198 protein-coding genes, 3 rRNA genes, 4 pseudogenes and 1 riboswitch (2 of these 206 only partly in view) are annotated in these 226,703 nt (G+C 73.7%); of the genes and pseudogenes, 92 read left to right on the top strand and 113 right to left on the bottom strand.

The features are described 5' to 3' along the window. Both SMD11_RS26260 and SMD11_RS26255 read left to right on the top strand, forming a co-directional pair. A protein-coding gene (locus SMD11_RS26260; RefSeq protein WP_087928802.1) for a phosphotransferase family protein crosses the window boundary here: on the top strand, positions 1-1,037 show its 3' portion. Its footprint begins 46 nt before the window's first position; only the last 1,037 of its 1,083 coding nucleotides appear in the window; its start codon lies beyond the left edge, outside the window; its stop codon occupies positions 1,035-1,037. A gap of 7 nt (positions 1,038-1,044) precedes the next feature. Next, positions 1,045-2,259, top strand: a complete 1,215-nt coding sequence (locus SMD11_RS26255) for an acyl-CoA dehydrogenase family protein (protein WP_087928801.1) — start codon at positions 1,045-1,047, stop codon at positions 2,257-2,259. Between the two features lie 73 nt (positions 2,260-2,332). Here SMD11_RS26255 and SMD11_RS26250 read toward each other — a convergent pair whose 3' ends face one another. Further along, complete coding sequence (locus tag SMD11_RS26250) at positions 2,333-2,953, bottom strand: TetR/AcrR family transcriptional regulator (protein WP_087928800.1); 621 nt, start codon at positions 2,951-2,953, stop codon at positions 2,333-2,335. After that, complete coding sequence (locus tag SMD11_RS26245; protein ID WP_087928799.1) at positions 2,950-3,729, bottom strand: SDR family oxidoreductase; 780 nt, start codon at positions 3,727-3,729, stop codon at positions 2,950-2,952. The genes SMD11_RS26250 and SMD11_RS26245 overlap by 4 nt, the downstream gene beginning before the upstream one ends. Before the next feature lie 152 nt (positions 3,730-3,881). On the opposite strand from SMD11_RS26245, the gene SMD11_RS26240 reads away from it, so the two are divergent. From SMD11_RS26240 to SMD11_RS26220, 5 genes are all read left to right on the top strand, one after another. After that, positions 3,882-5,153 (top strand): exo-beta-N-acetylmuramidase NamZ domain-containing protein, encoded by a 1,272-nt coding sequence (locus tag SMD11_RS26240; RefSeq protein ID WP_087928798.1) that lies wholly within the window; start codon positions 3,882-3,884, stop codon positions 5,151-5,153. Between the two features lie 346 nt (positions 5,154-5,499). Next, positions 5,500-6,831, top strand: a complete 1,332-nt coding sequence (locus SMD11_RS26235; protein WP_087928797.1) for an erythromycin esterase family protein — start codon at positions 5,500-5,502, stop codon at positions 6,829-6,831. Positions 6,832-6,941: 110 nt separating this feature from the next. Beyond that, positions 6,942-8,255 carry a serine-threonine protein kinase gene (locus SMD11_RS26230; protein ID WP_087928796.1) on the top strand — a complete coding sequence of 438 codons (1,314 nt, stop codon included), beginning with the start codon at positions 6,942-6,944 and terminating at the stop codon, positions 8,253-8,255. Between the two features lie 172 nt (positions 8,256-8,427). Next, complete coding sequence (locus tag SMD11_RS26225; protein ID WP_087928795.1) at positions 8,428-9,039, top strand: hypothetical protein; 612 nt, start codon at positions 8,428-8,430, stop codon at positions 9,037-9,039. A 112-nt stretch (positions 9,040-9,151) separates the two neighbouring features. After that, positions 9,152-10,594 carry an amidase gene (locus tag SMD11_RS26220; RefSeq protein ID WP_087928794.1) on the top strand — a complete coding sequence of 481 codons (1,443 nt, stop codon included), beginning with the start codon at positions 9,152-9,154 and terminating at the stop codon, positions 10,592-10,594. A 51-nt stretch (positions 10,595-10,645) separates the two neighbouring features. Here the strand turns inward: SMD11_RS26220 and soxR are convergent, their stop codons facing one another. Together soxR and SMD11_RS26210 are read right to left on the bottom strand one after the other, a co-directional pair. Next, positions 10,646-11,107 carry a redox-sensitive transcriptional activator SoxR gene (soxR, locus tag SMD11_RS26215; protein ID WP_087928793.1) on the bottom strand — a complete coding sequence of 154 codons (462 nt, stop codon included), beginning with the start codon at positions 11,105-11,107 and terminating at the stop codon, positions 10,646-10,648. 14 nt (positions 11,108-11,121) lie between these two features. Then, entirely contained in the window at positions 11,122-11,739 is a 618-nt protein-coding gene (locus tag SMD11_RS26210; RefSeq protein WP_087928792.1) for a TetR/AcrR family transcriptional regulator, read from the bottom strand. A gap of 206 nt (positions 11,740-11,945) precedes the next feature. Between SMD11_RS26210 and SMD11_RS26205 the strand changes: the two genes are divergently transcribed. Then, a complete protein-coding gene (locus SMD11_RS26205; RefSeq protein ID WP_087928791.1) occupies positions 11,946-12,494 on the top strand; it encodes a DUF2165 domain-containing protein in 549 nt (182 codons plus the stop codon). A 30-nt stretch (positions 12,495-12,524) separates the two neighbouring features. Here SMD11_RS26205 and SMD11_RS26200 read toward each other — a convergent pair. Together SMD11_RS26200 and SMD11_RS26195 are read right to left on the bottom strand one after the other, a co-directional pair. Further along, positions 12,525-13,623: pseudogene (locus tag SMD11_RS26200) on the bottom strand (zinc-binding dehydrogenase). 70 nt (positions 13,624-13,693) lie between these two features. Then, positions 13,694-15,112, bottom strand: coding sequence for an aldehyde dehydrogenase family protein (locus tag SMD11_RS26195; protein WP_087928790.1), 1,419 nt, complete (start codon positions 15,110-15,112; stop codon positions 13,694-13,696). A gap of 227 nt (positions 15,113-15,339) precedes the next feature. Between SMD11_RS26195 and hmgA the strand changes: the two genes are divergently transcribed. The 3 genes from hmgA to SMD11_RS26180 all read left to right on the top strand — a co-directional run bounded on the left by hmgA (position 15,340) and on the right by SMD11_RS26180 (position 19,238). Beyond that, positions 15,340-16,674: a homogentisate 1,2-dioxygenase gene (gene hmgA, locus SMD11_RS26190; RefSeq protein ID WP_087928789.1), complete on the top strand. Its 1,335-nt coding sequence runs from the start codon at positions 15,340-15,342 to the stop codon at positions 16,672-16,674. Between the two features lie 10 nt (positions 16,675-16,684). Next, complete coding sequence (locus tag SMD11_RS26185) at positions 16,685-17,434, top strand: GntR family transcriptional regulator (protein WP_087928788.1); 750 nt, start codon at positions 16,685-16,687, stop codon at positions 17,432-17,434. Between the two features lie 562 nt (positions 17,435-17,996). After that, a complete protein-coding gene (locus SMD11_RS26180) occupies positions 17,997-19,238 on the top strand; it encodes a type ISP restriction/modification enzyme (protein ID WP_087928787.1) in 1,242 nt (413 codons plus the stop codon). A gap of 125 nt (positions 19,239-19,363) precedes the next feature. On the opposite strand, the gene SMD11_RS26175 is transcribed toward SMD11_RS26180, so the two are convergent. After that, on the bottom strand, positions 19,364-20,098 hold the full coding sequence (locus SMD11_RS26175) for a TetR/AcrR family transcriptional regulator (RefSeq protein ID WP_087928786.1): 735 nt from the start codon (positions 20,096-20,098) through the stop codon (positions 19,364-19,366). A gap of 63 nt (positions 20,099-20,161) precedes the next feature. Between SMD11_RS26175 and SMD11_RS26170 the strand changes: the two genes are divergently transcribed. Both SMD11_RS26170 and SMD11_RS26165 read left to right on the top strand, forming a co-directional pair. Further along, positions 20,162-21,142 (top strand): ATP-binding cassette domain-containing protein, encoded by a 981-nt coding sequence (locus tag SMD11_RS26170; protein WP_087928785.1) that lies wholly within the window; start codon positions 20,162-20,164, stop codon positions 21,140-21,142. Further along, the gene (locus SMD11_RS26165; RefSeq protein WP_087928784.1) at positions 21,139-21,927 is read left to right on the top strand and encodes an ABC transporter permease; all 789 of its coding nucleotides are present in this window, start codon (positions 21,139-21,141) and stop codon (positions 21,925-21,927) included. The genes SMD11_RS26170 and SMD11_RS26165 overlap by 4 nt, the downstream gene beginning before the upstream one ends. Before the next feature lie 156 nt (positions 21,928-22,083). Here the strand turns inward: SMD11_RS26165 and SMD11_RS26160 are convergent, their stop codons facing one another. Further along, positions 22,084-22,347 carry a hypothetical protein gene (locus SMD11_RS26160; RefSeq protein WP_087928783.1) on the bottom strand — a complete coding sequence of 88 codons (264 nt, stop codon included), beginning with the start codon at positions 22,345-22,347 and terminating at the stop codon, positions 22,084-22,086. Positions 22,348-22,589: 242 nt separating this feature from the next. On the opposite strand from SMD11_RS26160, the gene SMD11_RS26155 reads away from it, so the two are divergent. After that, a complete protein-coding gene (locus tag SMD11_RS26155) occupies positions 22,590-24,275 on the top strand; it encodes a serine/threonine-protein kinase (RefSeq protein WP_087928782.1) in 1,686 nt (561 codons plus the stop codon). On the opposite strand, the gene SMD11_RS26150 is transcribed toward SMD11_RS26155, so the two are convergent. After that, positions 24,264-25,091: an SGNH/GDSL hydrolase family protein gene (locus tag SMD11_RS26150; RefSeq protein WP_087928781.1), complete on the bottom strand. Its 828-nt coding sequence runs from the start codon at positions 25,089-25,091 to the stop codon at positions 24,264-24,266. The genes SMD11_RS26155 and SMD11_RS26150 overlap by 12 nt on opposite strands. Positions 25,092-25,383: 292 nt before the next feature. Between SMD11_RS26150 and SMD11_RS26145 the strand changes: the two genes are divergently transcribed. The 6 genes from SMD11_RS26145 (at position 25,384) to SMD11_RS26120 (ending at position 33,907) form a co-directional block, all read left to right on the top strand. Continuing rightward, on the top strand, positions 25,384-25,842 hold the full coding sequence (locus tag SMD11_RS26145; RefSeq protein WP_087928780.1) for a hypothetical protein: 459 nt from the start codon (positions 25,384-25,386) through the stop codon (positions 25,840-25,842). A 1-nt stretch (position 25,843) separates the two neighbouring features. Continuing rightward, entirely contained in the window at positions 25,844-26,938 is a 1,095-nt protein-coding gene (locus tag SMD11_RS26140) for a GNAT family N-acetyltransferase (protein WP_087928779.1), read from the top strand. A 421-nt stretch (positions 26,939-27,359) separates the two neighbouring features. Further along, a complete protein-coding gene (locus SMD11_RS26135) occupies positions 27,360-28,175 on the top strand; it encodes a glycosyltransferase family 2 protein (protein ID WP_087928778.1) in 816 nt (271 codons plus the stop codon). After that, a complete protein-coding gene (locus SMD11_RS26130) occupies positions 28,172-29,236 on the top strand; it encodes a glycosyltransferase family 2 protein (RefSeq protein ID WP_087928777.1) in 1,065 nt (354 codons plus the stop codon). The genes SMD11_RS26135 and SMD11_RS26130 overlap by 4 nt, the downstream gene beginning before the upstream one ends. Next, entirely contained in the window at positions 29,233-30,033 is an 801-nt protein-coding gene (locus SMD11_RS26125) for a polysaccharide deacetylase family protein (protein WP_087928776.1), read from the top strand. The genes SMD11_RS26130 and SMD11_RS26125 overlap by 4 nt, the downstream gene beginning before the upstream one ends. Next, positions 30,026-33,907, top strand: coding sequence for a lipopolysaccharide biosynthesis protein (locus SMD11_RS26120; protein WP_087928775.1), 3,882 nt, complete (start codon positions 30,026-30,028; stop codon positions 33,905-33,907). The genes SMD11_RS26125 and SMD11_RS26120 overlap by 8 nt, the downstream gene beginning before the upstream one ends. Before the next feature lie 42 nt (positions 33,908-33,949). Here SMD11_RS26120 and SMD11_RS26115 read toward each other — a convergent pair whose 3' ends face one another. After that, the gene (locus SMD11_RS26115) at positions 33,950-35,329 is read right to left on the bottom strand and encodes a xylan 1,4-beta-xylosidase (RefSeq protein ID WP_087928774.1); all 1,380 of its coding nucleotides are present in this window, start codon (positions 35,327-35,329) and stop codon (positions 33,950-33,952) included. 112 nt (positions 35,330-35,441) lie between these two features. Between SMD11_RS26115 and SMD11_RS26110 the strand changes: the two genes are divergently transcribed. Further along, positions 35,442-36,605 (top strand): DUF5925 domain-containing protein, encoded by a 1,164-nt coding sequence (locus SMD11_RS26110; RefSeq protein WP_199843955.1) that lies wholly within the window; start codon positions 35,442-35,444, stop codon positions 36,603-36,605. A 118-nt stretch (positions 36,606-36,723) separates the two neighbouring features. Here SMD11_RS26110 and SMD11_RS26105 read toward each other — a convergent pair whose 3' ends face one another. From SMD11_RS26105 to SMD11_RS26070, 8 genes are all read right to left on the bottom strand, one after another. Then, positions 36,724-37,104 (bottom strand): GntR family transcriptional regulator, encoded by a 381-nt coding sequence (locus tag SMD11_RS26105; RefSeq protein ID WP_087928772.1) that lies wholly within the window; start codon positions 37,102-37,104, stop codon positions 36,724-36,726. Positions 37,105-37,159: 55 nt separating this feature from the next. Then, a complete protein-coding gene (gene asnB, locus SMD11_RS26100; RefSeq protein ID WP_087928771.1) occupies positions 37,160-39,010 on the bottom strand; it encodes an asparagine synthase (glutamine-hydrolyzing) in 1,851 nt (616 codons plus the stop codon). A 254-nt stretch (positions 39,011-39,264) separates the two neighbouring features. After that, complete coding sequence (locus SMD11_RS26095) at positions 39,265-40,452, bottom strand: type III PLP-dependent enzyme (RefSeq protein WP_087928770.1); 1,188 nt, start codon at positions 40,450-40,452, stop codon at positions 39,265-39,267. Then, positions 40,449-42,179 (bottom strand): IucA/IucC family protein, encoded by a 1,731-nt coding sequence (locus SMD11_RS26090; protein ID WP_087928769.1) that lies wholly within the window; start codon positions 42,177-42,179, stop codon positions 40,449-40,451. The genes SMD11_RS26095 and SMD11_RS26090 overlap by 4 nt, the downstream gene beginning before the upstream one ends. 89 nt (positions 42,180-42,268) lie before the next feature. Then, positions 42,269-44,017: an IucA/IucC family protein gene (locus SMD11_RS26085; RefSeq protein ID WP_087928768.1), complete on the bottom strand. Its 1,749-nt coding sequence runs from the start codon at positions 44,015-44,017 to the stop codon at positions 42,269-42,271. After that, the gene (locus SMD11_RS26080; RefSeq protein ID WP_087928767.1) at positions 44,014-45,261 is read right to left on the bottom strand and encodes an ATP-grasp domain-containing protein; all 1,248 of its coding nucleotides are present in this window, start codon (positions 45,259-45,261) and stop codon (positions 44,014-44,016) included. Before SMD11_RS26080 ends, SMD11_RS26085 begins: the two co-directional genes overlap by 4 nt. Before the next feature lie 242 nt (positions 45,262-45,503). Further along, positions 45,504-47,102: a carboxyl transferase domain-containing protein gene (locus SMD11_RS26075; protein WP_087928766.1), complete on the bottom strand. Its 1,599-nt coding sequence runs from the start codon at positions 47,100-47,102 to the stop codon at positions 45,504-45,506. A gap of 38 nt (positions 47,103-47,140) precedes the next feature. Further along, entirely contained in the window at positions 47,141-47,599 is a 459-nt protein-coding gene (locus SMD11_RS26070; RefSeq protein WP_087928765.1) for an Lrp/AsnC family transcriptional regulator, read from the bottom strand. An 80-nt stretch (positions 47,600-47,679) separates the two neighbouring features. Between SMD11_RS26070 and SMD11_RS26065 the strand changes: the two genes are divergently transcribed. Then, complete coding sequence (locus SMD11_RS26065; RefSeq protein WP_234366170.1) at positions 47,680-48,969, top strand: APC family permease; 1,290 nt, start codon at positions 47,680-47,682, stop codon at positions 48,967-48,969. Positions 48,970-49,071: 102 nt separating this feature from the next. Here SMD11_RS26065 and SMD11_RS26060 read toward each other — a convergent pair whose 3' ends face one another. Continuing rightward, on the bottom strand, positions 49,072-50,115 hold the full coding sequence (locus tag SMD11_RS26060) for a DUF3533 domain-containing protein (RefSeq protein WP_087928764.1): 1,044 nt from the start codon (positions 50,113-50,115) through the stop codon (positions 49,072-49,074). Positions 50,116-50,313: 198 nt separating this feature from the next. Here SMD11_RS26060 and SMD11_RS37375 point away from each other — a divergent pair, with 198 nt between their 5' ends. The 6 genes from SMD11_RS37375 to SMD11_RS26035 all read left to right on the top strand — a co-directional run bounded on the left by SMD11_RS37375 (position 50,314) and on the right by SMD11_RS26035 (position 57,685). Then, positions 50,314-50,778 carry a PHP domain-containing protein gene (locus SMD11_RS37375; protein WP_418952484.1) on the top strand — a complete coding sequence of 155 codons (465 nt, stop codon included), beginning with the start codon at positions 50,314-50,316 and terminating at the stop codon, positions 50,776-50,778. Continuing rightward, the gene (locus SMD11_RS26055) at positions 50,727-53,876 is read left to right on the top strand and encodes a DNA polymerase III subunit alpha (RefSeq protein ID WP_418952537.1); all 3,150 of its coding nucleotides are present in this window, start codon (positions 50,727-50,729) and stop codon (positions 53,874-53,876) included. Before SMD11_RS37375 ends, SMD11_RS26055 begins: the two co-directional genes overlap by 52 nt. Further along, entirely contained in the window at positions 53,873-54,892 is a 1,020-nt protein-coding gene (locus SMD11_RS26050; RefSeq protein ID WP_087928763.1) for a DNA polymerase Y family protein, read from the top strand. The genes SMD11_RS26055 and SMD11_RS26050 overlap by 4 nt, the downstream gene beginning before the upstream one ends. A 163-nt stretch (positions 54,893-55,055) precedes the next feature. Further along, positions 55,056-55,928: an esterase/lipase family protein gene (locus SMD11_RS26045; protein WP_087928762.1), complete on the top strand. Its 873-nt coding sequence runs from the start codon at positions 55,056-55,058 to the stop codon at positions 55,926-55,928. A gap of 155 nt (positions 55,929-56,083) precedes the next feature. Next, entirely contained in the window at positions 56,084-56,581 is a 498-nt protein-coding gene (locus SMD11_RS26040; RefSeq protein WP_087928761.1) for a DUF402 domain-containing protein, read from the top strand. A gap of 183 nt (positions 56,582-56,764) precedes the next feature. Further along, positions 56,765-57,685, top strand: a complete 921-nt coding sequence (locus tag SMD11_RS26035) for a terpene synthase family protein (RefSeq protein WP_087928760.1) — start codon at positions 56,765-56,767, stop codon at positions 57,683-57,685. Here SMD11_RS26035 and SMD11_RS26030 read toward each other — a convergent pair. The 4 genes from SMD11_RS26030 to SMD11_RS26015 form a co-directional block, all read right to left on the bottom strand. Further along, on the bottom strand, positions 57,682-59,496 hold the full coding sequence (locus tag SMD11_RS26030) for a dipeptide ABC transporter ATP-binding protein (RefSeq protein WP_234366169.1): 1,815 nt from the start codon (positions 59,494-59,496) through the stop codon (positions 57,682-57,684). The genes SMD11_RS26035 and SMD11_RS26030 overlap by 4 nt on opposite strands. Continuing rightward, positions 59,493-60,485 carry an ABC transporter permease gene (locus tag SMD11_RS26025; protein ID WP_087928759.1) on the bottom strand — a complete coding sequence of 331 codons (993 nt, stop codon included), beginning with the start codon at positions 60,483-60,485 and terminating at the stop codon, positions 59,493-59,495. The genes SMD11_RS26030 and SMD11_RS26025 overlap by 4 nt, the downstream gene beginning before the upstream one ends. Positions 60,486-60,491: 6 nt before the next feature. Further along, positions 60,492-62,276, bottom strand: coding sequence for an ABC transporter substrate-binding protein (locus SMD11_RS26020; RefSeq protein ID WP_087928758.1), 1,785 nt, complete (start codon positions 62,274-62,276; stop codon positions 60,492-60,494). 68 nt (positions 62,277-62,344) lie between these two features. Next, on the bottom strand, positions 62,345-63,316 hold the full coding sequence (locus tag SMD11_RS26015; protein ID WP_087928757.1) for an ABC transporter permease: 972 nt from the start codon (positions 63,314-63,316) through the stop codon (positions 62,345-62,347). A gap of 412 nt (positions 63,317-63,728) precedes the next feature. On the opposite strand from SMD11_RS26015, the gene SMD11_RS26010 reads away from it, so the two are divergent. Beyond that, positions 63,729-64,190, top strand: coding sequence for a subtilase-type protease inhibitor (locus SMD11_RS26010; protein ID WP_087928756.1), 462 nt, complete (start codon positions 63,729-63,731; stop codon positions 64,188-64,190). 115 nt (positions 64,191-64,305) lie between these two features. On the opposite strand, the gene SMD11_RS26005 is transcribed toward SMD11_RS26010, so the two are convergent. The 8 genes from SMD11_RS26005 to SMD11_RS25970 form a co-directional block, all read right to left on the bottom strand. After that, positions 64,306-65,223, bottom strand: coding sequence for a S1 family peptidase (locus SMD11_RS26005; RefSeq protein ID WP_234366168.1), 918 nt, complete (start codon positions 65,221-65,223; stop codon positions 64,306-64,308). A gap of 267 nt (positions 65,224-65,490) precedes the next feature. Next, entirely contained in the window at positions 65,491-66,339 is an 849-nt protein-coding gene (locus tag SMD11_RS26000) for a slipin family protein (RefSeq protein ID WP_234366167.1), read from the bottom strand. A gap of 176 nt (positions 66,340-66,515) precedes the next feature. Next, positions 66,516-67,439, bottom strand: a complete 924-nt coding sequence (locus tag SMD11_RS25995) for a S1 family peptidase (RefSeq protein ID WP_087928754.1) — start codon at positions 67,437-67,439, stop codon at positions 66,516-66,518. A 267-nt stretch (positions 67,440-67,706) separates the two neighbouring features. Then, positions 67,707-68,510: a DUF1684 domain-containing protein gene (locus tag SMD11_RS25990; RefSeq protein ID WP_087928753.1), complete on the bottom strand. Its 804-nt coding sequence runs from the start codon at positions 68,508-68,510 to the stop codon at positions 67,707-67,709. A gap of 5 nt (positions 68,511-68,515) precedes the next feature. Next, a complete protein-coding gene (locus tag SMD11_RS25985; RefSeq protein ID WP_087928752.1) occupies positions 68,516-69,862 on the bottom strand; it encodes an NtaA/DmoA family FMN-dependent monooxygenase in 1,347 nt (448 codons plus the stop codon). Next, on the bottom strand, positions 69,859-70,905 hold the full coding sequence (locus SMD11_RS25980) for an LLM class flavin-dependent oxidoreductase (protein ID WP_087928751.1): 1,047 nt from the start codon (positions 70,903-70,905) through the stop codon (positions 69,859-69,861). The genes SMD11_RS25985 and SMD11_RS25980 overlap by 4 nt, the downstream gene beginning before the upstream one ends. Positions 70,906-71,116: 211 nt before the next feature. Continuing rightward, positions 71,117-73,054 carry an FAD/NAD(P)-binding protein gene (locus tag SMD11_RS25975; RefSeq protein WP_087928750.1) on the bottom strand — a complete coding sequence of 646 codons (1,938 nt, stop codon included), beginning with the start codon at positions 73,052-73,054 and terminating at the stop codon, positions 71,117-71,119. A 442-nt stretch (positions 73,055-73,496) separates the two neighbouring features. After that, complete coding sequence (locus SMD11_RS25970; RefSeq protein WP_087928749.1) at positions 73,497-74,735, bottom strand: DUF5685 family protein; 1,239 nt, start codon at positions 74,733-74,735, stop codon at positions 73,497-73,499. A 273-nt stretch (positions 74,736-75,008) separates the two neighbouring features. Between SMD11_RS25970 and SMD11_RS25965 the strand changes: the two genes are divergently transcribed. Then, positions 75,009-75,446: a cell division protein SepF gene (locus SMD11_RS25965; RefSeq protein WP_087928748.1), complete on the top strand. Its 438-nt coding sequence runs from the start codon at positions 75,009-75,011 to the stop codon at positions 75,444-75,446. Positions 75,447-75,466: 20 nt separating this feature from the next. On the opposite strand, the gene SMD11_RS25960 is transcribed toward SMD11_RS25965, so the two are convergent. Continuing rightward, entirely contained in the window at positions 75,467-76,666 is a 1,200-nt protein-coding gene (locus SMD11_RS25960) for an acyl-CoA dehydrogenase family protein (RefSeq protein WP_087928746.1), read from the bottom strand. 190 nt (positions 76,667-76,856) lie between these two features. Continuing rightward, the gene (locus SMD11_RS25955; RefSeq protein ID WP_087928745.1) at positions 76,857-78,503 is read right to left on the bottom strand and encodes an MFS transporter; all 1,647 of its coding nucleotides are present in this window, start codon (positions 78,501-78,503) and stop codon (positions 76,857-76,859) included. A gap of 198 nt (positions 78,504-78,701) precedes the next feature. On the opposite strand from SMD11_RS25955, the gene SMD11_RS25950 reads away from it, so the two are divergent. Together SMD11_RS25950 and SMD11_RS25945 are read left to right on the top strand one after the other, a co-directional pair. Further along, a complete protein-coding gene (locus SMD11_RS25950; protein WP_087928743.1) occupies positions 78,702-79,877 on the top strand; it encodes a glycosyltransferase family 39 protein in 1,176 nt (391 codons plus the stop codon). A gap of 304 nt (positions 79,878-80,181) precedes the next feature. After that, complete coding sequence (locus SMD11_RS25945; RefSeq protein ID WP_087928741.1) at positions 80,182-81,198, top strand: phosphatase PAP2 family protein; 1,017 nt, start codon at positions 80,182-80,184, stop codon at positions 81,196-81,198. A 116-nt stretch (positions 81,199-81,314) separates the two neighbouring features. On the opposite strand, the gene SMD11_RS25940 is transcribed toward SMD11_RS25945, so the two are convergent. Next, positions 81,315-81,530 (bottom strand): I78 family peptidase inhibitor, encoded by a 216-nt coding sequence (locus tag SMD11_RS25940; RefSeq protein WP_087928740.1) that lies wholly within the window; start codon positions 81,528-81,530, stop codon positions 81,315-81,317. Positions 81,531-81,935: 405 nt separating this feature from the next. Between SMD11_RS25940 and gvpO the strand changes: the two genes are divergently transcribed. From gvpO to ctaD, 9 genes are all read left to right on the top strand, one after another. Next, positions 81,936-82,247: a gas vesicle protein GvpO gene (gene gvpO / locus SMD11_RS25935; protein ID WP_087928739.1), complete on the top strand. Its 312-nt coding sequence runs from the start codon at positions 81,936-81,938 to the stop codon at positions 82,245-82,247. A 63-nt stretch (positions 82,248-82,310) separates the two neighbouring features. Further along, positions 82,311-82,727, top strand: coding sequence for a gas vesicle structural protein GvpA (locus tag SMD11_RS25930; RefSeq protein WP_087928738.1), 417 nt, complete (start codon positions 82,311-82,313; stop codon positions 82,725-82,727). Beyond that, positions 82,724-83,476, top strand: a complete 753-nt coding sequence (locus SMD11_RS25925; protein ID WP_087928737.1) for a GvpL/GvpF family gas vesicle protein — start codon at positions 82,724-82,726, stop codon at positions 83,474-83,476. Before SMD11_RS25930 ends, SMD11_RS25925 begins: the two co-directional genes overlap by 4 nt. After that, entirely contained in the window at positions 83,473-83,673 is a 201-nt protein-coding gene (locus SMD11_RS25920; RefSeq protein ID WP_087928736.1) for a gas vesicle protein GvpG, read from the top strand. Before SMD11_RS25925 ends, SMD11_RS25920 begins: the two co-directional genes overlap by 4 nt. Next, positions 83,658-84,023 (top strand): gas vesicle protein, encoded by a 366-nt coding sequence (locus SMD11_RS25915; protein ID WP_087928735.1) that lies wholly within the window; start codon positions 83,658-83,660, stop codon positions 84,021-84,023. Before SMD11_RS25920 ends, SMD11_RS25915 begins: the two co-directional genes overlap by 16 nt. Before the next feature lie 2 nt (positions 84,024-84,025). Further along, positions 84,026-84,934 (top strand): GvpL/GvpF family gas vesicle protein, encoded by a 909-nt coding sequence (locus SMD11_RS25910; protein ID WP_234366166.1) that lies wholly within the window; start codon positions 84,026-84,028, stop codon positions 84,932-84,934. Then, entirely contained in the window at positions 84,876-85,076 is a 201-nt protein-coding gene (locus SMD11_RS25905) for a gas vesicle protein (protein WP_087930739.1), read from the top strand. Before SMD11_RS25910 ends, SMD11_RS25905 begins: the two co-directional genes overlap by 59 nt. Positions 85,077-85,084: 8 nt before the next feature. Further along, positions 85,085-85,348, top strand: coding sequence for a gas vesicle protein K (locus SMD11_RS25900; protein ID WP_087930738.1), 264 nt, complete (start codon positions 85,085-85,087; stop codon positions 85,346-85,348). A gap of 159 nt (positions 85,349-85,507) precedes the next feature. Next, the gene (gene ctaD, locus SMD11_RS25895) at positions 85,508-87,190 is read left to right on the top strand and encodes a cytochrome c oxidase subunit I (protein ID WP_087928734.1); all 1,683 of its coding nucleotides are present in this window, start codon (positions 85,508-85,510) and stop codon (positions 87,188-87,190) included. Positions 87,191-87,211: 21 nt separating this feature from the next. On the opposite strand, the gene SMD11_RS25890 is transcribed toward ctaD, so the two are convergent. Both SMD11_RS25890 and SMD11_RS25885 read right to left on the bottom strand, forming a co-directional pair. Further along, positions 87,212-88,105, bottom strand: a complete 894-nt coding sequence (locus SMD11_RS25890) for a hypothetical protein (RefSeq protein WP_087928733.1) — start codon at positions 88,103-88,105, stop codon at positions 87,212-87,214. Positions 88,106-88,194: 89 nt separating this feature from the next. Continuing rightward, positions 88,195-89,445 (bottom strand): glycosyltransferase family 4 protein, encoded by a 1,251-nt coding sequence (locus SMD11_RS25885; protein ID WP_087928732.1) that lies wholly within the window; start codon positions 89,443-89,445, stop codon positions 88,195-88,197. A 268-nt stretch (positions 89,446-89,713) separates the two neighbouring features. On the opposite strand from SMD11_RS25885, the gene SMD11_RS25880 reads away from it, so the two are divergent. Both SMD11_RS25880 and SMD11_RS25875 read left to right on the top strand, forming a co-directional pair. Then, positions 89,714-90,529, top strand: coding sequence for a hypothetical protein (locus tag SMD11_RS25880; RefSeq protein ID WP_087928731.1), 816 nt, complete (start codon positions 89,714-89,716; stop codon positions 90,527-90,529). A gap of 143 nt (positions 90,530-90,672) precedes the next feature. Further along, complete coding sequence (locus SMD11_RS25875; protein WP_324614775.1) at positions 90,673-91,014, top strand: hypothetical protein; 342 nt, start codon at positions 90,673-90,675, stop codon at positions 91,012-91,014. Between the two features lie 87 nt (positions 91,015-91,101). Here the strand turns inward: SMD11_RS25875 and der are convergent, their stop codons facing one another. The 4 genes from der to SMD11_RS25855 all read right to left on the bottom strand — a co-directional run bounded on the left by der (position 91,102) and on the right by SMD11_RS25855 (position 95,260). Beyond that, the gene (gene der, locus SMD11_RS25870; protein ID WP_087928728.1) at positions 91,102-92,565 is read right to left on the bottom strand and encodes a ribosome biogenesis GTPase Der; all 1,464 of its coding nucleotides are present in this window, start codon (positions 92,563-92,565) and stop codon (positions 91,102-91,104) included. A 67-nt stretch (positions 92,566-92,632) separates the two neighbouring features. Next, positions 92,633-93,220, bottom strand: coding sequence for a lysophospholipid acyltransferase family protein (locus SMD11_RS25865; RefSeq protein WP_234366467.1), 588 nt, complete (start codon positions 93,218-93,220; stop codon positions 92,633-92,635). Between the two features lie 50 nt (positions 93,221-93,270). Next, a complete protein-coding gene (cmk, locus tag SMD11_RS25860; protein ID WP_234366164.1) occupies positions 93,271-94,011 on the bottom strand; it encodes a (d)CMP kinase in 741 nt (246 codons plus the stop codon). 163 nt (positions 94,012-94,174) lie between these two features. Then, positions 94,175-95,260: a prephenate dehydrogenase gene (locus tag SMD11_RS25855; RefSeq protein ID WP_087928724.1), complete on the bottom strand. Its 1,086-nt coding sequence runs from the start codon at positions 95,258-95,260 to the stop codon at positions 94,175-94,177. A gap of 244 nt (positions 95,261-95,504) precedes the next feature. Between SMD11_RS25855 and SMD11_RS25850 the strand changes: the two genes are divergently transcribed. Both SMD11_RS25850 and SMD11_RS25845 read left to right on the top strand, forming a co-directional pair. Then, positions 95,505-95,867 (top strand): DUF952 domain-containing protein, encoded by a 363-nt coding sequence (locus tag SMD11_RS25850; RefSeq protein WP_087930737.1) that lies wholly within the window; start codon positions 95,505-95,507, stop codon positions 95,865-95,867. 85 nt (positions 95,868-95,952) lie between these two features. Further along, complete coding sequence (locus SMD11_RS25845) at positions 95,953-96,681, top strand: DNA polymerase beta superfamily protein (protein ID WP_087928722.1); 729 nt, start codon at positions 95,953-95,955, stop codon at positions 96,679-96,681. 160 nt (positions 96,682-96,841) lie between these two features. On the opposite strand, the gene SMD11_RS25840 is transcribed toward SMD11_RS25845, so the two are convergent. The 10 genes from SMD11_RS25840 to SMD11_RS25795 form a co-directional block, all read right to left on the bottom strand. After that, positions 96,842-97,630: a DNA polymerase beta superfamily protein gene (locus SMD11_RS25840; protein ID WP_087928720.1), complete on the bottom strand. Its 789-nt coding sequence runs from the start codon at positions 97,628-97,630 to the stop codon at positions 96,842-96,844. 50 nt (positions 97,631-97,680) lie between these two features. Further along, a complete protein-coding gene (locus SMD11_RS25835) occupies positions 97,681-99,006 on the bottom strand; it encodes a pseudouridine synthase (protein ID WP_087928719.1) in 1,326 nt (441 codons plus the stop codon). After that, positions 99,006-99,689 (bottom strand): SMC-Scp complex subunit ScpB, encoded by a 684-nt coding sequence (gene scpB, locus SMD11_RS25830; protein ID WP_418952483.1) that lies wholly within the window; start codon positions 99,687-99,689, stop codon positions 99,006-99,008. The genes SMD11_RS25835 and scpB overlap by 1 nt, the downstream gene beginning before the upstream one ends. A gap of 20 nt (positions 99,690-99,709) precedes the next feature. Further along, positions 99,710-100,705 (bottom strand): segregation and condensation protein A, encoded by a 996-nt coding sequence (locus tag SMD11_RS25825; protein ID WP_087928716.1) that lies wholly within the window; start codon positions 100,703-100,705, stop codon positions 99,710-99,712. A 65-nt stretch (positions 100,706-100,770) separates the two neighbouring features. Further along, positions 100,771-101,313 (bottom strand): hypothetical protein, encoded by a 543-nt coding sequence (locus SMD11_RS25820; protein WP_087928715.1) that lies wholly within the window; start codon positions 101,311-101,313, stop codon positions 100,771-100,773. Continuing rightward, the gene (locus tag SMD11_RS25815; protein WP_087928714.1) at positions 101,298-102,443 is read right to left on the bottom strand and encodes a ParA family protein; all 1,146 of its coding nucleotides are present in this window, start codon (positions 102,441-102,443) and stop codon (positions 101,298-101,300) included. The genes SMD11_RS25820 and SMD11_RS25815 overlap by 16 nt, the downstream gene beginning before the upstream one ends. A gap of 331 nt (positions 102,444-102,774) precedes the next feature. Next, entirely contained in the window at positions 102,775-103,890 is a 1,116-nt protein-coding gene (gene ald / locus SMD11_RS25810) for an alanine dehydrogenase (protein WP_087930736.1), read from the bottom strand. Positions 103,891-104,398: 508 nt separating this feature from the next. Then, positions 104,399-106,579: a tetratricopeptide repeat protein gene (locus SMD11_RS25805; protein WP_418952482.1), complete on the bottom strand. Its 2,181-nt coding sequence runs from the start codon at positions 106,577-106,579 to the stop codon at positions 104,399-104,401. 159 nt (positions 106,580-106,738) lie between these two features. Next, a complete protein-coding gene (locus tag SMD11_RS25800; RefSeq protein WP_087928713.1) occupies positions 106,739-107,365 on the bottom strand; it encodes an NUDIX domain-containing protein in 627 nt (208 codons plus the stop codon). 79 nt (positions 107,366-107,444) lie between these two features. Further along, the gene (locus SMD11_RS25795) at positions 107,445-109,094 is read right to left on the bottom strand and encodes a CTP synthase (protein ID WP_248288255.1); all 1,650 of its coding nucleotides are present in this window, start codon (positions 109,092-109,094) and stop codon (positions 107,445-107,447) included. A 514-nt stretch (positions 109,095-109,608) separates the two neighbouring features. Between SMD11_RS25795 and SMD11_RS25790 the strand changes: the two genes are divergently transcribed. After that, positions 109,609-111,411, top strand: a complete 1,803-nt coding sequence (locus tag SMD11_RS25790; RefSeq protein WP_199843954.1) for a glycoside hydrolase family 15 protein — start codon at positions 109,609-109,611, stop codon at positions 111,409-111,411. Here the strand turns inward: SMD11_RS25790 and SMD11_RS35985 are convergent. Beyond that, positions 111,408-111,599, bottom strand: a complete 192-nt coding sequence (locus tag SMD11_RS35985; RefSeq protein ID WP_199843953.1) for a hypothetical protein — start codon at positions 111,597-111,599, stop codon at positions 111,408-111,410. The genes SMD11_RS25790 and SMD11_RS35985 overlap by 4 nt on opposite strands. After that, positions 111,551-112,720 (bottom strand): MFS transporter, encoded by a 1,170-nt coding sequence (locus SMD11_RS25785; RefSeq protein ID WP_199843952.1) that lies wholly within the window; start codon positions 112,718-112,720, stop codon positions 111,551-111,553. The genes SMD11_RS35985 and SMD11_RS25785 overlap by 49 nt, the downstream gene beginning before the upstream one ends. Before the next feature lie 104 nt (positions 112,721-112,824). Between SMD11_RS25785 and SMD11_RS25780 the strand changes: the two genes are divergently transcribed. After that, entirely contained in the window at positions 112,825-114,429 is a 1,605-nt protein-coding gene (locus SMD11_RS25780; protein WP_087928711.1) for a PucR family transcriptional regulator, read from the top strand. A 413-nt stretch (positions 114,430-114,842) separates the two neighbouring features. Here SMD11_RS25780 and SMD11_RS25775 read toward each other — a convergent pair whose 3' ends face one another. The 5 genes and pseudogenes from SMD11_RS25775 to SMD11_RS25755 all read right to left on the bottom strand — a co-directional run bounded on the left by SMD11_RS25775 (position 114,843) and on the right by SMD11_RS25755 (position 120,416). After that, entirely contained in the window at positions 114,843-115,961 is a 1,119-nt protein-coding gene (locus SMD11_RS25775) for a glycosyltransferase family 4 protein (RefSeq protein WP_087928710.1), read from the bottom strand. A 256-nt stretch (positions 115,962-116,217) separates the two neighbouring features. Next, positions 116,218-117,977: pseudogene (gene recN / locus SMD11_RS25770) on the bottom strand (DNA repair protein RecN). 291 nt (positions 117,978-118,268) lie between these two features. Then, a complete protein-coding gene (locus SMD11_RS25765) occupies positions 118,269-119,189 on the bottom strand; it encodes an NAD kinase (RefSeq protein ID WP_087928709.1) in 921 nt (306 codons plus the stop codon). 56 nt (positions 119,190-119,245) lie between these two features. Further along, a complete protein-coding gene (locus SMD11_RS25760; protein ID WP_087928708.1) occupies positions 119,246-120,061 on the bottom strand; it encodes a TlyA family RNA methyltransferase in 816 nt (271 codons plus the stop codon). Positions 120,062-120,074: 13 nt separating this feature from the next. Then, entirely contained in the window at positions 120,075-120,416 is a 342-nt protein-coding gene (locus SMD11_RS25755; protein WP_087928707.1) for a hypothetical protein, read from the bottom strand. 68 nt (positions 120,417-120,484) lie between these two features. Here SMD11_RS25755 and SMD11_RS25750 point away from each other — a divergent pair, with 68 nt between their 5' ends. Next, positions 120,485-120,832: a sterol-binding protein gene (locus SMD11_RS25750; protein WP_087928706.1), complete on the top strand. Its 348-nt coding sequence runs from the start codon at positions 120,485-120,487 to the stop codon at positions 120,830-120,832. Here SMD11_RS25750 and SMD11_RS25745 read toward each other — a convergent pair. The 3 genes from SMD11_RS25745 to SMD11_RS25735 form a co-directional block, all read right to left on the bottom strand. Beyond that, positions 120,780-121,646, bottom strand: coding sequence for an ABC transporter ATP-binding protein (locus SMD11_RS25745; RefSeq protein ID WP_087928705.1), 867 nt, complete (start codon positions 121,644-121,646; stop codon positions 120,780-120,782). The two genes, SMD11_RS25750 and SMD11_RS25745, sit on opposite strands and share 53 nt — an antisense overlap. Positions 121,647-121,776: 130 nt before the next feature. Continuing rightward, the gene (locus SMD11_RS25740) at positions 121,777-122,853 is read right to left on the bottom strand and encodes a FecCD family ABC transporter permease (protein WP_087928704.1); all 1,077 of its coding nucleotides are present in this window, start codon (positions 122,851-122,853) and stop codon (positions 121,777-121,779) included. Then, positions 122,850-123,899 (bottom strand): FecCD family ABC transporter permease, encoded by a 1,050-nt coding sequence (locus SMD11_RS25735; RefSeq protein ID WP_418952481.1) that lies wholly within the window; start codon positions 123,897-123,899, stop codon positions 122,850-122,852. The genes SMD11_RS25740 and SMD11_RS25735 overlap by 4 nt, the downstream gene beginning before the upstream one ends. Positions 123,900-123,964: 65 nt before the next feature. On the opposite strand from SMD11_RS25735, the gene SMD11_RS25730 reads away from it, so the two are divergent. Both SMD11_RS25730 and SMD11_RS25725 read left to right on the top strand, forming a co-directional pair. After that, a complete protein-coding gene (locus SMD11_RS25730; RefSeq protein WP_087928703.1) occupies positions 123,965-125,026 on the top strand; it encodes an ABC transporter substrate-binding protein in 1,062 nt (353 codons plus the stop codon). Positions 125,027-125,073: 47 nt separating this feature from the next. Further along, positions 125,074-125,946 (top strand): siderophore-interacting protein, encoded by an 873-nt coding sequence (locus SMD11_RS25725; protein WP_087928702.1) that lies wholly within the window; start codon positions 125,074-125,076, stop codon positions 125,944-125,946. 221 nt (positions 125,947-126,167) lie between these two features. Here SMD11_RS25725 and SMD11_RS25720 read toward each other — a convergent pair whose 3' ends face one another. Next, the gene (locus tag SMD11_RS25720) at positions 126,168-127,199 is read right to left on the bottom strand and encodes an HAD-IIA family hydrolase (RefSeq protein WP_087928701.1); all 1,032 of its coding nucleotides are present in this window, start codon (positions 127,197-127,199) and stop codon (positions 126,168-126,170) included. A 75-nt stretch (positions 127,200-127,274) separates the two neighbouring features. On the opposite strand from SMD11_RS25720, the gene SMD11_RS25715 reads away from it, so the two are divergent. Further along, entirely contained in the window at positions 127,275-128,573 is a 1,299-nt protein-coding gene (locus tag SMD11_RS25715; RefSeq protein WP_087928700.1) for a DUF1015 family protein, read from the top strand. A 100-nt stretch (positions 128,574-128,673) separates the two neighbouring features. On the opposite strand, the gene SMD11_RS35980 is transcribed toward SMD11_RS25715, so the two are convergent. The 6 genes and pseudogenes from SMD11_RS35980 to SMD11_RS25690 form a co-directional block, all read right to left on the bottom strand. After that, on the bottom strand, positions 128,674-129,525 hold the full coding sequence (locus tag SMD11_RS35980) for a tetratricopeptide repeat protein (protein ID WP_234366464.1): 852 nt from the start codon (positions 129,523-129,525) through the stop codon (positions 128,674-128,676). Between the two features lie 465 nt (positions 129,526-129,990). After that, positions 129,991-130,959 (bottom strand): annotated as a pseudogene (locus tag SMD11_RS35975) (hypothetical protein); the annotation flags it as partial. A 141-nt stretch (positions 130,960-131,100) separates the two neighbouring features. Beyond that, positions 131,101-131,217: ribosomal RNA gene (gene rrf, locus SMD11_RS25705) — 5S ribosomal RNA — on the bottom strand. A 109-nt stretch (positions 131,218-131,326) separates the two neighbouring features. Then, positions 131,327-134,452, bottom strand: a 23S ribosomal RNA gene (locus SMD11_RS25700). Positions 134,453-134,727: 275 nt separating this feature from the next. Beyond that, positions 134,728-136,251 (bottom strand): 16S ribosomal RNA (locus SMD11_RS25695). The 16S, 23S and 5S rRNA genes sit together here, the layout of an rRNA operon. 546 nt (positions 136,252-136,797) lie before the next feature. Further along, on the bottom strand, positions 136,798-137,466 hold the full coding sequence (locus SMD11_RS25690; RefSeq protein WP_087928698.1) for a DNA-3-methyladenine glycosylase: 669 nt from the start codon (positions 137,464-137,466) through the stop codon (positions 136,798-136,800). A gap of 64 nt (positions 137,467-137,530) precedes the next feature. Here SMD11_RS25690 and SMD11_RS25685 point away from each other — a divergent pair, with 64 nt between their 5' ends. Then, a complete protein-coding gene (locus tag SMD11_RS25685; protein ID WP_087928697.1) occupies positions 137,531-138,313 on the top strand; it encodes a sporulation protein in 783 nt (260 codons plus the stop codon). Positions 138,314-138,355: 42 nt separating this feature from the next. Here the strand turns inward: SMD11_RS25685 and SMD11_RS25680 are convergent, their stop codons facing one another. Together SMD11_RS25680 and SMD11_RS25675 are read right to left on the bottom strand one after the other, a co-directional pair. Then, a complete protein-coding gene (locus SMD11_RS25680) occupies positions 138,356-138,787 on the bottom strand; it encodes a barstar family protein (RefSeq protein ID WP_087928696.1) in 432 nt (143 codons plus the stop codon). Beyond that, positions 138,784-139,242, bottom strand: coding sequence for a ribonuclease domain-containing protein (locus SMD11_RS25675; protein ID WP_418952480.1), 459 nt, complete (start codon positions 139,240-139,242; stop codon positions 138,784-138,786). Before SMD11_RS25675 ends, SMD11_RS25680 begins: the two co-directional genes overlap by 4 nt. Positions 139,243-139,337: 95 nt before the next feature. Between SMD11_RS25675 and SMD11_RS25670 the strand changes: the two genes are divergently transcribed. Together SMD11_RS25670 and SMD11_RS25665 are read left to right on the top strand one after the other, a co-directional pair. Further along, positions 139,338-139,877: a YbhB/YbcL family Raf kinase inhibitor-like protein gene (locus SMD11_RS25670; RefSeq protein WP_087928695.1), complete on the top strand. Its 540-nt coding sequence runs from the start codon at positions 139,338-139,340 to the stop codon at positions 139,875-139,877. Positions 139,878-140,297: 420 nt separating this feature from the next. Further along, positions 140,298-140,810, top strand: a complete 513-nt coding sequence (locus SMD11_RS25665; protein ID WP_087930731.1) for an HNH endonuclease — start codon at positions 140,298-140,300, stop codon at positions 140,808-140,810. Between the two features lie 93 nt (positions 140,811-140,903). Here the strand turns inward: SMD11_RS25665 and SMD11_RS25660 are convergent, their stop codons facing one another. The 4 genes from SMD11_RS25660 to SMD11_RS25645 form a co-directional block, all read right to left on the bottom strand. Further along, positions 140,904-141,674, bottom strand: a complete 771-nt coding sequence (locus SMD11_RS25660) for a sulfite exporter TauE/SafE family protein (protein WP_087930730.1) — start codon at positions 141,672-141,674, stop codon at positions 140,904-140,906. 86 nt (positions 141,675-141,760) lie between these two features. Further along, on the bottom strand, positions 141,761-142,714 hold the full coding sequence (locus SMD11_RS25655; protein WP_087928694.1) for an SPFH domain-containing protein: 954 nt from the start codon (positions 142,712-142,714) through the stop codon (positions 141,761-141,763). A 104-nt stretch (positions 142,715-142,818) separates the two neighbouring features. Beyond that, positions 142,819-143,241 carry an NfeD family protein gene (locus SMD11_RS25650; protein ID WP_087928693.1) on the bottom strand — a complete coding sequence of 141 codons (423 nt, stop codon included), beginning with the start codon at positions 143,239-143,241 and terminating at the stop codon, positions 142,819-142,821. 67 nt (positions 143,242-143,308) lie between these two features. Next, entirely contained in the window at positions 143,309-144,100 is a 792-nt protein-coding gene (locus SMD11_RS25645) for an ABC transporter ATP-binding protein (RefSeq protein ID WP_087930729.1), read from the bottom strand. 110 nt (positions 144,101-144,210) lie between these two features. On the opposite strand from SMD11_RS25645, the gene SMD11_RS25640 reads away from it, so the two are divergent. After that, a complete protein-coding gene (locus SMD11_RS25640) occupies positions 144,211-145,017 on the top strand; it encodes a hypothetical protein (protein ID WP_087928692.1) in 807 nt (268 codons plus the stop codon). A gap of 83 nt (positions 145,018-145,100) precedes the next feature. On the opposite strand, the gene SMD11_RS25635 is transcribed toward SMD11_RS25640, so the two are convergent. From SMD11_RS25635 to SMD11_RS25620, 4 genes are all read right to left on the bottom strand, one after another. Then, positions 145,101-145,367, bottom strand: a complete 267-nt coding sequence (locus SMD11_RS25635; RefSeq protein WP_087928691.1) for a chaplin — start codon at positions 145,365-145,367, stop codon at positions 145,101-145,103. A 210-nt stretch (positions 145,368-145,577) separates the two neighbouring features. Beyond that, on the bottom strand, positions 145,578-145,817 hold the full coding sequence (locus tag SMD11_RS25630; protein ID WP_087928690.1) for a chaplin: 240 nt from the start codon (positions 145,815-145,817) through the stop codon (positions 145,578-145,580). A 151-nt stretch (positions 145,818-145,968) separates the two neighbouring features. Further along, a complete protein-coding gene (locus SMD11_RS25625; protein ID WP_087928689.1) occupies positions 145,969-146,613 on the bottom strand; it encodes a response regulator in 645 nt (214 codons plus the stop codon). Beyond that, on the bottom strand, positions 146,606-147,862 hold the full coding sequence (locus tag SMD11_RS25620; protein WP_087928688.1) for a GAF domain-containing sensor histidine kinase: 1,257 nt from the start codon (positions 147,860-147,862) through the stop codon (positions 146,606-146,608). Before SMD11_RS25620 ends, SMD11_RS25625 begins: the two co-directional genes overlap by 8 nt. A 200-nt stretch (positions 147,863-148,062) precedes the next feature. On the opposite strand from SMD11_RS25620, the gene SMD11_RS25615 reads away from it, so the two are divergent. Further along, positions 148,063-148,764: a nitroreductase family protein gene (locus SMD11_RS25615; protein ID WP_087928687.1), complete on the top strand. Its 702-nt coding sequence runs from the start codon at positions 148,063-148,065 to the stop codon at positions 148,762-148,764. 341 nt (positions 148,765-149,105) lie between these two features. Beyond that, on the top strand, positions 149,106-149,801 hold the full coding sequence (locus tag SMD11_RS25610; RefSeq protein WP_087928686.1) for a transglycosylase SLT domain-containing protein: 696 nt from the start codon (positions 149,106-149,108) through the stop codon (positions 149,799-149,801). 82 nt (positions 149,802-149,883) lie between these two features. Here SMD11_RS25610 and SMD11_RS25605 read toward each other — a convergent pair whose 3' ends face one another. After that, the gene (locus SMD11_RS25605) at positions 149,884-152,535 is read right to left on the bottom strand and encodes an FHA domain-containing protein (protein ID WP_087928685.1); all 2,652 of its coding nucleotides are present in this window, start codon (positions 152,533-152,535) and stop codon (positions 149,884-149,886) included. A gap of 217 nt (positions 152,536-152,752) precedes the next feature. Here SMD11_RS25605 and SMD11_RS25600 point away from each other — a divergent pair, with 217 nt between their 5' ends. Both SMD11_RS25600 and serB read left to right on the top strand, forming a co-directional pair. Then, a complete protein-coding gene (locus SMD11_RS25600; RefSeq protein WP_199843949.1) occupies positions 152,753-154,462 on the top strand; it encodes a streptophobe family protein in 1,710 nt (569 codons plus the stop codon). Positions 154,463-154,545: 83 nt separating this feature from the next. Next, on the top strand, positions 154,546-155,778 hold the full coding sequence (gene serB / locus SMD11_RS25595; RefSeq protein ID WP_087928683.1) for a phosphoserine phosphatase SerB: 1,233 nt from the start codon (positions 154,546-154,548) through the stop codon (positions 155,776-155,778). Between the two features lie 127 nt (positions 155,779-155,905). Here serB and SMD11_RS25590 read toward each other — a convergent pair whose 3' ends face one another. The 7 genes from SMD11_RS25590 to fabG form a co-directional block, all read right to left on the bottom strand. After that, positions 155,906-156,424: a SixA phosphatase family protein gene (locus tag SMD11_RS25590; RefSeq protein ID WP_087928682.1), complete on the bottom strand. Its 519-nt coding sequence runs from the start codon at positions 156,422-156,424 to the stop codon at positions 155,906-155,908. Positions 156,425-156,552: 128 nt separating this feature from the next. Next, positions 156,553-156,780, bottom strand: a complete 228-nt coding sequence (locus SMD11_RS25585) for a hypothetical protein (protein WP_087928681.1) — start codon at positions 156,778-156,780, stop codon at positions 156,553-156,555. A gap of 149 nt (positions 156,781-156,929) precedes the next feature. After that, positions 156,930-157,046 (bottom strand): SGM_5486 family transporter-associated protein, encoded by a 117-nt coding sequence (locus SMD11_RS36870; protein WP_267896856.1) that lies wholly within the window; start codon positions 157,044-157,046, stop codon positions 156,930-156,932. Positions 157,047-157,209: 163 nt separating this feature from the next. Further along, positions 157,210-158,499, bottom strand: a complete 1,290-nt coding sequence (locus SMD11_RS25580; RefSeq protein WP_418952536.1) for a CynX/NimT family MFS transporter — start codon at positions 158,497-158,499, stop codon at positions 157,210-157,212. A 130-nt stretch (positions 158,500-158,629) separates the two neighbouring features. Further along, positions 158,630-158,956: a hypothetical protein gene (locus SMD11_RS25575; protein WP_087928679.1), complete on the bottom strand. Its 327-nt coding sequence runs from the start codon at positions 158,954-158,956 to the stop codon at positions 158,630-158,632. A 138-nt stretch (positions 158,957-159,094) separates the two neighbouring features. Then, positions 159,095-159,865: an enoyl-ACP reductase FabI gene (fabI, locus tag SMD11_RS25570; RefSeq protein WP_087928678.1), complete on the bottom strand. Its 771-nt coding sequence runs from the start codon at positions 159,863-159,865 to the stop codon at positions 159,095-159,097. 5 nt (positions 159,866-159,870) lie between these two features. Next, positions 159,871-160,575: a 3-oxoacyl-[acyl-carrier-protein] reductase gene (gene fabG, locus SMD11_RS25565; RefSeq protein WP_087928677.1), complete on the bottom strand. Its 705-nt coding sequence runs from the start codon at positions 160,573-160,575 to the stop codon at positions 159,871-159,873. Positions 160,576-160,780: 205 nt separating this feature from the next. On the opposite strand from fabG, the gene SMD11_RS25560 reads away from it, so the two are divergent. From SMD11_RS25560 to tyrS, 3 genes are all read left to right on the top strand, one after another. Next, the gene (locus SMD11_RS25560) at positions 160,781-162,316 is read left to right on the top strand and encodes a TldD/PmbA family protein (RefSeq protein WP_234366163.1); all 1,536 of its coding nucleotides are present in this window, start codon (positions 160,781-160,783) and stop codon (positions 162,314-162,316) included. An 82-nt stretch (positions 162,317-162,398) separates the two neighbouring features. Continuing rightward, complete coding sequence (locus SMD11_RS25555) at positions 162,399-163,790, top strand: metallopeptidase TldD-related protein (RefSeq protein WP_087928675.1); 1,392 nt, start codon at positions 162,399-162,401, stop codon at positions 163,788-163,790. 131 nt (positions 163,791-163,921) lie between these two features. Next, positions 163,922-165,346, top strand: a complete 1,425-nt coding sequence (tyrS, locus tag SMD11_RS25550) for a tyrosine--tRNA ligase (protein ID WP_087928674.1) — start codon at positions 163,922-163,924, stop codon at positions 165,344-165,346. 102 nt (positions 165,347-165,448) lie between these two features. Here tyrS and SMD11_RS25545 read toward each other — a convergent pair whose 3' ends face one another. Next, entirely contained in the window at positions 165,449-165,727 is a 279-nt protein-coding gene (locus SMD11_RS25545) for a GlsB/YeaQ/YmgE family stress response membrane protein (RefSeq protein WP_087928673.1), read from the bottom strand. A 234-nt stretch (positions 165,728-165,961) separates the two neighbouring features. On the opposite strand from SMD11_RS25545, the gene SMD11_RS25540 reads away from it, so the two are divergent. Further along, complete coding sequence (locus SMD11_RS25540) at positions 165,962-166,348, top strand: DUF3099 domain-containing protein (RefSeq protein ID WP_087928672.1); 387 nt, start codon at positions 165,962-165,964, stop codon at positions 166,346-166,348. Between the two features lie 220 nt (positions 166,349-166,568). Then, positions 166,569-166,844, top strand: coding sequence for a hypothetical protein (locus tag SMD11_RS25535; protein WP_418952479.1), 276 nt, complete (start codon positions 166,569-166,571; stop codon positions 166,842-166,844). A gap of 24 nt (positions 166,845-166,868) precedes the next feature. Here the strand turns inward: SMD11_RS25535 and moaA are convergent, their stop codons facing one another. From moaA to SMD11_RS25520, 3 genes are all read right to left on the bottom strand, one after another. Beyond that, the gene (gene moaA / locus SMD11_RS25530) at positions 166,869-167,858 is read right to left on the bottom strand and encodes a GTP 3',8-cyclase MoaA (RefSeq protein ID WP_234366162.1); all 990 of its coding nucleotides are present in this window, start codon (positions 167,856-167,858) and stop codon (positions 166,869-166,871) included. A 124-nt stretch (positions 167,859-167,982) separates the two neighbouring features. After that, the gene (locus SMD11_RS25525) at positions 167,983-169,629 is read right to left on the bottom strand and encodes a cation acetate symporter (protein ID WP_087928669.1); all 1,647 of its coding nucleotides are present in this window, start codon (positions 169,627-169,629) and stop codon (positions 167,983-167,985) included. Continuing rightward, positions 169,626-170,006 (bottom strand): DUF485 domain-containing protein, encoded by a 381-nt coding sequence (locus SMD11_RS25520; RefSeq protein ID WP_418952478.1) that lies wholly within the window; start codon positions 170,004-170,006, stop codon positions 169,626-169,628. Before SMD11_RS25520 ends, SMD11_RS25525 begins: the two co-directional genes overlap by 4 nt. A gap of 227 nt (positions 170,007-170,233) precedes the next feature. Between SMD11_RS25520 and SMD11_RS25515 the strand changes: the two genes are divergently transcribed. Both SMD11_RS25515 and SMD11_RS25510 read left to right on the top strand, forming a co-directional pair. Then, positions 170,234-170,371, top strand: coding sequence for a hypothetical protein (locus tag SMD11_RS25515; protein WP_234366161.1), 138 nt, complete (start codon positions 170,234-170,236; stop codon positions 170,369-170,371). 248 nt (positions 170,372-170,619) lie between these two features. Next, positions 170,620-172,163: pseudogene (locus SMD11_RS25510) on the top strand (S8 family serine peptidase). Between the two features lie 96 nt (positions 172,164-172,259). Here SMD11_RS25510 and SMD11_RS25505 read toward each other — a convergent pair. After that, positions 172,260-172,949: a lysoplasmalogenase gene (locus SMD11_RS25505; RefSeq protein WP_087928666.1), complete on the bottom strand. Its 690-nt coding sequence runs from the start codon at positions 172,947-172,949 to the stop codon at positions 172,260-172,262. Further along, on the bottom strand, positions 172,946-173,845 hold the full coding sequence (locus tag SMD11_RS25500; protein WP_087928665.1) for a sterol desaturase family protein: 900 nt from the start codon (positions 173,843-173,845) through the stop codon (positions 172,946-172,948). The genes SMD11_RS25505 and SMD11_RS25500 overlap by 4 nt, the downstream gene beginning before the upstream one ends. Positions 173,846-174,235: 390 nt before the next feature. Here SMD11_RS25500 and SMD11_RS25495 point away from each other — a divergent pair, with 390 nt between their 5' ends. The 4 genes from SMD11_RS25495 to SMD11_RS25480 are packed head-to-tail and all read left to right on the top strand — an operon-like array spanning position 174,236 to position 178,743. After that, positions 174,236-175,249 (top strand): DEDDh family exonuclease, encoded by a 1,014-nt coding sequence (locus tag SMD11_RS25495; protein ID WP_087930728.1) that lies wholly within the window; start codon positions 174,236-174,238, stop codon positions 175,247-175,249. 59 nt (positions 175,250-175,308) lie between these two features. Further along, complete coding sequence (locus SMD11_RS25490; protein ID WP_087928664.1) at positions 175,309-176,169, top strand: SURF1 family protein; 861 nt, start codon at positions 175,309-175,311, stop codon at positions 176,167-176,169. Positions 176,170-176,198: 29 nt separating this feature from the next. Further along, positions 176,199-177,983 (top strand): glycoside hydrolase family 15 protein, encoded by a 1,785-nt coding sequence (locus tag SMD11_RS25485; protein WP_087928663.1) that lies wholly within the window; start codon positions 176,199-176,201, stop codon positions 177,981-177,983. A 4-nt stretch (positions 177,984-177,987) separates the two neighbouring features. Continuing rightward, entirely contained in the window at positions 177,988-178,743 is a 756-nt protein-coding gene (locus SMD11_RS25480; protein WP_087928662.1) for an SDR family oxidoreductase, read from the top strand. A 174-nt stretch (positions 178,744-178,917) separates the two neighbouring features. On the opposite strand, the gene amaP is transcribed toward SMD11_RS25480, so the two are convergent. From amaP to SMD11_RS25455, 5 genes are all read right to left on the bottom strand, one after another. Further along, the gene (amaP, locus tag SMD11_RS25475; protein ID WP_087928661.1) at positions 178,918-179,514 is read right to left on the bottom strand and encodes an alkaline shock response membrane anchor protein AmaP; all 597 of its coding nucleotides are present in this window, start codon (positions 179,512-179,514) and stop codon (positions 178,918-178,920) included. 7 nt (positions 179,515-179,521) lie between these two features. Next, positions 179,522-180,085 (bottom strand): DUF6286 domain-containing protein, encoded by a 564-nt coding sequence (locus tag SMD11_RS25470; protein WP_234366461.1) that lies wholly within the window; start codon positions 180,083-180,085, stop codon positions 179,522-179,524. Positions 180,086-180,603: 518 nt separating this feature from the next. After that, complete coding sequence (locus tag SMD11_RS25465; RefSeq protein ID WP_087930727.1) at positions 180,604-180,939, bottom strand: Asp23/Gls24 family envelope stress response protein; 336 nt, start codon at positions 180,937-180,939, stop codon at positions 180,604-180,606. A 50-nt stretch (positions 180,940-180,989) separates the two neighbouring features. Continuing rightward, entirely contained in the window at positions 180,990-181,181 is a 192-nt protein-coding gene (locus SMD11_RS25460) for a hypothetical protein (protein WP_087928659.1), read from the bottom strand. An 11-nt stretch (positions 181,182-181,192) separates the two neighbouring features. Further along, positions 181,193-181,615, bottom strand: coding sequence for an Asp23/Gls24 family envelope stress response protein (locus SMD11_RS25455; RefSeq protein ID WP_087928658.1), 423 nt, complete (start codon positions 181,613-181,615; stop codon positions 181,193-181,195). A 199-nt stretch (positions 181,616-181,814) separates the two neighbouring features. Here SMD11_RS25455 and SMD11_RS25450 point away from each other — a divergent pair, with 199 nt between their 5' ends. Together SMD11_RS25450 and SMD11_RS25445 are read left to right on the top strand one after the other, a co-directional pair. Continuing rightward, the gene (locus SMD11_RS25450; RefSeq protein ID WP_087928657.1) at positions 181,815-182,585 is read left to right on the top strand and encodes a nucleopolyhedrovirus P10 family protein; all 771 of its coding nucleotides are present in this window, start codon (positions 181,815-181,817) and stop codon (positions 182,583-182,585) included. Positions 182,586-182,659: 74 nt separating this feature from the next. Beyond that, entirely contained in the window at positions 182,660-183,445 is a 786-nt protein-coding gene (locus tag SMD11_RS25445; RefSeq protein ID WP_159395352.1) for a hypothetical protein, read from the top strand. A gap of 61 nt (positions 183,446-183,506) precedes the next feature. On the opposite strand, the gene SMD11_RS25440 is transcribed toward SMD11_RS25445, so the two are convergent. The 3 genes from SMD11_RS25440 to SMD11_RS25430 all read right to left on the bottom strand — a co-directional run bounded on the left by SMD11_RS25440 (position 183,507) and on the right by SMD11_RS25430 (position 186,758). Then, positions 183,507-184,298: an enoyl-CoA hydratase/isomerase family protein gene (locus SMD11_RS25440; protein ID WP_087928655.1), complete on the bottom strand. Its 792-nt coding sequence runs from the start codon at positions 184,296-184,298 to the stop codon at positions 183,507-183,509. 128 nt (positions 184,299-184,426) lie between these two features. Continuing rightward, a complete protein-coding gene (locus tag SMD11_RS25435) occupies positions 184,427-184,648 on the bottom strand; it encodes a helix-turn-helix domain-containing protein (protein WP_030366669.1) in 222 nt (73 codons plus the stop codon). Between the two features lie 511 nt (positions 184,649-185,159). Further along, positions 185,160-186,758 (bottom strand): ABC-F family ATP-binding cassette domain-containing protein, encoded by a 1,599-nt coding sequence (locus SMD11_RS25430; protein ID WP_087928654.1) that lies wholly within the window; start codon positions 186,756-186,758, stop codon positions 185,160-185,162. Positions 186,759-186,994: 236 nt separating this feature from the next. Between SMD11_RS25430 and SMD11_RS25425 the strand changes: the two genes are divergently transcribed. Both SMD11_RS25425 and SMD11_RS25420 read left to right on the top strand, forming a co-directional pair. After that, complete coding sequence (locus SMD11_RS25425; protein ID WP_087928653.1) at positions 186,995-187,882, top strand: neutral zinc metallopeptidase; 888 nt, start codon at positions 186,995-186,997, stop codon at positions 187,880-187,882. 43 nt (positions 187,883-187,925) lie between these two features. Further along, the gene (locus tag SMD11_RS25420; protein ID WP_087928652.1) at positions 187,926-188,333 is read left to right on the top strand and encodes a VOC family protein; all 408 of its coding nucleotides are present in this window, start codon (positions 187,926-187,928) and stop codon (positions 188,331-188,333) included. Between the two features lie 60 nt (positions 188,334-188,393). On the opposite strand, the gene SMD11_RS25415 is transcribed toward SMD11_RS25420, so the two are convergent. The 3 genes from SMD11_RS25415 to SMD11_RS25405 form a co-directional block, all read right to left on the bottom strand. Continuing rightward, on the bottom strand, positions 188,394-189,812 hold the full coding sequence (locus SMD11_RS25415; RefSeq protein WP_087928651.1) for a hypothetical protein: 1,419 nt from the start codon (positions 189,810-189,812) through the stop codon (positions 188,394-188,396). 99 nt (positions 189,813-189,911) lie between these two features. Then, on the bottom strand, positions 189,912-191,039 hold the full coding sequence (locus SMD11_RS25410) for an alpha/beta hydrolase (protein ID WP_087928650.1): 1,128 nt from the start codon (positions 191,037-191,039) through the stop codon (positions 189,912-189,914). A 179-nt stretch (positions 191,040-191,218) separates the two neighbouring features. Then, positions 191,219-191,875 (bottom strand): class II aldolase/adducin family protein, encoded by a 657-nt coding sequence (locus SMD11_RS25405; protein ID WP_087928649.1) that lies wholly within the window; start codon positions 191,873-191,875, stop codon positions 191,219-191,221. Between the two features lie 113 nt (positions 191,876-191,988). On the opposite strand from SMD11_RS25405, the gene SMD11_RS25400 reads away from it, so the two are divergent. From SMD11_RS25400 to SMD11_RS25370, 7 genes are all read left to right on the top strand, one after another. Further along, complete coding sequence (locus SMD11_RS25400; RefSeq protein ID WP_087928648.1) at positions 191,989-193,236, top strand: inorganic phosphate transporter; 1,248 nt, start codon at positions 191,989-191,991, stop codon at positions 193,234-193,236. Between the two features lie 12 nt (positions 193,237-193,248). Further along, positions 193,249-193,485, top strand: coding sequence for a hypothetical protein (locus SMD11_RS25395; protein ID WP_087928647.1), 237 nt, complete (start codon positions 193,249-193,251; stop codon positions 193,483-193,485). 179 nt (positions 193,486-193,664) lie between these two features. Beyond that, positions 193,665-193,791: riboswitch (cobalamin riboswitch) on the top strand. Positions 193,792-193,935: 144 nt separating this feature from the next. Then, positions 193,936-194,919, top strand: coding sequence for a cobalamin biosynthesis protein (locus SMD11_RS25390; protein ID WP_087928646.1), 984 nt, complete (start codon positions 193,936-193,938; stop codon positions 194,917-194,919). A 29-nt stretch (positions 194,920-194,948) separates the two neighbouring features. After that, the gene (locus tag SMD11_RS25385; protein ID WP_234366460.1) at positions 194,949-196,637 is read left to right on the top strand and encodes a cobyric acid synthase; all 1,689 of its coding nucleotides are present in this window, start codon (positions 194,949-194,951) and stop codon (positions 196,635-196,637) included. Then, positions 196,637-198,742, top strand: coding sequence for a putative cobaltochelatase (locus SMD11_RS25380; protein ID WP_087928645.1), 2,106 nt, complete (start codon positions 196,637-196,639; stop codon positions 198,740-198,742). Before SMD11_RS25385 ends, SMD11_RS25380 begins: the two co-directional genes overlap by 1 nt. After that, positions 198,742-199,350: a cob(I)yrinic acid a,c-diamide adenosyltransferase gene (gene cobO, locus SMD11_RS25375; RefSeq protein ID WP_087928644.1), complete on the top strand. Its 609-nt coding sequence runs from the start codon at positions 198,742-198,744 to the stop codon at positions 199,348-199,350. Before SMD11_RS25380 ends, cobO begins: the two co-directional genes overlap by 1 nt. Continuing rightward, positions 199,347-200,753 carry a cobyrinate a,c-diamide synthase gene (locus SMD11_RS25370; RefSeq protein WP_234366160.1) on the top strand — a complete coding sequence of 469 codons (1,407 nt, stop codon included), beginning with the start codon at positions 199,347-199,349 and terminating at the stop codon, positions 200,751-200,753. The genes cobO and SMD11_RS25370 overlap by 4 nt, the downstream gene beginning before the upstream one ends. Positions 200,754-200,768: 15 nt before the next feature. Here the strand turns inward: SMD11_RS25370 and SMD11_RS25365 are convergent, their stop codons facing one another. Continuing rightward, positions 200,769-201,494 carry a ZIP family metal transporter gene (locus SMD11_RS25365; RefSeq protein ID WP_087928643.1) on the bottom strand — a complete coding sequence of 242 codons (726 nt, stop codon included), beginning with the start codon at positions 201,492-201,494 and terminating at the stop codon, positions 200,769-200,771. A gap of 93 nt (positions 201,495-201,587) precedes the next feature. Here SMD11_RS25365 and SMD11_RS25360 point away from each other — a divergent pair, with 93 nt between their 5' ends. Both SMD11_RS25360 and cobC read left to right on the top strand, forming a co-directional pair. Beyond that, positions 201,588-201,965 (top strand): cobalamin biosynthesis protein, encoded by a 378-nt coding sequence (locus tag SMD11_RS25360; RefSeq protein WP_418952477.1) that lies wholly within the window; start codon positions 201,588-201,590, stop codon positions 201,963-201,965. A 440-nt stretch (positions 201,966-202,405) separates the two neighbouring features. Then, complete coding sequence (gene cobC / locus SMD11_RS25355; RefSeq protein WP_087928642.1) at positions 202,406-203,458, top strand: Rv2231c family pyridoxal phosphate-dependent protein CobC; 1,053 nt, start codon at positions 202,406-202,408, stop codon at positions 203,456-203,458. A gap of 194 nt (positions 203,459-203,652) precedes the next feature. On the opposite strand, the gene SMD11_RS25350 is transcribed toward cobC, so the two are convergent. Continuing rightward, a complete protein-coding gene (locus tag SMD11_RS25350; RefSeq protein ID WP_087930724.1) occupies positions 203,653-204,633 on the bottom strand; it encodes an SCO1860 family LAETG-anchored protein in 981 nt (326 codons plus the stop codon). Positions 204,634-204,906: 273 nt separating this feature from the next. Here SMD11_RS25350 and SMD11_RS25345 point away from each other — a divergent pair, with 273 nt between their 5' ends. Beyond that, positions 204,907-205,983: a bile acid:sodium symporter family protein gene (locus SMD11_RS25345; protein ID WP_087928641.1), complete on the top strand. Its 1,077-nt coding sequence runs from the start codon at positions 204,907-204,909 to the stop codon at positions 205,981-205,983. A 166-nt stretch (positions 205,984-206,149) separates the two neighbouring features. Here SMD11_RS25345 and SMD11_RS25340 read toward each other — a convergent pair whose 3' ends face one another. Next, a complete protein-coding gene (locus SMD11_RS25340) occupies positions 206,150-207,400 on the bottom strand; it encodes a sensor histidine kinase (RefSeq protein ID WP_234366158.1) in 1,251 nt (416 codons plus the stop codon). 683 nt (positions 207,401-208,083) lie between these two features. Here SMD11_RS25340 and SMD11_RS25335 point away from each other — a divergent pair. Both SMD11_RS25335 and SMD11_RS25330 read left to right on the top strand, forming a co-directional pair. Beyond that, positions 208,084-209,169, top strand: a complete 1,086-nt coding sequence (locus SMD11_RS25335; RefSeq protein ID WP_087930722.1) for an aminotransferase class V-fold PLP-dependent enzyme — start codon at positions 208,084-208,086, stop codon at positions 209,167-209,169. Positions 209,170-209,274: 105 nt separating this feature from the next. Further along, positions 209,275-210,306 carry a methyltransferase gene (locus tag SMD11_RS25330; RefSeq protein WP_087928640.1) on the top strand — a complete coding sequence of 344 codons (1,032 nt, stop codon included), beginning with the start codon at positions 209,275-209,277 and terminating at the stop codon, positions 210,304-210,306. 49 nt (positions 210,307-210,355) lie between these two features. On the opposite strand, the gene thpD is transcribed toward SMD11_RS25330, so the two are convergent. From thpD to ectA, 4 genes are all read right to left on the bottom strand, one after another. Further along, a complete protein-coding gene (thpD, locus tag SMD11_RS25325; RefSeq protein WP_087928639.1) occupies positions 210,356-211,246 on the bottom strand; it encodes an ectoine hydroxylase in 891 nt (296 codons plus the stop codon). Between the two features lie 3 nt (positions 211,247-211,249). Beyond that, positions 211,250-211,648: an ectoine synthase gene (locus tag SMD11_RS25320; RefSeq protein ID WP_087928638.1), complete on the bottom strand. Its 399-nt coding sequence runs from the start codon at positions 211,646-211,648 to the stop codon at positions 211,250-211,252. A 77-nt stretch (positions 211,649-211,725) separates the two neighbouring features. Beyond that, complete coding sequence (ectB, locus tag SMD11_RS25315) at positions 211,726-212,994, bottom strand: diaminobutyrate--2-oxoglutarate transaminase (RefSeq protein WP_087928637.1); 1,269 nt, start codon at positions 212,992-212,994, stop codon at positions 211,726-211,728. 63 nt (positions 212,995-213,057) lie between these two features. Next, complete coding sequence (gene ectA / locus SMD11_RS25310) at positions 213,058-213,624, bottom strand: diaminobutyrate acetyltransferase (RefSeq protein WP_087928636.1); 567 nt, start codon at positions 213,622-213,624, stop codon at positions 213,058-213,060. A 402-nt stretch (positions 213,625-214,026) separates the two neighbouring features. Between ectA and SMD11_RS25305 the strand changes: the two genes are divergently transcribed. From SMD11_RS25305 to SMD11_RS25290, 4 genes are all read left to right on the top strand, one after another. Next, the gene (locus SMD11_RS25305; protein WP_087928635.1) at positions 214,027-215,127 is read left to right on the top strand and encodes an amidohydrolase family protein; all 1,101 of its coding nucleotides are present in this window, start codon (positions 214,027-214,029) and stop codon (positions 215,125-215,127) included. A 105-nt stretch (positions 215,128-215,232) separates the two neighbouring features. Next, positions 215,233-215,904, top strand: coding sequence for a response regulator transcription factor (locus SMD11_RS25300; protein WP_087928634.1), 672 nt, complete (start codon positions 215,233-215,235; stop codon positions 215,902-215,904). Between the two features lie 503 nt (positions 215,905-216,407). Next, on the top strand, positions 216,408-217,244 hold the full coding sequence (locus SMD11_RS25295) for an NAD-dependent epimerase/dehydratase family protein (protein ID WP_087928633.1): 837 nt from the start codon (positions 216,408-216,410) through the stop codon (positions 217,242-217,244). A 119-nt stretch (positions 217,245-217,363) separates the two neighbouring features. Beyond that, on the top strand, positions 217,364-218,563 hold the full coding sequence (locus SMD11_RS25290; protein WP_199844093.1) for a TerD family protein: 1,200 nt from the start codon (positions 217,364-217,366) through the stop codon (positions 218,561-218,563). Here the strand turns inward: SMD11_RS25290 and SMD11_RS25285 are convergent. The 3 genes from SMD11_RS25285 to SMD11_RS25275 all read right to left on the bottom strand — a co-directional run bounded on the left by SMD11_RS25285 (position 218,516) and on the right by SMD11_RS25275 (position 222,922). Then, a complete protein-coding gene (locus SMD11_RS25285; protein WP_087928631.1) occupies positions 218,516-219,613 on the bottom strand; it encodes an MsnO8 family LLM class oxidoreductase in 1,098 nt (365 codons plus the stop codon). The genes SMD11_RS25290 and SMD11_RS25285 overlap by 48 nt on opposite strands. A 57-nt stretch (positions 219,614-219,670) precedes the next feature. Next, positions 219,671-221,128 carry an alkaline phosphatase PhoX gene (locus SMD11_RS25280; protein WP_087928630.1) on the bottom strand — a complete coding sequence of 486 codons (1,458 nt, stop codon included), beginning with the start codon at positions 221,126-221,128 and terminating at the stop codon, positions 219,671-219,673. A 288-nt stretch (positions 221,129-221,416) separates the two neighbouring features. Next, on the bottom strand, positions 221,417-222,922 hold the full coding sequence (locus SMD11_RS25275) for a hypothetical protein (protein WP_087928629.1): 1,506 nt from the start codon (positions 222,920-222,922) through the stop codon (positions 221,417-221,419). A gap of 229 nt (positions 222,923-223,151) precedes the next feature. Between SMD11_RS25275 and SMD11_RS25270 the strand changes: the two genes are divergently transcribed. Continuing rightward, a complete protein-coding gene (locus SMD11_RS25270; protein ID WP_087928628.1) occupies positions 223,152-225,011 on the top strand; it encodes an endonuclease/exonuclease/phosphatase family protein in 1,860 nt (619 codons plus the stop codon). Between the two features lie 108 nt (positions 225,012-225,119). Beyond that, on the top strand, positions 225,120-226,049 hold the full coding sequence (dapA, locus tag SMD11_RS25265; protein WP_087928627.1) for a 4-hydroxy-tetrahydrodipicolinate synthase: 930 nt from the start codon (positions 225,120-225,122) through the stop codon (positions 226,047-226,049). An 85-nt stretch (positions 226,050-226,134) separates the two neighbouring features. On the opposite strand, the gene dapD is transcribed toward dapA, so the two are convergent. Then, positions 226,135-226,703, bottom strand: the 3' portion of a protein-coding gene (gene dapD, locus SMD11_RS25260) for a 2,3,4,5-tetrahydropyridine-2,6-dicarboxylate N-succinyltransferase (RefSeq protein ID WP_087928626.1). Its footprint extends 421 nt past the window's final position; the window shows 569 of its 990 coding nt (coding positions 422-990); its start codon lies off the right edge, out of view; it ends in the stop codon at positions 226,135-226,137.

Below are 226,703 nucleotides of genomic sequence, written 5' to 3'. Positions count from 1 at the left end.
CGGCCGGTCCTCCGGGCGACGGGTCCGGCCCCCCGGGTCTCGATCCGGAGGCGCTGCGCGCGCATCTGGAGCGGGCGGTGCCGGGGCTGGTGCGGGGGCCGCTCACCGCCGAGCTGATCGAAGGCGGCCGCTCCAACCTGACCTACGCGGTCACGGACGGGACGAGCCGCTGGGTGGTGCGGCGCCCGCCCCTGGGCCATGTGCTGGCCACCGCGCACGACATGCGGCGCGAGCACCGGGTGATCAGCGCGCTGCACCCGACGGCCGTCCCGGTGCCGGAGCCCCTGCTCCTGTGCGAGGACGAGTCCGTGATCGGATCGCCCTTCTACGTCATGGAGTTCGTCGAGGGCACCCCGTTCCGCACGGCCGAGCAGCTCACCGCGCTCGGTCCGGAGCGCACCCGCCGGGTGGTGCTGGGCCTCGCCGACACGCTCGTCCAGCTGCACGCGGTGGACCCGGCGGCGGCCGGCCTCGCGGACTTCGGGCGGCCCGAGGGGTTCCTGGAGCGGCAGCTGCGGCGCTGGGGCAAGCAGCTGGAGGCCTCGCGCAATCGCGAGCTGCCCGGCATCGACGCGCTCCACGCGGCGCTCGGCGAGGCGCTGCCGCACTCCCCCGCGGCCACCGTCGTGCACGGTGACTTCCGCCTCGACAACGTCCTGATCGGCGCCGACGACTCGGTCCGGGCGGTCCTCGACTGGGAGATGTCCACCCTGGGCGACCCGCTCACCGACCTCGGCCTGCTGGTGATGTACAGCGAGCAGGAGGCCGTGCCCGGCTCCCCGATCAGCACCACCAGGGGTGCCCCGGGTCACCCCGACCCCGCGGAGATCGTCGAGCGCTACGCGGCCGGCTCGGGCCGCGATGTCTCGGCGCTGCCCTGGTACACCGCCTTCGCCTACTTCAAGCTCGCCGTGATCCTCGAAGGCATCCACTACCGCTACACCCTCGGGCAGACCGTCGGCGCGGGCTTCGACCGGATAGGCGCCCTCGTCCCGCTCTTCATCGACAACGGCCTCACCACCCTTCAGGAGGGCTGAGCGCACCATGGACTTCGCATTCGACGCGCGCACCGAGGAGCTCCGCGGCAGGCTGCTGGCCTTCATGGACGAGCACGTGTACCCCGCGGAGGCGGTCGCGGAGGAGCAGCGGGCCGCTCTGACCTCCCCCTGGGACACTCCGCCGGTCGTCGAGGAACTCAAGGCGGAAGCGCGGCGCCGGGGACTGTGGAACCTCTTCCTACCGGACAGGGAGTACGGCGCCGGGCTGACCAACCTCCAGTACGCGCCGCTCGCCGAGATCACCGGCCGCAGCCCCCAGCTCGCGCCCACGGCCCTGAACTGCGCGGCCCCGGACACCGGGAACATGGAGCTGCTCGCGCAGTTCGGCACCGAGGAGCAGCGGAAGCGGTGGCTGGAGCCGCTGCTGGCCGGTGACATCCGCTCGGCCTTCGCGATGACCGAGCCGGAGGTCGCCTCCTCGGACGCCACCAACATCGGGACGCGGATCGAGCGCGACGGCGCGGACTACGTCGTCACCGGCCGGAAGTGGTACATCTCCGGTGCCATGAGCCCCGCGTGCGAGATCTTCGTCGTCATGGGCAAGACCGACCCGGAGGGCGCGGACCCGCGCCGTCAGCAGTCGATGATCCTGGTCCCCCGGGACACCCCGGGGCTCACGGTCCGCCGCGCCATGCGGGTGTACGGCTACGAGGACCACTACCACGGCGGTCACGCCGAGGTCCTCTTCGACGGCGTCCGCGTCCCGGCCACGCACCTCGTCGGCGAGGAGGGCGGCGGCTTCGCGATCGCCCAGGCCCGGCTGGGGCCCGGCCGGATCCACCACTGCATGCGGCTGATCGGCATGGCCGAGCGGGCGATCGAGCTGATGTGCCGGCGAGCGGTGTCCCGTACCGCGTTCGGCGAGCCGCTGGCGCGTCAGGGCGTCGTCCAGGAGTGGATCGCCGACTCCCGGGTCGCGGTGGAGCAGCTGCGGCTGCTGGTGCTCAAGACCGCGTGGCTGATGGACACGGTCGGCAACCGCGGGGCGCACACCGAGATCCAGGCCATCAAGATCGCGACGCCGCGGACGGTGGCCGGCATCCTGGACAAGGCGGTGCAGCTGCACGGGGCGGCCGGGGTGAGCCAGGACTTCCCGCTGGCGGAGCTCTGGGCGGCGGCGCGGACGCTGCGGCTGGCGGACGGGCCGGACGAGGTGCACCAGCGGTCCTTGGCGCGGCGGGAGTTGCGGCGGTACGCGTAGGGGCGTGGGGGGCGGCCGCCCGTGCCGTCACGGGGGCCGAAGCCCCCGGGCCGCGGCCGAACGCCCGGGGGCCTTACGGCCGCAGCACCCTCAGCAGCATGTCCGCCAGGTGGTCCGCGACCTCGTGCGGGCCCAGCGCGCCTCCCGCGTGGTACCAGCTCCCCAGGTGGTGGACCGAGCCGAAGTGGTAGTCCACCACCAGGTCGGCCGGGGTGGCGGCGGTGAAGACGCCGCCGCGCTGGCCCTCCTCGACCAGGGCGCGGAAGCGTTCGTGGTAGCGGCGCCGCTCCGCCCGCACCTGGGCGAGCTTCTCGGGGCCGAGGTGGTGCATCGACCGGAAGAAGATCTTCGTGTCGTCGAGGTTCTCCAGGGTGGTGACGACGACGTCCGCGGCGGCGTCGCGCAGCCGCCGCTCCACGGGCGCGTCCGCCTCCGCGAAGGCGTCCAGCCGCTCCTGCTGGAGGCGCAGGACGCGCCCGTAGACCTCGTGCAGCAGGTCGTCCTTGGAGCCGAAGTAGTGGTAGAGGGCACCCTTGGTGACGCCCGCGGCCTCGACGATCTCCTGGACGGACGTGCGGTCGTAGCCCTGGTCGGCGAAGAGCCGGGTGGCGGCGGCCAGCAGCCGCTGCGGCACCGGTCTGCCGTCGCCGTCGGCCGCGCCGCCCGGCAACGGGGCGGTGTCCGCCGAGGTCATCTGCCCACCCCCTGGCCCGGCACTTCCTCCAGCCGGCGCTGGAGGTGGTTCATGCCGCGCAGCCAGCGGTCGGGGTCGGTGGCGCGCGCCGCGTAGTAGTCGGCGACCTCGGGGTGCGGCAGGATCAGGAAGCGGCCCGCCGCCATGCCCTCGAAGAGGGCGTCCGCGACCTGCGCGGGCTCGATCGCGGTGGGGACGAGCACCAGCTCGCCGGCGGCGCCCGTACCGCGCAGCATGTCCGTGCGCACGCCCTGCGGACAGATGGCGTGGACGTCGACACCGCAGTGGCGGTAGGTGAGCGAGAGCCACTCCGCGAAGGCGAGCGCGGCGTGCTTGGAGACGCTGTACGGGGCCGAGCCGAGCATGGTGAGCAGCCCGGCGGCGGAGACGGTGGCGACGAAGCGGCCGCTGCCGCGGTCCAGCCACTCGGGGAGCAGCTCGCGGGCGGCCCGGACGTGCGCCATGACGTTGACGTCCCAGGCGGCCTCCCACACGTCCTCGTCGGCCTCGGGGCCGCCGGCCGGGGCCACGCCGGCGTTGGCGCAGTAGATGTCGACCCGGCCGCCGAGGGCCTTGCGGGCGGCGGGGACGACACCGGAGGCGTCACCGGGGACGGCGATCGCGCCGATCTCCTCGGCCACCGCCTCGGCCTTGGCGACGTCCAGGTCGTTGACCACGACGCGGGCGCCCTCGGCGGCGAATCTGCGGGCGAGGGCGGCGCCGATGCCGCCTCCCGCTCCGGTGACCACGACTCCGGCGTCCCGCACTGTGCCCACGCTCGCTCCCTCGGCTCGGATCCGCTCCGACGGGCAGACTAACCAGTCGGTATGTACGAGCGGAAGGGTGCGGCCACCCCTCGGGACGGGCCTGGAGGCGCGCCCTCCGCAATGGTGCCGGTCAGCGCGCCGGCGGGCTAGCGTTCCTGTCCATGCCGCACTCTTCCGGGGGACGGCCCCCGCGCGCACGGCCGCTGACACGGCGCCAGGTCCTGACCACCGCGGCCGGCGGGGCGGTGGCGCTCCCGCCGGCGCCGGCCCGTGCGCTCCCCCGCCGGGCCCGGGTGCGGACGGGCTTCGACCGGCTGGCCGGGGAGGGGTTCGCCCGGCTCGCGGGGCGGCGCGTGGGCGTCGTCACCAACCCGACCGGGGTCACGGCCGGCCTCCGCCACATCGTCGACGTGCTGCACGAGGACGACCGGGTCGACCTCCGGGCCGTGTTCGGGCCGGAGCACGGCTTCCGGGGCACGGCGCAGGCCGGGGGCTCGGAGGGCTCGTACCGCGACCCGGCGACGGGGCTGCCGGTGCACGACACCTACGGGCGGGGCCCCCGGCAGCTCGCGGAGACCTTCGCCCGCGCCGGCGTGGACACGGTCGTCTTCGACATCCAGGACGTGGGGACCCGCTGCTACACCTACATCTGGACGCTCTACGACTGCATGGCCGCCGCCGCCCTCGCGGGTGTCCGCCTGATGGTCCTGGACCGGCCCAACCCCCTGACGGGGCGCGGGGCGTACGGGCCGGTGCTCGACCGCGCCCTGGCCTCGGGCGTGGGGCGGGAGCCCCTCGCGCTGATGCACGGCATGACCGTCGCCGAGCTGGCGCTGCTGTTCGACGGGGAGTACCTGGGCGGGGCCGTGCGGCCGGAGACGGTCCGGATGACGGGCTGGCGGCGCGGCGACTTCTTCGACGCGACCGGGCTGCCCTGGGTGCCGCCGAGCCCCAACATGCCCACCCCCGACACGGCGCTCGCCTACGCGGGCACCTGCCTGTTCGAGGGCACCAACCTCTCCGAGGGCCGCGGCACGACCCGCCCCTTCGAGCTGCTCGGCGCGGAGGGCATCGACCACCGGTGGGCGGAGGCGGCGAACGCCCTGGGACTGCCGGGGGTGCGGTTCCGGGAGGCGTACGCGGTGCCGGTGTTCTCGAAGTTCCAGGGGCGGACGATCGGGGGCGTCCAGCTCCATGTGTACGACCGCCGGGTGTACGACCCCGTACGGACGGGGGTGGGGCTGCTGGTGACGGCGAAGCGGGTGTGGGGCGGGTTCGGGTGGCGGGCGGACGGGTGGGTGGACCGGGTGGCGGGGACGGACTCGGTGCGGCGGGTGGTGTCGGCGGGGGGTTCTGTGGACGAGGTGGTGGGGGCGTGGGGTGGGGGGTTGGCGGGGTTCCGTGAGGTGCGGGGGCGGTATTTGCTGTACTGACGCGGTGCCGTGGTGCGGGCCGCTGCGCGGGGCCTTTCCCCAGCCCCGCCCCTTCCCGGAACCGGGGAGATCCCCGGGCCCCCGTTCCGCGCTTCGCGCGGTGTCCTCAAGCGCCGGACGGGCTGATTTTCAGCCTGTCCGGCGTTTGAGGCGGAGCCCCGGTATCGGGAAGGGGCGGGGTGGGGAACAAGCCCGCCGCAGGCGCACTCCGCCCGCCACCCCGACCCCGCCGGTAGGGCAGCCCCCACCCCCCGCCCGGGGGCCGATCGGATGGTCCCGCCGCCACCCTCACCGGCACCGTGGAAGGGCAGTCGACCCGTCCACCCACCCTCCGAAGGAGGGAACCATGGCATTCCCACGCCGCCCGGCTCTCCTGCTCGCCGCCCTGCTCACCCTGGGCTCACTGACCGCGGCCAACACCGCCACCGCCACCACGACCGACCCCGTCCCCGCCCTCACCCGGGCCGCCCACCCCCTCCGCACCACCGAGCCCAAGGGCCCGACCGGCGATCTCCGGCCGCTGGGGCGCATGATCGGTGACGCGAAGGTCGTCGGGCTCGGCGAGGCCACGCACAGCTCGCACGAGTTCTTCGCCAACAAGCACCGCGTCCTGCGCCACCTGGTGGAGGAGAAGGGGTTCACCGCCTTCGCCCTGGAGGCGAACTGGAGCTCCGGGCTGCGGATCGACGACTACGTCGTCCACGGCAAGGGCGACATCCGGAAGATCATGCGGGAGGAGTTCCAGGACGCGTACCGCCTGTGGAACACCCGCGAGTACCTGGACCTGATCGAGTGGATGCGCGCGTACAACGCACAGCACTCGCGGAAGGTCCACTTCGTGGGCAACGACGCGGCCTACGCGGGCCCGGAGCCCTTCGACCGGGTGACGGACTACGTCCGCGCACACCACCCGGCGCTGCTGCCCCGCCTCACCGAGCTGTACCGCGCGCAGCGGCCCGTCCCCGGGGTGAGCGTGGCCGACGCCATGAAGGGCATGCTCAAGCGCCCGCTCGGCGAGCGGCTGACCATGGCCGCCGACGCGCGCACCGCCCTCGATCTGCTGGCCGGGCAGCGGCCGGACGGCGACCGGCGGGAGTTCGAGCTCGCCGTGCAGCACGCGCGGGCGATCTCGCAGGTGGCCGGGATGTACGTCTTCGACCTCGACGACCCGAAGGGGGTCGCCGACTGCATGCGTTACCGCGACGAGGTGATGGCCGCCAACACCGCCTGGTGGCACGAGCGGACGGGCGCCAAGGTCCTGCTGTCGGCGCACAACGCCCACGTCTCGTACGTGACCGACGACCCGGGGAGCTACCCCAAGATGCAGGGCGCGTTCCTCCGGGACCGGCTGGGCCGCGGCTACGTCAACGTCCGGCTGACGTTCGACAACGGCTCGTTCAACGCGATGGACGACGCGGGGCGTACGCGGGTGGTGACGCTGGAGCCCGCGCCCCCCGGCAACAACGAGCACACCCTCGACCGGGTGCCGCACCGCGACTACGTCCTGGACATGCGCACCGCGCCCGCCCCGGCCCGGAAGTGGCTGGAAGAGGCCCGGCCCACGCGCAACATCGGCACGTCCTACCCCGAACCGGACCGCAAGACGGCGCTGGCGTCCTCGTACGACATCCTCGTCCACCTGCACCGCGTCCGGGCGGCCGAGCTGCTGGCCCCTTAGCCGCGCCCCTCCCCCACACGGAAGCGTGAACGGGGTGGGAGAAGGCTGGACAGGCCCCCTTGACAGCGGGACGATGCGCGCACAGCGGACCGCCTCAAGGGGGACTTGCCATGGCGGGCATGTGTGTGGAGCCGTACTGGGAGCTGACGTTCGACGCCGCCGGGGACGTCCGGCCGGGTGACCGTGACGCGCTGATACGCGAGGCCGCCGGCACGGGGCTGACCGATCTGGTGGTGTTCGCGCACGGCTGGAACAACGAGCGGTCGACGGCCACCAGGCTGTACGACCGCTTCTTCGCGCCGTTCCCGCGACTGCTCGGCGGGGGCGGCGCGGCGGACGGGGCGCGGGTGGGCTACGCGGGGGTGTTCTGGCCGTCGATGCACTTCGCCGACGAGCCGGTCCCGGACTTCCCGGAGCACCGGGTGGCGGCCGTGTGCCCGCCCGCGCTCGACCCGGCCACCCGGCGGGCGCTGATCGAGGTCCTGCCCTGCGAGGAGGCGGTGGCCGACCGGCTGGCGGAGCTGCTGGCGCGCAGGCCGGAGGACCGGGCGTCCCTGGACGAGTTCGTGGCGCTCGCCCGCGGACTGGCGGTGCCGGGGCCGTCCGGCGTGGCGGCCGCGCGGGGCGGCCGGGACGCGGACGACCTCGGGGACGCCGTGCCCGCCATGCTCACCGACGACGCCCGGCGGGTGTGCGAGAGCTTCACGGCGGCCCTGGCGAGCGTGGGCGCCGTGCCGCCCGAGCTGTTCGGCGGCGGGCTGAAGAAGCTCTGGCACGGCGCCTACGAACTGCTCCGCCAGACCTCGTACTACACGATGAAGCGGCGCGCCGGGACGGTCGGCCAGGTGGGTCTGGGCCCCCTGCTCGGGGAGCTCGCCCGGTCCGCCCCCGGCCTGCGGGTGCATCTGGCGGGGCACAGCTTCGGCGCGCGCCTGGTGTCGTTCGCGCTGCGCGGGCTGCCGGCGGAGGCGGCGTGCGTCGCCTCGCTCACCCTGCTCCAGGGCGCCTTCTCGCACTACGCGTTCGCGCCCCGGCTGCCGTTCGCCTCGGACCGCGGCGGCGCGCTGGGCGGCCTGCACCGCAGGGTGCGGGGCCCGGTGGTGTGCTGTCACTCGCGCCACGACACGGCGCTGGGCGTGCTCTATCCGCTCGCGTCCCGGGTGTCCGGGGACGACGGCTCGCTGCTGGGTCTGGACGGTGCGCGGTGGGGTGCGATCGGGCACGGCGGCATCCAGGCGGTCGGCGGCTGCGCGCGGCTCTCGCTGCGGGAGGCGCTGAGCGGCGGGCTGCCGGCCGACGGCTGTGTGAACGTCGACGCGTCGGCGGTGGTCTCGCGCGGCGGGCCGCCGTCGGGCGCGCACAGCGACATCTGCCACACGGAACTGGCGCGGGTCGTCCTGCTGGCGGGGCGGATCGTCCGCTGACCGAAGCCCGCCGGTGTGTGCGACCTCTCCACATCTGTGCGCGACTTCGGGGTAGCAGAGCGGAGGCGGCCGCGTAGCGCGCCGACGGGATCCGGCCATGAGGGATCCGAATCGCGACGCGTTACGTCCCTTCCATGTCGATCCGTGTCCGCGCAGTCGGAGGTGGGATGCAGTGGCAGGTTTCAGAGCACTCGCACGAGAGGTGCGCAATCCACGGAACACCATCGCCTTGCGGCGGACCTCCCTGCGCAAGTGCCTCGAACGCTTCGCGCCGTACGGGCACCGGGCCACCTGGCACCACCTGTGCGCCCTGGCGGGGCTCGCCCCCGACGACCGGGCCCCCGACCCGGCCCTGCTGATCGCCGCGCTGACGGAGCTGGAGGAGGCCCGCGCGGTCTGGCTGGCGTACGAGGCGTCCTTCGCCGACCGCCGCAAGCGCGAGAAGCACGACGGCATCCGGCAGCCCAGCGCCCTGGACGACTGGCACCGCAACACCTGGGGCGGCTGTGACATCGTGCCCTGCGTGAGCCCCACGGTCTTCCCGGCCCCGCGGCTGGCCGACGTCCTGCGCCGGGTGATCGCCGCGATGGAGGCGGGCCCCGGTGACGCCTGCCCGGTGTGCTCGCAGGAGCGGCTCGAATGGCGCTGCGATCTGGAGCGGTACCCGATGGAGGGCCCCGTCTGCGCGGACTGCGGCATCGTGGTGCCGGTGCCCGTGCTCTCCTCCGGGGCGCTGGTCGCGGCCCGCCGCCGCGCGTTCGCCGACCGGTACGCGGCCGTGTGAACCGGCCGCCGGTGAGACGGCCGGCCGCCACCGGGAGGGTAGTGACCGCCGCCCGGTCGTGGTGCGAGGATGCCCGCGCACGGCGACATCGGGCGACGAGAAGGCGGACGGCATGACGCAGCTGCACGATCTGACCGCGTTGGAGCAAGGGGAGGCGGTGCGGGCGGGGAAGATCTCCCCCGTCGAGCTGACCGAGCACTATCTGGACCGGGTGGAGCGGCTGGACGCCACCGTGGGGGCGTTCGTCACCGTCACCCCCGAGATCGCCCGCAAGCAGGCGGCCGACGCCGAGAGCGAGGCGGCGGCCGCCCGCCGGGAGGGGCGGCCGCTGCCCCCGCTGCACGGGGTGCCGGTGCCGGTGAAGGACCTCAACTACGTGGCCGGGGTGCGGTGCACGATGGGGTCGGCGACGCTGGCCGATCACGTGCCGGCCGTGGACGACCACGTGGTGCGGCGCCTGCGAGAAGCAGGAACGATCCTGCTCGGCAAGACCAACACCCCGGAGTTCGGGCTGCCCCCGCACACGGAGAACGACATCGCGCCGCCCGCCCGTACGCCCTGGGACCTCGGCCGGTCGGCGGGCGGTTCGAGCGGCGGGGCGGCGGCCGCGGTCGCGGCGGGTCTCGCGCCGCTCGCGCACGCCAGCGACGGCGGCGGCTCCATCCGCATACCCGCGTCGGCCTGCGGGCTGTTCGGCATCAAGCCCAGCCGGGGCAGGGTGAGTTCGGGGCCGGTCCTGCACGATGTCACCGGGCTCGCCACCTCCGGCCCGCTGGCCCGTACGGTCGCGGACGCGGCCGCGCTCCTCGACGTCTTCGCGGGGACGGAACCCGGCGATCCGTACACCGCGCCCTCGCTGCCGCCGGGCGAGACGTTCGCGGCCGCGGCGCGGCGCGCCCCCGGCAGACTGCGGGTGGCCGTCTTCACCCGGCCGCCGGTGCCGGGGGTCGAGGCGCACCCCGAGTGCGTCCGGGCCGCGGAGGAGACGGCCGGGCTGCTGCGGGAGCTCGGCCACACGGTCGAGGAGGTGGCGCTGCCGGACGATCCGGCCCTGGGCGAGGCGTTCACGCGCGTCTGGGAGATCGTGGCCGCGATACGGCCGGTGCCGGAGGGGCGCGAGGAGCTGCTGACGCCCTTCACCCGGCTGCTGCGGGAGCGGGGCGGCCGGGTCGGCGGCGCGGAGTTCGCCACCGCCATGTACCGGCTGCGGGCCGTGGGCCAGCTGATCGCCGACGTGCTCCAGGCGCCCGGCGCCGGTTACGACGTGCTGCTGTCCCCGACGCTGGCGACCCCGCCGCTGCCGGTGGGGGGCTTGCGCGACGACGCGGACCCGGCGGCGGAGTTCGCCGCGCTGCTGCCGTTCACGCCGTTCACGCCGCTCTGCAACGCGACCGGGCAGCCGGCGGTGAGCGTGCCGTCGCACTGGACCGAGGAGGGGCTGCCGATCGGGGTCATGCTGGCCGGCCGGTACGGCGCGGAGACGACGCTGATCTCGCTGTCGGCACAGCTGGAGGAGGCCAGGCCCTGGGCGGGCCGCCATCCCGGGATGTGGTGACGCGGCGGCCCCGGGATGTCGTGACCCGGCGGGGCCGCCCGGGTGCGCCGCTCAGACGCGGCGCTCGACCAGCAGCCGCGAGCCGCTGCCGAACTGACCGATGCGGTCGTCCGGGTTGGACAGCACACAGCTCTCCAGCGACAGGCAGCCGCAGCCGATGCAGCCGTCCAGGTGGTCCCGCAGCCGTCCCAGCTGCTGGATACGGGCGTCCAGTTCGCCCCGCCAGGCCTCGGAGAGCCGCGCCCAGTCCTCGTGGTTGGGCGTGCGCTCGTCGGGCAGCTCGGCGAGCGCCTCCCGGATGGTCGCGAGCGGGATGCCGACCCGCTGCGCGGCCCGGATGAAGGCGACCCGGCGCAGGGTGTCGCGGTCGAAGCGGCGCTGGTTGCCGGCCGTGCGACGGCTGCTGATCAGGCCCTTCGACTCGTAGAAGTGCAGTGCGGAGACGGCCGCGCCGCTGCGCGCGGACAGCTGGCCGACGGTGAGTTCCTGGACATCGATCGAAATCTGCGGCACGTCACGACCTTACGTCAGGGCGTGCGGTGGCCGACCATGCGCAGGACCAGGTCGGCGTAGAGCTCGCCCACCTCGTCCGGGGTGCGCTTGCCCTCCGCGTTGAACCAGCGGGCGACGTCGATGCACAGGGAGACGACGGCGAGGGTGGTACCGGGCACGTCCGGCACGGCGAAGTCGCCGGAGGCGACGCCGTCCTCGATGACGCCCCGGATCTCGGCGTCCGTCTCGCGCCGCAGCCCGACGATCTCGGCGTAGTGCTCCTCGCCGAGCGCCCCGAGCTCGTACTGCACGACGCGGGCGGTGGTGTGGTGCTCCGCGTGCCAGCGGACGAAGGCCCGCACGGCGTCGGCGAGGCGGGTGGCGGGGCCGGTGCCGGGGCGCTGGGCGCGCCGGAGCAGGTCGAGGGCGGCCCGGTGGCCGACGATGCTGATCCGGTAGAGGAGGTCCTCTTTGGTCCGGTAGTGGATGTAGAGCGCGGCGGGGCTCATACCGGCCCGGCCGGCGATGTCCCGGGTGGTGGTGGCGTGGTAGCCGCGCTCGGCGAAGGCCGCGACGGCGGCGGTCACCAGCCGTCGCGCGGCGTCCGGTGTGACGTCGGCCCACTCCTCGGTACGCTTCGGCTCCGCGCCCATTCCACGCCCCGCTCTTCCGGCCCCGCCACGGGCCCTCCGCCCGCGGGACGAACACCATACCCCGACCTGAGCAAGCGCTTAGGCGCCAGGACCCGGCCGGGCCGGGCGGGCGGCGCGCGTACGCCCCCGTCGGCGCGGGCATGCATACGGGACGGGCCCGCGGCGGGGCGGTGCGGCGGGCGGGGGAAGCGGAACGGGGAGGCTCGATGTCCGACGGCGGCCGGCACCCCGCTTCCCGCGCGCTGCCGTTCGCGGCTGCCGCGCTCACCGCGACCGTGGCGCTGTACATGGCGCTGGTCGCGTTCGGCAACATCACGGACTTCGGCACGAACCAGGAGTTCGTCCGGCACGTCCTGGCGATGGACACGACGTTCCAGGACGACGACCTGATGTGGCGGGCGGTCACCGACCGCGGGCTCCAGGACGCCGCCTACATCGCCATCATCGTGTGGGAGACGCTCACCGCGCTGGCGCTGCTCGCGGGGACGGCCCTGTGGGTGCGCGGGCTGGTCACGCGCGGGGGCCGGCGCCGCGGCTTCGGGGCGGCGCGGCGGGTCGGCACGCTGGGGCTGGTGATGGTGCTGCTGCTGTTCGGGATGGGGTTCCTCGCCATCGGCGGCGAGTGGTTCGCGATGTGGCAGTCCGCGAAGTGGAACGGCCTGGCGGCCGCCGCGCGCAACGTCACGCTGGGCGGCTTCGCGCTCGTCGTGATCCATCTGCCCCTCCCGGAGGGCCGGTCCGGCCCGGACCGCTGAGCGGCGCTCTCGGCGACCGGGCCGGAGCCGTCAGGGCTGCGGGAAGACCACCAGGGAGCGCCCGCCGCGCCCCGCGAGCATCGCGTCGAACGCCGCCGGGACGCCGTCGAGCCCGATGCGGTCCGTCACCAGCGCGGAGAGGTCGAAACGCCCGGCGCGCACATGCCCGGCGATCACGGGGAGGTCCTTCGCCGGGTCGCTGTTGCCGTAGACGCAGCCCGCTAGCGTACGCCCGAAGTGGAACAGCTCCAGGGCGGAGAAGACGACCCGCTGGTCCTGGCCGCCGATGCCGACGACGGTGGTGCGCCCGCCGCGGCGCGTGGACGACCACGCCGTACGGATCGTCTCCGCGCGGCCGACGCACTCGATCGCCACGTCCGCGCCGTGGCCGCCGGTGAGCCTGCGGACGGTCTTCGCGGTGTCGCCGTCGGCGCCCGCGACGACGAAGTCCGGTGGCCCCGGCGGCACGGGCCAGCGCCTCCTTCTCCGGCGAGACGTCGACGGCGACGATCGCCCCGGCGCCCGCGATACGCGCCGCCTGGAGGGTGGCGAGCCCGACGCCGCCGACGCCGTACACGGCGACGGTCTCGCCGGAGCGGACCCGGGCGCTGTGGTGCACGGCGCCGTAGCCCGTGAGCACGGCGCACCCGAGCAGCGCCGCCTCGGCGAGCGGCACCCCGTCCGGCAGGGGCAGCACGGCGTTCGCCCGGACGACGGTCTCCTCGGCGAAGACCGCGGTGCCCAGCGCCGGGTGGAGCGGGGTGCCGTCGGCGGCGAGCGTGGCGTACGGGGTCGTGGTGGCCCCGGCCGCGTCGGCGCACAGCCAGGGCTCCCCGAGCCCGCAGAAGTGGCAGGCGCCGCAGGAGGGTGCCCAGTTGAGGATCACCCGGTCGCCGGGCGCCACATGGCCGACGCCCTCGCCGACGGCGGTCACGGTGCCCGCGCCCTCGTGGCCGAGGACGGCCGGTACGGGCTGCCGCAGCGTGCCGTTCGACAGCGAGAGGTCGGAGTGGCACACCCCGGCGGCGGCGAGGGCGATCCGCACCTGGCCGGGGCCGGGCGCGGGCAGGTCGATCTCGGCCGTCCGCGGGGGCTCGCCCACGGCGGTCAGTACGACGGCGCGGACCATGTCGGTCCCTTCTCCTGCGGGGTCGGGGGCACCATCGGCGTCGGGACCGACGGAGGACGTCGGGGAACCGTCAGAACTGGAGCGACTTGGTGTGCAGGTACTCCGCCAGGCCGTGCGGGCCCAGCTCGCGGCCGACACCCGACCGCTTGTGGCCGCCGAAGGGCGCGAGGAGGTTGAAGCCGCCGCCGTTGATGTCGACCTGGCCGGTGTCCATGCGGCGGGCGAAGGCCGCGGCCGTGGCCTCGTCGGCGGCCCAGACGGCGCCGCCCAGCCCGTAGTCGGAGTCGTTGGCGATGCGGGCGGCCTCGTCCTCGTCGGTGTACTTGATGAAGGTGAGGACCGGGCCGAAGATCTCCTCCCGGGCGATCGTCATCTCCGGGGTGACGTCGGCGAAGACGGTCGGGCGGACGAAGTAGCCCTTGTCGAGGCCCTCGGGGGCCTCGGAGCCGCCGGTGGCGAGCCGCGCGCCCTCCGCGACGCCCTTGTCGATGTAGTCGCGGACGCGGGCGTGCTGCCGGGCGTTGACCACCGGGCCGAGGCGGACCTCGGGGTCGGCCGGGTCGCCGGGGACGTATGCCCCGACGGCGGCGACCGCGAGGGCGACGGCCTCCTCGTACCGGTCCGCGTGGACGAGCGTGCGCGTCAGGGCGTTGCAGGACTGCCCGGTGTTGCGGCAGACGTCGGCGACGTTGGCGGTGACGGCCTTCTCCAGGTCGGCGCCGGGGAGGATGACGTTCGCGGACTTGCCGCCCAGTTCGAGCGCGACGCGCTTGACGGCGCCACCGGCGATCGCGCCGATCCGCCTGCCGACGGCGGTCGAGCCGGTGAAGGAGACCAGGTCGACGCCGGGGTGCTCGGCGAGCGCCTGGCCGGCGACCGGGCCGAGGCCGGTGACGAGGTTGAAGACGCCCGCCGGGAGGCCCGCGGCGTGCACGCACTCCGCGAACAGCCGCGCGGTGAGCGGGGTGTCCTCGGCGGGCTTGAGGACGAGGGTGCAGCCCGCGGCGAGCGCCGGGGCGACCTTGGCGACGATCTGGTGGAGCGGGTAGTTCCAGGGGGTGATGGCACCGACGACCCCGACCGGCACGTGCAGCACCGTCGAATTGCCGATCCGCTCCTCGAAGGGGTGGGTGGCGGCGAGCTCCGCGTACGAGCCGGCGACGGCGATCGGCAGGCCGGTGTGGACGCGGCGGGCGAAACCGGCGGGCGAGCCGAGTTCGGCCGTGACGGTGGCCGCGATCTCGTCCGCGCGGGCCTCCAGGGCGTCGCGCAGCGCGGTCAGGTGCTCGGCCCGCCGCGCGGGCGGGGTGGCGGACCAGCCGGGCAGCGCGGCGCGGGCGGCGCGCACGGCGGCGTCGACGTCCTCCGCGGTGCCGGCCGGTACGGTACCGATGACCTGCTCGTCGGCCGGGTTCACGACCTCGATCGTGCCGGTGCCGGCGGCGGGCCGCCAGGCTCCGTCGATGTACATGCCGTCGTGCGCGCTCACTGGCCATCTCCTTGCGGTGTCGGTCTCCCGGAGCCCCGTGACGGACCCCGAACCCCCGTGCCGTCTCAACCTAATGGGGATGACCGGGACACACCAGAGGCATCCGTTCCGGTACGGCCGGTAACAGGTCGGCGCCGACGCGCGGCCCGCCGGCGCTGATCCATTGACGCGCCCGGCGCGGAATCCTACGGTCTCCCATAGGAATCCATCGGCGCTGGGAGCACGCGATGAGCGACACGGGCAACGGACACGCGCGGACGCCGGCCGGGGAGCCGGCGTATCTGTCCGGGTTCGGCAACGAGCACAGCAGCGAGGCGGTACCCGGCGCGCTTCCGGAAGGCCGGAACTCGCCGCAGCGGGCCCCGCTCGGGCTCTACGCGGAGCAGCTGAGCGGCACCGCCTTCACCGAGCCCCGGCGGAACAACCGGCGGTCGTGGCTCTACCGGATCCGGCCCTCCGCCGCCCACCCGCCCTTCACCCGGACCGGCAACGGCGCCCTCGGCGGCGCGCCCTTCGCCGACGCCGTGCCCGACCCCAACCGGCTGCGCTGGGACCCGCTGCCCGAGCCCGCCGAGGGCACCGACTTCGTCAGCGGCCTGTGGACCCTGGGCGGCAACGGCGACGTCACCCAGCGCGCGGGCATGGCCGTGCACCTCTACACCGCCAACGCCTCGATGACGGACCGGGTGTTCAGCGACTCCGACGGCGAGCTGCTGATCGTCCCCGAGCACGGCGCGCTGCTGCTGCGCACCGAGTTCGGGCTGCTGCGCGCCGCGCCGGGCGAGGTGGCGCTGATCCCGCGCGGGGTGCGGTTCCGGGTGGAGCTGCCGGACGGCACCGCGCGCGGCTACGTCTGCGAGAACTACGGCCAGCCCTTCGTCCTCCCCGACCTCGGGCCGATCGGCGCCAACGGCCTGGCCAACGCCCGGGACTTCCGCGCGCCGGTCGCGGCCTACGAGGACGTGGAGCGCCCGGTCGAGGTGGTCAACAAGTTCTGCGGGAACCTCTGGGCCGCCACCTACGACCACTCGCCGCTGGACGTCGTCGCCTGGCACGGCAACCTCGTGCCGTACGTCTACGACCTGCGCCGCTTCAACGTCATCGGCTCGATCAGCTACGACCACCCGGACCCGTCCATCTTCACCGTGCTCACCTCGCCCTCGGACACCCCGGGGCTGGCCGGCGTCGACTTCGTGGTTTTCGCGCCGCGCTGGCTGGTGGGCGAGGACACCTTCCGGCCGCCGTACTTCCACCGGAACGTGATGAGCGAGTACATGGGCCTGATCGAGGGCGCGTACGACGCCAAGGCCGCCGGCAAGGGGGGCTTCGTCCCCGGCGGCGGCTCGCTGCACAACATGATGTCCGCGCACGGCCCCGACCGGGAGACCTTCGACAAGGCGAGCGCGGCCGAGCTGAAGCCGCACAAGGTGGACGACGGCCTCGCCTTCATGTTCGAGACGCGCTGGCCGATCACCGTGACGGAGCAGGCCCGGACCGCCCGCCACCTCCAGGCGCGTTACGACGCGGTGTGGCAGGGTCTGGAACGCCATTTCCGCCAGTGAGGGAGTTTCCGTGACCACCTTCGCCCCCGACTCCCTCGCCCTCAACCGCAAGCTGCCGCTGTGGTACCAGGTGTCGCAGTCGCTGCGCGCCTCCATACTCGGGCGCCGTGCCGGCGACCCCTTGCGGCTGCCCACCGAGGACGCCCTCGCCGCGCACTACGGCGTCAGCGTCCTGACCATGCGGCAGGCGCTCAAGGAACTGGAGGCGGAGGGGCTGATCAGCCGGCACCGGCGGCGCGGCACGTTCATCGAGCCGAGCGCCCGGCGGGGCTCGCCCGTGCGGCTGCTCGGCTCGGTGGACACCATCGTGGCCCAGCAGTCCGGCGAGCGCACGGAGGTGCTGGAGCACGGCCCGGAGAAGATCCCGGCGGAGCTGGCCGAGCACTTCCCGGACCTGGAGGAGGCGGTGTCCTACCGGCGGCTGCGCTGCGACGAGTCGACGGGCGAGCCGACGAACTGGGCGGAGAACCTCGTACGCCCCGAGCTCGCCGCCCGCATCGACCTCGCGGACCTCACCCGCTGGCCGATGACGAAGGTGCTGCGCGACGCCGTGGGCGTGACGATCAGCCGCATCACGGACACGGTGGAGGCGAGGCTGGCGGACCCGGAGACGGCCAAGCTGCTCCAGGTGCCGCTGCTCAGCCCGATCCTGCACTACACGGGCGTCACCTACGACGACCGCGGCCGGGCCGTCGACGTCGCCCGGATCCGCTACCGGGGCGACCGCTTCTCGTTCACGGTCACGCTGGACGCGCACTGAGGGCTCCGCCCCGGGGCGCACCGGTCGGGGGTCGTGATGGGCGGCGGCGCGGACGGGGTCACGGTGGCGCGGGATTCCGCGCCGGGACCGGTCCCGGGCCGGGGGTTCGCGGCGGGCATCACCGTGCCGGGCGGCGACAGGGGGCGTCCCCGTGGCGCCGGATCGGCCCCGGCGGTCGGGGGCCGTCATCACGGACCGACCCCCGGGCCACCGGACTCGCGGCGGGCATCACCGCGCCCACCGAACCCCCACCCGACGACCAAGTGCCGGCATCAGGGCCCGACCCGGGGCCGCACGCCAGGCGGCGGCGCGGAGGGCGTCACCGTGGCGCCGGACTCCGCGCCGACGCCTGGGCCACCAGGCTCACCGCGGGCATCACCGCACCCGCCGAACCCCCACCGATGACCAGGTGACGGCCTCAAGGGCCGGATCCCGGTCGCCGCGCTCGCGCCGGGCCGCGGCGTCCGCCGCTACGATGCCTCCGGCGACCGTGCGGCACCCGGCCGGAGTCCGCACCGGAACCATCACGAGAGTGCGCACAGGACAGTGAGGGACAAGCCTCGTGACCGCGACCCAGGACCCCGACGCGCCCCTGCTCGCCGATCTCATGCCGTGGTCGGTGGCCCCCTTGCGGGCGGGTCGGGCGTGGGTGCTGGCGCCCGACGCCGCGTCGCTGCGGGCCCGTTGGGCGGCGCTCGCGGCGGCGCCGGACGAGGCCGCGCGCACCGCGCTCTTCCGGCCGACCCGGGCCCGCGACCCGCGCAGCGCGGTCGCCCAGCTGCCCGGCCAGGCCACGCCCACCGGCCGCCTGGCGCGGGGCCCCGGGCCGTGCCCGGAGCCGGTGCGGGTCGCCCACGGCCCGTACGACCGGCAGTGGCTGCTGCCCGACCACCGGCTCCTCGACGCGGCGCGGCCGGAGCTGTGGCGGGTCACCGGCACGGCCGACGCGACCGGCACCGGTGACGGCACCGGACAGATCCACCTCCTGGAGCCGGCGCCGGGCACGGACGGCCCCGCGTTCTCGGCGCTGCTGCCGGACGGCCACTCCCCCGGCGGCCGGCCCGGCCGGATCCGCCCGCTCCACCGCCGCCCCGGCGGCACCGAGCCCAATCTCGCGCCCGGTCTCCTGAGCCACCTGTCCGCCCGGCTCGGCCGGGCCGTCTCCGCCGAGGACTTCCTGGCCTGGACCGCGACCGCCGCCACGCCCACGCGCGCCGGGCTCACCGTGCCGCTCACCGCCTCGCCCGAGCGGTGGGACGCGGGGGTCGCGCACGGCCGCCGCGCGCTGTGGCTGCACACCTACGGCGCGCGGTGCGCCCCCACGCCCGGCGAGCGCCCGCGCATGCCGGGCGGCAGACGCCCGTACGTCCGGGCGGCCCTGCCCACCGCCGGGCTGCCCGGCCGGCTGTCGTACGAACCGGCCGAGGAGACCCTGTGCCTGGGGGACGGCCGGATCGCGCCCGTACCGGAGGCGGCCTGGGAGGCACGGGCGGGCGGGGTGCGGGTGCTGGAGGACTGGTTCACCGCCCGGACCGCGGGGCCGGCCGAGCCCGGCACGCTGGAGGCGCTGCGGCCTTCGGTCTGGCAGCGGGAGTGGACGTCGGAGCTGCTGGAACTGATCACGGTGCTGTCGCTGCTGGCCGAACTCCGCGCGGAGGCGCCGGAGCCGCCGGAGGGACCACGGGTGGGGGCGGCCGAGCTCGCGCGGGCCGGCGTCCTGCCACCCCCGCCGTCCTCGCGTCGCCCCGCGTCCGTGCTGGACCACCAGGAAGAGGGCCCGGAGGGCCAGTTCGCCCTCCTGTGACCGGAGTTCCGGCCGGGGCCCGGGCCTTCCGGCGGTCCGGACCACAGCGCGGCGGACGCCGACGCGGGGGTCCGGGGACCTCCCCGGTATCGGGCAGGGGCGGGTAGGGGAAAGGCCCCGCCCGCCTACCCCCCGCGCCGGCTCTCCGCCTCGAACCCGTCCAGGATCCGGTCGATCGCCCGCGCGAACACCTCGTCCAGATCGATCACCCCCGGCCCCGACGTCAGCGTCCGCGCCATCCGCGGATACTCCCCCTCCGACAGCACCCGCATCAGATAGGCCGCCCGCACGGCCTCCTCCTCCCCCGGCGGGTACGGGGAGTTGCGGGCCCGTTCCGCCGTCGACAGCTCATTGGAGACGTAGGTGGTGATGACGCCGTTGAGCATGGCGAGCAGTTCCACCTTCGTACCGCTCTCGACGTCCAGCGGTTCCATCACCCACAGCGCGTACTCGAAATAGCGCAGGGCGTTCGGGCTGAAGCCGTAGACGGGCGACATCAGCCGGGGCACCCAGGGATGGCGGTGCATCAGGGCGCGCGTCTGCCCGGCGAGCGCCTTCAGGTCGGCGCGCCAGTCGCCCGACGGCTCCCGCGAGAGGTCGTAGTCGGCGACGACCGCGTCGACCATCAGCTCGTAGAGCTCGTCCTTGCGCGGCACGTAGTTGTACAGCGACATCGTGCCGCAGCCGATCTCGGCGGCGACCCGCCGCATGGAGACGCCGTCGAGCCCCTCCGCGTCGGCGACGCGCACGGCCGCCGCCGCGATCTCGGCGCGGGTGTGCGCGGGGCGCGGACCGCGGCCGGCCCTTTCGGGGCGCGCCCAGATCACCTCGGGGCGGGCCGTTCGGCCGCTGGCTGCCATGAATCATCACCTCGCCCACCATCCTAGTTACGTACGGCGTACGTAGTGGAGTATGGTCGCGCCATGACTACGTACGCTGTACTTAGTGAAGGTCTGGAGAAGCGTTTCGCCGGTGTCCACGCGCTGCGTGGCCTCGATCTGGCCGTGCCGGAGGGCACCGTGTGCGGCCTGCTCGGGCCCAACGGCGCGGGCAAGACGACGGCCGTCCGCCTCCTGACGACGCTCCTCACTCCCGACGCGGGCACCGCGCGGGTCGCCGGGCACGACGTCGCGCGGGAGCCGGCCGAGGTCCGCCGCGCGATCGGCGTCACCGGCCAGGCCACCTCGGTGGACACCGATCTGACGGGCCGCGAGAACCTGCGGCTGTTCGCCCGGCTGCACCGGCTGCGGGGCGACACCGCGCGCGCCCGCGCCGAGGTGCTGCTGGACCGGTTCGGCCTCGGCGCGGCCGCGGACCGCCCGGCCCGCACCTACTCCGGCGGCATGCGCCGCCGCCTCGACCTCGCCGCGAGCCTGCTCACCCGGCCCCGGGTGCTCTTCCTCGACGAGCCGACCACGGGCCTCGACCCCGCCAGCCGGAACGCGATCTGGGAGGTGGTCCGCGAGCTGACGCTCTCCGGCACCACCGTGCTGCTGACCACGCAGTACCTGGAGGAGGCGGACCAACTCGCCGACGACGTCGTGCTGATCGACCACGGCCGGGGCACCGCGCGCGGTACCCCCGACGCGCTGAAGGCGGAGATCGGCGCCTACGCGGAGGTGGTCGTCGCCGAGGACGCCGCGCTGCCGGGGGCCGCGGTGGTCCTGGACCGGCTCACCGGCAACCGCCCGGCCCTGGACACCGGCCGCCGCACCGCGGGCGCGGCGACCGCGGACGCCTCGCTCACCCTGCCGCGCCTGGTGCGCGAGCTCGACGCGGCGGGCGTGCCCATCGTGGACGCCGCGCTGCGCCGGCCCACCCTGGACGAGGTCTTCCTGCGCCTCACCGCCGGCACGAAGACCGGCACCGGTACCGACACCGACACCGAGGGGATCGCCGCATGACCGCCTTCGCCCTGTCCGACAGCCGGGCCATGCTCGGCCGCAACCTCCGGCGGATGCGCCACGCGCCCGGACTGTTCGTCATCACCATGACGATGCCCGTGACCATGCTGCTGTTCTTCGGCTACGTCTTCGGCAGCGCGATGGTGGTGGCCGACGGCGGCGGCTACCGGGCCTATCTGGTGCCGGGCCTGCTCGTGGCGACCGCCGTGAACGGCGTCATGACCGCGATGCTGGCCTCCGCCCAGGACTACCAGCGGGGCGTGATGGACCGTTTCCGCACACTGCCGATGAGCCGCTTCGCGATCCCGGCCGGACAGACCGCCTCCGACGTCCTGCTCGCGGCGCTCGGCCTGGTGCCACTGGTGCTGTGCGGGCTGGCGATCGGCTGGCGGATCGAGGGCGGGCCGGCCGCCGCGGTGGGCGCCTTCGCGCTGCTGCTGCTCTTCCGGCTGGCCACGGCGTGGACGGGGCACTACCTCGGGCTGCTGGTGGGCACCGAGGAGGCGGCGGGCCAGCTGGGCGCGGCCACCTTCATGCTGCCGCTGCTGTCGAACGCGTACGTGCCGACCGACGGGATGCCGGGGTGGCTGCGGACGGTGGCGGAATGGAACCCGATCAGCGCGGTCGTCACCGCCTGCCGGGACCTCTTCGGCAACGGCGGCCCGGCCGCGGACGCCTCCTGGCCGGTCGCCCATCCCGTCCTGGCGTCGGTCGGGTGGTGCGTCCTGCTGCTGGCGGTGTTCGTGCCGCTCACCGTCCGGCGGTACGGGCGCGACTCGGCCTGACGGCACGTCGACGGGGATCCGGACGGCGAGCGGCGGGGATGCCTCGGGGCGGGCGGGCGGCAGCGCCGTGCGACCGCCCCCGGGGAGTGGGTGCGCGGCCGACGGCGCCGGGCCGGGTCGGTGCGGCGGGCTCCGCGATCCGGGTCGGGGTCCGGGTCAGCCGTGGTTGCCGAACAGCGAGCGGCGCAGCCGTCTCAAGGGGGCGAAGAGCGAGACCTTGGCGGTCCTGCCCTGCTCGGCACGCTTGTGGTCACGCGAGGTCAGCTCACGCATGAGCAGGGTCGCGCCCTCGGCCTCCCGCTGCGGGACGGCAGGGCCGCCCAGCACCGCGAGATGGCGGTCGAGCCGCGCGCTCGAGGCGCTGCTTTTGCAGTTGATGGCGGGCACTCGTGCCCGCCCGCGCATTGCTATCTGATCCATCGAAGTCTCCCCACCCGTACGAGGCACCCGGCCCAGGCAGGGTAACCCTACCGCCCCTTTCCGTCACCCACGCATCGGCGGTGCGGATTCACCGTTACGTCAAGGGCGTTGACGAACCTGGCGTGAACCTGCCGTCACTGTGGGCGAGTTGAACCGGGGCGGAATATACGGATCCGGGGGCGATCACGCTCCGTTGCGGTACATTCACCCGGAATCGCTCTCTTACGGGAGGGAGCCCGGCGATGAGCGGGGATTCCGGGGTTTCCGGTGCGGGCCGGGGCGCCCGGCTGGTGGCGGGCCGTTACCGGCTCGTGGACCGGCTGGGGCACGGCGGCATGGGCGTGGTGTGGCGGGCCCGTGACGAGCTGCTGGACCGCGAGGTGGCCGTGAAGGAGGTCCGCGCGCCGGCCGCCCTGCTGGAGCACGAGGTGGGCCTCCTCTACGCGCGACTGGAGCGCGAGGGGCGCGCGGCGGCGCGGATCGCGCACCCCAATGTCGTCACCGTCCATGACGTGGCGACCGAGGACGGCCGCCCCTGGATCGCGATGGAGCTGGTCCGCGGCCTGTCGCTGGCCGATGTCCTGGAGGCTGAGGGGCAGCTCGCACCGGCGCGCGCGGCGCACATCGGCGCGGAGGTCCTGGCCGCGCTCCGAGCCGCTCACGGGGTGGGCGTGTTGCACCGCGACGTGAAGCCCGGCAACGTCCTCGTCGCGAACGACGGCCGGGTGGTCCTCACCGACTTCGGCATCGCGACGGTCCAGGGGAACACGGCGCTGACCCGGACCGGCGAGCTGGTGGGCTCCCCCGAGTACCTCGCGCCGGAGCGCGCGCTGGGGCGTCCGCCGGGGACCGCCTCGGACCTCTGGTCGCTCGGGGTGACGCTGTACGCGGCGGTGGAGGGCTTCTCCCCGTTCCGCCAGGACACCCCGCTGAGCACGATGCGGGCCGTGGTGGACCAGGCGTTCCCGCCGCCGCGCCGGGCGGGCGCCCTCACGCCCGTACTGGAAGGGCTGCTGCGCAAGGACCCGGCGGAGCGGCTCGGCGCGGCGGAGGCGGAGCGGATGCTGCGCGCCGTGGCGGCGGGCACCGCCCCGGACGTCCCCGGCCCGGCGCCGGACGTCCCGTACGCCCCGACCGTCCTCGCCCACCCCGCGCCCCCGGCGCCGGGCACGGCGCGCGCCGGCGGGGGCGCGCCGTCCGGGACCGGCGGCACCGGCCCGGTGGACCCGTCCGGCGGGCGGCGGAGGCGGACCGGCCTCGTGGTGGCGACAGCGGTCCTGGTCGCCGCCGCGCTGACGGGCGGGCTGATATGGGCGCTGGCGGGCCGTGACGACGACCCGTCCGGCGATACCCCGTCCGGCGAGGGCAAGGACGCCGGGGCGGGCTCGTCCCAGGCCACGGGCGCCACCTCCGGCGACGGCCCGGTACGGGTCGCGCTCACCGCCGTGCGCGACCGCTACACCGGCCCCTGCCCGCCGCCGGAGGCGTCCGCGCCGGCCTTCTCCGCGACCGTCACCGTCGGCCGGGTGCCGGTGGAGGTCACCTACCGCTGGGTGACGGGCAGCGGTAGAGTCACGGACGGCGATTGGCGGACCGAACGTTTCACCGAACGGCGCACGACCGTACGGCACACGGAGTCCGGGCGCCGGGCATCGGACCCGGGCAAGGACTGGATCGCGGTCGAGATCAGGAGCCCGCAGCGACTGACCTCCTCTCATGTCCCGTTCACGGTGGCTTGCAGGAAGGAGCCGACGGACCCCACCTCACCACCCGCCTCACCCTCACGTCCCGGCTCACCGAGCGGCCAGGGCAAGCCGTCGGCGTCGGCGGGCAAGCCGTCGGGGACGGCGCGTTCGGAGGGTACGGAAGGTACGGACGGCGGTACGACCTACGGCGGTGCCGTAGGGGCGGGTCGCTCAGGCGGCTGAGGTGAAGACCGGCAGGTAGCCGCCCGACTGCCCGGCGGCGTTGGGGTGGTAGGACTCGTCCACGGGCAGCGCCACGCTGTTGAGCCAGGGCTTGCCGGAGCAGAGTTCGTGTCCGGCGAACGTGGTGTTGATGTCGGCGTAGGTGAAGCCGTGGTCGGCGGCGCGCTTGGCGATGACGGTGTCGATGTGGTCGGCCGCGGCGTTGATGGCGGAGCGCTTCTTCTCGCTCAGCCCGCCGATACAGCCGCCGCCGAGACGGTAGAAGCGTGGATAGCCGATGACGACGACGTGGGCGGCGGGGGCCTTGGCCTTGATGGCGGAGTAGACCTTGTCCAGCTGCCCCGGCAGGGTGCCGCTGATGTACGCGCGCGCCTGGTCGATGCGGCCCAGGCAGGCGCTGTCGCCGTTGAACACGCAGGTCGTCATGGTGTCGGCGAATCCGGCGTCGTTGCCGCCGACGCTGATGCTGACGAGCCCGGTGCCGGCGTTCAGCGGGCCGAGCTGGCCGCTCAGCACATCACCCGTACGAGCGCCCGAGCAGGCGGTGAAGGCGAAGCTCGACGGGGTGTGGGCCGCGGCCCAGAGGACGGGGTAGGACTTGGCGCTGCGCTTGCAGGCGCCGCTTTCCCCGTAGTAGCTGCCGGCGCCGACGCCCGAGGAGTAGGAGTCGCCGAGGGCCACGTAGCCGGTGGCGGCGGCTCTCCGCTCCGCTCCCGGCGCTCTCTCCTCGGCGTGCGCGGCCCCGCCCGCGCCGAGCGCGAGGGCGGCGGTGAGGGCGAACGCCGAGACGGAACTCACGAACCAGGACAGTTTCATGGACTCTCCTTTACCAGGGTTTTCCGATGTGTCCTGGATAGCAGCCACGGAGGGTTGCCGGAAGTGTCCATGTCAAAACTGCGGTGAAAGGGAAGCGGTCGACTTCGCGACGGGAAAGATTTCTGACGGGGCGCCAGTTTTCCGCCGAAGTTCATTCGGCGGAAAGGATCCGGTTCCACCTCGATGGCGTAACCGGAGGCTGTTTGCACAGCCTTCACATCTTGACGGGCCTCCGCCGATTGCGCGACATTGAAGGCTTCGGCATCCGGCGCTTCGGGGGGCAAAGTCGCCAATGCAGAGCTTCACAGATCCCACCGGTCTCACCGATCCCAATAGTCCGTCCGAACCTTCGATCGACGAATGCGGCGACGCCGGGAGGAGACCGCCGGCCGGGGATTCCCTCCCCATGGTGGCGGGGGCCGCCGCGGCCATCGCGGGAATCGGCGCCGTGCTCGCGCTCGCCGACATCGGCTCGCCGCTGCGGGCACCGCTCACCCTGTTCTTCCTGATCGTCGCGCCCGCGTGCGCCGTGGGGGCCGCGCTGCGGGGGCTCGATCCGCTCAGCCGGTCGGTGGTGGCGGCCGGCGGTGCGGTGGCCGTCGATCTGCTGATCGCGCAGACCATGCTCGCGCTGCACGTCTGGACGGTGCGGGGCGGTGTGGCCGCGGTCGCGGCCGTCAGCCTCCTTCTGTTCCTGCTGGCACACGCGCGGCGCCATCGGGGTCGCACGGAGAGAAGTCGGACGTCCTGAGGTGAACATCAGCGTGTACCGCCCGGGCGAGCTCACGGCAGCCGACCGGGCGGCGTGGACAGCTCTCCAGTCGCGGGCGGTGGCGGACGGCTCGCCGCAGCTCGCGAATCCTTTCCTCGCACCGGAGTTCGCCCTGGCCGTGGGCCGCTGCCGGGCCTCCGCCCGGATAGCGGTGGTCCGCGAGGACGGCGAGCCGGTGGGCTTCTTCCCCTACCAGCGGACCGCGCTGGGCGTCGGCCGGGCGATAGGTCTCGGGGTCTCGGACGCCCAGGGGCTGGTGCACGGCCCCGGGTTCCAGTGGGACGCCCGCGAGCTGCTGCTCGCCTGCGGGCTGTCCGTGTGGGAGTTCGACCACCTGGTGGAGGGCCAGAAGCCGTTCGAGACCGGCGCCTCCGGCTCGTACGCCTCGCCGGTCGTCGACGTGGAGCAGGGCTTCGGCCCCTACCTCGCGGCGCTGCGCAAGCAGTCGCCCAAGTTCACCCGCACCACGCTCGCCAAGGAGCGCCGGATGGCCCGGGACCTCGGCGAGGTGCGCTACGTCCACGACGAGCGCGATCCGGACGCGTTGCGCACCCTGGTGGGCTGGAAATCGGCTCAGTACCGAAGAACGGGACGCAGCGACCGCTTCGCGCGGCCCTGGATATCCCTCCTGGTCGAGCAGCTCTTCCACACCCGCACCGAGTCGTTCGCGGGGCTGCTCTCGGTCCTCTACGCCGGCGACCGCCCGCTCGCGGCCCACTTCGGGCTGCGCTCGCGGTCGGTGCTCGCCTGCTGGTTCCCGGCGTACGACCCGGCGTTCGCCAAGTACTCCCCGGGTCTGGTGCTGCACCTGCGGATGGCGGAGGGGGCCGCCGCCGCGGGCCTGGCCTATCTGGACCTCGGGCGCGGCGAGAAGGCGTACAAGGACTCGCTGAAGACCCGGGAGCTCAGCGTCTCGGAGGGCTGGGTGACCCGGCGTCATCCCGTCGCGCTGGGCCACCGGATACGGCGTGCGCCGGTGCGGGCGCTGCGCAACACCGTGCTGGCCCGGCCGGAGCTCTTCGAGCCCGCGGACCGATTGCTGAAACGCATGGGGCGCATTCGCGAAGGAGGGTGAGGCGCATTGCGCCGGTAATGCGCCCCTAATGCGCCGTCAACGGCGCACAACGTCAACTGGACGTATGAATCGGGCGCAAAAAACACCCAAAGGAGGAGTCACCGCACCACCTCTTGCCATACAGTCTCAAGCATCAATACCGTCGTACATCCACCCGCATCGGCCCATCGGTAAGCGGCTCAAGGGGAGGGCTCAAGCGTCGCGATGGTGTCCGGGGCGGGAGCGCGGTGGGGGGTGCCGCGTTCGGTAGGACCACAGTCGCCGAGTCGCGTACCGCGCGGACGGCAGCCGTTGCATCTCACCTTGCCCATGTGGTGATTCACGCCGCCCGGGCCTGGGTGAATACCCCCTTTTCGAACCGGATACGTCACCGGACCGCTCGGGGAGAGCGGTCCACCGGACGAGAGGGAAATCTTCCATCATGAGTTCCTTCCTGCGGCCCGCGGCCGATCAGGAGCCGGCGACGGCCGGCCCGTATCGCCCCGTGAGCTCGCATTTCGCGATAGCGCCACCGGTGAGCGTCGTGATCCCCGCCATGAACGAGGCCGAGAACCTCCCGTACGTCTTCAAGACGCTGCCGGAGTGGATCCACGAGGTCGTCCTGGTCGACGGCAACTCGACGGACGACACCATCGGGGTGGCCCGCTCCCTGTGGCCGGGGGTCAAGGTCGTCCAGCAGCTCGGCAAGGGCAAGGGCGACGCCCTGATCACCGGTTTCGCGGCCTGTTCGGGCGAGATCATCGTGATGGTCGACGCCGACGGCTCCGCCGACGGCAACGAGATCGTCAGCTATGTCTCCGCGCTGGTCGGCGGCGCGGACTTCGCCAAGGGCTCCCGCTTCGCCAACGGCGGCGGCACGGACGACATGACGCCCATCCGCAAGCTCGGCAACCGCGTCCTGTGCTCCCTCGTCAACCACAAGTTCGGCGCCCGCTACACCGACCTGTGCTACGGCTACAACGCCTTCTGGAAGCACTGCCTGGACGAGATCGCCCTGGACTGCGCGGGCTTCGAGGTGGAGACCCTGATGAACATCAGAGTCGTCAAGGCCGGACTGCGCGTCCAGGAGATCCCGAGCCACGAGTTCGTCCGCATCCACGGCGCGAGCAATCTGCGGGCCGTGCGCGACGGACTGCGGGTCCTGAAGGTCATCCTGCGGGAGCACGGCGCCCGGCGCCGGCGCCGCCCGCAGCGGCTCGCCATCGCACCGGCGGCGAACCGCGGGGAAGTGTCTTGAGCACCACTTCCCCACCGGGCGTGTCGGTGGTCATCTGCGTCTACACCGAGGACCGCTGGGGCGACATCCTCGCCGCGGTGGCCTCGGTGGCCGACCAGTCCCGGCCCGCCCTGGAGACCCTGGTGGTCGTCGACCACAACCCCGCCCTGCTGCGGCGGCTCGCCAAGCTGTACGGGGACGACGGCGCCGGCGCGCCGGCCGACCGGGTCCGGGTGCTCGCCAACGCGGGCCCCCGCGGCCTGTCGGCCGGCCGCAACACCGGCATCGCGGCCTCCTCCGGCGAGGTGATCGCCTTCCTCGACGACGACGCGGTGGCCGAGCGGGACTGGCTGCGGCACTTCGCCGAGGCCTACGCCGACCCCCGGGTCATGGCGGTGGGCGGGCGCACCCAGCCCGTCTGGGAGTCCCGGCGGCGGCCCGCCTGGTTCCCGGAGGAGTTCGACTGGGTGGTGGGCTGCACCTACCGCGGTCTGCCGCCCGGCCGGGTCCGGGTGCGCAACGTCCTGGGGGGCAACGCCTCCTTCCGCCGGTCCGCGTTCACCGTGGCCGGCGGCTTCGCCAGCGGCATCGGGCGCGACGGCGACCGGCTGCCGCTGGGCTGCGAGGAGACGGAGCTGTGCATCCGGCTCACCCGGGCGATGCCGGAGGCGGTGCTGCTGATCGACGACCGCGCGGTGATCCACCACCGGGTGCCGGCCGCCCGCGAGCGGTTCGGCTATTTCCGCACCCGCGCGTACGCCGAGGGCCTCTCCAAGGCCCTGGTGTCCCGGAGCGTGGGGGCGCGGGAAGGGCTGGCGACGGAGCGCCGCTACGCCACGCGCGTGCTGCCCGCCGGTGTGGCGCGCGGGGTGCGGGACGCCCTGCTCGGCCGGGCCGGCGGCGCGGGCCGGGCGGGGGCGATCGTGGCGGGCGTCGCGGTGGCGGCGGGGGGCTACGCCCTCGGCCGGGTCCGCGCGTACCGGGGCGGAGGCCGGTACGCGGTGGCGGGCGTCGCCGACGTGGCGGACGTTCCTACGCCGGCGGTGCCTCCCGACCCGCCCGGACCGGAGGCCGGCCCATGAGCGTGGACCGTGTCCCGATACTGATGTACCACTCGGTGGCGCACTCACCGGCCCGGGCCACCTACGGGCTGTCGGTGTCCCCCGAGGCGTTCGCGGCCCAGATGCGGCTGCTGGCCGAGCGGCGGTTCACCCCGCTGACGGCCCAGCAGCTGGCGGCGGCGTGGCGCACCGGCACCGGGCTGCCGGAGAAACCGGTGCTGATCACGTTCGACGACGGCTACGAGGGCGTGCACCGGCACGCCCTCCCGACGCTCGTCGAGCACGGCTTCGCGGCGACGTTGTTCGCTTCCACGGGGTGGGTGCGCGGCGCGCACGATTCCGGTGGCGCGCTCGATCTCATGCTGAGCTGGGACCAGGTGCGGGAGCTGGCCGCGGCCGGGGTGGAGATCGGCGGGCACAGCCACTCCCACCCCCAGCTCGACCAGCTCACGGACGCGCAGCTGTGGTTCGAGGTCGCCCGGTGCCGGGAGATCCTGGCGGAGGAACTGGGCGAGCCGCCCGTGTCCTTCGCCTATCCCTACGGTTACTCCGACCGGCGGGTGCGGAACACCGTGCGCGCGGCCGGTTTCACGATATCCCTGGCCGTGGGCAACGCCCTCGCCGAACGCCCCCAGGGCCCGTACGCCCTGGAGCGGGTGACCGTGCGCCGGTCCACCGGCCTCGGGGAGTTCGAGCGGCTCGTCGAGGGCCGGGGCCTCGGCCGGCTCTTCGTCAGGGACCGGGTCCTGACGAAGGGGTACGCCGTCGTCCGCAGAACCCGACAAGTCGTCAGGAAGGCAAGCGAAGCCCGTGTCTGACACGTCCACCCGCGCCCAGGAACGGGAGACGGCGGGTCCGGCCGGCCGCAGGCTGCGGCTGCCGGGCCGGGGCGGCGGAAGCCCGCTGTTCCGCAACGCCTTCGCGCTGATGCTCAACACCGGCATCAGCGCCGTCCTCGGTGTGGGGTACTGGCTGATCGCCGCCCGTTACTACTCGGCGGAGGCGGTCGGCCAGGGCTCCGCGGCCATCGCCGCGATGAAACTCCTGGCGGGCCTCGCCGCGGTCACCCTGACCGGGGCGCTGGCCCGCTTCATCCCCATCGCGGGGCGGACGACGGGCCGCCTCGTGTTCCGGACGTACGCCGGGAGCTCGCTGCTCGTCGCGCTCGCGGCGGGCGTCTTCCTGCTGACGCTCGATCTGTGGGGCCCGTCGTACGGCTTCCTGCACGGCGGCCTGCGCGGGTCCGTGTTCGTCCTCGCCGTGGTGGCCTGGTCCGTGCTCACCCTCCAGGACGGGGTGCTGACCGGGCTGCGCAGCGCGTTCTGGGTGCCGGTGGGCAACACCGTCTTCTCGGCGGCGAAGCTGGCGCTGCTGGTGGCCGTGGCGTCGGCGCTGCCGATGTCCGGGGTCTTCGTCTCCTGGATCGTCTCGATCGCCGTGTCGGTGCTGCCGCTGGGCTGGCTGGTGTTCCGCAAGCTGGTGCGCCGGCACGTGGCGGCGACGGAGGCGACGGCCCGGCCGGCGTCCTCCCGGGAGATCGGGCGCTTCCTCGCCGGGGACTACACCGGCTCGCTGTTCTCGCTGGCCGTGGTCTATCTGGTGCCGGTGATCATCGCCTCGCAGGTCAGCTCCACCGACAACGCCTACTTCTACATCACCTCCACCATCAGTGGCACGGTGAACCTGCTGGCCATCAACATGGGCGCGTCGCTGACCGTCGAGGGCGCGCACGACCCGGAGCGGCTGGCGGAGAACTGCCGGGCGGCACTGGGCCGGATGGCCCGGATCATGGTGCCGGTGTGCGTGCTGCTCTTCGTCCTCGCGCCGTACATCCTGGGGGTCTTCGGGCGGGGCTACGCCGACGCGGCGACGCCGCTCCTGCGGTGGTTCGCGGTGGGCGCGGCGCTGCGGGTGGTGATGGAGGTCTATTTCGCGGTGCTGCGGGCGCAGAACCGGACGGCGGGCCTCGCCTATCTCCAGGGGCTGTTGTGCGTGCTGGTGCTGGGGCTGACGCTGGTGCTCCTGCCCCGGATGGGGCTGACGGGCGCGGGGGTGGCGGAGATCATCAGCCTCACGGTGATCGTCAGCGTCGCGGCGGTCAAGCTCCGCAAGATCCTCCGGCCCACGTCGGCGGCGAAGTTCGCGGGTCCCGTGGCGTACGCGCCGCATGTGGCGCCGGACGGCGATCTGGCGGACCTGGCGGTCCGGGGTGACCGGCGGGACGCCCCCTCGGACGAAAGGCGGGAGGTCCGGCGCGGTATCGCGCGGGGGTTAGGGCGGGAGGCAGGGCCTCCCGCCGCCGGGCAGCGCGAGGGCGCCGGCTACGGCACCCGCTGGGCACTGCGGGCGGCGCTGGACGCCGACACGATGCCGCTGGGCGTGCGGCTGGACTTCGACCATCTGGAGAGGCGCCCCGATCTCCGGCACACCCCGGAGGCGGTCAACCTGTCCCCCGCCGCGAAGCCGCCCGTCTCCAAGGCGGCTCCCCCTTCCCAGCCTTCCCAGGTTTCCCGGACCTCCCCGCCCCCGCAGCCCCCCGCGCCCGAGCGTGCCGCGCGGCCGGACGCCGCGAAGCCCACGCCCGCGCAGGCGTCCGCCGTGGCCCCGCCCGAAGGTGACGGGCCCCCGGCCGGGGAGCCCGCGGCCCCGGCGACCGGCGGCGAGGCGCCCGTCGCGGCGAGCGGGCCGGTGCCGTGGTGGCGGCGCCCCGAGGCCGGGGTCTGGCTGCTGCTGACGGCGGCCCTGGCGCTGTACTGGGCGCCGCTGGCGTCCCTCGGCCGCGCGGATCTGGACGGCATGGGCGGGCTCGGGCTGGTGTCCGTCCTGCCGGTGGCGACACTGCTGGGCGCGACCCTGCTGGTGGTCGCCTTCGTGGGCGCGCTGCGGCTGGGCGAGCAGCGCCGGCCGCTGCTGGTCGCGGTGCTGCTGCTGACGGTGGTCTCCCTGCACGCCGTGCCGGCGGTGCTGGAGGAGCAGCCCCGGTTCGCCACGGCCTGGCAGCACCTGGGGTTCCTGGACTTCATCGACCGCACGGGGGTGGCGGCGCCGGATCTGGACGCCCGCTGGAGCTGGCCGGGCTTCTTCGCCGTCGCCGCCTTCGCGGCCAGGGCCTGCGGCGTCGGCGATCTGTCCGAGGTGCTGCGCTGGTGGCCCACCGTCCTCCAGCTGCTCTGCCTGGCGCCGCTGGCACTGCTGCTGCGGGCCGTCCGGGCCGGGTGGCGGGCGAAGTGGACGGCGGCCTGGCTGTTCGTCCTGTGCGGCTGGGTGGGGCAGGACTACTTCTCGCCGCAGGCGCTCAACTACTTCTTCTACCTGCTGTTCGTGGCCGTGCTGCTGGTCTGGTTCCGCTGGCCGAGGCAGCTGCGCGGGAAGCTGCTGCCGGGCGAGGCCGAGGTGGCGCCGGCCGGCCGCCGGGAGCGCGGGGCGCTGCTGGCGCTGCTGGTGGCGCTGTTCGCCGCCTCGGTCGTCAGCCATCAGCTCACCCCCTTCGTGATGCTGGGGGTGCTGACCGCGCTGGTCCTGGTGCGCCGCTCCACCCTGCGCGGGCTGCCACTGCTGTGCGGCGTGATGCTGGCGGTGTGGGTGGGGTTCCTGGCCGAGCCGTACTGGTCGGGCCACTTCGACGAGCTGTTCGGCGGGCTGGGCTCGCTGGGCGGCAATGTCTCCTCGTCCGTCTCGGGCCGGATCGAGGGCGGCAGCGCCACCCACAAGCTGGTGCTGTACATCCGGGTGGCGCTGGCGGGCGGGGTGCTGGCCGCCGCCGCGTTCGGCTGGTGGCGCCGGCGCAGGGCGGGCGTCGGTGACACGGCGCTGCTGGTGCTCACGGCGGTGCCGTTCCTCGCCTTCGGGATGCAGTCCTACGGGGGCGAGGTGGCGCTGCGCGTCTTCCTGTTCGCCCTGCCCGGGGCGTGTGTCCTCGCCGCGCTCGCGCTCTTCCCGCGCGCCGGGCGGCCGGGCGGCCGGGCGGTGGCGGGCCCGGTGGTCGCGCTGGTGGCGGGCCTGGTGCTCGTCCTCGGCTTCCTGGTGGCCCGCTGGGGCAACGAGCCCTTCGAGCGCGTCCGCCCCGGCGAGGTCGCCGCCATGGACTATGTGTACGCCCACGACCGGCCGACCGTGCGGCTGCTGTGGATGAGCAGCGACCCCGTCAAGAGCGTCACTCCGGCCGTGCCGTGGGGCAGCCGCGACATGGAGCGGGTGAACTACCGCCCGACGCTCGCCCCGCGCGACCCGGCGCGGGTGGACGACCTGGTGGGCGCGCTGCGGACGGCCGGGCCGGGCTCGTACCTCATGGTCAACCGGGGCCAGTCGGTGTATCTGGAGTTCGACGCGGGCTACGCCGCCGACTGGGACGGCCGGCTGCGGCGGGCCCTCGACGGCCGGCCGGAGCTCCGCCGGGTGCTCTCGAACGACGACGCGGTGCTGTACGAACTGACGGACCGGCCCGCGGGCGAGGTGCCCGTGCCGCGGCCGGGCCCGGCGGGCCCGCGGGTAACGTGGACGCCGGTGTCGGTGGCCGGGGCGCTCGCGGCGGCGGCGCTGCTGGTGCTGCTGACGGCACGGGAGCTGGTGCGGGTCGTGGCGGGTCCCGGCGTCCGGTGGCTGCGGTGGCTCCAGAGCTCGTTCTGGTTCGCGCTGCCGCTGCTGGTGGTGTTGCTGGCCGCGCTGGTGCAGCGGTTCGCGACGATGTCGTAGGGGTGCGGCCGGGCCGTGGCGGTGCCCCTGGCGGAGGGCGCCTCAGCCCAGCCAGCGGACCTCGTAGGGCCCCAGGTCGACGCCCCGGCCGTCCACCGTGACGGTGACGGGGCGGTCCTGGGTGTTGACGACCAGGGCGGTGTCCTCGGAGGCCAGGGCCCGCACCTCGGAGCGGCCGGGGCCCGCGAGCTCGGGGGTGCGGAGGGCCGTCGTGGGCGGGAAGGCCTTCGCGAAGCGGGCCAGCAGGCCGAGCATCGGCAGGCCCGTGCCGCCGTCCTTCAGCTCGGTGCTGCGCCACAGGCAGCCGGGGCAGTCGGCGGTGGTCTCCTGGGGGTTCCAGTAGAACGCGGTGGCGACGCCCGCGCCCGCCAGCTGCATCATGGCCGTGGCCTGGACGGCGGTGCGGTGCTCCTCCGTCCAGCCCTTGCGGTCGTCGTTCGCGTCGCCCGGCTCGACGTACCACTCGGACCACCAGACGGGCAGGCCGGTGGCCTTGCGCAGCCAGGCGGTGGTGTCGGCGAACTTCTGGGTGGCGCCGAACTCGTCGGGCAGCAGGCGGTTGCCGTCGCGGGTGTAGCTGGAGCCGTCGACGGCGACGAAGTCCGCGCCCTCCTTGTGGTCGTTCCAGTAGCTGAGGGCGTCGACGGCCCGCTGGTCGACGGAGCCCCAGGGGCCGCGCACGGAGGAGGCGTTGGAGCCCTCGCCGGGGGAATTGCTGTCCAGGCTCATATAGGGGCCGCCGACGGCGTTGTCGCCGTTCTGCTTCTTCAGTTCGCGGTAGACGAGGTTGTAGAGCTCGGTGTACCCCTCGTAGTTCCAGCGGTTCCTGGACTCGTCGAAGAAGCCCTTGAACTCGTTCCAGACGATGAAGTGGCGGACGTCCGGATAGCGCTTGGCGATCACTCCGGCGAGCTTGGCGAAGTCCTTGTAGTGCGCCCGGTCGGGCGCCGTCTCCAGGGACTTCTGGGACCAGTCGGTGCGGGGACCGCCGCCCTTCATCCAGTCGGGGGCGCAGCAGAGGGTGAGCACGGGGGTCCCGCCGGTGCGGCGCATCAGGGCGACGCGGCGGTCGAGGTCGCGGAAGTTGTAGGCGCCCGGCCTGGGCTCGGGGTTGTCCGCGCCCCAGCCCATGATGTGCTGGTTCTGCGGCATGGGGCTGCCGGAGAGCAGCTCGGCGACGGTGCGGCGGGCGGCGTCGCCGCCGTGGTCGGCGCTGTACTGGGTGTGGGTGAAGCCCCAGCCGAGGGTGGCGGGGACTCTGCTGCCGCCGCGCCCGTCCGTGCCGCCGGGGCCGAGCCCCGGGAAGCCGCCGGCGAGCATCGTGACCAGCAGTGCCAGGGCGACCAGGCCGGCGCCGGACAGGGCGATGATCCGCCACCGCCCCGCCCTGGCGATCACCCGTCCCACGCGATGACGTCCCATTGCGGCAAGCGTATCGGCGGCCGAAACCGTATGGGCGCCTTCCGGACGAACTCCGGCGGATCCGGCGAAAACCCGGGTGCGCGGGGGCGGTACGTGCCGGATCATGGGCGCCATGTGTGCCGAGCGCCGACCCGAAGCCAGGAGGCAGACCCTGCCCACCGAAGCGGACCCCACGCCCGCGGAGCGTTCCCTGCCGATCCGGTTGAACGTGGACGACAGCGACTCGCCGTCCGATGTCATCGACGCGCTCTTCCTGGGCCGGTTCGCCACCGGCGAGCAGCCCTACGCGCACAGCCACTCCGTGGACCGGGTGAGATCCGGGGCGACGCTGCTGCCGCCGGCCGCCACCGTGGTGCGCTCCGCGCGGGACGACGACCGCAGCGCGACCCTGGCCGAGGGCGAGGGCTGGACCCTGCTGGTGTCCCGCTGGAACCGCGGCGCGGACGTCTCCGTGACGGCGACCGGCGACGAGCTGGCGAAGTCGGTGCTGGCCCAGGCGGTGGAGGGCGCGGAGGACGAGCCCGAGCCCCAGCCCGAGAACGTCACGATGGGCTTCTGGTACGTCTCGCCGCGGCGCGGCCCGCACCGGACGACGCGCCAGATCTCGGCCGGCACCTGGGAGGAGGTGCGGGCCAACTACACGGCCCCGGTGGCGGACGCGCTGGACGGGCTGATGAAGATCACCCCGGCGGACGTCGCGGGCCGGCTGCTCCTCCTGCACGGCCCGCCGGGCACCGGCAAGACGTCGGCGCTGCGGACGCTGGCCCGCTCGTGGCGGGAGTGGTGCCAGGTGGACTGCGTGCTGGACCCGGAGCGGCTGTTCAACGACGTCGGCTATCTGATGGACATCGCGATCGGCGAGGACGACGGCACCGCGCAGGGCCGCTGGCGGCTGTTGCTGCTGGAGGACTGCGACGAGCTGATCCGCGGCGAGGCCCGGCACACGGCCGGCCAGGCGCTGTCCCGGCTGCTGAACCTCACGGACGGCCTGCTGGGCCAGGGCCGCAACGTCCTCGTCGGCGTCACCACCAACGAGGACCTGGAGCGGCTGCACCCGGCGGTGGTGCGGCCGGGGCGGTGCCTGGCCCGGATCGAGGTCGGGCCGCTGACGCGCAAGGAGTCGGTGGACTGGCTGGCGCGGGAGGCGCCGGGCAAGGAGGCGGGTCCGGGGCGGGAGGGGGCGACGCTCGCGGAGCTCTTCGCGCTGCGGCGGGGGGCGGGGCCGGCGTCCGTGCCGGCGCAGGCCGAGGGGGCGGACGCGGGTCTGTATCTGTGAGGTGGGGCGGGGGCCGGTGCCGGTGGCCCTCCGGGCGGGACTTGCCCTGCCCGCCCCTTCCCGGATGTCCTCGAACGCCGGACGGGCCGGTATCAGCCCGTCCGGCTCGTTCCGGCGGTCACGGCGTCTCCCCGTACGCCGCACGCAGTGCCTCCTCCGCCGCCGCCAGGGCCGCCGTGCGGTCCAGGCCCAGGCGGTGGGCGCGCTGCGCGTACGTCGCGGCCGCGGCGGCCGCCTCGCGGGCGGCCGTGTCGCCCGGGGCCGCGACGAACGTGCCGTTGCGGCCCCGGGTCTCGATGACGCCGTCGGCCTCCAGGGCGCGGTAGGCCTTGGCGACGGTGTTGGCGGCGAGGCCCAGTTCCTCGGCGAAGCCGCGTACGGTCGGGAGCTTGTAGCCCACGGGGAGGGCGCCGGTGCGCGCCCGTTCGGCGATCCGGGCGCGGATCTGCTCGTAGGGGGGTTCGGCCGCGTCGGGGTCGACGGTCATCTGCAAGGCCACGATGGGACTCCTGGCTGGGCGTGGGTCGTGCCCCCATTGTGCGCCAGGGGTCCGGTCACAGCTCCAGCGTGACGCCGTAGCGGCGCAGCCAGGTGTCGAGGCCGAGGGCGAGCTCGGTCGCGGTGCGGTAGCGGCTCCCGCCGCCCTCGGCGAGCGAGGCGGTGGCGGTCGCGGTGTCGAGGAGGGGGCGGGCGGGCGCGTCGGGGTCGGCGAGGAGCCGGCCGAGTTCGGTGCGCAGGGCGGCGTTGTAGCGGGGGTCCTGGGTGCTGGGGTAGGGGCTCTTGAGCCGGTCGGCGATCTCGGGCGGGAGGAGGTCGCGGGTCGCGGCGCGCAGCAGGGACTTCTCGCGGCCGTCGAAGGTCTTCATGGCCCAGGGGGTGTTGAAGACGTACTCGACCAGCCGGTGGTCGCAGAAGGGCACCCGGACCTCCAGGCCGACGGCCATGCTCGCCCGGTCCTTGCGGTCGAGGAGGTACTGCACGAAGCGGGTGAGGTGCAGGTGGCCGATCTCCCGCATGCGCCGTTCCAGGCCGGTCTCGCCGGGCAGGCGGGGCACTTCGGCGAGGGCCTCGCGGTAGCGGGCCTCCTGATAGCCGGGCACGTCGAGCTTGGTGAGGAGGTCGCCGTCGAGGAGGGCGGCGCGGCCCTCGCCCCGGCCCGAGAAGTGGTCGATGCCGCCGGGGGCGAGCCAGGGGAAGGTGCCCGCGTGGACGCTCTCGGGGGTGTGGAACCACCGGTAGCCGCCGAAGATCTCGTCGGCGGACTCCCCGGAGAGGGCGACGGTGGACTGTTCGCGGACGGCCTTGAAGAGGAGGTAGAGGGAGGTGTCGCCGTCGCCGAGGCCGAGGGGCACGTCGCGGGCGGTCAGGACGGCGGCGCGGTGGGCGGGGTCCATCAGGGCGGCGGTGTCGAGGACGATGTCGGAGTGGTCGGCGTGGACGTGCCCGGCGAGGGTGTGGGCGTAGGGGCCGTCGGGGGTGGAGCGCAGGGTGTCGGGGGTGAAGTGCTCGGTGTAGCCGGTGAAGTCGACCGAGAACGAGCGGACGGGGCCGTGGCCCGCGTCGGCGAGCCCCTTGGCGGCGAGCGCGGTGATGGCGGAGGAGTCGAGGCCGCCGGAGAGCAGGGTGCACAGGGGGACGTCGGCGATGAGCTGGCGGGTGACGATGTCGTCGAGCAGCTCACGTATGCGGTGGACGGTGGTGCGCAGGTCGTCGGTGTGCTCACGGGCCTCCAGGGCCCAGTAGCGGCGGAGGGTGAGTCCCTGTCGGCGCACCCGGAGGGTGTGGCCGGGCGGGAGTTCGTACATGCCCTTGTAGACGGCGTGGCCGGGGGTCTTGGTGAAGGCGACGAGCTCGGCGAGGCCCTCGGCGTCGACGGTGGGGCGGACGGCGGGGTGGGCGAGGATCGCCTTGGGCTCGGAGCCGAAGAGGACGCCGTCGGGGGTCGGGTGGTAGTAGAGCGGCTTGATGCCCATGCGGTCGCGGACGAGGAGGAGTTCCTCGGTGCGCGGGTCCCACAAGGCGAAGGCGTACATGCCGTTGAGGCGTTCGGTGGCGTCCTCGCCCCATTCGAGGTGGGCGTGGAGGACGACCTCGGTGTCGCTGCTGGTGCGGAAGGTGTGGCCGCGGCTCTCCAGTTCGGCCCGCAGCTCGCGGTAGTTGTAGACCTCGCCGCTGTAGGTGGTGGCGAGGAGGGTGCGTCCGTCGTGCTCGACGCGCATGGGCTGGGCGCCGCCCTCGATGTCGATGACGGCGAGCCTGCGGTGGCCGAGGGCGGCGTGGGTGTCGAGCCAGGTGCCGGAGGCGTCCGGGCCCCGGCAGGCCATGGTCCGGGTCATGGCGTCGAGGGTGTCCCGGGCGGTGGTGAGGTCCTGGTCGTAGGCGATCCATCCGGTGATCCCGCACATGGTCGCGGTCTCCCCTCTCGGTAGGCCGCCCGGGTGGGGTACCCGGGCGTGGCTCTGCCCCCGTGCAGCGCGTTCCGTCGTCGGCCGGCGGGCGTCCGGTGATCACCGCCCGCCATATAGATGCATTAACCATCTAAGCGTGCGCGAAACCTGAACGTCCCGTTCCAGGAGCACTCGAGAGCGACAACCGGCCGGAGTTTGCCCCCACTTGACCGGCCCGGTCCGGACCGGCCGGCCGGACCGGTGGACCTCGCTCAGGAGAGGAAATGGAAGGTCGGATTCGGGTGCATGAGGAAGTCGTGGTGGGAGATGTTCCAGGCGTACGCCCCGGCCATCCCGAAGGCGATCCGGTCCCCCGCCCGCAGCCGCCCGACCGGGACCCGGCGCGCGAGGACGTCCTTGGGCGTGCACAGCTGGCCGGTCAGGGTCACCGGCTCGGCCAGGGCCGCCGGGCGCGGCCAGGGGCGGTCCCACTCCTCGGCGGGCAGCACGGTGAACGGCTGGTCGTGCCCCTTGGCGGCGGGGGTGCGCAGGTGGTGGGTGCCGCCGCGGAGGACCGCGAAGGCCTCGCCGTGGCTGTGCTTGAGGTCGAGGACCTCCGTGACGTACCAGCCGCAGTGGGCGGTCAGCGACCGGCCGGGCTCGACGCGCAGGGTGAGGCCCGGGTGGGCGGCCGTGAGGGCGGCGAGGCCCGCGCCGTAGGCCGCCCAGTCGAAGCGGGTGTCCGGGCGGGCGTAGTCGACGGCCATGCCGCCGCCGGTGTTCACCTCGTCCAGGGGCAGGCCGTGCCGGCCGGCGAAGTCGCGGGCCCAGCGGACGACCCGGTCCGCGACGGCGAGCTGGGCCGGGGCGTCGAGGCCGCTGGCCAGGTGGGCGTGGACGCCGCGCAGCCGCAGCGGGCCGCCGCGCAGCAGGGGCGGGCAGGCCTCGGCGTCGCGCGGGTCCAGGCCGAAGGGGCCGGGCCGGCCGCCCATGGCCAGCACGGCGCCGTCCAGTTCGCCGTCGCCGGCCGGGAGGTTGACCCGCAGCAGGACGTCCACGGGCGCGCCGCCGGGCCGTTCCCCGGCGAGGGCGGCGAGGAGGCGCAGCTCGCTCACGCTCTCCACGTGGAAGCGCTCGGTGCCGAGGGAGAGGGCGAGGCGGAGCTCCTCCTCGGCCTTGCCGGGGCCGCCGAAGGCGAGCGGCGCGCCGGGCACGGCCGCCCGCACATGGGCGAGTTCGCCACCGGAGGAGACCTCGTAGCCGGTGACGTGGGGGGCGAGGGCGGTGAGGACGCCGGGGGCGGGGTTGGCCTTGGCGGCGTAGTACAGCTCGACGCGCTCCGGGAGGGCGGCGCGGACCTCGCGCGCGTACGCGCCCAGGGCGGCGAGGTCGTGGACGTAGGCGGGCAGGTCGGCCGGGGGCAGCCGCCGGGCGTGGCCGGCGACGCGGGGGGTGATCACGGCGTGGCGCTCCAGGGCTCGGCGCGGTCGGCGGTGGTGGTGGTGGGGAGGGTCGTGGTGGTGAGCGTGGCCAGCAGGTCCGACATCAGGGGGGAGGCGATGCGGACGTAGCCGGCGTCGCGGTCGGACTTGCGCTCCCAGCGGGTGAGCAGATTGGCCTTGGCGGGCAGGGGCGCCCCGGCGACCAGGGCGCGCAGCGGCGCCGGGTTGCCGTGCGCGGCGGCGCGCGCGGCGAGGACGCGGCGGACGGCGCACCACAGTTGGGGTTCGAGGTGGGGGTGGCGGTCGGCGAGGGCGGCGAGCATCTCGGCGACGTGGTTGACGAGCAGGCAGTACACGACGCGGTCCCAGCCGCGCTCGCGGCCGTAGGTCAGGGGCCGGGCGACGGCGGCGGGGAGGGCCGCGAGGGCGGCCGCGTGGTGGCCGGCGAGCAGCTTGGTGCCCTCCAGGTCGCGGAAGAGGACCTGCCGGGGGGTGCCGTCGGCGGCGACGCCGACGATCACGTTCTGGAGGTGGGGTTCGAGGACGACGCCGTGGTCGAAGTAGGCGGCGAGGACCGGGGGGACGAGCAGTCTCAGGTACGCGTTCCACCAGGCGAGGGCCCGCTCGGGGCCGGCGCCGCGCAGGAGGTGGCCGAGGTGGGCGCCGCCGGTGGGGTACTCGTCGGCGACGGCGGCGGCGAGGAGCCCGGTGAGGCCGGGGGCGAGGCGGGCGGCGAGCCCTTCGCGGACGATGACGCCGAAGCCCTCGGCGAGGTCCCGGCTGCCGAGGTCGAGGGTGCGGTAGGCGGGTTCGCGCAGCAGGTCGGCGCCGGGGAAGCGGGCGGCGAGGCCGGTGGCGACGGGCTCCAGGAGACGGGTGAGGGCGACGGCGCCGGCCAGCTCGTACTCGGCGTTCTTGCGCAGGCAGTTGGTGATGCGGATGTTGAGGCTGAACTTCAGGAAGTCCCGGCCGTCGTAGAGGGTCCGCACGGAGGCGGTGGGCTCGAACGCCTCCCCGCCGGGGCCCAGGTCGAGGACGTCGCCGCGGCCGAGGGCGGCGCGCAGGACGGGATGGCCGGCGAGCATGGCGTACTGCCAGGGGTGCACGGGCAGCAGGCCGTAGCCCTCGGGGACGGGGCGCTGCCGGTCGAGCGGGGCGAGGGCGCCCTCGGCCGCGGTCTCCTCGCGGATCAGCCGGCGGCGGACGGCCAGGTGGCGCAGGCGGAAGCGGGCGCGGGCCTCGGGGGCGTAGCGGCTCCAGTCGGCCGGGGCGCCGGAGCGGGCCTTGGGGGTGGGGTGGAAGCGGTGGCCGAAGAGCAGGGACTGCTCGGAGTCCATGTAGGCGTCGCCGGTGCCGGGCGGGCAGGCGGCGGCGAGGGCGGCCCGTACGCCGGCGTGGCTGGCGGCCACCTGGGCCAGGAACTCGTCGTTGCGGACGCCGGTGCGCAGCTCCAGCTCGCGGTGGATGTGCGTGGCGAGGGCCCGCCAGCCGAGCTCGGTCCAGGTCTCGCCGCGCCGTTCGGCGACGGGTCCGGTGAAGCGGTGGGCGCCGACGAGGGAGACGCGCCGCAGTCCGGCCCGGAGCAGGACGCCGCAGTGGGGCAGGCGCAGCAGCAGATGCCCGTCGGTGACGGCGGTCTGGTGCTCGGGGCCGGAGACCTCGCGGAGCAGGCAGTTGAGGAGCGTGTGGGCGACCACGTGGTCGGCGGAGGCCACCCCGGCGAGGGCGGTGGGTGCGGAGGACATCGGCGGCTCCAGCGGGTGCGGAGGAGGGTGGGGTGCGAGGGGCCGGGACGGAGGAGCCGGGCGGCCGGTCCTCCCGGACGGGGAGGCCGTCACCGGGCCGCGTCCCGGAGGTAGTTGGGGCCGTCGACGTAGTGCTTGTTGATGTCGGTGGCGCCGGAGCGCTCCTTGGTGAGCAGGGTGCCGGCGGTGATCATGGCCTTGACCGGCAGCCGGTCGGCGTCCAGGACCCGCAGGCGCAGGACGGTGGCGGCGCCGGGCGCGGTGTCCGCGAGGCGGGCGACGGCCTCGGCCAGCCGGGTGCGGAGCAGGGCGAGGAGGTCCGGGAGCGGGGCGAGGCCGAGGCGGCCGAGCTCGAAGGCGAGGGCGCCGGCGCACAGGTGGACGGCGATGGTCGCGAAGACGTCGGCCACGGGGGCGTCCCCGGCGACGAGGATCCGCCGGTCGTCGAAGCCGAGGAGGCCCCCGGCGGCTCCGCCGAGCCGGGCGGTGAGCCGGGCGGTGTGCACGCGGGGGCCGTCGTTGTCCTTGAACAGCAGGCGCAGCCGGGTGCCGCCGGCGCTCCGGTCGAGGACGAGGGAGGTGTTCTGCTGGTGGGACTCCAGGGCGATGCCGTAGCCGAAGAGGGTGGTGTGCCAGTCGAGGAGGAGGGTGAGGTAGGCGTCGAGGAGGGCGGTGAGCGAGCCGCCGTAGTAGAGGTCGGCGAGCTCCTCGGCGACGAGGGCGCCGCCCGGCGCGCGGGCGAGCAGCGCGGCGACGGGCACGACGTGGGCGCCCCGGAGGCCGGGCGGGTAGCGGCGGACGAGGGCGGCGAGGAGTTCGTGGCCGGCCTGGAGGTGGGTGCGTTCGTCGGCGAGGAGGACGGCGCCGACGAAGCGCGGCTCGCGGGTGACGACCTCTTCGAGGAGGCGCTGGCCCGCCTCGCCGTCGGGGAGGGTGCCGGGCTTGATGGTGCGGCGGTTGCGCAGCCCCAGGGTGGCGGTGGCGAGCGGCAGTTTGAGGTGGGTGGCCGGGTCGGCGGTCACGGCGACGGTGCGGGTGGAGAGCGTGGGCACCACGTCCAGCCAGGGCCGCTCGGCGAGGTGCGCGGAGCGGGTCGGGCCGCCCGTGCGGAGGGCCGCGGCGAGGGGGCCCGCGGCCGTGAGGGGGTGGACGGGCAGGGCGAGGTGGGTGGCGTCGAGGGCGGGCAGGCCGAGGAAGGCGGGGGTGGGCCACCAGCGGGGCAGCCGGCCCGGGTCGCCCTGGACGGCGGCGCGCGGGAGGACGAGCCAGCGCAGGGCGAAGGTGGGGTGGAACTCGGGCGCGTAGGCCCGTAATTCGGGCTCGGTGAGGCCCGCGCGGGACCGGCCGGTGGGGTAGACGGGGTGGTCGCGGAAGGCGGCGAGGGTGTCGTAGGCGACGGAATGGCGTAGTCCGGTCCAGTGCGCGGTGCGGGGGCCGTGGGCTCCGGCGAGCCGGGCGAGGACGTCCTCGCGGACCTCGCCCTGCAACCGGATGGTGGCGAGGGCCTCGTCGCACTCGGCGAGGAAGGCGTCGTAGCCCGCCCGGTCCTCGTCGGGTGCCGCGGCGCGCAACCGGGCGAGGACGGGCCGCAGCCCGGTGAGGGTGCCGTCGGCGGTCTCCACCACCGGGCTGCGGGCGGCGATCTCGCACTGGAAGCCCTCGGGGCCGACGGGCAGCAGCAGGGTCTCCTCGCCGGCCCTGATCCGCAGCCAGTCGCCGTCGGGGCGCGCCTCGGGGCGCGCGCCGCCGCGCAGGCCGTAGACGTCCTCGCGGAGCAGGGTGCTGAGGACGCGCTGGAGCAGCTCGCCTTCCACCACGTCCGTACCGGTCAGGCTCATGACACGATCTCCCAGCGCCGAGTGGCCAGGAATTCCTCGACGGCGCGGTCGATCCGGCCCTGATCGGTGCCGGTCGCCCGCAATACCCCGAGATAGTCGCGGTTGGTGCGGTAGAGCGGGTGCGCCTCGCCGGTTCGCCTCAGCGGCCGGTAGACCAGCCGCACGCCGTCGTTCTCGCTGTCGCTCGCCGGGGGTGCCGTTTCGAGCGTACCCCCGCGACCGGCGCATACATACTCCACGCGCGCCCGGCCGTCCGCCCGCGCGCCGAGGTCGGCGGGAAGCCGTTCGCCGAGATGGGTGCGCAGGATGTGCGCGAACAGGGGGATGTCCAGCACGTCGGCGAGGAGCAGGTCGCACTGGTCGCCTATGGCGCGGTAGTTGACCTCGACGAGGCGGGCGCGGTCGCCCTGGGCCACGTATTCGGTGTGGCAGACGCCGAAGCCGACGCCGAGGGCGCGGAGCTGGGCGAGGACCCGGTCGCTGTGCGGCCGCGGCGGGGCCGGGAGCAGTTCCAGCCGTTCCTCGACGAAGTGGGGCAGCGGGGACAGGCGGGTGCGGAAGGCGGCGAGGGTGTGCAGGACGTGGCCGTCGCCCAGGGTCTCCAGCGTGTGGAGCGGCCCGTCCAGGTACTCCTCGGCCACGAGCGCGGCGCCGGGGCGGCGGGCGCGGATCTCCCGGCAGCGGGCGGCGAGTTCGTCCGCGTCCACCGCGAGGACGACGTCCTCACTGGCCACGCCCTCGCGCGGCTTGACCACGCAGGGGAAGGGGAGACCCTCGGACAGGGCCGCCCGGGCGGCGAACGCGGCCACGTCCTCGCCGGGGCCGAGCTCCACGGACCGCACGATGTCGGCGCCGGCCTCGGCGAGGGCGCGGCGGAGCTCGGCCTTGTTCTTGGTGCGCAGCGCGGCCTTCCAGTCCTTGCCCGGCAGCCCGAAGTAGCCGGCGGCCAGGGCGGCCTGGGTCTGGAGGTGGTCGCTGTTGGTGAAGACGGCGTCGGGCCGGGCCCGCGGCCCGCCCCGCGAGATCCGGCCGACGACCTCGCGGATGTCCCGTACGTCGCAGCCCACGACGTCGAGCGCGGGGAGGGCGCCCGCCGCGCCCCCGCCGGCCTCCTCGTACGCGCGCCGGTGCGCGTCGGGCTGGTCGGTCAGCAGGGTGACGTCCAGTCCGAGCCGGGCGGCGGCGGGCAGGAAGCCGTCGGTGACGGAGTCCGTGGGGTTGAGCGCGAGGAGGTGGAGCCGCATGGGGGTACGCCTTTCGGCAGGCCGCGGGGGATGGCGTGGGGCTCGGGAAGGAGGTCCGCCGGGGGCCTCCCCGCCGACGGCGGGAGGTGCGGCACGGCGCGTCGGCACCGGCCGCCCGCCGGCGGACCGGGGGCGGCGGGAGCGGTCTCCTTCACGGGGAAGACCCTAGGTTAGGCAAGCCTTACCTTGTCAATTCCCCTTCGACGTATACCCGTTATGCTCCGTTCATCCCCGCCGGGCCGTCACCCGTTCAGGCCGATGCGTCGATAGCGCGCCCGGCGGGCGGCAAGGCGTTCGGCCCGGTCGCGCGCCGAGAGGGCGGCGAGCTCGGTGCCGAGCAGGGCGCCGAGGCGCGGCAGGAACCCCCCGTCCGCCGGCTCCCCCGCCTCCCCCGCCTCCCCCGTCTCCCCCGTCTCCCCCGTCTCCCCCGTCTCCTCCTCGACGATCAGGTCCACGATGTCGTGCGCCAGCAGGTCCGCGGACCGCACGCCCTGGCGCGCGGCGACCTCGAACGCCCGCTCCGTGGTGCGGTGGAGGATCGCCGAGGCGCCCTCGGGCGGCAGCGGGGACAGCCACGCGTGGCGGGCGGCCACCACCCGGTCCGCGGGGAGCAGGGCGAGCGCGGCGCCGCCGGCGCCCTGGCCGAGCAGCAGGCACAGCGTCGGGGCCGGCAGCGTCACCAGGTCGGCGAGGCACCGCGCGATCTCCCCCGCCAGACCGCCCTCCTCGGCGTCCCGCGAGAGCGCGGCGCCCGCCGTGTCGACCACGGTGAGCAGCGGCAGGTCCAGCTCGGCGGCGACGCGCATGCCGCGCCGGGCCGCGCGCAGCCCGGCCGGCCCGAGCGCCTGGCCGGCGGCCGGGACGCCCGAGGCGGGGGTGGTGTGGCTGCCCCGGTCGTGGCCGAGCACGACGCACGGGGTGCCGCCGACCCGGGCCAGCGCGAGCAGCAGCCCCGGGTCGTGCTCGCCCGCGCCCGTGCCGCTGAGCGGGGTCACCTCGGTCGCGGCGGCCGCCAGCAGCTCCGCGACGCCGGGGCGGTCGGGCCGGCGGGAGCGGCGGATCGATTCGGCGGCGGGGACGTCGGGGGCGGCGCCGGGGCCGTCGCCGGACGGGCGTACGGGCGCGGGAGCCGACGTCACGCCCGTACCTTCCGCACCGTCACGGCACAGCACCGCCAGTGCCCGCGCCGCGACCTCCGCGAGGCGCTCGGCGGGCAGCACCCCGTCCACCAGGCCGTGCGCGAGGAGGTTCTCGGCCAGCTGGACGCCCTGGGGGAACTCCTCGCCGTAGAGGGCCTCGTGGACGCGCGGGCCCAGGAAGCCGATGAGGGCGCCCGGCTCGGCGGAGGTGAGGTGGCCGAGCGAGCCCCAGGAGGCGAGCACGCCGCCCGTGGTGGGGTGGCGGAGGTGGACGAGGTAGGGCAGCCCGGCCGCCTTGTGGTCGGTGATCGCGGCGGCGACCTTGACCATCTGGAGGAAGGCGATCGTGCCCTCCTGCATCCGGGTGCCGCCCGAGGCGGGCGCCGCGAGCAGCGGCAGCCGCTCGGCGGTGGCCCGCTCGACGGCCCGTACGAGCCGCTCCCCCGCGTCCACCCCGATCGACCCGGCCAGGAAGCGGAACTCACAGGCGACCAGCGCCACCCGGCGCCCCCGGATCCGGCCCTCGCCGGTGACGACGGACTCGTCCAGCCCGGTGCGCTCGCGGGCGGCGAGGAGGTCGGCGCGGTAGGCGGGGTCGTCCGTGGTCACCTCGACGGGCTCGTCCCAGCACTGCCAGCTGCCGGGGTCGACCACCGCCTCGACGAGCTCGCGGGCGGACGTACGGGGGCGGTTCTCAGTCATGTCGATCACCCTGCCACGGCGGCGGGCCCGGCGGGGTGTCAGGGGGCCAACGGTTCGACCACATCCTTGGAGACGTGCTGGTAGATCACCGAACTGCGGAAGTCCACCACCTCCCGGCGCCCGGAGAAGCGGTCCATCAGCACGGTGTGCAGGTGGTTCACCTCCGGGACGGCGACGTGGACGAGGAAGTCGTCGCCGCCCGCGACCACGTACACGTTCAGCACCTCGGGCAGACCGATGGCGTAGGCCTTGAACCCCTCGATGACCTCCCGGCTCATCGGCCGGATCCGGACCGAGAGCAGCGCCTGCACCGGCCGGTTGAGCGCCTTGAGGTCGACGGTCGCGCGGTAGCCGGTGATGACGCCGCGCTGCCGCAGCGAGCGCACGCGTTCCAGGCAGGTGGAGGGCGCGATGCCCAGGGTGCGGGCGAGGTCGCGGTTGGTCTGCCGTGCGTCGCGCTGGAGTTCGCGGACTATCGCCGAATCAATGTCGTCCATGGGCCCCATGGTGACGTACGGACCGAATTTCGTTCGGCCGGACCCCTGGAGCCTCGTCGATAGGTCTAGCTTCGGCCCCCGTGACCGTACGAACCACTCATGCTCCCGCCCCTCCTCGGCCGCCCGTCCGGCGCCTGGGCGTCGCCGGCGGTACGGCCCTGTGCGCCGGCGCCGTCCTCGGCCCCGGTGTCCTGGCGCTGCCCGCGCTCGCCGCCGACGCGGCCGGGCCGGCGTCGGTCCTCGCGTGGGTCGTCCTGCTCGTCACGAGCGTGCCGGTCGCGGTCTCCTTCGCCGCGCTCGGCGCCCGGTTCCCGGACGGCGGCGGGGTGGCGACCTTCGTGCACCGGGCCGCGGGGCCACGGGCGGCCGCGGTGGTCGGCTGGTGGTTCTACGGGGCCGTGCCGCTGGGCGTGGTGTCGGCGGCGCTGATCGGCGGGCAGTACGTGGCCGGGGCGATGGGCTGGGGGGACGCGGGCGCGACGGCGGTCGGGGCGCTGGTCGTCGCCGCGTCGGCCGCCGCCAACTGCGGGGGCCTGCACCTGTCCGGCCGGGTGCAACTGCTGCTCGTGGGACTGCTGGTGGCGGTGCTGCTGGGCGCCACGCTCGCCGCGGCGCCGGGGATGCGGGCCGCGCACTTCACGCCGTTCATGCCGCACGGCTGGGGCTCGGTCGGCTCGGCGGCCGCCGTCCTGTTCTTCGCCTTCGCGGGCTGGGAGGCGGCGAGCCATCTCTCGGGCGAGTTCGCGGACCCGGCGCGCGACCTGCCCCGGGTGACGGCCTGCACGTTGGCCGTGGTCTCCGTGCTCTACCTGGGGCTCGCGGTGACGACGATCGGGGCGCTCGGCCCGGCCGCGGCCGGCACGGACACCCCGCTGACGGAGCTGCTGGCGCGGAGCATGGGCACCGTGGCCCGCCCCGTCGCCGCCGCGGTCGCGCTCTTCCTCACCTTCGGCACCGTCAACACCTATCTGGCGGGGGCCTCCCGGCTCGGTGCCGCGCTCGGCCGGGACGGCGCCGCCCCGCGCCGGCTCGCCGCCGGCGGCGGACCGGGCCAGGTACCGCGGTACAGCCTGGCGGTCCTGGCGGTGGCGTGCGCGGCGGTCGGCACGGCGGTCACCCTGGGCGCGGCGGACCTGGACCGCCTGATGCGCGCCACGTCCGCCTGCCTCGCCTCGGTCACCCTCGCCGGCCTCCTGTCGGCCCTGGCACTCCTCCCCCGCCGCACCCTCCTGTGGTGGGCGGCGGGGGCCAGCGCGCTGCTCACGACGGTGGTGCTGGCGTTCGCGGGGGTGTTGCTGCTGATACCGGCGGGACTGGCGGTGGCGGCCTGGGGGTTCGTGGCGTACGCGGGGAGGCGGCGGGCGGGGTGAGCGCCGCGCCGTCGCGGACGCCACGGCGGAGCCCGCGCCCGCCGGAACGGCGACGCGTACGGGCGGGCGTCCACGCCCCGGGGCGGAGAGGGGAGGGCTTCCTTATCCCCCCGCCGGCTCCTCCGCCCTCCGCCGGAACACCGCGCACACCATCGTCACCGCCGTGCCCGCCACCGCCCAGGCGGAGAGCACCAGCAGCGGGCAGGTCAGCGCGTTGCCCTGGAAGTAGGCGATCGAGCGGGCGGACCAGGTGCCCGCGCCCGGCGGCAGGGCCGGGCCGATGGCGCGCCAGAAGGGTGGCAGCAGCGGGTAGGGGTAGGCGCCGCCCGCGCTCGGGTTGCCCAGTACCACGACGATCGCGATCGCCAGGCCGATGCCGACGATCCCGGCCAGCCCCTGAAGGGCCAGCGTGGTGGCCCCGACGGCGAAGACCACCAGCGTACCCAGCCCCCACAGGCCGAGGACGCTGCCGGGCAGCGCCCCCAGGACCGGCCCGGTGATGACCGCGCCGAGCAGCCCCGCGACCGCCGCGTAGAGCGCGAGCGCGGCGAGCCGGAAGCCCGCCCGGCGGGCGTTGGCGGGCCGGGCGCCGGCGCTGATCGCGAGGATCGCCGCGCACAGGTAGCCGCCCACGCACCAGCCCACCACCAGGTAGAAGGAGCTCAGGCCGCGGGAGTCGCCGGCCGCGACGGGGGCGACGTCGGTGACCTTGAGGGAGCGCTGTTCGGCGGCCTCGGCACGGGCGACGACCGCCTCGGTGGCCTGGGCGAGCGAGGAGCCCGCACCGCCGGCGACGAGCAGGGTGTCGGTGTCGGAGCGCGGGTCGACGACCAGCGCGGCCTCCAGGTCGCGCTCCCGGATCTGCCGGACGGCCGCCGCCCGGTCGGGCACCGCGCGGACCTCCAGGGCGCGCCCCGGCAGCCTGCCCAGCCGCTCCACCAGCTGCGCGCTGAGCTCCCGGGGCGCGACCACGCCGACCGCGACGTCCTTCGGCTTCGGGGCGTGGAAGGCCCCGACGTAGGAGGTGATGAACGCGAGCTGGAGCACCAGCGCGCCGATCACCAGCAGCGCGGCGCGGCCGGTCACCGCCTCCCGTACTTCCTCGACGAAGGTGGGGCGGGCGGCGTCGCCGGGGGTGCGGTCCATGTCCCGAGCCTGCGGGGTCCGCCGGGCCGTCGCAGGCGGTGCGGGCCGTTCGGGCGACCTCCCGCCGGGCCGGAGCCGCCCCACCTCGGTGTTCGTACGAATGTTCGAGTCGTGGTCTATGGTGGAGAAGGAAGGGCGGAAATCGGCCAGGGGGTGAGGGGACAGCGAGGACCACGTGGGAACGGCAGGAGGCGCGCGATGACGGCATTCACGCATCTGCGCACCGTGTCGGGGTTCTCGGCCCGCTACGGGGCCAGCCACCCGGAGCGGCTCGCCGAGCGCGCCGCCGAGCGCGGCATGGACGCCCTCGCCCTCACCGACCGCGACAGCCTCGCCGGAGCCGTCCGGTTCGCCAAGGCGGCCGCCCGCTCCGGGGTGCGGCCGCTGTTCGGCGCGGACCTGGCCGTACGGGAGCCCGCACCCGCCGCCGACCGGGCCGTACGCCGCCGCACCCCCGTGCGCGGCGGTGCCTTCCTCGACGAGTCCGCGCCCCGGGTGACCTTCCTCGCCCGCGACGGCGCGGCCGGCTGGGCCGCCCTGTGCGGCCTGGTCTCGGCCGCCCACGCGATCCCCCCGACCCCGCGCCCGGCGCCCCCGCCGCCCGGCCCGGGCTGGGGCGGGAGGACCTCGCGGCGGCCGCGCCCGGCATCCGGGCCCCGCTGACCGCCCTCCTCGGACCCGACTCCGACGTCGGCCGCGCGCTGGCCGCCGGGCGCCCCGACCGGGCCGCGCGACTGCTCGTACCGTGGCGTGAAATGTTCGGTGACGAGCTGCGCCTGGAGGTCGTCTGCCACGGCCGCGCCGGCACCGGCCCGGGCTCGCTGCGGCTCGCCGCCCGCACCGTCGGCCTCGCCGCCGAGACGGGCGTACGGGCCGTCCTGAGCAACGCCGTGCGCTACGCCGACCCCGGCCAGGGGCCCGTCGCCGACGTGCTCGACTCCGCCCGCAGGCTCGTCCCCCTCGACCCCCGCAGGCCTGACGCCCTCGACGGCGGGGAGCGCTGGCTCAAGGGCCCCCGCGACATGGCCGCCCTCGCCGGGCGGATCGCGGAGGCCGCCGGCTTCCGCCGCGACAGCGCGCACCGGCTGCTCACCGCGACCGAGGAGACCGCCGCCGCCTGCCGCGTCGACCCCGAGGACCACCTGGGCCTGGGCACCGTCCACTTCCCCGAGCCGCACCTGGTCGGCGCCGGGCACCGCACCGCCGACCGCGTCCTCGCCTCCCGCTGCGCGGCGGGCATGGTGCTGCGCCGCCACGACCGCGACCGCCGCTACTGGGACCGGCTGGAGGACGAGCTGGACGTCATCGCCCGGCGCGGCCTCGCCTCGTACTTCCTCACCGTCGCCCGGGTCGTCGACGACACCCGCGCGCTCGGCATCCGCGTCACCGCCCGCGGCTCCGGCGCCGGCTCCCTCGTCAACCACCTGCTCGGCATCGCCCACGCCGACCCCGTCGAGCACGGCCTGCTGATGGAGCGCTTCCTGTCGGCGCGCCGCACCGCGCTGCCCGACATCGACATCGACGTGGAGTCCGCGCGCCGCCTCGACGTCTACCGCGCGATCTTCGAACGCTTCGGCGCGGACCGGGTCGCGACCGTCGCCATGCCCGAGACCTACCGGGTGCGGCACGCGATCCGGGACGTGGGCACCGCCCTCGGCATGGACCCCGCCGAAGTGGACCGGCTCGCCAAGGCGTTCCCGCACATCCGGGCCCGCGACGCCCGCGCCGCGCTGCGGGAACTGCCCGAGCTGCGCGGGGTGGCCCAGGAGGAGCACGGCCGGCTGTGGGAGCTGACCGAGGCGCTGGACGGGCTGCCGCGCGGCACGGCCATGCACCCGTGCGGGGTGCTGCTGTCGGACGCGACGCTGCGCGCCCGCACCCCCGTCGTGCCCACCAGCGGCGAGGGCTTCCCGATGGCGCAGTTCGACAAGGACGACGTCGAGGACCTCGGGCTGCTCAAGCTCGACGTGCTGGGCGTGCGGATGCAGTCCGCGATGGCGTACGCGGTGGGGGAGGTCGAACGGGCCACCGGGCACCGCCTGGACCTCGACGACCCCGCCCAGGTGCCGCCCGGCGACCGGCGGACGTACGAGCTGATCCGCTCCACCGAGACGCTCGGCTGCTTCCAGATCGAGTCGCCCGGCCAGCGCGACCTGATCGGCCGGCTCCAGCCCTCGACCTTCCACGACCTCGTGGTCGACATCTCGCTCTTCCGGCCCGGCCCGGTCGCCGCCGACATGGTCCGGCCCTTCGTCGAGGCCCGGCACGGCAAGGTGCCCGTCCGCTACCCGCACGAGGACCTGGAGGAGGCGCTGCGCGAGACCTACGGGGTGGTCGTCTTCCACGAGCAGATCATCGAGATCCTGCACGTCATGACCGGCTGCGACCGGCACTTCGCGGACGAGACGCGCCGCGCGCTGTCCGACCCGGCGCTGCTGGGCCGGGTGCGCGCCTGGTTCGCCGAACGGGCGCGCGGGCGCGGCTACTCCGCCGAGGTCGTCCGCCGCACCTGGGAGATCGTCGAGGCGTTCGGCAGCTACGGCTTCTGCAAGGCGCACGCCGTCGCGTTCGCCGTGCCGACCTACCAGTCCGCCTGGCTGAAGGCCCATCACCCGGCGGCCTTCTACGCCGGGCTGCTCACCCACGACCCGGGGATGTACCCGAAGCGGCTGCTGCTCGCGGACGCGCGGCGGCGCGGGGTGCCGATCCTGCCGCTGGACGTGAACCGGTCGGCGGCGGCCTATCGGATCGAACTGGTGTCCGATGAAAGTGCCGGGGCGGAGGCTCCCGGGACCGCCGGAACCTCCCGGACCACCGGAGCCTCCCAGGCTCCCCGCTCCTCCCGCGCCTCCCGCGCGAAGACCTACGGCATCCGGCTCGCGCTCTCCGAGGTGCACGGCATCACCGAGGCGGAGACGGACCGCATCGCGGCCGGCCGCCCGTACACCTCGCTCCAGGACCTGTGGCTGCGCGCCCGCCCCGGCCGGGCCGTCGCCGAGCGGCTCGCGCGGGTCGGCGCGCTGGACGCCTTCGGCGCCAACCGCCGCGACCTGCTGCTGCACATCGCCGAACTGCACCGGCGGCGCCGGGAGTCCACCGGATCCGCCGCCCAGCTACCGCTGGTCGACAGCGCCCGCCCCGAGCCGGCCGGCCTCCCCGACCTCGACGCGCGCGAGCGCCTCGGCGCGGAGCTCGGCGTCCTCGGCATGGACGTCTCCCGCCATCTGATGTCCGACCACCGGGCCTTCCTGACGGAGCTGGGCGCGCTCCCCGCCCGGCGGCTGCGCGACGCCCGGCACGGCGAGACCGTCCTGGTCGCGGGGGCCAAGGCCGCCATCCAGACCCCGCCGGTCCGCTCCGGCAAGAGGGTCGTCTTCACCACTCTCGACGACGGCACCGGCCTGGTCGACTGCGCCTTCTTCGACGACAGCCACGCCGTGTGCGCGCACACCGTCTTCCACTCCTGGCTGCTGCTCGTCCGCGGCGTCGTCCAGCGCCGCGGCCCGCGCAGCCTCAGCGTCGTCGGCGCGGCGGCGTGGGACCTGGCCGAACTCACCGCGCTGCGCGCCGAAGGCGGCCTGGACGCGGTGGCGGCACTGCTGACGGCCTCGGCGGAGGAGCCGGTTCCGGGCGGCACGGGCCGCCGCATCCGGCTGTCCACCGGCTACACCATGCACCCCTGGTCCGACCTTCGGCCCGCGGGCGAGGGCGCGCCCACCGGGCGCAAGTTGTGGCACGCGAGCCCCGGAAGCGCGGGATGACCGGACTCGCCACCCCCCTCGCGCCCGGTGCCGTCCTGTACGTGCGCTTCCACCCCGTCGGCCGGCCGGCCCTCGGCGAGGACGCCTACGACGGGCTGCTCGGGCTGCTCGCCGAGGTGACCCCCGTGGTGCAGGCGCTGCCGCCCGACGCCGCGCTCATGGACGTACGGGGCGCCGTGCGCTACTTCGGCCACGACCCGGGTGAACTCGCCCGCCTCGTACGGCTGCGGTCGCTGTTCCGCTACGGGGCCGACTGCGCGGTCGGCATCGCGGGCAACCCGATGCTGGCGCGGATGGCCGCGCGGGACGGGGCGCCCGGCTCGGTCCACGCGCTCCCCGCGGACCCGGACGCCGTGACCGCCTTCCTCGCCCGCAGGCCCGCCGCCGCGCTGGACGGCGTCGGCACCGCCACCGCCCGCACCCTGTGCGCGTACGGGCTCGACAGCGTCGGCCGGATCGCCGCCGCGCCGCTCCCCGCGCTCCAGCGGATCCTCGGCGCGGCCGCGGGCCGCCGGATCCACGAGCGGGCGCGCGGCATCGACCCGACGCCCGTCACCCCCGGCGCGCGGGCCCGCTCGATGGGGGCGGAGCACCGCTTCGCCGGTGACGAGCTGGACCCGGACCACCGGCGGCGCGCGCTGCTCACGCTCGCCGACGGACTGGGCGCGCGGCTGCGCGGGACCGGCCAGGTCGCCCGCGGACTGACCCTCACCGTCCGCTACGCGGACGGCTCTTCGACCACCCGCACCCGGTCGCTCGCCGAACCGACCGCGCACACACCGGCGCTGACCACCACCGCGTACGCCCTGCACGGCGCGCTGGGGCTGCAACGGGCCCGGGTGCGGGCCGTGGCGTTGCGCGCCGAGGACCTGGGGGACGCCCGACTCGCCGCGCACCAGCTGACGTTCGACCCCGCCGACGACAAGGCGCGCCGTGTCGAGGCCGCCGTCGACAAGGCGCGGGCACGCTTCGGCGCGGCCGCGGTGGGGCCCGCGGCCAGCCTGGAAGTGGCCTGATTCACTTGGTGCGATTCCTGCGGATTTGCTTGACGAAAGCAAGAAATTCCCCGCAGTCTACTCGCAAGTAAGTTCATGCCCTCGTAACGCACCCGCAACACGGTTCGCCGTGCGCTTCGGCCTGCCCTTGGGCGTGACTACCCCCCACCTGCGAGGAGTTCAGATGCACCTGCGCCGGAGATCCCTCCGCACCCTGCTGTCCGCCGTGGCGCTGACCGTGGCGGCCGCCGTGGCGCCCACCGTCGCGACGGCCACCCCGGCCCACGCCGCCGGCGTGACCAGTGGCTGGAACGACACCTCCTGCAAGCCCTCGGCCGCGCACCCGCGCCCCGTCGTCCTCGTGCACGGCACGATGGAGAACAAGACCAACAACTGGTGGTCGCTCGCGCCCTACCTGGTCGACCGCGGCTACTGCGTCTTCTCCTTCGACTACGGCCAGCTGCCGGGCGTCCCCGTCTTCTACGGACTCGGCCCCGTCGACAAGGGCGCCGAGCAGCTCTCCACGTTCGTCGACAAGGTGCTAGCCGACACCGGCGCGTCCAAGGTCGACCTCGTCGGCCACTCCCAGGGCGGCATGATGCCGCGCTACTACCTGAAGTTCCTGGGCGGCGCCCCCAAGGTCGGCACCCTGGTGGGCCTCGCGCCCAACAACCACGGCACCACCATGTCCGGCCTGACCAAGCTCCTCGACATCGTGCCCGGCGCGCGCGACGCGATCACCGGTGTCGCGCCCGGCCTGACCGACCAGGTCGTCGACTCGCCCTTCATGCGCAAGCTCAACGAGGGCGGCGACACCGTCCCCGGCGTCAACTACACCGTGATCGCCACCCGGTACGACGAGGTCGTCACGCCCCACACCTCGCAGTTCCTCACCGGTCCGAACGTCAAGAACATCCTCATCCAGGACCGCTGCGCCGTCGACATCTCCATGCACCTGACGCTCGGCACCATCGACCGCGTCGCCTTCCACGAGACGGCCAACGCCCTCGACCCGGCCAACGCCACCCCGTCCTCCTGCGCCTCGATGGTCAGCTGACCCCTGGCTTCCGATGACTTCCGACCGGCCCCGGCGGGCACACCGCCGGGGCCGGTCGGGTGCTGTGGGACGTAAATCGCTGGCCGGAGCCCCCGTCGCCGGGAGAAGCTGCGTCCCGGATCGACCAGCGCATGCGAGAAGAGCGAGGCACGGGGATGAGCGGAACGCTGACAGCGGGCGGCGAGGTGGCCGTCAGGCTGGTGAAGGCGGGGCGCACGAAGGTGAGCTATCCCGCGGTCGTGGTGGCCGACGACGGCACGCACGCCGTGGTCCGCGCGCCCTGGGCGGGGGACGAGGCCCGTGACTTCGGCTTCGTCCGCTTCGAGAGCGGCGACGTCTTCACCGAGCACTACTGGCGCGACCGCTGGTACGCCGTCAAGGAGGTCCGCACCGCCGACGGCGTCCTCAAGGGCTGGTACTGCGACGTGACCCGCCCCGCCGGCATCGCCCCGGACGGCCTCGTCGTCGAGGACCTCGATCTCGACCTGTGGGTCTCCGCGGACGGCACGTCCGTGCTGCGCCTGGACGAGGACGAGTTCGCGGAGAGCGGCCTGGAGTCCCGCGACCCAGCCGCGGCGGCCGCGGCCCGCGAGGCCCTGGACGAGCTGGAGAAGCTCGCCTGCGAGGACGGGCTGGAGAAGCTCCTCGGCTGAGCACGACGCGCTACGGATTCCCGTGACGAGGCCGTACTCCCTACGCGCACCCTCGAATGCGCCCCGCGCGCACGCCTCACGCGCGCGCCCGTGAATGCGCTGATGAGCCGTGGCCCCGGCGTGGCACCGGGTAGAACCTGAGGACCCCCAGGTCCCCGAGAGCGCTACCCGGTGAGGAGCCCCATGGCCAGTGAGCGGCCGCCGGTCACCGTTCCCCGGGCCAATCCCCATGCCGCGGAGACCGCCGCGTTCATCGACCGGTGGGTGCGGCGGACCGGGCTCATCCAGTCCTTCACCGCCCAGCGGCGCTTCCGCAGAGCGTGCTGCGCCGCGTTCGCGGCCCGGGTGATGCCCGACGCGGAGTGCGAGCGATTAAAACGCGGCACAGCCTGGCTCGTCTGGTTCTTCATCTACCTCGACCAGTCCGAGGAGCGGGAGCGGGCCCTGCCGTCCAGCGAGGCGCCGCCCGAGTTCCTGCCCTTCCTTCCCTTGGACGCCGGCCGCACTCCCCCGCCGCGCACCGCGCTCCAGCGCGGCCTGGCCGACGCCTGGCGGATGGTGGCCCCGGCGATGTCACCGGAGTGGCGCCTGCGGTTCCTGGCCCGCTTCCGCGAGTTCCTCGGCTCCGGCGCGTCGGCGAAGCCGGCCCGGCCGCTGTTCGCGCTCGTCGAATACACCAGCGGGTACGAGGTCCCGGCCGGGGTCCGGGCGCTGCCGGCCTTCCGGGCGATGGACGACGCGGCCGCCCTCCTCTGTCCCGCTCCGGCCGCCCCGTCCCGGCACCGGACCGGGCAGCAGGAGTCCGAGCGTCTCGCCGCCCGCCGGGAGGCGTTCCGGCGCGCGCTCGCGGCCCTGCACCGGGACATGGCGCGGCGCCGGCTGCCCGCGGCGGCGGTGTCGGCCGCCGCCGCCTACACCGAGGCGCTCACCCTCTGGATCGGCGGGCCCGCCCTGCCCGGCGACCGGGTCCGGCCCCTGGAGGGCGGCCGGCTCAGCCTCACCGAGGACATCGCCGGGACCCCGGTCGACCTGCTGCGCGCCCGGCGCCCCGCGCCGCCGCCCGTCCCCTCCACGGGCGGCGGCGCGGGGGCGCGGGGGCGCTAAAGGGTGGCCGCGAGCAGCTCCCGCGTGTACGCGGCCTTCGGGTCGTCGAAGACCTCGTCGCGCGGCCCGCTCTCCACCACGGTCCCGGCCCGCATCACCGCGACGCGGTCGCAGAAGTGCCGGACGACGGCCAGGTCGTGCGAGACGAACAGGAGGGACAGCCCCAGCTCGTCACGGAGGTCCATGAGCAGGTTGAGCACCTGCGCCTGCACGGACACGTCGAGCGCCGACACCGGCTCGTCCGCGATGATCAGGCGGGGGCGGAGGGCGAGGGCGCGGGCGATCCCGATGCGCTGGCGCTGGCCGCCGGAGAACTCGTGCGGATAGCGGTCCAGGTGGTCCGCGTCCATCCCCACCTGCGTGAGGAGCTCGGCCGCCCGGTCCCGGCGGGCGTCCGCGCCGAGGTCCGTGTGCACGCGCAGGGGCAGGGTGACGCTCTCCTCGACCGTGCGGCGCGGGTTGAGCGAGGCGTACGGGTCCTGGAAGACCAGCTGCACGTCCCGGCTGAGCTCACGGCGGAGCCGGGTGTCGACGGCCGCCCGGGCGATGTCGCGCCCGTCGAAGCGGACGCTCCCGGAGGTGGGCCGCTGGAGCCCCGCGAGCACGCGCGCCGTCGTGGACTTCCCAGAGCCGGACTCCCCCACCAGCCCGAGCGTCTCCCCGGTGCCGACCCGCAGGCTCACCCCGCGCACGGCCCGTACGGGCTCGGCCCGGCGGCCCAGGAGCGAGCGGCGGCCGCCGAAGGACACATGGAGGTCGACGACTTCGGCGAGCGCCCCGCCGGACGGGGGCTCACCGGGCGCGACCCGGTCCGGTACGGCGCCACCGGACGCGGCCGGCACGCCGGGCAGCTCGGACACGGCCGCCCGGCCGTGTCCGGCGGGCGCCTGACCGGCCGGCGCCCCGTCCGGGTCCGTGGTGGTCGCCTCCGCCGATTCCACCGTCGGCAGCCGCGTCCCCGGCACCGTCTCCAGCGTCGGCGCGGCACCGATCAGGGCACGCGTGTACGGGTGTTCCGCGTGCGTCAGCAGCTTGCCCGTGGGGCCCGACTCCACGAGGTGGCCCGCTCGCATCACCAGCGTCCGGTCGCAGGTCGCGGCGACGACGCCCACGTCGTGGGTGATCAGCAGTACCGCCGTGCCGCTCTCCTCCCGCAGCTCCGCCAGGAGCGAGAGCACCTGCCGCTGCACCCGCGCGTCCAGGGCCGTCGTCGGCTCGTCCGCGATGAGCACGTCCGGGGAGTTGACGAGCGCGATGGCGATCATCACCCGCTGCCGCATCCCGCCGGAGAACTGGTGCGGGTAGTCGCGGGCGCGGGACGCCGGGATGCCGACCCGGTCGAGCATCGCCCGCGCCCGCTCCCGGGCCTCGGCGCGGCCCGCCGCCCGGTGGTGGAGCCGGTAGGCCTCGGCCAGTTGCTCCAGCACGGTGTGGAAGGGCGAGAGCGCGGCCAGCGCGTCCTGGAAGACCATGGCGATCCGCGCGCCCCGCAGGGCGCGCACCGCGGATTCGGGTGCGCCGACGACCTCGGTGCCGCCGACCGTGACGCTGCCGCCGACCGTCGTGCGGGCGGCGTCGTGCAGCCCCATCGCGGCGAGTCCGACGGTCGACTTCCCGGAGCCGGACTCCCCCACCAGGCCGAGGACCTCACCGCGGGCGAGGTCGAAGGAGAGGCCGTGGACGGCGGTCACCGACCGGCCCCGGGCGGTGAAGGAGACGGTCAGGTCGCGCACCCGGAGCACCGGGGCGCGGGTCCCCTCCGGCGCGGGGGCCGGCGCCGGTGCCGGATCCGTGCGGAGCGCGTGCGTCATGCGAGCCTCACCCTCGGGTCGAGCCAGGCCACCACCAGATCGGCGAGGGCGACGAAGAGCACCACGAAGAACGCGGCGAGCAGGACGGTGCCGACGACCGTCGGGAGGTCGTTCTGGACGACGGCGTCGACGGCGAGCTTGCCGACGCCGCCGAGCCCGAAGACGGTCTCGGTGATGAACGCCCCGCCGAACAGGGCGCCCGCCTCCAGCCCGAGCAGCTGCACCAGCGGTGCGGCGGCGCCGCGGCCGGTGTACTTCAGGTGGGCCCGCAGGGCGCTCATCCCCTTGCCGCGCGCGGTGCGGACGTACCCCTCGTGCATCGTCTCCAGCATCTGGGAGCGCGCGAGGCGGGCGAAGACGGCGGCGTTGACGAAGCCGAGGACGAGCCAGGGCAGCAGCAGTCCGGCCGCCCAGGCGCCGGGGCCGTCACCGAAGGGGGCGTAGCCGGGTACGGGGAAGAGGTCGGTGGTGTAGACGAGCAGGTACTGGAGGGCGTAGCCGAGGAAGTAGATCTGCACGCTGGCGCCGACCAGGGTGAAGCCGGAGAGCAGCCGGTCGGTGGCCGTGCCGCGGCGGAGCGCGGCGGCGAAGCCCACGCCGACGCCGAGGACGACGATCACGGCGAGGGCGCCGCCGGCGAGCGAGAGGGTGACGGGGAAGCGGTCGCCGATGGCGTCGAGGACCGGCTGGTGGAGGGTGTAGGAGTAGCCGAGGCAGGGCGCGGCGCAGTCGATGGGGGTGCCGTCGACGTCGCTGATGGTGCGCCCGGCGACGAGGCCGCGCAGGTAGTCGGCGTACTGCCCGGCCAGCGGCTGGTCCAGGCCCATGCTGTGGCGGACGGCCTCGACCTGGGCGGTGTCGCACTTGGGGCCGCAGGCGATGAGCGCGGGGTCGGAAGGGGCGGCGTAGAAGAGCCCGAAGGCGGCGGCGGTGATCGCGAGGAGCACCGCCGCGGCCTGGAGGGCACGTCGCAGGACGTAACCGGTCATGTCGGGTCAGGACTTCTTGAGGTAGAGCCCGGCCGCCGCGATGGAGCCGTAGATCGGGTGGATGGCGGCGCCGCCGATGTTCTCGCCGCGGAACTGGGTGACGCTGGTGTAGAGGAAGGGCACGACCGGGACGTCCTTCATGACGACCTGCTCCAGGTCGATGAGCGCGTCCGCCTTCTCCTTGGCGTCGCCGATGCCCGCGATGCGCTCCAGCTCCTTGTCGACGGCGGGGTTGGCGTAGCGGATGCCGTTGGCCAGGGCGTCGAGCTTGCTGTGGTAGCTGTCGGGGAGCAGGGTGGACGGGGTGGGCCAGTCCACGGAGTTGGTGGAGATCCACAGGTCGTAGGGGGCGTCGCCGCGGAAGACCTCGCTGGTGAAGGCGGCGGGCTCCAGGGGCTTGGTGACGAGCTTGATGCCGGCCTTGGCGAAGGCGTCCACCAGGACCTGGGCGAGCCGGTCGTCCTGGGGGCTCTCGGTCTCGTAGGCGTAGGTCAGCGACTCGGGCTTGTTCTTGGCCCGGGCCAGGTGTTCCTTGGCCTTCTCGATGTCGCCGGCGGGCTTGACGGGGTAGAGGTCGTACTTCTTCCAGCCCACGACGGCGGGCGAGGAGAGCGTGGTGGCGAAGTCGCCGACGCGCGGGCCGCCGAGGACCTGGCGGGCCTGCTCGCGCGGGAAGAGGTAGTGGATGGCCTTGCGGACCTCGGGGTCGGTGACCCGGCTGTTCTTGATGTAGAGGTCGTTGGTGTAGGCGCCCTGGCTGCCGGCGACGAGGAGGTCCTTCTTCTTCGCGTCGCGCTGGGCCTCGGCGTAGATCTCCGGCGGTACCTCGCTCTTGGTGGTGACGGTGTCGGCACCGCCGCCCCGGCCGTTGAGGACCTCCTGGGCGGTGTTGAGGATCTTCTTGCCGAAGGTGAACTCGAAGCGGTCGGCGTACTGGTGGCGGATGGGGTCGGTCTCCGCCTTCCAGTGCGGGTTGCGCTCCAGGGTGAGGCTCTGGTTCTGCTTGTGTTCGACGATCTTGTACGGGCCGGTGGCGAACGGCCTGGTGTCGTAGCCGGTGCCGGTGTCCTTGTCCTTGCGGACGGGGGACGAGGAGGACTGGGCGGCCATGTAGGGGACGTCGGACTGCGGCCGCGGGAAGCGGAAGACGATGGTCCTGGCGTCGGGCGTCTCGATGGCGTCGAGGTCGCCGTGCTCGGGGCCGGCGTACTTCTTGACGGCGGCGGTGCGGTCCTCGGAGCCGGTGAGCCACTCGGGCCAGTAGGTGGGGCCGAGTTCGAAGCCGGGCGCGAAGGTGCGCTCGATGCCGTACTTGACGTGCTCGGAGGTGATCGGCTGCCCGTCCTCCCAGGCCACGCCGTCCTTGAGGGTGTAGGTCCAGGTGCGGCCGCCGTCGGAGGAGCGCCCGGTGTCGGTGGCGAGGTCGCCGACGAGCTTCGGCTTGCCGTCCACCACCTGGTACTGGGTCAGCTGGCGGCCCCAGAGCAGCGAGGTGCTGTAGCCCTCGCCCGCGTAGATCTTCTGCGGGTCGAGGTGGCCGTAGTCCTTGAGGTTGGCGACCTTGATGGTGCCGCCCTTACGGGCCCCCTGGACCTCGGGGGCGGGACCCCGGCTGTCCTCGGCGGTGCCGAGGGTGGCGGTCAGCCGCTGGCCGCTCTTGGGTGCGCCGCTCGCGCCCTTGTCCTTCCCCGCGTCCGACTCGCCCGCGCCGGCCGAGCAGGAGCAGAGCAGCATGACGGCGGCGGAGGCGAGGGCCGGTAGGGCTGCGGTGCGCGTGCGGAAGCGGGGCATGGTGAACTCCGTGGTTCGGAAGGGCGGGAAAGTGATGCCGTTGCGGAAAGCGGAAGGGGTGCCTGCGGTCAGCGCGCGGTACGGGGATCGAGCGCGTCCCGTACGGCGTCGCCGAGGAGGTTGAAGGCGAGGACGAAGACGAGGATCGTCACGCCGGGGAAGACCATGTAGGTGGGGTCGTCGTAGAAGACCTCGGAGCCGCGGGAGATCATGCGGCCCCAGTCGGGGACCGGCTCGTTGATGCCGACGCCGAGGAAGGACAGCGCGGCCTCGGCGGTGACGATGCCGGGGACGGCGAGGGTGATGTGGACGAGCACGGGGGCCCAGACGTTGGGCAGCAGCTCGCGCAGGACGATGTGCCGGCGGCTCGCGCCGAGGGCCCGCGCCGCCTCGATGAACTCCCGCTCGCGCAGGGACCGTACGGCGGTGCGCAGCACCATCGCGAGCGGCACCCAGCCGAAGGCGGCGAACACCAGGATGAGCGAGGTGAACTGCATCCAGGCGGGCTCGTTCTCCCCGGGGTCGACGAAGCGCGTCTGGACGACCGGGCTGAGGGCGAGGAGCAGCAGGAGTGTCGGAAAAGCGAGCAGCACATTGCATACGAAGGTGAAGGCCCGGTCGGCGAGGCCGCTGAGGTAGCCGACGGTGACCCCGAGGACGACACCGACGACGGCGATCACCGCGACGGAGGCGAGGGCGACCAGCAGCGAGGTGCGCATCCCGTAGAGGAGCTGGGTGAACACGTCGCGGCCGAGGCCGGGTTCGATGCCGAACCAGTGCTCGGCGGAGATGCCGCCGTTGGGCAGGACCGGCAGGCCCTCGGCGCTGAGCAGGCCGGGGTCGTCCTGTCCGTAGTGCGTCGTGGGGTTCTTGCCGTAGGCCGCGGCGATCAGGGGGGCGGTGAGCGCGAGAAGGCCGCAGAGGAGGACGACCACGAGGGCGGCCATGCCGGTCCGGTCGCGGCGGAAGGCCCGCGCGGCGGTGGCGAAGGGGCCGCGGGAAGGCCGTTCGGGGCGTCCTCTTGAGTGCACTTCGGCCATTTGCTGCCGCGCTCCTGAATCACTCCGGCCGCCGACTGGTCATCTGGCGGGCCACTTTTCGGCCGGTTGCGGGGGTCTCCCACCCCGGGGTGCGACTCATTAGATCCGATGGCCCAAGTGACCGCAAATCACAATTTCGAAGGCTGCTTGGATAATTCATCATTGATTACAAGGAATCTTTGCTGGTCAACATCCCCGTAACATTAATTCGCCCACTTTCCGTCAAATCGGTCATGCGTGCGAAGTCGAACGGCCGCCGGACGCCTGCGAGGAGATGTGCCTCACTTCCGATCCGGCCACTACTCAGGGTTTTCAACCAGCGACCGAAAGTGTCCGTTCGACGTGCGTTCATGCCCAACTTGGGCAAGACTCCGGTCCGTTATCTGAACCGACGACCAAGGGAGTGTTCGTAATGCGGTACATCACTGGGGGCATCGCGATGGGCGCCGCGCTGATTCTGGGCGGCGGTCTGGCGGCCGCCGGAACGACGACCGCGAGCGCAGCACCCAAGCCCGCCCCCGCCGCGGCGGCCCAGACCCAGAGCCTGTACGCGCCGTCCGCGCTGGTACTGACCGTCGGCCAGGGCGCCACCGCGGCCGAGTCCGGTGTGCAGCGCGCGGTCACGCTGACCTGCACGCCGAAGGCTTCCGGCAGCCACCCGGACGCCAAGGGCGCATGCACCCAGCTGCGCGCCGCCGGCGGTGACTTCGACAAGGTCACCCGGATCAAGTCGGACACGGTCTGCACCAAGGAGTGGAACCCGACCGTCGTGACCGCCGAGGGCGTCTGGGACGGACGCCGGGTCAGCTACGAGCACACGTTCGCCAACCCCTGCATGGCCAAGGCCGGCAAGGGCCTGGTCTTCGAATTCTGAGGCGGATTCGAGGAACGGGTGCCGGGCCCCAGGGCCCGGACGTGAAGCGGCCCCCGGACACCGTGGAGGTGTGTCCGGGGGCCGCCCCGTGCGTGGTGGCGCGTCCGGGCCGCTGTCAGGAGCCGCCGAGGGCCGCGCCGTACGCGGCGAGGGCCGCCGTCACGGGCTGGAAGTAGGTCGTCCCGCCCGCCGCGCAGTCGCCGCTGCCGCCGGACAGGAGCCCCAGCGCGTCGCCGCCGGCGAAGAAGGGGCCACCGCTGTCGCCGGGTTCGGCACAGGCGGACGTCTCGGTCAGGCCCGTGACCCGGCCCTCGGGATAGGTGACGGTCACACCGGTGCGCTTGACGACGCCGCTCCGCACCCCCGTGGTGGAGCCGCTGCGCCGGACCGTTTCACCGACGGCCGCCTCGCGGGCCGTGGTCACGGGCTGGGTCGTGCCGTCGTGGAGGTCCACGACGCTCGGGTGGGCGACGGCGGTGCCGGTGTACGCGGCGAGGGCGTAGTCATGGCCGGGGAAGACCGATCCGCTCTCGGTCCGCGCGACCGACGGGCCGCCGCCCGCGTCGGACCACGTGGTCACGACGTTGCCGCAGTGCCCCGCCGTGAGGAAGCCGTCCGGCTTCCCGGGCCGCGTGACGTTGAAGCCGAGCGAGCACTGGACGCCGGAGCCCCGCACCGCGTCGCCACCGGCGAGGAACCGGGTGAGCTTCGCGGCGCTTCTCCTCAGCACCACCTTGCCCCCGTGACCCGCGGCGACCCGCTTCAGGCGCGCCAGCTGCGCGCCCCTGACGGTGGGGTCGGCGGTGACGACGACCCGGTTGACTCTGGGGTCCACCCCCCAGGTGGTGCCGGGAATCGGCTCGCCGGCGTCCAACGCCGCCTGGGCGGAGACCAGTTCCGACCGAGAGAACGTCGCCGCGGACTCCGCGGCCGTCGACGCGTCGGCGTCCTGCGGGCTGAGGGTCACGGCCGCGAAGGCGGCGACTGCCACGGCGGCCAGCAGGGTCCGCACGGGCATCCAGGATCGCTTCAACTCGACACCTCCAGTGGGGGGCGGGCCCGGCAGTGGGGTGCCCGGGGCCCGGAGGACACGGCAGCGGCGCACCCTCGGCTTTACGGAAGGCGCGTCCATGCCAAGTTGCGCGTCGATTGTCCCGAGGGGTGGAGGGCGCGCACAAGGCGGACTGCCGGTTGTGCGGGTCCGCCGACGCGCGCCCGGGGGCGTTCGAGGACCGGGGTCCGGGGCGGAGCCCCGGGAAACGGGAAGGGGCGGGTAGGGGAAAACCCGTTCAGGCCCCGCCTACGCCGTGCCGCCCGCCGCCGCAGGCCCGTTCTCCGAAGCCGGCGCGGCGGAAGGCCGCTCACCCCCCGGAGCCGGCGCGCCAGGCACCTGCCCCGCCCGCTCCAGGAACCGCAGCAGCTCCACCGGGAACGGCAGCACCAGCGTCGAGTTCTTCTCCGCCGCCACCGCCACGATCGTCTGGAGCAACCGCAGTTGCAGGGCCGACGGCTGCTCGGACATGGTCGCCGCCGCCTCCGCGAGCTTCTTCGAGGCCAGCAGCTCCGCGTCCGCGTTGATCACGCGGGCCCGCCGCTCCCGCTCGGCCTCCGCCTGCCGGGACATCGAGCGCTTCATCGTCTCCGGCAGCGAGACGTCCTTGATCTCGACCCGGTCGATCTGCACGCCCCAGCCGATGGCGGGGCTGTCGAGCATCAGCTCCAGGCCCTGGTTGAGCTTCTCGCGGTTGGAGAGGAGGTCGTCGAGGTCGCTCTTGCCGATGATCGAGCGCAGGGAGGTCTGGGCCATCTGCGAGACCGCGAAGCGGTAGTCCTCGACGGCGATCACGGCCTCGGCCGGGTTCACGACCTTGAAGTAGACGACCGCGTCGACCCTTACGGTCACATTGTCGCGGGTGATGCCCTCCTGCGCGGGGACGGGCATCGTGACGATCTGCATGTTGACCTTGCGCAGCCGGTCCACCCCCGGGATGACCATGGTGAACCCCGGCGGGCGGACCTCGTCACGGAGCCGGCCGAGCCGCAGGACGACGCCGCGCTCGTACTGTTTGACCACTCGGGCGCCCGCGGCCACGTACGCCACGCCCGCGGACGCGGCGCCCACCGCCGCCATCACCAGTTCCTCGACCATGGCACGGCCCCCTGCCCTGCACGTCAGGTGTCATATCCCACGGTATGCCCGTCCTGGGCAGGGGTCGAGCCCCCGGCCCTGGCCGGACCGGGGGCTCCTGTGCTGCTGGCCGCAAGGCTTGGGGAAGGGATCGTGCTCGCTCGCGGTCAGGGGTTTCGGGCGGACCGGGTACGGGGTCAGAAGATGCTCACCCCGTAGGCCCGCATCGCGGGGCCGACCGGCTGGAAGAAGGTCGTCCCGCCGGAGGTGCAGTTGCCGCTGCCGCCGGAGGTCAGGCCGAGGGCGGTGGAGCCGGCGAAGAGGGCGCCGCCGCTGTCACCGGGTTCGGCGCACACCGTGGTCTTGATCAGGCCGCGGACGATCTGCCCGCTGCCGTAGTTGACGGTGGCGTTCAGGCCGGTGACCTTGCCGTCGTGCACCCGGGTCGTGGAGCCGCTGCGCCGCACGGACTGCCCGACGGTCGCCTCGCCCGCGGCGGTGATGCGCTGCGCGCTGCCGTTGTAGAGGTTGACCTCGCTGGGGTGCGCGAGGGAGGTGTTGGTGTACTGCACGATGCCGTAGTCGTTGCCCGGGAAGCTGGTCCCGGTCGAGGGGCCGATGCTCGTGGTGTGGCCGGAGTTGGCGTAGTAGGCGGGCTTGCCCTCGGTGCAGTGGCCCGCGGTCAGGAAGTAGTAGGTGTTGCCCTTGCGCACGTTGAACCCGGCGGAGCAGCGCCAGGTGGGCGCGTAGACCGCGTCGCCGCCGGCGATGAGCTTCCTGAGCGTGCCGGGGGTGCGCTCGACGCGTATCGCGTCCGCGTTCGGTCCGGCCGCCTGTCTGATCTTGGCTATCGCGGCGGCGGAGACCGTCGAGTCGGCGGTGACGACGAGGTCGCCGGTGGCCTTGTCGACGACCCAGGCGGTGCCCGCGACGTCCGCCGACCGCACCGCGGCGCTCGCCGCGGAGAGCTGGGCGGCGGAGTGCGCGGAGCCGGTGGCTCCGGGCTCGGCGTGGGCGCTGGTCGCGACGAGGGCGGACGCGGTGACGAGGCCGGCTGCCAGGGCGGCGATTCCGGTTCGTCTCGCGGATCGGCGGTGGGGGGTGGTGCGCTGCGTCCTCACGTAGTGCCTCCCGAGTGGGGTCGGGGGTCCGCGGGTGGGGTGTGGGCGCGGGCCCATGAGGCGCGGCCGCATGGGCACACCGGGTTCCGCTTCGCCGTGCCCCTGACAAGCGCGCTGTTCGGGAGTATTCGGGCCCGGCGCACCACGGCGCAAGAGCATCTTTCGGACGCGGGCCCGGGACCCTCCGTGGCCCGGACGGGAGCGCGCGCCCGGGCACGCCCGCGCCGGGCGCCCGGGGAGAGCGCCCCCGGCCCCCGCCGCCGCCGCTTACAGAACCGTCCGCTCCCCCGCCGGCACCTCGGCCGCCAGCGTGTTGCCGGGCGGCGGGAAGGGGCAGATGAACGCGTCGGCGAAGGCGCACGGGGGCAGCACCGCGCGGTTGAAGTCCACGGTCACCCGCCCGTCCGGCGCGGGCGGGGGCGTGTAGAGGAAGCGGAAGCGGTAGCTGGTCCGGCCGCTGGTGCCGTCGGCGAACACCGCCCACAGCCCGCCGTCCCCCTCGGCCGCGACGCGCAGGATGTGCTCCTCGCCGTCGATGTCGAAGGCCAGCTCACCGGAGAGGCCGAGACCGCGCTCGCGCCCGTCGGCGTTCCCGACCCTGATCCGGCGGTCCTGCTCGTACGGGCGGTAGCGCCCCGGCAGCGACCAGCGCGGGTCGTGGCCGAAGACGCCGATGCCGGTGAACTCCCGGCGGGCGGCGGACTCCGGATCGTAGACGCGCACGGCCCAGAGACCCTCGCGGCGCATGACGAGCAGCTTGCGCGTGCCGTGCGCGACCCGGGCCGTGGCCGTCCCGCCGTCGGCGGCGAGGCGGTACTCCCCCTCGGCGGGGCGGCCGTCGACGGTCAGCCCGTCCGCCGCCGCGGCGGTGAGGAGCACGGCCTCGCCCGCGTCGGCCCAGTGCCCCGGGACCGCCTCACCGCGGTCACCGGGGAAGGCCGGAATTCGACCGTCGGCGAGATCGGAGAGCCAGAAGGTGCCGGTGAGCGAGAGCGGACCGTACGGCGCGGCGACCGTACCGGTGCGCTCTTCGTGCCACGCCTTCCACTGCTGTTGTGCGTCGGTGGTCATGCGGCTCAACCTTTCACACGGTCCGGCTGCCGGGCGGCGGGGAGGCCGAGGTGTTCGCGGAGGGTCGTGCCCGCGTACTCCGTACGGAACACGCCACGCTCCTGGAGCAGGGGTACGACCTGGTCGACGAAGTCGTCCAGGCCGCCGGGGGTGAGGTGCGGGACGAGGATGAAGCCGTCGGCGGCGTCCTCGGCGACGAACTCCGTCATCTCCGCGGCGACGGCCCCGGGCGTGCCGATGAAGGACTGCCGGGCGGACGTCTCGATGACGGTCTGCCGGATGGAGAGGCCCTTGGCCTCCGCGAGGGCGCGCCACCGGGCGGCCACCGCGAGCGGGTCGGCGACGCCGACCCGGCCGCGCGCCACCTCCCCGGCCGGGTCCGGGTCGATGTCGGGCAGCGGGCCGTCCGGGTCGTAGGCCGACAGGTCGCGGCCCCAGACCTGTTCCAGGGTGAGCAGGGCGGTCTGCGGTGACACCTGCTGCCGGCGGATCCCGGCGGCCTTCTCCTGGGCCTCGGCGGCGGTGTCGCCGAGCACGACGGCCACCCCGGGCATGATCTTCAGGTCCCCGGGGCGGCGGCCGTACGGGCGGAGCCGGCGCTTGACGTCCGTGTAGAAGGCGCGGCCGGCGTCGAGGGTGCCGTGCCGGGTGAAGACGACGTCGGCGGCGGAGGCCGCGAACTCCCGGCCCTCGTCGGAGTCGCCGGCCTGGATGACGACGGGGTGGCCCTGCGGGGGCCGTGCCACGTCGAAGGTGCCGGAGATGTCGAAGTGCCGCCCGCGGTGGGCGAAGGGGCGCGGGGCGGCGTCCCGGCCCGGGGCGTCCGCCGGCCAGGAGTCCCACAGTTCGCGGGCGGTGGCGACGAACTCGGCGGCGCGGGTGTAGCGGTCGGCCCGGTCGAGGAAGCCGCCGCGCCGGAAGTTCTCGCCGGTGAAGGCGTCGGAGGAGGTGACGACGTTCCAGGCCGCGCGGCCGCCGCTGAGGTGGTCCAGGGAGGCGAGCCGGCGGGCGAGTTCGTAGGGCTCGTTGAAGGTGGCGTTGACGGTGGCGGCGAGGCCGAGCCGGTCGGTGACGGCGGCGAGGGCGCTGAGCAGGGTGAGCGACTCGGGGCGGCCGACGACGTCGAGGTCGTGGACGCGGCCGCGGTTCTCGCGCAGCCGCAGCCCCTCGGCGAGGAAGAAGAAGTCGAACAGGCCGCGTTCGGCGGTGCGGGCGAGGTGTGTGAAGGAGGAGAAGTCGATCTGGCTGCCGGAGCGGGGGTCCGCCCAGACGGTGGCGTTGTTCACGCCCGGGAAATGGGCGGCCAGGTGGACCTGCTTGCGGCCCCGGTGGGCGCCGTGGTCCTGGCTCATGCGGCCCCCTCGGTGCGGACGCGTGCGTAGCGGTTGGCGGGGCGCGGCAGGCACAGGTGCTCGCGGAGCGTGCCGCCCGGGTAGAAGGAGCGCAGCAGGCCCCGGTGCTGGAGCACGGGCACGGTCCCGTCGACGAGGAGGGCGAGGTCCCGGCCGGGGTCCTCGGGCCGGAGGTGGAGGCCGTCGACGAGGCCGTCCGCGTACCAGGCGCCCGCCAGGTCGGCGAGGGCGACGGCGTCGGCGGCCGCGTACAGCGCGACGGACAGGGAGGCGACGACGAGGGGGAGCTCCTCGCCCCGGCCCGCGTCCCGGGCCCGGCGGCGCAGGTCGTCGCGGGCGGCGCGGAGCGCGCGGGTGCCGTCGCCGTGGCGCGGGACGCGCAGGAAGGCGAGGTCCGCGTGGGCGGCGGCGACCGCGCGGGGCAGCGGGTCGGTGGCGTCCACGGCGGTGACCGGGTGCCCCTGGGGCGGGCGGGGCACGATGGAGGGGCCGCGGACGGAGAAGCCGGTGCCCTCGAAGTCGACGTAGTGGAGCTTGTCGCGGTCGATGAAGCGTCCGGTGGCGGTGTCGCGTATCTCGGCGTCGTCCTCCCAGCTGTCCCAGAGCCGGGTGACGACGTCGGCGACCTCGCCGGCCTCGCGCCAGAGTTCGGCGGCGGGCGCGGCGGCGCGGCGGCCGAAGTGCCGGGCCGTGGCCTCGTCCGCCGAGACGTCCACGGTCCAGCCGGCCCGGCCGCGGCTCACCCAGTCCAGGGTGGAGACGGCGGAGGAGACGTGGAAGGGCTCGGTGTGCGTGGTGGTGACGGTCGGCACCAGGCCGATGCGCTCGGTGGCGGGGGCGATCCGGGCGAGGACGGCGAGGGCGTCCAGGCGGCTCGTGCCCCGGTGGGGCGGGCCGAGGCTGTCGCCGAGGGTGACGAAGTCCAGCCTGCCGCGCTCGGCGAGGCGGGCGGCGCTCAGGTAGGGCTCGGCGCCGTGGCCCGCGAGACGGTCGAGGGCGACGGACAGGTGGAGGGGCCGGGTGGGCCGGGTCGGTGCGGGCATGGGCGTCCCTTGCTGGGTCGGGCGCGGGGTCAGGGCGCTGGGGCGGGTGCGTGATCGGGTACGGGTCGGGCGCGTGATCGGGTACAGGTCAGGTGCGTGGGCCGGTACGGGTCAGCTGCGTGATCGGGTACGGGTCGGGTGCCGGGTACGGGTCAGGTGCCGGGTACGGGTCAGGTGCCGGGTACGGGTCAGGTGCGCGGGCGGGTACGGGTCAGGTGCCGGGCGCCGCCGTCCGGTCGGACAGGGCGCGGAGCGTCCTGAGGGCGGCGCGGGCGGTGGCGTCGTTCTGCCGGAAGGCGGGGGCGTTGGTGCCCGGCCGGGCGAAGGCTCCGGTGGCGCGGGCGTCGGTGTGCGGGCCGAGGGCGAACAGGCGGGCGTGCGAGCGGCCGGCGGGGTCGAGTACGCGGCCGTCGTCGGGGTCGACGGCGAGCAGCCCGGCGGGGGTGACCGCGGCCTCGGCGCGCAGGGCGCGCAGCAGCGGGTCGGCGGAGCGGTCGACGGTCGGCGCGGGCAGCCGGGCCTCGACGAGGGCGGTGGCCTCGGTGTACCGCCCGGGGACGGCGGTGCTGTGGGCGCGGAACAGCCCGCGCTCGTGGTCGGCGGTCACGGTCAGGCCGGCGCCGGCGAAGCGCACCACGCCGGCCCGGGAGAGGGCGAGGAGCTGACGCAGCCGGGGACCGGGCGGGCCGGAGGCCAGGTAGCTGAAGAAGCCGTGCCACCAGGGGCCCACGTCGCCGAGCTGGGCGAGCTGTCCGTAGACGGAGAGCAGACCGAGGAAGACGGCGAGGTCGGGGCTGTGCCGGCGGTCGTGGCGGCGGGCGAGGTCGGCCTCGATGTGGGCGCGCAGGCCGTCCTGGAGCGACTCCTGGTCGGGGAAGCGCCGTCCGGCCAGGGGGTGGTCGAGGGCGGCGAGGTCGAGCCGGTCGGCCGGGTCGGGCACGGCCGAGGCGACGAGGGCGAGGAGCCCGGCGCCGCCGGGGGCGCAGGCGGCGTAGCGGGCCTCGAAGGCGGGCCAGCCGAGGCGGGTGCGCTCGGGGTGCGCGGTGAACAGCCGGTGGTAGTGGGCGAATCCCAGCTCCTTCTCGATCAGGGGCCACAGGTCGCGGTCGAAGTCGAGGGGGCCGGGGCGGCGGCGCAGCCGGGCGATCTCGGCGGGGCCGAGGAAGCGCGGCAGCGGGGGCCGTTCGCCCCGCCAGGAGTAGCCGATCTTCGAGCGGTACGGGACACCGCGCCGGGATCCGACGTGGAGGACGGGTTCGCGGCCGGAGGGGTGGTAGACGGGATCGCCGGCGCGGTCCTCGCCCCAGCGGCCGCCGCGGCCCTCGGTCAGCAGCACCATGAGGTCGACGAAGGCGAGGCCGAAGCCGCGCACGAGGACCGGTGCGCCGGGGCGGAGGGCGCTCAGGTCGCTGTCGGCGGTGAAGTCAGGCGGCAGGTAGGTGAGTCCGTGCCGGGCGGCGAAGGCGGTCAGGGCGCGCTGTTCGGCGTCGGGGCGGCTGGGGAGATGGCCGAGGGCGAGGACGACGACGTCGGCGGCCAGCGGGGCGGACCGGCCCGCCAGGCGGACGTGCCGCCGCCCGTCCGGCGCGGCGGTGACGCCGAGGGCCCGGCGGCGGTGTTCGTGGACGGTGATCCCGGGCGGCAGGGCGGCCACGGCCTCCTCGTACACCGAGCGGAGGTAGGCGCTCTGGAGCCGTCTGCCGGCGAAGCTCCGCCCGGTGAGCGCGCGGGCCTCGCGGGCCGTCGCGTCGTCGAGGCCGTCCGCGGGGCGGGTGCCGTCGCGGATCTGGGCGGCCCACTCGGCGAGGGAGGGGCCGGGGCGGCGGGGGCCCTCGTGCACGACGGAGGCGTCGTCGTACATCGTGACGTCCTCGGCCGTGGAGTTCATCCACAGCAGCGGGGACTGGCGGTCGCGCCAGATCCGGCCGCCGCCGGGCGGGTAGGGGTCGACGAGGTGGAGGTCGAGGCGCCGGCCCGCGAGGAGCTCGGGGGCGTTGGCGGCGAGGCGTCCGACGATGCCGGTGCCCCGGGGGCCGGCGCCGATGACGACGAGCGAGGGGACAGGGGGTGAGGCGGGGGGAGAACCGTTTCCGCCGGGGATCACGGGGGTGCGGGAGGAGGCGGACGGTACCGCCGGGCGCGCGGGCATGCGAAGGCTCCGTGGATGCGGTGATCGAACACGGGAGTTGACGCCTTCACACCCGGACCGCGCCCCTCAGCACGGCCGGACCCCGAGGCTAAGCCGGGGCCACGGCCCGCTGTCAAGCGTCTCCGGACGGGTGTCCATATCGCGGTCCACATGCCGGACGAACGCACCGGAGCCGGTTGACGCGGAAACGGAAGGCTGTTCCACTTGGCCCATGCACTCAGGGCAACGGCTGGTCACCCGGGACCACATCGACTTCGGTCATGTCTGGTCGGCGGCGTGTCCGGGCTCCTGTCCGGCCTCGTGCCCGGTCCCCCGTCAGGGCTGACGCGTCCCGCGCGCCCTCGCACGCCTTCACCCCCGCTGTGCCCGCGCGGCCCGCAGGCCGCGCTTCCCCTCGCACGTCGTCCGCACGGAGCGGCGGCCCGGTGGCCGGTACGCCCGTTCAGCAGCCGCAGTCACACCCACAGTCGCAGCAGTCACAGTTTTCACAGCAATTGCAACAGTCACAGCAAGAATCGCAGTTACTGCAATCCCCGTCACCGCAGTCGCACTTGTGACAGCACCCCTGGCGCGGCTGCCCGCTCCACGGGTCGTGGAACGGGTCGGCGCAGCACAGCTGACAGGTGCACAGAAGACCGCTCCACACCGCGCAGCCGGCGATCAGCCCGCGCTGCTTGCCCCAGCGCGGCGGCTCCGGCGGCGCGCCGGGCGGCATGACCGGCGGCGGCCCGAAGGCGCCCACGGCCTGCCCGCCGGGGGCCTCGGGGCCGCCCGCGGCCGCCTCCGCGTGCCCCTGGTGGCCGCAGCCCGAGGTGCCGAACGCCCGGTCCACCGCCCGGTCCAGTTCGTGCGCGAGGAGCAGGTGCGCCAGCCTGCCCTGCGCCTTGCTCGCGAAGTCGACCTCGCGCAGGGCGAGGCGTACGCCGTGCACGGCGTCGTCGCACAGCCGGCGCACCTCGGCGAGGTCCGTCGCGGTGGCGGCGACGGGGTTCCACGCCCCGGTCGCCCGGTCCTCCGCCAGGTCCTCGACGGCGTCGAGGAGATGCGCGAGCCGGCCGAAGAGCCGGCCGGCCTCCTCCAGCGGCTCCTTGTTGCCGGGCCGGCCGGCGAGGACCGCCGTGTGGCCGAAGGCCGCGGCGGTCGCCGTCTCGGTCGGCTCGGTGATGTCCAGGAGCGGGGTGCCGGCGCCCGCGCGGGCCTCGATGCCCGCCTGCCGGTCGACCGCGTCGACGAGGACGGCGGTGTCGAAACCGAGGTCCGATCCGGTACGGGCCCCGGCGCGGTCCCACTTCGCGGCGACGCGCCGGGCCGCGGCGGCGACCGGGCGCCGGGCCAACAGTCCGTCACCGTCGGCCACATGGTCGCGCATCTTCGCGGACGCCAGGACGAGCGAGACGGACGCGGCGAGCCGCGCCCCCTCGCCCCGGGCGACCGGTGCGGTGCGCATGCCGCGCAGCGGGCAGGGACCGGCCGTGCGCCGCCAGGAGCCGGCGTCCTCGGCGCGCGCCGACTGGGCCTCGACGAGCACCGATATGACAAGTCCGTCGTAGTTGGTGGCGGCGCGCGCGAACTGTCCGTGGTCACCGCGCAGGGCGAGGCAGAGCCCGCACAAGTGGGCCATCCATTCCGTGCGCATCGCCTCCGAGAGGCGGTGCCGGCATGGTCTGATGATCCCGAACAATTCAAGCCCCCGTGTGTGGTGTGGATGGACCCGGGCATCCTAATCACCGGACAACCACACCGGTCCGCAGCCCGCGGACCGTTCCCCGTACCGCATATGCCCAGGTCCAGAGCGTGTGGCGAAGCTCTCGGGCTTTCTGACGCACCGCCAAGCGCTTTGCACCAGATGCGTCACGAAATCCTCGCTTGGCGGCCATCCACTTGGCACATCATCCGCATCATGGACGACGATAGAGAAGCGGTCGGACCACACCGCGTGTGAGAGGAGGCGTCCATGGGATCGGTGCGCAAGGCGAGTGCCTGGCTCGGCCTCGTCGACGACAGCGATGACGAGCGCTACTACGACGACGACTACGCCGAGGGGCCCGAGCCCGGCGACTCCTGGGTGACCAACCCGAAGGTGCGGGTGGCGGACGAGACCGCGCAGGAACAGGGCACGCGGATCGCGACCGTCACCCCGGACGGCTTCCGGGACGCCCGGGGCATCGGCGAGCTCTTCCGCGAGGGGGTGCCGGTGATCGTCAACCTCACCGGCATGGAGCCCAACGACGCCAAGCGCGTCGTGGACTTCGCGGCGGGGCTGACCTTCGGCCTGCGCGGTTCCATCGAGCGGGTCGCCAACCGGGTCTTCCTGCTCACCCCCGCCGACTACAAGGTGCTCAACGGCGAACCCACGGGGCGGACGAACGGAGGCTTCTTCAACCAGAGCTGACGCCCCTCGCGGGCGGGTGCTCAGCGGAACGCGTCGAGACCGGTGAGCGCCTTGCCCAGCACCAGCTGGTGCATCTCCACGGTGCCCTCGTAGGTGAGCACCGACTCCAGGTTCGTGGCGTGCCGCATCACGGGGTACTCCAGCGAGATCCCGTTGGCGCCGAGGACGGTCCTGGCCGTGCGGCAGATGTCGATCGCCTCGCGCACGTTGTTGAGCTTCCCGAAGCTGACCTGCTCCGGGCGGAGCGTCCCCGCGTCCATGCGCAGCCCCAGGTGGTGGGCGAGCAGGATGCCCTTGTGCAGTTCCAGCGCCATGTCGGCGAGCTTGGCCTGGGTGAGCTGGAAGCCGCCGATGGGCCGGCCGAACTGCTCACGGGAGCGGGCGTAGTCCAGCGCCGACTCGAAGCTGCTGCGCGCGGCGCCCATGGCGCCCCACACGATCCCGTAGCGCGCGTGGTTCAGACACCCGAGCGGACCCCGCAGTCCGGTGACCTCCGGGAGCACCGCGTCGGCCGGCAGCCGCACCTCGTCGAGGACCAGTTCACTCGTGACGGACGCACGCAGTGACCACTTATGGGTGATTTCGGGCGCGGAGAAGCCGGGGCTGTCCGTGGGCACGAGGAAGCCCCGTATCCCCTCGTCGGTGCGCGCCCAGACAACGGCCACGTCGGCCACCGAGCCATTGGTGATCCACATCTTGCGGCCGGTGAGCACCCAGTCGCTCCCGTCGCGCTTGGCCCGGGTGCGCATCCCGGCCGGGTCGGAGCCGTGGTCGGGCTCGGTGAGCCCGAAGCAGCCGATGAGCTCGCCGGCGGCCATGCCGGGCAGCCAGCGCTGCCGCTGCTCCTCCGAGCCGAAGCGGTGGATCGCGTACATCGCGAGGGAGCCCTGCACGGAGACGAGGGAGCGGATGCCGGAGTCGGCGGCCTCCAGCTCCAGGCAGGCGAGCCCGTACTGCACGGCGCTCGCGCCCGCGCAGCCGTAGCCGGTGAGCGGCATGCCGAGAGCGCCCATGGCGCCGAGTTCGCGCGTGAGTTCCCGGATGACGGGGAGTTCCCCGCGCTCGTACCAGCCGGCGATGTGCGGCAGGACGCGGTCGGCGGCCCAGCGGCGGATGGTGTCGCGGACGGCGAGATCCTCGGGTGTCAGCAGATCGTCGATGCCGAGGGGGTCGTGCGGATCGAACGTGGTCGCGCTGCGGGGGGACGAGGGTACGGACATGCCAGCCTCCGACACTACGGCGCCGGCCGCGGCGGCCGGCCTGATCACGGCCCGACGCTAACGCCCGTTCACGAACCCGTCCAGATGCCTCCGGGAGGCGCCGGGCCCGTCGGGGCACCCCCGGCGGTACGCGCGACCCGGCGGCGTCGGCCCCGGTCCGGGTAGGTGCGGGCGGAAGGAACCCCCGCGCTCAGCTCGACCGTTCCGCCGCCACCGGCGCGGCCTCGTCCGCCGCGCCCCCGCCGCAGTCCATCGCCTTCGGCAGCCGCGTCGCCGCCACCGCCCCCAGCAGCAACAGCCCCGCGCTGATCAGCAACGTCACATGCAGACCGTGGACGAACGCGTCCCGCGCCGCCACCCGCAGCGCCTCCCCCGCCGGCCCCCCGAGCCGGGAGGCGACCTCGTAGGCCTCGCCCAGGGAGTGGCTCGCGGCGGCCGAGTCCGCGCTCGGCACCCCCCGCGCGCCGGCGACGCCGGGCGCGTACGTGGCGTTCATGACGCTGCCCAGGAGCGCGATGCCGATGCCCGCGCCGAGCTGGTACGAGGTCTCGCCGATCGCCGCGGCCCCGCCGGCGGACTCCGCGGGGGCCTCGCTGAGCATCGACTCGTAGGCCCCGAAGAGCGTGGTCTCCAGGCCGAAGCCGAGGAGGACGAAGCCGCCCACGAGCACCGTGGGGCGGTCCTGCGTGCCCATCACCGTCAGCGAGGCGACCGCCGCCGCGGTCAGCACGAAGCCGAGGGCGACCATCGCGCGCGGGCCGAGCCGCTGGAGCAGCCGGGAGCCGACCAGGCCCGCGGCCATCGCGGCGAGGGTGAGCGGCAGCAGCCGCAGGCCGGTCTCCAGCGGTGTGAGCCCGAGCACGAGCTGGAGGTACTGCGCGGCTATCAGCTCCAGGCCGACCAGTGCCAGCATGGCCAGCACTATGCAGCCCACGGACGTCCCGAAGGCCGGCCGGGCGAACATCCGGAGGTCGACGAGCGGGTGCGCGCGCCGCCGCTGCCTGCGGACGAAGAGGACGAGGAGCGCGGCGCCGACCGCGCCGGGCACGACCGTGGCCAGGGTCAGCGGCGGCTCCCCGCCGCCCAGCCGCTTCACCGCGAGGACGACGCCGAAGAGGCCGAAGGCGGCCATCAGCGCGCCGGTCACGTCCCAGGGGCCGTCGCCGTCGCCCGTGGACTCGGGCAGCAGCCAGCGTCCGACGGGCAGGCTGACCGCCATCAGCGGGATGTTGATGAGGAAGACCGAGCCCCACCAGAAGTGTTCGAGGAGGAAGCCGCCGATCAGCGGCCCGCAGGCGGCACCCACGGCGGCGACCGCGCTCCACACGCCGACGGCCAGCGCCCGCTCCCGCCGGTCGGGGAAGACCTGCCGGAGGATCGACAGCGTCGCGGGCATGATCATCGCGCCGCCGACGCCGAGCAGCGCGCGGGCCCCGATGAGCACCTCCGGGGTGGGTGCGACCGCGGCGAGCGCGGAGGCCACGCCGAAGAGCCCGTAGCCGAGGAGCAGCACCCGGCGGCGGCCGACGCGGTCGCCGAGAGTGCCGAAGAGGATGAGGAGCGAGGCGCAGACGAGGGGGTAGACGTCGACGATCCACAGCAGCTGGATGGCGCCGGGCCGCAGGTCCTCGGTGACGGCCGGGACGGCGACGTGCAGGACCGTGGCGTCGACGGCGACGAGGAGCAGACTGACGCAGAGGACGACGAGCACGGTCCAGCGGTTGGCCCCGGCGCCACGGCCGGACAGCGGGCGCGGCTGACGCCACTGCCCGTACCGGGACCGCTGCCGGGGGACGCCCGCCGCCCGTCGGGGGCCGGCAGTGGTCGTCCCGGACATACACACCTCCGTGTCGTGCGCTCGCCGCCGACCGCGGGCCGGGGGGCTGGGGCCGGGGGCTCCTCCCGGCGATGGCCGGGGGAGGTGTCGAGGGCGAGTGAGTCGACAGAGTACGCGAGTCCCGGCCACGGATACGTGCCGCGCGTCACGTCGTCGTCCCTGGCCGGAGGCGTGGCGCGCATGCTGGACAATTGATCGGTGACTGATCTCGTTTCTCCCGCCGGTACGGGCGCCGGGGCGGGCGCCGCGCCCGGCGCCGCCGGTGCCCGCGGGGCGCTGCGCCGCGCGGTGCCCGCGCTGCTGGTGTTCGCGGGGGTGCGAGTGCTGGGGCTGATGGTGCTCGCGGTGTGGGCATGGGCGGCGGACCGGGACGCGCACCAGCTGCTGTCGGCGCGCTGGGACTCCCTCTGGTACTCCCGGATCGCCGAGCGGGGCTACGGCTACACCCTGGAGCTGTCCGGCGGGAAGGTCCACTCCGATCTGGCGTTCTTCCCGCTGCTGCCGTGGCTGGAGCGGGGGCTGTCCGCGGTCCTGCCGCTGTCGGCCGCCGACGCCGGGCTCCTGGTGAGCGCGGTGACCTCGCTGCTCGCGGCCTGGGCGATCTTCCTGACCGGCGACCGGCTGCACGGCCGGCGCGCGGGCCTCGCGCTGGTGGCGCTGTGGGCGGCGCTGCCGGTCGGCATCGTGCAGTCGATGGCGTACTCCGAGTCGCTCTTCACGGCGCTGGCCGCGTGGAGCGTCTACTGCGTGCTCACCGGCCGGTGGGTGTGGGCGGGGTCACTGGCCGCGCTGGCCGGGCTGACCCGGCCGGTGGGGGCGGCCGTCGTCGCGGCCGTGTGGATCACGGCCGCGGTGGTGTGGTGGCGCGGCGGCCGGCGGCCGGCGGGCCGGATGCTGCTGGGCGTGGCCCTCGCCCCGCTCGGCTGGCTGGCGTACTTCTCCTGGGTCGGCGCGCGGACCGGTTCGGTGACGGGCTACCTCGATGTGCAGGGCGGCTGGGGCAACGGCTTCGACGGCGGGGTGGCCTTCGCCGGCTTCGTCGGCGAGCGGCTGGCGGGCCCCGCCTGGCCGGCCGGCCTCGGTCTGCTGATCGGCGTGGTCCTGGTGGTGTGGCTGTACGCGACCGGGGTGCGCCGCGGCGAACCGCTGCCGCTGCTGGTGTACGGGGGTGTGGTGCTGCTGCTGGCCCTGACGGCCAAGGGGTACTTCGGCTCCAAGCCCCGGCTGATGATGCCGGCGTTCCCCTTGCTGCTGCCGCTCGCGACGGCCGTCGCACGGCTGCGGACGGTACGGGCGGTGCTGACGGTGTCTCTGGTGGCTCTGGTGTCGGCGGTCTACGGGGCGTTCTGGCTGCACGGCTCCGGCCCGCCGTGACCGTGCCGGCGAAGGCGCCGGCGCCCGGCGGGCGGTGCCGGCATTTCCCCTGGGGAACTCCGGGAGAAGGCCCGGAGAATCGCCGATAAACAGTGACGGGAAATGCGAAAGGAACGCGCGGAACTGTCCGTTCCCACGGTTCCCCGGAATGCGGCGGGGTTTTCCGTTCCGCCTTCGCCGCAAGGACGTTGGGCCTCTTCGAACGTGCTGTAAGTCATGTTTGAGACGCATTCCACATCACATCGTCATCACAAACCAGCCCGATCGGCCGAAGCCTCCTGTCACGCAATGTAACGTCGATTGAGTGCGTACCAAAGACGAGCTCGTCCCACCGGAGGAGCGCCCGACCGAGCCCGTGCGGCCGCGGATGACCCGGACCCGTCTCGGGATCTTCGTGGCCACCTCCGTGGTCTATCTGGCGATCGTGGTCGGCGTGCTCACCACGTCCTGGCCGGTGCGGTTCGACTGGCAGGTCATGCTCTTCCGGCCGTACAAGCAGTGGCCGGAGATCCACACCTTCCTCGACTACTTCGTGGTCCTCGGCCAGCGCGGGCCCACCGCCGTCGCCGTGGCCGCGTGGCTGGGCTGGTGCACCTACAAGCAGAAGACGCTGCGCCCGCTGCTGGTGCTGGGCACGTCGCTGCTGCTGCTCAACGCCACCGTCGGCGCCGCCAAGATCGGCATGGGCCGGCTCGGTCCGCACTACGCCACCTCGGTCGGCTCCAACGAGATGTTCGCGGGCGGCGACATATTCCCCTCCGGTCACACCGCGAACGCGGTGGTGACCTGGGGCGTCCTCGCCTATCTGGCCACCACGCCGCGCACCCGCCGGGTGGCCTCGGTGATCGCCGCGCTGCTGGCGCTGGGCGTCGGCATGACCACGGTCTACCTCGGCACCCACTGGATGAGCGATGTGACCCTCGGCTGGAGCGCCGGACTGCTGGTCCTGCTCGCCCTGCCGTGGTTCGAGGCGCCGATGGCCGTCGCCGAGGCCTGGCTGCTGGCCGGCTGGCACCGCCTCCGGGAGCGCGCCACGCCGGTGCCCGCCGCGGCCGCCCCGCTCGGCACCGTCGGGGCGCCGCGCGCCCCCGCCGACGACCAGCGGCCCGCCCGCGAACCCGTGGGCGTCGGCAGCCGCTCGACGAGCGGCCCGCGGGTGCCGGAGGGCCGGCCCCACCTGCCGCCCCGGCCGCACACGGCCCGCTCCGAGCGCACCCCGGTCACCCCGACCGGCAGCCGCCGGCCGCCGCACTCCGACCGCTCGCCGCGCACCTCGCCGCTCGGCCCCGCCACGGGCCGCGGCCGTACCGTCGGCGGCTGAGACCGGCACGGGGCTCCACGTCCGCGCGGGTGGTACGCACTCCCCCGCGCGGGCGCACGGCGGCCCCGGGACCCCTCACCGAGGGGTCCCGGGGCCGCCGCTCCGTCTCCGGCCGGTCACCCCTTCCAGCAGCGCCGCACGGTGCCTTCCTCGACCTCGAAGTTCAGCCGGCCCACTTGGTACTCCATGGTGACGACCGTGCCGGGGGCGAGGGCGCGCACGGTCGCCCAGCCGCGCTCGCGGGCCCGCCGGGAGGCCTCGGCGGCGTCGAGGCCGGTGTATCCCTCGGGGGCGTCGTCGGGCTCGGCGGGGATGTTCGGTAGAGGTGCCATGGGACTCACCGTAGGCCGCCGCCCGCGTCGGTGGAAGCGTCGACAGGCCCACGGTTCCGTCCGCTTCCGGTCCGCCACTGGTCACGCTTCTGTCACAGAAAACCCGCGCCGGTTTACCGTCGGACACCTCACCCGTACGGGCCTTCCGTAATCCCGCGCGGAAGCCGCGTAAATCATCACCGGCAAACGCTCCGGACTTTGACCGGAGGGCGTCCATAACTGCCAGCGGCATCCCGGGAATTCCTCCGTGTCCCACGGGTCACGGAAATACCCGGACGCCTTTACGCGCCGTCTTTTCCCACCCTCCGCACCGGGGAAATCCGGAATGCAATATTCCGATACCCGCCGCCGCAACCCATGGGTTTGACGGGGCGTCGCCGAGGTACCCGGCACACCGAGGACCCCATGACAGACACATCGGATACATCGGGAAAAAGCCGTAAAAACGACAGTGGCGAGCGGGAGCCGACGCCCGTGGAACTCCTGCGCGCGGCCCGCGAACAGCTCACCGAGCTGACCGGCATGTGCCCCGAGGGCGTCTCCCGCTTCGAGCGGACCGACGCCGGCTGGGTGCTGGAGGCCGAGGTCACCGAGGTCACCAGGGTGCCCGAGACCATGAGCATCGTGGCGCTCTACGAGGTGACCCTCGACCCGGACGGCCTGCTCACCGGCTACCGCCGCGTGCGCCGCTACGAGCGCGGGAGGGCCGGGCGCTGAGGCGCGGCCCCCGGCCCTCGCGGCCACCGCCACGACCTCCCCACGAGAGGAACAGGTCCAGACATGAGCGTTGTCCCGGCGCAGCAGTCCGGGGGTGCGGGCGGCACCAGCGGCCTGTACGACGTCCTGGAGCTCGTCCTCGACCGCGGCCTGGTGATCGACGCGTTCGTCCGCGTCTCCCTGGTCGGGATCGAGATCCTGAAGATCGACATACGGGTCGTGGTGGCCAGCGTGGACACGTATCTGCGCTTCGCCGAGGCCTGCAACCGACTCGACCTGGAAGCCGGCCCGAACCGCAGCCCCGGCCTGCCCGACCTCGTCGGCGAGGTCACCGAGAGCGGCGCCCGGGGCAAGGCCAAGGGCGCGCTGTCCGGTGCCGCGCAGACCGTCACCGACGCCCTGGGCCAGGCCCGTGAGAAGGGCGAGAGCCGCGTCCGGCGCGCCACCGGCTCCCGCAAGGACAAGGAGGAGAGCGAGTGACCACCTACGTCTACGGCATCGCCCGCGACGAACGGGCGGACCCGGCCGGCCCGGCGGAACCGGAGCCGCACGAGCTGCCCGAGGGGCTCACCGGGGTCGGCGACCCACCGCGTCCGGTGCGCGTCGTCGGCGGGGGCGGGCTGACCGCCGTGGTCAGCGACTGCCCCGACCGGCTGCGTCCCAAGCGCCGCGACCTGCTGGCGCACCAGCGGGTGCTGGCCGAGGTGGGCCGGTGGTCCACCGTGCTGCCCATGCGCTTCGGCAGCGTCTCCGACAGCGACGAGAAGGTGCGCGCGGTGCTCGCGGAGCACGCCGAGCGCTACCGGGAACAGCTGGACCGGCTCACCGGCCGCGTCGAGTACAACGTCAAGGCCGTGCACCGGGAAGAGGTGGTCCTGCACCTCGTCCTCGCCGGGAACGCCGAGCTGCGCGCCCTCGCGGCGGCCAACCGGGCGTCCGGCGGCGGCTCGTACGAGGAGCGGCTGCGCTTCGGCGAGCTGGTCGCGCACGGGGTGCGCGAGCGCGAGGTGCGGGACGCGGCCCTGGTGGAGGACAGCCTGCGGCCGCTGGCCGAGGAGTGCCGGCCCGGCCCGGAGAGCGCCGGCTGGTTCGTCAACCTCTCCTTCCTGCTCACCCGGCCCGCCGCCGAGCGGCTGCTCACCACGGCCGCCGGGCTGGAGAAGGCCCATCCGCAGCTGGACCTCAAGGTGCACGGCCCGCTGCCGCCGTACAGCTTCGTCACCCCATGACCTTCGTCGGCTGGGTGCTGCGCCAGGTGCTGGCCGAGGCGGAGCGCCTGTACCACGACCCGGCCGTCGTCCAAGGGGAGCTCCGGCGCCTGGAGGAGCGGCTGACGGCCGGGCTGATCGACGAGGAGGAGTTCGACAGGTGCGAGGACGCGCTCCTCGACCGTCTGGAGGAGGCACAGCGATGGACGACGTCCTGACGGGCCCGGCGGGGCGGCTGCCCTCGCCGCCACCTCCGCCCGGTGCCTCGGCCAACCTCGCCGACATCCTTGAACGGGTGCTCGACAAGGGCGTGGTCATCGCGGGCGACATCCGGATCAATCTGCTCGACATCGAACTCCTCACGATCAAGCTGCGGTTGATCGTCGTCTCCGTCGACAAGGCCAAGGAGATGGGCATCGACTGGTGGGAGCACGACCCCGCGCTCTCCCCCGGCACCCGCCGGCGGGACCTGGGCGCCGAGAACGAGCGGCTCAAGGCCCGCATCGCCGCGCTGGAGTCCCGGGAGACGCGGGAGATCCAGGCAGCACAGGAGACTCAGGAGGAGTGACGATGACCGACAGCGACACGGACGCCGGGAACGGCTCCGAGGGCGCGCTGCTGTACGCCTACGCCGTCGCCCGGGACGCCGACCTGCCCGAGGAAGAGCTGCCCGGGGTCACGGGCGCGGCACGCGAGCCCGTACGCGCCGTACGGCAGCAGGGGCTGGTGGTGCTGGTGGGCAGCGTCCCGGCGGCGGAGTTCGACCAGGCGCCGCTGCGGGAGCGGCTGGAGGACCTCGGCTGGCTGGAGCGGGTCGCACGCGGCCATCAGCGGGTGGTCGACGCGGCCGCGGCACGCGCCTGCGTGCTGCCGCTGCGGCTCGCGACCGTCTACCGCGACGAGCGCGGGCTGCGCCGGATGCTGGCGGCGGGCCGGCCCGAGCTCGACGCGGCCCTCGACCGGCTGGAGGGCCGCGCCGAGTGGGCCGTCAAGGTCTGGACGGACCCCGGACCGGCGGCGGAGAGCGGCCCTCGCCCGAAGGGCCCCGAGGGCTCGGGCCGTGACTACCTCGCCCGGCGCGGCGCCGAGCACCGGGCCCGCGAGGAGGGCCGGCTGCGCGCGGAGGAGGCGGTCGCGCGCGTCCACGGCGCGCTGCTCACCCTGGCCGAGGAGGCCAGACTGCACCCGCCGCGGGACGCCCGGCTGTCCGGGCGGCCCGGCCACAACCTCCTCAACGCCGCCTATCTGGTGCGGCGCGAGCGCACCCGGGCGTTCCGGTCCGCGGCCGGGGCGTTCGCGGACCTCCGGGACGGGCTGCGGGTGGAGCTCTCCGGCCCTGGGCGCCGTACTCCTTCGTGGCACCCCGGGAGGCGCCGTGACATCCGTGCCCGGCCCGGGCCCACCCGCCGGGCGGGGCGAGATGTCCCTGCTGGACGTCCTCGACCGGCTGCTGGCGGGCGGTGTGGTGATCGCCGGTGACCTCACGCTGCGGATCGCCGACGTCGACCTCGTACGGATCGACCTGCACGCCCTGCTCGGCTCGGTCGGCGCCGCCGTGCCCGCCCCGTGGGAGCCGTGCGAGCCGTCCCCGCTCCGGGGACAGGACGGAGGAGCGCCGTGACGCGCCGGATGGAGCTGGACCGGGACACCGTCGAGCGGGACCTGATGCGGCTGGTGCTCACCGTGGTGGAGCTGCTGCGGCAGCTGATGGAGCGGCAGGCGCTGCGCCGCGTGGACCAGGGCGATCTGACCGAGGACCAGGAGGAGCGGATCGGGCTGACGCTGATGCTGCTGGCCGACCGGATGGCGGAGCTGCGCGAGCGCTACGGCCTGGAACCGGAGGACCTCAACGTGGACCTCGGGCCGCTGGGACCCCTGCTGCCCCGGGAGTGACGGGCCGTCGGCCGGTCACCGCCGGGCGAGGGCGCTCGGGGTGCGGTCCGGCCGGAACGCGCCCGGGACACACCGGAGGCGCCCTCGCGCGCCGCCCTCGCGACGAGCATCATGGCGTGAGCCCGAAAGCCCGTCGAAGATGACATCGAGGGAGCGCAGATGGGGACGGACACCGCGCAGGCGGCCACTCCGGCGCGGGAGCGGCAGCCCGGCCGGATCGTGGTGGACTGGCTGACGACCACCGACCACAAGAAGATCGGCCATCTCTATCTGATCACCTCGTTCGCGTTCTTCCTGCTGGCGGGCCTGCTGGCGATGCTGATGCGCGCCGAACTGGCCCGGCCGGGCCTTCAGCTGGTGACCAACGAGCGGTTCAACGAGGCGTTCACGGCGCACGGCACGATCATGCTGCTGCTCTTCGCGACCCCGGCCTTCGCGGGCTTCGCCAACGCGGTGATGCCCTTGCAGATCGGCTCGCCGGACGTGGCGTTCCCCCGGCTGAACATGTTCTCGTACTGGCTGTACCTCTTCGGCGGCCTGATCGTGGTGAGCGGTCTGCTGCTGCCGCAGGGCGGTGCCACCTTCGGCTGGACCGCCTACGCCCCGCTGAACAGCATGGTCCGCTCGCCGGGGATCGGCACCGATCTGTGGATCATGGGGCTGGCGCTGTCCGGGTTCGGCACGATCCTGGGCGCGGTGAACTTCCTGACCACGATCATCGGGATGCGCGCGCCGGGCATGACGATGTTCCGGATGCCGGTCTTCACCTGGAACGTGCTGTTCACCTCGATCCTCGTCCTGATGGCGTTCCCGGTGCTGGCGGCGGCGCTGCTCTGCCTGGAGGCGGACCGGCGGTTCGGCTCGCGGATCTTCGCCGCGGAGAACGGCGGCACGCTGCTGTGGCAGCACCTGTTCTGGTTCTTCGGCCATCCGGAGGTCTACATCATCGCGCTGCCGTTCTTCGGCATCATCACGGAGATCATCCCGGTGTTCTCCCGGAAGCCGATCTTCGGCTATGTGATGCTGATCGGCGCGACGATGGCGATCACGGCCCTGTCGGTGGTGGTCTGGGCCCACCACATGTTCGCCACGGGCGCGGTGCTGCTGCCGTTCTTCTCCTTCATGTCCTTCCTCATCGCGGTGCCGACCGGGGTGAAGTTCTTCAACTGGATCGGCACCATGTGGCACGGCTCGCTGTCGTTCGAGGCGCCGATGCTGTGGGCGGTGGGCTTCCTGGTGAGCTTCCTGTTCGGCGGGCTGACCGGGGTGATCCTGGCCTCGCCACCGCTGGACTTCCAGGTCACGGACAGCTATTTCGTGGTGGCCCACTTCCACTACGTGGTGTTCGGCACGGTGGTGTTCGCGATGTTCGCGGGCTTCTACTTCTGGTGGCCGAAGCTCACCGGGAAGATGCTGGAGGAGCGCCTGGCGAAGGTCCACTTCTGGACCCTGTTCGTCGGCTTCCACACCACCTTCCTCGTCCAGCACTGGCTGGGCGTGGCGGGCATGCCCCGGCGGTACGCGGACTATCTGGCGGCCGACGGCTTCACGGCCCTGAACACGGTGTCCACGATCGGCGCGTTCCTGCTGGGCCTGTCGACGCTGCCGTTCCTCTACAACGTCTGGAAGACGGCGAAGTACGGGAAGCGGATCGAGGTGGACGACCCCTGGGGCTTCGGCCGCTCGCTGGAGTGGGCGACGTCCTGCCCGCCGCCCCGGCACAACTTCCTGACGCTCCCTCGCATCCGCTCCGAGTCGCCCGCCTTCGACCTGCACCACCCGGAGATCGCCAAAGAGGCGGAGCCCCCGGTCACGGAGCGGCCCGAACCGGCCGCCCCCTGACCGGGGCGGGACGCGCCGCGGTCAGCGGGCGGCCGGCGGGCGCTCGTCGACGCGGACCGCGAGGTCGTTGTCGGCCGTGTAGTACGGCCCGGCCTGCGCGGGGGCGTACGCGGCGTCGACGTCCTTCGCCGGGTAGGTGAAGATCTGCTTCTTGTCGGCGATGTCGTCGAGGATCCGGGCGATGCGGGCCGAGGCGGAGCCGTCGGCGGTGCGCAGCCACAGGTCCCAGACGTCCAGGCCGCCGTGCCACTCCTCGGCCAGCTCCGCGTAGCGGAGGGTGAAGGTGAAGTCCTGGCCGTCGGTGCCGTCGGCCGCCTCGGCCTCGGCGGCGGTGACCGGGGCGGTGCGGACGACCGAGGGGTCACGGCGCAGCCGGGCCTCGACCACGGCGCCGGAGAGCCAGGCGGCGGGGTCCTGGACGCGGTAGAGGCGGCCGTGCCCGGTGAGACCGGTGGGGCTGAGGAGGAGGTCACCGGCCTCGGCGTGCGGGCCGCGGAGCCAGCTGCGCAGCGAGAGGTTGCCGTGCTTGGTCGCGTAGGGGATCCGCACGGCCAGCGGGGAGGTGCTGGGCCCGGGTCTGCGGTCGACCAGCGAGCGGAGGTCGGCGAGGCCCGGCACCAGGCGCCGGGGCTCGGCGTCGGCGGAGGCGGCGTAGACGTCCCAGCGGCCCTCGGGGAGGGCGACGGTGCTGGGCAGCACGGCGCGCAGCCGGCCGTCCCCGTCGGGCGCGAGCGGCAGGCGCACCTCCTCGGCCTCCTCCTCGCTCCCCCGGCGGCGCAGGACGAGCGCCGCGGACCAGTCACCCGAGGTGTCGGGGAGGCCGGGTGCGTCGAGGTCGAAGGTGAGCCCGCCCGCGGAATCCGCGATGCAGTCGGCGCTGGGATCCCCCGCGCCGAAGAGGGGAGGGGCAGACACGGTGGTGGGCTCCTCGGGATGCGAAGGGTCTGACGGGGGTGACGGGGTGTGCTCGGGGGGATCGCCGGCGGGGCGGGCCGCGGAAGGGGTCATGCGGCGCGCGCCTTCCGCAGGGCGGACCGGCTGCGGTCCGTGGTCCGCAGGGCGCTGCTGAGCAGGGCGCCCCGGGTGCGGTGCAGCGAGCCGCGCAGGCCGCCGCGGGAGGTGAGGTCGGTGAAGAGCGACTCGTAGCGCCCGGCGACCTGGGCCGGGTCGAAGCGCGCGGAGCTCTCCAGGGCCGCCTTGCCCATGCGCCGCCGCAGCTCGTCGTCGTTGATCAGCTTGAGCAGGCCGGCCGCGATCGCGTCGACCTTGCCGGTGGGCACCAGCAGCCCGTCGACACCGTTGTCGATGATCTCGCCGGGGCCGTGCGGGCAGTCGGTGGAGACCACGGGGAGGCCGCAGCGCATCGCCTCGACGATGGTCATGCCGAAGGACTCCAGGCTGGAGGTGACGGCGCCGATGGAGCCCTTGACCCACTCGGGGTCCAGGGGGTTGGCGGGGCCCATGAGGAAGACGTGGTTGTACAGCCCGCGCTTGTCGATCTGGGCGCGCAGCTTGGCGCGCTCGGCACCGGCGCCGTAGATCCGCAGCCGCCAGTCGGGGCGCTCGGCGACGACCTTCTCGAAGGCGCGGATCAGCAGGTCGTAACGCTTGGCGGGGGCGAGCCGGCCGGCGGCGATCACCCACTTGCCCGTGGAGTCCGCGGGCTCCAGGGCGGGCGCCGGGATGCTGTTGGGCACGGCCTCCACGCGCACGCCGGGCAGCCGCATCAGCTTGCGGTAGGTCGCGGCGTCCGCCTCGGTGACGGTCGTGACGGCGTCCAGGCGGGGGTAGTGCGTGCGCAGGGTCAGCTTCAGCTGCGGGGAGTGCGTGGCCAGCGTGAGGTGCTCCTGGCCGACGCGGGCGACGCCCCGGCGGGCCTGCTGGGCGATGTGCACGTTGAGGCCGGGCCGGGTGCCGACCACGACGTCGCTCTCCAGGCTCCGCAGGTGCTCGGCGATCCGCCGGTCGGTCAGCGCGCTGTACTGCTTGAAGCGCCCCTCGGCGCGCGGGAAGACCGTGGCCGGGCGCTCGTACTCCGGGTCGTCGCCCTCGTAGCCGGGGGTGCCCTTGCGCAGGTCCACGAGGTGGCGCAGGCGCACCTTCGGGCTGGGCGAGAAGACCGGCTCCTCACGGTGCCGGAAGACGGAGACGATCTCCACGTCGTGCTGCTCCGCCAGGGTCCCGGCGAGGTTGTACGTGGTGCGGATCGTCCCGCCGATGCCGTACGCGTTGTGAATCAGGAATGAGATGTGCATTCGTCCCCAGCCGTCCGCCGCGGACATTCCATGCAGCCCGCCTACCGAGAGATTAGACCGTTACGGGGCCCCGGAGGTTGGCCGTGATCACCAACTCGTTGCCCGATGGATGGGGAATCGGTAGCGGATCGGGGAACTTTCCGCCCCCACCGGCGGTTCCCGGCCGCTCCCGCCGCCGGTGCGTGACCCCGGCCGTGGATCACCCGTTGTCTTCCATACGAGCCGGGAGACGCCCGGCGCCACAACGCACCGAGTTCTAGGAGCCACCGTGCCGCGCATGCTCGACGTCAGCGACGACGTCCGCGCCGAGATCGGCGACGAAGAGGCCGAGCGACTGCTCGGCGGCGAGAACGCCCCGGGCAGTTACGACTGCACCTCCTGCCGCACCCCCGGGAACACCGAGCGGGAGCGCACCAGCACCGTGCTCTTCGTCGGCGAGGAGACGGCCGTGCTGGCCTTCGCCCACGCCGCCTGCATCCCCTCCCAGGTCGTCCCGGTCTCGGAGGAGCAGCTCCAGGGTGCCGTCCGGTCCATCACCGGCGAGGCCGGCGCGCCCGCGGCGGCGCCCGCGCCGGCCGCCCCGCAGGCCCCTCCCGCCGCGGACGGCCCCGTCCAGGCGGAGCTGGGCGTGACCAGCGGGCTGGTCCTGATCAAGGACGAGCTGATCCCGGCGCTCGTCGTCGAGCCGCTCGGCCCGATCGCCCGCCCCGGCACCACCGGCCCCGTCGACGTCTTCCTGCCGCTCCTGATCGAGCAGGGCTTCGCGCCGGTGGCCTCCGTCGAGGAGGTGCCGGAGCCCAACCCGGGCTGGTCGGTGCTGGTGGCCATGGGGAAGCTGCACGCGATCCTCCAGCCGGCCGTGCCCGGCGCCAAGGCGAGCGCGTGGTGGCAGGCGCACCAGGCGATGCAGGTCGCCGACGACTGGCGGGCCGCCGTGAACAAGACGAAGCGGGTGCTGGTGCTCGCGGCACCGGTCGGCACGATCGGGCAGCAGCCGCGCGAGGACCTGCTGCGGGAGGCCCTGGACCGCGCCGCGTCCCGGGGTCAGCTGGTCGCCGCCACCATGCCGCTCGCGGGCACGTGACCGGCGCCGGGCAGCCGCTCCCCCACGCGCCGGCGGGTCATTCGCGCCCGTGGCCGCATCCGACGGGCCACGGGCTCGTTGGCTCATATGTGCACTCATACGAGCCTGCCTCCCGGATCCCGTACCCGAATCACATCCCCGGTATGCGACCGTCCCGCGATGCCGCCCCCCAGAGCCACCCCGCCTCGGTCACCCCGATCTACGATGCGCTCTACTCCGAGTACCGCCGCTCGTTCCGGGCCCTCCCCTTCGACCGCTCGGGCGAGGAGGATCTGAGGTTCGTGGGCTTCGGCCCCCAGCTCGTCGGCGGCTGGTCCCCGTACGGCGGGCAGGGCTACGCCGGGCAGCTCGGCGCCCAGCAGGGTTACCCGGGCCCGCCGGGACACCCGGGTGGCTGGGACATGTACTACGGGCGGCAGCGCGGCGGGCACCTGCCCGCAGCGCTGCCGCCCGCACCGCGCGACGGCCGTATGCGCGGCTTCTGACCGCTCTTCACCCCGGCCCCGACCAGCTCGGGCCGGACGAACCCGGGCCCGGCCGTCGGGGCCCGGGCCCCGTTGTCTTCCGGCCGCTTACTTCTTGCGCCCGCGCTTCTCGCGCACCCGCACCGAGATGTGGATGGGCGTGCCCTCGAAGCCGAACTCCTCGCGCAGCCGGCGCTCGACGAAGCGCCGGTAGCCCGCCTCCAGGAAGCCCGAGGCGAACAGCACGAACCGCGGCGGCTTGGTGCCCGCCTGGGTGCCGAAGAGGATGCGCGGCTGCTTGCCACCGCGGATCGGGTGCGGGTGGGAGGCGACGATCTCACCGAGGAAGGCGTTCAGCCGGCCGGTGGGCACCCGGGTCTCCCAGCCCGCCAGGGCCGTCTCGATCGCCGGGACCAGCTTCTCCATGTGGCGGCCGGTGCGCGCCGAGACGTTGACCCGGGGCGCCCACGCGATCTGACCGAGCTCGGTCTCGATCTCGCGCTCCAGGTAGTAGCGGCGCTCCTCGTCGAGCGTGTCCCACTTGTTCATCGCCAGCACGATGGCGCGGCCCGCGTCCACGGCCATGGTGATGATGCGCTGGTCCTGCACGCTGATCGACTCGCTGGAGTCGATCAGGATGACCGCGACCTCGGCCTTCTCGACGGCGGCGGCGGTGCGCAGCGAGGCGTAGTAGTCCGCGCCCTCCTGGAGGTGCACCCGGCGGCGGATGCCCGCGGTGTCGATGAACTTCCAGGTCACGCCGCCGAGCTCGATCAGCTCGTCGACCGGGTCACGGGTGGTGCCGGCCAGCTCGTTGACGACGACGCGCTCCTCGTTGGCCACCTTGTTGAGCAGCGAGGACTTGCCGACGTTCGGGCGGCCGATCAGGGCGATCCGGCGGGGGCCGCCGACGCCGGCGGTGCCGAAGGTCTGGGCGGGGGCGTCGGGCAGCGCCTCCAGCACCGCGTCGAGCATGTCGCCGGTGCCACGGCCGTGCAGGGCCGAGATCGGGTGCGGCTCGCCCAGGCCCAGCGACCACAGGGCGGCGGCGTCGGCCTCGCCGGACTGGCCGTCGACCTTGTTGGCGCAGAGCACGACGGGCTTGCCGGCCCGGCGCAGCAGCTTGACGACGGCCTCGTCGGTGTCGGTGGCGCCGACGGTGGCGTCCACGACGAAGACGACCGCGTCGGAGGCCTCGATGGCGTACTCGGCCTGGGCCGCGACGGAGGCGTCGAGGCCGAGGACGTCCTGCTCCCAGCCGCCGGTGTCGACGACCTTGAAGCGGCGGCCGGCCCACTCGGCCTCGTAGGTGACGCGGTCACGGGTGACGCCCGGCTTGTCCTGGACGACCGCCTCGCGGCGGCCGATGATGCGGTTCACCAGGGTCGACTTGCCGACGTTGGGACGGCCGACGACGGCGAGGCGGGGCAGCGGGCCGTGCCCGGCCTCGTCGAGCGCGCCGGCGATCTCCTCGGCGTCGAAGCCCTCCTGCGCCGCGAGCTCCATGAACTCCGCGTACTCGGCGTCGCCAAGCTCACCGTGCTCGTCGCCGGAGTGGATCTGGTCGTTCATGAAGTCCGTTCCTCGTTCTTCGTCATCGGCGGGCCACTCTTACGCGACCCACTACTCAAAGTCTCTGTCAGCGGCCGGTAAGCCGCTTGGCGTCCGCCAGGTGCGCGGCGAGCCGGCCCTGGATCCGCACGGTCGCCTCGTCCAGCGCCGTGCGCGTCCGCCGCCCGCTGCCGTCGCCGGCCGCGAACGCGTCGCCGAAGACCACGTCGACCCTGCTGCGCAGCGGGGGCAGGGCGGATATCGCCCGGCCCCGCCGCTCGGCGCTGCCGAGCACGGCCACCGGCACGATCGGCGCGCCCGACCGTACGGCGAAATAGGCGAGCCCCGCGCGCAGCGAGGCGAAGTCGCCCTCGCCCCGGGTGCCCTCGGGGAAGATCCCCAGGACGCCGCCGTCGGCCAGGACGTCCAGCGCGCCGGTGATCGCGGTGCGGTCGGCGCCCGTGCGGTCCACCTTCAGCTGGCCGATCCCGCGCAGGAACGGGTCCAGCGGACCGACGAACGCCTCTTTCTTGATCAGGAAGTGCACCGGCCGGGGCGCGGTGCCCATCAGCATCGGGCCGTCCAGGTTGTGGGAGTGGTTGACCGCGAGGATCACCGGCCCCGCGGCGGGCACCCGCCAGGAGCCCAGCACGCGCGGCTTCCACAGCCCGTACATCAGGCCGATGCCGATCCGCCGCCCCACGGCGGCGCCGGACGCGGACGCGCTCACGCCGACCGCTTCTCCTCGATCAGGGTCACCACGCACTCGATGACCTGCTCCAAGGTCAGCTCGGTGGTGTCGACCTCGACCGCGTCCCCCGCCTTGGCCAGCGGGGAGGTCTTCCGGCCGGAGTCGGCGGCGTCCCGGCGGACCAGGGCGGCCTGGGTGGCGGCCAGGTCGGTGGCCTCCTTGCCCTTCAGCTCGCCGCTGCGGCGGGCCGCGCGGGCCTCGGCCGAGGCCGTCAGGAAGATCTTGAGGTCGGCGTCCGGCAGGACGGTGGTGCCGATGTCACGGCCCTCGACCACGATGCCGTCCGGGGCCTCGGCGGCGATGGCGCGCTGGAGCTCGGTCAGCCGGGCCCGCACCTCCGGCACGGCACTGACGGCGCTGACCGCGGAGGTGACCTCCTGGGTGCGGATGGGCGCGGCGGCGTCGGCACCGTCGACCGTGATGGTCGGCGCGGCCGGGTCCGTGCCCGAGACGATCTCCGGCTTGCCCGCGGCGTCGGCCACGGCCTCGGCGTCGTTCACGTCGATGCCGTTGCTCAGCATCCACCAGGTGATGGCCCGGTACTGGGCCCCGGTGTCCAGGTAGCGCAGGCCGAGCTTGGCGGCGACGGCCTTGGAGGTGCTCGACTTGCCGGTGCCGGAAGGTCCGTCGATGCCGACGATGACCGCTGCCGGAGCGGTCCGGGCGGCGGTTGTGGCATTGGCGGCGTTGGCGGCGTTGCCCACGGTGTCTGACACCTTCCTAGTGCACGTGGCGGGGGAGATTCCGGCGATCCGGGCTCGGTGGGGCCCGCTGGGGCCTTCGGACAAGGTTACTGGCTCGCCACCCGTCCTCTCGCCGGGGACGGGAACGGGCGCCGCCGTGGGGCCCGCGGACCCGCGCGGCGGCGCCCGCCGGGGCTCACTGCCGGAGCGACCAGCCCCGCTCCTGGAGCGTCTCGATCAGGCCCGGCACCGCCGAGGGCTCGACCATCAGCTGGATGTGACCGGCCTGCTGGCCGGCGGCGTGCTCGATGCGCACGTCCTCGATGTTGACGCCGGCCCGGCCCGCGTCCGCGAAGATCCGGGCGAGCTCGCCCGGCTGGTCGCCGATCAGCACCGTCACCGTCTCGTACACGGCGGGCGCCGAGCCGTGCTTGCCGGGCACCCGGGTGCGGCCCGCGTTGCCGCGGCGCAGCACGTCCGCGATGCCCGCCGCGCCGTCCTGGCGCCGGTCGTCGTCGCCGGAGTCCAGGGCCCGCAGGGCGCGCACGGTCCCTTCGAGGTCGGCGGCGACGGCGGCGAGGACGTCGGCGACCGGCCCGGGGTTGGCGGAGAGGATGTCTATCCACATCCGGGGGTCGGAGGCGGCGATCCGGGTCACGTCGCGGATGCCCTGGCCGCACAGCCGTACGGCCGTCTCGTCGGCGTCCTGGAGGCGGGCCGCGACCATGCTGGAGACCAGCTGCGGGGTGTGCGAGACGAGGGCGACGGCCCGGTCGTGGGCGTCGGCGTCCATGACGACGGGGACGGCGCGGCACAGGGCGACGAGTTCGAGGGCCAGGTTGAGGACCTCGGTGTCGGTGTCGCGGGTGGGGGTGAGCACCCAGGGGCGGCCCTCGAAGAGGTCGGCGGTGGCCGCCAGCGGGCCGGAGCGCTCCCGGCCGGCCATCGGGTGCGTGCCCAGGTAGGTGGTGAGGTCGACGCCGAGGGTCTCCAGCTCGCGGCGCGGGCCGCCCTTGACGCTGGCCACGTCGAGGTAGCCGCGGGCGGCGCCGCCGCGTATGGCCTCGGCGAGGGTGGCCGCGACGTGCGCGGGCGGCACGGCCACTATGGCGAGGTCGACCGGGCCCTCCGGGGCCCGGTCGGTGCCGGCGCCGAGGGCCGCGGCCGTCTCCGCCTGGGCCGGGTCGTGGTCCACGAGGTGGACGTGGACGCCGCGGCCGGCGAGGGCGAGGGCGGCCGAGGTGCCGATCAGTCCGGTACCGATGACGAGGGCGGTTCTCACGGGCGAAGTCCTTGCGGGAGGCGGCCGGGGGACACGGATGCGGTGCTACGGGCGCTCGGTGTGGCCGCGGACCGGACCGGCGTAGCGTGCCCGACCAGCCTAGTCAGCGCGGCGGGCGGATGTGCGGGGCGGCCCGATCGGCGTAAGCCCGGCCGGCGGTCGCGGGGCCGGCCCCGGACGGACCGGCGCGGCCCGGGGGCCGCCCTCCGCCACGGGCGGGCCCGCGTCCGGTACAACCATGTACATGATCTATCACGTGGTGCCCCTGGACGACTGGCTGGCCGTGCCCGACCGCCCGTACTCCCCCGCCTCCCTCTCGGACGAGGGCTTCGTGCACTGCTCCCCGGACGAGGAGACCACGCTGGCGGTCGTCACGGCCTTCTACCGCGCGACGCCCGCCCCGCTGATGGTGCTGCTGATCGACGAGCACAAGCTGGACGTCATGGTCCGCTGGGAGGCCGCCGACCCGGCGCCGCCGCCCGGGGTGCCGGAGGGGACGCTGTTCCCGCACGTCTTCGGGCGGATCAACCGGGACGCGGTCGACGGGATGATGGAGGTCCAGCGGGACGAGGAGGGACGGGCGACGGGCCTGGCCGTCTGGTCCTGAGGCCGCCGGCACCTCCGCGGCGCCGTGGGCCGGGCGGCGGGAAACCCGAGTGACGTGGCCCCGTGGGGGCGGTCACAATCGCCCCATGCGCCCCGATGCCCCGCTCCCCTCCGGTCACGCCCTGGTGACCGGGCACTCGGTCTACACCTGTGTGATGGGGTCGCGCGCCTTCGGGCTGGCCACGGAGACGAGCGACACCGACCGCCGGGGCGTCTACGTGGCGCCCACGCCGCTGTTCTGGGGCTTCACCAAGCCGCCCACGCATGTGGAGGGGCCGGGCGAGGAGCGGTTCTCCTGGGAGCTGGAGCGCTTCTGCGAGCTGGCCCTGCGGGGCAACCCCAACATCCTGGAGTGCCTGCACTCCCCGCTCGTCGAGCACGCCGACGCCACCGGTCTGGAGCTGCTCGGCCTGCGCGACGCCTTCCTCTCGCAGCGGGTCCGGCAGTCCTTCGCCGGTTACGCCGTGGCCCAGCGCAAGAAGCTGGAGGCGGACCTCCGCACGCACGGCGCGCCCCGCTGGAAGCACGCGATGCACCTGCTGCGGCTGCTGATCAGCTGCCGTGACCTGCTGCGCACCGGCCGGCTCGTCATCGAGGTGGGCGAGGAGCGGGACCGCCTGCTGGCGGTGCGGCGGGGTGAGCTGTCCTGGGCGGAGGCCGAGGAATGGCTCGGCCGCCTGTGGGAGGAGAACGAGACGGCGGGGGCGGTGTCCCGGCTGCCGGCGGAGCCCGACGTGCGGCGGGTGGAGGACTTCCTGGTGCGGGTGCGGCGGGGTTCGGCGGGGGTTTCTTCTCCACCCCGGCCCCTCCCGTGACCGGGGGCAAGCCCCCTCGCCGCGCTGTCGCGCGGTGTCCTCAAGCGTCGGGCAGGCTGGATGTCGCACAGGTCTGCCTTCACCGAAGGGCCCGGACGACCGCCGGAAGCCCGCCCGGTCCTTGATCCCGGGGTCCCGGGCGGAGCCCCCGTGCTCCGGGCTAGCCCGCCGTCCGGGCCCGCACCACCAGGTCGTGCAGGGCGTCGTGCGTCTCACGCGAAGGGCTCTCCGGCAGGAGCGACCCTTCCTGGGCCGCCGCCAGCTCCGCGTGCAGCGCCTCGACGTCCTCCTGGACCCGCACCACGTCGACCAGACCCCGCAGCGGCCCCTGCTCGGCCTCCGCCTTCGCCGCGATCAGCTCACGGACGTAGCCGGGGGCGGTCACATGGTCGAGCAGCGTGGGGAGGTGCGCCTCGACCTCGCCGCTGCGCATCAGGTGGATGCCGGTGAGCAGCACCCGCAGGGTGTAGAGCAGCGGCTTCAGCCCGTGCTGCTTCTCGAAGAGCCGCCACTGGGTGACGGCGAAGCCGCGGTAGTGGTGGGCGTGGTTGCGGGTGAGGACACCCGGGGCCAGCGCGACCAGCCCGGCGTGGGCGTCCGTGGTGCGCACCACGAGCGGTGAGAGGAGCTGCTCCAGGACGTAGCCGTTGCGGCGCAGCATCATCCGGACGAACTTCCGCAGGTCATGGGTGACGAGATCCATCTCGACACCGTCCTGCGGCCCGGTCACGGTCCGGGTCTCCTCGCCCTCCCGGAGCCCGATCAGGTCGTCCAGCGGCAGCAGATGGACCCCCCGCAGGTCCACATCCGAGTCGCGCGACGGGAAGCCGTACAGATGGGCTCCGGAAACGGTCGCGAAGACGAGCGGGTGCCCCTGCTCCGCGAGCACGGGCGACAGGTCCGCGTCCGGCAGTCCGGCGGCCCGCAGCCGGTCCGCTCCTATCTCCATATTTTTCATGGATCAAGCATTCCAGCTGCGGGATCGCCGGTCCCGGGGTTTTAGAGATCCACCTCGCGCATCAGCATGCCGACCTCGGTGTTGGTCAGGCGGCGCAGCCAGCCGGACTTCTGGTCACCGAGCGGGATCGGGCCGAAGCCGGTGCGGACCAGCTTCTCGACCGGGAAGCCGGCCTCGGCGAGCATCCGGCGCACGATGTGCTTCCGGCCCTCGTGGAGGGTGACCTCGACCAGGTAGTTCTTGCCGGTCTGCTGGATGACCCGGAAGTTGTCGGCGCGGGCCCAGCCGTCCTCCAGCTGGATGCCGCTCTTGAGCTGCTTGCCGATGTCGCGCGGCAGCGGGCCCGTGATGGCCGCCAGGTAGGTCTTCTGAACGCCGTACTTGGGGTGCGTGAGGCGGTGGGCCAGCTCACCGTGGTTGGTGAGCAGGATGATGCCCTCGGTCTCCGTGTCGAGGCGGCCGACGTGGAAGAGCCGGGTCTCGCGGTTGGTGACGTAGTCGCCGAGGCACTGGCGGCCGTCGGGGTCCTCCATGGTGGAGACGACGCCGGCCGGCTTGTTGAGCGCGAAGAAGAGGTAGGACTGGGTGGCGACCGTGAGGCCGTCGACCTTGATCTCGTCCTTCTCCGGGTCCACGCGCAGGCCCTGCTCGGTGACGATCTCACCGTTGACCTCGACGCGGGACATCTCGATCAGCTCTTCGCAGGCGCGCCGCGAGCCCATGCCGGCCCGGGCCAGCACCTTCTGGAGGCGCTCGCCTTCCTGCTCGGCGCCGGGGAACGTCTTGGGCGTCTTGACCTGCGGCTTGTTGTGCCGCTCGCGGTTGCGCTCCTCGATCTTGGCGTCGAGCTCGCGCGGCCGGCCCGGCAGGGTCCGGTGGCCGCGGGCGGGACCGCTGGTGCGGCCGCCGGAGCCCGCCGTGGGGCTCTTGCGCGGACCGCCCTTGGCGCCGCCGCGGGCCGCCGCGCCCCGGGCGCCGCGGTTCTCGGGGGCGTCGTTGCCCACGTCGTAGCGGCGCTCCTCGGGGCGCGGCCGGCGCGGACGCTGCTCCTGCTGCCTGTCGTCGCGACGGGCGCCGTCACGGCCGCCGTCGAAACGGCCACCGCCGGAGCGGCCGCCCTCGGACCGGCCACCGCCGGAGCGGGGGCCACCGGAACGGCCACCGTCGAAACGGCCGCCCTCGGAGCGACCGCCGCCCGCGCGCCCGCCCTCGGAGCGTCCGCCGCCGGAGCGACCGCCCTCGGGGCGACCGCCGCCGGAACGACCGCCGCCCGCGCGTCCGCCCCCGGAGGCCGGACGGGGAGCTCCCGCTCGCCCGCCCCGGTCGTCCCGGTTGCCGCTTCCGCTGTTCCTGCCGCTGCTTCGCATCAAAATTCCGTCTTGTCGTCTGCGTCGGTGTCCGGTGCGTCCGGATCGAACGACGGCACACCTTCTTGGGTGTCGCCCTCGATCGCTTCCGCCTCGGGGAGGAAGGGGGCGAGCTCCGGGAGCTCGTCCAGGCCGCGCAGGCCCATTCGCTCCAGAAAGTAATTCGTCGTCCTGTACAGGATCGCACCTGTTTCGGGTTCCGTCCCCGTCTCCTCCACCAGACCCCGCTGGAGGAGGGTGCGCATGACGCCGTCGCAGTTCACCCCGCGGACCGCGGAGACCCTCGAACGGCTGACCGGCTGACGGTACGCGACGACGGCCAGAGTCTCCAGCGCGGCCTGGGTCAGCCGGGCCTGCCGGCCGTCGAGGACGAAGGCCTCCACGGCGTCGGCGTACTCCGGGCGGGTGGAGAACCGCCAGCCGCCGGCGATCTCGCGGAGCTCGAAACCGCGCCCCTGCGCGGTGTACTCCGCGGCCAGCCCGTGCAGCGCCTCGGTGATCTCGCGCCGGGGCCGGTCGAGGACCCGGGCGAGGTACTCCTCGGCCACCGGCTCGTCGACGACCATCAGGACGGCCTCCAGGGCGGGCCGCAGGGCGAGCCCGGCCACGTCCCGCAGCCCGGCGGGCCGGGGCCCCCGGCCCTCGGCCGGGTCCGGCCCGGCGTCCGCGTCCCTGTCCGTCACCCCGGTATCCGTCGCACCGTTCACGCCGTCGTCTCCCTCGTCTCCCGCGTCTCCTCGGACCCGTCGTCCCGCGGCTCGCGGTCGAATTCGTCCGTCACCACCGGCCGGGCGTCCTCCGCGCCCGTCCAGCGGACCGTCAGCGCCCCCAGGGCCAGCTCCTGGTCCAGGGCGACCGCCCGCTCGCGGTAGAGCTCCAGAAGGGCGAGGAAGCGCGCCACGACCGTCAGGGTGTCGGGGGCGTCCCGGGTGAGGTCCCCGAAGGTCGCCGCGCCGGACGCCCGCAGCCGGGCCACCACGACCTGGGCCTGCTCCTGGACGCTGACCAGCGGCGCGTGGATGTGCTCGATCAGGACCCGGGGCTCGGCCTTGGGCCGCATCGCCTTCACGGCCAGCTCGGCGAGGCCGTGCGGGCCGATGCCGAGGACGACCTCGGGCAGCAGCTCGGCGTGGTGCGGCTCCAGGCCGACGGTGCGCGGGTGGCGGTGCTCCTCGGCCGCCAGCCGCTCCTCGAAGATGTCCGCGACCTTCTTGTACGCGCGGTACTGGAGCAGCCGGGCGAACAGCAGGTCCCGGGCCTCCAGCAGGGCGAGGTCGGCCTCGTCCTCGACCTCGGCGGCCGGCAGCAGGCGGGCCGTCTTGAGGTCGAGGAGGGTGGCCGCGACCACCAGGAACTCGGTGGTCTGGTCGAGGTCCCAGTCCGGGCCCATGGCGCGCAGGTGCGCCATGAACTCGTCGGTGACCTTCGACAGCGCGACCTCGGTGACGTCCAGCTTGTGCCGGGAGATCAGCTGGAGCAGCAGGTCGAAGGGGCCCTCGAAGTTGTCGAGCCGGACGGTGAACCGTCCGTCGTCGGCCGCCTCCGGTCCCGGCGGGCCGTCCGGGGCGCTTCCCGGGGACGTCCCGGGGGCGGCGGCACCGGGCCCGGCCGCGCCCTCGCCGGGCGGCGTCGGCAGCGCCCGGTCCGGTGCACCGCGCCCGAGGGGGCGGCGGGCCGGGGAGGAGGCGGCTACGGGCATCGACGTTCCAGGTGCGGGCAGAGAGCGGGCCGTGCGGCCCAACGGCAGGTTAGCGGCGGAGCCGCTCAGCGGCCGCGCAGGCGGCGCACGAGGATGCTCGCGTCGCCGCGGGACTCCAGGTCGGCGAGGACGACCGCGACGGCCTCCCGCACGATCCGGCCGCGGTCGACCGCGAGGCCGTGCTCACCGCGCAGCACCAGCCGGGCGTGTTCGAGGTCCATGAGCTCCTCGGCGGAGACATAGACGGTGATCTTCTCGTCGTGGCGCTCGCGGCCGCTGGGCCGGCGGTTGGCACCCCGGCCGCGGCGGCGGCCCTGCGCGGGCGCCGGCGCGGCGGCGTCCCGGCCGGCGGCGCCCTGCGCGGCCGTGCGCCGCTCGGCCGCCGGGTCCCGGTCGGCCGCGGCCGGACCCCTGCCTGCGGGCCCGGCGGCGCCCTCCTGGCCCGTCCCGCCGGTCTCCGGCGCCGAGCCGGACTCGCCGGCCGGGCCGGGGACCCGCGGACCCGCCTCGGGGTTCGCCTGCCGGCGGGGGGAGGAGGGCTGGAGCCCGGTCCCCCCGGTGGTGCGGAACAGCTCGTCGGCGCCGGGCAGACTCACTCGGCGTGACACCGGGCGAGCACCTCCCTGGCGAGCTGACGGTAGGCGGCGGCGCCGACGGAGTTGGACGCGTACGTGGTGATGGGCTCGCCCGCGACCGTGGTCTCGGGGAAGCGGACCGTACGGCCGATGACCGTGTGGTAGACGTGGTCGTCGAACGCCTCGACCACCCGGGCCAGCACCTCGCGGCTGTGCACGGTCCGCGAGTCGTACATGGTGGCGAGGATGCCGTCCAGCTCCAGTTCGGGGTTGAGCCGCTCCTGGACCTTCTCGATCGTCTCGGTGAGCAGTGCCACACCGCGCAGCGCGAAGAACTCGCACTCCAGGGGGACGATCACCTTGTGAGCCGCCGTCAGGGCGTTGACGGTCAGCAGACCGAGCGACGGCTGGCAGTCGATGACGATGTAGTCGTAGTCCGCCAGCAGCGGCTTGAGGGCGCGCTGGAGGGTGGACTCGCGGGCGACCTCGCTGACGAGCTGGACCTCGGCCGCTGACAAATCGATATTGCTGGGCAGCAGGTCCATGTTGGGCACGGCGGTCTTCAGGAGGACCTCGTCGGCCGACATGCCCCGCTCCATGAGCAGGTTGTAGACCGTCAGGTCGAGCTCCATCGGGTTGACGCCGAGGCCGACGGAGAGCGCGCCCTGCGGGTCGAAGTCGACGAGCAGCACCCGGCGCCCGTACTCCGCGAGCGCGGCACCCAGGTTGATGGTCGAGGTCGTCTTGCCGACCCCGCCCTTCTGGTTGCACATCGCGATGATCTTCGCGGGGCCGTGGTCGGTCAGCGGACCGGGGATGGGGAAGTACGGCAGGGGACGCCCGGTCGGGCCGATGCGCTCGCGGCGCTGCCGGGCAGCGTCGGGCGCGAGGGTGGCCGCGTACTCGGGGTCGGGCTCGTACTCCGCGTCAGGGTCGTAGAAGTGCCCCTCGGGCACGTCCTCGTAGTCGGCGAGCCGGGCGGGATCCGCTCCGCCGCGGTCGCCGGCCATGGCGTTCACGTGATGGCCGTCCATGCTCTGGTGGGCTGTCGGTGTGCTCTGTGCTCTCTGCGTGCTCTGGATGCTCTGGTGTGCCGCGAAGGTGTGGACAGCGACGGAGCCGACAGCTTGGAGCCCCATGGGACTCTGGCCCTGCGCAGACATTCCTGGGTGACCACCCCCGGGAGCAAATGTCGACTCATTCACAAGTCGTCCTACCTCCTTGGTGACCAGGAAACATCTAGATAGGTCAGCGTTGCACCATGCCGACGGTTGGCGACTCTATGGCGTGTCGGCGGTCCGCAGCAACACAATCCGCCGGAGACGGCACGATGTGTCGGCAATCGAACAGCCTTCTGTCAAGGGTGTACGGCCCACAACCCGGAAGTTTCGCGGGGCGTCGAAACACCCGCGAAACGGGCGGTAAACGGCCCGGCCGGGCCTTGCTCAGCAAGGCCCGGCCGGGTGCGCGCTCTTGGCGTGTCGTGTTGACGACTCAGCCGAGCAGGTCGCTCAGTTCGACGTGCGGCAGGCCGTGCGCCTCGGCGACGGGACCGTAAACGACCTGTCCCTCGTGGGTGTTGAGGCCCTTGGCGAGCGCGGCGTCGCGGCGCAGCGCCTCCTGCCAGCCGCGGTTCGCCAGCTCCACGATGTACGGCAGCGTGGCGTTGGTCAGCGCGTAGGTGGACGTGTTCGGCACCGCGCCCGGCATGTTCGCGACGCAGTAGAACACGGAGTCGTGGACCTGGAAGGTCGGCTCGGCGTGGGTGGTCGGCTTGGAGTCCTCGAAGCAGCCGCCCTGGTCGATCGCAATGTCGACAAGTACACTTCCGGGCTTCATCTTGGCGACGAGCTCGTTGGTGACGAGCTTCGGGGCCTTGGCACCCGGGATGAGGACGGCGCCGATGACGAGGTCGGCCTCGACGACGGCCTTCTCCAGCTCGTAGGCGTTGGAGACGATCGTCTGCACCTTGGTGCCGAAGACCTTGTCGGCCTCGCGGAGCTTGTTGATGTCACGGTCGAGCAGGGTGACGTGGAAGCCCATGCCGACGGCGATCTGCGCGGCGTTCCAGCCGGAGACGCCACCGCCGATGACGACGGCCTTGCCGGCCGCGGTGCCCGGGACGCCGCCCGGCAGGACGCCACGGCCGCCGGCCGAGCGCATCAGGTGGTAGGCGCCGACCTGCGGGGCCAGCCGGCCCGCGACCTCGGACATCGGGGCGAGCAGCGGCAGCGCGCGGTTGGCGAGCTCCACGGTCTCGTACGCGATGGCGGTGGTGCCGGACTGGAGCAGCGCGTCGGTGCACTCGCGGGACGCGGCCAGGTGCAGGTAGGTGAAGAGGGTCTGGCCCTTGCGGAGGCGGTGGTACTCCTCCGCGATCGGCTCCTTGACCTTCAGGAGCAGGTCGGCGGTCTCCCAGACCTCGTCGGCCGTCTCCAGGATGTTCGCGCCGGCGGCCGTGTACTCGGCGTCCGTGATGGAGGAGCCGACACCGGCGCCCTGCTGCACGAAGACCTGGTGGCCGTTGCGCACGAGCTCATGCACGCCGGCGGGCGTGATGGCCACGCGGAACTCGTTGTTCTTGACCTCGCTGGGGATGCCGACCTTCACGTCGATCACGGTCCTTGAATCAGAGAATGACAGGCTAATCCGGAAATGCCGGGGCACACCAGAGCAGACCGCGTCGATCGCGGCTCAACCAGTCTAATGAAGGATCTCGCGCTGTCTAGCCTTGCAAAGCGCCAATCTTCTAGCGATCAACCGCTGATTTCGTAGGTAACCCTCTGGGGGTGTGAGCTCACGCCCCGCGTCCTCCGGGCGGGGCCGGGGTCCGGGTCACGACCGGCCGCGGCGAGGCCGGAGGCGGGCCGGACAAGCGGGCCGGGAGCGGCACGGACAGTCAGGGGAAGCCAGGGGCAGTGAGGAGTGGGACACCGCGAAGGAGCCCGGGCCCGTCTCCGGGCCGCCACCACCGTGCGCCGGGGAGCGAGGGTGGCAGCGGGGAAGAACGCCCGTGGCGGGCCGGGGAGGCTCCGGGTCCGGCGGAGGAGCGGGGGTCCCGGCCGTCGGCGGCCGGGAAGGGGCGGGCGGTCACCGGAGGGGCGCCGCCGGCCCGTCGTCAGCCGCCGTGGGGGCCCGGCTGCGGGCGGGGCAGCCCGGGAGCCCGCGCCGGGGATATGCCCGGCCCGTCCCCCCCGGCCCCACCGGCCGCGCCGGGGCCGCCCACCGGACCCGGCGCCTCGCCCGCCGCCAGCAGCCGCTCGGCCTCGCCGCGGTGCAGCCCGGCCGCCGGCGGGTCGCCGAGCCGCTCCAGGGTGTCCGCGAGCCTCAGCCGCACCGCGGCCTCCAGCCGGACGTCACCGGCCTGCCGCGCCTGCTCCACGGCCTCCAGGCAGGTGCGCAGCGCCTCCTGCGGACGGCCCGCGTACTCCTGCACCCGGGCGATCTCGCCGAGCGCCCGCGCGTGGCCGGGCAGGTCGCGCAGCCGCCGGTACGTGGCCGCCGCGGCCCGCCAGTCGCGCAGGGCCTCGCTCCACTCCCCCGCGTAGGTGTGCACCGCGCCCAGCCGCCCGTACAGCCTGGCCTCGTCCGCCGGCTCACCCCTCGTCAGACGCAGCTCCAGGGCCCGCCGGTACCAGTCGGCGGCCCGCTGCCAGTCACCCAGCTCCTGGTGGGAGGCGGCGATGGACTCCAGCGAACGGCTCGTGGCGTACGGGTCGGACGCCTCGCGCGCCGAGTCCAGCGCCTCGCGGTAGCGGCCCAGTGCGGTGCGGGTGCGTCCGGCGCGCGCGTCCAGGTCGCCGAGGTTCAGCAGCGCCGCGGCCTTCTCCAGCGGCATCTCGCAGCGCTGCGCGACGTCGAGGACGAGCTGGTGCAGCCCGTAGAGCTCCGGCCCCGCCTCCTCGGCGCCCAGATGGGCCGTCAGGGCCCGGGTCAGCGCGGAGACCAGCCGCCGGGCGAGGGTGTCCAGCCGGCCGTCCCGCACCGCCAGCCGGGCCGCCGCCAGCAGCGCCGGCAGCCGGCCGCGCAGCCACTCCTCGGCCGCCTGCGGGGTCGGGAAGCGCAGCGGCCGGGGCAGCTCCGCGAGGCGTCTGCGGGTCAGCGGGTCGTCGGTCTCGGTGCTCGCCCGGCAGGAGTGCAGCTGACGCACGGTCCGCTCCAGCATCCGGGCCCGCGCCAGCTCCACCTCCGCCGGGCGCTCCTGGGTCTCCAGCAGCGCCCGCAGCATGGACGCCAGGCAGCCCGGCACCCAGTACTGCGGGCCCAAATAGGGCCCCGCGGGCTCGGCCCGCAGCAGGCCGCGGGCGGCGAAGTCCTCCAGCGCGCTCTCGGCGGCGGCCACCGAGCAGCCGGCCAGCGCCGACGTGGTGTGCGCGTCCGCCGGGCCGGCCGGGGCCAGCGCCAGCAGGCGCAGTATGCGGGCGGAGGCGGCCGGCAGCGCCTCGTAGGCGAGCCAGAAGGCCCGTGCCAGCGGCCGGCCCGCGCTCTCGTGGCCGTCGGCGGGCGGCAGCTCCCGCAGCCGCTTGGCGGCGTCGACGACGGTCGTCTTGGGGTGCGCCGCGAGCCAGCCGCCGACCAGGACCAGCGCGGCGGGCTGGCCGCCGCACTCCTCCACGACGGCCTTCGCGGCGACCGGGTCGCAGGTGATCCGGGTGGGGCCCGCGTATCTCTCCAGGAGCTCCACGGCCGCGGCCGTGTCGAGCCCGCCCAGCGTGCACGGGCGGACGTCGGGGACGCCGGTCAGCGGGCCGCGCGAGACGGCGACGACCAGGCAGCCGGACTCGTCCGGAAGCAGCGGGTCGACCTGCTCGGCGCCCGCCGCGTCGTCCAGGAGCAGCAGCGTCCGCCGGCCGAGCAGCGCGGTGCGCAGCGCCTCCGTCAGCTCGTCCTCGCAGGCGCCCGCGGGCACGGGCGCGCCGAGCCCGGCGAGCAGGGCCCGTGCGGTGCGCTCGGTGGGTACGGGCTCGCCGTCGGCGCCCGTCAGGCGGGCCCGCAGCACCCCGTCGGGGTAGTCGTCGGCGAGCCGCCGGACCAGCTGGTCGGCCAGCGCGGAACGGCCGGAACCGGGCCGTCCGGCGATGAGCAGCACCCGGCAGCGCGGCGCCTTGCGGCCGGCCAGGGTGTCGAGCCCGGTGCGGTCGATGTCCGCCCGCAGCTCCTCCAGCTCACGGCGGCGGCCGACGAAGACCCCGGCCGGGCCGGGCCGCTGCTGCCGGCTACCGGTCCGAGGAGCCGCGGGCCGCCGCTCGGGCGGGGGCTCCGCGATCCTGCTGCCGGTCTCCACCGCCCGCTCCGCCACGGGGCACACTCCCGTCCCAACTGCACGTTCGAGCCCGCCGCGGACGCGGTCGGGAACGCGTCGAGCCTAGTTCACCGCCCGACACCCCCCGCGGAATCCGGACCGGCCCCGCCGAAGATCACCTATTCGGTTCTCCGGACGGTCCGACCGGCGCGGTGGCTAGGCCTCGAAGGGGCGGGCGGGCCAGGGGGCGTCCGCCGGGCGCAGCGCGTCCAGGCCGTCGCCCGCCAGCACCGCCGAGAGCGAGAGCACGCCCACGACCAGGCAGTTGTTGTGGAGCTCGCCCGCGAGGACGCCGCGCACCAGGTCCGCCAGCGGCACCCGGTCCAGCTCCATGTCGAGCTCCTCGTGCTCGACGGCGAAGCGCTCGCCCTCCACCTCGGAGATCTCCCGGGCGAGGAAGATCCGCACGGCCTCGTCGCAGCCGCCGGGGGTGGTGTAGACGTCGGTCAGCACCCGCCAGTCCTCGGCCTTGACGTGCGCCTCCTCGTACAGCTCGCGCTGGGCGGCGTGCAGCGGGTTCTCACCGGGGATGTCGAGCAGCCCGGCGGGGATCTCCCACAGCTTCTGCCGCACCGGGTGCCGGTACTGGCTGAGGACCAGCACGCGCCCCTGGTCGTCGAGGGCGAGGACGGCGACCGAGCCCGGGTGCACCTGGTAGTCACGCGTGACGGTGGAGCCGTCCGGCATCACCACCTCGTCCGTGCGGACGCTGGTCTTGTTGCCGACGAAGGGCGTCGCGGTCGCGTTGACCTGCCACTCCTCGGCGGTGTCCTTGATGCCCATGGGTACCTCCAGAAACGGGAAACCGGGGTGAGGCCCCGCGCCGTCATGGCGTGGGTCCTCACCCCGGCAACCGTATAGGTCAGCCCTGCTTGCGCTTGACGGCCGCCTTGACCAGACCCGCGAAGAGCGGGTGCGGGCGGGTCGGGCGGGAGCGCAGCTCCGGGTGCGCCTGGGTGGCGACCAGGTAGGGGTGGGCCTCGCGCGGGTACTCGACGTACTCCACCAGCTTGTTGTCCGGGGAGGTGCCGGAGAAGACCAGGCCGGCCTTCTCGAGCTCCGCGCGGTAGGAGTTGTTCACCTCGTAGCGGTGACGGTGGCGCTCCTCGACGTACGGCTGGTCGTCGTAGACCTCGCGGACGATGGAGCCCTCGGCGAGCTTCGCCGGGTACATGCCCAGTCGCATGGTGCCGCCCATGTCGCCCTCGCCGGCGACGATGTCCAGCTGCTCGGCCATGGTGGAGATCACCGGGTTGGCGGTGGCCGGGTCGAACTCGGTGGAGTTCGCGCCCTCGATGCCGGCCAGGTTGCGGGCGGCCTCGATGACCACGCACTGGAGACCCAGGCACAGGCCCAGCAGCGGGATCTTCTTCTCACGGGCGTACGTGATGGCGCCGACCTTGCCGTTGACACCGCGGTCGCCGAAGCCGCCGGGGATGCAGATCGCGTCGACGTCGCCGAGCTGCTTCTCGGCACCGGCCGGGGTCTTGCAGTCGTCGGAGGCGACCCACTTGACCTTGACCTTGGCGCGGTTGGCGAAGCCGCCGGCGCGGATGGCCTCGGTGACCGAGAGGTAGGCGTCGGGCAGGTCGATGTACTTGCCGACCAGGGCGACGGTGACCTCGTGGTCGGGGTTGTGGACGCGGTCCAGCAGGTCCTCCCACTGGGTCCAGTTCACGTCGCGGAACGGCAGGTCGAGCTTGCGCACGACGTAGGCGTCCAGGCCCTCGGTGTGCAGCACCTTGGGGATGTCGTAGATCGACGGGGCGTCGATGGCGGCGACGACCGCGGCCTCGTCGACGTCGCACATCAGCGAGATCTTGCGCTTGATGGCGGCCGGCACCTCGCGGTCGGCGCGCAGCACGATCGCGTCGGGCTGGATGCCGATGTTGCGCAGCGCGGCGACGGAGTGCTGGGTGGGCTTGGTCTTCAGCTCGCCGGAGGGGCCGATGTAGGGCAGCAGCGAGATGTGCACGACGAAGACGTTGTCGCGGCCGACCTCGTGGCGGACCTGGCGGACGGTCTCCAGGAACGGCAGCGACTCGATGTCGCCGACCGTGCCGCCGACCTCGGTGATCACGACGTCGACGTCGTCGGTCGCCATGCGGCGGATGCGGTGCTTGATCTCGTTGGTGATGTGCGGGATGACCTGCACGGTGTCGCCCAGGTACTCGCCGCGCCGCTCCTTGGCGATCACGGAGGAGTAGACCTGGCCGGTGGTGACGTTGGCCGACCCGTCGAGGTCGACGTCGAGGAAGCGCTCGTAGTGGCCGATGTCCAGGTCGGTCTCGGCGCCGTCGTTGGTGACGAACACCTCACCGTGCTGGAACGGGTTCATCGTGCCCGGGTCGACGTTCAGGTACGGGTCGAGCTTCTGCATCGTGACCCGCAGACCCCGCGCCTTGAGCAGCGCGCCCAGGCTGGAGGCCGTCAGACCCTTGCCGAGCGAGGAGGCGACACCCCCCGTGACGAAGAGGTGCTTGGTCGTCGTGGGCTTTGCGGCAATGGCCAAAGGGGGGCTCCCGTGGTCGCGAGGTGAGGTGCGTATCGGCGATCACCCGGTCTTCTCCGGGGGTGCCGTCGCTGCGGTTGGGGGGTCTTGCGCCCACCGGTCCACGGGGTACCAGGGTATCAGCGCCCCGGCCCGGACGCGTCCGGTGACGCGGGGCGGGCACCTCCGGAGCCCCCGTCCCGCTCCGCGGAGGGGGTCGGCGGGACCCGGCGGAAGGCGTCGGCCGCCGACCCCCGGGGCGGGTGCCCGGGCCTCCCGGCGGTGGCGTCCCAGGCCACCCATTCGGCTCAGATTCGTCCGCCAACTGTCGCGCGTCGCACCAACTCCGCGTCGTATCCTGCACGGACACATGCAGCGAGCCGGCCGGCACGGCACCCCCTATCCAGCGCTCTCCCCCAGCTACCGCTGGGGAAGCCCAGGAGGTGCCCCCATCTTCCGGAACAAGAGCTCGTCAAAGATCGCTTGACCGCAAAAGGACCCTTCGGGGTCACGTGGCCGTTCGACTGGAGATGACGTGGCCGGGCGTATCGAGGATTACGCACTCATCGGCGATATGCAGACCGCCGCCCTTGTCTGCCGGGACGGCACGGCCGACTGGCTGTGCCTCCCCCGCTTTGATTCCCATGCCGCGTTCGCCGGTCTGCTCGGCACGGAGGAACACGGCTTCTGGCGCATCGGCCCGGCGCACCCCTCGGGGGCGGCGCCACCGCACGCCGACCGGCGCCGGTACCGGGGGGACTCCCTCGTGCTCGAATCCGAATGGGACACCCCGCGCGGCACCGTGCGGGTGATCGACTTCATGCCGCCGCGCGACGGCGCGCCCCAGCTGATCCGCATCGTGGAAGGGGTCAGCGGCCGGGTGCCGATGCGCTCCGCCCTGCGGATGCGCTTCTCCTACGGGCGCGTCGTGCCGTGGGTGCACAAGGTGGGCGACCGCACGGTGGCCGTGGCCGGCCCCGACTCGGTGTGGCTGGACACCACCGCGGAGACCTTCGGCAAGGACCTCACCACCTACTCCGACTTCACCGTCTCGCCCGGTGAGCGGATCGCGTTCACCATCAGCTGGCAGCCCTCGCACCGCGAGGCGCCCGCCCTGCCCGACCCCGAGGGCTCGCTGGAGGCCACCGAGGACTTCTGGCGCGAGTGGGTCGAGCACTGTACGTACCACGGCCCCTACCGGGACGCCGTCGTCCGCTCCCTGATCACGCTCAAGGCGCTCACCTACGCGCCGACCGGCGGGATCGTCGCGGCCCCCACCACCTCCCTGCCCGAGGACATCGGCGGCTCCCGCAACTGGGACTACCGCTTCACCTGGCTCCGCGACGCCGCCATCACCCTCTCCTCGCTGCTGCGCACCGGCTACCGCGAGGAGGCCCGCGCCTGGCGCGAATGGCTGCTGCGCGCGGTCGCCGGCGACCCCGAGAACCTCCAGATCATGTACGGCATCGCCGGCGAACGGGAACTGGGCGAGGCCGAGCTGTCCTGGCTGCCCGGCTACGAGAACTCCGCCCCGGTGCGGATCGGCAACGGCGCGGCCGACCAGCTCCAGCTCGACGTCTACGGCGAGGTCACCGAGGCGCTGCACCTCGCGCACATGACCGGGCTCGCCCGCAACGACTACGCCTCCCTGCTCCAGCTGCGGCTCATCGGCTATCTGGAGGACCACTGGAACGAGCCGGACGAGGGCATCTGGGAGGTGCGCGGCCCGCGCCGCCACTTCGTGCACTCCAAGGTGATGGCCTGGGTCGCCGTCGACCGCACCATCAAGCTGATCGAGTCCGGCGACGTGGACGGACCGCTGGAGCGCTGGCGCGAGCTGCGCGACGACATCCACCGCGACGTCTGCGAGAAGGGCTACGACAAGGAGCGCAACACCTTCACGCAGTCCTACGGCTCCAAGGAACTGGACGCCTCGCTGCTGCTCATCCCGCAGATGGGCTTCCTGCCGCCCGACGACAAGCGCGTCATCGGCACCATCGAGGCCATCCAGCGCGAGCTCTCCACACCGGACGGCTTCGTCCTGCGCTACCCCACCGCCGGTGACGAGGCCGGCGTGGACGGACTGGAGGGGGACGAAGGCGCCTTCCTGGCCTGCTCCTTCTGGCTCGCCGACGACCTGGCCATGATCGGCCGGGTCGACGAGGCCCGCCAGCTGTTCGAACGGCTGCTGGCCCTCCGCAACGACCTCGGGCTCCTCGCCGAGGAATGGGACCCCCGCCTCCAGCGGCAGGTCGGCAACTTCCCCCAGGCGTTCAGCCACGTCCCGCTGATCGACACCGCGCTGCGGCTCACCGCGTCGAGCGCCTTCGGCGGCTAGCCGCGCCGGAGCGCGGCGTACAGCGCGCAGGCGCTGACGGGGAGGACGAGCACGGCTGCGGCGGCGTTGAGGCCGCCGTAGCCGGAGAGGGCGACCAGGCCGCCGGAGAGCGCCCCGCCCGCCGCCCCCACCAGATTGGTCAGGGTGTCGGAGAGCCCCTGGACCTCGGCCCGGTGCGTGGCGTCCACGGATTCGCTGAGCAGCGTGGAGCCCGCGACCGTGGCGCACGACCAGGCCAGACCGAGCAGGAACAGCCCGCCGGTGATCGCCCACCGGCGGGCCCCCGCCGTGCCCGCGAGCAGCGTGGCCACCACGTACACCCCTGACCGAGCAGGATCACGGGTATCCGGCCGAAACGATCCGTCATCCGGCCGACCAGAGGTGACAGCGCGTACATACCGGTGATGTGCAGGCTGACGGCGAGACCGACCACGCTCAGTGAAGCGCCGTGGTGGGCGAGGTGCGGCGGCGTCATCGTCATCACCGCCACCATCGCGGCGTGCCCGAGGACCAGCGAGGCCAGCCCGATGAGCGCGGAGGGTGACGACGCCACATGACGAAGGGCTCCGCCCGTTCGGGTACGGAAACGGGGCTGTGAACGACGGGTGTCGGGGGTGTCACGGGAGCCCGACAGGAGCGGATCCGGACCGAGCCGGGCGCGGATGACGGCCCATCCGGCGAGGAAGGCCACCAGTGAGAAGACGAACGTGCCCGCCGTGTCCGGGAGCCCGAGGACGCGCGCGACGGCGGCGCCGGGGCCGCTGAGATTGGGGCCGAGGACGCTTCCCGCGGTGGTCGACCAGACGACGAGGGAGAGCGCGCGGGCCCGGCCGCCGGGCTCGGCGAGATCGGTGGCGGCGTAGCGCGACTGCAAATTCGCCGCGGTGCCGGAGCCGATGAGGAACATGCCGAGGAGGGTGCCGGGGACCGAGCCGAGGCGGGCCCCCACCAGGACGGCGAGGGCGCCCGCGGCGGCGATCAGCCAGCCGGTGCCGATCCCGGCCCGCCGCCCGCGGGCCCGGGACAGCACGGCCAGCGGCACCGCCAGCAGGGCGGCGCCCAGGGTGAGCACGGTGGTGGCGAGGCCGGCGGCGGCCCGGGAGCGGCTGAGGTGCTCCAGGAGCAGGCCGCCCGAGGAGATCATCGAGCCCATCCCGACGCCGGCCACGACCTGGGCGGACATCAGGACCCGGACGGTGCGCCGGTGCAGAGCGGCCCGGCCGTCCGCGGCCGGGGGCGCCGGGCAGGGTGTGCGCGGGCGTAAGTGAGGAGGCTGAGCGGGGTCCGGGGTGTCCGGGGCGGCGGCCATGCGGGACACGGTAGGGGCGCGCGGGCCGCTGTAAAGGGCGCGTGGACGGCCGGGCGAAGGCGCACGGTGGTCCGCCGGAGACGGTCCGAGTAGCGTTCCCGACCATGGAACCGCAAGGCCCGCAAGGGACGATCACCGTGGAGCGGGCCCTCGGACTGCCCGCCCTGCGCAAGGGGCTGCCGGAGGTGGTGGCCGGCGGCGGCCTGCTGGACCGGCCGGTGCGCTGGGTGCACGCCGGCGAGTCGCCCCACATCGCCACCCTGCTCAAGGGCGGCGAGCTGCTGCTGACCACCGGACTGGGGCTGGGCAGCCGCCCGGCCGAGCAGCGCGGCTTCGTCCGCGGGCTGGCGGAGCGGGGCATCGCGGCGCTGGTGGTGGAGCTGGGCGCGCGGTTCGCGACGCTGCCGGCCGCGGTGGTGGACACGGCGCGCGCGTACGGGCTGCCGCTGGTGCAGCTGCACCGGGAGGTGCCGTTCGTCGCGGTGACCGAGGAGATCCACACCGAGCTGGTCAACGAGCACTACGCCCTGCTGCGGCGGGTCGACGAGGTGCACCGGCGGTGCACGGAGGTGCTGCTGGGCGGCGGCGGGGCGCCGGAGGTGCTGCGGCTGTTCGCGGAGTTCACCGGCAACCCGGTCTTCCTGGGCACGCCGGAGGGACGGCTGCTGTACGCGGCCGGGCCCGCCGGGCCGCCGGGCGCGGCCGGCCCCTTGCAGGTGTGGGACGGGCTGCGGGGCGCCTCGCTGGCCGGGGCCCTGACCACCGACCTGCCCGGCGGCAGCGGTCCGGGCCCCTGCGCCGTACGGACGCGGCTGACCGTGCTGCCGGTGAACGCCCCGCTGGCGCCCGTGCACCGGATCGCGGCGGAGCGGACCGCCGGGCTGCTGGCGGTGGTGCTGCTCCAGGCCCGCCAGGAGGAGGAGCTGGCGGCGCGCGGCCGCGGCGACTTCCTCTGCGACCTCGCCGAAGGCCGCGTCGATCCGGCGGAGGCCCCCGCGCAGGCCCGCGTCCTGGGCTTCCGGCCCGGTTCCGGGCCGCTGCTGCCGATGGTGATGCGGCCGGCCACGGGTGAGGTGCCGGTGGACAGCTGGGCCGCGCTGACGTCCGCGGTGCAGGAGGAGCTGACGGCGGTGGGGGTGCCGGTACTGCTGGGCGTACGGCTGCCGGAGGGCCGGATACCGCTGCTGGTCGGGCTGCGGGAGGAGGCCGAGCGGTCCCCGGTCGCCGGGCGGGTGGCCGGAGCGCTGCGGGCGGGCGCGGAGCGGGTGGGTGTGCGGCGCCCGGTGGTGGTGGCCGGGGCGGCCACCGCGTGGACGGCGGCGGGCGCGGGACTGCGCCACGCCGCGGAGGCGGCGACGGCGGCCCAGGGCCTGCCGGACCGGCCCTGGCACGACGTGCGGCGGCTCGACGTGGACGTCCTGCTGTGGCGGCTGCGCGCGCAGGGCGACCTGGCGGCGTTCGTGGACCGGGTCCTCGGCCCGCTCCTCACCCACGACGAGGCGTCCCGCCCACCGCTGCTGCCGACCCTGGAGTCCTACCTGGCCCACGCGGGCCGCAAGGCGGAGACCGCGCGCGACCTCCACCTCAACCGGCAGACGCTGTACGACCGGCTGGCAAGGATCTCGCGGCTGCTGGGGACGGACCTGGAGGACCCGCAGGTGGTCCTGTCGGTGGGGCTGGCGCTGCGGGCGCGGAGGCATGTGGGGTGAGAGGGGGTGTGCCGGGGGCACGGGGCGCAGCCCCGGATGCGGGGAAGGTGCGGCCAGGAGGCGAGCCCGCGCACTCCCCTTCCGCGCAGGCGCTCCGGCCCGAGCGGAGACCCTCCCACCCGGCAGGCCGAGGCCACCGCCCACGGCACGCCCGGGGGGCCAGGGGCGCGGCCCCTGGTATCGGGAAGGGGCGGGTAGGGGAAAAGTCCCTCCCCACCTCCGCCGCGCGGGGCCCACGGCGCAACCGGGGGCCCAGGGGCGCAGCCCCAGGTATCGGGAAGGGGCGGGTAGGGGAAAAGTCCCTCCCCACCTCCGCCGCGCGGGGCCCACGGCGCAACCGGGGGCCCAGGGGCGCAGCCCCAGGTATCGGGAAGGGGCGGGCAGGGGAAAACCCCCGAAAACCCCCGCCCGCACTACCGGCCCGCGGCCAATTCGTCGTAGACGCTCAGCACATGAGCCACCGTGTCGTCCTCCGAAGGCCACGTCGCCGCCTGCGCGAACCCGGCCGTCACCAGCGCCGCCCGCCGGTCCGGGTCGCCGAGCAGCCGCGTCACCGCGGCGGAGAGCGCGGCGGCGTCGCCGTAGGGGACGAGTTCGGCCGCGTCGCCGACCAGGTCCGGGACGCCGCCGACGGCCGTCGCGACCAGCGGGACGCCCGCGTGCAGGGCCTCCTGGGCGAGGACCGAGCGGGCCTCCCAGCGGCTGGAGAGGATCGCGACGTCGGCCGTGGCCAGCAGCTCGGGCACGTCGTCGCGGCGGCCGACGAGCCGTACGGGCAGTTCCTCCGTCTCGATCCGGCGCTGGAGCTCCGGCCGCTCGCGGCCCTCGCCGGCGACGATGAGCAGCGGCTCGGGGTCGAGTTCGCGCCAGTCGCGGGCGGCGTCGAGGAGCGGGCCGTGACCCCGGTCGGGGTCGAGCCGGCCGACGGTGACCAGCAGCGGCCGGGCGACGGCGCCGAGTTCGGCGCGGGCCTTGTGGCGGCGCAGCTCGTCGTCGTCGGGCGTGAGGCGGGGCGGGGGCACGGCGACCGGGGCGAGCCGGGCGTCGCGGGCGCCCCGCTGCCGGGCCCGGTCGACGAGGTCGGCGGTCACGCCGAGGACGACCGCGGCGGCCCGCGCGGCCCGCCGCTCCATCAGCCGTACGAACTGGGCCCGCGCGCCCGCCGCGCGGACCTTGGTGTGCCAGGTGACGACGAGGGGCGTGCGGCGTCCGCGCAGCGCCAGCGCCGCGAGCACCGCGGACCGCAGCCCGTGGGCGTGCACGACGTCGGCTCCGGTGCTCGCGGCCCGGATCCCGGCGACGGCCTGGGCGTCGGTGGTGGTCCCCAGCGGCGAGAAGGCGGCTCCGGATCCGGCGAAGCCGTACCCCTCCCCCGTGCCCCGGGGCGCGCACACCGTGACCCGCAGTCCCCGCGCCACCAGCCCGGCGGCCAGCGACCGCACGTGCGCCCCGCTGCCCGCGCCCCCACCGCCCAGCACTTGCACGGCATGCAGGGGCGGGCGCCCGTGCGGCGGTACGGGTGTGCTGCTCACGCGGGTGGACGCTCCGTTCCGGCGGGGGCGGGGAGGGCGGCGGGGGAACCGCGCCCAGGATGCCAGCAGGCACCGACATCCCGGCACCACCGTCTCGCGGGTTGGCCGCCTTACCTCGCCCACGTATCCGCGGATTCACTCACATAGGTGATTCTCGGCGTCCCTCTCAACGGTCGGCCACCACCGCGCCCAGGTCTCCGGCCGGTCTCCCGGGCGACCCTCCGGCCGGCCGGGCGGCGGCCGCCGCGGCCGCCGCTCAGCCCCGCGCCAGCGGCCCCCGCGCCGCCGCCAGGAGTTCCTCCGCGTGGGCCCTGGCAAGCTGGGAGTCCTCCTGGCCGGCCAGCATGCGGGAGAGCTCGCGGACGCGGTCCTCGCCCTCCATGGCCTTGACACCGCTGCGGGTCACCGAGCCCTCATGGGTCTTCTCCACGACCAAGTGGCGGTCGGCGAAGGCGGCGACCTGCGGGAGGTGGGTGACGACCACGACCTGGGCGGTGCGGGCGAGCCGGGCCAGGCGGCGGCCGACCTCGACGGCCGCCTTGCCGCCGACGCCGGCGTCGACCTCGTCGAAGAGGTACGTCGGCACGGGGTCGGAGCCCGCGAAGACGACCTCCACGGCGAGCATGACGCGCGAGAGCTCACCGCCGGACGCGCCCTTGGCGATGGGCCGCGGCTGCGCCCCGGGGTGCGGGGTGAGGTAGAGCTCGACCTCGTCCACGCCGTGCGGGCCGTACGCCACGGCCCGGCCGCCGACCTCGACGCCGTTCTCCGCGTCCGCCACCTCGGTCTGCCGGATGGCGAAGGTGACCCGCGCGTGCGGCATGGCCAGCTCCGCGAGCTCGGCCGTGACCGCCCCGGCGAAGCGCTCCGCCGCCTCCGCCCGCGCGTCGCTCAGCGCCTGTGCCAGCCCGCCCAGTTCGGCCCGGAGCGCGTCCCGCTCCGCGGTCAGCTCCTCGATGCGGTCGTCGTCGCCTTCCAGGGCGCCCAGGCGCGCGGCGCTCTCCTCGGCCCAGGCGAGGACGCCCGCGATGTCCGCCCCGTACTTGCGCGTCAGGTGGGTCAGCGCCGCCCGCCGTTCCTCCACGGCCGCGAGCCGCAGGGGTCCGCGTCGAGGCCGGAGGTGTAGCCCGCGAGCTCGCCGGCCACGTCGGACAGCAGGATGCCGATCTCACCGATCCGGTCCGCGAGCGCGGCGAGCTCCGGGTCGTGGGAGCGCACGGCCTCCACCGCGCGCTGCGCGCCCGCCACCAGCGTGGCCGCGTCGATGCCCTCCGGATCCTCGGGGTTCCCGGCCAGGGCCGCGTGCGCGGCGGACGCGGCGGAGGCCAGCGCCTCCGCGTGACCCAGCCGCGAGGCCTCCGCGGCCAGCTCGGCGTCCTCACCGGGCAGCGGCTCGACGGCCGCCACCTCGTCCAGCCCGAAGCGCAGCAGGTCCGCCTCCTGCGCCCGCTCGCGGGCCCGGGTGGTCAGCTCCGTCAGCTCGGCGGCGACGGCTCTCAGCCGCCGGTAGGCACCGGCGTACTTGGCGAGCGGCACGGACACCGCGTCACCCGCGTACCGGTCGAGCGCCTGGCGCTGCCGGGCCGGGCGCAGCAGGCCCTGCTGGTCCGTCTGCCCGTGCACCGCCACCAGGTCGTCGGCCAGCTCGGCGAGCAGCCCCACGGGCACGCTCCGGCCGCCCAGGTGGGCGCGGGAGCGGCCCTCCGCGGAGAGGGTGCGGCTGATGAGCAGCGTGCCGTCGTCGAGCTCGGCGCCGGCCTCCTCGGCCCGTACGGCCACGGGTGACCGGCGGTCGACGGCGATCCGCCCCTCGACCACCGCGGACTTGGCGCCGATGCGCACCAGCGCGGGGTCGGCGCGCCCGCCGAGCAGCAGCCCGAGGCTGGTGACGACCATGGTCTTGCCCGCGCCGGTCTCACCCGTGACCGCGGTGAAACCAGGCGACAGCTCGACCACCGCGTCATCAATGACGCCCAAGGACCGGATCCGCATCTCCTCCAACACGGATACGACCATACGAGGTTCCGGGGCCGCCTCGCGACGGCTCCCCCTCCCGGTCGCCCCGAAGGGCGCCTCACCACCGTTCCGGGTGAGGCCCCCGGGCCTACCGCGAACCGGGACGAGGACGGGCAGGCCGGACACGGCGGGTACGGGACCGGGCGCGTCCGGCGGATCCTTCACCCGGCCTTCCACTCCTACCCCGGACTTCACCGGCCTTCACCGGAGGAGGCCGAAATCCGGCCCGTCCGGCGATCGAGGACATTCCGGAAGGGGCGGGCAGGGGAAGGAGACCCGTCCGGCACCGCCCTAGTGCGGCGCGCCCCGCCAGCCCGCGACCGGCAGCGCGAACTTCGCCACCAGCCGGTCCGTGAAGGACGCGTGGTGCAGCCGCGCCAGCCGCACCGGCACCGCGCCCCGCCGTACCTCCACCCGGGCCCCCGCCGGCAGCTCCACCGTGCGGCGGCCGTCGCACCACAGGACGCCGTTGGGGGTCTGCGGCTGCACCTCGACCGCGAGGACCGAGTCCGGGGCCGTCACCAGCGGCTTGGCGAAGAGCGCGTGCGCGCTGATGGGGACCATCAGCAGCGCCTCCACCTCCGGCCAGACCACCGGGCCGCCCGCCGAGAAGGCGTAGGCCGTGGAGCCGGTCGGGGTCGCGCAGACGACGCCGTCGCCGCCGAACCGGGACACCGGCCGCCCGTCGACCTCCGTGACGACCTCCAGCAGCCGCTCCCGCGCCGCCTTCTCCACGGACGCCTCGTTCAGCGCCCAGTCGGTGTGCACCACGTGCCCGTCGGTCCGGACGAGGACGTCGAGCGTCATCCGCTCCTCGACCTCGTAGGCACGGGTCACCACCCGGTCCACGACCTTGTCCAGGTCGTCCCGCTCGGCCTCGGCGAGGAAGCCGACCCGGCCGAGGTTGACGCCCAGCATCGGCACCCCGGAGCGCCGCGCGAACTCCGCGCCGCGCAGCAGGGTGCCGTCACCGCCGAGCACGATCAGCAGCTCGCAGCCCTCCAGGACGTCCGGTCTGCCCGGTCCGGCCTCGACCAGCTGCGCCGAGGGCGGCAGCGGCAGGTCCGCGGCCTCCTCGGCCAGGACCCGCACCCCGATGCCGCAGCGCAGCAGTCCCTGGACGACGAGTTCGGCGCTGCGGATGGCCGCCGGGCGGCCGGTGTGTGCGAGCAGGAAGACGGTGCGGCCGGCCTCGGTGGCCTCCCCCGCCACTCCCGCCTCGTTCCGTACCTGTGCTGCTGCTGTCTCGGATGCTGCTTCTGAAGTGGTCAACGGGGCCCCTCCGCCACTGCACGGTCAACGTCCGCCGGGTCCAGTTCAGGCGCTCCGGCGCGCAGCCACAGAAAGTACTCGACGTTGCCCGAGGGCCCGGGCAGCGGGCTCGCCGTCACACCCAGCACACCGAGGCCGAGGGCGGCCGCCTGCCCGGCGACGGTGCGGACGGCCTCGGCCCGCAGCTGGGTGCTGCGCACCACACCGCCGGTGCCGAGCCGCTCCTTGCCCACCTCGAACTGCGGCTTGACCATGAGGACCAGGTCCGCGTCGGGCGCGGCGCAGCGCACCAGGGCGGGCAGCACGAGGCCGAGCGGGATGAAGGACAGGTCGCCGACGACGATGTCGGCGGGCCGGTCGTCGATCTGGTCGAGCGTCAACTCGCGGACGTTCGTACGGTCCTTCACGGTGACCCGGTCGTCACTCTGGAGCGACCAGGCGAGCTGTCCGTAGCCGACGTCCACGGCGACGACGTGGGCGGCGCCCGCGCGCAGCAGTACGTCGGTGAAGCCGCCGGTGGAGGCGCCGGCGTCCAGCGCCCGGCGGCCCTCGACCTTCAGTCCCTTCGGGACGAAGGCGGCGAGGGCGCCCGCGAGCTTGTGGCCGCCGCGGGAGACGTAGTCGGGGTCGTTCTCGTCCTGGGTGACCACGACGGCGGCGCTGATCTCCACCTGGGTGGCGGCCTTGGTCGCGACGGCGCCGCCGACGGTCACCCGGCCCGCGGCGATCAGCTGGCTCGCGTGCTCGCGGGAGCGGGCGAGTTTCCGGCGCACCAGCTCGGCGTCGAGTCGGCTGCGGCGCGGGCGGGTCACTGCCACGGGTGGTTCAGCTCCTGTTGTCGTACGAGGCGGGGGCGCCGGACGGCGCGGGTGGTCCCGGGTGCCGGTCGAGCGCGGTGAGCGCGTCGCGCAGGCCCCGGTGTACATCCTCGTACACCTCCAGGTGGCCGCTCGCGGCGAGGTGGTCGGCGTCGGCCAGCCGGCGCAGCTGGGCGTCCACGGCGGGGTCGCCGGTGGGCGCGCGGTCGACGCCGAGCGGCCGCGGTCCGGCGGGCGACGGGGCCCCGTCGGCCGGTTCGTCCAGCGGCCCGCCCGCGAGGCCGTCCGCCGGCTCCCGCGCCGCCTCGCCCGGCGGCTCGTCCGGCACACCGCTCATCGCTTCGCTCATGACTCCGACGCTACCCCGGAACGGCGCCTGTGCGGCGTACGCGATCGCCTGGGGTAGCGTCCCTCCCAATGGCGACCATCGAGGAGTGCCGAGACGCACTCGACCGGCTGGCGGAGAACCTCGCGGGGGCGAGCGGTGACCTCCGCGACGCCGCCGCGCCCGACCGCTCGCTCAGCTGTCACCTCGCCGACCTCGACGTGACCTTCGTGGGCCACCTCGCGGGCGGCCACATCCAGGACGTACGGACCGTCCCGGGCACCCCCGAGCGGCGCTCGGAGATCGCCCTGACGATGACGGGCGACGACCTGGTGGCGCTGGTGGACGGCCGGCTGAACTTCGCGAGGGCCTGGGCCGCCGGCCGGGTCAGGGTGCAGGCGAGCCTGCGGGACGTGCTGCGCCTGAGGAAGCTGCTGTAGCCGCCGTAGCGGCGGAGGCCACGGCTCCGCGGCGCTCCCGGGCGGCCGGGACGACCAGCGGCGTGCCCGTCTCGGGGTCGTCGATGACCTGGCAGCGCAGCCCGAACACCTCCTCGACGAGCCCGGCGGTGACGATCTCGCCCGGCGCCCCCTCGGCCACCACCCGGCCGTCGCGCATCGCGATGAGGTGGGTGGCGTAGCGCGCGGCGTGGTTGAGGTCGTGGAGGACGGCGACGAGGGTGCGGCCCTGGGTCTCGTGCAGGTCGGCGCAGAGGTCGAGGACCTCGATCTGGTGCTGGATGTCGAGGTAGGTGGTCGGCTCGTCCAGGAGCAGCAGCGGGGTCTGCTGGGCGAGGGCCATGGCGATCCAGACCCGCTGCCGCTGCCCGCCGGAGAGCTCGTCGACGTGCCGGTCGCCGAGCGCGCCGACGCCGGTGGCCTCCATCGACTCCTGGACGATCCGCTCGTCCTCGCGCGACCACTGGCGCAGCAGCCCCTGGTGCGGGTAGCGGCCCCGGGCGACCAGGTCGGCGACGGTGATGCCGTCCGGCGCGATGGAGGACTGCGGGAGCAGGCCGAGGGTGCGGGCGACCTGCTTGGCGGGGTAGCCGTCGATGGCGGCGCCGTCGAGGAGGACGGACCCGGTGGCCGGCTTGAGCATCCGGGACAGGGCCCGCAGCAGGGTGGACTTGCCGCAGGCGTTGGGGCCGATGATCACCGTGAAGGAGTTGTCGGGCACGGCGACCGAGAGGTTCTCGGCGATGACGCGCTGGTCGTAGGCGAGGGTGACGGAATCGGCCGTCAGTCGGCTCACGGTGATGTCTCCTTGCTCGGTGTACCTGTACGACGCTCGGTGTTCGTGCACGACGCGCGCGCGGCGGCCCGCGCGCCCCTGTCCCGCCCACGGGACGTGCCCGCGCCCGGTGCGCCCATGCCCCGGGCGCTCATATCCGTCCCGCCTTGCGCTCGGTGAACAGCAGCCACAGCAGATAGCAGCCGCCCAGCATGCCGGTCAGTGCTCCGACGGGCAGCTGGTCGGCCCCGAAGAGCCGCTGGGAGCCCCAGTCCGCGCCGATCAGCAGCACCGCGCCCGTACCGGCGGAGGCCGGCAGATTGGGCCCGGACGCCCGGGTCAGCCGCCGGGCGATCTGGGGCGCGGCGAGGGCGACGAAGGTGACGGGCCCGGCGGCGGCCGTCGCGGCGGCGGTCAGCAGCACGGCGGCGCCCATGACCACGAACCGGGTACGTTCGGCCCGTACGCCCAGGGCGCAGGCGGCGTCGTCGCCCATCTCCAGCATCCGCAGCGCCCGGCCGTGGCCGAGCAGGACGGGGAAGAGCACGGCGGCCACGCACAGCAGGGGCCACACCTGGCTCCAGTCGCGGCCGTCGAGCGAGCCGACCATCCAGACCATCGAGCGCGTGGCGTCGACGAGGTCGGCCTTGGTCATCAGGTAGTCGCGGACGCCGGTGAGCACGGCGGCGGCGCCGATGCCGACGAGCACGAGGCGGTAGCCGTGGATGCCCTTGCGCCACGCCAGCAGGTACACGGCGAGCCCGGTGACGACGCCGCCCGCCACGGCGCCGGCCGCGACGGCGAAGGGGTCGCCGTGGAAGAGCACGATGACGACGAGCGCCCCGGCCGCCGACCCCTGGCCGAAGCCGATGACGTCCGGGCTGCCCAGCGGGTTGCGGGAGACGGACTGGAAGACGGCGCCGGCGAGCCCGAGCGAGGCGCCGGCCAGCAGGCCGACGAGGACGCGCGGCAGCCGCAGGTCCCGGACGATGAACTCCTGCGCGGGCGTGCCGCCGCCGGTGAGGGCGCGCAGCACGTCGGCGGGCGGGAGGGGGAAGTCGCCGGTGCCGATGAGCGCGATCGCCGCGGCCGCGGCGGCGGCGAGGAGCAGCAGGACGACGGCCGCCGCGCGGAGGTCCACGCGCAGGGAGAGCCCGCCGCGGGTCCGCAGGGTCTTGCCGGTCGTGCCGGTACGGGGAGTTCGGGAGGCTCGGGAGGCGGCGGTCACTGCTGGGCCATTCTGCGGCGGCGGACGAGGTGGATGAAGACGGGGCCGCCGATGACCGCGGTGACGATGCCGACCTGGAGCTCCCCGGGCCGGGTGACGACGCGTCCGATCACATCGGCGCCGAGCAGCAGCACCGGTGCCAGCACGGCCGCGTACGGCAGGATCCAGCGCAGGTCCGGGCCGGTGAGCGAGCGGACGAGGTGCGGGATGATCAGGCCGATGAAGACGATCGGCCCGCAGGCGGCGGTCGCCGCGCCGCACAGCAGGGTGACGGCTGTCATGGCGAGGACGCGGGTGCGGGCGGGGCTCGCGCCGAGCGCGCGGGCGGTGTCGTCGCCGAGTGCCACCGCGTTCAGCGGGCGGGCGAGCGCCAGGGCCAGCAGCAGGCCGGCGGCGATGAACGGGGCGACCTGCCGGATGACGTCCATGGACGCGGAGGCGAGCGAGCCGACCGTCCAGAAGCGCATCCGGTCGAGGGCGGCGGAGTCCATGAGCTGGACGGAGTTGACGTAGCCGTAGAGGGCGTAGGTCACGGCCGTGCCCGCGAGGGCGAGGCGGACGGGGGTGGCGGCGCGGCTGCCGCCGAGCGCGTGGACGAGCACGGAGACGACGGCGGCGCCGAGGAAGGCGAACCACACATAGCCGCCGACGGAGGTGACGCCGAGAAAGCTGACGGCGGACACGACGGCCGCCGCGGCCCCGGCGTTGACGCCGAGGATGCCGGGTTCGGCGAGCGGGTTGCGGGTGAGGGCCTGCATCACGGCGCCGGCGAGCCCGAGCGCGGCACCGGCCAGCACGCCGAGGAGCGTACGGGGCAGCCGGACCTCACGGACGACCACGTCGCTGTCCGTGCCGGTGAAGTGGAACAGACCGTGCCAGACCTGGTCGAGGGGAATCTGTTTGGCGCCTACGGCGACGCTCGCGAGGACGACCAGCAGGAGCACGCCCACGGCGGCGGACAGGCCCGCGGCGCGCACCGCGTTCCGGCCGCGTGGCGTGGGTTCCGGCGGGGCCGCCTGGGACCGGGGGAGACTCTCGACCAACACCGGGTTAGGTTAGCCTACCCTGAGATCCCCCCCGTCCTAGTGAGTTCCGAGAGAAGCGCACCCCCATGAGCACCTCCCCCCAGCCCTCCCCGTCCGGCCGCTCCGGCGGCCCGTCCCGCCCGTCCCGGCGCGGTCTGCTGGCCGTCGGCGGCGCCCTCGGCCTCGGCGGCCTCCTCACGGCGTGCGGCGGCGGTTCGTCGGACAAGGCGGACAAGGCGTCAGGGGCGGGTGCCGACTCGGGCTCCTGGACCTTCAAGGACGACCGCGGCGAGACCGCCCGGACCAAGAAGACCCCCAAGAAGGTCGTCGCCTTCACCGGCACCGCGGCCGCCCTGCACGACTTCGGCTTCGAGTGCGCCGCCGTCTTCGGCCCCACCGAGCTCAAGGACGGCAAGCCGGACCCGCAGGCCGGCGACCTCGACATCGGCAAGGTCACGATCCTGGGCAACGCCTGGGGCGAGTTCAACGTCGAGAAGTACGCGGCCCTGGCCCCCGACCTGCTGGTCACCAACATGCTCCAGGGCAGCGAGCTCTGGTACGTGCCGGACGGCAGCAAGAAGAAGATCCTGGCCCTGGCCCCGAGCGTCGGCATCAACGTCACGAAGGTGTCCCTGACCAAGGTCATCGGGCGCTACGCGGAGCTCGCCGGCTCCCTCGGCGCCGACCTGAAGGCCAAGAAGGTCACCGACGCGAAGGCCCGATTCGAGAAGGCGTCCGAGACGCTCCGCAAGGCCGCCCGGGACAAGAAGGGCCTCAAGGTCCTCTGCGCCTCCGGCTCGGCCGACCTGCTCTACGTCTCCGACCCGGCCGTCTACGCCGACCTGGCCTACTTCAGGTCGCTCGGCGTCGAGTTCGTCGTCCCCGGCAAGGTCACCGGAGGCTTCTTCGAGAGCCTCAGCTGGGAGAACGCCGGCAAGTACGCCGCCGACGTGATCCTCCTCGACAACCGCACCGCCGCACTCCAGCCCAAGGACCTCGAGGCCAAGCCCACCTGGGCCGGCCTGCCCGCCGTCAAGGCCGGCCAGATCACCCCCTGGCTCAGCGAGCCGCGCTACTCGTACGCCGGCTGCGCGCCGCTCGTCGAGCGCCTCGCCGCCGCCATCGAGAAGGCCGAGAAGGTCAGCTGACGTCCGTCCGTCCGGCACACCCGGCCGACGACCGAGAGGAACCCGCCATGTCCGTCCAGACCGACCGTCCCGTCCAGACCGACGAACCCGTACTGCCGTACCGTTTCTTCGATCTGCGCGTCCTGCGCGCCGAGCGGCTCAGCCCCGCGATGATGCGGGTCACCTTCGGCGCCGAGGACCTGCACGACATCGTCAGCGGCGGCCGCGACCAGCGCTTCAAGCTGTTCCTGCCGCACGCGGGCCAGGACGCCCCGGTGCTCCCCGAGGCCCGCGACGAGAACTGGTGGGCGGAGTGGCGGGCCATGGACCCCGACGTACGGGCGTACATCCGCACGTACACCGTGCGGGCGCTGCGGCACGGGCCGGACGGACCGGAGGAGATGGACGTCGACTTCGCGGTGCACACCGACGCGAACGGCCACGGCGGCCCGGCCACCAACTGGGCCCAGGCCGCCCGCCCCGGCGACCGCGTCACCGTCCTGTGCCCCGTCGTCGAGGACAACGGCGGCGTCGACTTCCAGCCGCCCGCGGGCACCGACTGGATGCTTATCACCGCCGACGAGACGGCGCTGCCCGCGGTGGCCGCCACCCTGGCCTGGCTCCCGGCCGGCAGCCGGGCCAAGGTCTGGATAGAGGTCCCGCACACGGACGACATCCAGGACCTCCCGACGGAGGCCGACGCGGACATCACCTGGCTGGTCCGCGGCCGGTCCTCGGCCACCCCGCTGCTCGACGCGGTCCGCGCCGCGGAGTTCCCCGCCGGAACCCCCTACGCCTGGATCGCCGGCGAGGCGGGCGGCGTCCGCGCCCTCCGCCGCCACCTGGTGGGCGAACGGGCCTTCGACCGCCGGGCGGTGACCTTCACGGGTTACTGGCGCCGCGGGGCGTCGGAGGAGGACCTGCTGGCGGAGCTGGCCTGAGGGTGCGGGTGCGGTGGGGTGCCGCTGCGCGGGGCCTTTCCCTAGCCCGCCCCTTCCCGAACGCCGGACGGGCTGATTTCAGCCCGTCCGGCGTTTGAGGACACCGCGCGGAGCGCGGAAAAGGGGGCCCGGGGATCTCCCCGGTTTCGGGAAGGGGCGGGGCTGGGGAACAGGCCCCGCGCAGCGGCACCCACCCGCACCCACCCGCACCCGTCACCCCCCTACCACCCCAGCCGCCCCAAAACCTCCCCCGCGTCCAGCCCGCAAGAGCCGCCCCCCGCCGCCGTCCAAGCCACCGCACAAAGCGCCCGCAACGCATCCACCCGCTCCCCCTCACCCTCCAGCACCACAGCGCCGTCACGCACCGCCGCGGTCCACCCCCCGCACACGAACCCCCCGGCGGAGTCCCCGGAAACGGCCGGCTGCCCCACCAGCAACCCCCGCAGATCCTCCGCCACATACGTCGGCCGGTACTTCGGCTCCGCCGCGAGCAGCTGCGCGGCCGTGGTGACACCGGTCAGGACGAGCAGCGAGTCCACGCCGCCGACGTACGCGCCCTCGATGTCCGTGTCGAGCCGGTCCCCCACGACGAGCGGCCGCTCCGCGCCCGTGCGCAGCACGGTCTCCCGGTGCATCGGCGGCAGCGGCTTCCCCGCGACCTGCGGCTCCGCGCCCGTGGCTATCCGCACGACCTGCACCGCCGCGCCGTTGCCCGGCGCGATGCCCCGCGCGCTCGGGATCGTCAGGTCCGTGTTGGACGCGAACCACGGCACGCCCCGCGCCACCGCGTACGACGCCTCCGCCAGCCGTGACCACGGCATGTCCGGCCCGCCGTAGCCCTGGGCCACTGCGGCCGGGTCGTCGTCCGCGGAGTCCACCGGCACCAGCCCGCGCTCCCGCAGGGCCACCCGCAGCCCCTCCGCGCCGATCACCAGCACCCGCGACCCGGCGGGCAGCTGATCGGCGATCAGCCGGGCCACCGCCTGCGCCGAGGTGATCACGTCGGCCGGATCGGCGGGCACCCCGAGCTCGGTCAGGTGCCCGGCGACCGTCTCGGGGGTACGGGCGGCGTTGTTCGTCACGTACGCGAGGTGCATGCCGCCGTCCCGCGCCGTGCCCAGCGACTCGACCGCGTGTGCGATGGCCTCGCCGCCCGCGTAGACCACGCCGTCGAGGTCGAGCAGCGCCGTGTCGTAGGCCGCGCTCAGCGGACGCTCACTGCCCTCGGGCCGGGTCCGGGCGGTCTGGTTCATGTTCGGCTCGCTCCTTGTGCTGTACGTCTCTTCCGCGATCATTGCTCATCGGGCCGTGAGACATAACATTTCCCAATGAGCACTCCAGGACAGGCACGGTTCGCAGGGAAAGCAGGGCAAGGACTCCGACTCGCCCCGTTCCGAGGGCTGCGCTACGTCCCGGAGCGGGTCGGCAGCCTCGCCGCCGTCACCTCCCCACCGTACGACGTCGTCGTGCGGCCCGACGGACTGCGCCATCTGGAGACGGCCGATCCGCACAACATCGTCCGGCTGATCCTCCCGCAGGCCGCCACGGCCGCCGACCGCCACCGGCAGGCCGCCGAGACGCTGCTCCGCTGGCAGGAGGAGAACGTCCTCGCGCCGGACCCGGAGCCGGCGCTGTACGTCTACGAGCAGCGCGGTGACGGCATCCTCCAGCGCGGCCTCATCGGCGCCCTGCGGCTCACGCCGCGCGAGGAGGGCGCCGTCCTCCCCCACGAGGACGTCATGCCGCACATCGTCGAGGACCGCGCCGCCCTGATGCGGGACACGGGCGCCAACCTCGAACCGCTGCTGTTCTCGTACCGCGGCACCGGCGGCCCGGAGGGCGCGGCGGGCGTCATCGACCGCGTGATCGGCCGGGAGCCGCTGCTCTCCACGACCACCGAGGACGGCTACGCCCACCGCCTGTGGTCCGTGACGGACCCGGAGGAGCTCCGCCTGATCGACGAGGACCTCTCCCGGCAGCGGGCCCTGATCGCCGACGGACACCACCGCTGGGCCACCTACCAGCGGCTGCGCGCCGAGCAACCGGCCCCCGGCCCCTGGGACTTCGGCCTGGTCCTCCTCGTGGACACCGCCCGCTACCCGCTGCGCGTACGGGCGATCCACCGCCTCCTGCACCGGCTCCCGGTCGCGGACGCGCTCGCGGCGCTCGGCGGCGCGTTCCGCGTACGCAGTCTGGACGGGCCGTTGCCGCAGGCCCTGGACGCGCTGGCGGAGGCGGCCGGGGAGCCCGGCAACGCCTTCGTCCTCGCGGGCGACGGCCGCTTCCACCTGATCGACCGCCCGGACCCGGCCCTCCTCGCCCGGGTGGTCCCGGCCGACCGTCCGGACGCGTGGCGCGGGCTGGACGCGACCGTCCTGCACGCCGTCCTGCTGGAGCACCTCTGGCACGTGCCGGACGACCCCGAGCACATCGGGTACATCCACGAGACCGCGGCGGCGGTCCAGCAGGCCGAGCGGCACGGCGGCACGGCGGTCCTCATGCACCCGGTGTGCGAGGACGTCGTACGGGAGCTCGCGGAGCAGGGCGTGACGATGCCGCGCAAGTCGACGTCCTTCGGCCCGAAGCCGGCGACCGGCCTGGTCCTGCGGAGCCTGGCCCTGGACTGACGCCGCCGCCGGCGCGGGCGTCAGGACATGAAAAGGCCCCCCTCACCGCGTTCCCGCGGTGAGGGGGGCCTTTTCATGTGACTCCCGGAGGCGTCGGAGCTCAGCTCTTGTCGTCGGAGGACTTCTCCTCGGACGGCTTCTCCTCGGCGGGCTCGTCGGCGGCCTTCTCGGCGACGACGGGCTCGACGAACTGCGGGACCTCGACGGCGGGGGTCTCCACGGCCTCGGCGACGGCCTCGCCGGTCTCGTCGGCCTTCTCCTCCGCGACGTCCTCGTCGGCGGACACGGTCTCGACGGCCTCGGCCGGGGCGTCGGCCTCGGTCTCGGCGTCGGCGGTCATGGCGTCCGTGAACTCCACGCCGTCCAGCTCCGCGAGGCGGTCCGAGGCGTTCGTCATGCCGCCCTGGTCCGACTCGAGGGCCTTGGCGAACCACTCGCGGGCCTCGTCCTTGCGGCCGACCTCCAGGAGCGCGTCGGCGTAGGCGTACCGCAGGCGCGCGGTCCACGGCTGGACCGAGTTGGAGGCGAGCTCGGGGCTCTGGAGGGTGACGACGGCGGCCTCGGCCTGGCCCATGTCCTTGCGGGCACCGGCGGCGACGAGACGCATCTCGACCTGACCGGCCTTGTCGAGCTTGTTCACCTCGGGCTCGCCGGCCATGGCCAGGGCACGCTCCGGGCGGCCCATGCCGCGCTCGCAGTCGGCCATGACGGGCCACAGCTCGACGGAACCGGTCATCCGGCGGGCGGCGCGGAACTCCGCGAGCGCCTCCGTGTAACGGGCGGTGGCGTAGGCGGCGAAGCCGGCGGCCTCGCGCACGGCGGCGACGCGGGAGGCGAGGCGCAGGGCGATGCGCGAGTAGGCGTACGCCTCCTCGGGCTCCTCGTCCAGCAGGTTCGCCACCATGACGAGGTTGCGGGCGACCTCCTCCGCGAGGCCCTTCGGCAGGCTCATGAGCTCCTGCCGGACGTCCGCGTCGATCTCCTCGCCGGTCACGTCGTCCGGGATGGGCAGACGCTTCACCGGCTCGCGGTCGCCGCGGTCGTCGCGACGGTCGTCACGGCGGCCGTAGCCACCGGAACGGTCGTCACGGCCGCCACGGGGGGCGCCGCCACGGTCGTCGCGGCGGCCGTAGCCACCGCCGGAGGGACGGCCACCGCGGTCGTCCCGGCCGCCGCGGAAGCCGCCGCGGTCGTCATCGCGGCGCGGGCCGCGGTCGTCGCGACGGTCGTCGCGGCGGAAGCCGCCACGCTCGTCGTCGCGACGCGGGGCGCGGTCGTCACGGCGGTCGTCACGACGGAAGGAGGGGCGCTCGTCGCGACGGTCGTCACGACGGAAGCCACCGCGGTCGTCCTCGCGGCGGGGCGCGCGGTCGTCACGGCGGAAACCACCGCGGTCGTCACGACGGTCATCGCGGCGGAAGCCACCGCGGTCGTCGTCACGGCGCGGGGCACGGTCGTCACGGGGGAAGGAAGGACGCTCGTCGCGGCGGAAACCGCCACGCTCGTCGTCGCGACGCGGGGCACGGTCGTCACGGCGGTCGTCACGACGGAAGGACGGACGGTCGTCGCGACGGTCGTCACGGCGGAAGCCGCCACGGTCGTCGTCGCGGCGGGGGCCGCCGTAGCCGCCACCGGCCGGACGGCCACCGCGGTCGTCACGGCGCTCGAAACCACCCGGACGGCCACCACGGTCGTCATCACGACGCGGACCACGGTCATCACGACGGTCGTCACGACGGAAGGACGGACGGTCGTCACGGCGGAAGCCACCGCGGTCGTCATCACGGCGCGGGCCGCCGTAGCCACCGCCGGCCGGACGGCCACCGCGGTCGTCGTCACGGCGGGGGGCACGGTCGTCGCGGCGGAAACCACCGCGGTCGTCGCGACGGTCGTCACGGCGGAAGCCGCCACGCTCGTCGTCGCGACGGGGGCCGCCGTAGCCGCCACCGGCCGGACGGCCACCGCGGTCGTCACGGCGCTCGAAACCACCCGGACGGCCACCACGGTCGTCATCACGACGCGGACCACGGTCATCACGACGGTCATCGCGGCGGAAGCCGCCGCGGTCGTCGTCACGGCGCGGGCCGCCGTAGCCGCCACCGGCCGGGCGACCGCCGCGGTCGTCACGGCGCTCGAAACCACCCGGACGGCCACCACGGTCATTGTCACGGCGCTGGCCGTAGCCACCGCCGGCGGGACGGCCGCCACGGTCGTCGTCGCGGCGCGGGCCACGGGGACGGTCGCCACCACGGTCGTCACGGTCGTCGCGGCGGAAGGCCGGACGGTCGTCGCGACGGAAGCCGCCACGCGAGTCGTCGCGGCGCGGCCCGCGAGGGCCTCCGCGGCGCTCGCCGCCCGATCGATCGTCGGGAGAGTTGGTGGACATCGAGGTGACTCCTGTCTTCGGGTACCGCAGTCATTCTCGCGCAACCGGCTGACCGGCGCGCTTCGGAAAAAAACAAGCAGAAATACAAAAAGGACCCCTGGTCCCAGCGTGAACGCTGGGACCAGGGGTCCTTGAAAGATTGTTCGGCGGCGTCCTACTCTCCCACACGGTCCCCCATGCAGTACCATCGGCGCTGAAAGGCTTAGCTTCCGGGTTCGGAATGTAACCGGGCGTTTCCCTAACGCTATGACCACCGAAACCCTATCGGGTTCTAGCGAACAAGCACACTCTTCAATTAAGTAGTGAAACTGGTTCAACCGGTGCGACTGTTCGCAACCCGGGAACCACACAGTGGACGCGAGCAACTGAGGACAAGCCCTCGGCCTATTAGTACCAGTCAGCTCCAACCGTTACCGGTCTTCCACACCTGGCCTATCAACCCAGTCGTCTACTGGGAGCCTTACCCTCTCAAAGGAGGAGGGAGTCCTCATCTCGAAGCAGGCTTCCCGCTTAGATGCTTTCAGCGGTTATCCTTTCCGAACGTAGCCAACCAGCCATGCCCTTGGCAGGACAACTGGCACACCAGAGGTTCGTCCGTCCCGGTCCTCTCGTACTAGGGACAGCCCTTCTCAAGACTCCTACGCGCACAGCGGATAGGGACCGAACTGTCTCACGACGTTCTAAACCCAGCTCGCGTACCGCTTTAATGGGCGAACAGCCCAACCCTTGGGACCGACTCCAGCCCCAGGATGCGACGAGCCGACATCGAGGTGCCAAACCATCCCGTCGATATGGACTCTTGGGGAAGATCAGCCTGTTATCCCCGGGGTACCTTTTATCCGTTGAGCGACGGCGCTTCCACAAGCCACCGCCGGATCACTAGTCCCGACTTTCGTCCCTGCTCGACCCGTCGGTCTCACAGTCAAGCTCCCTTGTGCACTTACACTCAACACCTGATTGCCAACCAGGCTGAGGGAACCTTTGGGCGCCTCCGTTACTCTTTAGGAGGCAACCGCCCCAGTTAAACTACCCACCAGACACTGTCCCTGATCCGGATCACGGACCCAGGTTAGACATCCAGCACGACCAGAGTGGTATTTCAACGACGACTCCACACACACTGGCGTGCATGCTTCACAGTCTCCCACCTATCCTACACAAGCCGAACCGAACACCAATATCAAGCTATAGTAAAGGTCCCGGGGTCTTTCCGTCCTGCTGCGCGAAACGAGCATCTTTACTCGTAGTGCAATTTCACCGGGCCTATGGTTGAGACAGTCGAGAAGTCGTTACGCCATTCGTGCAGGTCGGAACTTACCCGACAAGGAATTTCGCTACCTTAGGATGGTTATAGTTACCACCGCCGTTTACTGGCGCTTAAGTTCTCAGCTTCGCCTGGACGAATCCAAGCTAACCGGTCCCCTTAACGTTCCAGCACCGGGCAGGCGTCAGTCCGTATACATCGCCTTACGGCTTCGCACGGACCTGTGTTTTTAGTAAACAGTCGCTTCTCGCTGGTCTCTGCGGCCACACCCAGCTCAGGAAGTAAATTCCATCACCGGACATGGCCCCCCTTCTCCCGAAGTTACGGGGGCATTTTGCCGAGTTCCTTAACCATAGTTCACCCGAACGCCTCGGTATTCTCTACCTGACCACCTGAGTCGGTTTAGGGTACGGGCCGCCATGAAACTCGCTAGAGGCTTTTCTCGACAGCATAGGATCATCCACTTCACCACAATCGGCTCGGCATCAGGTCTCAGGCTTCATGCTGTCCGGATTTGCCTAGACAGCGCCCTACACCCTTACCCCGGGACAACCACCGCCCGGGCTGGACTACCTTCCTGCGTCACCCCATCGCTTACCTACTACAAGTCTGGTTCGTCGGCTCCACCACTCCCCTCAACTCCGAAGAGATCGGGGCGGCTTCACGGACTTAGCATCGCCTGATTCGATATTGGGCGTTTCAAAGCGGGTACCGGAATATCAACCGGTTGTCCATCGACTACGCCTGTCGGCCTCGCCTTAGGTCCCGACTTACCCTGGGCAGATCAGCTTGACCCAGGAACCCTTAGTCAATCGGCGCACACGTTTCCCACGTGTGTATCGCTACTCATGCCTGCATTCTCACTCGTGAACCGTCCACAACTCGCTTCCGCGGCTGCTTCACCCGGCACACGACGCTCCCCTACCCATCCCAGCCCCCGTTGGGGGTATGTGCTGGAATGACACGACTTCGGCGGTACGCTTGAGCCCCGCTACATTGTCGGCGCGGAATCACTTGACCAGTGAGCTATTACGCACTCTTTCAAGGGTGGCTGCTTCTAAGCCAACCTCCTGGTTGTCTCTGCGACTCCACATCCTTTCCCACTTAGCGTACGCTTAGGGGCCTTAGTCGATGCTCTGGGCTGTTTCCCTCTCGACCATGGAGCTTATCCCCCACAGTCTCACTGCCGCGCTCTCACTTACCGGCATTCGGAGTTTGGCTAAGGTCAGTAACCCGGTAGGGCCCATCGCCTATCCAGTGCTCTACCTCCGGCAAGAAACACACGACGCTGCACCTAAATGCATTTCGGGGAGAACCAGCTATCACGGAGTTTGATTGGCCTTTCACCCCTAACCACAGGTCATCCCCCAGGTTTTCAACCCTGGTGGGTTCGGTCCTCCACGAAGTCTTACCTCCGCTTCAACCTGCCCATGGCTAGATCACTCCGCTTCGGGTCTTGGGCGCGCTACTCAATCGCCCTATTCGGACTCGCTTTCGCTACGGCTTCCCCACACGGGTTAACCTCGCAACACACCGCAAACTCGCAGGCTCATTCTTCAAAAGGCACGCAGTCACGACGCACCGAGCAAGCTCGATGCGCGACGCTCCCACGGCTTGTAGGCACACGGTTTCAGGTACTATTTCACTCCGCTCCCGCGGTACTTTTCACCATTCCCTCACGGTACTATCCGCTATCGGTCACCAGGGAATATTTAGGCTTAACGGGTGGTCCCGCCAGATTCACACGGGATTTCTCGGGCCCCGTGCTACTTGGGTGTCTCTTAAACGAGCCGTTGATGTTTCAGCTACGGGGGTCTTACCCTCTACGCCGGACCTTTCGCATGTCCTTCGCCTACACCAACGGTTTCTGACTCGTCTCACAGCCGGCAGACTGTGAAAAAGAGATCCCACAACCCCGCATGCGCAACCCCTGCCGGGTATCACACGCATACGGTTTGGCCTCATCCGGTTTCGCTCGCCACTACTCCCGGAATCACGGTTGTTTTCTCTTCCTGCGGGTACTGAGATGTTTCACTTCCCCGCGTTCCCTCCACACTGCCTATGTGTTCAGCAGCGGGTGACAGCCCATGACGACTGCCGGGTTTCCCCATTCGGACACCCCCGGATCAAAGCTTGGTTGACAGCTCCCCGGGGCCTATCGTGGCCTCCCACGTCCTTCATCGGTTCCTGGTGCCAAGGCATCCACCGTGCGCCCTTAAAAACTTGGCCACAGATGCTCGCGTCCACTGTGCAGTTCTCAAGCAACGACCAGCCACCCATCACCCCCACCTTGCAGTGGAGTTCACCGGGGCCGGCGTGAGAAGGTTCAGACCGAAGTCCGTACCCTCAGACACCCAACAGCGTGCCCGGCCCGACCCAGATGAAATTCACGTTCCACGCCGAAGCAGTACTAGTGATCCCACCGGATCGTGCCGAATAGTCAACGTTCCACCCATGAGCAACCGTGCGAGTCATTCGCTCGCAGTCGGCTATATGCTCCTTAGAAAGGAGGTGATCCAGCCGCACCTTCCGGTACGGCTACCTTGTTACGACTTCGTCCCAATCGCCAGTCCCACCTTCGACGGCTCCCTCCACAAGGGTTGGGCCACCGGCTTCGGGTGTTACCGACTTTCGTGACGTGACGGGCGGTGTGTACAAGGCCCGGGAACGTATTCACCGCAGCAATGCTGATCTGCGATTACTAGCAACTCCAACTTCATGGGGTCGAGTTGCAGACCCCAATCCGAACTGAGACCGGCTTTTTGAGATTCGCTCCACCTCACGGTATCGCAGCTCATTGTACCGGCCATTGTAGCACGTGTGCAGCCCAAGACATAAGGGGCATGATGACTTGACGTCGTCCCCACCTTCCTCCGAGTTGACCCCGGCAGTCTCCTGTGAGTCCCCATCACCCCGAAGGGCATGCTGGCAACACAGAACAAGGGTTGCGCTCGTTGCGGGACTTAACCCAACATCTCACGACACGAGCTGACGACAGCCATGCACCACCTGTATACCGACCACAAGGGGGCGACCATCTCTGGCCGTTTCCGGTATATGTCAAGCCTTGGTAAGGTTCTTCGCGTTGCGTCGAATTAAGCCACATGCTCCGCTGCTTGTGCGGGCCCCCGTCAATTCCTTTGAGTTTTAGCCTTGCGGCCGTACTCCCCAGGCGGGGAACTTAATGCGTTAGCTGCGGCACCGACGACGTGGAATGTCGCCAACACCTAGTTCCCAACGTTTACGGCGTGGACTACCAGGGTATCTAATCCTGTTCGCTCCCCACGCTTTCGCTCCTCAGCGTCAGTAATGGCCCAGAGATCCGCCTTCGCCACCGGTGTTCCTCCTGATATCTGCGCATTTCACCGCTACACCAGGAATTCCGATCTCCCCTACCACACTCTAGCCTGCCCGTATCGAATGCAGACCCGGGGTTAAGCCCCGGGCTTTCACATCCGACGCAACAAGCCGCCTACGAGCTCTTTACGCCCAATAATTCCGGACAACGCTTGCGCCCTACGTATTACCGCGGCTGCTGGCACGTAGTTAGCCGGCGCTTCTTCTGCAGGTACCGTCACTTTCGCTTCTTCCCTGCTGAAAGAGGTTTACAACCCGAAGGCCGTCATCCCTCACGCGGCGTCGCTGCATCAGGCTTTCGCCCATTGTGCAATATTCCCCACTGCTGCCTCCCGTAGGAGTCTGGGCCGTGTCTCAGTCCCAGTGTGGCCGGTCGCCCTCTCAGGCCGGCTACCCGTCGTCGCCTTGGTAGGCCATCACCCCACCAACAAGCTGATAGGCCGCGGGCTCATCCTGCACCGCCGGAGCTTTCAACCCACCGAGATGCCTCGGCAGGTATTATCCGGTATTAGACCCCGTTTCCAGGGCTTGTCCCAGAGTGCAGGGCAGATTGCCCACGTGTTACTCACCCGTTCGCCACTAATCCACCCCGAAGGGCTTCATCGTTCGACTTGCATGTGTTAAGCACGCCGCCAGCGTTCGTCCTGAGCCAGGATCAAACTCTCCGTGAATGTTTACTCGGCCAGTAAATTAATACAGCCGGTGCACACACACGAGAGCGGCACAACCGGACGGAATAAGTCCAGTCGTGCACAGCGTCCTCGCTGTGTTGTTGCCTGCCAGCCCCGAAAGGCTCACAGGACTTTTCAAAGGAACCGCGTCCCGACCAAACGGTCGAGGACGGGGTATTTTATAGTCTGGCGTTGACTTTTGGCACGCTGTTGAGTTCTCAAGGAACGGACGCTTCCTTTGTACTCACCCTCTCGGGCTTTCCTCCGGGCGCTTCCTTTCGGTATTTCGTGTTCCGACTCTATCAGATCCTTTTCCGTGCCGTTTCCGGCTGGAATTTTGTTTCCGATCCCCTGTCGGCGGGGTGTTCACTACTTTAGCGGCTTTCCCTGTCGGCTCCTAATCGAGCCGATCGGCGCCATATTTCGGCACAGCGAAATATGACCCCGGTCAGGGGCGACCTCGTAGTAGTGAGAGTGCCGCCCTCTCGGATCGCGCACACAGCGCGTCCGTCTCAAGCGGCTCGGGCTACGTTAGGTCTTCCGCGCTCAGGAGTCAAGCACCGTCCTGCCCGCCTTCGCGCCCCGGTGGCGCGGTACATGGGCCCGGTACGGGCTGACCGTGGGATCCCCGTCCGCCCAGAAGCGCCACGGGTGCGTCGCTCCCTCGCCTCCTACCCCCGTGCGCGGGCCGCTACGCACCCGGTCCGGGTGAACCGGGTGGCCGCTGAGCACCCCGAGCGGGGCGTCCGGGCCGGCGCAGATGTCGACGCCGTTGAGGCCCCGGTCCACATCGAGGGCCGTGGCCAGGCGGGCAGGCCCCTGGGCCAGCTCGCGGTCCTTACGTGCCTTGGGGCGGCGTGCCCAGGCGAGATCCGCTCCCTTGATGACCTCTCCCGCGCGCAGCAGCACTCCGCTGGCCGTGCCTTCCGGGCCGCATACGAGATTCAGGCTGAACCACATGCCGTAGATGAAGTAGACATAGGCGTGGCCGGGCGGTCCGAACATCGCGGCGTTCCGCTCGGTCCGGCCCCGGTAGGCATGCGATCCGGGGTCGGCCTGGCCCGCGTAGGCCTCCACCTCCGTGATGCGGAGCTCGATCGGCCCGTCCGGGCCCGTGCGGACCAGGGTGCGGCCCAGCAGATCCGGGGCGACCTCCAGGACGGGACGGTCGAAGAAGTGCCGGGCGATTGGCATACGGTCAGGCGCGGCGATCATGCCGATCGAGCGTAATCGAGTGTGGGAAGGGTCCGCCACGCGGACCCGGGGAGGAAGAGGAAGCATGGGTTTCAAGAAACTGCTGGCGAGCCTCGGCGCCGGAGGCGCTTCCGTCGAGACGGTGCTCTTCGAGGAGAACGTCGTCCCCGGCAGCGTCGTCCAGGGTGAGGTGCGGATCCAGGGCGGATCGGTCGCGCAGCAGATCCAGGGGCTCTCCGTCGGGCTCCAGGCGCGGGTCGAGGTCGAGGGCGGCGAGGAGGAGTACAAGCAGGACGTCGAGTTCACGCGCGTACAGCTGGGCGGTGCCTTCGAGGTGCGGGCCGGGGCGGTGCACACGGTGCCGTTCGGGCTGGAGATCCCGTGGGAGACGCCGATCACCACCTTCCTGGGCCGGCACCTCACCGGTATGAACGTCGGGGTGACCACGGAGCTCGCGATCGCGCGCGCGGTGGACTCCGGCGACCTCGATCCGGTGAACGTGCACCCGCTGCCGGCGCAGCAGGCCATCCTCGACGCCTTCGGTCAGCTGGGCTTCGGCTTCAAGGCCGCCGACCTGGAGAAGGGGCACATCCGTGGCACGCGGCAGCGGCTGCCCTTCTACCAGGAGATCGAGTTCCACGCGCCGTCGCAGTACCGCGGGCTGAACGAGGTCGAGCTGTCCTTCGTCGCGGACGACCGCGAGATGGACGTCGTGCTGGAGATGGACAAGAAGCCGGGGCTGTTCACCGAGGGCAGCGACACGTACCGGTCCTTCACGGTCGACCTGCACGCTTACGGCCAGACGGACTGGGCCGCCTACCTCAACCAGTGGCTCGCCGAGGTCGGCGGCCGTCGCAACTGGCTCTGACGGGCCGGGGCCGCCGCGGGCCGTGCCCCGGCCCGCGGTGGCTCAGCCGAGCAGCACGGCCAGGGGCGACTCGGCGTCGGCCCAGTGGTCGACGGCGTCGCCGAAGATCGCCTCGGCCGTGCGGGCGTCCTTCGGGGCCGCCTTGCGGAAGGTGTCCCAGTCCTCCGTGACCAGCAGATAGCCGCGGGCCTTGCCCTCCTCCCGCCACCACGAGAGGTCGGTGAGGCAGTCGGCGAGGGCGTCCCAGTTGCGCCCGAACCACTCGGGGAACTCCAGGTCGGTCGCGCACCTGTCGAGGAAGGCCCTCTTGGTCGTCACCCCGCCGAGGTGCAGCGCGGCCGACCGCCATTCGGCCTCGGCGGCGAGAGCCGTGACGCGGGCGGCCGTGTCGGCCGGGGGCAGCCGGTAGATGCCGGGCGGGGTGGTGCCGAGAAGGAGCCCGGTGAGTCCGGGCGCGGGCAGCAGGCCGGTCATGGTTGTACCACCGCTTCGAAGGTCTCGTAGTGATCACCGGTGTAGTAGCGCTCGGCGTGTGTGCCGGTGATGATGCGCCGGGCGCCGCGGTTGCGGGCTCCGGGGGTGGGGACGGTGTATTCGCGGTAGTAGCCGCGGGTCTGCTTCGGCAGCCGGTTCTCGTAGTTGCCGAAGACGGTGCCGTCCTTCTCGTAGGGGAACGGTCCTCCCTTGTCGATGAGGTCGAGGGTCTTGCGGGCCTCGGCGGGCAGCCGGTCCCGGGAGACGGTCTTCATGCCCTTGGCCCAGGAGGGGACGGGCGTGGCGGCGGCCGAGGTGGATCCGCCGCCGCCCTTCTTCCCGTCGGAGGAGCACGCGGGCAGGAGGAGCAGGGGGAGGGCGGCGAGGAGGACGGTCAGCGCGCGCAGGGTGCGGCCGGCCGGTCGTCGTCCGAATGGTCCAAGCAGTCGAAGCACATTTCGTATCGTCTCAGCCCGGGCCGCCCGTGCCTGGTTAGGCTGGCGCTTTCACTGTTCCGCGGGTAGTTCCGCGTATTCCAGGAGGCGTCGAGGTGTCCGAGCAGAAGCGTCCGCCGCTCCCCCATGATTTCCACCCGCCGGTGCCGTCGTTCACGGTGGTGAGCGAGGACCTGACGGAGGGTGGGAAGCTCGCCGGCGCCCAGGTGTTCGCCGAGGGCAATGTCTCGCCGCAGCTGCGCTGGGAGGGCTTCCCGGCGGAGACGAAGAGCTTCGCCGTCACATGCTTCGACCCGGACGCCCCGACCGGCAGCGGCTTCTGGCACTGGGTGCTCTTCGACATCCCCGCTTCGGTGACGGAGCTGCCGGCCGGTGCCGGGTCGGGCGGCATGAAGGGGCTGCCCGAGGGCGCGGTGCACGTGCGCAACGACTACGGCACGCGGGACTTCGGCGGCGCGGCGCCGCCGCCCGGGGACGGCCCGCACCGCTACGTGTTCACGGTGTACGCGGTGGATCAGGAGAAGCTGGGCCCGGACGAGTCCGCCTCGCCGGCGGTCGTGGGCTTCAACCTGCGGTTCCACTCCCTGGGCCGGGCCCAGCTGATCGGTGAGTACGAGGTGCCGGCCGCGGGCTGAGGCCCGCGGAGCGAGGCGGGCGACCGGAAAATCCGTTGCGCCCCGCCGCCCCGGATCGCAGAGTGGTGCATGGCTGACGGCTCCGCATGGCCGTCGGGCAGTGGGCACCGCAGTGGCGGGGGCGGCGGGGCGTTTTCGCGCTCCGGCCGCCTGCCGGAGCCGGGTGTTGGGCCGGGTGGCCGCGTCCGCTGCCGTACGCTCCGGGCCCGTGCGTCACCACGGGGGAAGGGCCCGGAGCGTCGCCCCCGTTCGCCCTGCGGGCGCTTTCCCGCCGCGGCTCCCGTCCTTCGGCCTCACCGCCTCCTCATCCTCTTTCAACTTCCTTTCCTTTCAAGGAAATTGCGTTGTTTCCGGCCGTGCCCGAAGGCACAGTTGAGCCACTTCGCCGCTGGGGCGGGGACGGTCCGGGAGGTGGACGGCATGCGGGACACGCTGGTTCTCAACGCGAGCTTCGAGCCGCTGGCGACGGTGTCGCTGCGACGGGCGGTGGTGCTCGTGCTCCAGGGCAAGGCCGTCGTCGAGCGGGCCCGGCCGGAGCTCCGGGTGCGGGGCGCGACGGTCGAAGTGCCGGTGCCCCAGGTGATCAGGCTCTGCCGGTACGTACGGGTGCCGTTCCGAAGACGGGCCCCCTGGTCCCGGCGAGGCGTGCTCGTACGGGACCGGCACCGCTGCGCGTACTGCGGGCGGCGCGCGACGACGGTGGACCACGTGGTGCCGCGCTCGCGTGGGGGCGAGGACAGCTGGCTGAACACGGTGGCGGCGTGCGCGGAGGACAACCACCGGAAGGCGGACCGGACGCCCGAGCAGGCGGGGATGCGGATGCTGGCGCTGCCGTTCGAGCCGTCTCCGGGGGATGCGATGGTGCTGGCGGTGGGGTTGTCGGGGCGGGAGGAGCTTTTCCTCGCCCCGCCCCTTCCCGTGCCCGGGGGCTGACGTCCCCGGGCCCCCTTTCCGCGCTGACGCGCGGTGTCCTCGATCGTCGGCCGGGCTGATTCCCGGCCCGGCCGGCGATGAGGAAACAACCGGCTACTTCAGCAGCATCTGTGTGATGGCCACGGCCCCCACCGCCACGATGACCCCCCGTAGCGCCACCGGCGGCAGCCCGCGTCCCACCTTCGCGCCTATCTGGCCGCCCAGCGCGGAGCCGGCGGCGATGAGCAGGACCGCCGTCCAGTCGAAGTCCGCGACGAAGAGGAAGAACACCGCGGCGACGCCGTTGACGACGAGCGCGAGGACGTTCTTGATGCCGTTGACGCGCTGGAGGTCCTCGTCGAGCAGCAGGCCCATGAGGGCGAGGTAGAGGACGCCCTGGGCCGCGCCGAAGTAGCCGCCGTACGCGCTCGCGAGGAGCAGGCCGAGGAGCAGGGCGAGGCCGCCGTCGGTCGGGGCGGCTGCCGTGCCGCGGCGTTCGCGGCGCCGGGCGAGGGCCTTGGCGAGGGTCGGCTGGAGGACGACCAGGACGAGCGCGAGGCCGATGAGGACGGGCACGATCGCGTCGAAGGCCTCCGACGGGAGCGCCAGGAGCAGGATCGCTCCGGCGAGGCCGCCCACGAGCGCGGTGCCTCCCAGGCGTACGAGGCGGCCGCGCTGGCCCCGGAGCTCACGGCGGTAGCCGATGGCTCCGCTGATGTTGCCGGTGACGAGGCCGAGGGTGTTGGAGACGTTGGCGGTGACCGGCGGCAGGCCGATCGCGAGGAGCACCGGGAAGGTGAAGAGGGTGCCCGATCCGACGATGGTGTTGATGGTGCCCGCGCCGATGCCGGCGGCGAAGACCGCGAGTGCTTCCCAGATGGACAAGGCCATCTCCTTCATGGTCAGGGTGTCGCCTCCCCGCCGTGGAAGGTCGGGGGGCCACGCTGATCATGCAGGAGAGGGGGCGCTCGTCAGTCGATGGGGGGTGCCTCCCGGCGGGGCGACTCCTTGGCCGGCCGGGCGTCGGAGCTGTTCGGGCGCGGCGGGCCCATGGGGCCGAAGTTGCCGACGGCACCGCTGAGGCCCTTGAGGGCGTCGCCGATCTCGCTGGGAACGATCCAGAGCTTGTTGGCGTCACCCTCGGCGATCTTCGGCAGCATCTGGAGGTACTGGTAGGAGAGCAGCTTCTCGTCGGGGTCACCGGCGTGGATGGACTCGAAGACCGTGCGGATGGCCTGGGCCTCGCCCTCGGCGCGCAGGGCGGCGGCCCGGGCCTCGCCCTCGGCGCGCAGGATCGCGGACTGCTTCTCGCCCTCGGCCGTGAGGATCTGCGACTGGCGGATGCCCTCGGCGGTGAGGATGGCGGCGCGCTTGTCACGGTCGGCGCGCATCTGCTTCTCCATCGAGTCCTGGATGGAGGTGGGCGGCTCGATGGCCTTGAGCTCGACGCGGTTGACGCGGATGCCCCACTTGCCGGTGGCCTCGTCGAGGACGCCGCGCAGGGCGGCGTTGATCTCCTCGCGGGAGGTGAGGGTCCGCTCCAGGTCCATGCCACCGATGATGTTGCGCAGGGTGGTGACAGTGAGCTGCTCGATGGCCTGGATGAAGCTGGAGACCTCGTAGGTGGCGGCCCGGGCGTCGGTCACCTGGTAGTAGATGACGGTGTCGATGTTGACGACCAGGTTGTCCTGGGTGATCACCGGCTGCGGCGGGAACGGCACGACCTGCTCACGGAGGTCGATGCGGTTGCGGATGGAGTCGATGAAGGGGACGACGATGTTCAGTCCGGCGTTGAGCGTCCGGGTGTACCTGCCGAAGCGCTCGACGATCGCGGCGCTGGCCTGTGGGATGACCTGCACCGTCTTCATCAGGGCGATGAAGACGAGCACCACCAAGATGATCAGGACGATGATGATCGGTTCCATCGTGGCTCCCCGCGCCTGTTGTGGTTGATCGAATTCCTGAGTCTTTCAGAACACGCCGTCGCCGTGCAGGCTTTGGGGCAGATGGCGCTCCGTGCGACGGGCGGTCACATGACGACCGCCGTCGCGCCGTCGATCTCGACGACGTCCACCTGCTGGCCGGGGTCGAAGCTGCGCTCGGTGTCGAGGGAGCGCGCCGACCAGATCTCGCCGCCGATCTTGACGCGGCCGCCCTGGCCGTCGACCCGCTCCAGCACGACGGCCTGCCGGCCGCGGATCGCGTCCACCCCGGTGGCCAGCTCCGGGCGCCGGTCGCGGTGGCGGTTGGCGATGGGCCGCACGACGGCGATGAGGGCGACCGAGACGACGGCGAAGACGATGAACTGCGCCACCGCCCCACCGCCGAGGGCCGAGGTGACGGCGGCGGCGACGGCGCCTGCCGCGAGCATCCCGAACTCGGGCATCGCGGTGACGACCAGCGGGATGCCCAGTCCGACGGCGGCCACGAGCCACCACACCCAAGTGTCCACGTGTTCATGGTAGGGGCGGTGGCCGTGGCCGGACAGTGCGCGCGGCGCGCCGGGCGGGCGCGCGGGGTCAGGACAGGGGCAGACCCTGGGCGGTGAAGCGGTCGCCGCGCCGCTCGACGACCAGGGGGAGGCCGAAGCAGTGCGAGAGGTTGCGGGAGGTGAGCTCGAGCTCGACGGGGCCGGCCGCGAGCACCTTGCCCTGACGGATCATCAGCACGTGGGTGAAGCCGGCCGGGATCTCCTCGACATGGTGGGTGACCATGAGCATGGAGGGCGCGAGGGGGTCGCGGGCGAGCCGGCCGAGGCGGCGGACGAGGTCCTCGCGGCCGCCCAGGTCGAGGCCGGCGGCGGGCTCGTCGAGGAGCAGCAGCTCGGGGTCGGTCATCATCGCGCGGGCGATGAGGGTGCGCTTGCGCTCGCCCTCGGAGAGGGTGCCGAACTTCCGGTCCAGGTACTCCGTCATGCCGAGCACGTCGAGGAAGGCGCGGGCGCGCTGCTCGTCGACCTCCTCGTAGTCCTCGCGCCAGGTGGCCGTCATGCCGTAGGCGGCGGTGAGGACGGTCTGGAGGACGGTCTGGTTGCGCGGCAGCTTGTCGGCGAGGGCGATGCCCGCGACGCCGATCCGGGGGCGGAGCTCGAAGACGTCCACCGCGCCGAGCTTCTCGCCCAGGACCTTGACGGTGCCCGTGGTCGGGAAGAGGTAGCTGGAGGCGACATTCAGAAGAGTGGTCTTACCGGCGCCGTTGGGGCCGAGGACGACCCAGCGCTCCCCTTCCTTGACCGACCAGGAGACCTGGTCCACCAGAGCCCGGCCCTCGCGGACCACGGATACGTCCACCAGTTCCAGCACTTCGCTCATGAGCGCGTTGTCTCCCATTGCAGTGTCGTCGTCGCTTGCGCCTGTAGGCGAAGCCCCCTAGGGAAAACCTACGCCACCGGTTGTCGGCACCAGTCCTTAGGCTGGTGCCCATGCTGGATGAACACCGCTCAGGGCGGCTCACCGCATGGGGAAATGCCCTCATTGCCGGATTTGCCTCACCCGATGACGTAGCCCATCACATCAAGGGTGACGACGCCGCGCACCGCGTCACCGGCCTGCCCGGCGAGTCCGGTCCCGTCGGCCTCACGCTGGCGCTCGGCCGCCTCCGCGCCCTCGGGGCGACCGGTCTGCGGCTCGCGCTTCCGGTCCCCGGCCACCTGCTGGGGCTGACCGGCCCGCCGGAGTTCAACGCGCGTGCGCTGGAGGCCGAGGAGGCGGTCGTCGCCACCGGGGCCGCGCTCGGGCTCGTGCCGGAGGTGTACGAGGCGGGGCCCGAGGGCGATGTGCACGTCGAGGTGGAGTGGCACTGCATGGCCGTGCGGGACGCGCCGCCGGCCGACGTGCCCTCGCTGGGCGAGGCCGAGCGGGAGCTCGCCGAGGCGCTCCGGGAGGCGACCGAGGTGCTCACCCGGCTGGACGTGGCCGGCTCGGGGCCCGTGGCGCAGGCCGCCCTGGAGGCCTACCGGGCGCGGGCGGAGGCCGGGCGCGAGGTGCTGGCCCCGGGCTATCCGCCGCGCGCGGTGCGGGTGCTGGAGCTGGCGCAGCGGGTGGGCGCGCTGATCTCGATCGCCTACGCCCCGGGGGGCCACGAGGGCCGGGAGCACGGCGGCGCCGTGAGCGCGTCGGAGATGGCCGCCCGGGCCCATGCGCTGCGCCCGGTGGAGCGGACGGCCCGGCGGGCGCAGGTGGCCGCGTACAACGCCATGGTGGAGGAGCGGGAGCGCGGCTCGCGCTGACCGAAGCGGGGAAGGCCCCGCGGACCGGGGTCCGCGGGGCCTTCGCCGTACCGCGTGTACGTCGTGCGCGTCGGCCCGGAGGATCAGGCGTTGACGCAGGTGTTGCCGAAGGTCGGGTTGAGGAGCCCGATGAGGATGTCGATGGTGTTGCCGCAGACATTCAGCGGGACCTGGACCGGGACCTGGATGACGTTGCCGGAGACGACACCGGGCGAGCCCTTGGCGACACCGTGGGCGATGGCACCCTTGTGACGAGGGCCGTCGTCGTTGGCGGTCGCGGCGCTGACAGAGGCACCGGCGGCCAGGCCGGACACGGCCATGACGACGGCGGCCTTCTTGACACTGTTCATGAGGGTCTTCCTTCTGCTGATGTCCTTGACGACCCCAGCCGCGGGGTCGCGTAGTGATGAACGCCAGCGCACCGCCGATGGCACGGCCATCGGCGGTGTTTGCCCTCTTTCGGACGATTGATCGCCCTCGTCTGCCCGGCTACGTGGTGTCGGAGCCAGGCAGACCGGCTGCAACTGCTGGGCAGCCCCGCGGAGCGGGGGAGCGGTTGCTTAGTTGTTGACGCAGTGGTTGCCGACGGCCGGGTTGAACAGGCCGACCACGTTGATGGTGTTGCCGCACACGTTCACCGGGACCTTGACGGGCACCTGGATGACGTTGCCGGAGACGACGCCCGGGGAGTTCTGGGCGTGGCCGTCGGCCTGGGCGTGGGCGGAGGCCGCACCGGCGCCCGCGAGGGCGAGACCGCCGGCGGCGATCGTGACAGCAGCGGCCTTCTTCATGTTCTTCACTCTTCTTGTGACCTTCCTGGAGTTGCCACGGCCAGCCGCCGCGGTACGCCATGGAAAACGGGTCACGTTCGGTCAGGTTGCGGGGCCAGGTCGATCGCCACACGACCGTATGAATCTCTGATAGGAAGACGACATTCCGCTACGGCCGGGATCATGCTCCGATCCCATGTCGCACGGCCCACAGGGCCGCCTGCGTGCGGTCGGCGAGGTCCAGCTTCATCAGGATGTTCGAGACGTGGGTCTTGACAGTCTTCTCGGACAGCACGAGCGCCCTCGCGATCTCCCGGTTGGACCGCCCGTCCGCGATCAGGGCGAGCACCTCGCGCTCCCGCTCCGTGAGGGCGTTGCCCCGCCCGGTGCCGCCGCCCGCCTCGTCCTGGGACAGCAGGGCACCGGCCACCTCGGGCTGGAGCAGGACGTGCCCGGCGTGCACGGACCGGATCGCGCCGGCCAGGGCGTCCGGGTCGACGTCCTTGTAGACGTAGCCGGCCGCGCCCGCGCGCAGGGCGGGGATCACGGTCCGCTGCTCCGTGAAGCTGGTGACGACCAGCACCCGGGCCGGGTTCGCCAGCTCGCGGAGCTTGCGCAGCGCCTCGATGCCGTCGGTGCCCGGCATCTTCACGTCCATGAGGACGACGTCGGGGCGCAGCTCCTCGGCCCGCTGGACGCCCTCCGCGCCGTCCGCGGCCTCCCCCACGACCTCGATGTCGTCCTGGACCTCCAGAAAGGTGCGCAGCCCTCTGCGGACCACCTGGTGGTCGTCCACCAGCACCACCCTGATGACTCCGTCAGCCACCGGGGACCTCCATCTCGATCGTGGTGCCCTTCCCGGGCTCCGAGGTAACGGTCAGACCGCCGCCGACGCCACCGGCGCGGTCCCGCATGGAGACGAGCCCGAGGTGGCGGCCCGCCCGGCGGACGGCGGAGGGGTCGAAACCGCACCCGTCGTCCGTCACGCGCAGCACGACGCCCTGGCACCCCTTGCCCGCCTTGTCCGCCTTGCCTGCCTTGCCGGTCTTTCCGGTCCCGCCGGCATCGGCCGTCCTGCCGCCCTTACGGTCGGTGGCGTCCCCTCCGGAGCGGTGGAGGGTGACGGTGACCCGCTCGGCCCCGGAGTGCCGCAGGGCGTTGTGCAGGGCCTCCTGGGCGACCCGCAGGAGCGCCTCCTCCTGGGCCGCCGGCAGCGCCCGTACGCCCGGGGAGTCGAAGGTGACGTGGGCGGCGTGCGCCCGGTCCAGGACCTGGATCTGGGTCCGCAGGGTGGCGACGAGCCCGTCCTCGTCCAGGCCCGCCGGGCGCAGCTCCACGACGGCGGCGCGGAGCTCGTCGGCGGCCTCGGCGGCGAGCCGCCCCACCTCGTGCAGCTCCTCCTTGGCGCGGGCCGGGTCGCGGTCGACGAGCGCGGTGGCGGCCTGGGCGGTGAGCCGGAGGGAGAAGAGCTTCTGGGCCACGGCGTCGTGCAGCTCGTGGGCGAGGCGGGCGCGCTCCCCCGCGATGGTCAGCTCGCGGCTGCGCTCGTAGAGCCGGGCGTTGGTGAGGGCTATGGCGGCGTGCTGGGCGAGCACGCGCAGGAGTTCCTCGTCCTCCGCGGTGAAGCCGCAGCCGGGCTTGGCCGCCGGGTCCCTGCCCTTGCCCTTCTTGTTGGCGAGGAAGAGCGCGCCGAGGATCTCCTCCCCGTCCGCGACCGGCATGCCGATGAAGTCGTGCATCGGCGGGTGCGCGGCGGGCCAGCCGCCGAAGCGGGGGTCCTTGCTGACGTCGGCGAGGCGCTGCGGGGTGGCGTCCTGGATCATCGCGGCGAGGATGCCGTGCTGGCGGGGCAGCGGTCCGATGGCCTTCCACTGCGCCTCGCTGACGCCGTCGACGACGAACTGGGCGAAGCCGCCGTGGTCGTCGGGGACGCCGAGGGCCGCGTACTCGGCGTCGAGCAGCTCCCGGGCGGAGACGACGATCGTCTTGAGTACGTCGCGCACCTGGAGGTGCCGGCTCATGGCGAGGAGCGCGGTGCTCACGGCGGTCAGGCCGGAGCGTGGGCCATTGGTCATGGCTTCACGGTACCGAGGTGAGGGAAGGGGCGTATCGGACCGGCGGCGGCAGGCACCTAGGGCGCGCGGCCTAGGCCGTACGGCCCGGCGGGGGCTCCGGGTGGGCTCACGGGAGCCCACGGCCGGGCCGCCGGGGAGGAAGGGCGACGAGTTCCCGCATGTGGCCCCCACAGGCGCCGGCCGGCGGCCAGACTCGGAACATGTCTATACCAACGACACAGTGGACACCGACCCACGGCGATCCCTACCGGCCGGTTCCCTATCGCCCCGAGCGGATGCCGGCCGCCGAGTCGCTCGCCCGCGCGGCGGAGCTCCGGGAGCGGATGGACCGGCGCCGGACCGTCCGGCAGTTCTCGGCCGACCCGGTGCCGGAGCAGGTGGTGCGCGACGCGATCGCGTGCGCGGCCACCGCTCCGTCGGGGGCGCACCAGCAGCCGTGGACGTTCGCCCTGGTGCGGGACCCGGAGGTGCGGCGGCGGATCCGGGAGGCGGCGGAGGCCGAGGAGCGCCTCTCCTACGAGGGGCGGCTGGGCGAGGAGTGGCTGGCGGCGCTGCGGCCGCTGGGCACGGACGAGGTCAAGCCGCACCTGACGGACGCGCCCGCGCTGATCGTGGTCTTCCAGCAGCGCTACTGGCTGGGCGAGGCCGGTGACAAGCGCAAGCACTACTACGTGGACGAGTCGGTCGGCATCGCGGTGGGGATGCTGCTGTCGGCGCTGCACCTGTCGGGGCTGGCGGCGCTGGTGCACACCCCGAGTCCCATGCGCTTCCTGTCGGAGGTGCTGGGGCGGCCGGCGAACGAGAAGGCCTTCGCGGTGATCCCGGTGGGGTACCCGGCGGCGGACTGCCAGGTGCCCGATCTGGTCCGCAAGAGCCTGGACCAGGTACTGGTCGAGATCTGAGCAAACGATCACATACGCAAAGCGCAAGCGCCGTCACACCGGGTGAGACCCTCGGGCCCCCGGTGTGACGCCGGGCATAGGACCCAGGTCACCTACGACCTCGGCTAGTGGATGTGTAAGGCCTCCGTAAGCGGGTAGCAGGCCCGTTTCCACCCTCTTCCGCGGGTTCTCCGCAGGCCCCTCCGCAACGATGCCGGGTAGTACTCAGCTTCTTTGCCAGAGCTTTTTGCTGCCGCTAAGAATTGCGACGTCGCAGGGCGCCGTCGATCGAGACGCGGCGTCTTTTTTCGCGCCGATCCGGGCCACTGCGACTCAAGCGATCGGAAGAGGTTCAGCTCAGCATGCGCTCCCCCATCTCTGGCTATAGCCGCCTTACCAAGGTCCACAAGTTCTCCGCCGCCGGCATCGCCGCCGCGGGCGTCGCGGCACTGACGTTCGCCGCCCTGCCCGGTTCCGCGGACGCCGAGACGCAGTCCATCGCCGTGAAGCCGGTCGCCTGGAGCTCCGCCGACCTGGGTGTGCAGGGCCAGCAGGAGCAGCTCGGCAAGCAGTCCGACAACGCCGCCAAGCTGGCGAAGGCGGAGGCCGAGGCCAAGCAGCGCGCCGAGGCGAAGGCCAAGGCCGACAAGGAGCGGGCCGACAAGGAGGCCGCGAGCCGTTCCGAGGAGCGCAAGCCGGTCCAGGCCGCGCCCGCCGCCCCCGCGAAGCCGGTCTACGCGGACAACCTGGACGGCTGGATCCGCGAGGCCCTGGACGTCATGAAGGCCAAGGGCATCCCCGGCTCGTACGAGGGCATCAAGCGCAACATCATGCGCGAGTCGACCGGCAACCCCCGGGCGATCAACAACTGGGACTCCAACGCCGCCAAGGGCATCCCCTCCAAGGGCCTGCTCCAGGTGATCGACCCGACCTTCAAGGCGTACCACGTCGAGGGCACGTCCTGGGACATCTACGACCCGGTCGCCAACATCACCGCCGCGTGCAACTACGCGTGGAAGGTCTACGGCTCGATGGACAACGTGAACTCCGCCTACTAGGCCGAGGGAACGCACAGCCGCGTAGAACGCCGAAGGGCGGCACCCGGATCGGGTGCCGCCCTTCGGCGTTCTACGCGCGCGGTTACTTCCGCATGACCTCGGGCTCGTGCCGGCGCAGCAGGCGGGCGACGACGAAGCCGCAGGCGACGCCGAGGCCGAGCAGGACGCCCATGTCGAGCAGGTACTGGGCCGCGGTGTGCTCCCACAGGGGGTCGGGGCCCGCGCCCGGCCACGGCATCAGCACATTGAGGTCGGCCGTGGATCCGGCGGCGCCGATCGCCCAGCGGGAGGGCATCAGCCAGGCGATCTGCTCCACGCCGGGCTTGTCGAAGATCTGGAAGAGCACACCGGTGAAGACGACCTGGACGATCGCGAACATCACCAGCAGCGGCATGGTCTTCTCGGCGGTCTTCACCAGCGAGGAGATGATCAGGCCGAACATCATCGAGGTGAAGCCCAGGGCCATGACCACCAGGGTCATCTCGACCGCCGGCAGGCTGGTGAGGATGACGCCTTCCTTCGGCATCTTCTCCCCCCGGACCCCGAAGCCGATGGCGCTGATGAGCGCGCCCTGGATGACGGTGATGAAGCCCAGGACGACGACCTTCGACATCAGGTACGCCGAGCGGGAGAGGCCCGTCGCCCGCTCGCGTTCGTAGATCACCCGTTCCTTGATCAGCTCACGGACGGAGTTGGCCGCGCCCGCGAAACAGGCGCCGACCGCGAGGATCAGCAGGATGGTGCCGGCGTCGCGGTTGGTGAAGTGGGACTTCGCCGGGCCGGGGCCGAGGCCGAAGTCGGCCGGGATGACCGTGCTCACCGCGCCGAGCACGGCGGGCAGGATCAGCATCAGGGCCAGGAAGCCCCGGTCGGAGGCGATCACCGAGACATAGCGGCGCATCAGGGTCCACAGCTGGGAGCCCCAGCTCTGGGCCTTGGGCGGCTGGATCATCTGCGGCTGGACGTGCACCGACTGCGGGGCGACGGCGTCGATGTCCGCGGCGTACATCTGGTAGTGCTGCGAGCCCTTCCAGCGGCCCGCCCAGTCGTAGTCGCGGTAGTTCTCGAAGGCCGAGAAGACGTCCGCCCAGGTCTCGTAGCCGAAGAAGTTCAGCGCTTCCTCGGGCGGACCGAAGTAGGCGACCGAGCCGCCCGGCGCCATCACCAGCAGCTTGTCGCAGATGCCCAGCTCGGCGACGGAGTGGGTGACCACCAGGACCGTGCGGCCGTCGTCGGCGAGGCCGCGCAGCAGCTGCATGACGTCGCGGTCCATGCCCGGGTCGAGGCCCGAGGTGGGCTCGTCCAGGAAGATCAGCGACGGCTTGGTGAGCAGCTCCAGGGCGACGGAGACGCGCTTGCGCTGACCGCCGGAGAGGGAGGTGACCTTCTTCTCGGCGTGGATGTCGAGCTTGAGCTCGGTGAGCACCTCGCCTATCCGGGCCTCGCGCTCGGAGGCCGCGGTGTCGCCCGGGAAGCGGAGCTTGGCGGCGTAGCGCAGCGCCTTCCGGACGGTGAGCTCCTTGTGCAGGATGTCGTCCTGCGGGACCAGACCGATGCGCTGGCGCAGCTCGGCGAACTGCTTGTAGAGGTTCCGGTTGTCGTAGAGGACGTCGCCCTCGTTGGCCGGGCGATAGCCGGTGAGCGCCTTCAGCAGGGTGGACTTGCCGGAGCCGGACGGGCCGATGACCGCGATCAGCGACTTCTCGGGGACGCCGAAGGAGACGTCCTTGAGGATCTGCTTGCCGCCGTCGACCGTCACGGTGAGGTGGCGGGCGGAGAAGGAGACGTCGCCGGTGTCGACGAACTCCTCCAGCCGGTCGCCGACGAGGCGGAAGGTGGAGTGACCGACACCGACGATGTCGTGGGGGCCGATGATCTGCTGGCGGACCGGCTGACCGTTGACATAGGTGCCGTTGTGGCTGCCGAGGTCGACGATCTCGAAGCGGCCGTCGCCGGTGGCCCGGAATTCGGCGTGGTGCCGGGAGACCTGGAGGTCGGAGACGACCAGCTCGTTCTCCAGCGCACGACCGATGCGCATCACCCGGCCCACGGCCATCTGGTGGAAGCTGGTCGGGCTGCGGTCGCCGTAGACGGGCGGGGCGCCGCCCTGCGAGGGGGCACCGCCGTGTGCCGGGGGCTGGTGCGCGGGCTCGGGGTTCTGGTGCGGGACGTACGCCTGCTGATGTGCCTGCTGAGATGCCTGCTGGTGCGCCTGGTGCTGAGCCTGCTGGTGCGCCGCCTGCTGCTGCCAGGCGTCCGGCGCCGGCTGCTGGTACGGGGGCTGCTGCTGCCAGCCGCCGGGCTGCTGGTGCTGCGGCGGCTGGTGGTGCTGGGGCTGGTGGTGCTGGGGCTGGTGGTGCCCGGGAACCTGCGGGGCCATCGCGGTCTGCGCGCTGTAGAGGTCCCCGGCGGGTGCGCCGATCCCGGCCCCGGCGGCGGCGAGATTCAGCCGCGGGCCGTCCGTCGCGTTGCCCAGGTGGACGGTCGAGCCGGGGCCGATCTCCATCTGGTGGATCCGCTGGCCCTGCACATAGGTGCCGTTGGTGCTGCCGTGGTCCTCGATGACCCAACTGCGGCCGCCCCACCGCACGGTGGCGTGCCGCCACGAGACACGGGCGTCCTGCAGCACCATGTCGCCCTGCGGATCACGACCCAGGGTGTACGACCTGGACGGATCGAGCGTCCAGGTCTGTCCATTCAATTCCAGTACGAGTTCCGGCACTCCATGCCCCACTACTTGTCCCCCGATGAGCCCCCTGCACAGGGAGTCTAGGGATGGCGAACATCGGGAGGAACTATTTCAGGCACAGTCGCCGAACCGAAACTCGGGACTGACGCAACCGTGTAACAGGCGCCGTTGACGGCGGCGAAACACGCCCTGAGAGTAGGTACCGCCACGGATGCGTACGGATCATGCGCAATCCGGGCACCGGTCGGCAACGGGGGGCGCCATGACCAAGGGCAACGACGCGCGGCAACCACGCGGCCGGATATCCGCCGCGGAGCTTCTCCTTTCCTCCATAGCGGCTGTGAGCTGGGCTTTTCTCGCCATGGCCGGAATTTCGGCGCTGGGTCTGCATCTGCTCGGGGCGGATACGGCGGGCGCGCTCGGCCCGATGACGGCGGCGGCCGTCGTCCTCGCGGTGGGTGGATCCGTCACCCCATCGGGTGCGGTGGAAGCCTTCGGTCTGAAGGGCGCGGCGGCGCACACCGCCATCGAGATCGCGCCACTGGGCGTGAGCCTGGCGGGCGCGCTCCTGCTGGGAACGATCTTCGCGCGGTCGCTGCGGTCGGCCGGCCCCACCGTGCGCGCGGGCGAGCTCGTCCTGCGGACGGGCACGGTGGCCGTGCTCTTCCTGCTGCTCCTCGGCGGGCTGGCCTGGGCCGGCGAGGACAGCGTCACCATCGACGGGGCGGCCCTCGGCCTCGGCGGAGGGGGCGGCACCGGCGGAGGGGGCGGCGGGCCCCATCTGGTGATCCCCGGAATAGGCGACCTCGGCAACATCGGCGGCCTCCCCGACCGGCTCGCGGGGCTGGCCGGTGCCAAGGCGTCCGTCGGGTTCTCGGTGCGGACCGGGCCCTCCCTGGCCGGGGGCGCCGGCTGGGTGCTCGGCGTCCTGCTGATCACGCTGCTGGCCGCGCGCCGGGCCCCGCTCCCGCGCGGCTGGGAGCTCCTGCACCGGAGCGTGCGCCCGGCGGTCTCGGCGCTGTGCGCCGTGCTGGTCCTCGCGGTCGGCGCCGGACTGGCGGCGGCCTGCTACGCGGCGGCGGTCGACGACCACCCCGGGCGGGTGCTGGGGGCCGCGCTCCTCGGGGCGCCCAACGGCGTCTGGCTGGGGCTGCCGCTCGGGATGCTCGTCCCCTGGCGCGGCACCGCGACCGGGGCGCTGGCGCAGATGCTGCCGTCCCCGCTCGACGAACTGCTGACCGCCCGGATGAACGAGTCGGTGACGCTGGGACGGCTCGCGGAGCTGGACGGGCGGGTGTGGCTGCTGGCCGTGGGCTGCGCGCTGCTGATGCTCGCGGCCGGGGTGCTCACCGCGGTCCGTACGCCCCGGGGCGCGCTGACGCCGGTGCGCTTCGCCGCCCGGTGCGCGGGGGCGCTGGGGGTGGCGACGGCCGTGGCGCTGCCGGTGCTGGTGCTGGTGACCCGGGTGCGGGTGGACGCCGGGCTGTCCGTGCTCGGCTTCGACGCCTTCGGGGCCGGGCTGGACCTGCGGGGCAGCATCCCGGCGGCCGTGGGCCTGGGCGCGGCCTGGGGCGCGGCGGCCGGGGCGGCCGGCGGGCTGCTGGCGTGCGCGGCCGGCGCGGCGGGACGGCGCGCGGTCCGGTCCGCGCCGGGCGCCCCGGATTCCCGTACCTACCCGGACCTGGCCTATCTGCCGGGGCCATACAACCCCTCGCCGGTGCACCGGCCCGCGCACGACGACACCAACCCGTACAAGCGGCAGCCGCTCGACGACCGCTACAGCGCGCCGACCCGGACCGGCAGCCCGATGCCGCCGCTCCGGCACCGGCGGCGGTCCAGGGGCGGCTACGCGTACGGCACCTCCATGCCGGACGGGGGACCTCCGCCGCCGGGCCCGCCGCCCGCGCCGCCGGGGAAGCCTCCGGGACCGCCCCCGGGGCCACCTCCGGGGCCGCCGCCGGGGCGTCGTTAACGCCGAGTCCGTCCAGTCTTCGCCGTCCGGCCGGTGGGACACCCGTACGGTCCCGGTGCGGGTGCGGATACGGTTAGAGGACCATGAGCGCATCGCAGACCTCGCCTGCCACCCCCGTCACCGGTGACGACGTACCGACTCTCCTCGTCAAGATCTTCGGGAAGGACCGGCCGGGCATCACCGCCGGGCTCTTCGACACCCTCGCCGCCTACGCCGTCGACGTCGTCGACATCGAGCAGGTCGTCACCCGGGGCCGGATCACCCTGTGCGCCCTGGTCGTCGCGCCCGCCGGCGGCGCCACGGCGGAGGGCGAGCTGCGGGCGACCGTGCACAGCTGGGCGGAGTCGCTGCACCTCCAGGCGGAGATCATCTCCGGCCTGGGCGACAACCGGCCGCGTGGCACGGGGCGTTCCCACGTCACCGTGCTCGGCCATCCGCTGACCGCCGAGTCGACCGCGGCCATCGCCGCGCGCATCACCGGCACCGGCGGCAACATCGACCGCATCTTCCGGCTGGCGAAGTACCCGGTGACGGCCGTGGAGTTCGCGGTGTCGGGCGCGGAGACGGAAGAGCTGCGCACCGCGCTGGCCACCGAGGCCGCAGCGCGTGGGGTGGACGTGGCGGTCGTGGCGGCGGGTCTCCAGCGGCGGGCCCAGCGCCTGATCGTGATGGACGTCGACTCGACGCTGATCCAGGACGAGGTCATCGAGCTGTTCGCGGCACACGCGGGCTGCGAGGCCGAGGTCGCGGAGGTGACCGCGCGGGCGATGCGCGGCGAGCTGGACTTCGAGCAGTCGCTGCACGCCCGGGTGGCGCTGCTGGCCGGGCTGGACGAGTCCGTGGTGGACAAGGTGCGGGCGGAGGTCCGGCTCACGCCGGGCGCCCGGACCCTGATCCGGACGCTGAAGCGGCTCGGTTACCAGGTAGGGGTGGTCTCCGGCGGCTTCACGCAGGTCACGGACGACCTCCAGGAGCGGCTGGGTCTGGACTTCGCCTCCGCCAACACCCTGGAGGTGGTGGACGGCCGGCTGACCGGCCGGGTGACCGGGGAGATCGTGGACCGGGCGGGCAAGGCCCGGCTGCTGCGCCGGTTCGCCGCCGAGGCGGGCGTCCCGCTCGCCCAGACCGTGGCCATCGGGGACGGCGCGAACGACCTGGACATGCTCAACGCGGCGGGTCTGGGGGTGGCGTTCAACGCGAAGCCGATAGTGCGGCAGGCCGCGCACACGGCGGTGAACGTGCCGTTCCTGGACACGGTGCTGTATCTGCTGGGCGTCACGCGGGAAGAGGTCGAGGCGGCGAACACGCACGAGTGAACGTGCGAGCGAGGGCGGTCCCTACCGCTTTCGGGCCCGCCCCGGACCCGGTCCCCGGACTCCGCCGGTGCGCCGCCGGGAGGTGTCCCCGAACGGCCCGGCCCCCGGGGACAGCGCGCACCGAGCGCTACGCGTGCGGGCTCCAGAACGCGACCAGCCGGCCCACACCGTGCTCGACGCCCTTCCAGGAGCCGGTGAACGTCAGGACCGCCATCGCGGACGTGGGGAACCCGGAGCGGTTCATCCGCGGCAGGAGATCGGCCTCCGACTCCCCCGCCAGGGCGTCGGCCAGGGCGTGCATCCCGGGGTTGTGCCCGATCAGCAGCAGGTCGCCGACCTCGTCGGAGACCTCGTTGACGACCGCGATGAGCTCGCCGAGCGAGGCTTCGTAGAGCCTGTCCTCATAGACCGTCCGGGGGCGCTGCGGCAGCTCCGGGACGGCGAGCTTCCAGGTCTCGCGGGTGCGGGCGGCGGTGGAGCAGAGAGCGAGGTCGGGGACGATGCCGGAGCCGGCGAGCCAGCGGCCCGCGGCCGGGGCGTCCTTGCGGCCGCGGTCGGCGAGGGGACGCTCGTGGTCGTCCGCGTCGGACCACTCGGCCTTGGCGTGCCGGAGAAGAACAATCCTGCGGGTCGGTTCGGCGCTCATGTTTTCCAGCTTCGCATGAAAAGCACGGCGAGGCGCGGGGTGTTGGGAGGCTTCCACCCCCTGACCTCCACGGAACCTTCCCGCGGTCTCCGTCCGGTCTCCCCGGGCCCGGGCCGCCGGTGCGGCCGTCAGGCGGACAGGCGGCCGAGCGCGTGCTGGACGAAGTCCACGACACGGGTGACGGTGCCCGGTCCCGCGGTCCCGGCGCCCGGTTCCACGGCGTCGGAGGCGGAGGCCGGGGACGTCAGCAGGGCGAGCAGGGTCACGAAGGCCACCACGGGCAGCACGAGGGCCCACCAGGGCAGCCTGGTCTGCGCGGTGCCGGGGCGGATCCGGGCTTTCGTACCGGCGGACATGGAATCTCCTCCGAGCGGTTCGGCGCACCGCCTCTTCGCGGTGTACTACGAACCTACGGAGCGCGGCGCCCCGCTCCCATCCGGAGGACCACCCAGTTCACCCTGAGCCCAGCCCCCTAAGGGACGGTGGGGTTAGCCCCACCCCCGGCTCAGGGGGACGCGAGGGTGGCGATCACGCCGATGACGACGGTGATGCCGAGCATCGCGCCGAGGATGGTGAGCAGCATCTTCTGCCCGTTCTTGGGGTTCGGTTCCAGGACTGGCATGGCACCAGTGTCGCACCGGCCCGAGGGGGCCGGACAGCAGGGGTCATATCTCACCGTCGGGGGGCATATCCCGACGTCAGGGGCGAGGTCCCGGCCCCGGGGCCGACGCCGGGCCGTCCCCCGGAGCCGGATCCCGGCCCCGGGGCCGGCGCTCGTCCCGGGGTCAGATCTCGTCCTCGACGACGCGGTCGCGGCCGGCCAGCACGCCCGCCACCGCCTGAGGCACCATCAGGGCCGCCATCAGGGCGATCGGCGCGTCCCAGCCGCCGGTGGTCTCGTTGAGCCAGCCCACGAGGAGCGGGCCGGGGATGGCGAGGAGGTAGCCGACGCTCTGGGCGAAGGCGGACAGCCGGACGACGCCCGCGCCGGTCCGCGCCCGCATTCCGATCATGGTCAGGGCAAGGGAGAAGGCGCAGTTGGAGAGGCCCAGCAGCAGCACCCAGGCCCAGGCGCCGGCGGCCGGAGCCAGCCACAGCCCCGCGTAGCCGGCCAGGCCGCAGCACGCGAGGGCGGCGGCGAGGACGCCCTGGTGGGCGAGCCGGGCGGCGAGGCGCGGCAGGAGGAAGGAGAGGGGGACGCCCATCAGCATCGTCGCCGCGAGCAGCACCCCGGCGGTGGCGGCGGGGACGCCCGCGTCCCGGAAGATCGCCGGCAGCCAGCCCATGGCGATGTAGGCGCTGGTGGCCTGGAGCCCGAAGAAGGAGGCCAGGGCCCAGGCGGTGGGGCTGCGGGTGATGCGGGTGCGCGGGGTGTCCTCCGCGGCTCCGGGGGCGGGGGTGGCGGCACGGCTCCTGCGGTCCCGGACGGTGAGCACGGCCCAGGGCAGCACCGCGAGGACGGCGAGCGCGGCCCAGGCGAGGAGCCCGAGCCGCCAGCCGCCGCCCAGCGCGCCGGTGAGCGGGACGGTCGTGGCGGCGGCGAGCGAGGTGCCGGCGGCGACGGCCATCGTGTAGAGGCCGGTCATGGGGCCGATCCGGTCGGGGAACCAGCGCTTGACGACCACGGGCATCAGGACGTTGCCGACGGCTATGCCGGCGAGGGCGAGCGCGCTGAGCGCCAGGAAGCCGGGGACGCCGCCCAGGAACGGCCGCAGGGCGAGGCCCGCGGCGGTCGCGGCCATCCCGGCGCACACCACCCCGGCCGGTCCCCAGCGGCGGGACAGCCGGGGCGCCGCGAGCCCGAAGGCGGCGAAGCAGAGGGCCGGCACGGAGGTGAGGAGGCCGGCGACGGCGCCGCTCATGCCGAGGCCGGCGCGCACCTCCTTCAGGAGCGGGCCGAGGCTGGTGACGGTGGGCCGGAGGTTGAGCGCGGCGATGACGAGGGCCAGGACGAGGAGCCCGCCCCGTGCGCCGCCGCCGGGGAGCCGGGCGTCGTCGGTGCCGCGCGGGCCGGGGCGCGTTACGCCGTCCGGGGGACGGGTGACGGGCGGGGCCGAGATCAGTTCGTCGTCCATGTGTGCCATGAACGCATCATGCCCGTGTCGTCACCCGGGCAGCCGGGCGCGGGGCGGGCGACGGAGAACGGGGGACGCGGAGCGGGAACGGACCGGTCGTCCGGGCCACCGTCCCCACGGGACGGGCCGGTCATCCAGGCTGGTGCGTCACCCAGGCGCGGCGTATCTCCAGCCAGCAGCGCTGGGTGAGGGAGACGTGCCGGGCGGGGTCGACGGCGGCCGGGGCGGTGTCCATGTCGGGGTCCCACCAGCGGGCGCACTCGACGTGCAGCTGCACGCGGTCGGGGGTGGAGTTGCCGTTGAAGCAGTCGGCCCGGGCGTGCGAGCCGTGGACACGGGTGCCGCACTCGGCCCGCGGTGGCCCGGCGGGCGCCGCGCGGGCGGCCGGTCCCAGGGTGACGGTGAGCGCGGCCGCGGTGCACAGCAGGGCGGCCGTACGGCGGAACGGGGTCCTCATGGCCGGTACACCTCCTCCCGCCCCGAGCGTCCCCTCCCCCAGTGTGCGGGCGGGGGCCCGGCCGCACGACCCGGGAACGCGGGAAGGCCCGCCCGGACGCCTGGGTCCGGGCGGGCCTTCCCGTGGGGTCGCCGAGGGTCAGGCGCCCATCATGTGCACGCCGCCGTCGACGTGGACGATCTCACCCGTGGTGCGCGGGAAGAAGTCGGACAGCAGACCGACGACGCCGCGGCCCGCCGGCTCCGGGTCGGCCAGGTCCCAGCCGATCGGGGCGCGGTGGTTCCACACGTCCGCGAGCTCCTCGAAGCCCGGGATGGACTTGGCGGCCATCGACTTGATCGGGCCGGCCGAGACCAGGTTGCAGCGGATGCCCTGGGGGCCCAGGTCGCGGGCGAGGTAGCGGTTGGTGCCCTCCAGGGCGGCCTTGGCCACGCCCATCCAGTCGTACTTCGGCCAGGCGACCTGCGCGTCGAAGGTCAGGCCGACGACCGAGGCGCCCGGCGACATCAGCGGCAGCAGGGCCATGGTCAGCGACTTGTAGGAGTACGCGGAGACCTGGACCGCCGTGGAGACGTCCTCCCAGGTCGCCTCCAGGAAGTTGAAGGCGCCCTGCGGGCCGAAGGCGATGGAGTGCACGATGCCGTCGAGGCGGGCGTCCTCGCCCTGGAGCTCACGGACCTTGTCCGCCAGCCCGTCGAGGTGCTCCTGGTTGGTGACGTCCAGCTCGATGACCGGAGCGGGCTTCGGCAGCCGCTTGGCGATGCGCTCGACCAGGCTGAGCCGGCCGAAGCCGGTCAGGATGACCTCGGCGCCCTCGTTCTGGGCGACCTTGGCGGCCTGGAAGGCGATCGACGACTCCGTGAGGACGCCGGTGACCAGGATGCGCTTGCCTGCGAGGATTCCACTCATGACGTTCAGTGACCCATGCCCAATCCGCCGTCGACAGGAATGACGGCTCCAGTGATGTATGCGGCCTCGTCCGAGGCGAGGAAGCGGACCGAGGCGGCGATCTCCTCGGGCTGCGCGTAGCGCGCGAGCGGAACCTGCTTCGTGATGTTCTCCCGCTGCTCGTCGCTGAGCACACGGGTCATGTCGGTGTCGACGAAACCGGGGGCGACGACGTTGCAGGTGATGTTCCGGGAGCCGAGCTCACGGGCGATCGAGCGGGCGAAGCCGACCAGACCGGCCTTGGAGGCGGCGTAGTTGGCCTGGCCCGCCGAGCCCAGCAGGCCGACGACGGAGGAGATCAGCACGATACGGCCCTTGCGGGCGCGCAGCATGGCCCGGGAGGCGCGCTTGACGACCCGGAAGGTGCCGGTGAGGTTGGTGTCGACGACGGAGGTGAAGTCGTCCTCCGACATGCGCAGCAGCAGCTGGTCGCGGGTGACGCCGGCGTTGGCCACCAGCACCTCGACCGCGCCCTGCTTCTCCTCGATCTCCTTGTACGCCTGCTCGACCTGCTCGGGGTCCGTGATGTCGCACTTCACGGCCAGGAAGCCGGCCGGCGGCTCACCCGAGCGGTAGGTGATCGCGACCTTGTCGCCCGCTTCGGCGAAGGCGCGCGCGATGGCGAGGCCGATGCCCCGGTTTCCTCCGGTGACGAGAACCGAGCGGCTCAAGGGACCACCCTTCCTTCACGTATAGCTGCCATATCGGACTGCTGATCGTCTGTACCGTACGAAAACTATCTGGCCGGAGCACGCTACGTGCAGCCCGCCTCAAACAGGAGCGCATCGTGGTCACTGTCGGGTCCCTACAGAAAACACTGGTCAGTGGCGGATACGGCGCGACATGATTCACAGCGACGACCCCCGGGAGGACCCTGTGCCCCATCCGACACCCCACTCCGTCGACGAGTCATTCCTCGCCCTGCCGCTGCGGCCGCTGGCCGACGCGGCGCTCGCGCGGGCCCGCGCCCTGGGCGCCGAGCACGCGGACTTCCGCCTGGAGCGGGTGCGCAGCGCCTCCTGGCGGCTGCGTGACGCCCGTCTGGCGGGCTCCTCGGACACCACCGACGTCGGTTACGCCGTGCGCGTCGTGCACGGCGGCTGCTGGGGCTTCGCGGCGGGCGTGGACCTGACGATGGACGCCGCGGCGCGGGTGGCCGGGCAGGCCGTGGCGATGGCGAGGCTCTCGGCGAAGGTCATCGCGGCGGCCGGCTCCGACGAGCGGGTGGAGCTGGCCGACGAGCCGGTGCACGCCGAGCGGACGTGGGTCTCCGCGTACGAGGTGAACCCGTTCGGGGTGCCGGACGCGGAGAAGACCGCCCTGCTGGCGGAGTGGAGCGGACGGCTGCTGGCGGGCGAGGGCGTCGCGCACGCGGACGCGTCGCTGGTCACCGTGCAGGAGAACAAGTTCTACGCGGACTCCGCCGGCACGACCACCACCCAGCAGCGGATCCGGCTGCACCCGGAGCTGACGGCGGTCGCGGTGGACCCGGCGGGCGGCGGCTTCGACGCGATGCGCACCCTGGCGCCGCCGGCCGGCCGGGGCTGGGAGTACCTGACGGGCACGGGCTGGGACTGGGACGCGGAGCTCGCGGAGATGCCCGCGCTGCTGGCGGAGAAGATGCGCGCGCCGAGCGTCCGCGCCGGTTCGTACGACCTGGTGGTCGACCCGTCCAACCTGTGGCTGACGATCCATGAGTCGATCGGCCACGCCACCGAGCTCGACCGGGCCCTCGGCTACGAGGCGGCGTACGCGGGCACGTCGTTCGCGACGCCCGACAAGCTGGGCACCCTGAAGTACGGCTCGGAGATCATGAACGTGACGGGCGACCGGACCGCCGAGCACGGCCTGGCGACCGTCGGCTACGACGACGAGGGCGTGGCGGCCCAGTCCTGGGACCTCGTCAAGGACGGCGTGCTCACCGGCTACCAGCTGGACCGCCGGATCGCGAAGCTCACCGGCCTGGGCCGGTCCAACGGCTGCGCCTACGCCGACTCGCCCGCGCACGTGCCCGTGCAGCGGATGGCGAACGTCTCGCTCCGGCCGGCGCCGGACGGCCCCTCGACGGAGGAGCTGATCTCCGGTGTGGAGCGGGGGATCTATGTGGTCGGTGACCGCTCATGGTCCATCGACATGCAGAGGTACAACTTCCAGTTCACCGGTCAGCGGTTCTTCCGGATCGAGAACGGGCGGCTCGCCGGGCAGCTCCGTGACGTCGCCTACCAGGCGACGACCACCGACTTCTGGGGCTCCATGACGGCCGTCGGCGGCCCGCAGACGTATGTCCTCGGGGGCGCGTTCAACTGCGGGAAGGCGCAGCCGGGGCAGGTCGCCGCGGTCTCGCACGGCTGCCCGTCGGCCCTCTTCCGGGGCGTCAACATCTTGAACACCACCGAGGAGGCGGGTCAGTGAGCCGCCACCACCGCCCCGGCCGGGGTCCCGGGGTCCGCCCCCCGGGCAAGCACAGCCTGAACACCACCGAGGAGGCCGCTCAGTGAGCCGTCGTCACAAGCCCCACGAGATCGTCGAGCGCGCCCTGGAGCTGTCCCGCGCCGACGGCTGCGTGGTGATCGCGAGCGAGGAGTCCACCGCCAACCTGCGCTGGGCCGGCAACGCCCTGACCACCAACGGCGTCACCCGCGGCCGTACGGTCACCGTGATCGCGACCGTCGACGGCACGGAGGGCACCGCCTCCGGCGTCGTCTCCCGGTCGGCGGTCACCGCGGCCGAGCTGGAGCCGCTGGTGCGGGCCGCCGAGGCCGCCGCGCGGGAGGCCGGGCCGGCCGAGGACGCCCGGCCGCTGGTGACCGGTGTGCCGCGGTCCGCCGACTTCACGGACGGGCCCGCCGAGACCTCCTCCGCGGTCTTCGACGCCTTCGCGCCCGCGCTCGGCGAGTCCTTCGCCCGTGCCCGCGCCGAGGGCCGCGAGCTCTACGGCTTCGCGCACCACGAGGTCGCCTCGCACTACCTCGGCACCTCGACGGGGCTGCGGCTCCGCCACGACCAGCCCACCGGCACGCTGGAGCTGAACGCCAAGTCCCCGGACCGGCTGCGCTCCGCCTGGGCGGGCCGGGCCACCCGGGACTTCCGCGACGTCGACCCGCTGGAGCTGGACGCCGACCTCGCGCGCCGGCTCTCCTGGGCCGAGCGGCGGATCGAGCTGCCCGCCGGGCGGTACGAGACGCTGCTGCCGCCGACCGCCGTGGCCGACCTGCTGATCTACCAGCAGTGGTCGGCGGCGGCCCGGGACGCGGCCGAGGGCCGTACGGTCTTCTCCAGGGCGGGCGGCGGCACCCGGGTCGGCGAGAAGCTGTCGGGGCTGCCGCTGACGCTGCGCAGCGACCCGGCCGCCGAGGGCCTGGAGTGCGCGCCCTTCGTGCTCACCGCGAGCTCCGGCGACGACGCGTCCGTCTTCGACAACGGCCTGCCGCTGGGCCGCACGGACTGGATCCGGGACGGGGTGCTGGAGCACCTGGTGACCACCCGGCACAGCGCCGGTCTGACGGACCTGCCGGTGGCCCCCTTCGTCGACAACCTGATCCTGGACGGGGGCGGCACCCGCTCGCTGGACGAGATGGTCGCCGCCACCGAGCGCGGCCTGCTGCTGACCTGCCTCTGGTACATCCGCGAGGTCGACCCGGCGTCGCTGCTGCTCACCGGGCTGACCCGGGACGGCGTCTATCTGGTGGAGAACGGCGAGGTCGTCGGCGAGGTCAACAACTTCCGCTTCAACGAGTCGCCGGTCTCGCTGCTCTCCCGCGCCACCGAGGCCGGGCGGACCGAGCGGACGCTGCCGCGCGAGTGGGGCGACTACTTCACCCGTGCCGCGACGCCCGCCCTGCGCGTGCCGGACTTCAACATGAGCTCGGTCAGCCAGGGGGTGTGACAGACGGGGCGCGCGACCGGTCCGAATAGACTGGTCCGCGTCCGGTCCGTCCCTGCCGCCGGGGCCCCGCGCCCCCGCGCCCCTACCCGCTCCACCCTCATCGATCCTTCCCACCGATCACCAGGAACGTCATGACACGCCTCGGCGAATCCGTCGCCCGCGCCAGCGAGCTCCTCGCGCAGGACCTCTCCTCCGACCAGACCGTCCAGCGGCTGCTCACGGAGACGGGCTCGCGGCGCTATCTCGACCTGACGGATCTGTCGGCGAAGGAGCAGGCCGAGCTGATCGCCTCGCGCACCGTCGAGGTGCTGCCGGGCGTGGCGAAGCTCGCCGAGCGCATCGACGCGCGGAAGGCCGAGGGCAAGGGCCTCTCGATCAAGCTGGGCATCGACCCGACCGCGGCCGACGTCCACCTCGGGCACGCCGTGCCGGTGATCATCCTCAGCCGGTTCCAGCGCATGGGCCACGACGTCACCCTGCTCATCGGTGACTTCACGGCCAAGATCGGCGACCCGACGGGCCGTACGGCGGAGCGTCCGCCGCTGACGGACGAGGACATCGCCCGGAACCTGGCGGGCTACCGCGAGCAGGTCCGGCCGTTCTTCGACTTCGAGAAGGTCACGTTCGTCCAGAACAGCTCCTGGCTGGCGCCGTACACCTTCCCGGAGCTGCTCGGCCTGCTCTCCCAGGTGCCGGTCTCGCAGCTGCTCCAGCGCGAGGACTTCCGCACCCGGCTGGCGGCCGGCTCGGGCCTCTCCATGGCGGAGCTGCTCTACCCGATCGCGCAGGGCCTGGACTCGGTCGCGCTGGACTGCGACGTCGAGCTCGGCGGCGCGGACCAGCTGCTCAACCTCCAGATGGGCCGCAAGCTGATGGAGCTGCGGGGCCAGAAGCCGCAGCTCGTCGTCACGATGCCGCTGATCGAGGGCACGGACGGCACGGGCGCGAAGATGTCCAAGTCCAAGGGCAACTACGTGGGCCTGACCGCCCCGGCCGACGACGTCTTCGGCAAGATCATGTCGGTGCCGGACCGGCTGATGGAGCCCTACCTCAAGGCCTGGACCGAGTGGACGGACCAGGAGGTCGCCCTGGTGCTGGCCCGGGTCGAGGACCGGTCGCTGCACCCGATGGACCTCAAGAAGGTCCTGGCCGGCGAGGTCGTGACGGCGCTGTACGGCGTCGAGGCGGCCATGGCGGCGCGGGCCGGGTTCGTCGCGCAGTTCTCGAAGAAGAGCTTCACCGACGTGGAGTCGCTGCCCGTGGTGGACCTCGCGGAGCACGGCGCGGAGCCCGCGACGACGGTGCTCAGCCAGGTCCTGGGCTTCCAGCCGAGCGCCTCGGCCGCGCGCCGGGTCGCCAAGCAGAACGGCCTGCGGCTGATCGTGGAGCACGCGGGCGGCCAGGAGTCGGTCGTGCTGGCCGAGGCCGCGGCTGTCCGTCCGCTGGCGGAGGTCGTCAAGGAGACCCTGGCCGACGCGGCCGGGGCCGGCGCGGGCGAGATCACCGGGGTGTACCTGAAGGCCGGCCGGAAGATCGCGCAGCTCTCCGGCGTCTGACGGGCCCGCCGGGCACACGGTCCAGGGGCGGTCCGGTACGCGTGCGGTGCGTACCGGACCGCCCCTGGCGTCCCTCGTCGCCCTCGCGCCCGGGGGCGCGGCTCAAGCGTGGGTTTTCCTGCCGCCTCGCATCCCCACCCACAATCGGTCGCCGATGGCGACCACGAGGACCGCGCCCGCCAGCTGGAGCAGGTGCCGGCCCCAGTCGATGCCCTTGGTCTCGTTGATGCCGAGGCCGGTGGCCGCCCAGTTCCCGAGAACGCTGCCGATCATGCCGAAGATGACCGTCAGCCAGAGGGGGATCTGCTGTTTGCCCGGCAGGATCGCCTTGGCTATGAGGCCCAGGACCAGACCTACGATGATTGCCCACAACCAGCTCATGTCGCCTCCTCGTGCGGCGAGATATGGCGTGCTCCGCCATTCTGGGGCCGCTGTCCCTACGCCGCACTTCGGATCGTCCCCTACGCCTTCCGTACGGGCTTCGTCCCAGGTCGGGGCGGCGGTCCCCGGGGGATCCGGGGGTGCCCCGGTCTCGTCGCCGGACCCGGCCGGGCGTAACGTGGAAGACGTCCTGGACAGAGGCGCTTCGTCGCGGCGATCGGGTGGTGGAACGTGATGCGGAAGCAGGGCGGGGCGGAGGTCTTCAGGATCACCGGGGCCCGTCGTGGACTGGCCGAGGACGTGCGCGGCCGCCAGCGTCGCTACGTCGTCTCGATGCTGATCCGCACCCTCTCGGTGGTGCTCACCGTGGTGCTGTGGAACGTCGAGCGCTATGTGGCCATAGGCACGCTGGTCCTGGGCGCGCTGCTGCCGTACGTCGCGGTCGTGATCGCCAACGCGGGCCGGGAGAACGCCCCTTCGCTGCCCGGTACGTTCGTGCCCGCCCCGACCCGTCCGGTGCTGCCGCCCCCGCCTCCCGCGGACATGGCGGAATCAGGGTCGGAATCCGGCCGCCGGGCGACATCGTCGCCCTCCGGTGATCAGGGGCGTGACCACGACTGATGCGCCGCGGGGGCGGAAACGGCCCGCGGGCACTGCGCCAAGCTCAAGAAAACCTCAGATCAATCATGTGGTTTCAGTGCCGCGCGCCGGGCACCCCGTGACATACTTCCTAAGCGCTCCGCATCCCCCGTCGGAGCGACAGACCGACGCCGGGCGGCTCCCCCCGTGGCTGCCCGGCGTCGCCGTGTGTCCACACAGATGGCGTCCCCTGCGAGCCGCCATGATCGGCCGGGGCTTCGAGGGACACAGGGCCGGGACGTACAGTCGGGGTGTGAACTCCCCTGATGACGCCGTGATCTGTTCCGCCAAGGGCTGCCGCGCCGCCGCGGTGTGGGTGCTGGCGTGGAACAACCCGAAGCTGCACACCCCCGACCGCCGCAAGACGTGGCTCGCGTGCGAGGAGCACCGCGAGCACCTGTCCAACTTCCTTGATCTGCGGGGGTTCCTCAAGGACGTCGTGACGCTGGCGGAGTGGGAGGCGCGGCCCTCCTCGTAGCCGGGGTCCCGGCGGCGGGGACCGCTAGCCGCCGATCGCCGACATCGGCCGCTGCGGCTGGAGGAACTCCGGGTCGTCGAGGCCGGAGCCGGCCTTCTTGCCCCACATGGCCCGCCGCCACAGCCCGGCTATCTCCTCGTCCGTGGCACCGGAGCGCAGCGCGCCCCGCAGGTCGGACTCCTCGCGCGCGAACAGGCAGGTGCGCACCTGGCCGTCGGCGGTGAGGCGGGTGCGGTCGCAGGCGGCGCAGAAGGGGCGGGTGACGGAGGCGATCACGCCGACCCGGGCGGGGCCGCCGTCGACCCGCCAGCGCTCGGCGGGGGCGGAGCCGCGCTCGGTGCCGCCCTCGGGGGTCAGCTCGAAGCGGGTGCGCAGGCTCGCGAGGATGTCCTCGGCGGTGATCATGCCGTCGCGCTTCCAGCCGTGCTGGGCGTCGAGCGGCATCTGCTCGATGAAGCGCAGTTCGTAGCCGTTGTCGACGGCCCAGGCGAGGAGGTCGGGTGCCTCGTCGTCGTTGAGGCCGGGCATCAGGACGGCGTTGACCTTGACCGGGACGAGCCCCGCGGCGCGGGCCGCGGCGAGGCCGTCCAGGACGTCCTGGTGGCGCTTGCGCCGGGTGAGCGTCCGGAAGACGTCGGGGCGCAGGGTGTCGAGGGAGACGTTGACGCGGTCGAGGCCGGCGTCCGCGAGCGCCTGGGCGGTACGGGCCAGCCCGATGCCGTTGGTGGTGAGGGACATCCGGGGGCGGGGCAGCAGGGCGGCGCAGCGCTCGACGAGGGAGACGAGGCCGGGGCGGAGCAGGGGCTCGCCGCCGGTGAAGCGGACCTCGGTGATGCCGAGGTCGGTGACCGCGATCCGGACCAGGCGGAGGATCTCGTCGTCGGTGAGCAGGTCGGGCTTGGCCAGCCAGCTCAGGCCTTCCTCGGGCATGCAGTAGGTGCAGCGGAGGTTGCAGCGGTCGGTGAGGGAGACGCGTAGGTCGGTGGCGGTGCGGCCGTAGGTGTCGATGAGCACGGTGACGGCCCCTCCCGCGGACTGGCGACGGTGATGCGTTCGATGCTCCGCAGCGTACGCGATGCCCCTGGGGTTCAACAGATCGTTGAACCCCAGGGGCATCGGCGAGGGCGGTGCGGCCGGGTCAGTGCGCGCCGTATCCGGTGAGCGAGCGGACCTCCAGCTCGGCGTACTTCTTGGCGTCCGGCTGCTCCTTGGAGAGCAGGGAGCCCAGCCAGCCGAGCAGGAAGCCGAGCGGGATGGAGACCAGGCCCGGGTTGGCGAGCGGGAAGAAGTCGAAGCTCATTCCGGGGAAGAGCGCCTTGGGGTTGCCGGAGAGGACCGGCGAGAAGATCACCAGGGTGACGGAGGAGATCAGCCCGCCGTAGATCGACCACAGGGCGCCCTGGGTGGTGAAGCGCTTCCAGAAGAGGCTGTAGAGGATCGTGGGGAGGTTGGCGGAGGCGGCCACGGCGAAGGCCAGGGCGACCAGGGCCGCGGCGTTGAGCCGGTGGGCGAAGATGCCGAGCGCGATGGAGACGGCGCCGATCACGACGGCCGCGCACTTGGCGGTGAGGATCTCCTCCTTCTCGCTCGTGCGGCCCCTGCGGATGACATTGGCCCACAGGTCGTGGGCGAAGGACGCGGACGAGGCGAGGGTGAGCCCGGCGACCACCGCGAGGATGGTCGCGAAGGCGACGGCCGAGATCACGGCGAGGAGGATCGCGCCGCCGGTGGAGCCGGCGCCGCCGCCGATCTCCTCGGCGAGGAGCGGGGCGGCGGTGTTGCCGGACTCGTTGGAGGCGGTGATGGCCTTGGGACCGACGAGCGCGGCGGCGCCGAACCCGAGCGCGATGGTCATCAGGTAGAAGGCGCCGATGATGCCGATCGCCCAGTTCACGGACTTACGGGCGGCCTTGGCGGTGGGCACGGTGTAGAAGCGGATGAGGATGTGCGGCAGGCCCGCGGTGCCGAGGACGAGCGCCAGGCCGAGCGAGATGAAGTTCAGCTTGGAGGTGCCGTCCTTGCCGTACTGGAGGCCGGGTTCGAGGAAGGCCTCGCCCTTGCCGCTCTGCTTGGCGGCCTCGCCGAGGAGGGAGGAGATGTTCCAGTTGAACTTGTTGAGCACGAGGACGGTGATCAGCAGGGTGCCCGCGATCAGCAGGACGGCCTTGACGATCTGCACCCAGGTGGTGCCCTTCATGCCGCCGATGGTCACGTAGAGCACCATCACCAGGCCGACCAGGCCGATGATCCAGCGGCGCGACCCCTCGCCGGTGGCGCCGAGCAGGAGGGCGACGAGCGCGCCCGCTCCGACCATCTGGGCGAGCAGGTAGAAGATCGAGACGACGATGGTGGAGGTGCCCGCGGCGGTGCGCACGGGGCGCTGCTTGAGCCGGTAGGCGAGCACGTCGGCCATGGTGAAGCGGCCGGAGTTGCGGAGCGGTTCGGCGACCAGCAGGAGGGCGACGAGCCAGGCGACGAGGAAGCCGATGGAGTAGAGGAAGCCGTCGTAGCCGAAGAGCGAGATGGCGCCGGCGATGCCGAGGAAGGACGCGGCGGACATGTAGTCGCCGGAGATGGCCAGGCCGTTCTGGAATCCGGTGAAGGAGCGGCCGCCGGCGTAGAAGTCGGTGGCGTCCTTGGTCTGCCGGCCGGCCCAGACGGTGATGGCGAGGGTCGCGGCGACGAAGACCGAGAAGAGCGTGATGATCAGCGTGCGGTGCTCACCGGCCCCCGCGGTGGCGGCCAGCGGGTGGCCGATGGCAAGGGTGTGCAGGTCGCCGGTCATTCGCCGCCCTCCAGACGCGCCCGGAGGGCCTCGGCCTTGGGGTCGAGCTTCGCGGCGGCGTGCCGGGAGTACCACCAGGCGATCAGGAATGTGGTGAGGAACTGGCCGAGGCCGAGAACGAAAGCGACGTTGATATGACCGACGACGGTGGTGTCCATGAAGTCGCCCGCGTAATTGGAGAGCAGGACGTACAGCAGGTACCAGGTGACGAAGGCGAGGGTGAGCGGAAAGGCGAACGAACGCTGGGCGCGGCGCAGTTCACCGAATTCGGCACTGGCCTGTACGTCACTGAAGCGGTCGGGTTCGGCCGAGGGGCCCGGCACGCCGGGGCAACCCGGCTCCTCCGGCTCCTGGGTGGCGGTCGGTGCGGTGTCCACGATCTCTCCTGACAAGGGGGTGCGCGGGCGCGAGCCGTCGGGCTTGTGATTCGGATCACGCATCGTAGAGGCAGGTCGCAGTATGCGACAGGGGGGCGGTGAACGAATTCGTCAAGAGCCGCCGTACGGGCGACACCGCCCGCCCGCCCCTCGTTGACCCTGGTGTGAGCGACGCGTCACCTCCTCCCCCGCCGTCCCCCGGCCGCCGGCCGTTCGGGATCGTCAGGTTGACGGCGCCCATAGCGTCGGTGGCCGGGCCGTCCTCCGGGCGGGCGGCCGCGATCCCGAGGGCGGGCCGCTGGTTCGGGCCGCGCGTGCCGCTGCCGCCGCTGAGCATCGAGGCGTTGCGCGACGCGGGCCTGTAAGCCCTGAGCCGCCCCGGCCGGTCCACCGGGCCCTCGCGGGTCCGGCGGACCGCACGGGGCCCGCCGCGGGCCTCGAAGGGCCCCGAAGAGCCTTCATTTGATACCGATTCGGTGCCGTGCGGGCCCATCACCGGTCTTTGTCCCCGGAATTCATTGCTCCGGACCGGTGATCGGCGCTAGCTTCACTCGTCATGTACCCGTCCGCGCGCGGCACGCGCCCGGCGGTTTTCGGATGATGTGGAGAACCCATGGCTCATCTGCGCTCCAGACGGCGCCACGCCCTGCTGGCCGTTCCCGTCGGAATCGCCCTCACCGCCTCGCTCGGCTTCCTGCCCGGAGCGGCGTCGGCCGCCCCGCAGGGCACGACGGCGAAGACCGCGGTCACCACGGACGGCCCCACGCTGTCGTACGTGGTCAACACCGGCACCGACCGGGCCACGCTCACCAAGGTGAAGAAGGCCGTCAAGGCGGCCGGCGGCTCCATCGTCGAGAGCTACGACCGGATAGGCGTCATAGTCGCCCACTCCGGGAACCCGGAGTTCGCGAAGACCCTGCGTGCCGTCCCGGGCGTCGCCTCCGCGGGTGCCACCCGCACCGCGCCGCTCACCCCGTCGGCCACCACGGACGTCGGCAAGCCCGAGAAGCTGAAGCTGCCCAAGGGCAGCGCGCTGAGCGCGAACCGCCAGGCCGCCGACGGCAAGGAGCCCCTGGAGGGCCTCCAGTGGGACCTGCCGGCCATCAAGGCGGACCAGGCGGCGAAGATCAACCCGGGTAGCCGCAAGGTCACCGTCGGCGTCATCGACACGGGCGTGGACGACACCCACCCCGACCTCGCGCCGAACTTCTCGGCGGCCCAGTCGGCCAGCTGCGTCACCGGCAAGGCCGACACGACGGCCGGCTCCTGGCGTCCGTTCGACCCCGACGAGGACTACCACGGCACGCATGTGGCCGGCTCCATAGCCGCGGCCCGCAACGGCGCCGGCATCGCCGGTGTCGCGCCGAACGTGAAGGTCTCCGCGATAAAGGTCTCCACCCCCGGGAAGAGCCTCTTCTACGCCGAGAGCGTCGTCTGCGCCTTCGTCTTCGCCGCCGACCACGGCGTCGCGGTGACGAACAACAGCTACTACGTCGACCCGTGGCTGTTCAACTGCGCGGACGACGTCGACCAGAAGGCGATAGCCGAGTCCGTCGGCCGGGCCGCGAAGTACGCCCAGGGCAAGGGCGTCGTCAACGTCGCCTCCGCCGGCAACTCCGCCTTCGACCTGGCGGCCAAGGAGATCAGCGACACCTCCAGCCCCAACGACACCACCCCGCTGCCGCGCAAGGTGGACCCGTCGAAGTGCCTGGACGTCCCGGCCCAGCTGCCCGGCGTGGTCACGGTCTCCGCGACCGGCCCGAAGGCGCTGAAGTCGTACTACTCCAACTACGGTCTGAACCAGATCGACGTGGCCGCCCCGGTGGCGACAAGTACCAGGTCCCCGAGCTGCCCGCCAAGGACGGCCGCATCCTCTCCACGATGCCGGGCGGCGACTGGGCCTACCTCCAGGGCACCTCGATGGCCAGCCCGCACGTGGCCGGTGTGGCGGCGCTGCTGAAGAGCACGCACCCCAAGTCGAGCCCGCAGGAGATCCAGTGGCTCCTCAAGGCGCAGGCCGACAACCCGGGCTGCTCCGCCACGCCGTACGACCCGGACGGTGACGGCAAGATCGACGCCGTGTGCGCCGGCACCAAGCACGTGAACAACTTCTACGGCTACGGCATCGTCGACGCCCTGGACGCGGTCCAGAAGTGACGCACCGGTCGTGAGAACGGGTGAGGGCCCGGCCGCCTCCGCGGCCGGGCCCTTCGCCGTCTCCCGCCCTCGGCGCCGGTGCTTCTCGACCGCCCCTCAGGAGGTCGTGCGCACCACCCCGTACGCCCGCGTCCGCGGCTCCGCGCCCGCCGGGTCCGCGGAGGCCGCCCGCAGCAGCCCGTCCGCCAGGAGGAGCTGCGCGGGCAGGTAGGTGAGCATGATCCAGAACTGGGGTACGGGCGGCTGCGGCCAGCCGGCGGCGCCGCTCGCGATGATCGTGTCCGAGACCAGGAAGAGCAGCCCGCCCACGCCGGCGCGCGGCAGCGCGCGGCTCGCGCCGAGCGCCATCGCGGTCAGCAGCAGGCTGTAGAGCGCGACCGGCACCCGCAGCCCCGGCTCCAGACCGGGCCAGAGCAGCGCCACCGTGCCCAGCCAGGCCACCGCGTACACACCGCCGAGCCCGTACGTCCGGCGGCCGCCCGGTGTGCCGTGCCGGGCGCACAGCAGCAGGTAGCACACGTGCCCGGCGGCGAAGGAGGCCATGCCGAGCAGGAAGGGCGTGTCCCCGCCGGTCAGCAGCAGGGTGTCGCCGGCGCAGCCCAGGAGCAGCGCGCCGGCGAGCGGCCGGGGGCCGCCGCGGGCGAGGACGTGGGCGGCGAGGAGGGGCATCAGCGCGGGCTTGGTGACGGTCGCCACGGCCGATCCCGCGAGGAGGGCGCCCAGGTGGGCGAGGGCGGCCAGGGCGAAGGCCGCGAGCAGCGCGGGGGCCGCCCGGGGGAGTCTCACGCGGCCCGCTCGTGGGCCGGTGCCGGGGCCGGATCCGGGGCGCGCTCCGCCCCGGGCGCCGGGGCGGGCTGCCAGCCGGGCCCGCGGAGGATCCGCCCGGCCCGCTCCCGCCAGCTCCGCGCCCGCCGCAGGTCGCGGAGGATGGCCGCGTACTCATGGGTGGCGACGCGCAGCGGGTTGTAGGTGTCGATGTTCTTCGTCAGGCCGTAGACGGGGCGCTCGCCCTCGGGGACGAACGAGCCGAAGAGCCGGTCCCAGACGATGAGGATGCCGCCGAAGTTGCGGTCGAGGTAGCCGCCCTGCGAGGCGTGGTGCACCCGGTGGTGGGAGGCCGTGTTCAGCACGTACTCCAGCGGTCTCGGCAGCTTCCCGACCCGCTCGGTGTGCACCCAGAACTGGTAGACGAGGTTCACCGACGCGCAGAAGGCCACCGCCGCCGGGTGCACCCCGGCCGCGATCATCGGCAGGTAGAACGGCCACACCGTCAGCGTCGTCCAGGGCTGGCGGAGCGCGGTGGTGAGGTTGAACTTCCGGCTGGAGTGGTGCACCACGTGGCAGGCCCAGAGGATCCGTACGACGTGGTGGCCGCGGTGCGACCAGTAGTAGAAGAAGTCCTGCGCCAGCAGCATCAGCGGCAGCGTCCACCACAGGAAGGGCACGCGCAGCGGCGTGAGCTCGTAGAGGGCGGTGTAGACGGCGACGATCGGGATCTTCCAGAGGGCGTCGAAGGCCATGCTGCCGATGCCCATGCCGACGCTGGTCGCCGCGTCCTTGGCGGAGTAGCCGGCCGCGCCCGTCAGCTCGGCGGGGCGCCGCCGGTAGCTCACCAACTCCAGGGCGGTGAGCAGGAGGAAGGCGGGTACGGACCACAGCACGACGTCGGGAAGGTGCGGCATGGCCGCACCATAAACGCGCCGACGGGCGCTCCGCTAGGGGTTGTTACCGTCGGGTACCGGACAGCGTTACCCGGAGTTCGATTTCACGGCTCCCGGCTCCGGCCCGGCCGGCGGGCGCGCGCCGTGGACGGGCGTCCACCTTCCGGGTGACGGGGGTGCCGGCTGCCCCGGGGAGGCGGACGGCCGGCGGGCGCCGTGCCCTGCTCACCCCGCGCGAGCGCCGCGCCCGGGAAGGCGACCGGCGCGGGGCGCCGCCTCTCCGCCGGGCCCGCCGACGCGCGCGAGGACGTGGCGCGGGTCACGGCCGGCACCGTCCGGGCCGGCCTGACCCCCTGTTACGGGACCGGCCGGGGCCCGCGCTGTCAGTGCGGGCCCGTATTCTCTGTGACCATGCTCGTAGACCGCGCCGCCGCCGATTCGCCGACCCCGTGGCCGGCCGCCTATCCCGAGGGGTACGCGGTCGTCGACGTGGAGACCACCGGGCTCGCCCGGGACGACCGGATAGTGTCGGCCGCGGTCTATCAGCTGGACGCCAGGGGCCGGGTGGAGGACCACTGGTACACCCTGGTGAACCCGCAGCGGGACCCCGGTCCGGTGTGGATCCACGGCCTCACCACCGAAGTCCTCGCCGGCGCGCCGCTCTTCCCGGAGATCGCCGACGAGCTGGCGAAGCGGCTCGACGGCCGGGTCCTGGTCGCGCACAACGCCGCCTTCGACTGGTCGATGCTCGCCCGGGAGTACGCCCGCGCGCGGGCGACGGCTCCCGTGCGCCAGCGGCTGTGCACCATCGCGCTCTCCAAGGAGCTGCGCCTGCCGCTGCCCAACCACAAGCTGGAGTCCCTGGCCGCGCACTACGGCGTCGTGCAGCAGCGCGCCCACCACGCCCTGGACGACGCCCGGGTGCTCGCCGAGGCGTTCCGGCCCAGCCTGCACCTGGCGGCCGAGGCGGGGCTGCGGCTGCCGCTGCTGGCCTGCCAGCCGCTGACGGAGTGGTCCGACGGGCCGGCGGCCCCGCGCTCCGCCTCGGTCGGCTATCAGCCGTCCTACCGGTCGGGGACGTGGCGGCCGAGCCGTAAGCGGCCGGCCTGCCCCTACCCCAACCCCGGCCGGTACAAATCGGGTGAACAGCTCATCCAGGGCATGCGGGTGGCGTTCTCCGGTGACACCTCCGTCGACCGGGAGCTCCTGGAGGACCGGGCCGTCGAGGCCGGGCTGCACGTCGCCACAAGTGTGTCCCGGCTCACCAGCCTCCTGGTGACCAACGACCCCGGCTCCCCCACCTCCAAGACCACCAAGGCGCGCTCCTTCGGCACGCCGGTGATCGACGAGGCGGCCTTCATGCAGCTGCTCTCGCACGTGGTCCCGGCCCCGGGCGGCAAGGCGGGCCCGGCCACGAACGGCTGACGGGCGGCCCGCGCGACCCGATGCCAATGGGGCGAACCCCGCCAGGTACCGTCAAACGCGTGTATCGCTTCCTGTTGTCCCGGCAATGGGTCATCCTCACGCTCGTGGGGCTCGTGCTCATCCCGGTGATGATCAAACTGGGCTTCTGGCAGTTCCACCGCCACGAGCACCGGGTCGCGCGCAACGACCTGGTGGCCCGCAGCCTCTCCGCCGACCCCGTGCCCGTCACCGAGCTCACCCGGCCCGGCCGGGACGTGCCCCGCGAGGACGTCTGGCGCCAGGTCACCGCGAGCGGCACGTACGACACCAAGGGCGAGGTCGTCGTCCGGATGCGGACCGACGCCAACGGCAAGTCGGGTTACTGGGTCCTCACCCCCCTGGTGCTGGCGGACGGCCGCGCCGTCCTCGTCAACCGGGGCTGGATCCCGGCCACCGGCGATCTCACCCGCTTCCCCGAGGTCCCGGCCCCGCCGTCCGGCAAGGTCACCGTCACCGGCCGGCTGCGGGCCGACGAGACGGACGCGAGCGGCATCAAGGACACCGCCGGACTGCCGCCCCGCCAGGTCATGCGGGTCAACAGCGAGCGCCGGGCCAAGGAGCTGCACCGCCCCGTCCTCGGCGGCTACATCGAGCTGACCGCCCCCGAGCCCGGCGACCGGGGCCCCGCGCTCGTACCGGCCCCGGACCACGACAGCATCGGCCCGCACATGGCCTACGCCGTCCAGTGGTGGCTCTTCACCGGCTTCGTGCCCGTCGGCTGGGTGATCCTCGTCCGCCGCGAGCGCCGCGACCGGGCGGCGGAAGCCGCCGAGCAGGCGGCGGGGGCGGCCGGGCCCGAGGTGACCGGAGCGGCGGAGGCGGCGGAGGCGGAACCGGCCGGGGCCGAGGGCGCCGTCCGAACGGGCAGCTCACCGGAGTAGCCCCGCCGTCGCGCGGGAAGACGCTCGGCGTGTCAGCACTCATCGAGGACTACGCGCTCATCGGCGATCTCCAGACCGCCGCCCTTGTCGGCCGGGACGGTTCGATCGACTGGCTCTGCCTGCCCCGCTTCGACTCCGCGGCCTGCTTCGCCGCGCTCCTGGGCGACGAGGAGAACGGCCACTGGCGACTCGCGCCCGACGGCGCCGGGGTGTGCACCCGGCGCTCCTACCTGGCGGACTCCCTCGTCCTGGAGACGGTGTGGGAGACGGGGACCGGCACCGTCAAGGTCACCGACTTCATGCCGCAGCGCGACACCGCCCCCGACATCGTCCGGATCGTCGAGGGCGTCTCCGGCTCCGTCGACATGCTGGGCGTGCTCCGGCTGCGCTTCGACTACGGCAACGTGGTGCCGTGGATGCGCCGCTGCGACGGCCACCGCGTCGCCGTCGCCGGCCCCGACTCGATCTGGCTGCGCAGCGAACCGCCCGTACGCACCTACGGCAAGGGCCTCAGCACCCGCTGCGAGTTCACCGTCTCCGAGGGCGAGCGGGTCGCCTTCGTCATGACCTGGCACCCCTCGCACGAGCCCCGGCCGGCCCTGGTCGACCCGGAGGAGTCGCTCCGGCACAGCCTGGAGGACTGGCGCGCGTGGGCGGCCCGGTGCACCTACGACGGCCCGTACCGGGAGGCCGTCCTCCGCTCGCTGATCACGCTCAAGGCGCTGACGTACGCGCCGACCGGCGGCATCGTCGCGGCCCCCACCACCTCGCTGCCCGAGGAGCTCGGCGGCGTCCGCAACTGGGACTACCGCTACTGCTGGCTGCGCGACTCCACCCTCACCCTCGGCGCGCTGCTCTCCGCGGGCTTCGCCGACGAGGCCCGCGCCTGGCGCGACTGGCTGCTGCGCGCGGTCGCCGGGGACCCCGCCGACCTCCAGATCATGTACGGCCTCGCGGGCGAGCGGCGGCTGCCCGAGACCGAGCTGCCCTGGCTCGCGGGGTACGAGCGGTCCTTCCCGGTCCGCGTCGGCAACGGCGCCGTCGGTCAGCTCCAGCTCGACGTCTACGGCGAGGTCATCGACTCCTTCCACGTCGCCCGCGAGGGCGGCATCGCCGCCGAGCCGCACGCCTGGAACCTCCAGCGCAGCTTCATGGAGTTCATCGAGGGCCACTGGCGCGAGCCCGACGAGGGCATCTGGGAGATCCGCGGGCCGCGCCGCCACTTCGTCCACTCCAAGGTGATGGCCTGGGTCGCCGCCGACCGGGCCGTCCGCGCGCTGGAGGCGCACCCCGGGCTCCGGGGCGATCTCGACGGCTGGCGGGCCATAAGGGACGAGGTGCACCGCGAGGTCTGCGCGCACGGCTACGACGAGGAACGCGGCACCTTCACCCAGTCCTACGGCTCCGCCGAGCTAGACGCGGCCACCCTGCTCATCCCCCGCGTCGGCTTCCTGCCGCCCGACGACCCCCGCGTCGTGGGCACCGTCGACGCCGTCCGCCGGGAGCTCGCGCGCGACGGCCTGGTCCGCCGCTACAGCCTCGACGACAAGCCCGTCGACGGGCTGCCCGGCGGCGAGGGCGCCTTCCTCGTGTGCTCGTTCTGGCTGGCCGACGCCCTGCACCTGACCGGGCGCACCAAGGACGCCCGGGAGCTCTTCGACCGGCTGCTGTCCCTGCGCAACGACGTCGGCCTGCTCTCCGAGGAGTACGACCCCGTCGCCCTGCGCCAACTCGGCAACTTCCCGCAGGCGTTCAGCCACATCGGACTGGTCGGGACGGCCCTGGCCCTGAGGGGGACGGGCACGGCAGACTGACGCCATGGATCTTGGACTGAAGGACCGGGTGTACGTGCTCACCGGCGCGAGCCGTGGGCTGGGCAACGCGGCGGCCCGTGAGCTGGTGGCCGACGGCGCGAAGGTGGTGCTGACCGGGCGGGACGAGAAGTCCGTGACGGCCGCCGCCGAGGAGCTGGGCGAGCGCGCCGTGGGGGTGGCGGCGGACAACGCCGACCCCGAGGTGGCCGCGCGCCTGATCGCCACCGCGCGGGAGCGCTTCGGCCGCTTCGACGGCGTCCTCGTCAGCGTCGGCGGGCCGCCGCCCGGCTCCGCCGCCGACAACACCGACGAGCAGTGGCGGGCGGCGTTCGACTCCGTGTTCCTCGGCGCCGTCCGCATGGCGCGGACCGCCGCCGCGGAGCTCTCCGAGGGCGGGGTGATCGGCTTCGTCCTCTCCGGGTCGGTGCACGAGCCGATCCCCGGCCTGACCGTCTCCAACGGCCTGCGCCCGGGGCTCGCGGGCTTCGCCAAGTCGCTGTCCGTGGAGCTCGGCCCGCGCGGCATCCGCGTGGTCGGCCTGCTCCCGGCGCGCATCGACACCGACCGGGTGCGGGAGCTGGACGCGCTCTCCGGCGACGCGGACGCCGCGCGGGCGCGGCACTCGGCGGAGATCCCGCTGCGGCGGTACGGGACGCCGGAGGAGTTCGGGCGGGCGGCGGCGTTCCTGCTGTCGCCGGCGGCGTCGTATCTGACGGGGCTGATGCTGCCGGTGGACGGGGGTGCGCGGCACGGGTTCTGACGCCTGCGGCGGGCCTTTTCCCCACCCCGCCCCTTCCCGGATGTCCTCAAGCTCCCCCAGCTACCGCTGGGAGGTGCCCCCGGACGGGCTGAAAATCAGCCCGTCCGGCGCTTGAGGACCGGGGTCCGGGGCGGAGCCCCGGTATCGGGACCGGCGGGCCGGGGAAGCCCCCGGTCACCCCACCCGCTCCGCCCGGTGCCGCACCACCCCCACCCGCACCTCCGCCGGAATCCGCTCCACCCCCGTCGACTCCCGCGCATGCGCCAGCACCTCCGCCGACAGCCCCCGCACCGCCGCCTCCGGCGACCCGTGCGGCCCCAGCGTCAGCCCCACCCGCACCTCCGGTGCCACGCGCCGTCCCCGCAGGACCACCAGCGCCCGCTCCACCCCGGCCGAGGACTCCGCCTCCGCGGCCAGCACCTCCTCCAGCGCGCTTCCCCGCACCACCACGGCCTCACCGTCCCCGCTGTCCACGAGGACCTCCCGCAGCCGGCCTCGCCGCAGCTGCGCCAGCAGCCACCACAGCGCCAGCAGGACCACGACGGCGAGCGCCGCGATCACCGCGGGCCACCACCAGCCCTCGGCGCGCCACTTGCGCCGGTCGGCCCGGCCGAGCAGGACGTCCCCGGGGGCGTCGAAGGGCCACGCGGACGGCAGCGTGAAGCCCCAGCGCCGCTGGAGGTCCAGCGAGCCGATGAGCACCGCGGCGCCGAGCGCCACGAGCACGGCACCGGCCAGCCCGGTCAGGATCCGGTTCACACCTCTCAGCACCGCGCGCTCACCCCTTCGCCGGCCGGCGTACGGAGACCGACAGCCCGGGCCGCCGGGCGAGGCCCAGCTGCCGTACGCCTTCGGCCAGTACGGTGTCCAGATCGGCGCGTACGTCGTCCAGGTCCCGGAAGTGGGACTGCGCCCGCGCCCTGACGCGGCGGCGTCCCACGTCCACCCGGACGGACCGGACCCCGGCGACCTCCATGGCCCGGTCGCGGAGGACCAGCGCCGCCGCCCGGCGGTCCAGGCCGGCCCGGACGTCCGCGTTCTCGCGCCGCATCGGCAGCACCCGGCGCAGCCCGGGGGTGACGGCGAGGGCGATCAGCCACAGCCCGGCGAGCACGGCCACCGCGGCGCCGCCGAGGATCCAGGCGTCGTCGAGCCGCCGGCTCGCCAGCTCGTGCGCGAGCCGCCGCCGCCAGCCCATCGCGGGACGCCCGGCCCGTACGGCCGCCACGTCGTAGAGGAAGAGGCCGGCCGTGCCGAGCACCACGGCGGCGACGAGCGCGGCGGGCAACCGCCGCACCGCCCAGAACCGCCCGGCCCGCCGACCGCCCGGGGACGCTTCCAGGGCATCACCACCGTGACCGGGCCCCCCACCGGAGCCAGGACCGGACCCGGAACCGGAGAAACCGGCAGGCCCGTCCGCCGGGTCGTCCCCACCCCGGCCCGTCCCCTCACCGGACCGCGCGGCGAACCCTGAACCAGCAGCACCGGCAGGCCCACCCGCCGGAGCGTCACCACTCCGGCCGGAACCCTCCCCGGAGCCAGGACCGAGAAGCACGGGCACACCCCCGCCGGCGGACCCGGGACCAGCAACACCGACAGGCCCACCCACCGAAGCGTCACCACCCCGGCCGGAACCCTCCCCGGAGCCAGGACCGAGAAGCACGGGCACACCCCCGCCGGCGGACCCGGGACCAGCAACACCGGCAGGCCCACCCACCGAAGCGTCACCACCCCGGCCGGAGCCCTCTCCCTCAAGCCCGGTACGAGCCGGGGCAGGATCGCCGGCGCGGCCCCCCGCGGGGAAACCCGCAGGGGCACCACCCATGCTGTCGTCCGGCCCGGCGCCCGGCACCGTCCCGCTCATCGCACCCGCTCCCCACCCCGTGCGCGCGTCTGCGCCGAGTGCAGCCGCTCCACCGTGACGGCCACCTCCGGCACCTCCATGCCCGCGAGCGTCCCTACCCGCTCCACGATCCGCCGCCGGACCTCGGCGCAGCGGGCGCCCAGGTCCGAGGGGTAGCCCAGTTCCACCGAGACCCGTACCCGGGCCGCGTCCTCGTGCACCGTCACCGTCGCGTACGGCGGGGTGTGCCCCTCCGTCGCCGCGTCGCCGAGCGCTTCCCGCGCCGCCTGGGAGGCGATCTTCGCGACGACACGGTCGGCGATCCGGGTCGCGCCGCGCTCAGCCGGTTCCACCACGCGCCCTCACCACACCCCTCACGCGTCCCACGCGCCCAACGCGTCCGTCATCGCCGCCGCTCGTCCCGCTCGCGCGGGCGGAAGAAGTCGCCCGGATCCAGGTCACCGTCCAGGAATCGCCCCGCCACGAAACCGATCGCGCCCAGGGCAGCCACCAGCAGGAAGGCTCCGAACCCGCCGAAGTACCCGGCGAATGCGAGGGCCATACCGGCGATCATGCCGACCACGGCCATGCTCATCGTGCGCTCCTCTACTGGAGCCTCTGCTCCGGCTCGTCCTCTTCCTCGTCCGGCAACTTCACGTCGCTCACGGCGATGTTGACCTCGACGACCTCCAGACCGGTCATGCGTTCCACCGCTGAGATGACGTTTTCCCGCACCACGCGGGTGACATCCGCGATCGCGACCCCGTAATCGACGACGATCTCCAGATCGAGCGCCGTCTGGACCTCGCCGACCTCCGCCTTGACCCCACGGGCGACGGACTTCCCGCCGCCGGGCACCCGGTCGCGCACCGCGCCGAAGGTGCGGGCGAGGCCGCCGCCCATCGCGTGCACCCCGACCACGTCCCGGGCCGCCAGGCCGGCGATCTTCTCCACGACGCCGTCGGCGATGGTCGTCCGGCCGCGGTCGGCGGGCGCGGCCGGGGACTCCTTCGAAGTGGTGTCGGTCATCGTCGATCGCCTCTTTCCCAGGGGGGAGGAAAAACGTCTACGGCTCCATTTGCCACCTTAGGTGGGGTTCCCGGGTACCGCTCGGGACACCCGGGCCGGGGGCCGGGCGCGGGCCGCTGTCCGAGTGAGTCGACCGGCCGGGGGCGTCCGGGTGGGGCAGGCTGGGGACGACGGCTGACCTGACGGCTGAGGGGTGACGGTGGTCGCGGACCGGTGGACACGGGCGGTACGGGCGCAGCTCGGGCTCGGCAGGCTGCTGCCGCTCGGCGGCCCGGCGGACGGCGCCTGGATCGCGGAGTCCGCCGCGGCCGGCGCGCTGCGGCGCGCGGGCGGCGCCGCCGTGCCCGGGCTCCGCCTGGGCCGGCTGCGGCTCGCCCTCGACGACCCGGTCACCGCCGCCCGCCCGGCGGTGCCGGTTCCACCGAGCGGGTTGCCCCCGGGCCCGCTGCGGGTGACGGCCGAGTTCGCGGCCACGGCCGGCGAGCCGCTGCCCGCCGTGGCGGAGCGGCTGCGCTCCGCCCTGTGGTCGGCGGCCGAGCGGGAGCTGGGGCTGGTGGTCGGCGCCGTGGACCTGCGGGTGACGGCACTGCTGGAGGAGGTCACGAGCGAGCCCGAAGAGCCCGGCGAGGCTGCCGGGGCGGCCGATACCCCTGAGGCGGCTGAAGCCGGCAGGGGCGCGGACCGGAGCGGCCGGCAGCCCGCCCCCTCCGACACAGCCTCCCGCGCCGCCCTCGGCGTCCCCGGCGTCGCCCGCCTCCACCCCGTCCTCGGCGCCCCGCCCCCGTCACCCCCCGGCGATATCCGTCATGTACAGATCCAGATCGCGGTCACGGCGGGCCACCGGCCGCTGGACGTGGCCCGCGCCGTACGGGCGGCCGTGACCGCCGCCGAACAGGGCCCCGTCACCGTGTCCGTGCTGGTCACCGCGGTCATCCCGCCCCGGCGGGGGACCGCCCGGACCCCTGGATAGACTCCCCCGCGTAATCGACCGGGATCGGGGGGAGAGTCGACAGGCACGGGCGTCCCCCAGGGGGAGGCCATGTCATGGCGAGCAGGCAGCAGCAATCGGTTCTCTCGAGCGACGCCCCGGGCTGTCTGGTGTTCCTGGGCACCGCGCGCGCCCAGGCCGCGGCCATCTTCGCCACCCCGAGCCCCGGCCGCGTCGCCGACCCGGTCATCGGCCGCGTCCAGAAGCTGCGCGCCGCCGTGGGCGCCGTGACCACGTTCCTGATGATCTGGACGTACGGCGTGGACGGCGGCTGGAGCGAGGTGTTCGAGGACGGGATAACCAAGGTCTTCCTGGCGCCCCTGATCCTCATACTCGTCGGGCCGCTCGTGATAGGCGGCTTCATCCTGTACGCGCCCGCGGAGCACCGTCCCCTGCTGCGCTCCCGGCTGCGCTACCCGCTCAAGGCCGTCGGCTGGTACCTCGGCATCCCCGTCGGCGCGGTCACCGCGGCCGTCGGGATCCTCTTCCTGGCCCGGTACCTGAGCGACGTCTCGTACGTCCTGGGCCTGCTGCTCTATCTGGTGATCCTGGTGACGGGCGTGCCCTTCGCCGTCTGGCTGGTGGCCTTCCTCGCCTTCGCCTCCGGCGCGGCGGCCCGCTACGCCTTCAACACCGCCGATGTGCACGCCTCGCTCCCGGCCGTGCTCACGGCCGTGCTGGTCTGGGTGCTCAACCTGGTCTCACTGGGCGACGGGCTGCCGAACGGCCCGCTCGCGGTGCAGCTCGCCGCCGTGCTGGGCGGCCCGCTGTCGGTCACCGCCGTCTCCTACTGGGAACTGCACGTGCTCCGCACCCGCTACGGCGTGCGGATACGGGGCTGAGCGCGCGGGGGCGTACGGACGGCACACACCGTCCGGCGCACGACGCCCCGCGCGCCGGGGCTCACTCGCCCAGACCCGCCAGGTCGCGCAGCCGGCGGCCCTGCGCGGCGCGCTCGGCGACGCGCTGCTCCTCGAACGTCCGGCCGCCCGCCTCGCGCAGCAGGGCCTTGGTCTCGACGACGGCGTCGCGCGGCGCGGCGAGCAGCGCCGCGGCCAGGTCCTGGACGGCGGCGTCGAGCTCCGCGGCCGGCACGACGAGATTGGCGAGGCCCGTGCGCTCGGCCTCCGCCGCGTGGACGGAACGGCCGGTGGCGCAGATCTCCAGGGCGCGCGCATAGCCGACCAGCGACACCAGCGGCTGGGTGCCGGTGAGGTCGGGGACCAGGCCCAGGCTGGTCTCGCGCATGGCGAACTGGGCGTCCTCCGCGCAGACGCGCAGGTCGCAGGCGAGGGCCAGCTGGAAGCCGGCGCCTATCGCATGGCCCTGTACGGCGGCGATGGAGATGATGTCGTTCCGCCGCCACCAGGTGAATGCCTCCTGGTACGTGGCGATCTCGGCGTCGAGGGCCTCGTCCGTGCCACGTGCCAGGTCGAGGAAGGACGGCTCGCCCTCGAAGCCCTCGGGGGTGAACGCCTGCCGGTCGAGCCCGGCGGAGAAGGACTTGCCCTCCCCGCGGAGCAGCACGACCCGCACGCTGCCCGGCAGCAGCCGTCCGGCCTCGGCCAGCGCCCGCCAGAGCGCGGGCGACTGAGCGTTGCGCTTGGCGGGGTTGGTGAGGGTGACGGTGGCTACCGCCTCCTCCACGGTGAGCTGTACGCCGTCCTGGTCGAGCAGGGTCTTACGGGCTGTCATCGGGGCTCCGATCGGCTTCAGTACCGGCAGCTGCAGTCGCTAAGTTAACTGCACAGTAACCACCCGGTCGACTGCTCGACCGACCGGGTGGCACTGCCCGCACCGACGGTGCCCTGGGATGCGTGGCGTCAGGCCGAGGCGGCCTTCTTGCCGCGCGTCGCTCCGCCGCGACCACGAAGGATCACGCCGGACTCGCTCAGCATCCGGTGGACGAAGCCGTAGGAGCGGCCGGTCTCTTCGGCCAGCGCCCTGATGCTCGCACCGGAGTCGTACTTCTTCTTCAGGTCTGCCGCGAGCTTTTCGCGCGCGGCGCCGGTTACCCGGCTGCCCTTCTTCAGAGTCTCGGCCACCCGTGCCTCCTCATGGGAGATGCGCCTCTTGACTCTCATGATCACCCCTACACGGCCTCCTGGCCACCCATTCGACAAGGTCGATGGGATGAGGTTTCGGCGATTTTCCGGGCCGGCAGCGGCTGGAACAGGCAATTCCGAACTGTCCAGCTCGTACGGCCGTACGGGTGGCGGAGCGAATCGGCAGGTCAGGCGGGGCACCGTCGGGAGCCGATGCGAACGCCCCGGCGCATGGCACGGGGCGTGCGCCGGGGCGGTAGGGGGCGCCGTGGTACGAGCCGCCCTCACTCAGATGATGGATCACCTGTCGGCCGAATGATCGGGATCGTACTGATCACCCGGGGAGCCGTTGCCTGTCAGAGGCATATCCAGGCCCTTCCCGGGCCCCGAAGAGACTCCGGAGAGCCCGGGAGAGGCCCCGGAGAAGCCTCGAAGAGAACCGGAGGAAGCCCGGCGGAACCCGGCCGGCACAGGACGCACGACCGGCCGCGGCCGGTCGTGCGCGCCTCGGTCAGGCCAGGGCGACCAGGTCCGCGTAGTCCGGGCCCCAGAGGTCCTCGACGCCGTCCGGGAGCAGGATGATCCGCTCGGGCTCCAGCGCGTCGACCGCGCCCTCGTCGTGCGTCACCAGCACCACGGCGCCCTTGTACGTGCGCAGCGCGCCGAGGATCTCCTCGCGGCTGGCCGGGTCGAGGTTGTTCGTCGGCTCGTCGAGGAGCAGGACGTTGGCGGAGGAGACGACGAGCGTCGCCAGCGCCAGGCGGGTCTTCTCGCCACCGGAGAGCACGCCCGCCGGCTTGTCCACGTCGTCGCCGGAGAACAGGAAGGAGCCCAGCGTCTTGCGGACCTCGACCAGGTCGAGGTCGGGCGCCGAGGAGCGCATGTTCTCCAGGACCGTGCGGTCCGGGTCGAGCGTCTCGTGCTCCTGCGCGTAGTAGCCGAGCTTGAGGCCGTGACCGGGGGTGACCTCACCGGTGTCGGGCTTCTCGGCACCCGCGAGGAGGCGCAGCAGCGTGGTCTTGCCGGCGCCGTTGAGGCCGAGGATGACGACGCGCGAGCCCTTGTCGATCGCCAGGTCGACGTCGGTGAAGATCTCCAGCGAGCCGTAGGACTTCGACAGGCCCTCGGCGGTGAGCGGCGTCTTGCCGCAGGGCGCGGGATCCGGGAAGCGCAGCTTGGCGACCTTGTCGGAGACGCGGACCTCGTCCAGGCCCTTGAGCAGCCGCTCGGCGCGCTTGGCCATGTTCTGCGCGGCCACGGTCTTGGTGGCCTTGGCGCGCATCTTGTCGGCCTGCGAATTGAGGGCCGCGGCCTTCTTCTCGGCGTTCTGCCGCTCGCGCTTGCGGCGCTTCTCGTCGGCCTCGCGCTGCTGCTGGTAGAGCTTCCAGCCCATGTTGTAGACGTCGATCTGGGCGCGGTTGGCGTCCAGGTAGAAGACCTTGTTGACGACCGTCTCGACGAGGTCCACGTCGTGGGAGATCACGATGAAGCCGCCGCGGTACGTCTTGAGGTAGTCGCGCAGCCAGGCGATGGAGTCGGCGTCGAGGTGGTTGGTCGGCTCGTCGAGGAGCAGGATGTCGGCGTCGGAGAAGAGGATCCGGGCCAGCTCGACGCGGCGGCGCTGACCGCCGGAGAGGGTGTGCAGGGGCTGGCCGAGGATGCGGTCCGGCAGGCCGAGGCTGGCGGCGATGGTCGCGGCCTCCGCCTCGGCGGCGTAACCGCCCTTGGTCAGGAACTCCGTCTCCAGGCGCTCGTACTTCTTCATGGCCTTCTCGCGCGTGGCGCCCTTGCCGTTGGCCATGCGCTCCTCGTTCTCCCGCATCTTGCGGAGGACCGTGTCGAGGCCGCGGGCGGAGAGGATGCGGTCGCGCGCCAGGACGTCGAGGTCGCCGGTGCGCGGGTCCTGCGGGAGGTAGCCGACCTCACCGGAGCGGCTGATGGTGCCGCCCGCGGGCATGCCCTGGCCGGCGAGGCACTTGGTGAGGGTGGTCTTGCCCGCGCCGTTGCGGCCGACGAGGCCGATGCGGTCGCCCCTGGCGATACGGAAGGACGCGGACTCGATGAGGACACGGGCGCCGGCGCGCAGCTCGATGCCGGAGGCGGTGATCACGGGAATTACTCCTGGGCGGGTGGACGGCGAGGGGGACGGGTGATGAACACAGCCGCGCGCGGGCGCACCGCAGCGGCCCTGCCAGGGCCTGCGGCGGCGGGCGGGACCGGCCGACGCCGTCTAATGCACGAGGAGGAATGCCATGGGGACCAGTCTAACGGTGGAGCGCAAGCCGATTTCCGGGGGCGGCGGGGAGTGAGCTCCCCGATACTCAGGGTGGGAAGGGCGGTGGCCGCATGCAGTTCGACGACGACGCGGACCTGGACACCTCGCAGGTGCAGGACTCCCGGGGCAGCCGCATCCCGGGCGGCGGGGTGACCATCGGCGGCGGCATCGTGGGCCTGGTCGCACTGGTGCTCGGACTGTTCTTCGGGATCGGCCCGCAGGAGCTCGGGCTGAGCTCCGGGCCCGCCCCCGCGGCGACCTCCAGCACGGACGCGCAGGTCTCCCAGCACTGCCGCACCGGCCGGGACGCCAACACCCGCGAGGACTGCCGGATCGTCGCCGTGGTCAACAGCGCCCAGTCGTTCTGGAGCCAGGAGTTCGCCCGCCGCTCCCGCGCCTACACCCCGGCCTCCACGGTCTTCTTCACCGGGCGGGTGAACACCGGCTGCGGCGCCGCCACCTCGGCCGTCGGGCCGTTCTACTGCCCGGCCGACCGGAAGGTCTATCTGGACCTGGGCTTCTTCGACGAGCTCAAGAGCAAGTTCGGCGCGAGCGGCGGCCCCTTCGCACAGGCGTACGTCGTCGCCCACGAGTACGGGCACCACGTCCAGAACCTGCTGGGCACGCTCGGCCGCTCCCAGGACCGGCGCACCGGCGCCGACAGCAACGCCGTGAAGGTCGAGCTCCAGGCCGACTGCTACGCCGGGGTCTGGGCCCGGCACGCCACCACGACCCCGGAGAAGTCCACCGGCCGGCCGCTGCTCAAGGAGCTGACGCAGGCCGACATCGACGACGGGCTGTCAGCCGCAGCGGCGGTCGGCGACGACCGGATCCAGGAGAAGTTCCAGGGCCGTGTCACCCCGGAGAGCTGGACGCACGGCTCGGCCGCGCAGCGGCAGCAGTGGTTCGGCACCGGTTTCCGCACGGGCGACGTGGCGCGGTGCGACACGTTCCGCTGAGCCCGCAGACCCCGACCCCCAGCGACCCGAAGGAGCGACTGTCATGGCAGACACCCACGCGGGACCGCCCTCCCTCTACCCCACGCTGCTCTACCGCGACCCCAAGGCGGCCATCAAGCAGCTCACCAAGGCCTTCGGCTTCACACAGGCCGCGCTGTACGAGTCCGAGGACGGCACCGTCCTGCACGCCGAGCTCGCCTTCGGCAACGGCATGGTGATGCTCGGCTCGAAGGGCCGGGTCGGGGTGTTCGCCGAGGCGATGGCGGACAACGGGCCGACGGGCGTCTACGCGGTCGTGGCGGACGTGGACGCGCACCACCGCCGGGCGGCGGAGTACGGGGTGGAGATCCTGATGCCGCCGACGGACCAGGACTACGGCTCGCGGGACTACATGGCGCGGGATCTGGAGGGCAACGTGTGGAGCTTCGGGACGTACGTGCCCGGCGGGTGACCGTGGCGCCCGGCCGGGGCCCCGCCGGGGCCCCGGTCCGCGCGCCACGGGCGGGCGGCGTCAGACCCCGCCCGTGTGGACCTGGAAGGCCGCCCTGCGCATCGCCTTGGCCAGGGCCGGGTCCGGGTGGGCGGCGGCCAGGGCCACGAGCACCTGCACGGTGCGGGGGTGCCCCACGGCCCGTACCTCCTCCAGGAGGCCGGGGACCGTGCCCTGCACGGCCGAGTCGAGGTGGCGGACCAGGAGGCGGCTCTCGCCGTGGTCGGCGACGGCCGCGGCGGTGTCCACCCAGAGCCAGGTGGCCTCCTCGCGGGTGAGCACCTCGGCCGCCTGCTCCGGGTCGCGGCCCTCGTGCTCGGCGAGCCAGAGCAGGGCGTACGGGCGCAGGCCCGGCTCGTCGGCGACGGCCCGGACGGCGGGCTCGGCGGCCGCCCCGACGGCGCGCAGCGCCTCGAAGGCCAGGCCCCGCACCAGGGCGTCGTCGCCGCGCGCGGCGTCCAGGAGCTCGTCGAGGGCGCCCCGGGTGGGCCGGGCGGCGAGCCAGGCGCGGTACTCGGCGCGGGCCGGGCCCGGGGTGAGGTCGGCGCAGCCGCGCAGCATGGCCTCGGCGGAGAGCTCGATGTTGCCCGCGGGGCTCTGGGCGGCGACGCAGATCTGTTCGAGCTTGACCCACACCGCCCAGTTGCCGAGGGGGGTCAGCTGGGCCTCGGCGCCGGGGCCGCCGCTGCCGCGCATGACGAGGGCGCCGACGGAGGCGAGGCCCTCCAGCGCCCAGCCGAGCAGCTCCGGCAGCGGGTCGGCGTCACCCGGGCGGGCCGGGTCGGGGGCGGGAGGGGGCACGGGGGTGCCGTAGGGGACCTCGCAGCGCTCGGCGCGGATCTCGGCCACGCGCTGCTGGAGGAGGTCGAGGAGCATCGGGACGGCGACGGGGCCGGCCGACAGGTGCATGACCGACAGCAGCTGCGGGGCGGCCTCGACGACCTCGGCGGCGACGGTCGGGTCGGTGCCGGCGGGCGCCGGGTGGGCGAGGGACCAGGCGTCGAAGAGCGCGACCCAGCCGCGCAGGACGGCGCCGTCGTCGCGGTCCCACGCGGTCAGCCGCCAGCCGGGGCGCGCGGCGTCGCCGTGCAGCTCGACGAGGCCGGCCAGCCGGGCCCGGTCCCAGTCGGACCGCACCTGCCGGGCCGTCAGTCCCAGGGCGGCGGCGGCCCGCTCGGCGGTCGTACCGGCGAGGCCGCCGCCCTCGCCCGGACGTGGCCGGGCGCCGCGGCCGCACTCGTCGGCGGCCCAGCGGGCCACGCGGACGGCGCCGATGAGACCGCATCTGGCCTGCCGGGCGAGTTCCGCCGGGGCCGGGGTGCCGGCGGGTGGGCGGGGCGCCGGTCGGGAGCCACGATTGGCCACGGCCCGGCGGGCAGCGGCGATCGGCTGTCGGGGGACCAGTCTGAGCCGGGAGTCGCGCGGAGTACGGGACGTCACAGGAGCAGTCTTGCCGTTGACGCTCCGAAAACCCAATCGGAATCAACAAGGCGGCCTTCCGCCACCCTCACCGGCCGCTGAATACGGCCTGACCAGGTCTCACATCAGCGGTATGAGGAATCGGCGCAGGGACTCCTCGTAACCGGCCGGGTGGGCATTCCACATCGCGGCGTGGGGGGCGTGCCGGACGGCGTGCAGGTGGATCAGACCGGGGCGGCGGGCGGCGAGTTCGCGGGAGGCGTGCCAGGGCGCGAGGGTGTCGTCGGGGCCGTGCACGATCAGGGTCGGCACGTCGGGGCGCGCCGGGTCGACGGCGCGGGCGAGGGCGTCGGGGTCCAGGCCCGTCCTGCCCTGCGCGGCGCGGACGGCGAGCGGGACCAGCGCGGCGGGCAGCCGGCGGGCGGCGGCGAGGGCGCGCAGCGTGGCGGGCCAGTCGAGGACCGGGGAGTCGAGGACGAGGCCGCCGACGCGGTCGCGCACACCGGATTCCGAGGCCGCGAGGAGGGCCATGGTGGCGCCGGTGGACCAGCCGTGCAGGACGACGTGGCGGGCGCCGTAGCGCACGGCGTAGCGGATGGCGGCGTCGAGGTCGCGCCACTCCGCGGCGCCGAAGCGGCCGATGCCGTCCGGCGACCGGGGCGCGCCCGGGTCGCCGCGGTAGCCGAGGTCGAGGACGGGGAGCCGCTGCCGGTGCAGGAAGGGCATGACGACCATGGGGTGCTCCCGGGTGGTGCCCAGGCCGTGCACGGTGATCACCCAGGTGTCGCGGTCGCCGGGGACGAACCAGGCGGGCAGGGGCCCCAGCTCGCCGGGGACGGCGACGTCGGCGTGGTCGAGGCCGAGGGCGTCACGCGGGTTGCCGAGGTGGACCTGCGGCGTGAGCCACACCCTGGCGCCGGGCTCCAGGACGCCGTGGGTGACGCGCTCCAGGCGGCGCACGACGCAGTCGGCGGGGTGCGGGGCGCCCTCGACGACGGGGCCGACGACGGCGTGCAGGCCGCGCGCGGTCAGGCCGTAGGTGCCGCGCCGCAGCGCGGCGATCGAGCGGGTGAGGGTGACGCGGTCGCCGTCGACGGCGTGGACCGTGAGCGCCGGCTCGCCGGGGAGCGGGCGGCCGGGGACGGGGCGCAGGGCCACGTCGCTCGCGTACCGTCCGGCCGCCACCGCGGCCGCTCCGGCACCTACGAGGGTGGTGACGGCCGTGGCCGCCACTGGACGTACACGCATCCCTTCCAGTGTGGTCCGCCCGAGCCCACCCGGCCAGTGGGCGCGTCCCGGCCCCGCACTCCAGCCCGTCCGGCGTTCCCGCGGTCCAGCCCGCCCGCCAGTGCCCCCACCTCAGCCCGTCCGGCGATTGAGGACATCGGGAAGGGGCGGGCAGGGGAAAGAGCACCCGCCCGCACCCACTACCCGCGCGACCTCCCGTAGCCGCGGAGCTTCTCCGCCGCCGCGTCCAGCTCATCCGGCGTGAGCAGCGAGGGCGTACGCCCCGGGACGCCGGAGGCCGTGAGCCAGAGCCGGCACATCCACTCCAGTTGCGCGGTGCGGTCGTAGGCCTGGTCGAGGCCTGTGCCATATGTCACCGTGCCGTGGTTCCGCAGCAGGCATCCGCTACGGCCGTCGAGCGCCCGCAGCATGTTCGCGGCCAGTTCGTCGCTGCCGTAGAGGGCGTACTCGGCGACTCTCACCGGGCCGCCGAGCAGCCCGGTCAGGTAGTGGACCGGGGGCAGCTCGTCGACGAGGGTGGAGACGGCCGTCGCGTGGACGGCGTGGGTGTGGACGACGGCGCCGGCGTCCGTGGAGCGGTAGACGGCGAGGTGCATCGGCAGCTCACTGGTGGGCGGGAGCCCGCCGAGGACCTGCCGGCCGGCCAGGTCGACGGCGACCGCGTCCCCGGGTCCGAGCCGGTCGTACGGGATTCCGCTAGGGGTCACCAGCACCAGGTCGCCGACCCGCGCGGACACATTGCCCGAGGTGCCGACGACCAGCCCGTCGGCGACGGTGCGCCGTGCCGTGGCCAGGACCTCCGCCCACGCGGTCCGTACGCTTTCCCGATCTTCCATGGGTTCTCGCCTCCGGTTCACGCCACCGCTCCGCCCGTTCCAGTTCACCTTCCGTTCACCAAGGGTCTTTACGGTCGCCGCTGTACTGACCATCGAGCTGATTGCCTGGGTGAATGGAACACATCACGCTTCTCATCGGGATCGTGATCGTCACGGCCTTGGTGTTCGACTTTACGAACGGCTTCCACGACACGGCCAACGCCATGGCCACCACCATCTCCACCGGGGCCCTCAAGCCCAAGACCGCGGTGGCCATGTCTGCGGCGCTGAACCTCGTCGGCGCGTTCCTCTCCGTCGAGGTGGCCAAGACCATCTCCGGCGGGATCATCGACGAGACCGCGGGCATCAGACCTGAAGTGATCTTCGCGGGACTGATCGGTGCCATCGTCTGGAATCTGCTGACCTGGCTGGCCGGCCTCCCCTCGAGTTCCTCGCACGCCCTCTTCGGCGGCCTGATCGGCGCGACCATCGTCTCGGTGGGCTTCGACGCGGTCAACGCCGACAAGGTCGTCATGAAGGTCCTCATCCCGGCGGTCGCCGCCCCGCTGGTGGCCGGTCTGGCCGCCACCCTGGCGACCCGGCTCACCTACCGCCTGGCCAAGGGCCGGGACGAGAAGGAGACCGCCAAGGGCTACCGCACCGGGCAGATCGCCTCGGCCGCCCTGGTCTCCCTCGCCCACGGCACCAACGACGCCCAGAAGACGATGGGCGTGATCACCCTCGCGCTGGTCGCCGGCGGCGTCGTCGCCCCGCACTCCGACCCGCCGATGTGGGTCATCGTCTCCGCGGGCCTGGCCATCGCGGCCGGTACGTACCTCGGCGGCTGGCGCATCATCCAGACGCTCGGCAAGGGCCTCACCGACATCAAGCCCGCGCAGGGCTTCGCCGCCCAGACCGGCGCCGCGACGGTGATCCTCGCCTCCTCGCACATCGGCTTCGCGCTCTCCACCACCCAGGTCTGCTCCGGCTCGATCATGGGCGCCGGCCTCGGCCGCAAGGGCGGCGTGGTCCGCTGGTCGACCGCCGGCCGCATGGTCCTGGCCTGGGGCCTGACGCTGCCGGCCGCGGGTCTGGTCGCCGGTGGCGCGGCCCTCCTGGCCGACCAGGGCGACTGGGGCGTCGCCACCGTCGCCGTCCTCGGCGTGGCCGTCTCCGCCGGCATCTGGCTGGCCTCGCGCCGCAAGCCGGTCACCCACGACAACGTCAACGAGATCGACGCCCCGGAGCCCGCGTCCGCCGAGCCGGCCGGTGTCGTCACCGCCGCGCTCCAGGCCGTCGCCCCGCCATTGGCCGGCCCCCTCTCCCCCGTGGCCGCCGTGGCCCCCGAAGCCGGGCGCGCACCCGCCGCCGCGGCGAGCTAAGGAAGAGACACCATGCAGATCGACTGGGCAGCTCTCGGCCAGGTCTTCGGCGTCAGCCTCGTGGTGACGGTCGGACTGGTCGGCGTGTTCACGCTGGGCATCGTCGGTACGTCCCGCAAGCCGGCCGAGGCCGCCGGCGGCGACGCCGCGGCCACCGAGCCGACGGCGGTCGCGCGGACCGGCGCGTACGCCTGCTTCGCGCTGTGCGCGGCGGCCGTCGGGTACGGCATCTACCTGATCGTCGCCTAGCCTCCCGGGGCGAGTCCCCGACCCCTCGGCCCCGGACGCCGGCCGGGCTGGATCTCCAGCCCGGCCGGCGTTCCGCGTACCGGGCCGCGCCCGCGCCCCGGGAGGCGAACCCCAGCTCAGAGGTGAGTTGACGGCCGTTCACGGCCCATGGTGGACTTCCGGGGCCAAACGGCGACAGCAGAGGAAGCCGGTGCGAGTCCGGCGCGGTCCCGCCACTGTCACCGGGGAGCGTCCTCCACCGAGGGCCACGGTCCGCCTGCCGGACCGGAAGGCCGGAACGACGCCGATCCGGGAGCCAGGAGACTCTGGTCGCCGGTCACGTCGAGCCAGGGCGCGGACCCTGAGTGAGGACACACCCCCATGCCCGGCTGCCGCCGCACCCCCTCCCGCGTCCCACGCGCCCCCCGGCTCCCCTTCCGAGGCGCGACGGCGGCCTGACCGATGCGTCCCTTGCACGCCGATCACCTCGGTTTCGCGTGCGGCGCCGCGCTCGGCTTCCTCGGCGACCTCGCCCTCGGCGACCCCCGCCGCGGCCACCCCGTGGCCGCCTTCGGGAAGGCCGCGCACGCCGTCGAGGAGCGCCTGTGGCGCGACCACCGCGGCTACGGCGCCCTGCACACCCTGCTCTGCGCGGGCGGCACCGTGGCCGGCGCCGCGCTGCTGACCCGCGCCCTGCGCCCCTCCCGCCGCGCCCGCGTGGCCCTGACCGCCGCCGCCACCTGGGCGGTGCTCGGCGGCACCTCCCTGGGCCGTGAGGCGCGCGCCGTCGGCGGCGCGCTGGAGGCCGGCGACCTGGAGGTCGCCCGGGAGCGGCTGCCCCACCTGTGCGGGCGCGACCCGCAGGCGCTGGACGGCCCGCAGATCGCGCGCGCGGTCGTGGAGTCCGTCGCCGAGAACACCTCCGACGCCGTCGTGGGCGCCCTCGTCTGGGGCGCCGTCGCGGGCGTACCGGGCCTGGCCGGCTTCCGGGCCGTGAACACCCTGGACGCGATGGTCGGCCACAAGTCGCCGCGCCACCGGCGGTTCGGCTGGGCCTCCGCCCGGCTGGACGACGTCGTCGGCTGGCCGGGCGCCCGGCTCACCGCCGCCCTGACCGTCCTCGCCGGCCCCGACCGGCGCGGCGCCTGGCGGGTGGCCCGCCGGGACGCGGGCCGGCACCCGAGCCCGAACGCCGGCCCGGTGGAGGCCGCCTTCGCCGGAGCCCTCGGCGTCCGCCTCGGCGGCACCCTCGCCTACGCGGGCCGCGTCGAGCACCGGCCCGTGCTCGGCGGCGAGAACCGCCCGGTGGAGGTCGCGGACATCGAACGCGCGGTGCGCCTCTCGCGCCGGGTGTCGCTGCTGGCCCTGGGCACCGCGATAGCGGCGCGCACGGTGGGCAGCCTTTGCAGCAGGGCCATCACGTCCAGGAGCACGTCCAGGAGGAGCAGCCGGTGACAGCGGACAGGAGCGGGCGTACGGGCCCGCTGGGCGGAGGCCTGCTGGTGGCCGGGACCACCTCGGACGCGGGCAAGAGCGTGGTCACCGCCGGCATCTGCCGCTGGCTGGTCCGCAAAGGCGTCAAGGTCGCGCCGTTCAAGGCGCAGAACATGTCGCTGAACTCGTTCGTGACCCGCGAGGGCGCGGAGATAGGCCGCGCGCAGGCGATGCAGGCCGCGGCCGCCCGCGTCGAGCCGACGGCGCTCATGAACCCCGTCCTGCTCAAGCCCGGCAGCGACCGCAGCAGCCAGGTGGTGCTGCTGGGCAAGCCCGTCGGCGAGCTGAGCGCCCGGGGGTATTTCGGGGGGCCCGGGAGGCCGGACGGCGGCTCCTCCCTGTACGCGGGGCGGCGCGAGCAGCTGCTCGGCACGGTGACGGAGTGCCTGGAGGAGCTGCGGCGCACCCACGACGCGGTGATCTGCGAGGGCGCGGGCAGCCCCGCCGAGATCAACCTGCGGCGCACCGACATCGTCAACATGGGCATCGCGCGGGCCGCGCGGCTGCCCGTCGTCGTGGTCGGCGACATCGACCGGGGCGGCGTCTTCGCGTCCTTCTTCGGCACGACGGCGCTGCTGTCCCGGGCGGACCAGGAGCTGATAGCGGGCTACATGGTCAACAAGTTCCGGGGCGACGTGTCGCTGCTGGAGCCGGGCCTGGACATGCTGCGCGACCTGACCGGCCGCCCGACGGTCGGCGTGCTGCCGTTCGCGCACGGGCTCGGCATCGACGAGGAGGACGGGCTGCGCGTCTCCCTGCGCGGCGCGGTCCGCGAGTCGGTGGTCGCGCCGCCGCACGGCGCCGACGTCCTGCGCGTCGCGGTCTGCGCGGTGCCGCTGATGTCGAACTTCACGGACGTCGACGCGCTGGCCGCCGAACCCGGCGTCGTCGTGCGCTTCGTGGACCGGCCGGAGGAGCTCACCGACGCGGACCTGGTGATCGTGCCGGGCACCCGCGGCACGGTGCGGGCGCTGGCGTGGCTGCGCGAGCGCGGCCTCGCCGACGCGCTCGTACGCCGCGCGGCGGAGGGCCGCCCGGTGCTGGGCATCTGCGGCGGCTTCCAGGTGCTGGGCGAGCGCATCGAGGACGAGGTCGAGTCGAGGGCCGGCACGGTGCCGGGCCTCGGTCTGCTGCCGGTGCGGGTGCGGTTCGCCCGCGAGAAGACGCTGGCCCGGCCGGTCGGTGAGGCGCTGGGCGAGCGCGTCGAGGGCTACGAGATCCATCACGGTGTCGCGGAGGTCCTCGGCGGCGACGAGCCGTTCCTGGACGGCTGCCGGTCGGGCGCGGTGTGGGGCACGCACTGGCACGGCTCGCTGGAGAGCGACGGCTTCCGGCGGGCGTTCCTGCGCCGGGTCGCGGAGGCGGCGGGCCGGGCGTTCGTCCCGGCGCCGGACACGTCGTTCGGGGCGCTGCGCGAGGAACAGCTGGACCGGCTGGGCGACCTGATCGAGGAACACGCGGACACGGACGCGCTGCTGCGGCTGATCGAGGACGGGGTGCCGAAGGGGCTGCCGTTCCTACCGCCGGGGGCGCCGTCCCTGCCCGCGCGGCGGGAACACGGCCCGGACCGTGACGGTCCGCTCGCCCCCGCCCGCGCCGGGCGCGGTGACACGCCGCCGGGTCCGGCGGCCACCGACGTGCCCGGTCGAACCGATTCCCTCGAAGGGGGTAACGCCTGATGGCCTCGGCCACCTACCCGTTCACCGCGATCGTCGGCATGGACGACATGCGGCTGGGCCTGTTGCTCAACGCGATCGCGCCGTCCATCGGCGGCGTGCTCGTACGCGGCGAGAAGGGCACCGCCAAGACGACGACGGTCCGCGGCCTGACGGCGCTCCTGCCGCGGGTCGACGCGGTGCCCGGCTGCCGGTTCTCCTGCGACCCGGCGTCCCCGGACGCCGCCTGCCCGGACGGGCCGCACGAGGACGCGCCGGGCGAGGCCCGCCCCGCCCGTATGGTCGAGCTGCCCGTAGGCGCCTCCGAGGACCGCCTCGTGGGAGCGCTCGACATCGAGCGGGCGCTGGGCGAGGGCGTCAAGGCGTTCGAGCCGGGCCTGCTGGCGGCCGCGCACCGCGGTGTGCTCTACGTCGACGAGGTCAATCTGCTGGGCGACCATCTGGTCGACAGCCTCCTCGACGCGGCGGCCACCGGCTCCTCCTCCGTCGAGCGTGAGGGCGTCTCCGTCCGTCACGCGTCCCGCTTCCTCCTCGTCGGCACCATGAACCCCGAGGAGGGCGAGCTCCGCCCCCAGCTCCTCGACCGCTTCGGGCTGACCGTCGAGGTCGCCGCCTCCCGTGAGACCGAGGAGCGCGTCGAGGTCGTGCGCCGCCGGCTCGCCTACGACGAGGACCCGGCCGCCTTCGCCGCCAAGTGGACGGCCGAGGAGGACGCGCTGCGCGAGCGGATCGCCGCCGCCCGGGCGCTGCTGCCGGACGTGCGGCTGGGTGACGGCGCGCTGCGCCGGATCGCCGCCGTGTGCGCCGGGTTCGAGGTGGACGGCATGCGCGCGGACATCGTGACCGCGCGGGCCGCGACGGCGCTGGCCGCCTGGGCGGGGCGTACGGACGTCACCACCGAGGACGTACGGCAGGCCGCGCTGCTGTCGCTGCCGCACCGGCGGCGGCGTAACCCCTTCGACGCCCCCGGCCTCGACGAGGACAAGCTCGACGAGATCCTGCGGCGGTTCGAGGACGACGAGCCGGAGCCGGAGCCGGAGCCCGAGCCGGAGGGCCCGGACGACGGCGGCCCCGAGGGCGACGGCGGCCCGGACGGCGGTGGCGGCGAGCCCCCGCACGACCCGGAGCTGCCGCCGCAGCGGGAGGAGAGCGCGCCCTCCCCGCAGGAGACGTCCCAGGAGGGCTCGCGGGACACCTCGCGGGAGCCGGCCGGGGAGACCTCTGCGGAGAGCGCTCCCGAGCCGGCGCCCGGCGGTGCCGCGCCCGAGGCGCCGGCCGTCGCCGCCGCGGACCCCTTCCGCGCCCGGAAGTTCGACGTCCCCGGGCTCGGCGAGGGCGCGGACGGCCGCCGCTCGCGGGCCCGTACCGCGCACGGCCGGACGACCGGCGCCCGCCGCCCCCGGGGCACCCTGTCCAAGCTGCACCTGGCGGCGACCGTCCGGGCGGCGGCGCCGCACCAGCGGGCGCGCGGGCGGCGCGGCCCCGGCCTGGTCGTCCGCCGGGACGATCTGCGGGAGGCGGTGCGCGAGGGGCGCGAGGGCAACCTCGTGCTGTTCGTCGTGGACGCCTCCGGTTCCATGGCCGCCCGTAAGCGGATGGGCGCGGTCAAGGGCGCGGTGCTGTCGCTGCTGCTCGACGCGTACCAGCGCCGCGACAAGATCGGCATGATCACCTTCCGGGGCTCGGGCGCCGAGGTGGCGCTGCCGCCGACGTCGTCGGTGGACGCGGGCGCGGCGCGGCTGGAGCGGCTGCCGACAGGCGGCCGGACGCCGCTGGCGGCCGGGCTGCTCCAGGCGCACGAGGTGCTGCGGGTGGAGCGGCTGCGCGACCCCTCGCGGCGCCCGCTGCTGGTGGTGGTGACCGACGGCCGGGCCACCGGTGGCCCGGAGCCGCTGGTGCGGGCGCGGCACGCGGCCCGGCTGCTGGCGGCCGGGGGCACGGCGTCGGTGGTCGTGGACTGCGAGTCGGGTCCGGTGCGGCTCGGGCTCGCGGGCGAGCTCGGGAGCGAGCTGCGCGCCCCGGTGGTGACGCTCGACGAACTGCGCGCGGACAGTGTCTCCGCGCTCGTACGCACCGTACGGAACACGGACTCCAGGAGGGCCGCTTAATGCCACAGGGACAGCCGACCGTCGTTCCCGACGACGGGCTCACCACACGTCAGCGCCGCAACCGGCCGCTGGTGTTCGTGCACACGGGCATCGGCAAGGGCAAGTCGACCGCCGCGTTCGGGCTGGCGCTGCGGGCGTGGAACCAGGGCTGGCCGGTCGGGGTGTTCCAGTTCGTGAAGTCGGCGAAGTGGAAGGTCGGCGAGGAGAACGCGCTGCGCGTGCTCGGCGATTCGGACCAGGGCGGGAGCGTCGACTGGCACAAGATGGGCGAGGGCTGGTCGTGGATCCAGCGGGCCCCGGCCGAGGGTGAGCAGACCAACGAGGACAAGGCCCGCGAGGGCTGGGAGCAGGTGAAGCGGGACCTGGCCGCCGAGACGTACAAGCTGTACGTGCTCGACGAGTTCGCCTACCCGATGCACTGGGGCTGGATCGACACGGACGAGGTGATCGAGGTGCTGCGGAACCGCCCCGGGACACAGCACGTGGTCATCACGGGCCGCAACGCCCCGGAGAAGCTGGTCGACTTCGCCGACCTGGTGACGGACATGTCGAAGGTCAAGCACCCGATGGACACCGGTCAGAAGGGCCAGCGGGGCATCGAGTGGTGAGTACGACCGATTCGCGGATCCCCCGGCTGGTCATCGCGGCCCCGGCCTCGGGCAGCGGCAAGACGACGGTGGCCACGGGTCTGATGCGGGCCTTCGCGGACGCCGGGCTCGCGGTCTCGCCGCACAAGGTGGGCCCGGACTACATCGACCCGGGCTACCACGCGCTGGCCACCGGCCGGCCGGGCCGCAACCTGGACGCGTACATGTGCGGTCCGGAGCGGATCGCCCCGCTGTTCCTGCACGGGGCGGCGGGGTGCGACCTCGCGCTGGTCGAGGGCGTGATGGGCCTGTACGACGGGGCGAGCGGGCAGGGCGAGCTGGCGTCGACGGCGCACGTGGCGAAGCTGCTGAAGGCGCCGGTGGTGCTGGTCGTCGACGCGTCGTCGCAGTCGCGTTCGGTGGCGGCGCTGGTGCACGGCTTCGCGTCCTGGGACCCGGAGGTCCGGGTCGCGGGCGTGATCCTCAACAAGGTCGGCTCGGACCGCCACGAGGCGCTGCTGCGGGAGGCCCTGGAGGAGTCCGGGGTGCCGGTGCTGGGCGCGCTGCGGCGCGTCCGCGCGGTCGACACGCCCAGCCGCCACCTGGGCCTCGTCCCCGTCGCGGAACGCAGCGCGGAGGCGCTGGCCGCGGTGGCGGCGCAGGCGGACCAGGTGCGGCGGGGCTGCGACCTGGAGGGCCTGCTGGCCCTGGCCCGCAGCGCGCCGCCGCTGACGGCGGAGGCGTGGGACCCCGAGACGTCGTCGCGGGCGGGCGTACCGCGGGACGGATCCGACGCGATCACGGATGCGCGCCCGGGCGACGCACCGGTGATCGCCGTGGCCGGCGGCCCGGCGTTCACCTTCTCGTACGCGGAGCACACGGAACTCCTGACCGCGGCCGGCGCCGAAGTGGTCCCCTTCGACCCCCTCCACGACGAGTGCCTCCCCGACCGCACCGCGGGCCTCGTCATAGGCGGTGGCTTCCCCGAGGTGTACGCCCCGGAGCTCTCGGCGAACGAGCCGCTCCGCAAGGCGGTCGCCGACCTGGCCGCGAGCGGCGCGCCGATCGCGGCGGAGTGCGCGGGCCTGCTCTACCTGGCCCGTTCGCTGGACGGCAGGCCCATGTGCGGGGTGCTGGACGCCGAGGCCCGGATGTCGGAGCGGCTCACCCTCGGCTACCGGGAGGCCGTGGCGATCGCGGACACCCCGCTGGCCGCCGCCGGGACCCGGGTGCGCGGCCACGAGTTCCACCGCACGGTGGTGGAACCGGGCGCGGGGGCCGTGCCCGCCTGGGGGTTCACGCACCCGGCGCGCCGGGTGGAGGGGTTCACGAGCGGCGGCGTCCACGCGTCGTACCTCCATGTGCACTGGGCCGGTGCCCCGGGCACGGCGGAGCGCTTCGTGGCGGGCCTGCGGAAGCCCTGACCGCTCCCGGCGGGTTCAGCTCGCGAGGCCCACGACGAGCCAGATGAAGGCCACTCCGGCGACCGTGCAGGCGAGCGTGGAGCGGGCCGGGTGCTGGTGGTGGGCCTCGGGGAGGATGTCCGAGGTGGCGAGGTAGAGCAGGACACCCCCGAAGAAGCCGAGGTAGATGCCGAGGAACTGCTCCGGAAGGGTGAAGAGCAGGGTGGACGCGGCGCCGGCGACGGGCGCGACGGCGTCGGCCGCGAGCATCAGGAGGGCGCGGTGGCGCTGGTTCCCGTACAGGTCGGTGATCGTGTACGTGTTGAAGCCGTCGGCGAAGTCGTGGGCGACGACGGCCACGGCCACGGCGGCGGCCACCCCGCTGTCCACCTGGAACGCGGCGCCGATGGCGACGCCGTCCATGGCGCTGTGGAGGACGAGGGCGGCGGCCGCGGTGAGGCCGACCTGGGGGGCGCGCACCGCGTCGGTCATGCCGTGGTTGGCGCGGCGGACGGCGAGGAGCCGTTCGACGAGGTGGGCGGTGAGGAAGCCGAGGACGAAGCAGAGCAGGGCGACGGGGACGCCGAAGATCTCGCGGTCGGCTGCCTCCAGTGCCTCGGGCAGCAGGTCGAGGCCGACGACGCCGAGCATCAGTCCGCCGGCGAGCCCGAGGATGAGGTGCCGGCGGTCGGTGAAGCGCTGGGCGGCCCACCCGCCGAGGAGTGTCATCAGGAACGCGCCCAGGGCGACGACGACCGGCACGGGCCCTCCACCCTTCTCGCGGCTGCACTGCCTCCGACCTTCCCCTCTCCGGAGCTTGCCACGGTCGCGGCACCGCTGCGCGCACCGCTGTACGTGGGGGTGGGGGCGCGTCGGGGCGTGGCGGCGGCGGAGGTGCTCGCGCTGATCGGGCGGACGCTGGCGGAGGCCGGCCGGGCGCTGGGCGCGGGCGCCCGTCCGGTGGCCCTGGTGACGGCGGAGGCGAAGGCCGGGGAGCCAGGCCTGGTGGCCGCGGCGGCCCGGCTGGAGGTGCCGTTGCGGACGTACGGCGCGGAGGCGCTGGCGGGGGTGGCGGTGCCGGATCCGTCGGCGGCCGTGCTGGCGGCGGTGGGGGTGCCGGGGGTCGCCGAGGCGGCGGCGCTGCTGGCGGCGGGGGCGGGCGGGGCGCTGGTGGTGGGGAAGCGGAAGTCGGCGGGGGCGACGTGCGCGGTGGCGCGGGCGGCGGGGGCGTAGGGGGCGGGAGGTCTGCGGAACCGGGGGTTCTCGCGGGCGGGAGGTTTGCCGGACCGGGGGCACTCGCGCGCCGGAGGCCTGCGGAACCGGGGGTTCTCGCGGGCGGGAGGTTTGCCGGACCGGGGGCACTCGCGCGCCGGAGGCCTGCGGAACCGGGGGTTCTCGCACGCGGATCCGTGCCGGCCGCTGCCCGTGGCACGGCCGCGGGGGGACCGGGGTTCTCGCGCACGCGGATCCGGGCCCGCGCGGGCCCGGAACGCCGCCGGCCGCGTACGGATCCGTGGGCCGGCCCGCAGGCGAACCGGTGGCCTGTCCCCCGTACGGGATCACCCGCGCGGACCCGCCTGCGCGCGGCCGGGTCGCCGTCAGTACCGTCATGGGGCGGGCCCCTCGCCCCGGCCCTGTCAGCGTCAAGGAAGAAGAGAAGGTGGCCCGCGGCCATGCACACACCCAGTGAACCGGACCTCCGGCACCACGGCGACGCCGAAGTGCGGGGCGGTGGCGCGGAATTGACCGATCTGGCGGTGAACGTCCGGACGGGCACGCCCCCGGAGTGGCTGCGGGAGCGGCTGGCGGCCTCGCTCGACGGGCTGGCCGCCTACCCCGACGGGCGGGCGGCGCGGCGTGCGGTGGCCGAGCGGCACGGGCTGCCGGAGGAGCGGGTGCTGCTGACGGCGGGGGCGGCGGAGGCGTTCGTCCTGCTCGCCCGCGCGCTGCGGGTGCGGCGGCCGGTCGTCGTGCACCCGCAGTTCACGGAGCCGGAGGCCGCGCTGCGGGACGCCGGGCACACGGTGGAGCGGGTGCTGCTGGACCCGGAGGACGGCTTCCGGCTGGACCCGCGGGCGGTGCCCGGCGACGCGGACCTGGTGGTGGTGGGCAACCCCACCAACCCGACGTCCGTGCTGCACCCGGCGCAGGCGCTGGCCCAGCTGGCGCGCCCGGGGCGGACGCTGGTCGTGGACGAGGCGTTCATGGACGCGGTGCCCGGCGAGCGGGAGTCGCTGGCCTCGCGGACGGACCTGCCGGGCCTGGTCGTGCTGCGCAGCCTCACCAAGACCTGGGGGCTGGCGGGGCTGCGCATCGGCTACGTCCTGGCCTCACCGGGGACGATAGCCCGGCTGGAGCGGGCCCAGCCGCTGTGGCCGGTGTCGTCGCCGGCGCTGGCGGCGGCGGAGGCGTGCAGCGCTCCCCCGGCCCTCGCGGAGGCCGCGCACGCCGCGCACCACCTGGCCGCCGACCGGGCCCATCTGACGGCGGCGCTGTCGGCGTTCGAGGGGGTGCGGGTGTACGGCCCGGCGGCCGGCCCGTTCCTGCTGGTGCGGATGGCGGACGCGGCGGCGGTACGGGGGCGGCTGCGGGGGCTGGGGTTCGCGGTGCGGCGCGGGGACACGTTTCCGGGTCTGGGGCCGGAGTATCTGCGGCTGGCGGTGCGGGACCGGGGGACGACGGATCGTTTCGTGGAGGCGCTGGGGAAGGTGCTGGCGGACGGCTGAGGCGTCGCCTGCGGCGGGCTTTTCCCCAGCCCCGCCCCTTCCCGATACCGGGGCTCAAACGCCGGCCGGGCTGGATTTCAGCCCGGCCGGCGTTTGAGGCCACCGCGCGGAGCGCGGAAAAGGGGGCCCGGGGGCGGAGCCCCCGGTTACGGGAAGGGGCGGGGCTGGGGAAAAAGCCCCGCGCAGCGGCCACGTCAGCCGCGGCGGACCGCCCGGCGCCGCCCCATCACCACCGCCCCGCCACCCACCACCACAAGCAGCCCCGCCACCCCCACCACGTACGGCGCCGCCGAACCACCCCCGGTCTCGGCCAGATCCGGCCCCGCCGGAGCCGCCGGCTTCGCCGGCACGTGCGCCGCCGTCTGCGGCTTCGTACCCCCGCCCGGTGTGACGGGCGCGGCCGGCGAGGGTGTGCGTACGGCGCCGGAGGGCGTCTCGCACGTCGCCCGGGCGAGTGTGACCTGTCCTTCGACCTCGGCCACGTTCAGCCGCAGGGGGTTGACGGAGACCTTGAGTTCGAGGGCCGCGGCGGCCGCCGTGCGGGAGGTCGTGGCGGTCCGTGACAGGTCGAGGCGGACCTCGCCGACGCCCGGTACGGAGACCTTGGTCGGGCCGGTGGCGGTGAGGGTGACGCGCTTCCCGAGGACGGAGACGCTGCCGAGCACGTTCGCCTTGGCCGTCGGCTGCCGGCCCGCCTCGCACACCGCTCTGGAGGTGACCTGCCGCACCTCGATGAGGGAGAGCTGCGGCAGCCCGGGCAGGCGCACCTCGGCGTGCACGAGGTGGGCGTAGCCCTCGGCCTTCCGGCCGTCGGCGGTGGCGCGGGCGGTGGCGGTGTCGGCGCGCAGGACGGTGACGGGGCGGCCCTGTTCGACGCCGTCGAGGGTGACGGTGAGGGCGGTCCGGTCGGCGTTCGCGGGCGCCTTCACCTCGTTGAGCGAGGTGTCGAGGGGGACGCGGACCGTCTTGTCGAGGAGGCCGATGTCGAGGCCGGTGCGGAGGACGACCGCGCCGGAGGTCCCGTCGGCGGAGGTGCCGCCGGCCGGGGTGCTCTTGCCGGAGGTGCCGCCGGTGGGCCCGGTGGCGGCGGCGGGTCCGGCGGCGGTCCCGGTGGCGACGGCCGTGAGGGCGGTCGCGGCGACGGCCAGACGGACGGCGCGGCGGCGTACGGGCATGCCGGAGGAAGGGATGACGGTGGTGCTGAACACGTGCGTGGAACCCCCACGAGAGGTGTGGTGCCGCCGGCGCGTCTACGGGGGACAGCGCGCGCCGGCGGCGGGACCCCGCCATATTTGACCCCTGGAGGGTGAACGGGCGGCACACTGAGGCCAGTTCACCCCAAAGGGTAGGTTTCGCAGCCGCATTCGATTCCGTCGACGCGTGAGTGTTTTCTCGTCACATGCGTCACCCCTGTTCGAGGGCAGGAGTGATCGCTAAGGTCCGGCCGTATGCCGAACGAGCGAACCTCCCCCGACTCCGCCGCTGTTCAGGGCGGTGCGACCGACGGATCCGCCGCGGCGGCCGGCGGCGCCGCGTCCGACCGGACCGCGCGGCTGGCCGTCACCGTCTTCCCGCTGCTCGTCCTCGCGGCGGGCGGCGTGGGCCTCGCGGCGCCCTCGCACTTCACGGGCTGGGCGCCGGCGGTGCCGTACCTGCTGGGCGTGGTCATGTTCGCGATGGGGCTCACCCTCACGCCGGCGGACTTCCACGCCGTGGCCAAGCGCCCCTGGGCGGTGGGGCTGGGCCTCGTGGCCCACTACGTGATCATGCCGGGGCTGGGCTGGCTGATCGCCACCGCGCTCGGCCTGCCGCCGCAGCTGGCGGCCGGCGTCATCCTCGTCGGCTGCGCGCCGAGCGGCACGGCGTCCAACGTGGTCACCTACCTCGCGCGCGGCGACGTGGCGCTGTCCGTGTCGGTGGCGACCGTCTCCACGCTCGTCGCACCGCTGGTGACACCGCCGTTGACGCTGCTGCTCGCGGACCGGTTCCTGGACGTGGACGCCGGGGCGATGCTCGTCGACATCCTCAAGACGGTGCTGGTGCCGGTCGTCGGCGGCGCGCTCGTACGCCTGCTGGCGGGGCGGTACGTCGACCGGGTGCTGCGCGTCCTGCCGTGGGTGTCGGCGCTGACGATCTCCGTCATCGTCCTGACGGTGGTGTCGGGCAGCGCGGCCCGCATCAAGGACGCGGCGGGCCTCGTCCTCCTCGCCGTCGTCCTCCACAACGGCCTCGGCCTGGCCCTCGGCTACGCGTCCGGCCGGCTGGCCCGCCTGGGCCGCCCGGCGAGCCGGGCCATGGCCTTCGAGGTCGGCATGCAGAACTCCGGCCTGGCGGCCTCGCTGGCGACGGCGCACTTCAGCGCGGCGGCGGCGTTGCCGGCGGCGGTGTTCTCGGTCTGGCACAACGTGTCGGGAGCGGTGGTGGCGGCGTGGATGTCGCGCGACGGCGCCCCTGCGGGGGGCCATTCCCCCACCCCGCCCCTTCCCGGAACCGGGGGCAAGCCCCCGGGCCCCCGGCCGCGCTGACGCGCGGTGGTCTCGAACTCCCCCAGCTACCGCTGGGAGGTGCTCCCAGCGGTAGCTGGGGGAGTTCGAGGACCGGGGTCCGGGGCGGAGCCCCGGTTCGGGAAGGGGCGGGGTGGGGAACAGGCCCGCCGCAGGCGCACCACCGCACCACCGCACCCGCGCACCCTCACCCCCGCACACCCACCGGCAGCCACACCCTCAGCCGCCAAGTCCCCCCGCTCTCACCCCACTCACCCCCACCCCCCAGCAACCGCACCCGCTCCATGATCCCCGCCAGCCCCCGCCCACCACCCGTCCGCCGGGCCCCCGGCACCACCCCCGCCACCGGGTTCTCCAAGGTCACTTCCAGGACGCCCCCGCGCGAGGCGATGCCGAGCCGCACCGGCACCGGCCCCGCGTGCCGCAAGGCGTTGGTGAGGCCCTCCTGGACGATGCGGTAGGCCTCGCGGGAGACGACCGCCGGCACACGGTCCAGGGCGGCGTCGACGGTGGGCACGACCGTGCCGCCCGCCGCGCGGGTGCGCTCCAGGAGGGCGTCCAGGGCGGCGAGCGTCGGCGCGGGCGCGGCGGAGGCCGTGCCGTCCTCGCGCAAGAGGCCGAGGACCGTGTCGAGTTCGCCGACCGCGTCCCGCGTCGTCGCCTCGATGGCCGCGAGCGCCTGCCGGGCGAACTCGGGGTCGGAGTCGAGGACCCTGCGCGCGGCGCTCGCCTGGAGGGTGACGGCGCTCAGCGCGTGGCCCACGGAGTCGTGCAGCTCGCGGGCCAGCCGGTTGCGGAGCGCGAGATGGGTCGCGTGCCGCTCGGCGGCGGCCAGCCGGTCGGCCGCCGTGGGTCCCAGGAGGACGGGCGCGCAGCGCGCCAGGAGCGCGCCCGCCGCCCAGGAGGAGACCACGATCAGGGCCAGCAGGGCGAGCCCGGCGAGCGGCGCCAGGAGCAGCCGGGGCCCGGCGAAGACCGCCGCCCGGCCCAGGCCCCCGGCGTCCCGGTCGCGGTCGAGGAAGGGCAGGGCGATCAGCGTCACGGCGGCCGGCGGGGTGGCCAGCGACATCCCGCTGACGAGGCCGCCGGCCGTGAGGTGGAGCGTGTACCAGGCGGCCGTCCTGCCGCGCGCGGCCCAGGAGGTGCTCGGCCCGGTGGCCAGCCCCTCGCCCGGCACCCCGCACAGCGCCCGCGCCGCCGCGCCCTCCAGGGGGCGTACGAGCGGCAGGAGCGCGGTGAGCGCGGCGGGGAGGAGGGCCAGCGCGAAGACGCCGAACTGCCGGGCGAGCGAGCCCCCGAGGAGGAGGCTTCCCCCGTCGGGAGCGGTGACCAGGGCGAGGAGGACGTCGGCCAGGAGGTAGTACGGCATCAGCAGCGCGCCGCCGAGGAGGAGGTGCACCCAGCGGAGGCGGGCCCGGTGGCCGAGGAGGGCCGTCACGGGGCGGATCTTCGCGAACCGTTGATCATCCGCACAGGGTAGGTGACGCCGGCGGTCCGGAGGGGCCGCGGACGTCCCCACCCGCGCCAGGGGCCCGGCCGCCCGGTCCCGGCGGGCCGCCACGCCGAGGCCCGTTGTGCGCGCGCGGGGCGCCGGGCCGCCCCGGGATCCTTCCCCGGGACGGCCCGGCGGGCGTTCGCACACCCCGGCCCGGCGCCGCGCCCTCCTCCTGCCCCGGGCCGCGGGCGAAGGCGGACGGCGCCGGACGGTCCCGCTACCCGGGGCCGGTCCCCGGCTCTCCCCGCCGCATGGCGCGCGGCGCTCCCGGGCGTCCCGCGGGCGGGTTCCCGCCGCAGAACGTCGCGTGGTCGTCCCAGGTCGGGAACCCCGGATCGGCTGTGGTGGCAAGGGCTTCGAGGAGCGGACTCCGTCGCGTTCGGCTCATGTCCCAAGGCTTCCGTGCCCACCCCGTCCACCGCTTCCCCCGCAGCGGTGAATCACCCTCGGCCGCAGGGCGGAACCGGGCGCGCTCCCGTCTGGTCCGCAGGGCCCGGTCCGCGCCCGGACCGCTCCTCCTCAGGGCGCGTGTGCCCTCATCCCGCCGTCGGGGGCGGACCCTGACCGCGCCGGCGCGCCCGCGGCCGGGGTGCGCGGGCCGGTCGCGCGCCCCCGCTCCGCCGGGCATGGACGGAATGATCGCGTCCGCCGATAGTGGGTGGATGGAAAGCCTCGCGCCCGGCCGGTTCGCCCCGGAGACCGTCTATCTCAACACCGCGGCCACCGGCCTGCTGCCCACCGGGGCCGCCGCCGCCATGGGCGAGGCGATCGGCGTCCTGGCCGCCGGGGCCCCGGGGAACGTGGACTTCTCGGCCACGGTGGACGCGGCCCGGACCGCCTACGCCCGGCTGGTCGGCGTGCCCGCCGCCCGGGTCGCCGCCGGCGGTTCCGTCGCCGTGTACTGCGGCCTCGTCGCCCAGTCCCTGCCGGCCGGTGCCGAAGTGCTCGTCGCGGAGGGCGACTTCGCCTCGCTCGTCAATCCCTTCCACACCCGGCCCGGCCTCCGGGTGCGTACGGTCCCGCTGGAGCGGCTCGCGGAGGAGGTGCGGCCGGACACGGCGCTCGTCGCGGTGAGCGCCGTGCAGTCGGCCGACGGCCGGATCGCCGCCCTCGGGGCGATCTCCGCGGCCGCCCGCGCGTACGGCGCCCGTACGCTCGTCGACGTCAGCCAGGCGGCGGGCTGGTTCCCGCTGGACGCCGCCGCCCACGACTTCACCGTCGGTGTGGGCTACAAGTGGCTGATGGGCCCGCGCGGCGTCGCCTTCCTCACCGTCCCCGAGGACCTGGGCGCCCTCACGCCCGTGTTCGCGGGCTGGGTCACGGGCGAGGACCCCTGGCTGACCTGCTACGGCAAGGTGGAGCCGCTCGCCTCGACGGCCCGCCGCTTCGACGAGAACGTCGCCGTCCTGTCGTACGTGGGGGCCCTGCACGGGCTCGCCCTGGTGGAGGAGCTGGGCGTCGAGCGCATCGGCGCGCACGACCGGGCGCTCGCCGACCGGTTCCGCGCCGGGGTGGTGGCGCTGGGCCTCACGCCCGTGCCGGCGGAGGGCTCGGCGATCGTCGCCGTCCCGGGCGTCCGGGGCGCCGCCGAGCGGCCGGCGGCGGCGGGGGTGCAGGTCAGCGCGCGGGCGGGGAGGCTTCGCGCCGCCTTCCACCTCTACAACTCCACCGCCGACGTCGACCGGCTGCTGGAGGTGCTCGCACGCCGGTGAGTGGGTAGGACGGGAAGATCACCGCCCACGGGACGCTCCGCCGGAGCCCCGTGCGGAGCTCTGCCTTCTTCCGTCCTTCCCTCCCCCGCTTCCCGAGGAGAGCACATGCGCCGTGCGCGCGACGAGCAGGACCACTCCGCGGCCCTCGACCGGATCCTCCAGCTCGGGCTCGGCTTCGCCGTCTCGAAGGTCCTGTTCAGCGCGGTCCGGCTCGGCCTCTTCACCGAGCTGGCCGCGCGCCCGCTGCCGTACGAGGAACTGCGCGACCGGCTCGGCCTGCACCCCCGCGCCGCCCGCGACTTCCTCGACACGCTGGTGGCGCTCGACCTGCTGGAGCGCGGCCCCGAGGGTTACGGCAACACCCCCGTCACCGCCCGCTACCTGGACCGCAACCGCGCCACCTACCTGGGCGGCTTCCTGGAGATGACCGACCACCGGCTCTACGGCTTCTGGGGCACGCTCCTCGACGGGCTGCGCACCGGCGAGCCGCAGAACGAGATCAAGCACGGCGGTGACTTCTTCGGGACCCTCTACCAGGACCCCGTCCGCCGCTCGGAGTTCCTCCAGGCCATGACGGGCCTGTCGATGCGCTCGGCGCACGCCCTCGCCGATGCCGTCGACTGGTCCGCGCACCGCGTCGTCGCCGACGTCGGCTGCGCCGAGGGCGGTACCCTCGGCCAGATCCTGCTGCGCCACCCGCACCTGCGGGGCACCGGCTTCGACCTGGAGTCCGCGCGCGGCGACTTCGACCGGCGCGCCGAGCGCTTCGGGCTCGCGGACCGGCTCACCTTCGCGGCCGGCGACTTCTTCACGGACCCGCTGCCCCGCGCCGACGCCCTGCTCCTCGGCCACATCCTGCACGACTGGGACCTGCCGACGAAGCGGATGCTGCTGCGCAAGGCGTACGAGGCGCTCCCGGCGGGCGGCGTCGTCATCGTCTACGAGACGCTCATCGACGACGACCGCCGCACCCATCTGACCGGGCTGCTGATGAGTCTCAACATGCTCGTCGAGACCACCGGCGGCTTCGACTACACCGGGGCCGAGTGCCGCGAATGGCTGGCCGGGGCGGGCTTCGCGGAGAGCCGTGTGCAGCACCTGGCGGGGCCCGAGTCGATGGTCATCGCCCGTAAATAGCCGTCGGTCGCCGGGCGGGCCGGGCCCGCCCGGCGGCCGACGGGCCCGCTCAGGGCACCGGGGTGAAGTCCCGCGCCCCCACGAACTCCGGGCGCCGCGCCGGTGCCGCGAACGGCTCCACCGCCGCGTTGTCCACGCTGTTGAAGACGATGAAGACGTTGCTGCGCGGGAAGGGCGTGATGTTGTTCCCTGACCCGTGCATGCAGTTGCAGTCGAACCACGTCGCCGACCCGGCCGGCCCGGTGAAGAGCCGGACGCCGTGGCGCTCGGCGAAGCCGGTCAGCGCGGCGTCGGAGGGCGTGCCCGCGTCCTGCATCCGCAGCGACCGCTTGTAGTTGTCGCGCGGGGTCTCACCGGCGCAGCCGAGGAACGTCCGGTGCGAGCCGGGCATGATCATCAGCCCGCCGTTGGTGTCGAGGTTCTCGGTGAGGGCGATCGAGACCGACACGGTCCGCATGCGCGGCAGCCCGTCCTCGGCGTGCCAGGTCTCGAAGTCCGAGTGCCAGTAGAAGCCGGAGGCGCCGAACCCGGGCTTGACGTTGATCCGGGACTGGTGGACGTAGACGTCCGAGCCGAGGATCTGCCGGGCCCGGCCGACCACGCGCGGGTCGCGCACGAGCTCCGCGAAGACCTCGCTGATCCGGTGCACCTCGAACACCGACCGCACGTCCTGCGACCGGGGCTCGACGATCGAGCGCTCGTCGGCGCGTACGGCCGGGTCGGCGATCAGCCGGTCCAGCTCGGCGCGGTAGCGCGCCACCTCGTCCGGGCCGATGAGCCGGTCGACCGTGAGGAAGCCGTCGCGGTCGTAGTCCGCCAGCTCGGTGTCACCGATCGGGCCGGGGGCGCCGGGGCGGGACCACACCACCGGGTCCCGCCGGGGTACGGGCACCTCCTGGGTGCCCCGGGTCGGGTAGAGGTCGCTGACCGTGGCCGTCATCGCTCAGCCCTCCTCCGTGAGCAGGGGGTAGACGCCGTTCTCGTCGTGGTCCTCGCGGCCGGTGACCGGCGGGTTGAAGACGCACACGCAGCGGAAGTCGGTCTTCGGGCGCAGGGTGTGGCGCTCGTGGCCGTCCAGCAGGTACATGGTGCCGGGCTCGATCCAGTGCTTCTCGCCGGTCTCGTCGTCGGTGAGCTCGGCCTCCCCCTCGACGCACAGCACGGCCTCGATGTGGTTGGCGTACCACATCGACGTCTCCGTGCCCGCGTACAGCACGGTCTCGTGCAGGGAGAAGCCGACGCGCTCCTTGGCGAGCACGATGCGCTTGCTCTCCCAGGTGCCGGACCGGGCCTTGACGTGCCGGTCGGTGCCCTCGATGTCCTTGAACGAACGGACGATCACGGTGGTGCCTCTCTCTGTCGGTGCTGTCGGTGCTGGTGTTTCCGGTGGTGCGGGGCCGGGTCGTGGGCGGGCGGTGGTCAGGCGGTCTCGCGGACCGCGCGGGCGAGGGTCCGCAGGCCCTCGTCCAGTTCCTCGGGGGAGATGGTCAGGGCGGGGAGCAGCTTGACGACCTCGCTCGCGGGGCCGGAGGTCTCGACGAGGAGGCCGAGTTCGAAGGCGCGCGCGGCGACGGCCGAGGCGCGGGCGCGGTCGGTGAACTCCAGGCCCCAGACGAGGCCGCGGCCCCGGTACCGCCCGCCGAGCCCGGGGTGTTCGGCGCAGATGGCGTCGAGCGCCCGCGCGACCTGCTCGCCCCGGGCGAGGGTCTGCTTCTCCATCTGGCCGTCGGCCCAGTAGGCGTTCAGAGCGGCCGCGGCGGTGACGAAGGAGGGGTTGTTGCCGCGGAAGGTGCCGTTGTGCTCGCCGGGCTCCCAGATGTCGAGCTCCGGCTTGAACAGAGTGAGCGACATCGGCATCCCGTAGCCGCCGATGGACTTGGACAGGGTGACGATGTCCGGGGTGATGCCCGCCTCCTCGAAGGAGAAGAAGGCGCCGGTGCGGCCGCAGCCCATCTGGATGTCGTCGACGATCAGCAGCATGTCGCGGCGCTCGCACAGGTCGGCGAGGGCGCGCAGCCAGTCGGCGCGGGCGACGTTGATGCCGCCCTCGCCCTGGACGGTCTCCACGATGACGGCGGCGGGCTGGTTCAGGCCCGAGCCCTGGTCCTCCAGGAGCCGTTCGAACCACAGGAAGTCCGGGACCTGCCCGTCGAGGTAGTTGTCGAAGGGCATCGGGGTGCCGTGCACCAGCGGGATGCCGGCGCCGGCCCGCTTGAAGGCGTTGCCGGTGACGGCGAGCGACCCGAGGGACATGCCGTGGAAGGCGTTGGTGAAGGAGACGATCGACTCGCGGCCCTTGACCTTGCGGGCCAGCTTGAGCGCGGCCTCCACGGCGTTGGTGCCCGTCGGGCCGGGGAACATCACCTTGTACGGCAGGTCGCGCGGGCGCAGCACGATGTCCTGGAAGGACTCCAGGAACGCGCGCTTGGCGGTGGTGCCCATGTCGAGGCCGTGGGTGACGCCGTCGCGTTCGAGGTAGTCGAGCAGGGCGCGTTTGAGCACGGGGTTGTTGTGCCCGTAGTTGAGCGCTCCGGCGCCGGCGAAGAAGTCGAGGTAGGTGTGGCCGTCCTCGTCGTACATCCGGCTGCCCTGGGCCCGGTCGAAGACGGCGGGCCAGCTGCGGCAGTAGCTGCGGACCTCGGACTCGAGGGCTTCGAAGACGCTCAGGGCGGGCGGGGTGATGGTCACGGCGGACTCCAGTGGGGTGCGGGGGTGGCAGGGGGCGCGGCGGACGGACGGGGCCGGACGGGCTCAGCGGGCGGGAGCTGCCGGGAAGTCGAGCGGTCCGATGCGGTGGAGCACCTCGGGCGCGTGCCCGCCGCCGGGGAACAGGCCGTCGTCGAAGAGCACTTCGCGGTCGACGCGGGCGCCGTGGCGCGCGGCGAAGGAGGCGAACAGGCTGTTGGAAGCGGTGTTGTCCGGGGTGACGGTCGTCTCGACCGCGTGGACGTCCCGCTCCCGGGCGACGCGGGCGACGAGGCCGTCCAGGAGGGCGCCGGCCAGGCCCCGGCCGCGGTGGCCGTGGTCGACGGCCACCTGCCAGACGACGAGGGTGCCGGGGCGCTCGGGGCGCAGGTAGCCGGTGACGAAGCCGGCCGGGCGGCCGTCGGCGCGCCGGGCGACGGCGGAGGTGGCGGCGAAGTCGCGGCACCACAGGAGGTAGCTGTACGAGGAGTTGAGGTCCAGCGCCCCGGAGTCGCGGGCCATGCGCCAGATCGCGGCTCCGTCCTCGACGCGTGGGGTGTCCAGCGTCAGCCCCTCCGGCATTTCGAGGAATTCACTGTGGGCACGTGCAAGGTCTGCTTGTGCGGCGGTCATGCGGAGTGAATTTACCCAGCCGGATCGAAAATTGCATGCGGGTCCGGCCTTTCCCGGGCGGTGGGTCGTGTGTTATCGCGCGGGGATACGTGGGCGCGCGAGACGCCGGAAGAATAACAGCATTCGTCCGTATTTTATCGGGCGAACCGGGCGCGGTTGTGGAGTGCATCACAGGCCGGACACCCCCTATCGGGGTGGCGACAAAATCACCGCGTTTAAGGTCGGATTCCGGGGGCAGGAGAATTCCGGGAAGCTGTATTCACGGTAATTCCGGAAGAATTCCAGGAATACCTCCGGGTCGTCGCCGGAGGAAATTCCGGAGCCGTCCCGGGCTCCTCACGGGCCCCTGCGACCCCTTCGGCACCCCTGGGGCGGCGGGGCCGCTGCGCATACAGTGCCGTCATGAGCGACAGTGGTGTGCTGCACATCAAGGGGCGGGTGCTCGTCGGCGCGGACCCCGAGGGCGGGGTGCGCGACGAGCTGTGGGCCGTCGACGGCAGGATCACGTTCGAGCGGCCTGCCGGGGCGCGGGAGGTCACCACCATCGAGGGCTGGGCGCTGCCCGGCCTGGTGGACGCGCACTGCCACGTGGGCCTGGACGCGCACGGCCCCGTCGACGAATCGACCAGCGAGAAGCAGGCGTTGACCGACCGGGACGCCGGCACCCTGCTGATCCGCGACGCGGGCTCCCCCTCGGACACCCGCTGGATCGACGACCGCGAGGACCTGCCCCGGATCATCCGGGCGGGCCGGCACATCGCCCGCACCCGCCGCTACATCCGCAACTACGCGCACGAGATCGAGCCCGAGGACCTCGTCGCGTACGTCGCGCGCGAGGCGCGGCGCGGGGACGGCTGGGTCAAGCTCGTCGGCGACTGGATCGACCGCGAGACCGGCGACCTGTCCTCCTGCTGGCCGCGCGGCGAGGTCGAGGCCGCCATCGCCGAGGCGCACCGGCTGGGCGCGCGGGTCACCGCGCACTGCTTCGCCGAGGAGTCCCTCGCGCCCCTGGTGGAGGCGGGCATCGACTGCGTCGAGCACGCGACGGGGCTGACGGAGGAGACGATCCCGCTGTTCGCCGAGCGGGGCGTGGCGATCGTGCCGACGCTGGTCAACATCGCGACGTTCCCCCGGCTCGCGGAGGGCGGGCAGCGGAAGTTCCCCCGCTGGGCGGACCACATGCGCCGCCTGCACGCGCGGCGCTACGAGACGGTGCGCGCCGCCTACGACGCGGGCATCCCGGTCTTCGTCGGCACGGACGCGGGCGGCTCGCTGGCCCACGGCCTGGTCGCCCAGGAGGTCGCGGAGCTGGTGAAGGCCGGCATCCCGGCCACGGCCGCCCTGGCGGCGACGGCCTGGGACGCCCGCGCGTGGCTGGGCCGGCCGGGCCTGGAGGAGGGCGCCCCGGCGGACCTGGTCGTCTACGGGTCGGATCCGCGCGCGGACGTACGGGTGCTGGCGGCGCCCCGGCGGGTGATCCTGCGGGGACGGGTGGTGCGGTAGCGAACGCGGCTGTCCCCGCGCTTCGTTCAGGCCCGCCCGGCGTCCGGGAAGACGGCGCGGGAGCGCGGCGGGAGCCCCCCGGGGGCCCGCCATAAGCTGACCCCCATGCCCGACACCCGCCCCATACGCATCGTGCTGGCCGACGACGAGCACATGGTCCGCAGCGCCCTCCGCGCCATCCTCCACTCCGAGCCCGGTCTGGAGGTCGTCGGCGAGGCCACCGACGGCGCCGAGGCCGTGGCCGTGATCCGCGAACTGCGCCCGGACATCGTCCTGATGGACGTCCGGATGCCCGGTATCGACGGCATCCGGGCCACCGAGCAGGTGCTCGCCACGATGGACACGCCGCCGCGCGTGATCGTGGTGACCACGTTCGAGAACGACAGCTACGTCTACGACGCGCTGCGCGCGGGGGCCGCCGGCTTCCTGCTCAAGCGGGCGGGGGCGGACGAACTGGTCCAGGCCGTACGGCTGGTGGCGCGCAGCGACTCGCTGCTCTTCCCGGCCGCCGTGCGCGCGCTGGCCGCCGAGCACGCGGGTGCCCGCGACACCCGGGACGCGGCGGAGCGGCTGCGGGCGCGGCTGTCCGAGCGGGAGGCGGAGGTGCTGCGGCTGATGGCGGCGGGGCTGTCGAACGCCGGGATCGCGGCACGGCTGACGCTGGGCGAGGCCACCGTCAAGACACACGTGGCGGGCACGCTCGCCAAACTGGGCGTCAGCAACCGCACCCAGGCGGTCATCGCCGCCTACGAGAGCGGCTTCGTCTCCCCGCGCTGAACGGGCCGGCCGGGCCGGGGGACAGCGCGCGTCACCCACGCGCGGGCGAGCAGCGGCGCGGGCTCGCGCCGGGCCGACGCGCCGCGAGCGCGGCCCGGGCCCGGCGGACCGGCCGCGGCGCTCTCACGCGGGTGAGCGCCGTGCCCCGGGGCGCAGCGCGCCCGCCGCCCGTCACGCGCGGATGGGGCACCGCGCGACGAACGTGGCCCGACCGGCGAACCGGCCGCGTCGCACTCACGCGGGTAAGCACCGACCCCCGGCCGGGCACCCGCCGCGGCGCATTCCGCGTGTCGTCCGCACGCGGGGTGTGCACCGGCGCTCCTCGCGGCCGTCTACCCCGGCGTCAGGCCGCCCCGCCACCCCGCGTGCCGCCGCACGTGACGCGCGTCCGCGCACGGGGTGCGCACCCGCGCTCCTCGCGGCCGTCTCCCCCGGCGTCAGGCCGCCCCGCCACCCCGTTCCGCATGGTTGACCCGGGTCCCACGCGTCCCTAGCGTGTCGCCATGACCGCTCCCCGTACGGTCCTGCTCACCGGCGCGGCCGGCCGGATCGGCACGATGCTGCGCGCGCGGCTGCCCCGCTACGGCCACCGGCTGCGGCTCTTCGACGCGCGGCCGGTCGAGGGCGCGCCGGAGGCCGTCACCGCCGAGCTCGCCGACGGCCCGGCGCTGCGCGCGGCGCTGCGGGGCGCCGACGCGGTCGTGCACCTCGCGGGGATCCCCCTGGAGGCGTCCTTCGAGGACATCCTGCGGGCCAACATCGAGGGCACGTACCACCTCTACGAGGCCGTGCGGGAGACGGGCGTACGGCGCGTCGTCAGCGCCTCCAGCAACCACGCCGTCGGCTTCACCCCGCTGCCCGCCGCCGGCGAGCCGCCCCTGGCCGTCGGCGTCCCGCACCGCCCGGACACCTTCTACGGGCTCTCCAAGTGCTTCGGCGAGGACCTCGCGTCCCTCTACCGGGACCGGCACGGCATCGAGACGGTCTCCCTGCGCATCGGCGCCTGCCTCCCCGAGCCCCGGTCCGTCCGCATGCTGTCCCTGTGGCTGAGCCCGGACGACTGCGGGCGGCTGGTGCACGCCGCGCTCACCGCCGAGGACGTCGGCCACACCGTCGCCTACGGCAGCTCCGCCAACACCAGGCTGCTGTGGGACCTGTCCACGGCCCGCGCGCTCGGTTACGCGCCGCGGGACGACTCCGAGGTGTACGCGCCGGCCGTCCTCGCGGCGGCGCGGGGCGGGCCCGCGGACGGCGGAACCCCGGGGCGCCCGCCGGTGAGCGGCCTCCTGGGCGGGGAGTTCTGCGGCGACGAGCCCCCGCGCCGGCAGCGCCCGGACTGAACCGCCACCGGCCCGTACGGCCCCCGGCCGGGAAGGACCGGGCGGGCGCCGGGAAGGAATCCGGGCTTCGGTAATGGAACCGCAAAGAGCGGTCACTCGTTACCCGTGGCATGACCGCTATGACACCCGGCTCGAACATCCCTCTCTCCGTCGCCCGCGTGACGGTGGACGTCACCGCCCCCGTGCGGCTCGACGTGTCGGGCCTGCTGCTCACCGCCGACGGCAAGGTGCGCTCCGACGACGACTTCGTCTTCTACAACCAGCCGTCCGGCCCGGGCGTGACGCACCGTGCCGCGTCCGGCGGCACCCCCGACTCCATCACCGTGGACACCGCCGCCGTCCCGGCGGACATCGACAAGATCGTGGTGACCGCCAGCCCGGACGCCGCGGGCGCGACGTTCGCGGGCACCGAGCCGACGGCCACGGTGCGCGGCGCCGACGACGGCTCCGTCCTCGCCACGTTCACCCCGCCCCAGCTGGGCACGGAGACGGCCCTGGTGATCGTGGAGGTCTACCGCCGGGCCGGTGCGTGGAAGGTCCGCGCCGTCGGCCAGGGCTACGCGAACGGCCTGGCGGGCATCGCCACCGACTTCGGCGTGAGCGTGGAGGAGCCCGCCGCGGCCGCCGCGCCCGCGGCCCCCGTCCCGCCCGCGCAGCCCCCGGCGGCCCCGCCCGCCCCCGTGCACGCCCCGGCGGCACCCGCCGCTCCCCCGGCCCCGCCCGCCGCCGCCCCCGGCAGCGGGAAGATCAACCTCGACAAGGGCCGGGTCAGCCTCCAGAAGAACCAGACGGTCTCCCTCGTCAAGGGCGGCAGGCCGCTCACGCAGTCCGTGAAGATGGGCCTGGGCTGGGAGCCCGCGTGGGGCAGCCGCGCCATCGACCTGGACGCCTCCGTCATCGCCTACGGCCCCGACCGCAACATGATCGACGCCTGCTACTTCGGCAAGCTCCAGATCCTCAACGGCGCCATCCAGCACTCCGGTGACAACCTCACCGGCGAGGGCTCGGGCGACGACGAGACGATCACCGTCCACATGGACGGCCTGCCGCCGGAGGTCACCGGCCTGGTCTTCACCGTCAGCTCCTTCAACGGCCAGAAGTTCAACCAGGTCGCCAAGTCCTACTGCCGCCTGCTCGACGCCCGGACCAACGAGGAGCTGGTGCGGTTCGACCTCACGGGCTCGGAGCCCAAGACCGGCGTGCTCATGGCGAAGTTCATCCGGCAGTACTCCGGCGAGTGGGAGATGACGGCCCTCGGCGAGTTCGTGAAGTCACGCACCGTGCGCGACCTGGTCAAGCCCGCCGCTCAGGCCCTCTGACCCGGACCCCGCCCCGGGCCCTGACCCGGTTCCCGCCCGGCCGGGCAGCCCGGCCAGGCGGGCCAGCCGGGCGTAGGAGTCCAGCAGCCCCTCCCGGTCGTACGAGGACGTGGTGACCAGCACCTCGTCGGCGCCGCTGCGCTCGATCAGCCCTTCGAGCGCGGCGGCCACCTCGTCCTCCGTGCCGTGGACGTGGCCGCGCAGCCCCTCCTCGTACAGGCTCCGCTCCCGCCCGGTCATCTCCAGCGACTCGATCTCCCCGGCGGGCGCCAGCGGCGGGAAGACGCCGTGCGTGCGGGAGTGGGCGAGCGCCCACGCCTCCGGCACCAGCAGCCGGCGGGCGGCCTCGGTGGTGCCGGCGACGGCGACGTTCCCCGCGATCACCACATAGGGCCGGTCCCACCAGGCCGAGGGGCGGAAGGCCGCCCGGTAGCGCGCGACGGCGGCGAGCGTCCGCTCCTCGCCGCGCAGCCCGCCGATGACCAGGGCCGCCCCGGCCGCGGCGGCCAGGTCCGCCCCCGCCTCGTTGGCGAGGACGAACGCGGGCACCCGCAGCCCCTCCGCCGGTCGGGCGTGGACCTGCGGATGGGCACGGGGGCCGTCCGTGAAGTACGCGGCCAGCTCGGCGAGCTGCTCGCCGAAGTCCGCCATCGCCCCCTTCTCCGCGCCCAGCGCCCGCCGGATGCCGTCGGTGAAGCCCACCGAGCGGCCCAGGCCCATGTCGATCCGGCCCGGGAAGAGCGACTCCAGCACCCCGAACTGCTCGGCGACCACCAGCGTCCGGTGGTTGGGCAGCATCACCCCGCCCGTGCCGACCCGGATCCGCGACGTGGCGGCGGCCAGCGCCGCCGCCAGCACCGTCGGGGCCGAGCCGGCCACGCCGGGCACACTGTGGTGCTCCGAGACCCAGAAGCGGTGGTAGCCGAGCGCCTCGGCCCGCCGCGCGAACCGCACGGATTCGCGCAAGGCCTCCCCGGGGTCCCGCCCCTGCCGGGTGCGGGAGCGGTCCAGGACCGAGAAACGGGTGGTGCGCAGGGCTGCCGTGGTCACCTTCCCTTCAACACCGGCGGCCTCCCATGATTCCCCCGGCCGGCCCCGGCCCCCGGGTCAGCGCCCCTGGCGGCGCCACGGGCCGGTGATCGCGAGCATGATGCCGGGATCCTGGATGTTGGCGAACAGCGTCCGGCCGTCCGGCGAGAACGTGACGCCCGTGAACTCGCTGTACTCCGGCTTCTCCGGGGTGCCGATGTTCAGCTCGTTACGCGCGATGGGGTACGTACGGCCGTTGTCGAGCGCCCCGAAGAGGTGCTGGACGCCCTCGCCGTCCTCGGCGATCACCAGGCCGCCGTAAGGGGAGACGGTGATGTTGTCCGGGCCGTCGAAGGCGCCGTCCCGCTCGGGGTTCCTGTTGACCCCGAGGAGGACCTTCAGGGTGAGGGTGCGGCGCCTCGGGTGGTAGAACCACACCTGCCCGTCGTGGCGGACCGGGCTCTCCTCACGGGCGAAGGAGCAGACGACGTACACGCCGCCGTCGCCCCACCACATGCCCTCCAGCTTGCGGGCGCGGGTGACCTCGCCGTCCTTGAACTGCTTGCGGACCGAGGTCGTCCGGGCGTCGCGGTCGGGCACGGTCACCCAGTCGACGCCGTAGACCGTGCCGGTGGCGGTGGCGCGCGACAGGTCGTCGACGAAGCGGCCGCCGGAGTCGAAACACTTGAACGCCTGGAGCGCGCCCGCCGTGTCGGACAGCGTGCGGAGCCGGCCGCGGCCGTGCCGGAAGCCGGCCGGCGGGGTCCAGCGGTAGAGCAGCCCGTTGGGGCCGGAGGCGTCCTCGGTCAGGTAGAGGTGGCCGCGGTCCGGGTCGACGACGACGGCCTCGTGCGCGTACCGGCCGAGGGCCTTGAGCGGCCGGGGGGCGCGGTTGGCGCGGCGGTCCTGCGGATCGACCTCGAACACATAGCCGTGGTCCTTGGTCATGCCGTTCTTGCCGGCCTTGTCCTCGGTCTCCTCGCCCGTGAGCCAGGTACCCCAGGGGGTGCGGCCGCCCGCGCAGTTGGTGGAGGTGCCGGCGATCCCGACCCACTCCGCGACATGGTCTCCGTGCTTGGACACCTCGACGACGGTGCAGCCGCCCGCGGCCGCCGGGTCGTAGACCAGCCCGTCGGTGAGCGGGACCGGGTGCGGCCACTTGGTCCGGGCGCCGCCGAGCTCGTGGTTGTTGACCAGCAGGGTCACACCGCGCGGGCCCTCGAAGGTGGCGGTGCCGTCGTGGTTGGACGGCGTGGGCTCGCCCGACTCCAGCTTGGTGACACCCGTCCGGGTGATCACCCGGTAGGAGAAACCACGCGGCAGGGCGAGCAGGCCCTTGGGGTCCTTGACGAGCGGTCCGTAGCCCGGCGCGGCCGCCCGCGCCGACTCCGCCTCGGCACCGGCGGCACCGACGGCGCCGTCCCCGGTGGCCAGCGCCCCGGGCGCGCTGGCCAGGACGCCGACGCTGCCTGCCAGAGCCACGCCGGCGCCGGTCGCGGCGGATCGCTTCGCGAAGTCTCTTCGGCTGAGGGTCATCTCGTCTCCAGGGTTCGCCGGAACGTCACGCGCCGCCCGGGCACTCATGGAGCACGCGGGGACGGCGCTTACGTTCCCGTTCCCCTCCGACTAACGGATGAACACCACCCGACGTCCGGGCGGCGGTACGGGGCGCCTTGGCGGCGGGCGGGCTGATCTTCAGCCCGGCCGGCGTTTGAGGCCACCGCGCGTCAGCGCGGCAGGGGGCCTGGGGGCGGAGCCCCCGGTTCCGGGAAGGGGCGGGCAGGGGAAAAGCCCCCACCCCGCCACGGACCGCCGCCGGACCCGCTACCCCCGAGACCGCGCCTTGAACGCCGCCTTACGAGCCTCCTTGGCCACCTTCTTGTCCGGGTGCAGCCGCCCCATCGCCTCCAGGACCTCCCCCGTCGCCGGGTGGTCCACCCGCCACGCCGTGTCGAAGAAGCCGCTGTGCCGGCCGACCAGGTCCGCCACCAGCCCGCGCAGCTCCTCCGAGTCGCCCTCGGCGGCGAGCTGCGCGGCGATCGTGTCGACGGTCAGCCAGAAGACCATGGCCTCGTCGGGCTCGGGGACGTCCGCCGCGCCGTGCTCGGCGAGCCAGACCCGGGCCAGACCGCCGAGCTCACGGTCGTCGATGACCTCGCGCAGGGCCGGCTCGGCCCCGCCGCCGACCAGCGACAGCGTCTGCTGGCAGGAGAGCCGGCGACGCGGCGCGTCCTCGTCGGCGCCGCGCGCGGCGGCGAGCAGATCGCGGGCGGCGGCCAGCGGCTCGCGGCGGGCCAGCCACAGCTCGGTCTCCTCGCGGGCCGCCTGCTCCGGGTGGCCGGGCAGCGCGGCGAGCAGGACGTCGGCGCCCTCGTCGGCGAGGTCGCCGACGGCGGGGGCGTCGATCCCGGCGTCGAGCATCCGCGAGCGGACGGCGAAGAGCCCCAGCGGGGTGAGGGAGACCAGGCCGTAGCGGCTGACGTCCTCCTCCTCGGGGCCCGCCGCGGCGACCGCGTCGACGGACTCGCGGATGTGGCCCTCGCCGTCGACCTCCTCGATGAGGGCCTCGTCCACGGGCTGGTACTCCACGAGGCCGGTCGGGGCGAGCATCCGGAACTGGTCGTCCAGGCGCATCATCGCGTCGGAGACCTCTTCGAGGACGTCGTCCGTGGGCTCGTCCATGTCATCCGGGACGATCATGGAGGCGGCGAGCGCCGGGAGCGGTACGGGCCGGTCGGCGGAGCCCTCGTCGAGCACGGTCAGCAGGTAGAGGTTGCCGAGCACGCCGTCGAGGAAGTCGGCCTCCTCCTCGGGGTTCCAGTCGAGCGCGTCGAGGTCGATGTCGCCGCCCTCGGAGATCTGCTCGACGATGTCGCCGAGGTCGGGCGCGGCGGCGTCGGCCAGGACGTTCTCCAGGCCGCCGAGCCAGAGTTCGAGGATGTCGGCGGGGCTGCCGGAGGTGAGCGTGGCCAGCTCCTCGCCCGCCGCGGCCACTCCGGCCGGCGTGTCGGCGCCGGCGTCCACGGCCTCCGCGCCCTCGGCGTCCTCGGCGTCCTCGGCGAACTCGACCAGCCCGGTGTCCAGCGCGTGCTGCCACGCCTCCGCGGCGTACGCGGGCCCGTCCTCGTCGCCGGCCAGGCCGAGGAGCTCGGTGGCGGTGCCCAGCTGCTCGGCGAGCAGCTCGCCGCCCGCGCCGACCGGGGTGCCCTCGCCCGCCCAGCGGGCCAGCTTCGCGGCGCGGACGAACAGGGGCGCGGACAGCGCGTCCCGTGCGAGCTCCGCGTCGGAGGGGAGCCGCACCGGCGGCATGGTCGGACGGTCTCCGGACATCAGGGGTGACTCTCCTCGTCGTGACGGCCGCGCCGACTGCGCGGCCCGCGCGGGGCCCAAGCCTAGACGGATTTCGGACGGTGCCGCCCGGTTCATGAACCTGTCAGCCACCGTATGCCCGTGGAGCCTTGACAACTGCCCTGGCCGCACAAGACATTGACGCGCGTAGATCACGCGCGGTTCGCGTGTGGTCCGTTCCACCTCCCACAAGCCCCCCTTGGAGGCAGCCGTGCCCACTTCCCGCCGTCCCCTGCGCAGACCCCCGGCCGCCGGCTCCGCCGTGGCGCTCGCGCTCGCGGCCGGACTGCTCGCCGTGCCCCAGGCCGCGAGCGCGGCCGGGAGCGAGGAGGCCCCGGCCGCCGTCAAGGCCCGGATCCACGACATCCAGGGCACCACGCGCCTCTCCCCGCTCGCGGGCAAGCAGGTGACGGACGTTCCGGGCGTCGTCACGGCCGTACGCTCCTTCGGCTCGGCGCGGGGCTTCTGGTTCCAGGACCCGCACCCCGACCGCAACCCCGCGACCAGCGAGGGGATCTTCGTCTTCACCGGTTCGGCCACGCCCTCGGTGGCGGTCGGCGACTCCGTCCTCGTCGCGGGCACGGTGGGTGAGTACTACCCGGGCGGCGAGAAGGCCGGGCTCCAGTCCGTCACCCAGCTGACCAAGGCGACGTGGGAGGTGAAGTCCTCCGGCAACGCCCTGCCCGCCGCGTTCCGGCTGCGCCCGTCGGCCCTCCCCACGCGCTACGCGCCGGACGCGCGCGGCGGCTCCGTCGAGAAGCTGCCGCTCCGGCCCGGCGCCTACGCCCTGGACCGCTACGAGTCGCTGGAAGGCATGCGGGTCTCGGTCCAGGACGCCCCCGTGATCGGCGCGACCAGCGAGCACAAGGACCTGTGGGTGACCGCGGAGCCCCGCCGCGACCGCACCGCGCGCGGCGGCTCGCTCTACGGCTCGTACCGCGAGCAGGGCTCCGGACGGGTGAAGGTGGTCTCGCTGCTCCCCTACGCGCAGCGCCCCTTCCCCGTCGCGAACGTCGGCGACGAGCTGACGGGCACCACCGCCGGCCCGCTGGACTACGACAACTTCGGCGGCTACACGCTCCAGGCGACCGAGCTGGGCACGCTCAAGGACCGCGGGCTGAAGCGCGAGGTCACGCGCAAGCAGAAGGACGGCGAGCTGGCCGTCGCCACGTACAACGTGGAGAACCTCTCCCCCCGGACGTCCCAGGCGAAGTTCGACCGGCTGGCGTCGGCGCTGGTGACCAACCTCGCCTCGCCCGACATCGTCGCCCTCGAAGAGGTCCAGGACGACAACGGCACCACGAACGACGGCGCCGTGGACGCGGGGCAGACGCTGAAGAAGCTGACGGACGCCATCTCGGCGGCGGGCGGCCCGGCGTACCACTGGCGGCAGATCAACCCGGTCGACGGCCAGGACGGCGGCCAGCCGGGCGGCAACATCCGCACCGCGTTCCTCTTCAACCCCGCGCGGGTCTCCTTCGTCGACACCCCGGGCGGCGACTCCACCACCCCCGTCAAGGTCGTCCGCCAGGGCGGCAAGGCCGCGCTGTCCGCCTCGCCGGGCCGGATCGCGCCCGGTGACGCCGCGTGGGCCAACAGCCGCAAGCCGCTGGCCGGCCAGTTCACCTTCCGGGGCGAGCGGGTCTTCGTGGTCGCCAACCACTTCAACTCCAAGGGCGGCGACCAGGGTCTCGACAGCCGCTTCCAGGCCCCGGCCCGTCCGTCGGAGACCCAGCGGACGCAGCAGGCGAAGCTCGTCAACGCCTTCGTCAAGGAGCTCCTGGCGGCCGACCGGCGAGCGAACGTCGTGGTCGCGGGCGACCTCAACGACTTCCAGTTCTCGCCCGCGGTCAAGGCCCTCACGGCCGGCGGCGCCCTCACCGACCTGGTCGACACGCTCCCGAGGAACGAGCGCTACGGCTATGTCTACCAGGGCAACTCCCAGGTGCTCGACCACATCCTGACCAGCCGCCACATGCGGTCGGTGGACTACGACATCGTGCACGTCAACGCGGAGTTCGCGGACCAGGCGAGCGACCACGACCCGCAGGTGCTGCGCTGGAAGCCGTAGCATCGCTAAGCGGTCTCCGTAAGATCATTTAACTGGACCTGTACGGTCGGAGGGGCCCAGAATCCAGCGCGGAATCCTTTCCGCACTGGCATCCCTGGAGTGTGACTCTTGCTCACCAGCCCTCCCGCCGGCCCCTTCGGCCGTACCGTCTGCGCGATGGTGACCCCGTTCACCGCGGACGGGCGCCTCGACCTCGACGGCGCTCAGCGCCTCGCCGATCACCTGGTCGGCGAGGGCCGCTGCGACGGCCTGGTGCTGAGCGGCACCACCGGGGAGTCGCCCACGACGACGGACGAGGAGAAGAGCGCGCTCGTCCGGGCCGTCGCCGAGGCCGTGGGCGACCGGGCGCGGATCACGGCGGGCGTCGGCTCGGCGGACACCCGCCGCACGGTCGCCCTGGCCCGCGCGGCGGAGGCCGCGGGCGCGCACGGCGTGCTGGTGGTGACGCCGTACTACAGCAGGCCGCCGCAGGAGGACGTCGCCGAGCACTTCCGGACGGTCGCGGACGCGGTCGGGGTGCCGGTGATGCTCTACGACATCCCCGGCCGCACCGGCACCCGGATCGAGCCGGAGACGATGCTCCGGCTGGCGGAGCACCCGAGGATCGCCGGCGTCAAGGACTGCGCGTACGACCTGCTCAGCAGCGCGAAGGTGATCGCGGCGACCGGCCTCGCCTACTACTCCGGCTCCGAGGAGCTGAACCTGCCACTGCGGGCGGTGGGCGCGGTCGGCTACGTCAGCACGGTGGCCAACGCGGCGGGGCCGGAGCTGGCGGCGGTCCTGGACGCGTACGACCGCGGCGCGAACGCCGAGGCGGCGCGCCTCCACGGGCGGACGCTGCCGCTGGTGGAGCTGATGATGGCCGCGGGCCTGCCGGGCACGGTGACGGCCAAGGCCCTGCTGAACGCGCTGGACCTGCCGTCCGGCCCGGTCCGGGCCCCGCTGCGCGCGGCGTCCCCGGAACGCACGAAGGCCCTGGTGGAGGCATACGGGACCGCGGCACGACTCAGCCCGTCCGGGGGCACCTCCCAGCGGTAGCCGGGGGAGTTCGAGGACCGGGGCCCGGGGCGGAGCCCCGGTTTCGGGAAGGGGCGGGACCGGGGAAAATCCCGCCCCACCCACATCAGTTGTGGCTGTGCAGGACCTCGTTCAGCCCACCCCACGTGCTCTTGTACGGCCGGGCCTCGACCGCACCGCTCGTGGAGTTGCGGCGGAAGAGGATGTTGTCCGCGCCGGACAGCTCCAGCGCCTTGACGACCTCGCCGTCCGGCAGCGTCACGCGGGTGCCCGCGGTGACGTACAGGCCGGCCTCGACGACGCACTCGTCGCCGAGGGCGATGCCGATGCCCGACTCGGCGCCGAGCAGGCAGCGCTCGCCGATGGAGATGATCTGCTTGCCGCCGCCGGAGAGCGTGCCCATCGTGGAGGCGCCGCCGCCGATGTCGGTGCCGTCGCCGACGACGACGCCCGCGCTGATGCGGCCCTCGACCATGGACGTGCCGAGCGTGCCGGCGTTGAAGTTGACGAAGCCCTCGTGCATGACGGTGGTGCCGGCGCCGAGGTACGCGCCGAGGCGGACGCGGTCGGCGTCGGCGATGCGGACGCCGGTGGGGGCCACGTAGTCCGTCATGCGCGGGAACTTGTCGATGCTGGTCACCGCCAGGTGCAGGCCCTCGGCCCGCGCGTTGAGGC

Source organism: Streptomyces albireticuli, assembly GCF_002192455.1.
In the GTDB taxonomy this organism is placed as follows: domain Bacteria; phylum Actinomycetota; class Actinomycetes; order Streptomycetales; family Streptomycetaceae; genus Streptomyces; species Streptomyces albireticuli_B.
The sequence above is the reverse complement of the archived record's forward strand: the minus strand, read 5'-3'. Positions and strand labels throughout refer to the sequence as shown.

What these genes read in the sequence shown, in the direction of transcription:
- SMD11_RS26255 (WP_087928801.1), top strand. Translation starts at nt 1,045, where the DNA reads ATGGACTTCGCATTCGACGCGCGCACCGAGGAGCTCCGCGGCAGGCTG.
- SMD11_RS26250 (WP_087928800.1), bottom strand. Translation starts at nt 2,953, where the DNA reads ATGACCTCGGCGGACACCGCCCCGTTGCCGGGCGGCGCGGCCGACGGC.
- SMD11_RS26240 (WP_087928798.1), top strand. Translation starts at nt 3,882, where the DNA reads ATGCCGCACTCTTCCGGGGGACGGCCCCCGCGCGCACGGCCGCTGACA.
- SMD11_RS26235 (WP_087928797.1), top strand. Translation starts at nt 5,500, where the DNA reads ATGGCATTCCCACGCCGCCCGGCTCTCCTGCTCGCCGCCCTGCTCACC.
- SMD11_RS26230 (WP_087928796.1), top strand. Translation starts at nt 6,942, where the DNA reads ATGGCGGGCATGTGTGTGGAGCCGTACTGGGAGCTGACGTTCGACGCC.
- SMD11_RS26220 (WP_087928794.1), top strand. Translation starts at nt 9,152, where the DNA reads ATGACGCAGCTGCACGATCTGACCGCGTTGGAGCAAGGGGAGGCGGTG.
- SMD11_RS26210 (WP_087928792.1), bottom strand. Translation starts at nt 11,739, where the DNA reads ATGGGCGCGGAGCCGAAGCGTACCGAGGAGTGGGCCGACGTCACACCG.
- SMD11_RS26205 (WP_087928791.1), top strand. Translation starts at nt 11,946, where the DNA reads ATGTCCGACGGCGGCCGGCACCCCGCTTCCCGCGCGCTGCCGTTCGCG.
- hmgA (WP_087928789.1), top strand. Translation starts at nt 15,340, where the DNA reads ATGAGCGACACGGGCAACGGACACGCGCGGACGCCGGCCGGGGAGCCG.
- SMD11_RS26175 (WP_087928786.1), bottom strand. Translation starts at nt 20,098, where the DNA reads ATGGCAGCCAGCGGCCGAACGGCCCGCCCCGAGGTGATCTGGGCGCGC.
- SMD11_RS26170 (WP_087928785.1), top strand. Translation starts at nt 20,162, where the DNA reads ATGACTACGTACGCTGTACTTAGTGAAGGTCTGGAGAAGCGTTTCGCC.
- SMD11_RS26165 (WP_087928784.1), top strand. Translation starts at nt 21,139, where the DNA reads ATGACCGCCTTCGCCCTGTCCGACAGCCGGGCCATGCTCGGCCGCAAC.
- SMD11_RS26160 (WP_087928783.1), bottom strand. Translation starts at nt 22,347, where the DNA reads ATGGATCAGATAGCAATGCGCGGGCGGGCACGAGTGCCCGCCATCAAC.
- SMD11_RS26155 (WP_087928782.1), top strand. Translation starts at nt 22,590, where the DNA reads ATGAGCGGGGATTCCGGGGTTTCCGGTGCGGGCCGGGGCGCCCGGCTG.
- SMD11_RS26150 (WP_087928781.1), bottom strand. Translation starts at nt 25,091, where the DNA reads ATGAAACTGTCCTGGTTCGTGAGTTCCGTCTCGGCGTTCGCCCTCACC.
- SMD11_RS26145 (WP_087928780.1), top strand. Translation starts at nt 25,384, where the DNA reads ATGCAGAGCTTCACAGATCCCACCGGTCTCACCGATCCCAATAGTCCG.
- SMD11_RS26135 (WP_087928778.1), top strand. Translation starts at nt 27,360, where the DNA reads ATGAGTTCCTTCCTGCGGCCCGCGGCCGATCAGGAGCCGGCGACGGCC.
- SMD11_RS26125 (WP_087928776.1), top strand. Translation starts at nt 29,233, where the DNA reads ATGAGCGTGGACCGTGTCCCGATACTGATGTACCACTCGGTGGCGCAC.
- SMD11_RS26115 (WP_087928774.1), bottom strand. Translation starts at nt 35,329, where the DNA reads ATGGGACGTCATCGCGTGGGACGGGTGATCGCCAGGGCGGGGCGGTGG.
- SMD11_RS26110 (WP_199843955.1), top strand. Translation starts at nt 35,442, where the DNA reads ATGTGTGCCGAGCGCCGACCCGAAGCCAGGAGGCAGACCCTGCCCACC.
- asnB (WP_087928771.1), bottom strand. Translation starts at nt 39,010, where the DNA reads ATGTGCGGGATCACCGGATGGATCGCCTACGACCAGGACCTCACCACC.
- SMD11_RS26090 (WP_087928769.1), bottom strand. Translation starts at nt 42,179, where the DNA reads ATGTCCTCCGCACCCACCGCCCTCGCCGGGGTGGCCTCCGCCGACCAC.
- SMD11_RS26085 (WP_087928768.1), bottom strand. Translation starts at nt 44,017, where the DNA reads ATGAGCCTGACCGGTACGGACGTGGTGGAAGGCGAGCTGCTCCAGCGC.
- SMD11_RS26080 (WP_087928767.1), bottom strand. Translation starts at nt 45,261, where the DNA reads ATGCGGCTCCACCTCCTCGCGCTCAACCCCACGGACTCCGTCACCGAC.
- SMD11_RS26075 (WP_087928766.1), bottom strand. Translation starts at nt 47,102, where the DNA reads ATGACTGAGAACCGCCCCCGTACGTCCGCCCGCGAGCTCGTCGAGGCG.
- SMD11_RS26070 (WP_087928765.1), bottom strand. Translation starts at nt 47,599, where the DNA reads ATGGACGACATTGATTCGGCGATAGTCCGCGAACTCCAGCGCGACGCA.
- SMD11_RS26060 (WP_087928764.1), bottom strand. Translation starts at nt 50,115, where the DNA reads ATGGACCGCACCCCCGGCGACGCCGCCCGCCCCACCTTCGTCGAGGAA.
- SMD11_RS37375 (WP_418952484.1), top strand. Translation starts at nt 50,314, where the DNA reads ATGACGGCATTCACGCATCTGCGCACCGTGTCGGGGTTCTCGGCCCGC.
- SMD11_RS26050 (WP_087928763.1), top strand. Translation starts at nt 53,873, where the DNA reads ATGACCGGACTCGCCACCCCCCTCGCGCCCGGTGCCGTCCTGTACGTG.
- SMD11_RS26045 (WP_087928762.1), top strand. Translation starts at nt 55,056, where the DNA reads ATGCACCTGCGCCGGAGATCCCTCCGCACCCTGCTGTCCGCCGTGGCG.
- SMD11_RS26040 (WP_087928761.1), top strand. Translation starts at nt 56,084, where the DNA reads ATGAGCGGAACGCTGACAGCGGGCGGCGAGGTGGCCGTCAGGCTGGTG.
- SMD11_RS26035 (WP_087928760.1), top strand. Translation starts at nt 56,765, where the DNA reads ATGGCCAGTGAGCGGCCGCCGGTCACCGTTCCCCGGGCCAATCCCCAT.
- SMD11_RS26030 (WP_234366169.1), bottom strand. Translation starts at nt 59,496, where the DNA reads ATGACGCACGCGCTCCGCACGGATCCGGCACCGGCGCCGGCCCCCGCG.
- SMD11_RS26025 (WP_087928759.1), bottom strand. Translation starts at nt 60,485, where the DNA reads ATGACCGGTTACGTCCTGCGACGTGCCCTCCAGGCCGCGGCGGTGCTC.
- SMD11_RS26020 (WP_087928758.1), bottom strand. Translation starts at nt 62,276, where the DNA reads ATGCCCCGCTTCCGCACGCGCACCGCAGCCCTACCGGCCCTCGCCTCC.
- SMD11_RS26015 (WP_087928757.1), bottom strand. Translation starts at nt 63,316, where the DNA reads ATGGCCGAAGTGCACTCAAGAGGACGCCCCGAACGGCCTTCCCGCGGC.
- SMD11_RS26010 (WP_087928756.1), top strand. Translation starts at nt 63,729, where the DNA reads ATGCGGTACATCACTGGGGGCATCGCGATGGGCGCCGCGCTGATTCTG.
- SMD11_RS26000 (WP_234366167.1), bottom strand. Translation starts at nt 66,339, where the DNA reads ATGGTCGAGGAACTGGTGATGGCGGCGGTGGGCGCCGCGTCCGCGGGC.
- SMD11_RS25990 (WP_087928753.1), bottom strand. Translation starts at nt 68,510, where the DNA reads ATGACCACCGACGCACAACAGCAGTGGAAGGCGTGGCACGAAGAGCGC.
- SMD11_RS25985 (WP_087928752.1), bottom strand. Translation starts at nt 69,862, where the DNA reads ATGAGCCAGGACCACGGCGCCCACCGGGGCCGCAAGCAGGTCCACCTG.
- SMD11_RS25980 (WP_087928751.1), bottom strand. Translation starts at nt 70,905, where the DNA reads ATGCCCGCACCGACCCGGCCCACCCGGCCCCTCCACCTGTCCGTCGCC.
- SMD11_RS25975 (WP_087928750.1), bottom strand. Translation starts at nt 73,054, where the DNA reads ATGCCCGCGCGCCCGGCGGTACCGTCCGCCTCCTCCCGCACCCCCGTG.
- SMD11_RS25965 (WP_087928748.1), top strand. Translation starts at nt 75,009, where the DNA reads ATGGGATCGGTGCGCAAGGCGAGTGCCTGGCTCGGCCTCGTCGACGAC.
- SMD11_RS25960 (WP_087928746.1), bottom strand. Translation starts at nt 76,666, where the DNA reads ATGTCCGTACCCTCGTCCCCCCGCAGCGCGACCACGTTCGATCCGCAC.
- SMD11_RS25955 (WP_087928745.1), bottom strand. Translation starts at nt 78,503, where the DNA reads ATGTCCGGGACGACCACTGCCGGCCCCCGACGGGCGGCGGGCGTCCCC.
- SMD11_RS25940 (WP_087928740.1), bottom strand. Translation starts at nt 81,530, where the DNA reads ATGGCACCTCTACCGAACATCCCCGCCGAGCCCGACGACGCCCCCGAG.
- gvpO (WP_087928739.1), top strand. Translation starts at nt 81,936, where the DNA reads ATGACAGACACATCGGATACATCGGGAAAAAGCCGTAAAAACGACAGT.
- SMD11_RS25930 (WP_087928738.1), top strand. Translation starts at nt 82,311, where the DNA reads ATGAGCGTTGTCCCGGCGCAGCAGTCCGGGGGTGCGGGCGGCACCAGC.
- SMD11_RS25920 (WP_087928736.1), top strand. Translation starts at nt 83,473, where the DNA reads ATGACCTTCGTCGGCTGGGTGCTGCGCCAGGTGCTGGCCGAGGCGGAG.
- SMD11_RS25915 (WP_087928735.1), top strand. Translation starts at nt 83,658, where the DNA reads ATGGACGACGTCCTGACGGGCCCGGCGGGGCGGCTGCCCTCGCCGCCA.
- SMD11_RS25910 (WP_234366166.1), top strand. Translation starts at nt 84,026, where the DNA reads ATGACCGACAGCGACACGGACGCCGGGAACGGCTCCGAGGGCGCGCTG.
- SMD11_RS25905 (WP_087930739.1), top strand. Translation starts at nt 84,876, where the DNA reads ATGTCCCTGCTGGACGTCCTCGACCGGCTGCTGGCGGGCGGTGTGGTG.
- SMD11_RS25900 (WP_087930738.1), top strand. Translation starts at nt 85,085, where the DNA reads ATGGAGCTGGACCGGGACACCGTCGAGCGGGACCTGATGCGGCTGGTG.
- ctaD (WP_087928734.1), top strand. Translation starts at nt 85,508, where the DNA reads ATGGGGACGGACACCGCGCAGGCGGCCACTCCGGCGCGGGAGCGGCAG.
- SMD11_RS25885 (WP_087928732.1), bottom strand. Translation starts at nt 89,445, where the DNA reads ATGCACATCTCATTCCTGATTCACAACGCGTACGGCATCGGCGGGACG.
- SMD11_RS25875 (WP_324614775.1), top strand. Translation starts at nt 90,673, where the DNA reads ATGCGACCGTCCCGCGATGCCGCCCCCCAGAGCCACCCCGCCTCGGTC.
- der (WP_087928728.1), bottom strand. Translation starts at nt 92,565, where the DNA reads ATGAACGACCAGATCCACTCCGGCGACGAGCACGGTGAGCTTGGCGAC.
- SMD11_RS25865 (WP_234366467.1), bottom strand. Translation starts at nt 93,220, where the DNA reads ATGTACGGGCTGTGGAAGCCGCGCGTGCTGGGCTCCTGGCGGGTGCCC.
- SMD11_RS25850 (WP_087930737.1), top strand. Translation starts at nt 95,505, where the DNA reads ATGATCTATCACGTGGTGCCCCTGGACGACTGGCTGGCCGTGCCCGAC.
- SMD11_RS25845 (WP_087928722.1), top strand. Translation starts at nt 95,953, where the DNA reads ATGCGCCCCGATGCCCCGCTCCCCTCCGGTCACGCCCTGGTGACCGGG.
- SMD11_RS25840 (WP_087928720.1), bottom strand. Translation starts at nt 97,630, where the DNA reads ATGGAGATAGGAGCGGACCGGCTGCGGGCCGCCGGACTGCCGGACGCG.
- SMD11_RS25835 (WP_087928719.1), bottom strand. Translation starts at nt 99,006, where the DNA reads ATGCGAAGCAGCGGCAGGAACAGCGGAAGCGGCAACCGGGACGACCGG.
- SMD11_RS25825 (WP_087928716.1), bottom strand. Translation starts at nt 100,705, where the DNA reads ATGCCCGTAGCCGCCTCCTCCCCGGCCCGCCGCCCCCTCGGGCGCGGT.
- SMD11_RS25815 (WP_087928714.1), bottom strand. Translation starts at nt 102,443, where the DNA reads ATGTCTGCGCAGGGCCAGAGTCCCATGGGGCTCCAAGCTGTCGGCTCC.
- SMD11_RS25800 (WP_087928713.1), bottom strand. Translation starts at nt 107,365, where the DNA reads ATGGGCATCAAGGACACCGCCGAGGAGTGGCAGGTCAACGCGACCGCG.
- SMD11_RS25785 (WP_199843952.1), bottom strand. Translation starts at nt 112,720, where the DNA reads ATGGCCGCCGCCCCGGACACCCCGGACCCCGCTCAGCCTCCTCACTTA.
- SMD11_RS25780 (WP_087928711.1), top strand. Translation starts at nt 112,825, where the DNA reads ATGGAACCGCAAGGCCCGCAAGGGACGATCACCGTGGAGCGGGCCCTC.
- SMD11_RS25755 (WP_087928707.1), bottom strand. Translation starts at nt 120,416, where the DNA reads ATGAGCGAAGCGATGAGCGGTGTGCCGGACGAGCCGCCGGGCGAGGCG.
- SMD11_RS25750 (WP_087928706.1), top strand. Translation starts at nt 120,485, where the DNA reads ATGGCGACCATCGAGGAGTGCCGAGACGCACTCGACCGGCTGGCGGAG.
- SMD11_RS25730 (WP_087928703.1), top strand. Translation starts at nt 123,965, where the DNA reads ATGAGCACCTCCCCCCAGCCCTCCCCGTCCGGCCGCTCCGGCGGCCCG.
- SMD11_RS25725 (WP_087928702.1), top strand. Translation starts at nt 125,074, where the DNA reads ATGTCCGTCCAGACCGACCGTCCCGTCCAGACCGACGAACCCGTACTG.
- SMD11_RS25720 (WP_087928701.1), bottom strand. Translation starts at nt 127,199, where the DNA reads ATGAACCAGACCGCCCGGACCCGGCCCGAGGGCAGTGAGCGTCCGCTG.
- SMD11_RS25715 (WP_087928700.1), top strand. Translation starts at nt 127,275, where the DNA reads ATGAGCACTCCAGGACAGGCACGGTTCGCAGGGAAAGCAGGGCAAGGA.
- SMD11_RS35980 (WP_234366464.1), bottom strand. Translation starts at nt 129,525, where the DNA reads ATGAGCCTGCCGAAGGGCCTCGCGGAGGAGGTCGCCCGCAACCTCGTC.
- SMD11_RS25690 (WP_087928698.1), bottom strand. Translation starts at nt 137,466, where the DNA reads ATGATCGCCGCGCCTGACCGTATGCCAATCGCCCGGCACTTCTTCGAC.
- SMD11_RS25685 (WP_087928697.1), top strand. Translation starts at nt 137,531, where the DNA reads ATGGGTTTCAAGAAACTGCTGGCGAGCCTCGGCGCCGGAGGCGCTTCC.
- SMD11_RS25680 (WP_087928696.1), bottom strand. Translation starts at nt 138,787, where the DNA reads ATGACCGGCCTGCTGCCCGCGCCCGGACTCACCGGGCTCCTTCTCGGC.
- SMD11_RS25665 (WP_087930731.1), top strand. Translation starts at nt 140,298, where the DNA reads ATGCGGGACACGCTGGTTCTCAACGCGAGCTTCGAGCCGCTGGCGACG.
- SMD11_RS25655 (WP_087928694.1), bottom strand. Translation starts at nt 142,714, where the DNA reads ATGGAACCGATCATCATCGTCCTGATCATCTTGGTGGTGCTCGTCTTC.
- SMD11_RS25645 (WP_087930729.1), bottom strand. Translation starts at nt 144,100, where the DNA reads ATGAGCGAAGTGCTGGAACTGGTGGACGTATCCGTGGTCCGCGAGGGC.
- SMD11_RS25640 (WP_087928692.1), top strand. Translation starts at nt 144,211, where the DNA reads ATGCTGGATGAACACCGCTCAGGGCGGCTCACCGCATGGGGAAATGCC.
- SMD11_RS25635 (WP_087928691.1), bottom strand. Translation starts at nt 145,367, where the DNA reads ATGAACAGTGTCAAGAAGGCCGCCGTCGTCATGGCCGTGTCCGGCCTG.
- SMD11_RS25620 (WP_087928688.1), bottom strand. Translation starts at nt 147,862, where the DNA reads ATGACCAATGGCCCACGCTCCGGCCTGACCGCCGTGAGCACCGCGCTC.
- SMD11_RS25615 (WP_087928687.1), top strand. Translation starts at nt 148,063, where the DNA reads ATGTCTATACCAACGACACAGTGGACACCGACCCACGGCGATCCCTAC.
- SMD11_RS25610 (WP_087928686.1), top strand. Translation starts at nt 149,106, where the DNA reads ATGCGCTCCCCCATCTCTGGCTATAGCCGCCTTACCAAGGTCCACAAG.
- SMD11_RS25600 (WP_199843949.1), top strand. Translation starts at nt 152,753, where the DNA reads ATGACCAAGGGCAACGACGCGCGGCAACCACGCGGCCGGATATCCGCC.
- serB (WP_087928683.1), top strand. Translation starts at nt 154,546, where the DNA reads ATGAGCGCATCGCAGACCTCGCCTGCCACCCCCGTCACCGGTGACGAC.
- SMD11_RS25590 (WP_087928682.1), bottom strand. Translation starts at nt 156,424, where the DNA reads ATGAGCGCCGAACCGACCCGCAGGATTGTTCTTCTCCGGCACGCCAAG.
- SMD11_RS25585 (WP_087928681.1), bottom strand. Translation starts at nt 156,780, where the DNA reads ATGTCCGCCGGTACGAAAGCCCGGATCCGCCCCGGCACCGCGCAGACC.
- SMD11_RS36870 (WP_267896856.1), bottom strand. Translation starts at nt 157,046, where the DNA reads ATGCCAGTCCTGGAACCGAACCCCAAGAACGGGCAGAAGATGCTGCTC.
- SMD11_RS25580 (WP_418952536.1), bottom strand. Translation starts at nt 158,499, where the DNA reads ATGGACGACGAACTGATCTCGGCCCCGCCCGTCACCCGTCCCCCGGAC.
- SMD11_RS25575 (WP_087928679.1), bottom strand. Translation starts at nt 158,956, where the DNA reads ATGAGGACCCCGTTCCGCCGTACGGCCGCCCTGCTGTGCACCGCGGCC.
- fabI (WP_087928678.1), bottom strand. Translation starts at nt 159,865, where the DNA reads ATGAGTGGAATCCTCGCAGGCAAGCGCATCCTGGTCACCGGCGTCCTC.
- tyrS (WP_087928674.1), top strand. Translation starts at nt 163,922, where the DNA reads ATGACACGCCTCGGCGAATCCGTCGCCCGCGCCAGCGAGCTCCTCGCG.
- SMD11_RS25545 (WP_087928673.1), bottom strand. Translation starts at nt 165,727, where the DNA reads ATGAGCTGGTTGTGGGCAATCATCGTAGGTCTGGTCCTGGGCCTCATA.
- SMD11_RS25540 (WP_087928672.1), top strand. Translation starts at nt 165,962, where the DNA reads ATGCGGAAGCAGGGCGGGGCGGAGGTCTTCAGGATCACCGGGGCCCGT.
- SMD11_RS25535 (WP_418952479.1), top strand. Translation starts at nt 166,569, where the DNA reads ATGATCGGCCGGGGCTTCGAGGGACACAGGGCCGGGACGTACAGTCGG.
- SMD11_RS25525 (WP_087928669.1), bottom strand. Translation starts at nt 169,629, where the DNA reads ATGACCGGCGACCTGCACACCCTTGCCATCGGCCACCCGCTGGCCGCC.
- SMD11_RS25500 (WP_087928665.1), bottom strand. Translation starts at nt 173,845, where the DNA reads ATGCCGCACCTTCCCGACGTCGTGCTGTGGTCCGTACCCGCCTTCCTC.
- SMD11_RS25495 (WP_087930728.1), top strand. Translation starts at nt 174,236, where the DNA reads ATGCTCGTAGACCGCGCCGCCGCCGATTCGCCGACCCCGTGGCCGGCC.
- SMD11_RS25480 (WP_087928662.1), top strand. Translation starts at nt 177,988, where the DNA reads ATGGATCTTGGACTGAAGGACCGGGTGTACGTGCTCACCGGCGCGAGC.
- SMD11_RS25460 (WP_087928659.1), bottom strand. Translation starts at nt 181,181, where the DNA reads ATGAGCATGGCCGTGGTCGGCATGATCGCCGGTATGGCCCTCGCATTC.
- SMD11_RS25455 (WP_087928658.1), bottom strand. Translation starts at nt 181,615, where the DNA reads ATGACCGACACCACTTCGAAGGAGTCCCCGGCCGCGCCCGCCGACCGC.
- SMD11_RS25445 (WP_159395352.1), top strand. Translation starts at nt 182,660, where the DNA reads ATGGCGAGCAGGCAGCAGCAATCGGTTCTCTCGAGCGACGCCCCGGGC.
- SMD11_RS25440 (WP_087928655.1), bottom strand. Translation starts at nt 184,298, where the DNA reads ATGACAGCCCGTAAGACCCTGCTCGACCAGGACGGCGTACAGCTCACC.
- SMD11_RS25425 (WP_087928653.1), top strand. Translation starts at nt 186,995, where the DNA reads ATGCAGTTCGACGACGACGCGGACCTGGACACCTCGCAGGTGCAGGAC.
- SMD11_RS25420 (WP_087928652.1), top strand. Translation starts at nt 187,926, where the DNA reads ATGGCAGACACCCACGCGGGACCGCCCTCCCTCTACCCCACGCTGCTC.
- SMD11_RS25410 (WP_087928650.1), bottom strand. Translation starts at nt 191,039, where the DNA reads ATGCGTGTACGTCCAGTGGCGGCCACGGCCGTCACCACCCTCGTAGGT.
- SMD11_RS25405 (WP_087928649.1), bottom strand. Translation starts at nt 191,875, where the DNA reads ATGGAAGATCGGGAAAGCGTACGGACCGCGTGGGCGGAGGTCCTGGCC.
- SMD11_RS25400 (WP_087928648.1), top strand. Translation starts at nt 191,989, where the DNA reads ATGGAACACATCACGCTTCTCATCGGGATCGTGATCGTCACGGCCTTG.
- SMD11_RS25395 (WP_087928647.1), top strand. Translation starts at nt 193,249, where the DNA reads ATGCAGATCGACTGGGCAGCTCTCGGCCAGGTCTTCGGCGTCAGCCTC.
- SMD11_RS25380 (WP_087928645.1), top strand. Translation starts at nt 196,637, where the DNA reads ATGGCCTCGGCCACCTACCCGTTCACCGCGATCGTCGGCATGGACGAC.
- cobO (WP_087928644.1), top strand. Translation starts at nt 198,742, where the DNA reads ATGCCACAGGGACAGCCGACCGTCGTTCCCGACGACGGGCTCACCACA.
- cobC (WP_087928642.1), top strand. Translation starts at nt 202,406, where the DNA reads ATGCACACACCCAGTGAACCGGACCTCCGGCACCACGGCGACGCCGAA.
- SMD11_RS25350 (WP_087930724.1), bottom strand. Translation starts at nt 204,633, where the DNA reads ATGCCCGTACGCCGCCGCGCCGTCCGTCTGGCCGTCGCCGCGACCGCC.
- SMD11_RS25345 (WP_087928641.1), top strand. Translation starts at nt 204,907, where the DNA reads ATGCCGAACGAGCGAACCTCCCCCGACTCCGCCGCTGTTCAGGGCGGT.
- SMD11_RS25335 (WP_087930722.1), top strand. Translation starts at nt 208,084, where the DNA reads ATGGACGGAATGATCGCGTCCGCCGATAGTGGGTGGATGGAAAGCCTC.
- SMD11_RS25330 (WP_087928640.1), top strand. Translation starts at nt 209,275, where the DNA reads ATGCGCCGTGCGCGCGACGAGCAGGACCACTCCGCGGCCCTCGACCGG.
- thpD (WP_087928639.1), bottom strand. Translation starts at nt 211,246, where the DNA reads ATGACGGCCACGGTCAGCGACCTCTACCCGACCCGGGGCACCCAGGAG.
- ectA (WP_087928636.1), bottom strand. Translation starts at nt 213,624, where the DNA reads ATGACCGCCGCACAAGCAGACCTTGCACGTGCCCACAGTGAATTCCTC.
- SMD11_RS25305 (WP_087928635.1), top strand. Translation starts at nt 214,027, where the DNA reads ATGAGCGACAGTGGTGTGCTGCACATCAAGGGGCGGGTGCTCGTCGGC.
- SMD11_RS25300 (WP_087928634.1), top strand. Translation starts at nt 215,233, where the DNA reads ATGCCCGACACCCGCCCCATACGCATCGTGCTGGCCGACGACGAGCAC.
- SMD11_RS25295 (WP_087928633.1), top strand. Translation starts at nt 216,408, where the DNA reads ATGACCGCTCCCCGTACGGTCCTGCTCACCGGCGCGGCCGGCCGGATC.
- SMD11_RS25290 (WP_199844093.1), top strand. Translation starts at nt 217,364, where the DNA reads ATGACACCCGGCTCGAACATCCCTCTCTCCGTCGCCCGCGTGACGGTG.
- SMD11_RS25280 (WP_087928630.1), bottom strand. Translation starts at nt 221,128, where the DNA reads ATGACCCTCAGCCGAAGAGACTTCGCGAAGCGATCCGCCGCGACCGGC.
- SMD11_RS25275 (WP_087928629.1), bottom strand. Translation starts at nt 222,922, where the DNA reads ATGTCCGGAGACCGTCCGACCATGCCGCCGGTGCGGCTCCCCTCCGAC.